The 230,686-nt window shown below is 72.3% G+C and carries 179 protein-coding genes, 1 tRNA gene, 2 rRNA genes and 13 pseudogenes (2 of these 195 cut by a window edge); 100 read left to right on the top strand and 95 right to left on the bottom strand.

The features are described from left to right. On the top strand, window positions 1-356 hold the end of the coding sequence (locus OV079_RS05565) for a hypothetical protein (RefSeq protein ID WP_267766663.1). 1,219 nt of this gene lie to the left of the window's left edge; only the last 356 of its 1,575 coding nucleotides appear in the window; its start codon lies beyond the left edge, outside the window; it ends in the stop codon at window positions 354-356. An 844-nt stretch (window positions 357-1,200) separates the two neighbouring features. Here OV079_RS05565 and OV079_RS05560 read toward each other — a convergent pair. Continuing rightward, window positions 1,201-2,487, bottom strand: a complete 1,287-nt coding sequence (locus OV079_RS05560) for a hypothetical protein (protein ID WP_267766662.1) — start codon at window positions 2,485-2,487, stop codon at window positions 1,201-1,203. An 850-nt stretch (window positions 2,488-3,337) separates the two neighbouring features. Next, entirely contained in the window at window positions 3,338-3,868 is a 531-nt protein-coding gene (locus OV079_RS05555) for a 2'-5' RNA ligase family protein (RefSeq protein ID WP_267766660.1), read from the bottom strand. 170 nt (window positions 3,869-4,038) lie between these two features. Between OV079_RS05555 and OV079_RS05550 the strand changes: the two genes are divergently transcribed. The 3 genes from OV079_RS05550 to OV079_RS05540 all read left to right on the top strand — a co-directional run bounded on the left by OV079_RS05550 (window position 4,039) and on the right by OV079_RS05540 (window position 8,288). Then, entirely contained in the window at window positions 4,039-5,811 is a 1,773-nt protein-coding gene (locus OV079_RS05550) for a DUF1592 domain-containing protein (RefSeq protein WP_267766659.1), read from the top strand. A gap of 166 nt (window positions 5,812-5,977) precedes the next feature. After that, entirely contained in the window at window positions 5,978-7,207 is a 1,230-nt protein-coding gene (locus OV079_RS05545) for a DUF1552 domain-containing protein (RefSeq protein WP_338089053.1), read from the top strand. A gap of 697 nt (window positions 7,208-7,904) precedes the next feature. Continuing rightward, entirely contained in the window at window positions 7,905-8,288 is a 384-nt protein-coding gene (locus OV079_RS05540; RefSeq protein WP_267745708.1) for a hypothetical protein, read from the top strand. Between the two features lie 495 nt (window positions 8,289-8,783). On the opposite strand, the gene OV079_RS05535 is transcribed toward OV079_RS05540, so the two are convergent. After that, window positions 8,784-9,032: a winged helix-turn-helix transcriptional regulator gene (locus tag OV079_RS05535; protein WP_267766658.1), complete on the bottom strand. Its 249-nt coding sequence runs from the start codon at window positions 9,030-9,032 to the stop codon at window positions 8,784-8,786. Window positions 9,033-9,118: 86 nt separating this feature from the next. Between OV079_RS05535 and OV079_RS05530 the strand changes: the two genes are divergently transcribed. Continuing rightward, a complete protein-coding gene (locus tag OV079_RS05530; RefSeq protein WP_267766657.1) occupies window positions 9,119-9,922 on the top strand; it encodes an SDR family oxidoreductase in 804 nt (267 codons plus the stop codon). Between the two features lie 49 nt (window positions 9,923-9,971). Here OV079_RS05530 and OV079_RS05525 read toward each other — a convergent pair whose 3' ends face one another. Both OV079_RS05525 and guaD read right to left on the bottom strand, forming a co-directional pair. Next, window positions 9,972-11,393 carry an aldehyde dehydrogenase family protein gene (locus tag OV079_RS05525; RefSeq protein WP_267766656.1) on the bottom strand — a complete coding sequence of 474 codons (1,422 nt, stop codon included), beginning with the start codon at window positions 11,391-11,393 and terminating at the stop codon, window positions 9,972-9,974. An 8-nt stretch (window positions 11,394-11,401) separates the two neighbouring features. After that, window positions 11,402-12,633: pseudogene (gene guaD, locus OV079_RS05520) on the bottom strand (guanine deaminase). 1,228 nt (window positions 12,634-13,861) lie between these two features. On the opposite strand from guaD, the pseudogene OV079_RS57320 reads away from it, so the two are divergent. Both OV079_RS57320 and OV079_RS05515 read left to right on the top strand, forming a co-directional pair. Next, window positions 13,862-14,557: pseudogene (locus tag OV079_RS57320) on the top strand (serine/threonine-protein kinase); the annotation flags it as partial. Between the two features lie 127 nt (window positions 14,558-14,684). Next, entirely contained in the window at window positions 14,685-16,568 is a 1,884-nt protein-coding gene (locus OV079_RS05515) for a hypothetical protein (RefSeq protein WP_267766655.1), read from the top strand. 431 nt (window positions 16,569-16,999) lie between these two features. On the opposite strand, the gene OV079_RS05510 is transcribed toward OV079_RS05515, so the two are convergent. Further along, complete coding sequence (locus tag OV079_RS05510; protein ID WP_267766654.1) at window positions 17,000-18,727, bottom strand: hypothetical protein; 1,728 nt, start codon at window positions 18,725-18,727, stop codon at window positions 17,000-17,002. 168 nt (window positions 18,728-18,895) lie between these two features. On the opposite strand from OV079_RS05510, the gene OV079_RS05505 reads away from it, so the two are divergent. The 3 genes and pseudogenes from OV079_RS05505 to OV079_RS05490 all read left to right on the top strand — a co-directional run bounded on the left by OV079_RS05505 (window position 18,896) and on the right by OV079_RS05490 (window position 21,562). Then, window positions 18,896-19,681, top strand: coding sequence for a GNAT family N-acetyltransferase (locus OV079_RS05505; protein ID WP_267766653.1), 786 nt, complete (start codon window positions 18,896-18,898; stop codon window positions 19,679-19,681). 21 nt (window positions 19,682-19,702) lie between these two features. Beyond that, a pseudogene (locus tag OV079_RS05495) lies at window positions 19,703-20,586 on the top strand (ABC transporter ATP-binding protein). 187 nt (window positions 20,587-20,773) lie between these two features. Then, on the top strand, window positions 20,774-21,562 hold the full coding sequence (locus OV079_RS05490; protein WP_267766650.1) for an ABC transporter permease: 789 nt from the start codon (window positions 20,774-20,776) through the stop codon (window positions 21,560-21,562). A 74-nt stretch (window positions 21,563-21,636) separates the two neighbouring features. Here the strand turns inward: OV079_RS05490 and OV079_RS05485 are convergent, their stop codons facing one another. Together OV079_RS05485 and OV079_RS05480 are read right to left on the bottom strand one after the other, a co-directional pair. Beyond that, the gene (locus OV079_RS05485; RefSeq protein ID WP_267766649.1) at window positions 21,637-22,092 is read right to left on the bottom strand and encodes a winged helix-turn-helix transcriptional regulator; all 456 of its coding nucleotides are present in this window, start codon (window positions 22,090-22,092) and stop codon (window positions 21,637-21,639) included. Window positions 22,093-22,105: 13 nt separating this feature from the next. Then, window positions 22,106-23,482, bottom strand: coding sequence for a DHA2 family efflux MFS transporter permease subunit (locus OV079_RS05480; protein WP_267766648.1), 1,377 nt, complete (start codon window positions 23,480-23,482; stop codon window positions 22,106-22,108). Window positions 23,483-23,615: 133 nt separating this feature from the next. Here OV079_RS05480 and OV079_RS05475 point away from each other — a divergent pair, with 133 nt between their 5' ends. The 4 genes from OV079_RS05475 (at window position 23,616) to OV079_RS05460 (ending at window position 29,081) form a co-directional block, all read left to right on the top strand. Further along, on the top strand, window positions 23,616-24,665 hold the full coding sequence (locus OV079_RS05475) for an aldo/keto reductase (protein WP_267766647.1): 1,050 nt from the start codon (window positions 23,616-23,618) through the stop codon (window positions 24,663-24,665). 648 nt (window positions 24,666-25,313) lie between these two features. Next, window positions 25,314-26,057, top strand: a complete 744-nt coding sequence (locus tag OV079_RS05470) for an ABC transporter substrate-binding protein (RefSeq protein ID WP_267766646.1) — start codon at window positions 25,314-25,316, stop codon at window positions 26,055-26,057. Between the two features lie 324 nt (window positions 26,058-26,381). Continuing rightward, complete coding sequence (locus OV079_RS05465) at window positions 26,382-27,128, top strand: hypothetical protein (RefSeq protein WP_267766645.1); 747 nt, start codon at window positions 26,382-26,384, stop codon at window positions 27,126-27,128. A gap of 750 nt (window positions 27,129-27,878) precedes the next feature. Then, window positions 27,879-29,081, top strand: a complete 1,203-nt coding sequence (locus OV079_RS05460) for a sigma-70 family RNA polymerase sigma factor (protein ID WP_267766644.1) — start codon at window positions 27,879-27,881, stop codon at window positions 29,079-29,081. Window positions 29,082-29,470: 389 nt separating this feature from the next. Here OV079_RS05460 and OV079_RS05455 read toward each other — a convergent pair whose 3' ends face one another. Then, a complete protein-coding gene (locus OV079_RS05455) occupies window positions 29,471-29,860 on the bottom strand; it encodes a hypothetical protein (RefSeq protein WP_267766643.1) in 390 nt (129 codons plus the stop codon). 15 nt (window positions 29,861-29,875) lie between these two features. Here OV079_RS05455 and OV079_RS05450 point away from each other — a divergent pair, with 15 nt between their 5' ends. Continuing rightward, entirely contained in the window at window positions 29,876-30,940 is a 1,065-nt protein-coding gene (locus OV079_RS05450; protein ID WP_267766642.1) for an FG-GAP repeat domain-containing protein, read from the top strand. Here OV079_RS05450 and OV079_RS55600 read toward each other — a convergent pair. The 7 genes and pseudogenes from OV079_RS55600 to OV079_RS05420 all read right to left on the bottom strand — a co-directional run bounded on the left by OV079_RS55600 (window position 30,906) and on the right by OV079_RS05420 (window position 39,902). Next, window positions 30,906-33,839 (bottom strand): DEAD/DEAH box helicase, encoded by a 2,934-nt coding sequence (locus tag OV079_RS55600; RefSeq protein WP_267766640.1) that lies wholly within the window; start codon window positions 33,837-33,839, stop codon window positions 30,906-30,908. The genes OV079_RS05450 and OV079_RS55600 overlap by 35 nt on opposite strands. 447 nt (window positions 33,840-34,286) lie before the next feature. After that, window positions 34,287-35,348 (bottom strand): serine/threonine-protein kinase, encoded by a 1,062-nt coding sequence (locus OV079_RS05440; RefSeq protein WP_267766639.1) that lies wholly within the window; start codon window positions 35,346-35,348, stop codon window positions 34,287-34,289. Between the two features lie 473 nt (window positions 35,349-35,821). Beyond that, window positions 35,822-36,646, bottom strand: a complete 825-nt coding sequence (locus OV079_RS05435) for a purine-nucleoside phosphorylase (RefSeq protein ID WP_267766638.1) — start codon at window positions 36,644-36,646, stop codon at window positions 35,822-35,824. Window positions 36,647-36,659: 13 nt separating this feature from the next. Then, window positions 36,660-37,706, bottom strand: a complete 1,047-nt coding sequence (locus OV079_RS05430) for a serine/threonine-protein kinase (RefSeq protein WP_267766637.1) — start codon at window positions 37,704-37,706, stop codon at window positions 36,660-36,662. A gap of 178 nt (window positions 37,707-37,884) precedes the next feature. Then, a complete protein-coding gene (locus OV079_RS57315; protein ID WP_420829503.1) occupies window positions 37,885-38,340 on the bottom strand; it encodes a DnaB-like helicase C-terminal domain-containing protein in 456 nt (151 codons plus the stop codon). Between the two features lie 94 nt (window positions 38,341-38,434). Further along, a pseudogene (locus OV079_RS57310) lies at window positions 38,435-39,337 on the bottom strand (replicative DNA helicase); the annotation flags it as partial. Window positions 39,338-39,404: 67 nt separating this feature from the next. Then, window positions 39,405-39,902 carry a hypothetical protein gene (locus tag OV079_RS05420; RefSeq protein WP_267766635.1) on the bottom strand — a complete coding sequence of 166 codons (498 nt, stop codon included), beginning with the start codon at window positions 39,900-39,902 and terminating at the stop codon, window positions 39,405-39,407. 45 nt (window positions 39,903-39,947) lie between these two features. On the opposite strand from OV079_RS05420, the gene OV079_RS05415 reads away from it, so the two are divergent. Further along, complete coding sequence (locus tag OV079_RS05415) at window positions 39,948-40,184, top strand: hypothetical protein (protein WP_267766634.1); 237 nt, start codon at window positions 39,948-39,950, stop codon at window positions 40,182-40,184. A gap of 114 nt (window positions 40,185-40,298) precedes the next feature. Here the strand turns inward: OV079_RS05415 and rplI are convergent, their stop codons facing one another. From rplI to OV079_RS05375, 8 genes and pseudogenes are all read right to left on the bottom strand, one after another. Beyond that, on the bottom strand, window positions 40,299-40,745 hold the full coding sequence (gene rplI / locus OV079_RS05410) for a 50S ribosomal protein L9 (RefSeq protein ID WP_267766633.1): 447 nt from the start codon (window positions 40,743-40,745) through the stop codon (window positions 40,299-40,301). Between the two features lie 27 nt (window positions 40,746-40,772). Then, window positions 40,773-41,012 carry a 30S ribosomal protein S18 gene (rpsR, locus tag OV079_RS05405; RefSeq protein WP_096332290.1) on the bottom strand — a complete coding sequence of 80 codons (240 nt, stop codon included), beginning with the start codon at window positions 41,010-41,012 and terminating at the stop codon, window positions 40,773-40,775. Then, window positions 41,009-41,515 carry a 30S ribosomal protein S6 gene (rpsF, locus tag OV079_RS05400; protein WP_267766632.1) on the bottom strand — a complete coding sequence of 169 codons (507 nt, stop codon included), beginning with the start codon at window positions 41,513-41,515 and terminating at the stop codon, window positions 41,009-41,011. The genes rpsR and rpsF overlap by 4 nt, the downstream gene beginning before the upstream one ends. 193 nt (window positions 41,516-41,708) lie before the next feature. Beyond that, window positions 41,709-43,922, bottom strand: coding sequence for a sodium-translocating pyrophosphatase (locus OV079_RS05395; RefSeq protein ID WP_267778464.1), 2,214 nt, complete (start codon window positions 43,920-43,922; stop codon window positions 41,709-41,711). A gap of 74 nt (window positions 43,923-43,996) precedes the next feature. After that, window positions 43,997-44,575 (bottom strand): aminoacyl-tRNA hydrolase, encoded by a 579-nt coding sequence (gene pth / locus OV079_RS05390; RefSeq protein WP_267766630.1) that lies wholly within the window; start codon window positions 44,573-44,575, stop codon window positions 43,997-43,999. Window positions 44,576-44,607: 32 nt separating this feature from the next. Next, on the bottom strand, window positions 44,608-45,300 hold the full coding sequence (locus OV079_RS05385) for a 50S ribosomal protein L25 (RefSeq protein ID WP_267766629.1): 693 nt from the start codon (window positions 45,298-45,300) through the stop codon (window positions 44,608-44,610). Window positions 45,301-45,420: 120 nt separating this feature from the next. Continuing rightward, window positions 45,421-46,367: pseudogene (locus OV079_RS05380) on the bottom strand (ribose-phosphate diphosphokinase). Between the two features lie 34 nt (window positions 46,368-46,401). Beyond that, window positions 46,402-46,473 (bottom strand) — tRNA-Gln (locus OV079_RS05375). 485 nt (window positions 46,474-46,958) lie between these two features. On the opposite strand from OV079_RS05375, the pseudogene OV079_RS05370 reads away from it, so the two are divergent. The 4 genes and pseudogenes from OV079_RS05370 to glmS all read left to right on the top strand — a co-directional run. Then, window positions 46,959-47,807, top strand: a pseudogene (locus OV079_RS05370) (M16 family metallopeptidase); the annotation flags it as partial. 32 nt (window positions 47,808-47,839) lie between these two features. Beyond that, window positions 47,840-48,421, top strand: coding sequence for a M16 family metallopeptidase (locus OV079_RS05365; RefSeq protein ID WP_267766627.1), 582 nt, complete (start codon window positions 47,840-47,842; stop codon window positions 48,419-48,421). Between the two features lie 33 nt (window positions 48,422-48,454). Beyond that, a complete protein-coding gene (locus OV079_RS05360) occupies window positions 48,455-50,050 on the top strand; it encodes a M16 family metallopeptidase (protein ID WP_267766626.1) in 1,596 nt (531 codons plus the stop codon). A gap of 184 nt (window positions 50,051-50,234) precedes the next feature. After that, entirely contained in the window at window positions 50,235-52,094 is a 1,860-nt protein-coding gene (gene glmS / locus OV079_RS05355) for a glutamine--fructose-6-phosphate transaminase (isomerizing) (protein WP_267766625.1), read from the top strand. 64 nt (window positions 52,095-52,158) lie between these two features. On the opposite strand, the gene OV079_RS55595 is transcribed toward glmS, so the two are convergent. Both OV079_RS55595 and moaC read right to left on the bottom strand, forming a co-directional pair. After that, on the bottom strand, window positions 52,159-52,767 hold the full coding sequence (locus OV079_RS55595; RefSeq protein ID WP_267766624.1) for a GNAT family N-acetyltransferase: 609 nt from the start codon (window positions 52,765-52,767) through the stop codon (window positions 52,159-52,161). Further along, window positions 52,764-53,252: a cyclic pyranopterin monophosphate synthase MoaC gene (gene moaC / locus OV079_RS05345; RefSeq protein WP_267766623.1), complete on the bottom strand. Its 489-nt coding sequence runs from the start codon at window positions 53,250-53,252 to the stop codon at window positions 52,764-52,766. Before moaC ends, OV079_RS55595 begins: the two co-directional genes overlap by 4 nt. A gap of 196 nt (window positions 53,253-53,448) precedes the next feature. Between moaC and pntA the strand changes: the two genes are divergently transcribed. The 6 genes from pntA (at window position 53,449) to OV079_RS05315 (ending at window position 59,149) form a co-directional block, all read left to right on the top strand. Then, entirely contained in the window at window positions 53,449-55,047 is a 1,599-nt protein-coding gene (gene pntA, locus OV079_RS05340) for a Re/Si-specific NAD(P)(+) transhydrogenase subunit alpha (protein WP_267766622.1), read from the top strand. Window positions 55,048-55,065: 18 nt separating this feature from the next. Then, on the top strand, window positions 55,066-56,478 hold the full coding sequence (locus OV079_RS05335) for an NAD(P)(+) transhydrogenase (Re/Si-specific) subunit beta (protein WP_267766620.1): 1,413 nt from the start codon (window positions 55,066-55,068) through the stop codon (window positions 56,476-56,478). Window positions 56,479-56,615: 137 nt separating this feature from the next. Next, window positions 56,616-56,909 carry a helix-turn-helix domain-containing protein gene (locus tag OV079_RS05330; RefSeq protein WP_267766619.1) on the top strand — a complete coding sequence of 98 codons (294 nt, stop codon included), beginning with the start codon at window positions 56,616-56,618 and terminating at the stop codon, window positions 56,907-56,909. Next, window positions 56,906-58,180 (top strand): type II toxin-antitoxin system HipA family toxin, encoded by a 1,275-nt coding sequence (locus OV079_RS05325; RefSeq protein WP_267766617.1) that lies wholly within the window; start codon window positions 56,906-56,908, stop codon window positions 58,178-58,180. Before OV079_RS05330 ends, OV079_RS05325 begins: the two co-directional genes overlap by 4 nt. A 178-nt stretch (window positions 58,181-58,358) precedes the next feature. Continuing rightward, window positions 58,359-58,697: a hypothetical protein gene (locus tag OV079_RS05320; protein ID WP_267766616.1), complete on the top strand. Its 339-nt coding sequence runs from the start codon at window positions 58,359-58,361 to the stop codon at window positions 58,695-58,697. 86 nt (window positions 58,698-58,783) lie between these two features. Further along, window positions 58,784-59,149 carry a winged helix-turn-helix transcriptional regulator gene (locus tag OV079_RS05315; RefSeq protein ID WP_267702141.1) on the top strand — a complete coding sequence of 122 codons (366 nt, stop codon included), beginning with the start codon at window positions 58,784-58,786 and terminating at the stop codon, window positions 59,147-59,149. 118 nt (window positions 59,150-59,267) lie between these two features. Here OV079_RS05315 and OV079_RS05310 read toward each other — a convergent pair whose 3' ends face one another. From OV079_RS05310 to OV079_RS05275, 8 genes are all read right to left on the bottom strand, one after another. After that, window positions 59,268-61,076 (bottom strand): hypothetical protein, encoded by a 1,809-nt coding sequence (locus OV079_RS05310; RefSeq protein WP_267766615.1) that lies wholly within the window; start codon window positions 61,074-61,076, stop codon window positions 59,268-59,270. A 114-nt stretch (window positions 61,077-61,190) separates the two neighbouring features. Continuing rightward, window positions 61,191-62,702, bottom strand: a complete 1,512-nt coding sequence (locus OV079_RS05305; RefSeq protein ID WP_267766614.1) for an ATP-binding cassette domain-containing protein — start codon at window positions 62,700-62,702, stop codon at window positions 61,191-61,193. After that, complete coding sequence (locus tag OV079_RS05300) at window positions 62,699-63,619, bottom strand: PHP domain-containing protein (RefSeq protein WP_267766613.1); 921 nt, start codon at window positions 63,617-63,619, stop codon at window positions 62,699-62,701. Before OV079_RS05300 ends, OV079_RS05305 begins: the two co-directional genes overlap by 4 nt. Continuing rightward, window positions 63,619-64,569 (bottom strand): Ppx/GppA phosphatase family protein, encoded by a 951-nt coding sequence (locus tag OV079_RS05295; protein WP_267766612.1) that lies wholly within the window; start codon window positions 64,567-64,569, stop codon window positions 63,619-63,621. Before OV079_RS05295 ends, OV079_RS05300 begins: the two co-directional genes overlap by 1 nt. A 12-nt stretch (window positions 64,570-64,581) precedes the next feature. Then, window positions 64,582-65,856, bottom strand: coding sequence for a hypothetical protein (locus OV079_RS05290; protein ID WP_267766611.1), 1,275 nt, complete (start codon window positions 65,854-65,856; stop codon window positions 64,582-64,584). A 207-nt stretch (window positions 65,857-66,063) separates the two neighbouring features. Further along, window positions 66,064-66,918: a hypothetical protein gene (locus OV079_RS05285; protein WP_267766610.1), complete on the bottom strand. Its 855-nt coding sequence runs from the start codon at window positions 66,916-66,918 to the stop codon at window positions 66,064-66,066. Window positions 66,919-66,931: 13 nt separating this feature from the next. Continuing rightward, a complete protein-coding gene (locus OV079_RS05280; protein WP_267766609.1) occupies window positions 66,932-67,378 on the bottom strand; it encodes a biopolymer transporter ExbD in 447 nt (148 codons plus the stop codon). A gap of 30 nt (window positions 67,379-67,408) precedes the next feature. After that, complete coding sequence (locus OV079_RS05275; RefSeq protein ID WP_267766608.1) at window positions 67,409-68,113, bottom strand: MotA/TolQ/ExbB proton channel family protein; 705 nt, start codon at window positions 68,111-68,113, stop codon at window positions 67,409-67,411. 82 nt (window positions 68,114-68,195) lie between these two features. Between OV079_RS05275 and OV079_RS05270 the strand changes: the two genes are divergently transcribed. The 5 genes from OV079_RS05270 to OV079_RS05250 are packed head-to-tail and all read left to right on the top strand — an operon-like array spanning window position 68,196 to window position 71,775. Beyond that, a complete protein-coding gene (locus OV079_RS05270) occupies window positions 68,196-68,858 on the top strand; it encodes a hypothetical protein (RefSeq protein ID WP_267766607.1) in 663 nt (220 codons plus the stop codon). Between the two features lie 11 nt (window positions 68,859-68,869). Next, window positions 68,870-69,595 (top strand): hypothetical protein, encoded by a 726-nt coding sequence (locus tag OV079_RS05265; protein ID WP_267766606.1) that lies wholly within the window; start codon window positions 68,870-68,872, stop codon window positions 69,593-69,595. Between the two features lie 10 nt (window positions 69,596-69,605). Beyond that, window positions 69,606-70,043, top strand: coding sequence for a hypothetical protein (locus OV079_RS05260; protein ID WP_267766605.1), 438 nt, complete (start codon window positions 69,606-69,608; stop codon window positions 70,041-70,043). After that, window positions 70,013-70,957, top strand: a complete 945-nt coding sequence (locus tag OV079_RS05255; RefSeq protein ID WP_267766604.1) for a hypothetical protein — start codon at window positions 70,013-70,015, stop codon at window positions 70,955-70,957. Before OV079_RS05260 ends, OV079_RS05255 begins: the two co-directional genes overlap by 31 nt. Then, the gene (locus OV079_RS05250; protein WP_267766603.1) at window positions 70,954-71,775 is read left to right on the top strand and encodes a DUF7986 domain-containing protein; all 822 of its coding nucleotides are present in this window, start codon (window positions 70,954-70,956) and stop codon (window positions 71,773-71,775) included. The genes OV079_RS05255 and OV079_RS05250 overlap by 4 nt, the downstream gene beginning before the upstream one ends. A 127-nt stretch (window positions 71,776-71,902) precedes the next feature. On the opposite strand, the gene OV079_RS05245 is transcribed toward OV079_RS05250, so the two are convergent. From OV079_RS05245 to OV079_RS05220, 6 genes are all read right to left on the bottom strand, one after another. Then, window positions 71,903-73,705, bottom strand: coding sequence for a DUF2330 domain-containing protein (locus OV079_RS05245; protein WP_267766602.1), 1,803 nt, complete (start codon window positions 73,703-73,705; stop codon window positions 71,903-71,905). Between the two features lie 135 nt (window positions 73,706-73,840). Next, complete coding sequence (locus tag OV079_RS05240) at window positions 73,841-74,440, bottom strand: hypothetical protein (protein WP_267766601.1); 600 nt, start codon at window positions 74,438-74,440, stop codon at window positions 73,841-73,843. 8 nt (window positions 74,441-74,448) lie between these two features. After that, the gene (locus OV079_RS05235) at window positions 74,449-74,943 is read right to left on the bottom strand and encodes a tetratricopeptide repeat protein (RefSeq protein WP_267766600.1); all 495 of its coding nucleotides are present in this window, start codon (window positions 74,941-74,943) and stop codon (window positions 74,449-74,451) included. Window positions 74,944-74,957: 14 nt separating this feature from the next. Beyond that, the gene (locus OV079_RS05230) at window positions 74,958-75,188 is read right to left on the bottom strand and encodes a hypothetical protein (RefSeq protein ID WP_267766599.1); all 231 of its coding nucleotides are present in this window, start codon (window positions 75,186-75,188) and stop codon (window positions 74,958-74,960) included. A gap of 118 nt (window positions 75,189-75,306) precedes the next feature. Further along, complete coding sequence (locus OV079_RS05225; protein WP_267766598.1) at window positions 75,307-76,122, bottom strand: SDR family NAD(P)-dependent oxidoreductase; 816 nt, start codon at window positions 76,120-76,122, stop codon at window positions 75,307-75,309. Then, window positions 76,119-77,306, bottom strand: a complete 1,188-nt coding sequence (locus tag OV079_RS05220) for a M20 metallopeptidase family protein (protein WP_267766596.1) — start codon at window positions 77,304-77,306, stop codon at window positions 76,119-76,121. Before OV079_RS05220 ends, OV079_RS05225 begins: the two co-directional genes overlap by 4 nt. Window positions 77,307-77,441: 135 nt before the next feature. On the opposite strand from OV079_RS05220, the gene OV079_RS05215 reads away from it, so the two are divergent. The 4 genes from OV079_RS05215 (at window position 77,442) to OV079_RS05200 (ending at window position 79,863) form a co-directional block, all read left to right on the top strand. Further along, entirely contained in the window at window positions 77,442-77,912 is a 471-nt protein-coding gene (locus OV079_RS05215) for a C-GCAxxG-C-C family protein (RefSeq protein ID WP_267766595.1), read from the top strand. Window positions 77,913-78,002: 90 nt separating this feature from the next. Then, window positions 78,003-78,575 (top strand): PH domain-containing protein, encoded by a 573-nt coding sequence (locus tag OV079_RS55590; protein ID WP_267766594.1) that lies wholly within the window; start codon window positions 78,003-78,005, stop codon window positions 78,573-78,575. A gap of 74 nt (window positions 78,576-78,649) precedes the next feature. Beyond that, window positions 78,650-79,030, top strand: coding sequence for a tellurite resistance TerB family protein (locus tag OV079_RS05205; RefSeq protein ID WP_267702160.1), 381 nt, complete (start codon window positions 78,650-78,652; stop codon window positions 79,028-79,030). Between the two features lie 17 nt (window positions 79,031-79,047). Next, a complete protein-coding gene (locus OV079_RS05200) occupies window positions 79,048-79,863 on the top strand; it encodes a thioesterase family protein (protein WP_267766593.1) in 816 nt (271 codons plus the stop codon). A 195-nt stretch (window positions 79,864-80,058) separates the two neighbouring features. Here the strand turns inward: OV079_RS05200 and OV079_RS05195 are convergent, their stop codons facing one another. Next, the gene (locus OV079_RS05195; protein ID WP_267766592.1) at window positions 80,059-80,805 is read right to left on the bottom strand and encodes an SDR family NAD(P)-dependent oxidoreductase; all 747 of its coding nucleotides are present in this window, start codon (window positions 80,803-80,805) and stop codon (window positions 80,059-80,061) included. 192 nt (window positions 80,806-80,997) lie between these two features. On the opposite strand from OV079_RS05195, the pseudogene OV079_RS57305 reads away from it, so the two are divergent. Together OV079_RS57305 and OV079_RS05185 are read left to right on the top strand one after the other, a co-directional pair. Then, a pseudogene (locus OV079_RS57305) lies at window positions 80,998-81,888 on the top strand (lipase maturation factor family protein); the annotation flags it as partial. A 211-nt stretch (window positions 81,889-82,099) separates the two neighbouring features. Beyond that, window positions 82,100-82,606, top strand: coding sequence for a hypothetical protein (locus tag OV079_RS05185; protein ID WP_476703781.1), 507 nt, complete (start codon window positions 82,100-82,102; stop codon window positions 82,604-82,606). A gap of 256 nt (window positions 82,607-82,862) precedes the next feature. On the opposite strand, the gene OV079_RS05180 is transcribed toward OV079_RS05185, so the two are convergent. Beyond that, window positions 82,863-83,036, bottom strand: a complete 174-nt coding sequence (locus tag OV079_RS05180) for a hypothetical protein (RefSeq protein ID WP_267766590.1) — start codon at window positions 83,034-83,036, stop codon at window positions 82,863-82,865. Between the two features lie 14 nt (window positions 83,037-83,050). Between OV079_RS05180 and OV079_RS05175 the strand changes: the two genes are divergently transcribed. The 3 genes from OV079_RS05175 (at window position 83,051) to OV079_RS05165 (ending at window position 86,530) form a co-directional block, all read left to right on the top strand. Further along, window positions 83,051-83,419, top strand: coding sequence for a hypothetical protein (locus tag OV079_RS05175; RefSeq protein ID WP_267766589.1), 369 nt, complete (start codon window positions 83,051-83,053; stop codon window positions 83,417-83,419). Between the two features lie 107 nt (window positions 83,420-83,526). After that, the gene (locus OV079_RS05170; protein ID WP_267766587.1) at window positions 83,527-85,344 is read left to right on the top strand and encodes a hypothetical protein; all 1,818 of its coding nucleotides are present in this window, start codon (window positions 83,527-83,529) and stop codon (window positions 85,342-85,344) included. Window positions 85,345-85,552: 208 nt separating this feature from the next. Then, on the top strand, window positions 85,553-86,530 hold the full coding sequence (locus OV079_RS05165; protein WP_267778870.1) for a hypothetical protein: 978 nt from the start codon (window positions 85,553-85,555) through the stop codon (window positions 86,528-86,530). 79 nt (window positions 86,531-86,609) lie between these two features. Here OV079_RS05165 and OV079_RS05160 read toward each other — a convergent pair whose 3' ends face one another. Continuing rightward, window positions 86,610-88,667 carry a potassium transporter TrkG gene (locus tag OV079_RS05160; protein ID WP_267766586.1) on the bottom strand — a complete coding sequence of 686 codons (2,058 nt, stop codon included), beginning with the start codon at window positions 88,665-88,667 and terminating at the stop codon, window positions 86,610-86,612. 32 nt (window positions 88,668-88,699) lie between these two features. On the opposite strand from OV079_RS05160, the gene OV079_RS05155 reads away from it, so the two are divergent. From OV079_RS05155 to OV079_RS05105, 11 genes are all read left to right on the top strand, one after another. After that, on the top strand, window positions 88,700-89,002 hold the full coding sequence (locus OV079_RS05155; RefSeq protein WP_267766585.1) for a cation:proton antiporter domain-containing protein: 303 nt from the start codon (window positions 88,700-88,702) through the stop codon (window positions 89,000-89,002). Beyond that, the gene (locus OV079_RS05150) at window positions 88,936-90,915 is read left to right on the top strand and encodes a cation:proton antiporter (RefSeq protein WP_267766584.1); all 1,980 of its coding nucleotides are present in this window, start codon (window positions 88,936-88,938) and stop codon (window positions 90,913-90,915) included. The genes OV079_RS05155 and OV079_RS05150 overlap by 67 nt, the downstream gene beginning before the upstream one ends. 123 nt (window positions 90,916-91,038) lie before the next feature. Then, window positions 91,039-91,545 carry a PAS domain-containing protein gene (locus tag OV079_RS05145; RefSeq protein WP_267766583.1) on the top strand — a complete coding sequence of 169 codons (507 nt, stop codon included), beginning with the start codon at window positions 91,039-91,041 and terminating at the stop codon, window positions 91,543-91,545. Window positions 91,546-91,571: 26 nt separating this feature from the next. Then, window positions 91,572-91,904, top strand: a complete 333-nt coding sequence (locus OV079_RS05140; RefSeq protein WP_338088870.1) for an STAS domain-containing protein — start codon at window positions 91,572-91,574, stop codon at window positions 91,902-91,904. Window positions 91,905-92,023: 119 nt separating this feature from the next. After that, window positions 92,024-93,706, top strand: a complete 1,683-nt coding sequence (locus OV079_RS05135; RefSeq protein ID WP_267766581.1) for a DUF1592 domain-containing protein — start codon at window positions 92,024-92,026, stop codon at window positions 93,704-93,706. Further along, the gene (locus OV079_RS05130) at window positions 93,703-95,085 is read left to right on the top strand and encodes a DUF1552 domain-containing protein (protein ID WP_267766580.1); all 1,383 of its coding nucleotides are present in this window, start codon (window positions 93,703-93,705) and stop codon (window positions 95,083-95,085) included. The genes OV079_RS05135 and OV079_RS05130 overlap by 4 nt, the downstream gene beginning before the upstream one ends. 47 nt (window positions 95,086-95,132) lie before the next feature. Next, the gene (locus OV079_RS05125) at window positions 95,133-96,056 is read left to right on the top strand and encodes a hypothetical protein (protein WP_267766579.1); all 924 of its coding nucleotides are present in this window, start codon (window positions 95,133-95,135) and stop codon (window positions 96,054-96,056) included. Between the two features lie 496 nt (window positions 96,057-96,552). Further along, a complete protein-coding gene (locus tag OV079_RS05120; RefSeq protein ID WP_267766578.1) occupies window positions 96,553-96,942 on the top strand; it encodes an STAS domain-containing protein in 390 nt (129 codons plus the stop codon). Between the two features lie 292 nt (window positions 96,943-97,234). Next, window positions 97,235-98,944, top strand: coding sequence for an STAS domain-containing protein (locus OV079_RS05115; protein ID WP_267766577.1), 1,710 nt, complete (start codon window positions 97,235-97,237; stop codon window positions 98,942-98,944). Between the two features lie 195 nt (window positions 98,945-99,139). Continuing rightward, window positions 99,140-100,846: a M28 family peptidase gene (locus OV079_RS05110; protein WP_267766576.1), complete on the top strand. Its 1,707-nt coding sequence runs from the start codon at window positions 99,140-99,142 to the stop codon at window positions 100,844-100,846. A 553-nt stretch (window positions 100,847-101,399) separates the two neighbouring features. Beyond that, window positions 101,400-102,668 (top strand): ATP-binding protein, encoded by a 1,269-nt coding sequence (locus OV079_RS05105; RefSeq protein ID WP_267766575.1) that lies wholly within the window; start codon window positions 101,400-101,402, stop codon window positions 102,666-102,668. Window positions 102,669-102,712: 44 nt separating this feature from the next. Here the strand turns inward: OV079_RS05105 and OV079_RS05100 are convergent, their stop codons facing one another. Next, window positions 102,713-103,045: a DMT family transporter gene (locus OV079_RS05100; protein WP_267766574.1), complete on the bottom strand. Its 333-nt coding sequence runs from the start codon at window positions 103,043-103,045 to the stop codon at window positions 102,713-102,715. 518 nt (window positions 103,046-103,563) lie between these two features. Between OV079_RS05100 and OV079_RS05095 the strand changes: the two genes are divergently transcribed. Then, window positions 103,564-105,255: a cation:proton antiporter domain-containing protein gene (locus OV079_RS05095; protein WP_267766573.1), complete on the top strand. Its 1,692-nt coding sequence runs from the start codon at window positions 103,564-103,566 to the stop codon at window positions 105,253-105,255. Between the two features lie 69 nt (window positions 105,256-105,324). Here OV079_RS05095 and OV079_RS05090 read toward each other — a convergent pair whose 3' ends face one another. The 3 genes from OV079_RS05090 to OV079_RS05080 form a co-directional block, all read right to left on the bottom strand. Next, a complete protein-coding gene (locus OV079_RS05090) occupies window positions 105,325-105,549 on the bottom strand; it encodes a hypothetical protein (protein ID WP_267766571.1) in 225 nt (74 codons plus the stop codon). Continuing rightward, a complete protein-coding gene (locus OV079_RS05085) occupies window positions 105,540-106,421 on the bottom strand; it encodes a hypothetical protein (RefSeq protein ID WP_267766570.1) in 882 nt (293 codons plus the stop codon). Before OV079_RS05085 ends, OV079_RS05090 begins: the two co-directional genes overlap by 10 nt. 409 nt (window positions 106,422-106,830) lie before the next feature. Then, window positions 106,831-107,088, bottom strand: coding sequence for a hypothetical protein (locus OV079_RS05080; protein ID WP_267766568.1), 258 nt, complete (start codon window positions 107,086-107,088; stop codon window positions 106,831-106,833). Window positions 107,089-107,094: 6 nt separating this feature from the next. Here OV079_RS05080 and OV079_RS05075 point away from each other — a divergent pair, with 6 nt between their 5' ends. Next, window positions 107,095-107,997 (top strand): hypothetical protein, encoded by a 903-nt coding sequence (locus OV079_RS05075; protein ID WP_267766567.1) that lies wholly within the window; start codon window positions 107,095-107,097, stop codon window positions 107,995-107,997. A gap of 25 nt (window positions 107,998-108,022) precedes the next feature. Then, complete coding sequence (locus tag OV079_RS05070; RefSeq protein ID WP_267766566.1) at window positions 108,023-109,123, top strand: isoaspartyl peptidase/L-asparaginase; 1,101 nt, start codon at window positions 108,023-108,025, stop codon at window positions 109,121-109,123. Window positions 109,124-109,258: 135 nt separating this feature from the next. Here OV079_RS05070 and OV079_RS05065 read toward each other — a convergent pair whose 3' ends face one another. Together OV079_RS05065 and OV079_RS05060 are read right to left on the bottom strand one after the other, a co-directional pair. Continuing rightward, the gene (locus OV079_RS05065) at window positions 109,259-109,813 is read right to left on the bottom strand and encodes a hypothetical protein (RefSeq protein WP_267766565.1); all 555 of its coding nucleotides are present in this window, start codon (window positions 109,811-109,813) and stop codon (window positions 109,259-109,261) included. Between the two features lie 276 nt (window positions 109,814-110,089). Next, entirely contained in the window at window positions 110,090-112,201 is a 2,112-nt protein-coding gene (locus OV079_RS05060) for a DUF4215 domain-containing protein (protein WP_267766564.1), read from the bottom strand. A gap of 882 nt (window positions 112,202-113,083) precedes the next feature. On the opposite strand from OV079_RS05060, the gene OV079_RS05055 reads away from it, so the two are divergent. Then, on the top strand, window positions 113,084-113,425 hold the full coding sequence (locus OV079_RS05055) for a hypothetical protein (RefSeq protein ID WP_267766562.1): 342 nt from the start codon (window positions 113,084-113,086) through the stop codon (window positions 113,423-113,425). Beyond that, window positions 113,422-113,799: a hypothetical protein gene (locus tag OV079_RS05050; RefSeq protein WP_267766561.1), complete on the top strand. Its 378-nt coding sequence runs from the start codon at window positions 113,422-113,424 to the stop codon at window positions 113,797-113,799. The genes OV079_RS05055 and OV079_RS05050 overlap by 4 nt, the downstream gene beginning before the upstream one ends. Here the strand turns inward: OV079_RS05050 and OV079_RS05045 are convergent. Together OV079_RS05045 and OV079_RS05040 are read right to left on the bottom strand one after the other, a co-directional pair. Next, window positions 113,792-114,733, bottom strand: a complete 942-nt coding sequence (locus OV079_RS05045; protein WP_267766560.1) for an IgGFc-binding protein — start codon at window positions 114,731-114,733, stop codon at window positions 113,792-113,794. The genes OV079_RS05050 and OV079_RS05045 overlap by 8 nt on opposite strands. After that, window positions 114,730-115,716, bottom strand: a complete 987-nt coding sequence (locus OV079_RS05040) for a hypothetical protein (protein ID WP_267766559.1) — start codon at window positions 115,714-115,716, stop codon at window positions 114,730-114,732. The genes OV079_RS05045 and OV079_RS05040 overlap by 4 nt, the downstream gene beginning before the upstream one ends. A gap of 553 nt (window positions 115,717-116,269) precedes the next feature. On the opposite strand from OV079_RS05040, the gene OV079_RS05035 reads away from it, so the two are divergent. Both OV079_RS05035 and OV079_RS05030 read left to right on the top strand, forming a co-directional pair. Continuing rightward, the gene (locus tag OV079_RS05035) at window positions 116,270-116,800 is read left to right on the top strand and encodes a hypothetical protein (RefSeq protein WP_267766558.1); all 531 of its coding nucleotides are present in this window, start codon (window positions 116,270-116,272) and stop codon (window positions 116,798-116,800) included. A 618-nt stretch (window positions 116,801-117,418) separates the two neighbouring features. Then, a complete protein-coding gene (locus OV079_RS05030; protein WP_267766557.1) occupies window positions 117,419-118,906 on the top strand; it encodes a D-alanyl-D-alanine carboxypeptidase family protein in 1,488 nt (495 codons plus the stop codon). A 382-nt stretch (window positions 118,907-119,288) separates the two neighbouring features. On the opposite strand, the gene OV079_RS05025 is transcribed toward OV079_RS05030, so the two are convergent. Both OV079_RS05025 and OV079_RS05020 read right to left on the bottom strand, forming a co-directional pair. Continuing rightward, complete coding sequence (locus tag OV079_RS05025; RefSeq protein WP_267766556.1) at window positions 119,289-119,780, bottom strand: alpha/beta hydrolase family protein; 492 nt, start codon at window positions 119,778-119,780, stop codon at window positions 119,289-119,291. Next, complete coding sequence (locus OV079_RS05020; RefSeq protein WP_267766554.1) at window positions 119,777-120,811, bottom strand: S28 family serine protease; 1,035 nt, start codon at window positions 120,809-120,811, stop codon at window positions 119,777-119,779. The genes OV079_RS05025 and OV079_RS05020 overlap by 4 nt, the downstream gene beginning before the upstream one ends. A 245-nt stretch (window positions 120,812-121,056) precedes the next feature. Between OV079_RS05020 and OV079_RS05015 the strand changes: the two genes are divergently transcribed. Beyond that, complete coding sequence (locus OV079_RS05015; RefSeq protein WP_267766553.1) at window positions 121,057-122,193, top strand: STAS domain-containing protein; 1,137 nt, start codon at window positions 121,057-121,059, stop codon at window positions 122,191-122,193. A gap of 177 nt (window positions 122,194-122,370) precedes the next feature. On the opposite strand, the gene OV079_RS05010 is transcribed toward OV079_RS05015, so the two are convergent. Continuing rightward, complete coding sequence (locus OV079_RS05010; protein ID WP_267766552.1) at window positions 122,371-123,594, bottom strand: FG-GAP repeat domain-containing protein; 1,224 nt, start codon at window positions 123,592-123,594, stop codon at window positions 122,371-122,373. Between the two features lie 256 nt (window positions 123,595-123,850). Between OV079_RS05010 and OV079_RS05005 the strand changes: the two genes are divergently transcribed. Beyond that, complete coding sequence (locus tag OV079_RS05005) at window positions 123,851-124,399, top strand: hypothetical protein (RefSeq protein ID WP_267766551.1); 549 nt, start codon at window positions 123,851-123,853, stop codon at window positions 124,397-124,399. An 83-nt stretch (window positions 124,400-124,482) separates the two neighbouring features. Here OV079_RS05005 and OV079_RS05000 read toward each other — a convergent pair whose 3' ends face one another. Together OV079_RS05000 and OV079_RS04995 are read right to left on the bottom strand one after the other, a co-directional pair. After that, on the bottom strand, window positions 124,483-125,433 hold the full coding sequence (locus OV079_RS05000; RefSeq protein WP_267766550.1) for a hypothetical protein: 951 nt from the start codon (window positions 125,431-125,433) through the stop codon (window positions 124,483-124,485). After that, window positions 125,430-126,419: a hypothetical protein gene (locus OV079_RS04995; RefSeq protein ID WP_267766548.1), complete on the bottom strand. Its 990-nt coding sequence runs from the start codon at window positions 126,417-126,419 to the stop codon at window positions 125,430-125,432. The genes OV079_RS05000 and OV079_RS04995 overlap by 4 nt, the downstream gene beginning before the upstream one ends. Window positions 126,420-126,837: 418 nt before the next feature. Between OV079_RS04995 and OV079_RS04990 the strand changes: the two genes are divergently transcribed. Genes OV079_RS04990 through OV079_RS04975 form a run of 4 tightly spaced genes read left to right on the top strand, consistent with a single transcriptional unit; the run spans window position 126,838 to window position 136,360 of the window. After that, window positions 126,838-131,982 carry a cation-translocating P-type ATPase gene (locus tag OV079_RS04990; RefSeq protein WP_267766547.1) on the top strand — a complete coding sequence of 1,715 codons (5,145 nt, stop codon included), beginning with the start codon at window positions 126,838-126,840 and terminating at the stop codon, window positions 131,980-131,982. Further along, complete coding sequence (locus tag OV079_RS04985) at window positions 131,864-133,918, top strand: DUF1592 domain-containing protein (protein ID WP_267778461.1); 2,055 nt, start codon at window positions 131,864-131,866, stop codon at window positions 133,916-133,918. Before OV079_RS04990 ends, OV079_RS04985 begins: the two co-directional genes overlap by 119 nt. Window positions 133,919-133,934: 16 nt before the next feature. Further along, entirely contained in the window at window positions 133,935-135,257 is a 1,323-nt protein-coding gene (locus OV079_RS04980) for a DUF1552 domain-containing protein (protein WP_338089052.1), read from the top strand. Window positions 135,258-135,262: 5 nt separating this feature from the next. Continuing rightward, window positions 135,263-136,360, top strand: a complete 1,098-nt coding sequence (locus OV079_RS04975) for a hypothetical protein (protein ID WP_267766546.1) — start codon at window positions 135,263-135,265, stop codon at window positions 136,358-136,360. 188 nt (window positions 136,361-136,548) lie between these two features. Here OV079_RS04975 and OV079_RS04970 read toward each other — a convergent pair whose 3' ends face one another. From OV079_RS04970 to OV079_RS04945, 6 genes are all read right to left on the bottom strand, one after another. Next, complete coding sequence (locus OV079_RS04970; RefSeq protein WP_267766545.1) at window positions 136,549-138,342, bottom strand: SMI1/KNR4 family protein; 1,794 nt, start codon at window positions 138,340-138,342, stop codon at window positions 136,549-136,551. A gap of 276 nt (window positions 138,343-138,618) precedes the next feature. Beyond that, window positions 138,619-140,817 carry a RelA/SpoT family protein gene (locus tag OV079_RS04965; protein ID WP_267766544.1) on the bottom strand — a complete coding sequence of 733 codons (2,199 nt, stop codon included), beginning with the start codon at window positions 140,815-140,817 and terminating at the stop codon, window positions 138,619-138,621. A 95-nt stretch (window positions 140,818-140,912) separates the two neighbouring features. Continuing rightward, a complete protein-coding gene (locus tag OV079_RS04960; protein WP_267766543.1) occupies window positions 140,913-141,776 on the bottom strand; it encodes a rhomboid family intramembrane serine protease in 864 nt (287 codons plus the stop codon). A 37-nt stretch (window positions 141,777-141,813) separates the two neighbouring features. Then, window positions 141,814-142,662 (bottom strand): endonuclease/exonuclease/phosphatase family protein, encoded by an 849-nt coding sequence (locus OV079_RS04955; RefSeq protein ID WP_267766541.1) that lies wholly within the window; start codon window positions 142,660-142,662, stop codon window positions 141,814-141,816. Beyond that, window positions 142,659-143,099 (bottom strand): hypothetical protein, encoded by a 441-nt coding sequence (locus OV079_RS04950; RefSeq protein ID WP_267766539.1) that lies wholly within the window; start codon window positions 143,097-143,099, stop codon window positions 142,659-142,661. The genes OV079_RS04955 and OV079_RS04950 overlap by 4 nt, the downstream gene beginning before the upstream one ends. Window positions 143,100-143,113: 14 nt before the next feature. Continuing rightward, window positions 143,114-143,857: a hypothetical protein gene (locus OV079_RS04945; RefSeq protein ID WP_267766538.1), complete on the bottom strand. Its 744-nt coding sequence runs from the start codon at window positions 143,855-143,857 to the stop codon at window positions 143,114-143,116. Window positions 143,858-145,669: 1,812 nt separating this feature from the next. Here OV079_RS04945 and OV079_RS57300 point away from each other — a divergent pair. From OV079_RS57300 to OV079_RS04930, 3 genes and pseudogenes are all read left to right on the top strand, one after another. Beyond that, window positions 145,670-146,188, top strand: a pseudogene (locus OV079_RS57300) (hypothetical protein); the annotation flags it as partial. Window positions 146,189-146,351: 163 nt separating this feature from the next. Then, window positions 146,352-146,948, top strand: a complete 597-nt coding sequence (locus OV079_RS04935) for an erythromycin esterase family protein (RefSeq protein WP_267766535.1) — start codon at window positions 146,352-146,354, stop codon at window positions 146,946-146,948. 513 nt (window positions 146,949-147,461) lie between these two features. Continuing rightward, the gene (locus OV079_RS04930) at window positions 147,462-148,553 is read left to right on the top strand and encodes an RNA ligase (ATP) (protein WP_267766534.1); all 1,092 of its coding nucleotides are present in this window, start codon (window positions 147,462-147,464) and stop codon (window positions 148,551-148,553) included. A gap of 127 nt (window positions 148,554-148,680) precedes the next feature. On the opposite strand, the gene OV079_RS04925 is transcribed toward OV079_RS04930, so the two are convergent. After that, complete coding sequence (locus tag OV079_RS04925) at window positions 148,681-149,655, bottom strand: TerB family tellurite resistance protein (protein ID WP_267766533.1); 975 nt, start codon at window positions 149,653-149,655, stop codon at window positions 148,681-148,683. Between the two features lie 83 nt (window positions 149,656-149,738). On the opposite strand from OV079_RS04925, the gene OV079_RS04920 reads away from it, so the two are divergent. Genes OV079_RS04920 through OV079_RS04915 form a run of 3 tightly spaced genes read left to right on the top strand, consistent with a single transcriptional unit; the run spans window position 149,739 to window position 150,535 of the window. After that, window positions 149,739-149,885, top strand: coding sequence for a hypothetical protein (locus OV079_RS04920; RefSeq protein ID WP_267766532.1), 147 nt, complete (start codon window positions 149,739-149,741; stop codon window positions 149,883-149,885). Between the two features lie 4 nt (window positions 149,886-149,889). Beyond that, window positions 149,890-150,282 (top strand): helix-turn-helix domain-containing protein, encoded by a 393-nt coding sequence (locus OV079_RS57295; RefSeq protein WP_420829502.1) that lies wholly within the window; start codon window positions 149,890-149,892, stop codon window positions 150,280-150,282. Continuing rightward, entirely contained in the window at window positions 150,230-150,535 is a 306-nt protein-coding gene (locus OV079_RS04915) for a hypothetical protein (protein WP_267766531.1), read from the top strand. The genes OV079_RS57295 and OV079_RS04915 overlap by 53 nt, the downstream gene beginning before the upstream one ends. A 30-nt stretch (window positions 150,536-150,565) precedes the next feature. Here the strand turns inward: OV079_RS04915 and OV079_RS04910 are convergent, their stop codons facing one another. From OV079_RS04910 to OV079_RS04900, 3 genes are all read right to left on the bottom strand, one after another. Next, entirely contained in the window at window positions 150,566-151,384 is an 819-nt protein-coding gene (locus OV079_RS04910) for a hypothetical protein (RefSeq protein ID WP_267766530.1), read from the bottom strand. 206 nt (window positions 151,385-151,590) lie between these two features. After that, complete coding sequence (locus OV079_RS04905) at window positions 151,591-152,130, bottom strand: hypothetical protein (protein ID WP_267766529.1); 540 nt, start codon at window positions 152,128-152,130, stop codon at window positions 151,591-151,593. A gap of 90 nt (window positions 152,131-152,220) precedes the next feature. Next, window positions 152,221-152,964 (bottom strand): hypothetical protein, encoded by a 744-nt coding sequence (locus tag OV079_RS04900; protein WP_267766528.1) that lies wholly within the window; start codon window positions 152,962-152,964, stop codon window positions 152,221-152,223. Between the two features lie 1,123 nt (window positions 152,965-154,087). On the opposite strand from OV079_RS04900, the gene OV079_RS04895 reads away from it, so the two are divergent. After that, on the top strand, window positions 154,088-155,557 hold the full coding sequence (locus OV079_RS04895) for a hypothetical protein (protein ID WP_267766527.1): 1,470 nt from the start codon (window positions 154,088-154,090) through the stop codon (window positions 155,555-155,557). A 51-nt stretch (window positions 155,558-155,608) separates the two neighbouring features. On the opposite strand, the gene OV079_RS57290 is transcribed toward OV079_RS04895, so the two are convergent. Further along, complete coding sequence (locus tag OV079_RS57290) at window positions 155,609-155,851, bottom strand: SOS response-associated peptidase family protein (protein ID WP_267766526.1); 243 nt, start codon at window positions 155,849-155,851, stop codon at window positions 155,609-155,611. 83 nt (window positions 155,852-155,934) lie between these two features. Beyond that, window positions 155,935-156,342: pseudogene (locus OV079_RS57285) on the bottom strand (SOS response-associated peptidase); the annotation flags it as partial. A gap of 58 nt (window positions 156,343-156,400) precedes the next feature. Here OV079_RS57285 and OV079_RS04880 point away from each other — a divergent pair. From OV079_RS04880 to OV079_RS04865, 4 genes and pseudogenes are all read left to right on the top strand, one after another. Further along, window positions 156,401-159,166: a hypothetical protein gene (locus OV079_RS04880; protein WP_267766525.1), complete on the top strand. Its 2,766-nt coding sequence runs from the start codon at window positions 156,401-156,403 to the stop codon at window positions 159,164-159,166. Window positions 159,167-159,280: 114 nt separating this feature from the next. After that, window positions 159,281-160,147 (top strand): annotated as a pseudogene (locus OV079_RS57280) (FIST signal transduction protein); the annotation flags it as partial. A gap of 88 nt (window positions 160,148-160,235) precedes the next feature. Then, entirely contained in the window at window positions 160,236-160,424 is a 189-nt protein-coding gene (locus OV079_RS04870; protein ID WP_267766523.1) for an FIST C-terminal domain-containing protein, read from the top strand. A 94-nt stretch (window positions 160,425-160,518) separates the two neighbouring features. Next, window positions 160,519-161,940: a sensor histidine kinase gene (locus OV079_RS04865; RefSeq protein WP_267766522.1), complete on the top strand. Its 1,422-nt coding sequence runs from the start codon at window positions 160,519-160,521 to the stop codon at window positions 161,938-161,940. A gap of 58 nt (window positions 161,941-161,998) precedes the next feature. Here OV079_RS04865 and OV079_RS04860 read toward each other — a convergent pair whose 3' ends face one another. Beyond that, entirely contained in the window at window positions 161,999-162,442 is a 444-nt protein-coding gene (locus tag OV079_RS04860) for a low-density lipoprotein receptor class A repeat-containing protein (protein ID WP_267766521.1), read from the bottom strand. A gap of 817 nt (window positions 162,443-163,259) precedes the next feature. Between OV079_RS04860 and OV079_RS04855 the strand changes: the two genes are divergently transcribed. Both OV079_RS04855 and OV079_RS04850 read left to right on the top strand, forming a co-directional pair. Next, complete coding sequence (locus tag OV079_RS04855; RefSeq protein ID WP_267766520.1) at window positions 163,260-163,391, top strand: hypothetical protein; 132 nt, start codon at window positions 163,260-163,262, stop codon at window positions 163,389-163,391. 4 nt (window positions 163,392-163,395) lie between these two features. Beyond that, window positions 163,396-164,067: a metallophosphoesterase family protein gene (locus OV079_RS04850; protein WP_267766517.1), complete on the top strand. Its 672-nt coding sequence runs from the start codon at window positions 163,396-163,398 to the stop codon at window positions 164,065-164,067. An 83-nt stretch (window positions 164,068-164,150) separates the two neighbouring features. Here OV079_RS04850 and OV079_RS57275 read toward each other — a convergent pair. From OV079_RS57275 to OV079_RS04805, 9 genes and pseudogenes are all read right to left on the bottom strand, one after another. Next, window positions 164,151-165,154: pseudogene (locus OV079_RS57275) on the bottom strand (NADP-dependent oxidoreductase). Window positions 165,155-165,219: 65 nt separating this feature from the next. Further along, on the bottom strand, window positions 165,220-165,567 hold the full coding sequence (locus OV079_RS04835) for a hypothetical protein (protein ID WP_267766514.1): 348 nt from the start codon (window positions 165,565-165,567) through the stop codon (window positions 165,220-165,222). 73 nt (window positions 165,568-165,640) lie between these two features. Continuing rightward, window positions 165,641-166,399, bottom strand: a complete 759-nt coding sequence (locus OV079_RS04830) for an RluA family pseudouridine synthase (protein ID WP_267766513.1) — start codon at window positions 166,397-166,399, stop codon at window positions 165,641-165,643. Window positions 166,400-166,425: 26 nt separating this feature from the next. Beyond that, a complete protein-coding gene (locus tag OV079_RS04825) occupies window positions 166,426-169,185 on the bottom strand; it encodes a serine/threonine-protein kinase (RefSeq protein ID WP_267766512.1) in 2,760 nt (919 codons plus the stop codon). Window positions 169,186-169,362: 177 nt separating this feature from the next. Beyond that, complete coding sequence (locus OV079_RS04820) at window positions 169,363-169,614, bottom strand: hypothetical protein (protein WP_267766511.1); 252 nt, start codon at window positions 169,612-169,614, stop codon at window positions 169,363-169,365. Beyond that, window positions 169,592-170,077, bottom strand: coding sequence for a hypothetical protein (locus tag OV079_RS04815; RefSeq protein WP_267766510.1), 486 nt, complete (start codon window positions 170,075-170,077; stop codon window positions 169,592-169,594). The genes OV079_RS04820 and OV079_RS04815 overlap by 23 nt, the downstream gene beginning before the upstream one ends. A 16-nt stretch (window positions 170,078-170,093) precedes the next feature. Beyond that, window positions 170,094-173,159, bottom strand: a complete 3,066-nt coding sequence (locus tag OV079_RS04810) for a serine/threonine-protein kinase (protein WP_267766509.1) — start codon at window positions 173,157-173,159, stop codon at window positions 170,094-170,096. Window positions 173,160-173,877: 718 nt separating this feature from the next. Continuing rightward, window positions 173,878-175,800, bottom strand: a pseudogene (mfd, locus tag OV079_RS57270) (transcription-repair coupling factor); the annotation flags it as partial. A 96-nt stretch (window positions 175,801-175,896) separates the two neighbouring features. After that, on the bottom strand, window positions 175,897-177,336 hold the full coding sequence (locus OV079_RS04805) for a transcription-repair coupling factor family protein (protein WP_267766508.1): 1,440 nt from the start codon (window positions 177,334-177,336) through the stop codon (window positions 175,897-175,899). 193 nt (window positions 177,337-177,529) lie between these two features. On the opposite strand from OV079_RS04805, the gene OV079_RS04800 reads away from it, so the two are divergent. Further along, window positions 177,530-178,852, top strand: a complete 1,323-nt coding sequence (locus tag OV079_RS04800; protein WP_267766507.1) for a hypothetical protein — start codon at window positions 177,530-177,532, stop codon at window positions 178,850-178,852. Window positions 178,853-179,115: 263 nt separating this feature from the next. On the opposite strand, the gene OV079_RS04795 is transcribed toward OV079_RS04800, so the two are convergent. Next, window positions 179,116-179,832 carry a helix-turn-helix transcriptional regulator gene (locus OV079_RS04795; protein WP_267766506.1) on the bottom strand — a complete coding sequence of 239 codons (717 nt, stop codon included), beginning with the start codon at window positions 179,830-179,832 and terminating at the stop codon, window positions 179,116-179,118. Window positions 179,833-180,247: 415 nt separating this feature from the next. Between OV079_RS04795 and OV079_RS04790 the strand changes: the two genes are divergently transcribed. The 4 genes from OV079_RS04790 to OV079_RS04775 all read left to right on the top strand — a co-directional run bounded on the left by OV079_RS04790 (window position 180,248) and on the right by OV079_RS04775 (window position 187,351). Further along, window positions 180,248-181,477, top strand: a complete 1,230-nt coding sequence (locus tag OV079_RS04790) for an alpha/beta hydrolase (protein ID WP_267766505.1) — start codon at window positions 180,248-180,250, stop codon at window positions 181,475-181,477. A gap of 70 nt (window positions 181,478-181,547) precedes the next feature. After that, on the top strand, window positions 181,548-182,678 hold the full coding sequence (locus tag OV079_RS04785; protein ID WP_267766504.1) for an epoxide hydrolase family protein: 1,131 nt from the start codon (window positions 181,548-181,550) through the stop codon (window positions 182,676-182,678). 452 nt (window positions 182,679-183,130) lie between these two features. Further along, on the top strand, window positions 183,131-185,056 hold the full coding sequence (locus tag OV079_RS04780) for an ICP22 family protein (RefSeq protein ID WP_267766503.1): 1,926 nt from the start codon (window positions 183,131-183,133) through the stop codon (window positions 185,054-185,056). Window positions 185,057-185,329: 273 nt separating this feature from the next. Further along, entirely contained in the window at window positions 185,330-187,351 is a 2,022-nt protein-coding gene (locus OV079_RS04775; protein ID WP_267766502.1) for a serine hydrolase domain-containing protein, read from the top strand. Window positions 187,352-187,483: 132 nt separating this feature from the next. Here OV079_RS04775 and OV079_RS04770 read toward each other — a convergent pair whose 3' ends face one another. The 3 genes from OV079_RS04770 to OV079_RS04760 all read right to left on the bottom strand — a co-directional run bounded on the left by OV079_RS04770 (window position 187,484) and on the right by OV079_RS04760 (window position 191,585). After that, complete coding sequence (locus tag OV079_RS04770; protein WP_267766501.1) at window positions 187,484-188,719, bottom strand: succinylglutamate desuccinylase/aspartoacylase family protein; 1,236 nt, start codon at window positions 188,717-188,719, stop codon at window positions 187,484-187,486. After that, window positions 188,703-190,619, bottom strand: a complete 1,917-nt coding sequence (locus tag OV079_RS04765) for a glutamate-cysteine ligase family protein (protein ID WP_267766500.1) — start codon at window positions 190,617-190,619, stop codon at window positions 188,703-188,705. Before OV079_RS04765 ends, OV079_RS04770 begins: the two co-directional genes overlap by 17 nt. Before the next feature lie 111 nt (window positions 190,620-190,730). After that, complete coding sequence (locus tag OV079_RS04760; protein ID WP_267766499.1) at window positions 190,731-191,585, bottom strand: alpha/beta fold hydrolase; 855 nt, start codon at window positions 191,583-191,585, stop codon at window positions 190,731-190,733. 228 nt (window positions 191,586-191,813) lie between these two features. Between OV079_RS04760 and OV079_RS04755 the strand changes: the two genes are divergently transcribed. Together OV079_RS04755 and OV079_RS04750 are read left to right on the top strand one after the other, a co-directional pair. Next, window positions 191,814-192,428, top strand: a complete 615-nt coding sequence (locus OV079_RS04755) for a TetR/AcrR family transcriptional regulator (protein WP_267766498.1) — start codon at window positions 191,814-191,816, stop codon at window positions 192,426-192,428. A gap of 489 nt (window positions 192,429-192,917) precedes the next feature. Further along, complete coding sequence (locus OV079_RS04750) at window positions 192,918-193,757, top strand: endonuclease/exonuclease/phosphatase family protein (RefSeq protein ID WP_267766497.1); 840 nt, start codon at window positions 192,918-192,920, stop codon at window positions 193,755-193,757. 161 nt (window positions 193,758-193,918) lie between these two features. Here OV079_RS04750 and OV079_RS04745 read toward each other — a convergent pair whose 3' ends face one another. The 3 genes from OV079_RS04745 to OV079_RS04735 all read right to left on the bottom strand — a co-directional run bounded on the left by OV079_RS04745 (window position 193,919) and on the right by OV079_RS04735 (window position 200,391). After that, a complete protein-coding gene (locus OV079_RS04745) occupies window positions 193,919-194,434 on the bottom strand; it encodes a hypothetical protein (protein WP_267766496.1) in 516 nt (171 codons plus the stop codon). 127 nt (window positions 194,435-194,561) lie between these two features. Further along, window positions 194,562-197,204 carry an alpha-2-macroglobulin family protein gene (locus tag OV079_RS55585; protein ID WP_338088869.1) on the bottom strand — a complete coding sequence of 881 codons (2,643 nt, stop codon included), beginning with the start codon at window positions 197,202-197,204 and terminating at the stop codon, window positions 194,562-194,564. A 16-nt stretch (window positions 197,205-197,220) separates the two neighbouring features. Then, on the bottom strand, window positions 197,221-200,391 hold the full coding sequence (locus OV079_RS04735) for an Ig-like domain-containing alpha-2-macroglobulin family protein (RefSeq protein WP_267766495.1): 3,171 nt from the start codon (window positions 200,389-200,391) through the stop codon (window positions 197,221-197,223). A gap of 251 nt (window positions 200,392-200,642) precedes the next feature. Here OV079_RS04735 and OV079_RS57265 point away from each other — a divergent pair, with 251 nt between their 5' ends. The 8 genes and pseudogenes from OV079_RS57265 (at window position 200,643) to OV079_RS04700 (ending at window position 209,696) form a co-directional block, all read left to right on the top strand. Continuing rightward, entirely contained in the window at window positions 200,643-201,107 is a 465-nt protein-coding gene (locus tag OV079_RS57265; protein ID WP_420829392.1) for a con-10 family general stress protein, read from the top strand. Between the two features lie 45 nt (window positions 201,108-201,152). Continuing rightward, the gene (locus tag OV079_RS04725) at window positions 201,153-202,460 is read left to right on the top strand and encodes a porin family protein (RefSeq protein WP_267766493.1); all 1,308 of its coding nucleotides are present in this window, start codon (window positions 201,153-201,155) and stop codon (window positions 202,458-202,460) included. Window positions 202,461-202,837: 377 nt separating this feature from the next. Next, a complete protein-coding gene (locus tag OV079_RS04720) occupies window positions 202,838-203,695 on the top strand; it encodes a hypothetical protein (protein WP_267766492.1) in 858 nt (285 codons plus the stop codon). A gap of 271 nt (window positions 203,696-203,966) precedes the next feature. Further along, window positions 203,967-205,103: pseudogene (locus tag OV079_RS60580) on the top strand (AMP-binding protein); the annotation flags it as partial. Window positions 205,104-205,197: 94 nt separating this feature from the next. Continuing rightward, window positions 205,198-205,791, top strand: coding sequence for a hypothetical protein (locus tag OV079_RS60575; protein ID WP_476703787.1), 594 nt, complete (start codon window positions 205,198-205,200; stop codon window positions 205,789-205,791). A gap of 306 nt (window positions 205,792-206,097) precedes the next feature. Further along, window positions 206,098-207,450, top strand: a complete 1,353-nt coding sequence (locus tag OV079_RS04710) for a sigma 54-interacting transcriptional regulator (protein ID WP_267766490.1) — start codon at window positions 206,098-206,100, stop codon at window positions 207,448-207,450. A 150-nt stretch (window positions 207,451-207,600) separates the two neighbouring features. Continuing rightward, on the top strand, window positions 207,601-208,143 hold the full coding sequence (locus OV079_RS04705; protein ID WP_096332178.1) for an inorganic diphosphatase: 543 nt from the start codon (window positions 207,601-207,603) through the stop codon (window positions 208,141-208,143). Between the two features lie 599 nt (window positions 208,144-208,742). Then, window positions 208,743-209,696, top strand: a complete 954-nt coding sequence (locus OV079_RS04700) for a DMT family transporter (RefSeq protein ID WP_267766489.1) — start codon at window positions 208,743-208,745, stop codon at window positions 209,694-209,696. Window positions 209,697-209,901: 205 nt separating this feature from the next. Here OV079_RS04700 and OV079_RS04695 read toward each other — a convergent pair whose 3' ends face one another. From OV079_RS04695 to OV079_RS04685, 3 genes are all read right to left on the bottom strand, one after another. After that, window positions 209,902-210,051 (bottom strand): hypothetical protein, encoded by a 150-nt coding sequence (locus OV079_RS04695; protein ID WP_267766488.1) that lies wholly within the window; start codon window positions 210,049-210,051, stop codon window positions 209,902-209,904. Window positions 210,052-210,775: 724 nt separating this feature from the next. After that, window positions 210,776-211,021 carry a hypothetical protein gene (locus OV079_RS04690; RefSeq protein WP_267766487.1) on the bottom strand — a complete coding sequence of 82 codons (246 nt, stop codon included), beginning with the start codon at window positions 211,019-211,021 and terminating at the stop codon, window positions 210,776-210,778. Between the two features lie 405 nt (window positions 211,022-211,426). Next, entirely contained in the window at window positions 211,427-212,071 is a 645-nt protein-coding gene (locus tag OV079_RS04685) for a hypothetical protein (protein ID WP_267766486.1), read from the bottom strand. 40 nt (window positions 212,072-212,111) lie between these two features. On the opposite strand from OV079_RS04685, the gene OV079_RS04680 reads away from it, so the two are divergent. From OV079_RS04680 to OV079_RS04670, 3 genes are all read left to right on the top strand, one after another. Further along, window positions 212,112-213,863, top strand: coding sequence for a TrkH family potassium uptake protein (locus tag OV079_RS04680; RefSeq protein WP_267766485.1), 1,752 nt, complete (start codon window positions 212,112-212,114; stop codon window positions 213,861-213,863). 219 nt (window positions 213,864-214,082) lie between these two features. Beyond that, complete coding sequence (locus OV079_RS04675; protein WP_267766484.1) at window positions 214,083-215,831, top strand: TrkH family potassium uptake protein; 1,749 nt, start codon at window positions 214,083-214,085, stop codon at window positions 215,829-215,831. 9 nt (window positions 215,832-215,840) lie between these two features. After that, entirely contained in the window at window positions 215,841-216,290 is a 450-nt protein-coding gene (locus OV079_RS04670) for a potassium channel family protein (RefSeq protein WP_267766483.1), read from the top strand. A 182-nt stretch (window positions 216,291-216,472) separates the two neighbouring features. Here the strand turns inward: OV079_RS04670 and OV079_RS04665 are convergent, their stop codons facing one another. Next, window positions 216,473-216,721, bottom strand: coding sequence for a helix-turn-helix domain-containing protein (locus OV079_RS04665; RefSeq protein WP_267702265.1), 249 nt, complete (start codon window positions 216,719-216,721; stop codon window positions 216,473-216,475). Window positions 216,722-217,096: 375 nt separating this feature from the next. Next, window positions 217,097-218,113, bottom strand: a complete 1,017-nt coding sequence (locus tag OV079_RS04660) for a lysylphosphatidylglycerol synthase transmembrane domain-containing protein (RefSeq protein WP_267766482.1) — start codon at window positions 218,111-218,113, stop codon at window positions 217,097-217,099. A 123-nt stretch (window positions 218,114-218,236) separates the two neighbouring features. Between OV079_RS04660 and OV079_RS04655 the strand changes: the two genes are divergently transcribed. Next, a complete protein-coding gene (locus OV079_RS04655; protein WP_267766481.1) occupies window positions 218,237-219,091 on the top strand; it encodes a fumarylacetoacetate hydrolase family protein in 855 nt (284 codons plus the stop codon). A 3-nt stretch (window positions 219,092-219,094) separates the two neighbouring features. Here OV079_RS04655 and OV079_RS04650 read toward each other — a convergent pair whose 3' ends face one another. Together OV079_RS04650 and OV079_RS04645 are read right to left on the bottom strand one after the other, a co-directional pair. After that, window positions 219,095-219,460, bottom strand: coding sequence for a hypothetical protein (locus tag OV079_RS04650; RefSeq protein WP_267766474.1), 366 nt, complete (start codon window positions 219,458-219,460; stop codon window positions 219,095-219,097). A gap of 429 nt (window positions 219,461-219,889) precedes the next feature. After that, the gene (locus OV079_RS04645; protein ID WP_267766473.1) at window positions 219,890-220,858 is read right to left on the bottom strand and encodes a macrolide 2'-phosphotransferase; all 969 of its coding nucleotides are present in this window, start codon (window positions 220,856-220,858) and stop codon (window positions 219,890-219,892) included. Window positions 220,859-221,286: 428 nt separating this feature from the next. Here OV079_RS04645 and OV079_RS55580 point away from each other — a divergent pair, with 428 nt between their 5' ends. Both OV079_RS55580 and OV079_RS04635 read left to right on the top strand, forming a co-directional pair. After that, on the top strand, window positions 221,287-223,392 hold the full coding sequence (locus OV079_RS55580) for a fused MFS/spermidine synthase (protein WP_267766471.1): 2,106 nt from the start codon (window positions 221,287-221,289) through the stop codon (window positions 223,390-223,392). Between the two features lie 299 nt (window positions 223,393-223,691). Beyond that, on the top strand, window positions 223,692-224,471 hold the full coding sequence (locus tag OV079_RS04635; RefSeq protein ID WP_267766470.1) for a DUF1571 domain-containing protein: 780 nt from the start codon (window positions 223,692-223,694) through the stop codon (window positions 224,469-224,471). On the opposite strand, the gene OV079_RS04630 is transcribed toward OV079_RS04635, so the two are convergent. Further along, window positions 224,390-226,072 (bottom strand): CehA/McbA family metallohydrolase domain-containing protein, encoded by a 1,683-nt coding sequence (locus OV079_RS04630; RefSeq protein WP_267766468.1) that lies wholly within the window; start codon window positions 226,070-226,072, stop codon window positions 224,390-224,392. The genes OV079_RS04635 and OV079_RS04630 overlap by 82 nt on opposite strands. A gap of 1,035 nt (window positions 226,073-227,107) precedes the next feature. On the opposite strand from OV079_RS04630, the gene OV079_RS04625 reads away from it, so the two are divergent. Next, complete coding sequence (locus tag OV079_RS04625) at window positions 227,108-227,956, top strand: calcineurin (RefSeq protein ID WP_267766467.1); 849 nt, start codon at window positions 227,108-227,110, stop codon at window positions 227,954-227,956. Beyond that, complete coding sequence (locus OV079_RS04620) at window positions 227,953-228,117, top strand: hypothetical protein (protein WP_267766466.1); 165 nt, start codon at window positions 227,953-227,955, stop codon at window positions 228,115-228,117. Before OV079_RS04625 ends, OV079_RS04620 begins: the two co-directional genes overlap by 4 nt. Window positions 228,118-228,760: 643 nt before the next feature. Here OV079_RS04620 and rrf read toward each other — a convergent pair. Together rrf and OV079_RS04610 are read right to left on the bottom strand one after the other, a co-directional pair. Next, a 5S ribosomal RNA gene (rrf, locus tag OV079_RS04615) occupies window positions 228,761-228,877 on the bottom strand. A gap of 165 nt (window positions 228,878-229,042) precedes the next feature. Continuing rightward, window positions 229,043-230,686, bottom strand: a 23S ribosomal RNA gene (locus OV079_RS04610) (it continues 1,299 nt past the right edge of the window).

Raw genomic sequence — 230,686 nt, 5'->3', positions numbered from 1 at the left:
AGGTCACCGAGCATAACCACGCCCCTCCGTTCGAGCCCCTCGCCGGCGGCGTCGACGCCCTCGTCTACCGCGACTGGCAGCCCGACGACATCTTGCCCGGCGACACCGACACCCCGGCCGACAAACAATTCGAGTTCGGCATCGGCCCCGGCTGCGTCGGCCCTGCCGGCCAGGCCGTCCCGCCCGGGCGGATCCAGGAAGTCTGCCAGGCCCTCGACATCCCCGACGACCCCGACACCGCCGTCAACGAACGCGCCATGCGCTGCTGCATCGAGTCCGTCTGCGACAGCGACTACACCGCCGCCCTCGGCTGCCTCGCCGGCATGCTACAGCCGACCCTCCACGCCATGCCCTGAAGGACATGCCCTAAAGGCCATGTCCTATACAACATGGCCCGGCCGACATTCTCCAAGGGACATGTCCTGGTCGCCAGGCTCACCGCCTCCGCGCACATCCCTCCGCGCGCGAGCGAGCGCGCTGGAGGCATGGCCTCCCCCGCCGACCGGGGCGTCGTGTGGCGCGGCGATGGATCGGCGACATGCGGCCGCTCGTTGCACCATTGCCGGGCCGGACGGCCGCGCTTCATCGTCCGAAACTCGACGAGGCGCGCCCGCAGCGGGGCACAGCCTCGTAAACGTGTTGCTCACCGTTCATCGACGCGCGCAGCTTCGCCCGTGATTACGCGGAGGCCCGACGGGGGCGCACAGGCAGCAAGTCCCGGCACGCTCGACACCTCGCGCCCGCGGACTCGCCTCATGCAGACGCGCAGGCGGGACAGGGACAGGCAAAGGCGGCCACGCTGCCAGCGATCGCCAGCACTCGCCGCGCGGAGATGCCACGCCGTCAATGACGCGAGAAAGCGTCTGTTCGGCGGCCAGCCCTGGCCGCCGAACAGGCGCCCCGGCTCTGCTCCCGACGACAGCCCCCAGCGAAGCCGACGACGGCGAGGCGGCCTCTCACGGCTGCAGCCGTGCCAGGGGTCCGGGGAAGGGCCGGCCGCGAATTAGAGGCAGGATGGGTGCGAGGAACGAGCGCGCATCCGGCCGGTTAACTCGCGGCCGGCCCTTCCCCGGACCCCCCGCGAGGCGCAGTCGGCAATCGCGAACCGCCACTCTCGAACCTCCGCCCCAGCGGTTCACGAACCGCCCTCGAACCTCCGCCCCAGCAATTCACGGATCCGCCACTCTCGAACCGCCGCCGTCACCCCGGGTCACAAACCCCGTCGCACATATTCGCCACCACTCCCTCGAGCAAGAACGCCCCGAGGATCCCCTGCACCGCCGGATCGTCGACTGCCGCCCCGTGCGCTCCATTGTCTCCGTCGGCCGGCAGGTTCTCGACCGGAGGCAGCGGCCCTTTCTTCGTATCGACCTGCAGCAGCGCCGACCCCGTGAACTCCGGCGGAGCATCCTCCACTCCCCACACCGGATAGATCGAAGGCCCTGCCATCCGCATCCCGTACGAGCGGGCCATCGCTTCCGACGCGACGTTTGCCACCTGCGCGTCGCCGATCGACTCGATGAGCAGCAGCGCGTCGCCTGCCTCCTCGATCACCGAGCGGTACGTCACCGGGTCTGCCACGTCGAACACCGCCTGGTACAGCGCGAACAGGAACTCGCGGTTCTGCGTGCTCGGCTGCGTCGCAGCCCACACCGAGTTCACCTGCTCGAACGCCGTCGAGCGCCACACCATCAGCGAGTAGTTCGACGCGCCGACCACCAGCACCCCGCGGCGCAGGTTCGGCGCCATCGCCGTCACCGTCGCCCCCATGATCCCGCCCTGCGATCCGCCGACGTAGTACACCGTCGACGGGTCGATCAACCCTTGCAGCGCAGGCTCCTGCGCCAGCTCGCCCTGGGCCAGATATGCCAGCGTCGTGAAGTTCACCGTCGACTGCACCAGTCGTTCGCCCAGCGTGCGGCCGCCGACGAAGTTGCCGCCGAGCATCCCGATCACCGCTGCGATGTCGGCCTCCGACATCCCCCAGAAGTCCGTCCCCGCCATGATGAGCGACCCGTTCTTCTTCGCCACCGACTCCGCCTCCGACCCCGAGCCGAGCAGCCCGTGCCCGTACACCGCCACCGGCGCCGGCGTCTTCGCCTCGTAGATCGCCTGCGGCACCGCGATCCAGAAGTTCGCGGTCGCCGTGTTCGAGCAGTCCGGCAGCCCCTCCGGATCGCGGGCGAACACCGTGCCGGGCCCGCTGTCGCCTTCCAGGCAGCTCGGCACCGTGAACGTCCCGCGCACCACCAGCGGCACCTCCGTGCCCGGGAACTCGCTCACCTCCGCGACCGTGTAGCCGAGGTCGCCCGCCTCCGCCTTCGCCACCACCTGCGGCATGATCGCCGTGAAGTCGCGCTGCAGGTCTGCCTGCGTGTTCGTCGTGAAGTCCCACGCCAGCTGCAGCGACCCGCGATCGATCCCTGCGGCGACCAGCGCCGCGAAGATCTCGTCGTAGCGCGCGCTCGGCCTCGAGCTGCGGCACATCGGTCGTCAGTTCATCGCGCAGCGCGCGGAACAGCGGCGACGTCGGGATCTCCTCGCCGTTTTTATCTCGCAGCCCACGAACGGCGACCACGTAGCGCTCGCCCGCACGCGGCTGTCGCATCGGCCGCACGAAGATCGTCTGGGGCTCGCCTGCCACGGCCGTCGCATCGACCTCCGCGAAGTACGGCCAGCGTTCCCCCGAGCCGACCTCGAGCAGCACGATCGGCGCCTCCTCGGCCAGCGAACTTCCGATGTCGCCGAGCGACGGCAGCGACGATCCGTCGACGGGCTGCGCCGACGCGAACCGGAGCTGCGCGTTCGGGGTGAACCCTGGCTTCCCATTGAGGAACTCGTCTGCGGGGAACTCGGCCTGCTGCGTGTTCTTCGGCAGCAGCGCCGCCGGCAGCGCCACTGCCAGGCCCGTCGGGCTGTCGCCCGTCGGCGTCGTGTAGAAGTTCGACGGCCACGGGTACACGCACTGGCCGCGGCCTGCCGGGTCGCCGAGCGGGTGGCAGCCGGCCTCGATGTCTGCGCGACCGACCGCCTCGCAGCTGCCCCCGACGCACGCTTCGTCCGTCGCGCAGCCCTCGGGGCAATCGTCCTGCGCGGCGGTAGATCCGGAGCTGCCCGATGACGAGGTCGTTGGGACAGGTTCCATCGGACCTGTCGTCGGGGACATCTCGGAGCTCGCCCCCGTGGTCGAGGCGCCGTCGGTCGCGCTGCTCGCGGCCGGATCCTGGCAAGCGACGAGGCCGACGGTGACGAGGGAAACGAGGCTCGATCTGCGCACGATCGACCGAGTACCCGAGCGCGGGCCTGACCGGCAACACCTTCTCGCCGGCCGACGGGCCTACGAGCCGGCGAGCGGCCGCGACCACACGCGGACGATCCGGTCGTCGGTCGTGCGCTGATACAGGGCCAGCTCGGCGATCGTGGATTCGCCGGGGACGGTGAGCGAGAACAGCGCGCTGATGTCCGCGTCGGTGAGCGGCCCCGCCATGCGGATCGTGCAGTGGGGGAAGAACGGGAACTGGCTCTCCTCGAACGCGATCCCCGAGTGTTTGAGCGCCTCGTGGAGGGCCATGAACGGCATCGGGTCCGACATGCTGAGGCAGAAGATGTCGGTGTCCGGGAAGCGGACCATCCCGCCGAGGCTCGCGCGGATCGGCGCCCACTCCTGCGCGATGGCTTCGAGCTTGGGTTCGACGCGGTCCCAGTGGAGCTGCGGCAGCATCGCGCCCACGCCGCTCGAGCCCGTGATCGTGATCTCGGGCGGGAAGTCTTTGAGGCGCTGACAGTAGCGGCGACGCAGCGCCATCACTTCCGACGCCTGCGGCTCGGGCAGGTCGAGGCAGATGTACGTCGGCGGGACGAGGTTCATCGCTCCACGATCGGTAATACAACGCTTTCGTGGGCGCGTCACGGCCCGACCTCGGCGCGTGGGGTCTTCTGCGGACAGGGAACCTCAGTAGACAGCCCCCCTCACGATGCGCGCCGTGGACGCAGATCTTGACCCTCCCTTATGGTGGATCCCCCAGCAAGGAGCCGCCCATGCCCAGGCAGCCTCGTTTCGCCCGCGCACCATCCAGGCCGCAAGGTCCGGGAGAGCTCGCGGTCCTTCTCACTCTCACGGCGAGCCTCGCCGGCGGTTGCTACCACGGCGCCGGCCAGGACCAGAGCGCCAGCAACCCCACCCTGACCGGCGGCGAGGATCCCACCGAGACCGGCGGGCCGAACTCCGCCGGCACCGACGGCGATCCGACCGAAGGCACCGACCCGACTGACGGCGGTGGGGAAGAGTTCGCTCCGGCCCCCGCGCGGCTGCGCCTCCTTCTCGCGCGTCAGTACCGGAGCTCCGTCGCCTACTTGCTCGGCGACGCCGCGGCCGCCGAGGTCGAGACCCCGCCGGACAGCGCGCTCAACGGCTTCGAGTCGATCGGCGCCGCCCAGCTCGCGCTGGGCGATCAGGCCGTCGACACCTACGAGAAGTCTGCGCGCAAGGTCGCGGCCGCCGCCGACGACGCCATCCTCGCCAGCTACCACACCTGCGTGCCGACCGGCGCCGACGACGAGGCCTGTCACAAGGAGTTCGTCGCCAACTTCGGCCGCGTCGCCTGGCGCCGCAGCCTCACCCAGGCCGAGATCGATCGCTACGGCGCGGTCGGCCGCGACGCCGCGCTGGCGTTCGGCAGCTGGGAGTCGGGCCGCGAATACGCCGTCGCCGGCCTGCTGCAGTCGCCCTACTTCCTCTACCAGGTCGAGGTCGGCGAGCCCGATCCCGACGATCCGGCGCAGCGGGTGCTGACCGGCGTCGAGCTCGCCACGCGCCTCAGCTTCTTCTTGCTCGACACCACCCCGACGCGCGAGCTCATCGACCTCGGCGAGGGCGACGGCCTCGCCACCGCCGACGCCGTCCGGGATGTCGCTTGGACCATGCTCGAAACGCCAGCCGCGCGCGGCGCTCTCGGCGGCTTCTTCGCCGAGGTCCTGCGCCTGCGCACCCTCGAGGCGCTGCCCAAGGATCCCGCCACCTTCCCCGCCTGGTCGCCCGCCCTCGGGACCGCCATGCGCGAGGAGGCGCTCAAGCTCATCGACGACATCGCCTTCACGCGCGAGGCCGACTTCCGCGACTTCCTCGACGCCCCCTACACCTTCGCCAACGGCCCGCTCGCCGCGCTCTACGGCCTCATCCCCGACCCTGCGGTGCTCGGCGACACCTGGCAGCAGTTCGACCTCCCGGTCGACAGCAAGCGCGGCGGCCTGCTCGGTCAGGGCGGCTTCCTCGCCGCCTACGCGCACATCAGCAGCACCTCGCCGACTTTGCGCGGCAAGTTCGTGCGCGAGGTCTTGATGTGTCAGGGCATCCCGGCGCCGCCGCCCGACGTCGTCACCGAGCTGCCGGTCGGCGAGGACTACCCGACCATGCGCGACCGCCTGGCCGAGCACCAGACCAACCCCTCGTGCTCGGGCTGCCACAAGCTCATGGACGACATCGGCTTAGGCCTCGAGAACTTCGACGGCATCGGCGTGTTCCGCCTCGTCGAGAACGGCGTCACCCTCGACACCGTCAGCAACCTCGACGGCCTCGGCGAGTTCGACGGCGCCCGCGAGCTCGGCAGCCTCCTGCGCCAGAGCCCCGCGGTCACGCGCTGCCTCGTGCGCAACCTGTTCCGCCACGCCACCGGCCACCTCGAGGTGCCCGGCGAGGCCGGGGCGCTGAAGGACCTCGACCAGGCGTTCGAGGACAACGAGTACCGCATGAAGGAGCTCCTCGCCGAGCTCGTCGCCAGCCCCGCCTTCCTGCGCGTGGGCACCCCGGAGTGAAAGGAGCACGAGTCATGAAGCGCCATCAACTCAGCCGTCGCACCCTGCTCCGCGGCGTCGCCGGGGGCACCTCCGTCGCGCTCGCGCTCCCGCTGCTCGAGGCCATGCTCAACTCGAACGGCACCGCCCACGCCGACGGCACCAACCTGCCGCGGCGCATGATCACCTGGCACTTCGGCAACGGCGTCGCCCTCGTCGACCCCGCCGACGTCGGCAAGGGCAACCGCTGGGCCCCCGCCGAGACCGGGCCGAACTACCCGCTGACCCGCAGCTGGCCGCGCTCGAGGGCGTGCGCGACTACTGCAACCTCCTCACCGGCTTCGACATCAAGGCCTCGTCGAAGCACCGCCGCGGCCACCACGACGGCTGCGCCGGCTTCTTCTCCGGCTTCCCTTTCATCGAGCTGCCGCACGCCGAGAACAGCTACTCGTCGAAGTTCGGCGGCCCCTCGATCGACCAGGTCGCCGCCGCCGCCGTCGGCGCTCAGACCTTCCTGCCGTCGCTGCAGCTCGCGGTGTCGAAGCGGGTCATCACCGGCGAGGGGCCGACCCTGCAGTACCTCTCGCACAAGGGCCCCGACCAGCCGCTGCCGCCCTTCTTCAACCCGCAGGAGGCCTTCGCCGCCCTGTTCGAGAGCTTCGTCCCGCCCGACGACCCGACCAAGGGCCCGCGCGTCGACATCCTCGACGCCGTGCGCGAGGACGTGAAGGCGCTCAAGCTGCGGGTCGGCAGCGCCGACAAGATCCGCCTCGACGCCCACCTCGCCAGCGTCGAGCAGATCAAGAAGCAGATCGAGACCCTGCCGCCGGCCTGCACCCTGCCGGGCATGCCGATCGAAACCAACATGGACATCGACGGCGCCGAGCCGATCGAGCTCGTCAACGCGGCCATGGTCGACATCATCATCGAGGCGTTCCGCTGCGACCTCACCCGGATCGTCAGCATCCAGTTCTCGGGCTCGGTCGGCTACCACATCTTCAAGAGCCTCGGCCACGCCAAGGGTCACCACGACATGACCCACGACACCGCCGACAACGAGGCGGTCGACCAGTGCACGATCAAGACCGTCGAGTGCTTCGCGGTCCTGCTCAACCGCCTCAAGGAGACGGTCGAGGGCGACGGCAACCTGCTCGACAACTCGGTCGTGATCCTCGGCAGCGACGCCGCCTCGGGCTACACCCACAGCGTGTTCGACCAGCCCTGCATCGTCGCCGGCCGCGGCGGCGGCACCCTGCGCTACCCCGCCGAGCACTACCACTCGCCGTCGAGCGAGAACACCTCCGACATCCTGCTCGCCTGCCTGCAGTCGGTCGTGCCGGAGGCCACCGAGGTCGGCGCCACCAACGCCGACGGCGACGGCTACTCCAACACCCCGTGCGCCGCCCTCCTGGCCTGAGAGACATCTAAAAAACCTGTCCGCAAGGACAGCTCGAGCGGCGAGGTCGGTGCACCCGGCCTCGCCGCAGTCGCGACCGGGCAACCGCTCTCGCCACCACCGCCCCGATGCCACTCCACCGATGCTCGAGTCCGCCGCCCCGACCTCGCCGCGGTCGCTACCGGGCAACCGCTCTCGCTACCGCCGCCGCGACGCCACTCCACCGATGCTCGAGACCGCCGCCGCGACGGCACTCCACCGATGCTCGCTACCGCCGCGACGCCACCTGTCCCCCAGGACAGCCTCCGATCGACCGCCGCGCGTCGCCGGGCGCTCCTGACCTGCCCTCAAGGACAGCCGCCGGCTCCCCTTTGCGAGCGCGCCCCCCTCTCCGCACCACCCTGACTGGCAGGACAGTTGGCCGGCCGACCCGCCGGGACCGGGCGGGGGTGATCTACGGCCGCCGGCCCCCCAGGCCCCCGGATGCCCCCGGACCAAGGGGATTTCTCGCCGCCTGGCGCCGTTTGCGCAACCGTAAACGACGCCAAACCGCCGCGGAGGTGGCCCTGCGGCCGCTTTCGCGGAACGCGTGCAACCCGCGACGCGCTCGCCCCCGCGGAACGGCAGGGCCGCTTTCTCGCCGACACCCCACCGATCGGACCCCGGCTCCATGTAGTGTGGTCCTCGCTCGCTGATCGCGGCCCGGAGGCACACCGAGATGAACCTGAAAGACGTGAATTCGACCCTCACCGAGATCGAAGACGGCCTGATGGGCGGCCTCGCCACCATCGACGTCTTCAGCAAGACGTCCGGTATGTCGGTCGCCGGCATCCGCAGCTCGCCCAAGGCGTGCGCCCTCTTCAACATCCTCTGTGAACGAATCACCGAGGCGCTCAAGAAGTCCCAGCTGCCGGTGCCCGACTTCGTCTATCAGACGCTCCTGCGCCTCGGCGAGGAGGGCAACGTCATGATCATCGTCGTCGACCTGACCGACAAGTACCGCATGGGCATGGCCGTCGACTGCATCAAGGCGCCGCTCGGCATCCTCGTCAGCGTCGTCCTCCCGGACACCATCCCGCGGCTCCGCAACTCGCTGCGCTGAACCGCGCCCGAGCCCCGTCCGCCCGGCGTCCCGCGACTCCGGGCGGCTTCGTCGCGACCGCGCTCCGGCGTTGCGTTTCGAGTAGCGCCGGTTCACCTGTCCGAAGAGACAGCCCCGCCCTGCAGCGCCGAGCGCCTGTCCCAAGCGACAGCTGGCGCCGCGCCCCGCCCGTCCGAAGCAGCCACTCCGCGACCGAAGCGCGCCTGTCCAAAACCCGCGCCTCACGGCCGCGAGCACCTGTCCCAAGCGACAGCCACTCCGCGACCGAAGCGCGCGCCTGTCCGAAACGCCCGCTCTTCACGGCCGCGAGCACCTGTCCGAAGCGACAGTCACTCCGCGACCGAAGCGCGCGCCTGTCCGAAACGCCCGCGCCTCACGGCCGCGAGCACCTGCCTCTTCGGACATCCTCGATCATCTGTCCGAAGAGACATCCGCCTCGCAACCCCAACGCTCCGCCTCGCTCGCGCTCGCCGGCGCCTGCTCGCTGCGCTCCTCTCACGCCCCGAGCCGCCGTCCTCGGCTCACCACCTGCGCCAGCATCTTCTGCGACACCTCCGGAATGGCGCGTTCGAGCTCCGAGTAGCGCAGCACCTTGCCGCCGAACAGGTTGAACAAGATCCGCAGCTTCCAGCGCCCCTCGAGCAGCGCCAGCGCCTCGCCCACCGCCTCGGCCACCGCCTCCGGCGTCAGCGGCTCGGACTTACCTGCGGGTGAGTGGCTGACTTTTTCGTGCGTACTTGTCACTCCACCAGACTCGTCCCATCTTCGCGGTCCGAGCAATCGGCGGCGGCGAACCACGCGCCGCGCGTGCGCTCGCCCGGAGATGACCCATGAGCCAGGCAACGCCCCTCTTCTACGACCCCCGCGAATTCACCGGCAAGCGCGTCCTCGTCACCGGCGGCACGCAGGGCATGGGCGCCGCGATGGTGCGTCGGCTCGCCGCCGGCGGCGCGTCGGTCGCCACCACCGCGCGCTCCGCCTTGCCCGAAGGACAGGAGCCGGCCCTGTTCGTGCGGGCCGACATCTCCACCCGCGAGGGCGTCGAGCGGGTCGTCCGCGCCGTGACCGACGCCTTCGGCGGCCTCGACATCCTCGTCGACAACGCCGGTGGTTCGACCGCTCCCGGCGGCGGCGCCCTCGCCCTCGACGACGACCAGTGGCGCCACGAGCTCGACCTCAACCTGCTCGCCGCCGTCCGCTTCGACCGCGCCTTCCTGCCCGGCATGGTCGCCCAGCGCTACGGCGTCATCCTCCACGTCTCGTCGATCCAGCGGCGCATGCCGCTCTACGAGTCCACCCTCGCCTACGCCGCGGCCAAGGCCGCCCTCAGCACCTACAGCAAGGGCCTCGCCAAGGAGTTCGGCCCCCAGGGCGTGCGCGTCAACAGCATCGCCCCCGGCTACGTCGAGACCGCCGCCGCCCACGCCCTCGTCGTCCGCCTGGCCGCCGAGGCCGGCACCGACGAGGCCACCGCGCGCAACGGCCTCATGACCTCGCTCGGCGGCATCCCGATCGGCCGCCCCGGCCGGCCGGAGGAGGTCGCCGAGCTCGTCGCCTTCCTCGTCTCCGACCGCGCCGCCTCGATCCACGGCAGCGAGACCACCATCGACGGCGGCACCGTCCCGGTCGTGTGACGAGAGGTCTTTTCGGACATGTCCCTGACGACATGCCCGAAAAGACACATCACCGCACCACGAGCATCCGGATCTCCGACATGTCCTCGATGGCGAAGCGGAGCCCCTCGCGACCGAGACCGGAGTCCTTGACCCCCCCGTAGGGCATCGGGTCGGCGCGGAACGACGGCACGTCGTTGATGATCACCCCGCCGACCTCGAGCGAGTCCCACGCCTGGTGCATGCGGTCGATGTCGCGGGTGAACACGCCCGCCTGCAGGCCGAACTTGCTGTCGTTGACCTGCCACAGCGCCTCGTCGAAGCTGGCGAACTCCGACAGCAGCGCCACCGGCCCGAACGCCTCCTCGGCGGCGATCGGCTGGTCGCGCGGCACGTTCTCGAGCAGCGTCGGCGCCACCATCACCCCGTCGCGCTGGCCGCCGCACAACAGGCGCGCGCCGGCCTTGACCGCGCCGTCGATCCACGCGGCGATCCGGCTCGCCTCCTTCTCGGAGATGATCGGCCCGATGAACGTGTCCTCGTCGCGCGGGTCGCCGACGCGCAGCTCGCGGACGGCCGCGACCAGGCGCTCGCGCAGCTCGGCGTAGATCGACGTGTGGGCGATGATCCGCTGCACGCTGATGCAGCTCTGGCCCGACTGGTAGAACGCCCCGGTGACGAGCCGCGGCACCACCTTCTCGAGGTCGGCGGTCTCGTCGACCACGCAGGCCGCGTTGCCGCCGAGCTCGAGCACCACCTTCTTCTTGCCGGCGCGGGCCTTCATCGCCCAGCCGACCGCCGGCGAGCCGGTGAAGCTGAGCAGCTTGAGGCGGTCGTCGCTGGCCAGCGCGTCGGCGCCGGCGCGCGGGCACGGCACGATCGACCATGACCCTTCGGGCAGGTCCGCCTCGGCCAGCACCTCGCCGATCAGCAGCGCCGAGATCGGCGTCGCGCTGGCGGGCTTGAGCACGAACGGGCAGCCCGCGGCGATCGCCGGCGCGATCTTGTGCGCCGCCAGGTTGAGCGGGAAGTTGAACGGCGAGATCAGCGAGCACGCGCCGATCGGCACCCGCTTCCACTGGCCGCGGTAGCCTCGCAGGCGCGGGCTGCTCGCCATCGCCAGCACCTCGCCGGCCGGTCGCGTCACCTCGGCCGCCGCGGCCTTGAACGTCTCGATCAGGCGGCCCACCTCGCCGCGGGCGTCGCGGATCGGCTTGCCCGCCTCGATGCACAGCACCATCGCCAGCTCGGCCGCGCGCGCCTCGAATTGGCGCGCGCAGTGCTCGAGCGCGGCCTGGCGGGCGTAGGGCGGCAGCGCGGCCATCGCCCGCGTCGTCCCGGCGGCGGCGGCGATCGCCGCGTCGAGCGTGCCCGGGTCGGCCTGGGCCACGCGGGCCGCCTCCTCGCCGGAGAACTTGTCCAGCACGGGCAGGTCGAAGTTGGCCTGCACCGCGCGGCCGCCGAGGAACAGGGGATATGTCTCGCGGAGCATGCCTCGGTTTACACCACCTCGGGACCGGCAGCGACCGCGCCCCGCAGCAGCGCCCCGCGGACGAACACCGCGCGGGCGGGCGCCGCGTCGCGCCGGAACGCCAGGGCGTCGAACAGCCCGTCGGCGGCCGCGATCTCGGGCGCGTCGATCACCGCCAGATCGGCCGAGTGACCGGGCTGCAGGCAACCGAGCTCGGCCGCCATCCCCAGCGCGCAAGCTCCGCCCCGGGTCGCCAGCCACAACAGCTCCTCGGCCGTCGCGGGCGCCCCGGCGATGAGGCTCGCGTCGTAGGCGCTCGCGACCACCTGGCGCAGCGAGAAGCTGCGGCCGGCGCCGACGTCGGTGCCGAGCCCGACGCGGATGCCCCGCCCGGTGGCCGCCCGCAGGCGCATGCAGCCGCTGCCGAGGAAGAAGTTGCTGTCGGGGCAATGTGCCACCGCCCCGCCGGCCGCCGCCAGTCGATCCCACTCGCCGTCCGACAGGTGCACGCAGTGCGCGAACACCGAGCGCGGCCCGCTGAGCCCGTGCGACTCGTACACCTCGAGGTAATCGCGGGCCGCCGGGAACGCCGTCGCGGTGTGCACCAACTCATCGGTATTTTCGGACAGGTGCGTTTGGACATGTAATCCGTGCGCCTCCGCCAGCCGCCCGGCCGCGCGCAGCAGCTCCGGCGTGCAGCGAGGGCGAACCGCGGCGTGACGCAGAACCCGAGCCGGCCGTCGTGACCGTGCCAGCGGGCGATGAGCCGCTCGCAGCCCGCGATCGCCTCGTCGGCCCCGACGAGCAGCCCCGGCGGCGCCCCGCGATCCATCAGCGTCATGCCGACCAGCGCCCGCAGCCCGCAGCGGCTCAGCTCCTGGAACAGCACGTCGGTGGCGGCCTCGTGGCTCGAGGCGTAGATCGCCGCGCACGTGGTGCCCTGGCGGATCATCGCCTCGCAGAACTCCCACGCCACCGCCGCCGCGTAGCGCACGCTGTGGAACCGCTGCTCCTCGGGGAACACGGTCCGCTCGAGCCAGCGGAGCAGCGGCCCGCTCGCGCTGCCGATCACGCGGGTCTGCGGGAAGTGGACGTGCGTGTCGACGAAGCCCGGCAAAATCACCGCCCCCGGGTACGACTGCGGCAGCGTGCAGTCCTCCGGCGCCGGCGCGATCGCGGCGATCCGTCCGTCCTCGCCGATCGTCAGCAGCCCGTCGGCGATGCGCTCGATCTTCGCCTGCCGCGGATCGGGACACAGCATGCGCCCCCGCAGCACGCGGGCGCGGGACGGGGTCTTCGCGGGGCCGTCGGTGATCGTCGACATCCGGCCGAAGGTGCCCGTTGCCGCCGCGGCGCGCAATCCGGTCCCGCGCCAAAGTGCTCGCACGAGCGCTTACGAGTCCAACGTGGACCCGCGAGCGCGACCCGTGTTCGCCCCGCCCTCGCCCGCGTGCCTCCGCGAGCGCGCCCCGTGTACGCGCCGCCCGCGAGACCTGCGTGCCTCCGCGAATGCGACGTCGTGTTCGCGCCGCCCGCGAGCCCTTCGTCCCTCCGCGAGCGCAGTCACGAGGCCGTCCGTTCCAGACGTCCCGCATCGCCGAGCACCGCTCGCAACGCCCACGAGCCACCCGTATTCGCGCTCCCTCGACCTCGCCGGCCTCGCCGCCCTCCGTCGGCGACAAGCCCGGCCTCTCCGGCGCCGACCGCGAAGCCCTCGCCGCTCGCGCCTGCGCGCCGCGCTCCTGCGCCACCTGTGCAACGAGTCTCACCGCCGAGCCATCGCGCCGTCCTCCCCGCCGGCCCGGTCTCGCCCCAGTCATCAATATGTCCCGAAAGACATATCGTCATTCTCTGCCGACGTCCCCGCGCCGACGTCGACCCTCGCGCGAGGCACGAACCCCACCGGCCGCTCGCTCGCCGATCTGCCGCCCAGCGTGACGCCGACCACGCCGGCGCCCCCGCGCCCGGTCTTCACGCGTTTGCAGTCGTGCCCCTCAAAACGGCGCGGCGGCTCCAGCGTCGCCGCCGCCTCTTCGCCACTCTGGTCTCACGCGCCGACGGCGAGCTCGACCACTCCGAAACGCCGCATTCGTGGCGCACTGCACAAGTGCCATTCGCCGCCGCGCGGCGCCCGTGATCCGCCCCCACTCCGCATACGAGCCACGATCGCGTCGATGCACGGTACGCCCGCCGATACTCGGTCTTTCGTCGCTACGATCGCCGCTCGTTGCTTGATCAACCGCACAATCACGGGCCCGCGGCAACTTCAGGAGAACGGCGGTTTGACCGCCTTGCGCGCGCTTCTGCCGGCGTTCCGTCGCCCACACCGATTTAAAACTTTGGGACAGGCGATGATTAGCGCCCGCTGCGCGTCGCGTTCGGGCGGACACGCGCCACGGGCCGGCGGCGCCGCTTGAACGCGCTGCATCGGCCTCGCGACCTCGCGGTTGGGGCGTGCGTGCGGGTCGGTGCAAGACTGGTCGAGTCCCATGAGCGTCATCATTCCCGATACGGACGCGTCGGGGATCTCGGTGGACATCACGCAGTCGCTGCCTGGTGTCGCGATCTCGGTCCCTGCGACCCTGCCTCCGCGGCTCGGTCGGTTCACCATCCTCGAGCGCCTCGGCGGCGGCACGGCCGTCGTCTACGCCGCTTACGACGAGCTCCTCGATCGCAAGGTCGCGATCAAGGTCCTGCCCGACACCGGGTCGAAGGGCCAGATCCGGCTGCTGCGCGAGGCCCAGGCCATGGCCGGCGTGAGCCACCCCAATGTCATCACCGTGCTCGAGGCCGGCGTCGTCAAGGGCCAGGTCTACGTCGCCATGGAGCTGATCCGCGGCGCCGCGCTGCCGGCCTGGCTGGCCGCCGGGCCGCGGACCTGGCGCGAGATCCACGACGTCTTCACTCAAGCCGCGCGAGGCCTCGCCGCCGCCCACGAGGTCGGCCTCCTGCACCGCGACTTCAAGCCGGGCAACGTCATGATCGACGCCACCGGCCGCGCCTGCGTCCTCGACTTCGGGCTCGTGCGCGCCACCCCCGATCGCCCGGGCCTGCTCGACCTGTCCTCGGGCGCCAGTCAGAGCATGCGGATCCGCGTCGGCGACGACGGCGAAGACATCCTCGGCACGCCCGCCTATCTCGCGCCCGAGCGCTGGCGCGGCGGCGCGGCCGAGCCGGCCTCCGATCAGTTCAGCTTGCGTCGCCCTCTACGAGGCCCTGTTCGGCCTGCCGCCGTTCGCCGGCAACGACATCCTCGCGCTCTCGCACGCGATCACCAACGGCCACCTGCGGCCCCCGCCGCGCAACCACGGCGTGCCCGCGTGGCTCATCGCCGCGCTCATGCGCGGCCTCAAGACCGAGCCGCGCGACCGCTACCCGTCGATGGAGGCGCTGCTCGGCGCGCTCGTCCCGTCGCGCGGGCGGACCTGGCGGTTCGTCGGCGCCGCCCTGGCGCTCGCCCTCACCGCCGGCGCCGCTGGCCTCGCCTTCGTGCCCGAGGCCGCCGCCGAGTCCCCGTGCGCCGACGCCGACGCCGACATCGCCCGCGTCTGGGGCCCGGCTCAGCGCAACGCCGTCGCCACGGCCCTGCGCGACGCGGCGCCCAACTACGCCGCCGTGCTGTGGCCCAGGGTCGCCGACAAGCTCGATCGCTTCGCCGCCTCGTGGGCCGAGAACCACCGCGACACCTGCCTCGCCGAGCACCAGGGCCGCTACACCGAGGCCCTGCTCGATCGCCAGCGCCGCTGCCTCGATCGCCGGCGCGACGCCTTCGACGAGACCGTCAAGGCCCTCTCGATCGCCGACATGGACATGGCCCCGCGGGCGCTCGGCGCCGCCAGCGATCTCGTGCCGCCCTCCGCCTGCCACGAGCTCGCCTTCCTCAAGGCCGAGCCGCCCGCGCCCGACGACCCTGAGCTCGGCGAGCGCGTCGCCGACCTGCGCAATCACATGGCGCGGGTCGAGGCGCTGGCCAAGCTCGGGCGGATCCACGACGCCGTCGATCAGGCCGTCGACATCGAAGCCGCCGCCGAGCAGATCGGCTACGCCCCGCTGCGGGCCGAGGTCGCGCTGCTGCGCGGGCGGCTCTCGCTCAACACCTCCGAGGAGACCGGCCAGGAGCTCGAGTGGTTGACCCGGGCCATGCGCAGCGGCATCGAGTCGCGCGGCGACGCGATCGCGGCCGAGGCCGTGGCCTCGCGGATCGTCGCCGCCAGTCGCCGGCCCGAGATGGTCGCGCGCGCCCTCGCCGACGAGCCTCTCGCCCTCGCCCTCGCCTCTCGCGGCGCCGCTCCCGAGGCCCTGCGCGGCCTCGTCCTGCACAACCTCGGCGTCGCCAACCTCGCCCAGCGCAACTCGGCCGAGGCGCGGCGCTACTTCACCGAGGCCCTGAGCGTGCGCCAGGGCGCCCTGTCGGCCGGCCACCGCGACGTCGGCTACACCCTCCTCAACCTCGCCTCCGTCACCGAGCCGGGCGCCGCGCGCGACGACCTCCTCGCGCGCGCCCTCGAGATCTTCGACGCCGAGCTCGGCGTCGTTCACCCCGCCACCATCGAGGCGCGGATCACCGCCGCCCAGCTCGCCGAGCCGGGCGAGGCCTGGTCGATCCTCCAGGCCGGCTGCGTCGCCCTCGAGCGGTTCTTGCCCGACGACCTCGTGCGTCGCACGCGGTGCCTGTTCCACCTCGGCCGCGCCGCCACCGAGATCGGCGACGACGACGACGCCGCCTCGGTCTTCCGCGCCGCCGCCGAGCTGTCGGAGCTGTCCGGCACGCGCCTGTTCGGGCCCGAGGCGACCCTGCTCGCCGGCTATCGCGGCCTCGCCGGCTCGGTCGACGACGACACCGCCATCGAGCACCTCCAGGCCACCCTCGCGCGCATGCCGGACACCACCTGGTCGAGCGAGGAGATCGCCGAGCTGCGCCTCGTCCTCGGCCAGAACTTGCTCGTCCGCGGCCGGCCGCTCGAGGCCCGCGTCCCGCTGGCCGCCGCCGTCGCCGAGCTCACCGTCCTCGCCGCCGACGACCCGCACTGGGCCCCGCGCCTCGCTCGCGCCCACCGCACCCTCGCCGAGGCGTTGCTGAGCGCCACGCCGCCGTCGGTCGCCGCCGCCCGCCCGCACCTCGGCGCCGCGCTCGCGTTCTACCGCAGCGCCGGCGCCAGCTTCGCCCGCCGCTGGCCGCCAGCGAGCGCCTGCTGACTCGCGCCGGGCCCCGGACGCACATGCCCTCCCGGCCCTGACTCGAAGAACATGCTCATGAGGCGCGCCGGCCCCGGACGCCCCTGCCCTCCAGGCCATGACTCGAGGAACATGCTCATGAGCGCATGCTCTATCGAGCATGTTCTTGATGACATGTCCAATGAGACATGCCGCACCGTCCGCCGTCGGACCGGGCCTCATGCTGAGGACGAGCGGGCCCTGTGCCCATCGTCACCGCGGACCTCCCGGCCGGAACAAAGGTTCATATATTTACCTTTGTAGGCTGCTCGAAGTCCTTGCGGGACAAAAGTTACCCCTTATTTCACCGCCGCCCATGCTCCGCGGAGCTCGCCGCGAACCTTCCGAGCGCATCAAGATAGCGACAGCGATGGCCCGCACCCTCAAGAGCGGGCCATCCCCGGCGCGCGGCCTCACGCCGGGTCGCAGCCGAACGGGGGCAGCGTCGCCGCCGGCGTCTCGGCCCCGCCTGCGACGCGCTCGGACGTCACGCGCGAGCCGCAGGCCCACGTCAGCGTCGGGCTGAAGCAGCGCACGCAGGACACGTCGCGGACGACCGCGTCGACGCCGATGGCGACGTTGATGGCCCCCTCGCCGCCGGCGTTGCGCAGCTGCACGTGCTCGAACAGGTTGCCGCGGGCCTTCTCGTACAGGCGGATCGCGTCCCACGTGCCGCGGCGGTCGGTGGTCCCGAAGATCTGCACCGGGCGCTCGGCCGTGCCCTCGATGCGCAGCGAGCCGCCGCCGAACTCGCCGACCCCGAGCGAGAAGCCGTCGTGGACGCGCAGCTTGGCGCCGGCGCGGATCGTCAGCGTCGCCTGGTTGTCGACCGAGACCGGGCGCTTGACCTCGATGGGCACCCCGAAGTCGTTCCACACTGCGTCCTTGCCGACCTCGCCGCCCTCGACCTGGACCGTCGTCGCCGCGTCGAGCTTGTTCTCGGGCGGGATCATCCCGAACAGCTGCGGGCTCACGTCGAAGGCCGGGTGCGAGCGCTCGAACGTGTTGTCGCGGAACTCGCCGAGGCGGACGTTCGCGCCCTGGAGCGTCACGCCGCCGCCGTTGTCGCGGAACGTGCAGCCCTTCGCGCTGAGGCGCGCCTCGTTGTTGGCGTAGACCACCCCGCGGTCGGAGCGCTGGCCGCCGTACTCGAACACCACGTTGCTGAAGCTCGCGGTGGCCGAGCGGTAGAGGTTGACCCCGCGCCACGCGTGCGACGTCTGGCGCGTCGCCGACGTCAGCACGATCGGCTCCTTGCCCGCCGCCTCGGCGATGAGCGCCGCCGGGTGGTCGTAGCCGACCGTGAAGTACGCGTCGTCGTCGAACTTCAGGACTGTCCCCGGGGCCAGCTCGAGCATCGCCTCGTGCTTGTCGTCGGGGCCCTCGATCTCGATCACCCCGCCGATCACGAACGGCACCTTCGGCACGTCCCAGCGGGCGCGCTCGCGGAGCGTCCCGCCGAGCACGTGGATCACCGAGTCGGGCGGGAACGTGTTGTCGGGCGTCACCGACCCGGCCGAGCGGGCCGGCAGCAGCAGCGCCGGCGAGCTCACGCGCTCGAGCCGGTTGCCCTTGAAGCTGCTGACGTGGCCCTTCGACGTCACGTGGACCGCCACGTTCTGGCTGTCGCGCACCGTCGAGCCGTCGATCTTCACGTCGGTCGCCTGCACGTAGATCGCCCCGCGCAGGTCGGTGCCGGCGAACTCGAGCACGAGCCCGGCGATCTCCGAGCCGTCGGCGTGGTCGTACAGCGCGATCCCCTTCCACGCCCCGGGCTTGGCCTGCTCGCCCGCGGCCGTGAAGCGGACCGGCGACTCGGGCGTGCCGCGCACGTGCAGCGTCGCCGGGCGCTCGAAGCCGACCGCCAGCTCGGCGTCGGGCATGAACTGCAGGGTCACGCCCGCCTCGATCGTCAGCGACCCGTTCTCGACGCGGTAGCCCGGGTGGACCGTCACCGACTTGCAAGCCGAGCCGATCACGCGGTCGACCTGCTCCGGCTCGCGGAGCGCCTCGGGGCACTCGTGGACCTCCGGCCGGCGCGGCGCGGGCGCAGGCGCCTGCACGCGGTCGGGCATGTTCGGGTTCGCCTCGACCTTCTGCGCCTTCTGCTCGCCCGGTCCGCAAGCGAGCGCGACGGCCACGCACCCGAGCCCGACCCGGCGCAGGCCCGCGCTGCGACGTCGGCCACGCCGGCGCGCAGGCTCGGCGGCGGACGCAGCGGCGCGGGGACGCATCGGCCGAGCATGCCACGCACGTGCGCACGCACGCAAGGCGGACGAGCGCCCCCTCGGCGGTGCTAGACTTCGGCCGTGGCCTCCCGCAAGCCCGCGCCCGCCGTCACGGAGCCGACCATCCGTGTCCGCCGGATCCACCGCCGCGACCTCAACAAGGTGTGGGAGTTCCTCAAGCGCGTGTTCCGCTCGGTCAACCGCGAGACCGTCGAGTACCAGCGCCCCCGCACCAAGACCCGCTTCCTCGAGATCTACGAGGAGGAGGGCATCGAGCAGCTGCTGTTCGAGATCCACGAGGGCGACGCCCCGGTGATCGTCGGCTACGCCGAGTGCGCCTACGAGGTCATCGGCTCCGACAATTGGATCAACGAGCGCTACTTCGAGAGCCGGGACATGCGCCCGCTGTTCGTCGAGGAGATCGCCATCCACCCCGACTTCCAGGGCCGCGGGATCGGCAGCTTCGTCATCGAGCAGCTCGAGCACCTCGCCCGCGTGCGCGGCTGCACCCACCTCGTCCTCGAGGTCGCCGCCAACAACAAGCGCGCGCTCCAGTTCTACCGCGCCCGCAGCTTCTCCCAGATCGACGCCGCCATCTTCCTGGCCAAGAAGGTCGTCAGCGAGCCCGAGCTGCTGCCGCCCCGCACCCTCCGCAACAGCGGCCTCGAGGCGGCCCCGTCCGACCCGCCCGAGGCCGAAGCCGAGGCCGAGGCCGAGGAGGGCTCCGAGGACATGTCCGAAGCGACAGGTTCGGAAGCACCGGACCTCGAGGACATGCCCGAAGAGGCAGACGAGCCCGAGCCCGAGCCCCCTGCGCCCCCGGCCAAGCCCGCCCGCTCCCGCCGCTCGCGCCCCCGCAAGGCCTGACGCAGGCCCGGCCGTCGCGCCGTGTCGCCGATCGTCGTCGCCACGCGGACGAGCGTGCTCCCTGTGCGTCGCGTCTGCCGCTGTGTTAGCGTCCGCCGCGTGACCGAGCCGGTCCCAGCCCCGCACATCGAGGCCCGCGGCCTCGGCGTGCAGTTCGCGGGCGGCGTGCAGGCCCTGAGCGGCCTCGACCTCGTCGTCCGCCGCGGCGAGCTGCTCGCCCTCATCGGCCCCTCGGGCTGCGGCAAGTCGACCTTCCTGCGCGTCGCGGCCGGCCTCGCGCCCGCCAGCGCGGGCACCCTCACCGTCGCCGGCGAGGCCCCCGAGCGGGCCCGGCGCGCCGCGCGGTCGCCTTCGTGTTTCAGGACCCGACCCTGCTCCCGTGGCGCAGCCTGCACGCCAACGTCCGGCTCCCGCTCGAGCTCGCGCGCGCCCCGATCGCCGAGCAGAACACCGCCGCCGACGCCGCGCTCGCGCTCGTCGGCCTGTCGGAGTTCGCCGCCGCCCCCCCGACCGCGCTCTCGGGCGGCATGAAGATGCGCGCCTCACTGGCCCGCGCCCTCGTCACCCGGCCCGAGCTGCTCCTGCTCGACGAGCCGTTCGGCGCCCTCGACGAGCTCACGCGCGAGCGCCTCAACGACGAGCTGCTGCGCCTGTGGGAGCGCGACCGCTTCACCGCCCTGGCCGTCACCCACAGCGTCGCCGAGGCGGTCCTGCTCGGCGACCGCGTCGTCGTCCTCTCCGGCCGCCCCGGCCGCGTGGTCGCCGACATCCCGATCGCCCTGCCGCGCCCGCGCCGCGCCGCCCTGATCGGCAGCCCCGAGTTCGCGGCGATCGCCGCCGACGTCCGCGCCCGCCTGCGCGCCGCCGCCCCGGCTGACCCTTCGGACCTGCCCGTTCGGACCTGACCTCTCCGCCCTGACCTTTCGCACCTGTCTCTTCGCACAAGTCCCTAAGGACACCTGTCCCGGCCGCGCCGCTGCAGGTCGGGCCTCCCTCCTCCCCGCCTTCTCCAGCCTCGCCTCTCGCCTCCTCCTCTCTGCCCGCGTTCCCCGGCCCGCCCCTCGCCTCTCGCCTCCTCCTCAGCCTCCTCGCATGTCCCTCGCATCGGCCGCTCGAGCCGCGTTCCCGCCGCTCCTCGTCTTCCTCGCCCTCCTCGGCCTGTGGCAGCTCGCCTGCAGCGTCCTGGCGCTGCCGGCTTACCTCGTGCCGACCCCGGCCGAGGTCGCGCGCGAGGCCGCGGCGAACGTCGGCCAGCTCGCCCAGGCCGCGCTGCTGACCGCTGTCGGCGCGCTCGGCGGCCTCGGGGCCAGCCTCGTCGTCGGCGGCCTCGTGGCCGTCCTGTTCTCGCAGTCGCGGACGGCGGCGCGCAGCCTCTACCCGTACGCGATCTTCCTGCAGACCGTCCCGATCGTCGCCGTCGCCCCGCTGATCGTCGTGTGGTTCGGCACCGGCCTGCAGAGCGTCGTCCTCACCGCCGCGATCCTCAGCGTCTTCCCGATCATCACCAACGGCACCACCGGCCTCGTCCGCGTCGACCCCCAGCTGCTCGAGCTGTTCGCCATGAGCGACGCCTCGCGCCTGCAGCTGCTGCTCAAGCTGCGCCTGCCCGGCTCGCTGCCTTACTTCGTCGCGGGCGCCAAGATCAGCGGCGGCCTCGCGGTCATCGGCGCCATCGTCGGCGAGTTCTTCGCCGGCTTCGGCGCCGACGAGCTCGGCCTCGGCGCCCTGATCCTCCAGACCTCCGGCCGCCTGCAGACCGCCTACCTGTTCGCCGCGATCTTCACCGCCACCTTGCTCGGCCTGCTGCTCTTCGGCCTCGTCGCCCTGCTCGGCGAGCTCGCCCTCCGTCGCTGGCGCGGCCGCGAGCTCGCCGTCCACTGACCTCTCGCGCATGTCCCATCCGACATGCCCCATCCTTCATGCCCTCGAGGACATGCTCGTACGAGCATGCCCTCTCAGCCCCGCCGCGGCACCACCGGCCCGACCGCCCGCACGCGCAGCGCGGTGAGCGGCGCCCCGCTGACGCGGTCGACCAGCACCGGCTCGATCGGCAGCCCCGTGGCGGCGTCCTCGAGCACCGTCGGCGGCGGATCGTCGCGGGCGAACTCGTCGCCCCACTGCATCAGCGTCACGATCACCGGCCGCAGCCCGCGGCCCTTCGCCGTCGGCACGTACGCCTCGCGCGGCGGGTGCTCCTGGTAGGACCGGCGCTCGAGAATTCCCGCGCTGACCAGGTGCTCCAGGCGGGCCGTCAGCGTGGCCCGCGGGATCTGCAGCCGCGCCTGGAACGCCTCGAAGCGCGTCACCCCGAGCAGCGCGTCGCGCACGAGCAGCAGCGTCCACGGGTCGCCGACGACATCGAGCGCCCGCGCGATCGAGCACTGCATCCGGTCGAGTCGCTTGCGCCGCACGAGGCCCCTTGTATCACGCCCGGGCCGGACCTGTCCGAAGGGGCAGCGAGCACAGCGCCGTCGCCAGCCCGCCGGCGATCATCACCCACCACACCCGGTCGAACCGCGCCAGCGCGTCGGCCGGCCCGCTCGCCCCGGCGGTCAGCCCGATCGCCAGCGCCACCCCGAGCGTCCCCGCGAACTGGCGCAGCGCCTGGTGGACCGCCCCGCCGACCCCGAGGCGATTGGCCGGCAGCGCCTGGCCGACCACGCTCGACAGCTGCGGCAGGCACAGCGCCACCCCCGTCCCCGTCAGCAGCATCGACGGCAAGTAGTCGACCGCGTAGTCGACCTCGGCCGACAGCATCCGCAGGCGCCACAGCCCCCCGAGCGCGAACGACAGCCCACCGGCGATCAAGAGCGGCCGTTGGCCGATCCGCGCCGCCAGCCGCCCGAACCGTGGCGACAGCGCTGCCACCAGCAGCGGCCCGGGCGCGACGCCGAAGCCCGCCGCGAGGATCGACCAGTCCCACACCGCGGTGAGAAACAGGACGCTGGCCAGGAACATCGCGGTGAACGCAGCGCCGAACGTCAGCGTCGCCGCGTTGGCCCAGCGGAAGTTGCTCGCCGCGAACAGCGACAGATCGATCGTCGGCGCCCGCGTGCGCGCCTGATGGATCACGAACGCCGCCAGCGTCGCCAGGCCGGCCACCAGAGTCGCCGCGGTCCGCTGCGACGTCCAGCCCCACGACTCGCCGAGCACCAGCGCCAGAGTGATCAGCACCGCCGCGATCACCAGTAGCACCACCCCGAGCGGCGCCGGCAGCACGCTGTCGGGGTCGCGCGACTCGGCCAGTCGCCGACGCCCGAGCAGCACGGTCACCAGCCCGACCGGCAGGTTGATGGCGAACACCCAGCGCCAGCCACACGCCTCGATCAGCGCCGCGCCGAGCGTCGGCCCGACCGCCCCCGCCACCGCCCCCGTCGCGCCCCACACCGCCAGCGCCACCGGCAGCTTCTCGCGCGGCGTCGCCCGCATCACCAGCGCCAGCGACGAGGGCACCAGCGCCGCGCCGCCGGCCGCCTGCAGCACGCGCGCGGCCACCAGCAGCCCCGGGGTCGGCGCCGCCGCGCACAGCAGCGACGCCAGAGTGAACGCGATCGACCCGGCCAGGAACGTCGCCCGGTGTCCCCAGCGATCGGCGAGCCGCCCGAACGGCACCAGCGCGGCCGCGAACACGATCGTGTACGCGTTCAGCACCCACGACAGCTCGGCCGTCGGCACCGCCGGGAAGGTCGCCGCGATCGACGGGAACGCCACGAACAGCACCGTCGTGTCGAGGAACACCGCGAACACGGCCAGGCTGGCCACGACCAACGGGGACAGGCGCATCTCCATGCGTTCAATCATTGAACCAATGATCCTCGAATCGCAAGCCATCGCCGCGCGAATCCGCCCTGGTCGACTCTACCGAACTCACGCGCCATCCCCTTGCCGATTCCATATGACGTCCATAATCTAAAAACCACCTCAGGAGCACACGATGCGGTACAGGACATTCGGTCGTCGCACAGGCCTACGCGTCTCCGAGCTCGCCCTCGGCACCGGCAACTTCGGCACTGGTTGGGGCCACGGCAGCGAGCCCGCCGAGGCGCGGCGGATCTTCGACGCTTACGCCGAGGCGGGCGGCAATTTCATCGACACCGCCGACACCTACCAGGTCGGCCAGTCGGAGCAGCTCCTCGGCGAGTTCCTCGCGGCCGAGCGCGACCGCTTCGTGGTCGCCACCAAGTACACCCTCGGCGTCGGGGGCGGCCTGCATGCCACCGGCAACAGCCGCAAGACCATGATCGCCGCGCTCGAGGCCAGCCTGCGCCGGCTCAGGACCGACCGCATCGAGCTGTATTGGGTCCACTTCCCCGACGGCCTGACCCCGATCGAGGAGATCGTGCGCGGCCTCGACGACCTCGCGCGGGCCGGCAAGATCCTCCACGGCGGCCTGTCGAACTTCCCCGCCTGGCGGGTCGCGCGAGGCGACGCGATCGCCGAGCTGCGCGGCTGGACCCCGCTCGCGGGCCTGCAGATCGAGCACAGCTTGGTCGAGCGCACCGGCGAGCGCGAGCTGCTGCCGATGGCCGAGGCGCTGGGGCTCGGCGCGGCCCTGTGGTCGCCGCTCGGCGGCGGCTTCCTCACCGGCAAGTACCGCACGAGCGACGAGGGCCGCCTCACCGGCCTCGGCATGCTCGTCCACACCGAGAAGACCGCGCGCGAGACCGCCATCCTCGACGCCGTGGTCGCAGTCGCCGCCGAGGCCGGCGTCGCCCCGGTCCAGGTCGCCCTCGCCTGGTCGCTGGCCCACGCCGCTCGCTCCACGACCGCGCGGATCCCCATCCTCGGCCCGCGCACCCGCCAACACCTCGACGCCGCCCTCGCCGCGCTCACCCTCGAGCTCGCACCGGCCCAGCTCGCCCGCCTCGACGCGGCCAGCACGATCGCCCTCGGCACCCCGCACCAGCAGATCGAGACCAACCGCCCACGGATCGCCGGCGGCCAGCCTGACAGCATCATCCCGCCGCCGATCCCCGTCGCCTGAACCATCTCACCGGCGGGCGAAGCCCACGCGCCGCGCTCTGGTCAGGTCGCGCTCACCGGAGCGAAGCGCACCGCGTTTCGCGGAGCTCCCCCGCGCGAGCCTGCGAGCCTCCGCCCCCGCGCGAGCCTGCGAGCCTCCGCCCCCGCGCGAGCCTGCGAGCCTCCGCCCCGCCGCGAGCCTGCGAGCCTCCGCCCCGCCGCGAGCCTGCGAGCCTCCGCCCCGCCGCGAGCCTGCGAGCCTCCGCCCCGCGCTGCCCGCCGCCGGCCGCCACCCGCCACATGTCCCCGAGGACATGCTCTTTCATCATGTCCTCCGCACCATACCCGATGGATCCGCTCCGCGACGCGGTCGAGGCCGCTGGTGCGTCCGTGGCGCTCGGGTGTACGCTTCCGGCATGCGCGCTCCGCCCCGACCGGTCCCGCCGCGCCCGCGGTTCGGCGCCCTCGTCCGCCTGCTCGTCGCCTGTCTCGGCTTGGTGCTCGTCACCTGCGGCCGCCAGCAGGACTCGCAGGTGCGGATCGCCCTCAACTGGTTCCCCGAGGTCGAGCACGGCGGCTACTTCGCCGCCCTCGTCCACGGCTGCTACAAGGAAGAGGGCCTCGACGTCGAGCTCGTCCCGGGCGGCCTGACGCGCCCGTCCTGCCGCAGGTGGCCGCAGGACGGGTCGATTTCGGCGTCGCCGACGCCAGCGAGATCCTGCTCGCGCGGGCCCAGGGCGCCCCGGTGGTCGCGCTCGTCCCCGGCCTGCAGAAGAGCCCGCGCTGCATGATGGTCCACGAGGCCTCGGGCATCACCGACCTCAAGGACCTCCAGGCGGGCAGCGTGCAGCTGAGCGTGCGCGAGCCGTTCGCCAGCTTCCTGCGCGCCGAGTACCGCTGGCCCGAGGCGGTCCAGGTCGTCCCTTACAGCGGCAGCGTCGCCCCGTTCCTGCTCGACCCCAAGGCCGTCCAGCAGGCCTACGTCTTCAGCGAGCCGATCATCGCCGAGTCGCAGGGCGCCAAGGTCCGCTGCATCCTCGTCGCCGACCTCGGCTTCAACCCCTACGCCAGCGTCCTCGTCACCTCCGAGTCGCTGCTGGCGAGCCGCCCCGAGCTGGTCGCCCGCGTCGTCGCCGCGACGCTGCGCGGGTGGGAGCAGTACCTGCGCGACCCGAGCGCCGCCAACGCCGAGATCCGCGCCCGCAACACCGAGCTCAGCCCCGAGATCCTGGCCAAGGGCGCCACCGCCCTCAAGCCGCTGGCGGCCCCCGAGGGCGGCACGATCGGCGCGATCGACCCCGCCCGCTGGAAGACGCTCGCCGATCAGCTCGTCGACCTCGGCCTCCTGAAGCCCGGCGCGGTCGACCCCGCCGCCGCCTACAACCTCGAGATCGGCCGCAAGCCGGCGAAGTAGATATCGGTCCTTTCGGACATGCTCCCTCCGACATGTCCTTCCAGACAATTATAAAAGGACATGTCTGATAGGACAGCGCGCCGCAGCGCCTGCCATGCCCTCGCCATCGGGCTGTCCTGAAGACCCGATCATCCCGGCCTTCGATCCCCGGCGAGCATGTCCAAGCGGCCGTGCATCGCAGGGTCCGGCCGGTCTCGCCCCCGGCCGCGCCCGCGCGACCCGTCGCCCTGCCCCGCCCGCATGCCGGTCCACGCGGTCGCACGCCAGCCGACAGTTGACGCCCCCCGCCTGCCCGGACACGATCACCGGGGCCAGGACTCTCGCTTGCTCGCCCTCGCCGCGCTGGTGTTCGCTCGCCTCTCGTCCGCCGCGCCGTCGGTCGCCGCGCCGCCCGTCGACCTGACCTGGCAGGCTCCGGGCGAGTGCCCCGACGGCGACGCCGTCCTGCACATGGTCGCCGGCCTGCTGCGGCAGCCGACCGGCGACGACGCGGCAGGACGCGCCGTCGCCCGCGGCCTCGTCTCGCGCGCCGGCGCGACCTGGGAGCTGCGGCTCGCGCTGCGCGGGCGAGGCAGCGACTACCGCCGCACCGTCCGCGCCGAGAGCTGCCAGCTCGCACGCGCCGCCGCCCTCCTGATCGCCATCCACCTCGACCCCCTGGCCGTCACCCGCGGTCTGCCCGCGGCCGCCGTCGTCCCGCCCGCGCCTCCGGCCCGGCCGCCCGATCTGTCCTCCGGGACAGCCACGTCCCCGCCGCCGGGCCCCTCCGACCTGTCCCCACGGACATCCACGCCCTCCCTGCCCGGTACGGCTCCGCCCGCCGACCTGTCCCCACGAACATCCACGCCCTCCCCCCGCCGGGCCTTCCCCACGGACATCCTCGACCTCCGCGTCCGGCACGGCCCCCGACCTGTCCCCACGGACATCCTCGACCTCCGCGTCCGGCCCGGCCCCCGACCTGTCCCCACGGACATCCTCGACCTCCGCGTCCGCCGACCTGTCCTCGCAGACATCCCCTGCGTCGCCACCCGACCCCTCCGCGAGGCCGGTCCCACCGCTCCTCCCGCCTGACCCCCTCGCGTCCGACCCGTCCCGCGCCCCCTCGCTCCCGTCCCCTCCCGACCTGTCCTTTCGACCAGCCCATCCCCCCGGTCGGCTCGCCTCGCCCGCGCCCCCGCGACCGCCCGCCGGGCCGTCGCGCCCGCTCGCACCCGAGGACATGTCCGAAGAGACAGCCGAATTCTCCGCCGCGCGAACGCCCCGGCCGGTCGCACCGCCGCGCGTGCTCGGCCACCTCCGCCTCGAGGGCGGCCTCGACGTCGGCGTCCTGCCCGGCGTCGGGGGCCTCGTCGGCGTGTTCGGCGGCGTCACTTTGCCCCGCCTGCGCGTCGAGGCCGGCCTCGTCGGCGCGCCCGGCCGGATCCTCCCAGGCGACAGCGAGCGCCCCGGCGGCCGCTTCGACCGCCTCGGCGGGGTCGTGCGGCTCTGTCCGACCCTGCACCCGCGCCCGGCGCTCGCCGTCCTCCTGTGCGCCGGCCTCGAGGTCGGTGCGCTCCACGGCGTCGCCCGCGACGTCACCGTCCCGAACCCGCGATGGGCCCCGTGGGCCAGCTTCTTCCTCGGCCCCGCGCTGCGCTGGCGGGTCGCCGGCCCGCTCGGCCTGTGGCTGGCCGTCGAGGGCCTCGTGGCCGTCAACCGCCCGATCTTCACCGTCGGCGACGAAGAGGTGTACCGCGGCGGCCGCGCGGGCCTGCGCGCCACTTTCGGCCTCGACCTGCATTCGGGCCACGGAATCGCTGACCCGCGGAGACAGACCCGATCGTGCCGCTCCCCCAGGAAGCCCTCCCCGACTTCGCCGCCGTCTACCGCGCGAACTACGGCTTCGTCTGGCGCACCGTCCGGCACCTCGGCGTCGAGCCGGCGCGGGTCGACGACGCCGTCCAGGACACCTTCCTGGTCGTCTACCGCCGCCTGCCCGAGTTCGCCGGTCGCGCCGCGCTGCGCACCTGGTTGTTCGAGATCGCGCGGCGCGTCGCCAGCCGTTACCGGCGCAGCGCCGCGCGCGAGGAGCCGCGCCGCTGCGCCCTGAGCGAGGCCGACGTCCTCGCCCCCGCGGCCCGGGCCCCCGTCGAGCAGGCCGAGGCCGCCGCGATCCTCCAGGGCTTCCTCGACGGCCTCGACCGCGACCAGGCCGTCGTCTTCGTCATGACCGAGCTCGAGCAGTGGCAGGCCCCCGAGATCGCCGCCGAGCTCGGCGTCAACCTCAACACCGTCTACTCGCGCCTGCGCGCCGCTCGCCGCGAGCTCGACCGCATGGTCCGCCGCCTCGACGCCCGCGATCGCCGGGTCCGGCCGCGCCAGGGCGCCCACGTGCTCGCCGCGCTGGTCGTGGTCGGTCCGCCCGGGCCGCCGCCGTGGCGCCTGGCCGCCGCGCGCGATCCGGCTGTCGTCTCGGACATGCTCGCAAAGACATGGTCGATGAGTCATGTCACGACCCCGGCCGCGCTCGCCGGCGGCAGCCCGGTCGTCGGCCTCTCGGTCGCCGGCGCCGGGCTCTTCGCGGTGCTGGCGTTCGGCCACCCTTCACCGCCCGAGCCGCCACCGTCGGTCGTCGCCCCGGCCCACGAGGCCGCGCCCGTGCAGTCGCCATCGCAACCGCAATCGGTCGCGCTCGCAGCCGCCACCCCGATCCCGCCCGACTCCGCCCCGGCCGCTCCCCCCGCGCCCGCGCGACGCTCGATCCCTCGCGCCGAAGAACCCTCGCTGGCCGCCGAGCTCACCCTCGTCGAGTCGATCCGCGCCGCCCTGCTCGCCGCCGACGACCGCACCACCCTCGAGCTGGTCGCCCGCCACCAGCGGCGCTTCCCCGCCGGCGTGTTCGCCCAGGAGACCGCCGCCGCCGCGATCGAGGCCCGCTGCCGCCTCGGCGAACACGACCGCGCCCGCCGCGAAGCCGCCGCGTTCCTGGCCCGCTGGCCCGCCTCCGCCCTGGCCGCGCGGGTGTCCGCGCTGTGCCGCTCCTGAGCGCGTCGCTCGGTGCCCCCGGTCTCGGCAGACCTGTCCTTTACGACCTGTCCGTTCACTCTCCCGCGGCATCTGCCTCATCGCTCGACCACCCGCGCCGCGCCCCCCTCCGTACATGGGCATCTGCCTCGGCCCGCAACATCGCTCGACCACCCGCGCCGCGCCCCTCCGTACATGTCCCTTCGGACAGAGTCTCTGCTGCCGCGCCGAACTCTCGCCGCTCGGGAGGACCGCCGCGCCGAGCGACGAAGCGCGACGTCCAGCGTCGCCGAGGCCGGGACGCTGGCCACCTCGCCCCGGCGAGCCCGCCGTGACGCGAGCGGCCACCTCGATCACCGCCGCAGCGAAGGCGCGAAGATCGGCGAACGGAACCCCGAGCCCCGAGGCACTCACTCGCTGAAAGGCCACCATGCGTATCCCTCCGCTATCGACCCTCCCGATCCTCCTCTCTCCTCCCCGCGTGTGACCTCGATATCAAGCACTGCATCGGCGACTGCGAGCACGCCTCCGGCGGCGGCTCCGGCAACACCTCCGAGGGACCCGGCGACACCACCGACGGACCGGCCACCGACTCGGGCGCACCCACCACCGACACCGGCATCGATCCCACCGACACCGGCGGCGAGCTCGGCACCTGCGAGCTCGTCGACAGCTTCGCCGCCGAGGCCACCTGCTTCGACGGTCAGTTCGTGGCGGGCGAGCTGTGCATCCTCGGCACCCTCGGCTTCGGCTCGCAGCCGGTCACCTCGAGCCTCGTCCTCCCGCTCGACGATCTCCACGGCGCCGACCTGCTCATGACCTTCGCCGACGGCACCCTCGGCGCCGAGCTGTTCGCGCCGGCGACCTCGGACTCGCAGCCGTGGCCGCAGTCGATCGGCGACCAGCCCGTCGTGCGCGCCAGCGGCGACTTCGACGAGGACGGCGTCCTCGACGTCCTCGCCCACTCGATCGGCGTCGACGGCGTCAGCGTCCACGTCCTCTTCCTCGACGGCCAGGGCGGCCTCGCCGACGACCAGGTCGTCCACCTCGCCGACAACGTCATGACCCTCGACGCGGTCGACTGGAACGAAGACGGCCACCTCGACATCATCACCGTCGCCCACACCGAGGCGCTCGACGGCCTCGTCGTCCTGCTCGGCGACGGCACCGGCGAATTCACCGAGAGCGTCGGCCCGGCCCTCGAGCAGGCCACGCCCGGCTACGTCCTCGGCGCCCTCGACGGCGACGGCCGCGCCGACGACTTCGTGTTCACCCAGGGCGGCAGCGGCATGCTCGTCCGCCACCAGGGCGACGTCCAGACGACCTCCGCCCCGAGCATGCCGGCCGAGCTATGGTTCCACGACTTCGTCGTCGCCGACCTCGACGGCGACGGCCTCGGCGACCTCGCCGGCGTCGCCACCAACACCGAATTCGAGACCAGCGAGCTCGTCGTCTTCCTGCAGAAGAGCGGCGACTTCCCGCTCACGGCCCGTTACCCGGTCCACTGCGGCGCCCGCCTCCTCGCCGCCGGGGACCTCGACAGCGACGGCGCCCTCGACCTCGTCACCGCCGGCACCGGCCCCGTGTCGGTCCGCCGCGGCGACGGCCAGGGGCTTCGCCCCGCACATGACCGCCTATCTCCAGCTCCTGAACGAGGGCGACGGGCTCCACGTCGCCGACCTCGAGGGCGACGGCAGCCCCGACATCATCGGCCTCGGCAGCGGGATCTCCTCGATCACCGTCGCCGTCAACCGGCCCTAGCCTCAAGGACATGTCCTCGCGGGCATGTCGCGTACGACATGCCCGTCCGGGCATGTCCGAACCTGCATGTCTCTCAGGACAACTTCACTCGAGCAGCGCCAGCAGGTCGCTGCGGGTGATCGCCGCCGCGCCCGCCGCGTCTTCGAGGGCCGCCTCGGCGATCGCCCGCTTGCGCGCCTGCAGGGCCAGGATCCGCTCCTCCACCGTCTCCTCGGCCACCAGGCGGTGCACGATCACCGGGCGCTCCTGGCCGATGCGGTGGGCGCGGTCGGCCGCCTGGTCCTCGACCGCGGGGTTCCACCACGGGTCGAGCAGGAACACGTGGTCGGCGGCCGTCAGGTTGAGGCCCGTGCCGCCGGCCTTGAGCGAGATCAGCATCACCGGCGGTCCGTCCGGGTCCTGGAACCGGTTCACCACCCCGGCGCGGTCGCGGGTCGAGCCGTCGAGGCGGCAGAACGGCAGCCCCGCCGCTCGCAGCCCCGGCTCGCACAGGTCGAGCAGGCTGGTCCACTGCGAGAACACCAGCGCCTTGTGGCCCTCCGCGATCGCCTCGGTCAGCGTCTCGAGCAGCAGCTCGAGCTTCGACGAGCGCGAGGCCGACTGGCCCGGCACCAGCGCCGCGTGGCAGGCCGCCTGACGCAGGCGCAGCAGCGCCTCGAGGGCCGCCAGCACCCCACCGCCGGCCTGCAGCTGGGCCACCACCTCCTCGTGGGTGGCCGCCCGGACCGCGTCGTAGACGGCCCGCTCGCGCGCGTCGAGCGTGCAACGCAGCACCACCTCGGTGCGCGGCGGCAGCTCGCGCGCGACCTCCTGCTTGCGCCGGCGCAGCACGAACGGCGCGATCCGCCGCCGCAGCGCCCGGGCCGCCGCCTGGTCGCCGTCGCCGATCGGCCGGCCGAACCGCTCCTGGAAGTCCGCGCGCCCGCCGAGCAGCCCCGGGTTGATGAAGTGGATCTGGCTCCACAGCTCGTCGAGGCGGTTCTCCACCGGCGTGCCCGTCATCGCCAGGCGCCAGTCAGCCTGCAGGCCGAAGGCCGCGCGCGCGACCTGGCTCTCGGGGTTTTTGATCGCCTGCGCCTCGTCGAGGATCACCGCGTCCCAGCGCTCGCCGGCCAGCGCCTCGGCGTCGAGCCGCAGCAGCGCGTAGCTGGTCAGCGTGAGGTCGGCCTGCGGATCGAGGCGCCGCTTCGGCCCGTGGTACACGCTGACCCGAAGGCCAGGTCGGAACTTCTCCGCCTCGGCCGCCCAGTTGTGGATCACGCTGGTCGGCGCGACCACCAGCGTCCGGCCTCGCACCGCGCACAGCGCCTGCAGCGTCTTGCCGAGGCCCATGTCGTCGGCCAGCAGCGCGCCGAGCCCGGCCTCGCGCAGGAACGCCAGCCAGTCGACGCCGCGCCGCTGGTACGGCCGCAGCTCGACCTGCAGGTCGGCCGGCAGGCGCGACTCGGGGATCGCCTCGAAGTCCTCGATCAGCGCGGCCAGCCCCGCCAGCTCGGGCGGCGGCGGGTAGTCGAGCGCGCGGCACAGCTCGGCCAGCGCCGGCCGGGCCCACGTCGCCGGCTCGCCGCCCTGCTCGCGCGCCGCCAGCAGCAGCGTCACCTCCGAGCCGAACCGCGACAGCCAGTCGACCGGCAGCGGCGCCACCCCGCCGTCGTCGAGCACCACCTCGGTCGCGCCCGCCTGCCACGCCTCGAGCACCCGGCGCGCGTCCGCCTGCGAGACCTGTCCCGAAGAACCTGTCTCGAAGGCAATGCCCAATCGGCCACCCTCACCGGCGATCATGCGGGCCGCCAGCGGCCCCTTGCGCACGAACTCGCGGTGCGACTCGCCGGCGATCTCGCCGCCCTCGAACCCGCGCAGCGCCTCGGCCAGGCCGACCGCCAGCGGCCCGACGGCGCTGGTCGTGCGCCCGAACTGCAGCCCGAGCTCGCTGAGGCGGCGCACCAGCGACGCCTCGGCGAGCGCGTCGCGGCGCGGCACCTCGCGCCCGCGGATCACCAGCCGCCCGGCCTCGACCCGCGCCGCCTCGGGTGTCCCATAGACCAGGACCGGAAGGACAGACATGCCCGTGCCCGCGCGCCCGACCTCGAACACCACCCGCGGGCGCGCGTCGGACAGCACCGGCAGGCGGTCGGTCTTCTCCTTGAAGCCCTTGACCCGCGCGCGCAGGGCCGGGATGGCCTCGGCCACCAGCTTGCCCGCGCGCTCGGGCGAGAACTGCAGCCCCACGCGCAGCTCGGCCGCCTCCTTGGGCCCGATGCCGCCGTTGTCGAAGCAGCGCAGCACGTCGCCGCACAGCACCACCCCGCTGGCCGCGAACACCTCGGTGATCGCCGGGTCGCGGACGATGTACAGGCGGAAGCCCTTGCCGCCCTCGAACGCGGCCACCCGCCCGTGATAGCCGGCCGGCTCGGCCCCGGCCTCGATCTTCTTGCCGTCGAGCGTGACGTCCTCGCAGCCCGCCAGCGCCGGCAGCAGCTTGCGCGTGATCACCGGCGCCAGCGGGCCGCGCTTGTAGATCCCGAGCGCCCCCTCGACCTCGAAGTCGGCCGCGGTCGCCACGATCCCCGGCCCCTCGACCTTGCCGCCGGTGATCGCCGCCAGGCTGTAGCCGAGCGGCGCCTCCTTGCTCTCGGGACCTGTCCCTTCGGACACACGCACCCGCACCAGCTCGAGCGCGCCCTCGGCCCGGCGCAAGCGGTAGCCGACCCGACCCGCGCGCTCGCTGCCGCGCGGCAGCGCCTCGCCGGCCTCGGCCGCGCGCTGGAGGGCGATCGTCGCCGCCGCGACGTGGAAGCAGCACTCGCCGGCGTCGTCGCAGTCGCAGCTCCACTCGGCGTCGCCGGGGTACAGCGCGACCGTCGGGCTCTTGCCCGCGCCCTTGATCGCCACCCGCAGCACCACCTCGTCGCGGTCGCGCCGCACCCCCGCGACGGCCCCCGCGCGCGCGAGCTCGACCCCGCGCGACCAGTCGCGGGGGCTGCACGCGGCGCGCACGGCGTCGAGGAGGGCTCGCACGTGGCGGTCGCCTAGCACGACCGGGCTGCGCTGTCAGCCGCCTCGCCTCTCCGTGGCCGCCGGGCGCCCGCAGGGGCCCCGGCGGCGCGCCCGCGACCGCCGCGCTCACGACCCCGATTCGCCCGTGCCCCCCGGTCGCGCGCGAGGACCGGTCTGCTCCCGCGACCCGCGAAACTCGACGCCGACTTTCATGACCGGCGCGAAAGGTCGCGCTGCCCCGAGCGCATGGCGGCGACGCGAGACACGGACCACGAGGCGGACGCGAACGCGTTCGCCGAGCCCCGAAGACGCGAGCGCCTCGGCGCGGGCGCGCGGCACGAGCGATGGAGGATGGTCCGTCGCGTCATGGCACCGCTCGACTGCTCGTCCACGGACGAGACGGGCGCGGTCCCATCGGCGCCAATCTCAGAGCACCCCCCGACGCGTCACCGCCCCCCGCGCTCGCCGTCACGTCGGCCGCGGCTCGGGCAGCCCGGGCGGCAGCCGGCCCAGCGCGAGCGGCTGCAGCGGCGCCATCGGCGGGGTGCCGACGCGCTGGCGCCACGCCTCCGGCCCGAGCGGCTGGATCACGTCCCCGCGGGCGCGACAGGCCGCCAGCGCCGCGTCGAGCGTGGCCGGCTCGCACGGGTGCAGCACCACCAGCGGGCCTATCGCCCCGGCGTGGGCGGGAGGCGGCTCGATCGGCGGCGCGCGCAGCAGCGCCGGCGCGAGGTACGTCCGCGGATCGCCCGGGCGCTCGAGCTGTCCTCCGGGACAGAGCACCCTGGCCCCCGGGACAGCCGACCACGCGGCCAGCGCGACCCGGTACACCTCGGCCAGCGCCGGCTCGACCGGCCCCGCGAACATCTCCGGGTCGTCCGGCGGCCCGAACGCCGCGCCGACCCACAGCCGGTGCAGGTGCCGTTCGAGCCGCTCCAGCGGCCCCGCCACGAACGCCTGCACGATGCGCCGCGGATCGGCCCCGCCGCGGCGCAGCCCCGACAGCGCCAGCGCGTACGCGGCCAGTTCGCGGTCCGCGTCCGCGTGCACCGCCGCCACCCGCGGCCGCGCCGGCGTCACCCCGACCCGCTCCCACGCGCCCGCCTCGTCCGGAGCCGGCTCGCCGGCCGCCCCGATCGTCAGCGCCTCGCCGGCCTGCTCGCGCGACAGCTCGTCGCGCAGCTCGGCCAGCAGCTCCGGCACCACCGCGCTCGCGCCCGCCTCGACTTCGAGGTGCACGCGCCTGCCCTGGCGCAGCAGCGTGCTGACGATCAGCAGGCTCTCGAGCGGCTGGTCCTTGCGCTCGCACACCCGCGCGGGCGGCCCCCCGAGCCCGTGGAAGCGCTGCTCACGGAGCGCCCACAGCCCGCGCTGGAGCTTGCCGATCGTCTTGTGCCGATCCCACGCGACCATCCCGTGGGTGCGCGCCAGCGACTCGCCGATCGCGTCGGTCCGCGCCGCCAGGAGCCCCAGCAAGGCCACCTGGCGCGCCCGCGCTGCAGCGGCGATCCGCTCGGGCTTCACGCTCACGACGCCCGGTCATACCACGCGGACCAGGCCGCGCGGGCTCGTCGGCGCTCGCGCGCGCAGGCCGGCATGCGCCGACCGCTGCCCCCTCCGACCACGACCTCGCCGGTCTCCGAGCGACGGGGAACCACGCGCCAGCGACCTCGTCGCAGACGCGCCGGAGCTCCGCGTACGCGCGAGGGTCGGCCGCGCCGCGACCTCCTGCGGATCGCGCCAGCGCAACGGGCCGCGACACCGCCTGCGCCACCTCGCTCATCTCGGGGTCCGAGCAAGAGCCTCGCGATCGTGGGCTACCGCGTAGAGGGTGCTCGCGCAGGCGACAGAGCCGCCCCGCCCCGGCGCGGCGTCACGGGCGCATCGGTCACCGCGCCCCTCCGCGGGCACAGCCTGTCCTTCGGCACAGGCCCTTTCGAGCATGCCCTTTCGAGCATGGCCGTATCGACATGCCCTTTCGGGCATGCCCTTCAGGACATGCCTCAAGGGCCAGGCGGCTGGACCAGCAGCCCGCGCAGCAGGCTGGCCACCTGGGGCTTGGCCGCGCGCGTGCGCTCCTGGACCTCTTCGTGGTTCAGGCCGACCTGGCTGGCCGCGTTGGTGACCACGCCGACGCCGCAGACCGCCGCGCCGTGGGCGGCGGCGAGGATCGCCTCGTAGGTGGTCGACATGCCGACCACCTGGCCGCCGAGCGAGCGCAGGGCCGCCGTCTCGGCCGGCGTCTCGTACTGCGGGCCGCGGGCGTGGGCGTAGACCACCTCGGCCAGGCTGCTCGCGCCGAGCCCGGGGTCGATCGCCTGCAGGCGCGCGCGCAGGTGCGGGCTGTAGAGCTGGCTCATGTCGATGAAGCGGGCGCCGACCAGCGGGGTCGGGCCGAACAGGTTCATCTGGTCCTTGAGCAGCACCACCTGGCCGGTGCGCAGCGCCGGGTCGAGCCCGCCGACGGCGCAGGTCAGGCACACCCCGCGGGCGCCGTTGGCCAGCATGGCCCACAGCGGCGCGGTGACGACGTTGATCGGGTGGCCCTCGTACGGGTGGATCCGGCCGGTCTGCACGCACACGCGCAGCTTGCCGACGGTGCCGAACACCAGCGCCGTGCCGTGACCGGCGACCGTGGGCACCGGCAGGCCGAGGCCGCGCAGCGGGATCGAGCCCTCCACCGTCATGCCGAGCCCGTCGGGCCCGTCGCCGGCCATGCCGACGAAGCCGGAGCCGGACACCACGACCCAGTCGATCTTGGCGCCCTCGAGGCGTTCACGCAGGTGTTCCGCGGCGCGGTGGTAGTGCGGGTCTTCCGAGTGGAGCATGCAGAGCCAAGCTCTACAGGCTCATCACGGCCAGCACAACGCCGAGGGCGATGCCGATCGTCACACCGATGCCGACCGCGATCATCGTCGTCCGCGTCGCGCCGCTCGGCGGCGAGCCGGGCGCCGCCCCGGACGGCGTCTTCTTCTGCTCCTGCCGGATCTTCTCGCTGATCTCCTCGGGCGAGCGCAGCTCGACGTCGGCGTGGCGCGGGGGCACCTGCCCGCCGAGGCGCTTCGAGATCTCGGTGAGGCCGACCTTGAGCTCCTCGAACGACGGGCGCACGTCGGGCCGGCGGCTCATCATGCGCCGGCACAGGTCGGACAGCGCCTCGTCGAAGCCCTTGATCTCGTACTTGAGCTCGGGCCGCTCCGAGCGCAGGTGGCGGCGCACCACCGCGGTGTAGTGGTCGTCCTGGCCGCCCTTGCGGAACGGCGGGTGGCCGCTGCACATGTGAAACAGCGAGCAGCCGAGCGCATAGACGTCGGCGCGGGCGTCGACCTCCTTGCCCATCGCCTGCTCGGGCGCGAGGTAGTCGGGCGTGCCGACGAACACGCCGGTGGCGGTGATCGACAGGTCCTCTTGCAGCGCCTTGGCCAGGCCGAAGTCGGTCACCTTGACGATGCCCGTCGACGTCACCACCAGGTTCGACGGCTTCACGTCGCGGTGTACGACGCCCACGCGCTGGGTCTCGGCGAGCCCGATCGCCGCCTGACGGATGACCTCCGCCGCGTCGCCCGGGTGCAGCGCGCCCCGCTTCTTCAGCATCGCGCCGATGTCCTCGCCGTCGAGGAACTCCATCGCCAGGAAGGGCCGGTCCTCGTGCTCGCCGATGAAGTACACCGCCACCACGTTGGGGTGATTCATCTGCGCCAGGGCCTTGCCCTCGCGGAGGAACCGCGTCTTGAACTCCTCGGACTCGCGGTGCTTCTTGCCGAGGATCTTGATCGCCACCCGCCGGCCGAGACCGGCGTCGACGCCCTCATAGACCTCCCCCATGGCCCCCTTGCCGACGAGGCCTTTGACCTTGTAGGGGCCGATCTGGGTCGGAACCGACGACATCGCCCTTAGAACCTAGCACGGACCGCGCCGGCGCCGCTACGTTGCGACCAAACGGCCGCAGCAGGCCTTCCAGGCGATCCTGCGGGCGCCGCGGCCACCTCTCGGCGACGGCGCAGGCACCGGCCCGGACGCCCCGGCGAGGACCCTCACTGGCCCGCGCGAGCCCCGAGGGCGCCCATCAGGCCCGCAGGGGTCCGCCCGTCGGCCACGTCCGCGCCTCAGTCGCGATGAAAGCCCGGCTCGGCCGGGTTTCGAACCGCGTCATGTGCTTGATGAACATCAGCGGGACCTCGCCGATCGGCCCGTTGCGCTGCTTGCCGATGATGATCTCGGCCTGGTTCTCGACCTTCTTCTTCTCGTCCTCGGTCGCGGCGTAGCGCTCGGCGCGGTAGATGAACATGATGACGTCCGCATCCTGCTCGATGGCGCCGGACTCGCGCAGGTCCGACAGCTGGGGCCGGTGATCGGCGCGGGTGTCGACCGCGCGGTTGAGCTGAGACAGCGCCAGAACCGGCATCCGCAGCTCTTTGGCCATCGCCTTGAGGCCGCGCGAGATCTCGCTGATCTCCTGCTCGCGCGAGTCGTAGCGGGCCTTGCCGCCGCGCGCGAGCTGCAGGTAGTCGACGATGATCATGCCGAATTGGCCCTCGATGCCAGGGAAAATGCTCTTGTCGTCCTTGAAGGCGCGCACGCGCGCGCATCTCGAGGATCGACGGCGCCGCCTGGTCGTCGATGTAGAACTTGCTCTGGGCGATCCGCGACGCCGCGCTGGTCATGCGGATCCACTCTTCCTCGAGATAGTTGCCGGTGCGCAGCTTGCCGGCGTCGACGCGGGCCTCGGCACACAGCACGCGCTCGACCAGCTGGCTCGCGCCCATCTCGAGCGAGAAGAACAGCACCGGGTGCATCACCGGCTTCTCGCCGTCGGGCAGGCCGTCGAAGCGCTGCGGCATGATGCAGGCGGCCTGCGCCAGGTTGAGCACGAACGCCGTCTTGCCCATCGACGGACGCGCCGCGATGATCACCAGGTCGCCCGGCTGCAGCCCGCCGGTCATGTGGTCGAGCTGCGTGAAGTTGGTGGGCACCCCGGTGATCGGGTTCTTCCGCTTGGCCCGCTCGGAGATGTTGTTGAACACCTGGATCAGCAGGTCGCGCGACGACACGTAGCCGGTCTTGCGCCCGCGCTCGTTGACCTCGAGCACCCGCTTCTCCGCCTGGTCGATGAACTCGTCCGGGCTCTCGAGGTCGCCCATCCCCTCTTCGGCGATCTCCTTGGTGACGACGACGAGGTTGCGGATGGTCGCCTGGCGCCGGACCATCTCCGCGTGGTGCGTGATGTTGCGGCTGGTCGCGTAACGATCGGCGAGCCGCGACAGCGCCTCGATGCCGCCGACCAGCTTGAGCTCGTCGCTGGACCGCAGCTGCGCCTCGAGCGTGACCGTGTCGATCGGCTCGCGCTTCTCCGACAGCGCCCGCATGGCCCGGAACACGGCCTGATGCGCCGGGACGTAGAAGTCCTCCTCGCGCACCACGTCGAGCACGTCGAGCAGCGCCTGATCGCCGCGCAGAATGATGCCGCCGAGGATCGCCGCCTCGGCCTCGCTGTTGTGCGGGAGAGTACGTCCAACCATGGCCAGCCCCGAAGGATGCCCGAGCCGCGCGCCTCCTGTCGAGCCGCGCGCGGCGCGACGGCACGTCCTAGTGCGACAGCGGTCCCGCCGGCAACCACGCGGCGGGCTTGCCGGCGAGGAACCCCGGCATGCTCTTGCCAGGCGCGCCGAGCTGCAGCCCGAGCTCCGTCAGCACCGCGCGCACGCGGCGAGCGCTCGGATCGTTCGGCTTGTGATGGCAGCGGAAATCGATGAGGCCCGAGAAGAAGGCGGCGGTGTCGGCCGCGAGGAAGATGAGCGCGTCATCCTCGTGATCCCACATCACCCACGGGAGGCCGACGGTGCGCGCGACCTGGGGGTCGACGTAGCGACCGTACGCGCTGCCTCCGCCGTCCATCGCCACCACGAAGAACTTCGGCGCGTGACAGTCGAGCTGGTCGGCAGACATCGGCGCGAGCTCGAACCCGAGTTGATCGAGGTCGTCGGTGAACTGCGAATCGGTGTCGGCGCGGGCGATCACGCGGCGCAGGTCCTCGTCGGGCGGCAGGCCGAGCGCGTCGTAGTCGGCGAGTTGGTGGCGTTCCATCGGCCCCACCCTTCACGCCGCGGCCCGTCGTGGCAAGGTGACCGCATGCGCCCCGTCCTCGTCGCCCTCGCCGCCGTCGCGCTGTCCGCCTGCGCCGGCAAGCTGGAGAAAGTCACGCGCACCCAGGCCGCCGCCGACTTCAAGTGCGACGCCGACAAGCTGAAGGTCCGCGGCGACGAGGTCTACGGCAAGTACCACGTCGCCGGCTGCGGTCAGAAGGGCGTCTACTCGGCCCAGTGCCTCATGGGCGACTGCAGCGCCCAGCGCCTCCAGGGCGAGTAGCCGTCCGCGGCGTCGTCCGCGACCGCACAACAGAGAAGCGACGAGGCCCGCGCCGCGGACCCTCGCTCTTCATTCACACGCACGCGGCCGACCCGTGGCGGGTCGGCGCGGCGTTCACACGCCGACCACGTTGACGCGGATCGTCTCGGTGATGTCGCCGCTGAAGCGCACCGGGACCTCGTAGGTGCCGATGTTCTTGAACGGCTCGTCGAGCTTGATCAGCTTGCGGTCGATCGTGATGTTCTGGTTGGCCAGCGCCTCGGCGATGTCCTTGGTGGACACCGAGCCGAACAGCTTGCCCTCGCCGCCCTTCTTGCGGGCGATCGAGACCGACACGCCCTTGAGCTTCTGCGCCATCGCCTTGTGCTCGGCGAGGACGCGCGCCTGCTCGGCGGCGATCAGGCGCTTCTGGTGCTCGAGCTGGGCCATGTTGCCGCGGGTGGCGGCGAGCGCCAGCCCGCGCGGGATGAGGTAGTTGCGGCCGTAACCCGGGCGCACCTTGACCACCTCGCCGGCGCGGCCGAGGCCGGGGACGTCGCTGCGGAGGATGAGTTCCAACATGAGCGAAAACCTTTCTGTCCTCGAAGGTCAGGCCACCGTGTACGGCAGCAGCGCCAGCATGCGCGCGCGCTTGACCGCCTTGGTGATCTGGCGCTGCTGCTTGGCCGTCACGCCGGAGATCCGGGCCGGGACGATCTTGCCGCGATCCGTGAGGAAGGCGCGGAGCAGCTGCGGGTTCTTGTAGTCGATGACCAGGGTCTTGTCGCTGGCGAGCAGCGAAGCACGGCTGGCCTTGCTCGGGCGGGATGAAGTCTTCTCGTCGCTCATGGCTTAGCGCCTCCTCTCCTCGTCGTCGCCGTCGTCGTCGGAGACGAAACGGTCCTCTTCCTCGCGCACCGGCTCCGGCTGCGGCTCCGGCCCGGCGGCGGCTCGGCCACCGCCTGCAGCAGGTCCTCGGTCATCTCCGAGGGCCGCGCGTCGGGGTCGACGTCGTCCTCGACCCGCACGGTGTAGTAGCGGAGCACGGACTCCGCGATCTGCAGGTTGCGCTCGAACTCGTGGACGATGTCGGAGCCGCCGAGGAAGCGCCAGTAGAGGTAGATGCCCGTCGGCGAGCGCTTGATCGGGAAGGCCAGCGTGCGGCTGCCCCAGTTCTCGATCTTGATCAGGCGCGCGCCGTACTTCTCGAACACGCCCTGCATCTTGTTGACGAGCTCGAGGATCCCGGTCTTGTTGACGTTGGGCCGAAGGATGATGACGGTCTCGTACTCGCGCTTCGTTCCCTTGCGCGACTCGACCGAGACGACCTGGCCGACTGTGTTTTCGGACATGTAAGTCTCCTTGTGGACTTGCTGGCCCCCACCACGGGAGCAAGGAGAAGGCCCCGGAGGGCCTCGCCGTCCGCCGCCCCTGCGAGCCGGATGGCTGTCGGGACAAAAAGCGAACGGCCCGCCCGGAACATCCGGACGGGCCGCGAGGTGTACCTCGAACGCGTCCCCCCGCAAGGGGGCCGCAGGGCCTAAATCAGCTGCCCGAGGCCAGCTTGAGCAGGGTCGGGGCGATCACGACCGCGACGATGGTCATGAGCTTGATCAAGATGTTGAGGCTGGGACCGGCGGTGTCCTTGAAGGGGTCGCCGACGGTGTCGCCGATGACGGCCGCCTTGTGGCGGTCGGAGCCCTTGCCGTTGTTGCCCTCCATCGACATGTCCTTCTTCTGGTCCTCGACCTGCTTCTTGGCGTTGTCCCAGGCGCCACCGGCGTTGGACATGAAGATCGCCAGCATCACGCCGGACACCAGGGTGCCGGCGAGCAGGCCGCCGAGCGCGAAGCGCGACCACAGACCGACGACCACCGGCGAGATGAGCGCCAGCAGGCCCGGGGTGATCATGCGGCGGATCGACGCCTGGGTGCTGATGGCGACGCAGCGCTCGACCTCGGTCTTGCCGCCGGCCTCGAGCACCTGACGGTCCTCCTCGGGGGTCAGGTCGCGGCCCTCGTGCTCGGCCTTGGTGACCAGGCTCAGCGCGGCGCGCAGGACCGGGATCTCGCGGAACTGGCGGCGGACCTCGGTGATCATGTCCATGGCGGCGCTACCGACCGCCTTCATCGCCATCGCCGAGAACAGGAACGGCAGCATGCCGCCGACCAGCAGGCCGATGAGGACCTCGGGGTTGGTGAGCATCAGCTCCTCGCCCGGGCGGAACGCGACGTTGCGGAAGGCCGCGAACAGCGACAGGGCGGCCAGCGCGGCCGAGGCGATGGCGAAGCCCTTGCCGATCGCCGCGGTGGTGTTGCCGACGGCGTCGAGGTTGTCCGTGCGACCGCGCACCTCCGGCGGGAGGCCGCTCATCTCGGCGATGCCGCCGGCGTTGTCGGAGATCGGGCCGTAGGCGTCGACCGCGAGCTGGATGCCGGTGGTCGAGAGCATGCCGAGCGCCGCCAGAGCGACGCCGTACAGGCCGGCGAAGTCGTTGGCGAGGTAGATCGCGCCGGCGATGAGGATGATCGGGATCGCGGTCGACTCGAAGCCGACGCCGATGCCGGCGATGATGTTGGTCGCCGGGCCGGTCTTCGACTGCGCGACGATGCTGTTCACCGGGCGCTTGCCCTTCGAGCAGTAGTAACCGGTGATGAGGCCGATGGCGACGCCGGCCACGAGGCCCGCGACGATCGCCCACATCAGGGCCATGGTCGTGATCGGGGCGGCGCCGTTCGTGAGGATCATCGGCGTGCCGTTGGCCGCGGCCGAGTTCACGCAGTAGTCGATGATGAGGTACGAGATCGGCAGCATCACGAAGGCCGCGCCGAACGAACCGGTGTCGAGCGCCACCTGCGGGTTGCCGCCCTCCTTCGTGCGCACGAAGAAGGTGCCGATGATCGAGACGACGATGCCCGCGCCGGCGATGAGCAGCGGCAGGATCGCGGCCTCGAGCTTGCCCGACACCGCGACCGCGCCGAGCACCATGGTGCCGACGATCGCGCCGATGTACGACTCGAACAGGTCGGCGCCCATGCCCGCGACGTCGCCGACGTTGTCACCGACGTTGTCGGCGATGGTCGCCGGGTTGAGGAAGTGGTCCTCGGGGATGCCCGCCTCGACCTTGCCCACCAGGTCGGCGCCGACGTCGGCCGCCTTGGTGTAGATGCCGCCGCCCACGCGGGCGAACAGCGCGATCGACGAGGCGCCCATCGAGAAGCCCGCCAGCAGGTTGATGACGCGGGTCAGCTCGACCGCGCCGCCGTCGACGTCGGCGAGCGCGTCGAAGTGGCCGAGGAAGAACAGGAACAGCGCGCCGAAGCCGACCAGACCGAGGCCGACCACGCACATGCCCATGACCGCGCCGCCGCGGAACGCCACCGACAGCGCCGGCGACAGGCCCGTGCGGGCCGCCGCGGCGGTGCGGACGTTGGCGCGGGTCGCCACGCGCATGCCGAAGAAGCCGGCCAGCGCCGAACACAGCGCGCCCGACACGAACGACAGGCCGATCATCGGCGACGAGGACGCCGGATCGGCAGTCAGGATCAAGAGGCCGGCGATGATGACCACGAAGATCGCCAGGACCTTGTACTCGGCGGCCAGGAAGGCCATCGCGCCGCGGAAGATCTGCTCCGCGATGCCCTTCATGCGCTCGTTGCCGGCGTCCTGACGCGTGATCCAGGCCGTCGTGAAGACTGCGTACAGCAAGGCTAGAGCGCCGCAAGCCGGCACGGCGTACAGCAAGTTTTGGATCGGCATGTCCACGGGGGAGTCCTTTACTCGGGCCCGAAGGGGCCGGGAACTGGGATGGGAGAGCTGGCGAGGCGCCAGGGTCAGGTGGTGTTGAACTTGTTCATCGCCGTGACCACGCCTTCACGGGTCACGCAGGTGATCGCCGCCACGGCGCGCTCGAGCAGGTCGTCGACGACCTGGCCCTCGTCGGGCCGGAAGTCGGACAGCACGTGATCGGCGACCTCGCCGTGCACGGGCCTGCCGACGCCGAGGCGGATCCGCAGGAAGTCGCCGTTGCCGAGCAGTTGCAGGATGTCACGCAGGCCATTGTGCCCCCCGTGACCCCCGCCCTTCTTCACTGCGAGGCGACCGAGCTGGAAGTCGACCTCGTCGTGGACGACGAGGATCTGCGCCGGCGGCACGCGCAGGAACTGAGCGGCCGGGACGACGCTCTGGCCGGACCGGTTCATGAAGGTCTGCGGCTTCAAGGCCACGACGCGCGAAGAGCCGGTGCCGATGGTGGCGACCTGCGCCTTCCACTTCTCGGACCAGCTCGGCGAGCTCGTGGCCTTGTCGCACCAGGCGTCGACCGCCATGAAGCCGATGTTGTGGCGCGTGCGCGCGTACCGGGCCCCGGGGTTCCCGAGGCCCACGAGGAGCCATGGCGCCTGGTCGGCCATCTGCGCACGCCCTCAACATCGGCGGTGGAGGCTCACTTCTTCTTGGCGTCCTTCGCCGGAGCGGCGGCCGCCTTGGCCGGAGCGGCCTTGGCCGGCGCAGCCTTGCCGCCGGCGGCCTTCTTGCCCGCAGCAGCCTCCGCGCCCTCTTCCTTCTTGGCCTTGGCGGCCTCGACCAGGACGAGCGGGATGTTCGGGTTGTCGAGCAGGCGGCCGTCGGGGAACTTCACGTCGCGCACGCGCAGCGTCTGCCCGCCCTCGAGCGGCGTCACGTCGACGACGAAGCTGGTCGGGATGTCGCCCGGCTTGACGGCCACGCGGATCTGCCGGGCCATCGTCTTCAGCGTACCGCCGACGGCCACGCCGGCCGCGCGGCCCGTGAACTCGAGCGGAAGCTTGACCTCGAGCTCGCGGCTCGGGTCGACGCGCAGGAAGTCGACGTGCAGGACGTCGTCGCGGACCAGGTCGAGCTGGCGGTCGACGATGATGCACGACTCGACGCGGTCGGCCTTGCCCTCTTCCTGGACGCGCACGGCGTACCAGGTGTTGCGCTTGCGGGCCGGATCGACGGCCTTGCGCAGGACCAACGGGTCGATGGCGATCGACAGGTGCTCGCCGCCGTGGCCGTAGATCACGCCGGGGACCTTGCCGGACGCGCGGAGCTTGTGGGCGGCGCCCTTGCCGGTGCCCGTGCGGACCTGGACCGTGATTTCGCGTTGCTGATTCATGGTGATTGTCTCGCTTCTCTTGTCGGGTCCCGTGTTCGGGACCCCTGTCTCGCCGCCGGGTGGGAGCCACACCATCGGGCTCGCCGCCGGTTGGGCAGAGGTCGTGCTCGCCGGCCTGCGTCAGTAGAACAGGCTCGAGATCGAGTCTCCGTGGTGAATGCGCTTGACCGCCTCGGCCAGCAGCGGCCCCAGGCTGACGACCGTGAGGCGGTCGCAGCGGGCCAGCCGGTCCTCCTGCGGGCAGCTATTGGTCACCCAGATCCGCTTGATGACGGACTTGTTGATGCGCTCCATCGCCGGGCCCGAGAACACCCCGTGGGTGGCGACCGCGTAGACCTCGGTCGCGCCGGCCTTGAGCACCGCCTCGGCCGCGTTGCACAGCGTGCCGGCGGTGTCGATGATGTCGTCGACGAGGATCGCCCGCTTGCCCGACACGTCGCCGATGAGGTGCATCACCTGGCTGACGTTGGGCCCGTCGCGCCGCTTGTCGATGATCGCCAGCGGGCAGTCGAGCAGCTTCGAGTACAGGCGGGCCCGCTCGACGCCGCCGGCGTCCGGCGAGACCACCACGACCTCCTGCCCGCGCAGACCCTCGAGCTTGAGCAGGTCGCGGAACACCGGCGTCGCCACCAGGTGGTCGAACGGGATGTTGAAGAAGCCCTGGATCTGGCCGGCGTGTAGATCGACCGCCAGCACCCGGTCGGCGCCCGCGGCGGTCAGCAGGTCGGCCACCAACTTGGCCGAGATCGGCGTGCGCGGCTTGACCTTGCGGTCCTGGCGGGCGTAGCCGAAGTACGGCATCAGCGCGACGATCGACCCGGCGCTCGCCCGCTTGAGCGCGTCGATCATGATGAGAGCTCCATCAAGTTGCGATTCGGCGGCGAGCAGGTCGACTGCATGATGAAGCAGTTGACCCCGCGCACGTTCTCGCCGATCTCGACGAAGATCTCGCCGTCCGAGAAGCGCTCGGCCCGGGCCCTGCCCTGCGAGATGCCGAGGTGGTCGCACAGCTCCGCGGTGAGGGCCGTGTTCGAGTTGCCGCCGAAGATCGTGAAGGTCTTGTTCAAGCGCGGGTCCTCGGTCGAAGGTCAGCGGAGAGAATTGGGGCGGTAGGATTCGAACCTACGAATGGCGGAACCAAAAACCGCTGGCTTACCACTTGCCGACGCCCCAGAATTTGTTCGGCCTGCTGAGGCCGGGTAGAGCAGGTCCCGAAGGACCGGGGTCGAGAGAATTGCCCGTGCTCTGGGGATCGCAGGAACGCCCCCCAGGGCGCGCGCTTTATAGGATTAGCCCAAAGGCGCTGTCAACCGTCCTACCGGCGGCGAACCCGACATCCGGGCGCAGGGGCCACGTCGGACGGGTCACACGGCGCCGTCTCGCGGCGGCGCCTCGCTACGGCACCTCTTCGGGCGCCTCCTGCGCCTGCCCCTGACGACCTGGTCCGAGGGCCCGGCGGATGGTGCGGTGAATTGGGGTCCGAGCCCCGGTCTCGCGTCGCGGACGCGCCGCGAATCTCGTGAGTTCTCTTGCTCGGCGGCGGGGCACAAGTCGGGTGGGTTTGTGGGTCTCGGGCCCGTGCGAGGGTCCCGCTTTGTCCCACAGCCACCTTTACCCGTGTGCTAGGTTGCGGGCCTCGCAGGAGACGACCAATTCCCATGTCGCCCACGCTGAAGTCTCACGGACGATCGCGCCGAGCCCTCGCCGGCCGCGCCGGACGCACCCTCGCCCTGTTCACCCTCTGCGGCGGCCTGTCGATCTCGCCGCTCGCCGCTGACGCCGCGCCGGCCGCGGATCCTGCGCCTGCCAAGACCGCGGCCAAGAAGCCGGCCAAGGGCGGTCTCGGCTTCGACCTGCCGATCCAGGAGTTCTCGCTCGCCAACGGCCTGCGCGTCTACGTGGTCGAGGATCACTCGACCCCGGCCTTCAACATGACGCTGCTGTACGACGTCGGCTCGCGCGACGAGGTCCAGGGCCGCACCGGCTTCGCCCACCTGTTCGAGCACATGATGTTCGAGGGCAGCAAGAACGTGCCGCCGATGGGCCACCTCACCTTCGTGCAGCGCGTCGGCGGCAACAACAACGCCGGCACCAGCTACGACATGACGCTCTACTACAACAACCTGCCGAGCCAGTACCTCGAGCTCGGGTTGTGGCTGGAGGCCGATCGTCTGCGCTCGCTCGAGATCACCGACGCCAACTTCGAGAACCAGCGCTCGGCCGTGAAGGAAGAGAAGGCCATGCGCATGGACAACGTGCCGTACTCGGCCGCCGTGCAGAAGTGGCTGTCGGCCGCGTGGGCCGGCACCGGCTACGGCCACGAGGTCATCGGCAGCCTCGAGGACCTCAACGCCGCCAAGACCCCCGACGTGCAGGCGTTCTTCGACAAGTACTACGCGCCCAACAACGCGGTGCTGGTGTTCGTCGGCGACGTCGAGTTTGGCGACCTCAAGACCAAGGTCGAGAAGTACTTCGGCGACATCAAGAAGGCCCGGACCGCACGCCCACCGCGATCGGCCAGGTCGACCGCAGCAAGCCGATGGAGACCGTCGTCGAGGACCCGCTGGCCCAGCAGTCGCTGTTCCTGCTCGGCTGGCACACCGTCGGCGCCAACCACCCCGACCGCTACGCCCTCGACCTGCTCGGCAACATCCTGCTGGTCGGCGAGTCGGCGCGCATCCCGAAGATCCTGCAGGACGAGAAGAAGCTGACCGCCTTCAGCGGCGGCACCCACTTCGCCCAGCGCGACGTCGGCCTGGTGTTCATCCAGGCCCTGCCGAACAAGGACGTCAAGTTCGACGCCATCAAGCAGGTCGTGCGCGACGAGGTCGCCAAGATCCAGAAGAGCGGCATCACCGCCAAGGAGCTGCAGAAGGCGATCAACAAGAAGGTCATGGACACGGTCGAGACGCTGGCCACCAACGCCGGCCGCGCCGGCGAGATCGCCCAGGGCGCCCTGTTCCACAACGACCCCAAGCACATCCTCACCGACCTGGAGAAGTACCAGCAGGTCAAGCCCGCCGACATCAAGCGGGTCGCCACCGAGTACCTGGGCGCCAACTGGCTGACCCTCGAGATCAACCCCGGTTCGACCGGCGCGCCGATGATGGGCCCCGGCTGACAGCGCTGACCTCAAGGACAGGAGCCAACGACCATGTTTACGCGCACCACGAATTCCTTCGCCACTGCCCTCGTCGTCGCCGCTCTCGCCGCCCCCGGCTGCGGCAAGCCCAAGGGCGAGACCACGCCGCCGACCGACAACAAGCCGGTCGAGGCGCCGCCGGTCGCCGACAAGCCCGCGCGGGTCTACCAGGATCCGCCGCCGCCGACCGAGCCGCGTGAGGTCCAGTTCCCCGACCTGCAGAAGATCCAGACCAAGAACGGCCTCGAGATCTACGTCGTCGAGAACCACGAGGTCCCGCTGGTCTCGGCCCAGCTCGTGATCAAGGCCGGCACCATGGACGACGAGCAGCTGGCCGAGATGACGGCCAACATGCTCGGCGAGGGCACCAAGACCCGCACCAAGGCCAAGATCGACGAGGAGATCGAGTTCGTCGGCGGCAGCCTCGGCGCCGGCGCCGGCGTCCACGACACCAGCGTGTACACGCAGGTGCTCAAGCGCGACGTCAAGCTGGCGCTGACGCTGATGGCCGACGAGGTCATGAACCCGGCGTTCCCGCCGGCCGCGCTCGACAAGCTGAAGGAGAAGGCCAAGACCGGCCTCAAGGCGATGAAGTCGAACTCCGACGTGCTCGCCGACCAGCTGTTCGACATGGTCGCCTACCCGTCCGGCCACCCGTACGGGCGCCCGCTGCCGACCGAGGCGCAGATCGACGCCGTCACCGTCGACGCGGTCAAGAAGTTCCACGACACCTTCTACCGCTCGAACAACAGCTACCTGATCCTCTCCGGCGACATCACCGTGCCCGAGGCGGAGAAGCTCGGCAACGAGGTGTTCGCCAAGTGGAAGCCGATCGAGGGCCAGGCCCCGGCCAACCCGCTGAACGGCTTCAAGGCCTACAAGCACCCGCCCAAGCTGATCGTTCACCTGGTCAATCGGCCAGGTTCGGCCCAGTCCGACATCCGCGTCGGCAACCTCGCGCTCGCGCGCAAGAACCCCGACTGGATCAAGCTCGACCTCGCCTCCGACATCCTCGGCGGCGGCTCGACCGGGCGCCTGTTCCTCGACGTGCGCGAGGAGAAGGGCCTCACCTACGGCATCTACACCAAGATGGAGCCGGGCGTCGCCCCGGGCACCTGGCGGATCTGGACCAAGACCAAGACCGCCACCACCGGCGAGATGCTCAAGGCGATCTTCGGCCACATCACGAAGATGCGCGACACCGAGGTCACGACCAAGGAGTTCGAGGACGTGACGCGCGAGGCGATCGGCAGCTTCCCGCTGAGCATCGAGACCGCCGATCAGGTCGCCGGCCGCGTGCGCACGATCCTCACCTACGGCCTGCCGAGCGACTACTACAAGACCTACCGCGACGAGGTCCGCAAGGCCCAGATCGCCGACATGAAGACCATGGCACGCAAGTTCATGAACGACGTGCCGGTCGTGGTCGTCGTCGGCCGCGCCGACAAGGCCGAGCCGCAGATCAAGGACGCGCTGCCCGACGCCACGATCGTCCACTACGACACCGACCTCAAGTGCCTCGAGAAGGACACCACCTTCTGCGCCAACAACAACGCCCTCGCGGCCGCAGGTGCCGCGCCGGCGCCCGCGCCCGCCCCGGCCAAGTAATCGACCGCCGCGGCGGCTCGTGATACCCCAAAGGGGGCCCCGCGGAAGCGCGAGGCCCCCTTCGCGCGTATGGGCTCGCTCGCGCCTCGCGCGGCCCGAGCTGCCTCGAAGGCCCTCCGGGGACTCAATCGGGGCCGGCTCGGGTACTCCCTCTCACGGCCCCCTCTCGCCAGGAGAAATCATCATGTGCGGCATCATCGGTTACACCGGCGCTCGCTCCGCCGTCCCGCTCCTCCTCGGCGGCCTGCGCCGCCTCGAGTACCGCGGCTACGACTCGGCGGGCGTGGCCGTCCCGTCGACCACCGGCGGCCCCGTCCAGCTCGCGCGCTGCCAGGGCAAGATCGTCGCGCTCGAGCAGGCGCTCGAGAAGAACCCGCTCGCCGGCCCGTGCGGCATCGGCCACACCCGCTGGGCCACCCACGGCCGCCCGTCCGAGCTCAACGCCCACCCGCACCGCGCCGGCGACGTCGCGGTCGTGCACAACGGCATCATCGAGAACCACGCCGAGCTGCGCGCGCGCCTGCAGGCGGCCGGCTACCCGTTCTCCAGCGAGACCGACAGCGAGGTCATCGCTCACCTCGTCGCCCACGAGCTCAAGGAGGGCGGCGACCTCCTGCAGGCGGTCGTGCGCGCCACGGCCCAGCTCGAGGGCGCGTGGGCGATCGCGGTCGTCCATCAAAAGCAGCCCGACACCATCGTCGCCGCGCGTCACAGCGCCCCGCTGCTGCTCGGCCTCGGCGGGCCCGGGGTCGGCGAGGACAGCACCGCGGCCGAGAACTTCGTCGCCAGCGACGTGTCGGCGATCCTGCAACACACGCGCGTGATCGTCGACCTCGAGGACGGCGACCTCGCCCGCGTCACGCCGACCAGCTACGAGCTCGTCGACGCCCACGGCAAGCCGGTCCAGCGCCCGCGCCGGCGCGTCGAGTGGAGCCCGGCCGCCGCCGAGAAGCAGGGCTTCCGTCACTACATGCTCAAGGAGATCCACGAGCAGCCGCGGGCGATCCGCGACACCATGCTCGGCGCCGGCGTGGTCGAGGACGACGTGCGCTTCGACGGCCTCGATCTGCTCGGCAGCGACCTCGGCGCGTGCGCGCGGATCGTCATGCTCGCCTGCGGCACCAGCTTCCACGCCGCCCTCATCGGCCGCTCCTTGATCGAGGGCCTCGCGCGGATCCCCGTCGAGGTCGACATCGCCAGCGAGTTCCGCTACCGCGACCCGATCGTGCGCTCCACCGACCTCGCGCTGGCGATCACGCAGTCGGGCGAGACCGCCGACACCATCGCCGCGCTCAAGGAGGCCAAGCAGCGCGGCGCGCAGACGTTGGCGATCTGCAACGTCCTCGGCGCCAGCATCAGCCGCGTCGCCGACAAGGTCCTCTACACCCACGCCGGCCCCGAGATCAGCGTCGCCTCGACCAAGGCGTTCACCACCCAGCTGACCATGATGGTGCTGCTGGCGATCAACCTCGGCCGCCGCACCGGTCACCTCGCCGCCGACCGGGCGCGCGCGTTGATCGACGGCCTGCAGGACCTGCCGGCGCACATCGACAACCTCCTGGCCGCCAGCGCGGCGATCCGGATCGTCGCGCGCCGCCACCAGGGCGCCCGCGACTGCCTCTTCCTCGGCCGCGGCCTGTGCTACCCGGTGGCCCTCGAGGGCGCGCTCAAGCTCAAGGAGATCAGCTACATCCACGCCGAGGGCCACGCCAGCGGCGAGATGAAGCACGGGCCCATCGCCCTGGTCGACAACACCATGCCGGTGGTCGTCCTGGCCCAGCGCGGCCCCGGCTACGGCAAGGTCCTGTCGAACCTCGAGGAGGTCCGCGCGCGCGGCGGCAAGATCATCGCCGTCGCCACCCTCGGCGATCACACCATCGGCGACCTCGCCGACGACCTCATCCTCGTGCCCGACGTCGCCGGCGAGCTGCAGCCGATCCTCGCCAGCATCCCGCTGCAGCTGCTCGCCTATCACTTCGCCGATCTCAAGGGCACCGACGTCGACCAGCCGCGCAACCTCGCCAAGTCGGTCACCGTCGAGTAGCCGGCTTCATCGCCGCGTCGGCGCGCCCCGATCACCTGCGAGGGATTGCGGCGAGCGCCGGCGATCACCGACGCGGCGGCCGCTCCATCCGCCAGAACCGCACGCCGCCGAGGTTCGTCAGGTCGTGCTCGCCGACGACCTCGTAGCCGTGGCGCATGTAAAGGCGCTTGGCCGGCTCGCGGTCGGTCTCGAGGTAGCACGGCAGCCCGGCAGCGTCGGCGCGGGCCGACAGCGCGCGCAGCAGCGCCGAGCCGAGCTGGCGCCCCTGCATCTCGGGCTCGACCCCCAGCACCGCGAGGAAGAAGTGCGGCGCGCGCGGATGGTGCGTGCGCAGGAACTCGTCGAGCCGCAGCAGCCGGACCAGCGCGCGCGGGCCGGTGCTGAGGCCCGCGAGGTACATCGGCAGCAGCGCTCGCCCGCGCGGCTTCTGATCTGGCCCATAGGACAGGCTCGTCGCCGCCACCTGGCCGCCCGCGCGGACCACCTCGACGGTGCCGCTCGCCAGCGCCATGCCGGACAGCCCGCCCATCAACCGGGTCGCCCGCGCCAGCCGCCGCGGGCGCTCGTCGCCGAGCGTGGCGACCATCCCGGGGTTGTCGCAGAACGCCCGCCCGAGCAGCCCGCGCAGCTCGCCCGCCGCGCCGGCGAAGGGCTCGACTCGCGGCTCGCTCACGGCGCGCTCCCGCGGGTCCACACGCCCGACTTCCCGCCTGACTTTTCGACCAGGTAGACCGACTCGATCGCCATCGCCCGGTCGATCGCCTTGCACATGTCGTAGATCGTCAGCGCCGCGGCGGCCGCCGCCGTCATCGCCTCCATCTCCGGGCCGGTGCGGTCGACGGCGGTGACGCGGACCGTGGCGCGGACGCCGGGGAGGTCGGGCTCGAGCGCGAAGTCGACGTCGATCCCGGTCAGCCGCACCGGATGGCACAGCGGGATGAGCTGCGGCGTCTGCTTCGCGCCCGCGATCGCGGCCAGGCGGGCCACCGCCAGCACGTCGCCCTTGCCGATCTGGCCCTCGCGGATCCGCTCGAGCGTGGCCGGGGCCATGCGCACGCGGGCCTCGGCCACCGCGGCGCGCGCCGTCTCGGGCTTGTCGGTCACGGCGACCATGCGCGCCGCCCCGGAGGGGTCGAAGTGGGTCAGGGGCTCGGCCATGGCCGAGGCTAGCGCCCGCCGAGGCGAGGTCGTGCGCCCCAAGGCCCGCTCAAGCTCACACGCCTGCGGCCGGGCGCCGCGCGGCTCGATTTGCCGGATCCCGCGAGGAAACGGCTAGAGCCGCGAACGACCTCGTGATATCTCTCGGGCCGGCTGCCGCGGCCTCGCCAGGTCCGCCTTGCACGCCTTCAAAGCTATGAAGATCGGCATTCCGAAGGAGATCTACCCGGGCGAGCGCCGGGTGGCTGCCACCCCTGACACCGCCAAGCGCCTGCAGAGCCAGGGCTTCTCCGTGGTGGTCGAGTCTGGCGCGGGCGCGGCCGCCGAATTCGGCGACGACGCCTACGCCAGCGTCGGTTGCGGGATCGCGGCCGACGCCGAAGGTCTTTGGGGCCAGGTCGACATCGTCCTCAAGGTCCGCCCGCCGAGCAGCTTCGAGGTCGACCTCGCGCGCGAGGGCCAGGTGCTCATCAGCTTCATCTGGCCGGCGCAGAACCCCGACCTCGTCGAGCGTCTGCGCAGCCGCGGCGTCACCGTGCTCGGCATGGACGCGGTGCCGCGGATCTCCCGCGCCCAGAAGCTCGACGCCCTGTCGTCGATGGGCAACATCTCCGGCTACCGCGCCGTCATCGAGGCCGCCAACGTGTTCGGCCGCTTCTTCACCGGCCAGATCACCGCCGCCGGCAAGGTCCCGCCGGCCAAGCTGCTGGTCATCGGCGCCGGCGTGGCCGGCCTCGCCGTCATCGGCGTCGGCCGCGGCCTCGGCGCGATCGTCCGCGCCTTCGACACTCGCCCCGTCGTCAAGGAGCAGGTCGAGAGCATGGGCGCCGAGTTCCTCGAGCTCGACTTCCACGAGGACGGCACCGGCGTCGGTGGTTACGCCAAGGAGATGAGCCCGGCCTTCATCGCCGCCGAGATGGATCTGTTCCGCCGCCAGGCGGAGGAGGTCGACATCATCGTCACGACCGCGCTGATCCCCGGCAAGCCGGCGCCCAAGCTGATCTTGCGCGACATGGTCGAGCGCATGAAGCCCGGCTCGGTCATCGTCGACCTGGCCGCCGAGACAGGTGGCAACTGCGAGCTGACCTCGCCCGGCGAGAAGGTCGTCCACGCCGGCGTCACCATCATCGGCTACACCGACCTGCCGAGCCGCATGGCCGCGCAGTCGAGCCAGCTCTACGGCACCAACCTGTGCCACCTGCTCGACGACATGGGCAAGGCCGCCGGCTTCCGCATCGACGAGAACGACGAGGTCGTGCGCGGCTGCCTCATCACCCACCAGGGCGAGATCAAGTGGCCCCCGCCGCGGCCCGCCGCGCCCGCGCAGGCCCCCGCCGCTGCCCCGGCCGCGCCCAAGCCCGCAGCGCCGGCCGCCGCCGCCCCCGAGCCCCCGCGCCCCTCGTCGCCGCCGCCGAAGAGCCACGGCCACGGTCACGGTCCGCCGGCGGGCGAGTCGAGCCCGTGGCCGCTCGTGCTCGCCGGGCTCGCCCTGGTCGGCATCGGCCTCGGCGTCGACGACAAGTCGAGCTTCCTCAGCCACTTCACCGTGTTCGTGCTGGCCTGCTTCATCGGCTACCAGGTCGTCTGGAGCGTCTCGCCCGCGCTGCACACCCCGCTGATGAGCGTCACCAACGCGATCAGCGGCATCATCATCATCGGCGGCATGCTGCAGATCTCGGGCGCCCCGACCTCGGCGGCGACCCTGCTCGGCGCGGCCGCCATCTTGCTGGCGATGATCAACGTCGCCGGCGGCTTCCTCGTCACCCAGCGCATGCTGAAGATGTTCCGCAAGTAAGCGGCGGGGACCACCACGATGTCGTTCAGCCTCCTCACCGTCATCTACATCGCCGCCAGCGCGCTGTTCATCCTCAGCCTCGGCGGCCTCTCGCGCCAGGACACCGCCCGGCGCGGCAACCTCTACGGCATGATCGGCATGCTGCTCGCGGTGGTCGCCACCGCCATCGGCATGAACGCCGACAAGCTGATGAACATCAGCGGCAGCGGCTTCGCCATCCTCGCCGCCGCCATCGTCCCCGGGGCGCTGATCGGCGCCGTCCTGGCCGCGCGCGTCGCCATGACGGCGATGCCCGAGCTCGTCGCGGTGCTGCACAGCTTCGTCGGCGCCGCCGCGGTGCTGGTCGGCCTGTCGTCGTACCTCGGCGCCACGAGCCACGCCGACACGGTGCACAACGTCGAGGTCTACATCGGCGTGTTCATCGGCGCGATCACCTTCACCGGCTCGATCATCGCCTTCCTCAAGCTGCGCGGCAGCATCGGCGGCAAGCCGCTGACCCTGCCCGGCCGCCACCTGCTCAACCTGGCGATGGTGCTCGGCTGCGTGTTCCTCGGCTGGCAGTTCCTGGCCGACCCGCACCACGGCCTCACCCCGCTGCTCATCATGACCGGCATCGCCAGCGTGATCGGCGTGCACATGGTCATGGCCATCGGCGGCGCCGACATGCCCGTCGTGGTGTCGATGCTCAACAGCTACTCCGGCTGGGCCGCCGCGGCCGCCGGCTTCATGCTGAGCAACGACCTCCTGATCGTCACCGGCGCGCTGGTCGGCAGCAGCGGCGCGATCCTCTCGTACATCATGTGCCGGGCGATGAACCGCTCGTTCCTCAGCGTCATCGCCGGCGGCTTCGGCTCCGACGGCGGCGCCCCGGCGCCGAAGGGCGCGGCGGCCCAGCCGGTCGGCGAGTGCCGCGAGATCGACCTCGACGGCACCGTCGAGCTGATGCGCTCCGCTCGCAACATCATGGTCGTCCCCGGCTACGGCATGGCGGTCGCGCAGGCGCAGCACCCGGTCGCCGAGATCGCCAAGATCCTGCGCAAGGCCGGCGCCAACTTCCGCTTCGCCATCCACCCGGTCGCGGGCCGCCTGCCCGGCCACATGAACGTGCTGCTGGCCGAGGCCAACGTGCCCTACGACATCGTCCTCGAGATGGACGAGATCAACCACGACTGCCCGAACACGGACCTCGTGCTGGTCATCGGCGCCAACGACATCGTCAACCCCGGCGCCCAGGACGACCCCTCCAGCCCGATCGCCGGCATGCCCGTGATCGAGGTGTGGAAGGCCAAGACGGTGATCGTCATGAAGCGCGGCAAGGGCGTCGGCTACGCCGGCGTCGACAACCCGCTCTTCTACAAAGAGAACACCCGCATGCTCTACGGCGACGCCAAGAAGAACGTCGACGCCCTGCTCGGCAAGCTCCGCGGCTAAGCCCCGATCGCCCTCGGGCCAAGCCCGCCCCCTCGCTCGAGGCGGCGGGCTTTGTCGCGCTCCGCCGCTGACATAAAAGCCTATATTATATCTTTAATACCGTTGCGAACGCCATAAAAGCGCACATAATACCCCTTGTGCTGTTCACCGCCGAGGAGGTCGCGCAGCGCCTGGCCGGGCGCATGAAGGCGCTGCGACTCGCCCGCGACTGGAAGCGCGAGACGCTGGCCGAGCGAGCCGGCATCAGCGCCGGCACCGTCAAGCGCTTCGAGACGACCGGCCAGATCGCGCTCGACAACCTGCTCAAGCTGGCGCTCGCCCTCGGCTGCCTCGAGCAGTTCGAGGCGGTGTTCGCCCCGCCGCCGGCGCGCTCGCTGGCCGAGCTCGAGCAGCGCAGCCAGGCACCGGCGCGCCAGCGAGGCCGGCGATGAATCCGGTCACCCGCAAGCTCGAGGTCCGGATCGAGCGCGCCGCCGACGACAGCGAGGTCGTCGGCCACCTGCTGCTGCACGAGCGCACGATCTACTTCGAATACGCTTCGAGCTGGTTGGCCCGCGGTCCCTCGATCTCGCCGCTCAAGCTGGCCCTTCAGCCAGGCATCTTCAAAGCTCCCGCCGCGCGCCTGCACGGCGTGTTCGCCGACGCCCTGCCCGACGGCTGGGGCCTCTTGCTGATGGATCGGCTGTTCCGCAAGCGCGGCCTCGTGCCCGAGCAGCTGTCGCCGCTCGATCGCCTGGCGCACCTCGGCGCGCGCACCATGGGCGCCCTGACCTTTCACCCGTGCACCGACGCCGAGCCCGTCGCCGATCGCTCGATCGCCCTCGACAAGCTCGCCGCGGCCGCCGAGGACGTCTATCGCGGCCACCCGTCGGAGCTCTTGCCGGTGCTGCAGCACGCCGGCGGCTCCCCGGGCGGCGCGCGGCCGAAGGTGCTGGTGGCTGTCCGTGGGGACAGCATGGTCTATGGGACAGCCATGCCGCCGCCCGAGCACGAGCCGTGGCTGATCAAATTCTGGGCCGGCGACGAGCAGCGCGACGCCGGGGCGATCGAGCACGTCTACGCCCGCCTCGCGCGCCACGCGGGGCTCGAGGTGCCCGACACGCGGCTGTTCGTGGCCAGCAGCGGTCAGCGCTTCTTCGGCGTGCGCCGGTTCGACCGCGACGAGGCCGGCGCGCGCATCCACGTCCACACCCTCGCCGGCCTGCTCGACGTCGACTTCCGCGAGCCGAACCTCGACTACGACATGCTGCTGCGCGCCACCATGCACCTCACGCGCGCGCAGCCCGACGTGCGCCGGGCCTTCCGCCAGATGGTGTTCAACGTGCTCGCGCACAACCGCGACGACCACGGCAAGAACTTCTCCTTCCTGATGGACCGCGAGGGCGGCTGGCGCCTGTCGCCCGCCTACGACCTCAACTTCGTCGCCGGTCCCGGCGGCGAGCACACGATGACGCTCGACGGCGAGGGCCGGCGCCCGACCTGGCAACACATGCTGCGCCTGGCCCGTCGCGCCTCGATCGACGAGAAGAGCGCGCGGGCGATCGTCGACGAGGTGCGGGCCGCCCTCGCGCGCTGGCCTCGCGAAGCGCGGGCGGTCGAGGTCGCCCCTGCCACCATCAGCGACATCGGCCGCCGCCTCGACGCAGTCGCTGCCGCGGCCGAGCTGCCCGGCAGCGCGCCCAAGCGCCCGCGACGCCGCTGAACTCGACGCCCGCACGGGCTCCCCGCCTCCGAGATGTCTCGAAGGACATCTCCCGTCACCTGTCCCCGGGGACAGGCTCACCAGCGCGCCGCCCCGCGATCGCTCCCGACCCACCAGCGAGCGCCTGCGACGGTCTCCACGATGCCGCCGCGGCGCCGGCGCGGCATACTCCCTCGACATGACCTCCACCTCGCCCCTGCCGTCGTCCGCGCTCGCCACCACCCCGTGCTCGATCTGCCACGGGCGAGAGTTCTACTTCCTCTCGCCGTGGCGCAGCCTCGATTACGGCGCCAACGGCTGGTACGCCCGGCCCGTCCAGACCTGCGCCCACGTCCCGGAGCGTGGCTTCCTCAGCGGCCCCTCGGAGTCGGACATCCTGCGCGCGCCGATGTCCCTGCGCGTGTGCGCCGGTTGTGGCGCCTCCATCCCTTACACCGACCCGGCCGCAGTCCAGGAATTGCTGGCGGCCGGCCAGCCGGGTGTCTCCCATGCGGGCGGCGAGCCTGGCCGGCGATGACGGCGCACCCCTCGCCGCGAGCAAGACGCGAGACCGGCTTCATCCGGCTCGCGGCCTGGGTTATGAAAGAGAACCGAGGCCGCGACATGCATCAGCAAGAGACCTGTGTGGCGGTGCGCGACGTCCTGAGCCGCGTCGGCGACAAGTGGAGCGTCCTCGTGGTCAGCATGCTGAGCGACCGACCGCTGCGCTTCAACGAGCTGCGACGATCGATCGAGGGCATCTCGCAGCGCATGCTGACGCTGACGCTGCGCGGCCTCGAGCGCGACGGCCTCGTCACCCGCACCGTCACCCCTTCCGTCCCGCCGCGCGTCGACTACGAGCTGACCGAGCTCGGCCGCACCCTGCTCGACCCGGTGCAGGCCCTCGCCGCCTGGGCCGGCGACCACCGCGGCGAGATCGCCCGCGCCCGCGAGCGCTTCGACCGCAAGGATCCGCCCCGGCAAGATTGATCGGCGAAGCGGATGTCCGAACGAGCATGCTCGATAGAACATGTCCGTTCGGGCAGGCATGTCTCGGCGCACCGCGGCCGCCGCCCGCAGCACTTTGGCCGCGCATCCCCGCCGTGTCTCAGCGCACCTCGGCCGCCACGCGCAGCACGCCCGGCTGCGGGTAGCTGATCGCCAGGTCGGCCAGCTCCAGCCCCCCGTCGCGCAGCGCTCGCGTGCCGTCGCGCAGCAGCGCCCGCACCTCGATCCCCGGCAGCCCCGCGGCGCCGGGAGCCAGCAGCGCATCGAGCCTCGCCTCGACGTCGCCCATCTCGAGCAGCGCGGCGAAGCACGGCCACAGCGCCCCTGCACGGGCGCACGACAGGCGCAGGCGGTCGATCGTCCCCGCCAGCGCCAGCCGCCCGCGCCGCGCGTCGTAGTGCGGGCGCACGAACCCGCGTCCGGCCACCAGCACCTCCCCGGGGTCCTCGCCCTCGCTGCCGGTCAGCCCCAGCCGCAGCCCCGCCACGGTCAGCGCCCAGCCGTCACCTGTCCCCGGGGACAGCGACGGCGGCAGCCGCACCTCGATCTCCGCCAGGCCGAGCGTCGTCCACTCGCCGAGCGCCTCGTCGACCCGCTCGACCCACTGCGCCCGCCCCATCAGGTCGCCGAGCAGCCCGTTGGCGGTCCACGCGTCGAGCAGCGCGTCGACCGTGTCGAGGCTCAGCTCGACCTCCGCGTCGGCCGTCGGCGCCACCGGCCGCAGCGGCGGCAGCGCGAGCCCGTGCCGCGCCGGCCCCGGGATCGCCGCCAGCCGCGTGCGCACCCGGCTCGCCTCCTGGCTGGTCTTCGGGTCAGGTTTATCTGGCCGTACGGACAGGTGCGCCGCGATCCCGCCCGACTCGATGGCCACCGCGCAGAACGCCAGCGTCGCCCGCGAGCGCGGCTCGCCGACGATCAGCTCGGCGCGCTCGGGGATCAGCGGGATCGCGCTGGCCACCGCCAGGGCCGCCGTCAGCTGCGTCTCGACCTCCTGCCGCGCGCGTCGGTCGATGTAGCCGTCGGCCAGCGCGTAGCCGGCCAGCGCCCCGAGCGGCGCCAGCGGCCCCGTCACGATCGCCCCCAGCCCGGCCGCCCCGAGCGTCGCTCGCGTGCGCAACGTCCCCGTGAACTCGACCGGCCCGAGCGAGGCCAGGCGCACGCCGAGCTGGCGCGGCCCGGCCACCCGCACCTCCAGCGCGCCGGACACCGCGATCCGGTGCTCGCCGGCCAGCGCCACGCGGAACCACAGCGCGTCGCCCCGCAGCGTCACGCTCGCCTCCTCGAGCGTCGTCCCCGGCCCGAGCAGCCCGATCGACGGCGCCGCCGCCAGCAGCTTGTCGCGCAGCGGCGGCAGCACCAGCCGATCGATCGCCCTCGCCGCCACCCGCACCCCCGCGCCGCAGCCCGGCGAGTCGTCGTAGCGCGCGCGGAACGGCCCGACCAGCGCCGCGTCGGTCGCCACCTCCGCACCCCCCTGCCGCGGCAGCTCGACCTCGATCAGCCGCAGCCCCGGCGCGTCGCCCAGCGCGACCGAAAGTGTCCCCTCGAACATGTTCTCGTAAACATGTCCTTCAGGACCGCGACCGTTCGTCCCGGCGCCATGCCCGTCAACCTCGGCAACTCTGGACATGGCCTCGAGAGCATGTCCTCCGGAATCATCGCGCGCCGCGGACATGTCCTTTTGCGCATGTCCTTCAGGCCCGCCGCGGATCTCGCCGTCGACCCGCACCACCACCCGCGCGGCCAGCTCCGGCGGGACCACGCGCCCCGCCCAGCGCCCGTCGGCCGCCGGCGCGTGCGGGCTTGCGACCTCGACGCGGAACGGCTCCACCGCCGCCGCCTCGATCAGCGCCCCGCGCCCGGCGGCCAGCAGCGCGCCCGCCAGCGCCAGGCCGGCCAGACCAGCCATCGACGCGAGCCGCCACTTATCCTCCGCGAGCGCCATACAGCACGACCAGCGACGCCAGCTCGAGCGCCACCACCCACAGCGTACAGGCCATCACGCTGCGGACCATCGCCGCGGTCACGGCGTCGGCGCTGGCCTTGTCGCTCGACCCCTTGGCCACCGCGTCCGCCGCGATGCCGCCGGCGTAGAGCGCGACCAGCACCAGCGCGCGCGCGGAACGGCGCGCGCGGCCGGCGGATCGAGCAAGTCGGCGGTGACGACCAGCCACGGGTCGGCGAGCGCCGGTACCTGCAGCTTCAAGTAGAGCAGCCCGCCGAGCACCATCCCGCCGGTGAACACCCCCGCCAGCACCACGTACGCCAGCGCCAGCCCGAGCACCGCCGGCAGCCACAAGTAGCGCGCCTCGGCGATCCCGAGCCCGCGCAGCGCCGCCGTCTGGCGCGTCAGCGACATCCCGCCGAGCCAGGCCGCGACCGCGCTGCCCGACGTCGCCGCGAACAGGATCGCTGACAGCGGCGGCGCCAGGGCCAGCACGTGCATCGACCCGATCAGCGCGAAGATCTTGTCCGGCCGCACCGGCACCCCGCCGCCCGAGAACGCGCGGTGGAAGATGTACAGCAGGGTGAAGCCGACCAGCAGCGACACCGCGGCGATGAAGCCGAGCGGGCGCCACAGGCCCTGCGCGAAGGTCACCCGCGCGACCTCGGCGAAGTCGCGCGGGCGGGCCAGCGCCGCCGGAGCGGCCGCGAGGGCCCGGACCAGCACCGCGAACGGCGCCAACATGTCCCCGAGGACAGCTCGCAGCCGCGCCCCCAGGCGCCGCCGCGATCGCCCGCCCGCCTGACCTGTCTCTTTGGCCAGCAGCTCGCGCAGCGCCGCCCCGAGCGCCGCGACCGTCGCCGCCGCCGTCTCGCTGCGCGCGATCGGCAGCTCGACCAGGCGTCCCGCGGCCGCGTCGAGGTAGAGGAAGCGATCGGCGAAGCCGGCCGCGAACTCGAGGTCGTGGGTGATCGCCAGCGCGGCCGCGCTCTGCCCGGCGATCTGCCCGCGCAGGGCCGCTGCCAGGCGATCGACGCGGAGCGGATCGAGCCCGACCGAGGGCTCGTCGAGCAGCAAGATCCGCCGACCGCCCGCCAGCGTGCGCGCGACGGCCAGGCGCTGCGCCTCGCCGCCGCTGACGTGCGCGACCGCCTGCGCCTCGTCGCTCCAGCGCCGCGGCAGGTCGAGCGCGGCGATCCAGCGCTCGACCTCCTGCGGAGTGGCGGACACCGGCTGCTCGGCGTTGCGCAGCGCCAGGGCGATGTTACCGGCGGCGCTCAGGTGGTCGAGCAGCGCCCCGCGCTGCGGCACGATCCCGACCCCGCCGGCCGCCGTGAACGTGGCCGCCCGGACCGCGAACCCGCGCGCTCGCAGCCCGTCCGCGTCGTGCAGCGCCGCCATCAGCGTCGACTTGCCGGCCCCGCTGGCGCCGAACACCGCCGCGGTCTCGCCGGCCCGCAGCGTCAGCGCCAGCGCCTCGACCAGCGGCGCGCCGTCGGGCCGCGCGATGGTCAGCCCCTCGACGCGCAGCAGCACCGGCCGGTCCTCACCTCGCCGCTCCGCCCCGGTCTCGCCGCCGCCCGCGCTCACCTCGACCTGCCCCTTCGACCCTGTCGCTTCGGACCTGGCCCTTCACACATGTCCCAAAGCCATGACGACCCGCGGCGCCCGCAGCCGCGGCTCACTCCGCCAGCCAGGCCTGCAGGCGCTCCGCGTGGCGCTCCGGCAGCTCGATGCCGGGATTCCGGATCTCCGGCACCGCCGCCCCGTGGAAGTCCGAGCCGCCGGTGACCACCAGCTCGCGCCGCTTGGCCACGTTCAGCCACAGCCCGCGCTCCTGCGCCCCGTAGCGGCCGTAATAGGCCTCGATGCCCTCGAGCCCGGCCGACCGGTACTGCACGAACATCTCGTCGACCAGCTGCGGCGAGCGCAGCGTGCGGGTGGGCCAGCGACATCTTCGCCCCCGAGTTGCGGCCGAGGCGGAGGCCGTCGTCGAGCGACACCCGCTCGAGCGCGACGTCGGCCGGGCCGCCGTCGCGCAGGTAGCGTTCGAACGCCTCGCGCTGCGAGCGGACCACCCCGGCCTCGACCAGCGCGCGGGCCACGTCGGGCCGGCCGGGCGTGTGGCCGTGGGTGGCGATGAGGATCTTCTCGCCGTCGAGCTTGACCCCGAGCCGGCGCAGGCGGGCGATGATCGCCTTGAGGCGGGTGCGCCTGTCCTCGAGGACATGCTCGAGCCGGCCCTGCAGCGCCGTCAGCCCGGCCCCCTCGCGGACCCCGTAGATCAGCAGGTGGACCGTCTTGCCGGCGTGGCGGCAGCTCAGCTCGACCCCGCGCAGCACCCTCGTGTTCGGCAGCGCCGCCGCCGTCGCCTCGTAGCCGGCCACCGAGTCGTGGTCGGTCAGGCAGAACAGCTGCACGCCCTCGGCCTGGGCCCGCGTCGCCACCTCGGTCGGCGACAGACTGCCGTCCGAGCAGGTCGAGTGGCAGTGCAGGTCGACGCGCATCAATCCCTCTCGATCAGCGCGTAGCGCAGGCCGCGGTCGCGCACGACCAGGCTGGTGGCCCCGCAGTGCTGCATCGCCGCCACCAGGATCGTCAGCCCCGCGACGATCACGTCGGCGCGCGCCGGGTCGAGCGCGGGCCACAGGCGGCACCGCTCCGCGGCGGTCACCTGCGCCGCGCGGTCGCGGAGGTCGCGGACCTGGGCGTACGCGAACGCCGTGGCGTCGACCGCATCGCGCTCGTAGGCCGGCAGCTCGCGCAGCATCGCCGCCGCGGTCGTGACCGTGCCCGCGAGCCCGGTGAGGATCGGGTACGCCGCGAGCGGCTGTCCGCGCCGGAACGTGTCCAGCGCCTCGAGCTCGATCTGCGCCACCTCGGCCGGCTCCGGCGGGTCGTGCGACACGAAGCGCTCGTACAGCCGCACCGCGCCGATCGGGTGCGACACCGACGAGACCAATTGTTCGCCCTCGCCGACGGCCAGCTCCGTCGAGCCGCCGCCGATGTCGAGCACGCGCAGCGGCCCGGCCGAGCCGGTCTCCTGCGCCACCGAGCGGAACGACAGCTCGGCCTCCTCCGCGCCGCTGAGCAGCCGCACCGGCGCGCCGAGCACCTCGGCCGCGGGCCGCAGGAATTCGTCGCGGTTCTTGGCCAGGCGCACGCCCTCGGTCGTGACCGCCAGCGGCGTCGCCCCGTACTGCGCCGCGGTCGCGCGGTACTGCTTCAGCACTTCGAGCGTGCGCGCGATCGACTCGGGCGCCAGCACGCCGGTCGCCGCCACGCCCTTGCCGAGGCGGGTGATGGTGGCCTGGTCGAGCGCGATCTCGATGTCCTGGCCGCGCCAGCGGGCGACGAGCAGCAGGACGCTGTTGGTCCCGATATCGATGACCGCGCGCCAGGATCCTCGCGGATCCGCGGCGCGCGGCGTCGCAGGCTCACCTGAGTTTGGGGACATGTCCCGAAGGACCTACTCGCTGCGCGGGCCCCAGTCGGGCGTGGTGCCGGCCTTGGCGATGACCTGCTGGTTGTTGCCCTTGTCGTTGGCGACGACGATGCCGCCGACGGTCGACTGGAACGCGATCATGCGGCCGTCGGGCGACCAGCTCGGGTCGAGGTTGCGGCCCGGGTTCTGGGTCAAGCGCGCCAGCTTGCCGCTGCCGACGTCGATCGAGAAGATGTCGTAGCGGTTGGAGTTGTCGCGGCCGGCGTAGGCGACGAGGTTGGCGCGGGCGCCCTGGCCGGGGTTCCAGTCGGGCGTCTGGTTGTAGCTGCCCTGCTTGGTCAGGCGGGTCGCGCCGGCCCCGTTGGAGCCCATGCGGAACACCTGCGGGCCGCCCGAGCGGCTCGACACGAACGCGAGCTGGTTCGCGCCCGGGCTCCACGTCGGCGAGCCGTCGATCGCCGCGTTGTTGGTGAGGCGGGCCTTGATCGTGCCGCCGGTGTCGATGAGGTAGATCTCGGAGTTGCCGTCCTTCGACAGCGTCAGCGCGATGCTCGAGCCGTCGGGGCTCATCACGCCGCCGAGGTTGAGGCCGCGCTGGGTGCTGATCCGGCTCAGCGAGCCGCCGGAGCTCATCCACAGGTCGGGGTTGCGCTTGGCGTAGGAGGTGAAGAGCACCTGCCCGCCGGGGCCGATCGACGGCGAGATGTTGAGCGAGCGGTTGTTGGTGATCGAGGCCGGCGACTCGCCGTTCATCTCGACCGTGAACACGTTCTTCGTGACCGTCGGCGTGCGGTTGGTGCGGACGAACGCGATGCGCGAGCCGAACACACCCGGGATCTTGGTGTAGTGCTCGATCACGTCGTTCATGAACCGGTTCGCGGCCTTGAGCGGATCGTTGGCCGCGTAGCCGCGCGACAGCACCGGCTTGCCGCCGGCGCCCATGTCGAACAGGCGGAACTTGAACTGACCGCCGACCTCGTCGGCGAGGATCACGGCCTGGGCGCCGATGTCCTGCCAGCCCTTCTGGTCGAAGTCGTTGGCCTTGATCAGCGCGGCCGGGATGCTGCGCCGGTCGATGACCTCGAAGCCGCTCGAGATCAACGCGTTCTTGCGCAGGATGTCGCCGATGCGGCCGTCGGCTGGGACCGCGAGACGCAGCAGCGTGAACCCGCCGCCGAGGTCGACCTCCGAGCCCGCGGCCGGAGCCGCGTTGGCCAGGGCCGGCTGTTTGCCCGCGTAAAACGAGGCGCTGAGCAGGAGGGTGGCGAGGAAAGAAGTTCCGAGCAGGGTCCGCTTCATGGGCGATGGCACCTTCTGAGCGTGCCAACCATACCCGCCAGTCAAGCCCTGGGGAACCCCCCCGCGGGCCAATGTGGCCCTTTCGACCGCGGCCGCGCTGGGGGCCCGCTGCACCGGCCGGCCGCCGCAACCGGCCGGACGACGCCTCAGCCGGCCGCTCGCGGACAAAATGTCAACTGCCGGGCCGAGCCGCGGCTCCTATCCACTCTACTTGACCGAGCCGGCGCCGGCACCCTTGCCGCGCCAGGTGAACTCGTACTGGATCTTCTTGCACTTGCCCTTGAGCAGGTCGGCCACGCCCGCCGGGACGCTGACCTTGAGCCCCTCGATGGTGCTCTTGATCCGCGCGTCCAGCGTGGCGTCGCCCGTGCCCTGCTTCTGCTGCGCCGACAGCTTGCCGTCGGGGCAGACCTCGAGGCGGAACTTGAAGGTCGCGTCCTTGCCCTCGGCGCCGAAGGTGCCGACCTTCATGCCGTTTAGCACCTTCATGACCTCGGTGGCCCACGGGTCGCCTTCCTTGAAGGTGTCGGACCAGCCGTCCGACGAGCCGAAGGGATCGCCGGGCAGCTGCTTGACCGTGGGCAGGTCGTTGTGCGGCGTGTTCGAGTCCTGATTCTTGTCGGACTCCTTGGCGCCCTTCTTGTTGGGGTCGGGCTTCTCGGTCGACTTGGTGTCGTTCTTCTTCGGCTCGTTCTTCTTCGGCTCGGTGGTCGGCTTGGCCTTCTCGTCGTCGGTCACCGTCGTCTCGGCGGCCTGCTCGGCCGCGACCGTCTTCTCGACGATGATCTTCTCCGGGATCTCCGTCGGGTCGAGCTTGGGCCCGAGCCGCACCAGCTTGCCGGGCATGAACTCCATCTCGAGCTCGTCGTCGTCCTCGCCGGCCGAGACCTCGAAGGTCGGCCCGAACATCACCAGCGCGGCCACTCCGCCGGTGAGCAGCGCCGAGCCCAGCAGGCTGCCGAAGAACGCAGTCGGGTTGCGCAGGATGTCGCCGAACTGGCGGCCCAGCTCGACGAACGGCGACAGCAGCATCGGCACGGTGCGGACTTTGATCTCGGACATCGCTCGTTCCCTCTCAGGTGCGCGGCGGGACCTTCGGGTCGGTCAAGAAGCCGACCTTGGACACCCCGGCCGTACGCAACGCGACGAGGAGCTCGACGATCCGGCTGAACTCGATGTTCGAGTCGCCCTGGATGAAGGCCACCCCGTCCTGCTTGAGGCGCGCGTTGCTGCTGAGCTCGTTGGCCATGGTCGCGGGGTCGCGCGAGAGCGCGACCGTGCCCATGAAGACGTCGCCCTTGGCGTCGACCGACACCGTGGCCAGCAGGAATTGCTCCTGCGCGATCGCCTGCGCCTTGGCCTTCGGCACCGCGATCTTCTGCGGCTGCTTCGGCGCCATCATCGGCGTCGACACCATGAAGATGATGAGCAGACACAACATCACGTCGACCAGCGGCGTGACGTTGATCGCCGAGACCGGGCCCTCGCCCTGGATCGCGTCTGCTGTGACCTTGCTGCTCATGCGTCCACCGTGATCGTAGCAGGCGACCGATTAGAAGAAGTGGCGCTTGACGATGTTGGTGTAATCGCTGCCGAACGTCGTCATCTCGGCGCCGAGCACCTTGATGCGGCGGTTGAAGTAGTTGTACGCCATGACCGCCGGGATCGCGCTCATCAGCGACGTCGCGGTCGCCACCAGCGCCTCGGCGATCGGGCCCGAGACCGTCGCCAGGTCGGCCGAGCCGGACGCGGCGATGGCGGAGAACGCCTCCATGATGCCCCACACCGTGCCGAGCAGACCGACGAACGGCGCGGCCGAGCCGATGGTGGCCAACAGCGGCATCAGGTTCTCGAGCTTGGTGGTCTCGCTGACCTTGGCGCGGGCCAGCGCGCGCTCGATGTTCTCGAGCCCGTCCATCTTCTCGTGCATCGAGCCGGTGGTCTCGTTCTGGCCCTTCTTGACCTTGGACAGCTCGATGTAGCCGGCGCGGAACATCGCCGCCAGCGGGCTGTACTTGAGCTGCTCGGCGACCCGGTAGATGTCGTCGAGGCGCTTCGACTCCCAGAACCGGTCGAGGAACGTGATCGACTGCGACTGCGCCTGGCTGATGTGGATCAGCTTGTAGAGAATCACGAAGATCGTGGTGAAGATCGAGGTGACCAGCAGGATGGCGACCACGAGCACGAGGCCCTTGGCGCCGAACAGCAGGTGGACGATGTCGATCTCGGCGAGCAAGCTGGGCGCGGGAAGCAACACGCCGGCAGGCTACACGCCCCCGCCCGGCCCCGTCAAACCGCGGGTCGCCCCCGACGGTTACGGTTTTGCTATCCTCCCGGCCGTGCCTCGCCCCACCCAAGCGCTCGCGCCCGCGCCGGGCTCGCACCTGCGGCGGGGCCCGAGCCCGGCGGCGGGAGCGATCCTCGCGCTCGCCACGGCGGCCGCGTGCGTGCGCGACAAAGGCGAGGTCGAGCTCAATTGGACGGTCGTCGACGCCGCCGGCCGCTCGATCTTCCCCGCCGGCGAGCTGGACGACATCTGCGGCGCCAACGTCGGCGGCGACAAATTCGGCGACCTGTGCGGCTTCATCGGCCGCACCACCGCCGACGGCCCGCGCCGCCCCTACCGGCTGCGGACGCAGCTTCGCCTGTGCGAGCCCGATTGCCCGGAGGCCTGCGCCACCGACGAGTCGTGCCAGATCGACGTCCTCACCTACGGCTGCGAGGCCGCCCGAGGGTTCTCCATCGTCGCGGCCCGCGAGGAAGAGCCCTACGACTTCGAGGTCGCGCTGGTCGCCGAGTTCGAAGACCGATGCGTCTGCGAGCTCGGCCCCGCCTGCGCCCTGACCCCCGGTCCGCGCACCCGCAGAGTCGAGCCGGGCCTCTTGACCGACCTGCAGGTCTACCTCTTCGTGCTCACCGGCCTCGACGCCTGCGTGCAGGAGCCGCCGGAGCAGGGGCGCACCGTCATGGACCTCGAAGGATGCTGCGAAGGCTGCTCCTAGGGACCTGGCTCTTGGGGCCGGCGTGCGTCTTGCCCGCGGGCGGCGCCACCGGCCTCGAGCTGACGTGGACCGCGCGCGAGGCCAACGCGGTCGACGGTCCTGAAGCTCGCCGGGTGCGCACCTGCGAGGGGGCGGGACTGTCCGGCGTGACGGTGCGGGTGATCGACGCCGGCGACCCCGCGCGCGACCGCGTGTTCGCGTACGCGTGTGAGACCGGCAACATGTCGCCGGCGGCGCGGGCCGTCGAGACGCCGGAGATCTTCCTCGACCTCCGCCCCGGCACTTACGCCTTGACGGCCAGCGGCCGGGCCGCCGAGGAGGCGCCGCTCGTCGCGGCGGCGGCCGTCGGCGAGGTCGAGAGCCACGCCATCACGGCGGTCGACCTCGAGCTGGAGCGCGCGACGCAACCGCTCGACCTCGCGTTGACCGGCGCCTGCAGCGACCTCGTGGTCTCGCTGCGCTACGCCGACCCCGCCGCCGACCTGTTCCTCGCCGAGGCCGACGAGCCGCCCGCGCTGTACCGCGAGAACTTGAGCAGCGACCGCGGCCTGCGCCTGAGCGGCCAGGAGCAAGCCTGCGCCGGCCTCCAGGGCGCGCACCGCGTCGCCGACGTCGACCCCGGCCGCTATCGCCTCGACCTCGAGATCGACGGCCGCAGCTGCTCGCACGCCGTGACAATCGAAGACTCACCCGTCCTGGTCGCCCTGGACCTTGAAAACCCCGCCTGTGACGGATAGACCGGCCCTGATGCTCCGCGCCCGCCTCGCCCCCCTCGCGCTCGCGACCGTCGCCGCGGCCGGCTGCGCGGAGGACCCCAGCTTCGCGGTCCGCTGGCGCCTGCAGCCCCTCGACCAGGTCGAGGTCAGCGAGGCCGCCGAGCTCGTCTCGGTCGATCAGTGCACGGAGCTCGGCATCAGCCGGATCCGCGTCAGCACCCGCGACGGCGGCAACGCCCTGCTCGACGAGCGCGAGTTCCCGTGCTTCCCCGCCGGCTCTGAAACCCTGACGCCCGCGCGCCGGGGCCCGAGGTCGGCGCCGGCACGTACAGCGTCACCGTCACCGCGCTCGGCCGGCGCGACGTCCAGTTCTGCGCCGACGAGCCCACCAGCGTCGTCGACACCGACGGCAGCGAGGTCGACACCTCCTGCAAGAAGGTGCTCGCCTCGACCGCTCAGGACGTCGTGATCAGCGCGGCCGGCGAGGGCAAGCCGCTCGACGTCGTCATCGTCGGCGCGCCGCAGTGCAGCGACGGCATCGACAACGACCGCGACGGTTACACCGACCTCGCCGACCCGTCCTGCGCGGGCGACCGCGCCGGCCTCGAGATCGGCGACAGCGCCGGCGCCCAGCTCGTCGTCCGTCCGGAGCTCATGAGCGGCAACCCGAGCGCCTCCTGCGGCGGCCTCGGGCTCATCGACATCGAGGTGGCGATCGACGGGCCGACGGCCACGAAGCTCCGCTTCCCCTGCACCACCACCGCCCAGACCTTCACCGAGTCGCTCGATCCCGGCGACTACACCCTCTCGGTCGCCGGCCTCGCCGCGAACGGCAAGAAGCTGGCCGTGCCCGCGCTCGACGCCGACGTCACGTCCTTCACGCTGGCGCCGGAGGGCTTCCAGAGCGTCGACCTGCTCGCCGACTTCACGATCGCCAGCTTCCTCGCGCCGATCGAGGCCGGCTTCTCGTTCTCGCTGGCGCTCCTCAGCGGCCCCGACGAGCTGCCCTTCACGACGTGCACGCCGGAGCCGGGCCTCGTGATCGACCGCGCGCGGATCACCGTCCTCGACGCCGACCTGCAGGTCGTCCCGACGGCCGCGCTGCGTGACGGCCAGAACCCGCCGATCGTGCTCGACGGCGTCGCCACCGTCCCCTGCGCCGAGCTCGGCAAGATCCGCGACATCGAGCCGCTGGTGTGGGACGACGCGCCGATGGCCCACGAGGAGCTGTACCTGCGCATCGAGGCGTACGCCGCCGGCTCCGACGAGCCGTGCTACGGCAACGGCGACGACCCGACGCCGGCCGCCCCGAACGCGAGCCTGGCCATCGAACTGCCGCGGATCGCCTTCGACGGCGCGTGCGCCGAAATGACGGACCCATGACCGACACACCCGAACAACCCGGCACCGTAGCCCCGCCCGCCGCGTCGACGCCCCGCTCGGACTCCCGCCGCAAGCGTCGCGGCACCGGCCCGTTCCTCACCGCCGAGCAGGAGATCGCGCAAGCCCAGGAGGCCGCCCGCGCGCGCAACCCTGCCCCCGTGGCGGCGCTGACGAACGAGCGACCGCTCACCCCCAAGTTCGGCCGCTACGAGCGCGCCGACTTCGAGCGGGTCGAGTCGATGCTGGGCAGCTTCGCCACCCGGCGCTTCGGTCCGTTCGTCACCCAGGTGATGAACGGCTTCTTCGGCGGCGCCACGCCGGCCGAGAAGAACAACGCCGACCTGCGCCGCGCCGCCCAGACGTTCTGCCTGTACGGCTACCGCGACCCCAAGGGCGTCCGCCTGGTCGACATGTTCACCAGCGCCGGCGTGCCGCTCGAGGGCCGCCAGCGCGCCGCCCTCGACGCCTGCCTGCAGGCGCGCCTCCTGCTGGTCGCCGTCGACGACGTGAACCCCGGCAAGCAGCGCGTGCGCGGCAAGGACCTGCTGCGCGACGAGCCCGTCACCCTCACCGACAGCAACCTGTCGCAGGCCCTGCGCCCGGGCGACCGCGTGCTGACCTGGTCGATCCCGTGGGGCACCAGTTGGCAGCCGATCGGCGTCGGCCAGCGCCTCGAGGCCCGCCGCGCCGTCGTCCTCGACCGCGGCCTCGAGCAGCTGTGCGACCAGCTCCGCGCGGTCAAGCGCGAGCTGCCCGACCGCCACGGCCCCAACCTGTTCTGGCTGGTCCACCGGATCGCCAACGCCCCGATCGGCTGAGGCTGACTCTTCGGGCATGTCCTCTCGGACATGCCCCGCAGACCATGGTCTGAAGGGCATGTCCGCGAGGACATGCCCTTCGGATCATCGAAGGACGAACGCGGGCTCCCGGACCCGCGTCGTCGCCTCAGCGACGGCGTCGCCGGCTGGCCAGCAGACCGAGCCCCACGAGCGCGAGCAGGCCCCCGCCCGGCGCGCCGTCGCTGCGGCAGCCGCAGCCGGCGGCGTCGTTCTGCCCGCCGCCGCCGGTGGCAGAGTCGGGCCCGCTGCTGCCCGAGCTGTCGGTGTCCGTATCGCTGGCGCTGGTCGTCGGCGCGCCCTCGGGGAAGCGGGGCCAGCCGTGGGCCAGGTTCCACTCCTCGATCTTCTTGTTGATCGCGGCGGTGTTGTTGACGAGGTGCATCGGCTTGCCCTTGAGGGCGACCTGCTGGACCTCCTCGGCCCACCACATCTCGCCGATGAAGTCCGGCCACGGCCCGCCGCCCGGCACGAAGATCTCGCGCTCGTCGGGCAGCGTGACCACGCTGTTGCCGTCGCACAGGTTGTACTCGGTGGCCGAGCGGAAGCTCGGCACCTCCGGCAGATCCGGGTTGATGTGGAAGATCGGGTCCGCGATCATCTCGTTGGGCGAGATGACCGTGTACATGCGCGTCAGGTACGGGTAGGTGTCGATCAGCTCCTGCGCGCGCTCGCCGGGGGCGATGATCCGGCTGTCGAGCGCCTGCGCGAACGCGCTGCCGTCGCCCCACGCCATCGCGTCGATCTGGTCGGCGTAGGCCGGCAGGTTGGCGTAGAACTCCTCCGCCGACAGGCCGTCGGGCACCGGCAAGAAGTCGTTGAGCAGGCTCTCCACCAGCGGGTGGTTGTAGAAGCAGAAGTCGGCGCCGAAGCAGTTCGCCAGGCCCTGGTCGTTGAGCGTGCTTACGACCTGTTCGGGCGGCAGACCGACGAACGCCGACTCGTTCCACGACGTGCTGTAGAAGTTGAACGCGAACGGCTGGACCACGCTCGACGGCCCGGCGTACTCGGTCACGAACGCCAGGCCCTCGGCCTCGAGGTCGTCGACCGCCTTGGTGATGACGTCCTTGTAGTTGGCCGCGAATTGCAGCCAGTCGATCTTCAGCGGATTGACGAGGACGTGGCGGTAGTTGGTCGGCGCCGCGCGGCTATTGCCGAGCACGAACACGCGGATGTCCATGTTCTCGATCGACGCGAACCGCGTCAGCCGCAGCGGGAAGCAGTTCTCGTTCGACGGGTAGCGCAGCACGATCGGGTGCACGTCGCCGCCGTCCGACCCGGCCGCCAGCTTGAGCGCGACGATCACCTGGCCCTCGTCGAGGTACTGCTGCAGCACCATCTCCGAGCCGTCGATCCACTGATAGTCGTTGTCGATCAGCCACTGCTTGATCGGCTCGATCGTCTGATCTTGCAGCACCACGATCTCGAACGCGCCCGCGGTGGTCTTGAACACCACCGGGTCCTCGCCGCCGTCGGTGTCGGCGCCGCTGGTGCTGCCGCCGGCCGAGTCACCGGGGGCGCCGGTGCCCGTCGCGTTGGTCGTGATCCCGCCGGAGATGCCGTCCTCGCCGCACACCTCGAACGTCTGCTGCAGCTGGTACGTCGGCACCGACGAGTTCAGCAGCGCGTCGAACAGCGGCTGCGAGCCGACCTCGAACTCGGGGATCTGGGCGATCGGGATCAGCCACGCGAACTTCTGCGCGTTGGTGTTGGGGTCGATGCTGATCTGGATGTGGACCTCGACCTCGTTCTGATTGAGGACGAAGAGCACGTTCTCGCCGTCCTGATTGACGGGCATCGCGTTCGGCAGGCCGCCGTCGCAGAACACGCCGCCGCACGCCTCGGCGGTCTGCGGGATCGCCAGGGTCCACGCCGCGCCGAGCGCCGCACACAACAACAGGGAAGTTCGCATCACCGGTCTCCGATCTCGCAAGTCAAAACAGTCGACCACGGCAGGGTCGCACACGCCTGCACGACCCGCCAGGGACTGGCCATTGCGGCCCAAAAGCCCCGTTCGGCCGCTGCAACACGTTGCAGCGCGCGGCGATCAGGTGCGGAACGTGTAGGCCCGCTGGCCGTGGACTCGCGCGACGCCGCGCGGCCGCGGCTGCATCGCGCCGCGCAGCTCGGCCATCATCTCGAGCGACGGGCTCGGGTCGCTCGGCGACTGCGGCGGCACCACGTCGAGGGTGAAGCGGATGTCGGGCGACGGCTCGATCGACCGCAGATACTGCAGGCAGAACTCGCGCGCCTCGTTCTCGTCGGTGGCCAGCACGGTCAAACCGGTGGTGTAGCCGTCGGTGTTCTCGGGCCAGTGCTCGGGCCGCTCGCCGGCCTCCGCGCGCGCGACCACCGTGTACATGCTGACCTGCGGCGAGCGCCCGTGGTCCGCCTCGTTGAGACAGTCGAGGATGTGCGGCGTGATCCACTCGCGCTGGCCGGCCAGCCGCGCGACCTCGCGGGCCTCGCCCTGGCGGCCGTTCTGCCACAGCGCTTCGAAGATCTCCTCCGCGACCAGGCTGCAGTAGCCGAGCTGCCCGGGGTCCTGGGCGTAGCGCCGCTCGAGCAGATCGAGCGCGCCGTAGAGCAGGCCGAGCGCCTCGTCGAGGTCGCAATCGGCGGCCGACAGGCGCCAACCGCCGAGCACCGCGAGCGTCAGCGCGTTGCCCTTGTCGAGCTGGCGGGCCCGCTCGAGCGCGCCCAGGGCTTGCTCGTAGCGACCGAGGCGATAGAGCGTGATCGCCTTGTTGTACTGCGCCCCCGCGTCTCGGGGTCGAGGCTCAGCGCGAAGTCGAAGCGATCGATCGCCTCGTCGAGGCGGTCGAGGTCGGACAGACAGATGCCGTGCTCGACCAGGATCTCGACGTTGATCGAGTCGTCGCTGAGGTAGAGGTCGTAGATCTGTTCGGCCTCTTCGAGCCGACCCTGGCGCCGCAGCAACGCCCCGAGCGCCGCGATCGCCTCGTACATCCCGCCGTGCGGGTCGCACTCGTTGGCCCGGCGATAACAGACCTCCGCGTCCATCTCGCGCCCGAGTCGCTCGAGCACCGCGCCGAGGTTGTAGTGCTGCAGGCCGCCGCCCGGGTCGTGATCGATCGCCGATTCGAACGCCTCGCGGGCCTTCTCGAGGTCGCCGACCAGATCCTGCACGTTGCCGAGCGCGATCAGGACGTCGGGCTCGCGCGGAAATCGTTCGCGGCCCTGCGGGCCAGCGTCAGCGCGTGGTCGAGTTCACCGGTCTCACACAACCCGCGGACCCACATGCAGTACATCCGCACGAGGTCGTCGGGCGGGAGATCGGGCTCCCAACAGCTTCGCAACAAGCGGACCGCCGAATCCGCGGCGCCCTGGTTCAGCAGGGTCGCGATCGCGTCGAGTTGGGGAAGAGAAGACATGGGAAAGCCAGGGATTTGCCAGGCTGAAGGGCCGTGGGGTTATGGTTTTTGCACGGGCCCTCGCGCTTGGCAATCCTGGGGATTTCGCCCGCTCGCTTTCTCGCCCGACCCCCGGATTTTACGCGCCTTCGCGTCCGCCGCGAGTGGCACCAGTGGCGGGAGAACGTCGCACATTGCGACGACCGGCGAGCCAGGCGAGCGTCCGCCGCGGCAACGCGCGGGCGAGCAGCGCCACCAGAGCCGAGGCCACGCCGTCGTGCGATACGGCCCGTCCGGCCAGCGCGTCGCGCAGCGCTAGGGCCACCACCCGCTCCGGCGTCGCGGCCTCGGAGATCGGCCCACGCACGCCGGCGAGCGCGAAGAACTCGGTCGCCACCGGCCCTGGACACACTGCGCACACCTCGATCCCACGCGGCCGCAGCTCTTCGCGCAGCGCATACGCCAGAGAGATCACGAAGCTCTTGCTGGCTGCATAGGCCGCGAAATAGGGCGAAGGCACATACCCCGCCGCAGATGCGACCAGCACCAGCCGCGAGCCGCGAGCCATCCAGGGCAAAATCCCGTGTGTCAGCAAGGAAAGTGCGCGAATGTTCAGGTCGAGCATGCGCGCCAGCGATTCGGCGTCCTGGTCGGCGAATGGCCCGAGGTGCCCGACGCCGGCGCAGGCCACGAACAGGCGCACGGCAGGTCGTTCGTCTCGCACGCGCGCGAGCACGGCCTCGGTCCCGGCCGGCGTCGCCAGATCGGCCGTGATCGGCACCCCGAGTCCGCGCGGCAGCTCGCGCGCGATCGCGTGCAGGCGCTGCTCGCGGCGCGCGACGAGCCAGATCTGCGCCAGGTCGGCGAACGCCGGGTGCGCGGCGATCGCCCGCGCGAACGTCTCGCCGAGCCCCGCCGAGGCCCCCGTCACGATGGCGATCGGGCGCCCCGTCATGTCAGCGCGGCCAGGCGGTCGCGGACGATCCCGAGGAACATCGCCACGCCGGTCGGGATGAGGTCGTCGTCGAAGTCGAAGTCGGGGTGGTGGCAGACCGGCGTGTCCTCGTCGCCGCGGCGGGCCCCGAGGAAGAAGTACGCCGCCGGCACCGCTTGCGCGAAGTAAGCGAAGTCTTCGCCGCCCGCGAGCGGCAGGCCCGCGTTCGACACCCGTTCGCGGCCGAGCACGGCGGCGCCGACGCGGACCACCGCGTCCACGCAGGTCGCGTCGTTCATCGTCACCGGGTAGCCGACCTCGATCTGCAGGTCGATGTCCACCGCGAACGTCGCCGCGGTGCCGCTCACCACCTCGCGCACGCGCTCCAGCACCCGCTCGGTGGTGCTCGGGTCGAACGTGCGGATCGTGCCCTTCATGTGCGCGACGTCGGGGATCACGTTGTGCGTCGTGCCCGCCGTGAATTGCGTGATGGACACCACCGCCCCGCCGACATAGCCGAGCCCGCGCGACACCACGGTCTGCAGCGCCGTCACGAGGTGAGCCCCGGCCACGATCGGATCGCGGCACAATTGCGGCTGGCTGCCGTGCCCGCCCTTGCCGCGGACCGTGATCGCAAGCATGTGGACCTGCGCCAGCATCGGCCCGACCTGCACGCGCAGCTCGCCTTTCGGGTACGCCGGCCAGTTGTGAAGCCCGTAGATCTCGCGCACGCCGGCCAGCGCGCCCGCGTCCACCATCACCTTCGCGCCGCCGCCGCGGACCCCCTCCTCGGCTGGCTGAAAGACCAGGCGGACGTTGCCCCCGCGCACCGACTCGCGATGGCGCGCGAGGATGTCGGCGACCCCGAGCAGGATCGCCGTGTGACCGTCGTGGCCGCACTTGTGCGCGCGCCCGGCGTGGATCGAGCGATACGGCAGGTCGGTGCTCTCGTGCATCGGCAGGCAGTCGAGGTCGGCCCGCAGCGCGATCGTCGGCCCGCTCGCGTGCGGGTGCAGGTCGGCCACCAGCCCCGTCTCTGCGCAATTGCGCGGCTGATATCCGCGCTCCTCGAGCCACGCGCGGACCAGCGCCTGCGTGCGCACCTCTTCGAAGCCCAGCTCCGGGTGGCGATGGAGGTCGTGGCGGATCTCTCGCAAGCGCTCGGTGAGCGCCTCGATCTCGGCGCGCGGGTCGGTCCAGGACATGTCGGCAAGCTAGACCATCCTCCGCGCCGACGCGACCGCTTGCCCGTCTGCGGGCTCGCGCGCATCCTGGGGTCCATGAGCGGCAGCACGCCTCGCGGCCCGATTCGCAGCAAAGCGCTTGTCCTTTACGAGGGCGTGCTCACCGCCCACCGCTCCTGCGGGATCGCCCTCGCCGAGGCCTTCGATCGCCCGCCCGCCGCATATCAATCGCTGCGGCGCGGCGGGATCACCGGCCAGGGCACCTGCGGTGCGGTCGTGGCCGGCCAGCTGCTCCTCGGCGAGTTCCTCGGCGATCCCGACCCGACCGGCAAGGTCACCCCGGCCTTGCGGGCTGCCATGACCCGTTATCTCGCGCGGGTCGAGGCAGAGCTCGATCGCGGCTCCAGCCCCGACCTCGTGTGCAACAACCTCACGAGCCCGCACGGCGAGTTCCTCGGTCCCGCTCGCCACGGCTTCTGCACCGCCCTGGTCGGCCAGGTCGCGCAGCTCGTCGACGACACCCTGCGCGAGCACGGCGTGGCCCACACCGCCACGCCCGTCACGCTGGCCGACGGGCGCCGGTACGACCCGACGCTCGACCTCGAACCTGCCCCGAAGACCAGCTGAGCGGGCGGACGGCGGGCGATTGCGCCGGCCCCGGACGTCGTGCCAACCTTGGCGCATGCAAGAGCCGCAGGCCAACCTTTCGCCCCCGGAGTGCCTCCGCAAGCGCAGCCGCCGCTCGGCTCCTCGCCGACGCAGGCCACCGACGAGCTCTTCTTCGAGGGCATCGCCAAGCACAGCGCCAACATCGGCACCTACCTGTGGTGGGTAGGCGTATGCATCCTCGGCGGCGGCATCGCTTACGGCCTGTTGCAGATCGAGGCGCTCCGGGGCAAGCCGCTGTGGCTGCTCGCCCTGATCGGCACGCCGATGCTGCTGTGGTCGTACCTGCAGCACATCAGCACGCGCTACAAGATCTCGCGCCGGCGGGTCGAGTTCCAGAAGGGCGTCATCACCCGGCGGCTCGACTCGCTCGAGCTGTGGCGCGTGCTCGACGTGCGCTACGAGCAGAGCGTCCTCGACCGGATCTTCGACAACGCCAAGATCACCCTCATCGGCACCGACCAGACCCATCCGAACCTGCTCCTGTACGGCCTGCCGAACCATCGCCAGCTGTTCGAGCGCCTGCGCGAGGCGGTGCAGTTCGCGCGCAGCAACAACCGGCCGATGGAGCTCGCGCCCGGCGCTCACGAGGGCGGCGACGTGTTCGGTCATCACCACCACTGAGCCGCGCATCTTCGCGCCGCTCGGGACGGGCCCCGGCCGGTCCCCGGAACTCGCTTGCGGTATTCTCGCCGGCGATGAAGCCGCAGAACCCGTCCGCCCTGCACATCCTCGCCTTCGTGTACCTCACCTTCAGCCACGTCACCGACGGCGAGCTGAGCCACGAGGAGATCGACACCATCGCGCGGGTGCTGCACGGCTGGCTGCCGGACGCCACGAGCGACCAGATCTCCCGCGTCATCGTCGACACCGCCGCGTGGGTCAACGGCATCGCCAGCGACGAGGAGCGGCTCGCGCAGGCCGAGACCTACGCCCACCTCATGAAGGAGCAGATGAGCGAGAAGCAGCGCAGCGCGGTGCTGGTCAACCTCATCGAGCTCGCCCGCGCCGACGGCAAGATCACCGCGACCGAGGAGCAGTTCATCGGCCACCTCACGCGGACCCTCGGCCTCGCTTGAAGTAACGTTCGCCGCGCATGCGGCCCGACGAGGCGTTCTACCTCCCCGACGGCGAAGCAGACCGCGCCGCCCGCTTCATCGCCACCCCCTGGACCCGCGGCCCCTGGGACCTGCGGCTGCAGCACGGCGGCCCACCGACCGCGCTCATGCTGCGGGCCATGGAGCGCCGCGCCGGCGAGCTCGGTGACTTCCAGCTCGCCCGCGTCACCACCGACTTCCTGCGCCCGGTCCCGATCGCCGCCTGCGACCTCGTCGTCGAGCCGCTGCGCGCCGGCCGGCAGGCGCTCGGCCTGCAGTGCACCCTCGCGGTCGACGGCCGCCCGTGCGCCCGCGCCGGCGCCCTGTTCATCCGCCGCGCCGCCGTCCCCGTCCCGCCCGCGCTCGCGCCCGAAGACGACCCGCTCGACCCGCGCGGCCTCCCCGAGGGGACCTTCGACTTCTTCCCCGACCCCGTCGGCTACCACACCGCGATGGAGCTGCGCCTCGGGACATGTCCTCTGGAACCTGGCTTCGGGGACGGGTGGCTGCGGCTGCGCGGTCGGCTGGTCGCCGGCGAGGCGCCGAGCCCGGCCCAGCGGGTCGCCGTCGCCGCCGACGCGATCAACGGCGTCGGCTTCGCCCTCGAGTTCGCCCGCTGGACCTTCATCAACGCCGACCTCACCATCTACCTCCACCGCGCGCTCGAGGGCGAGTTCGTGCGCCTGCGGACCCGCCACGTCTCACAGCCCGACGGCCTCGGCCTGGTCGACGCCGAGCTCGGCGACCGCCGCGGCCCGATCGGCCGCGCGCTCGAGGCCCAGGTGCTCGCCCCGCGCGAGCCCGCGGACGGCTGAGACGCCTCCGGCGAGGCGACGCCGATCCCAGGTCGGCCGCTCGCCCGCACCTGTCCCGGAGGACATTCGATAGAACCCGGCGAGGCGACGTCCCGGTCGCCTCGCACCTGTCCCCGAGGACAGTTTATTTACAGCCGGCGAGGCGACGGCCCGCAGTCGGCCGTCCGCCTCGCACCTATCCCGGAGGACAGCCGGTCAGACCAGCGAGTACCCGCCGTCGGCCACCACGTCGGCCGCGGTCATGAACGACGACTCGTCGGACGCGAGGAACACCGCCGCGTTGGCGATCTCGTCGGGCGTGCCGCTGCGGCCGAGCGGCGAGGCGCCGTGGGTCGAGGACTTGACGTGGGCGATGGTCGCCTCGTCGAGGCCCATGTTGACCAGGATCGGCGTCTCGGTGAGGCCGGGGCTGAGCGAGTTGACGCGGATCTTCCGCGGCGCCAGCTTGACCGCGAAGGTGCGAGCGAACTGCCGCACCGCCGCCTTGGTCGCCCCGTACACCGACATGAACGGCGTCGCCTTCTGGTGCAGCCCCGACGCGATCAGGACCACCGAGCCGCCGGCCGGCATCAGCGGCAGCGCCTTCTGCACCGTAAAGAACACGCCCTTGACGTTGGTGTCGAGCAGCATGTCGAGCGACGCCTCGTCGACCACGTCGACCGGGCCCATCACGCTGCGGCCGGCGTTGGCGACCACGACGTCGACGCGCCCGAACTTCTCCTTCACCGCGGCGTACAGCCGCTCGATGTCGGCGACGCGGGTGACGTCGGCCTCGACCGTCAGAGCGTCCGCGCCGAGCTCCTGCTGCGCCGCGTGCAGCGACGACGCGCTGCGCCCCGCGATCGCCACCTTCGCCCCCTCGCGGACGAACGCCTTGGCGATCGCCAGACCGATCCCGCTGTTCCCGCCCGTGATGACCGCGACTTTGTCCTTCAGTCTCATACGTCCCCTCTTGCCCGCAGCCTACGCCGAAGCGCCAGCGCTTGGCCATCGGTCTGCACGCGCGGAACCGCCCGGGCACGCGCATCGACATGTCCCTTCGGACATGTCATAACCGCCGCTCGATCGACGGCGAACTGCGGTACGCCGCGGCTCCTGCGCCGCGCCGCGAGCGAGCGGGCACGAGGCCGCGGCGTGCATGTCTCGCTCGGGCCGCGCGTCGCCGCGTCCGCGCCCGTCCACACCACCCGCGCTACCCTCCGCGGCGATGGAGCCCGACCCGCGCGAGCTGCAGACACCCGGCCAGCGCGTCCTGTCGCGGCTCCATCGCATCTTCGTCGGCGAGCGGCACGAGGGCAACTACGTCCTCACCCGCTTCGTCGTCCTCCGCGTCCTCGGCCTCGTGTTCGTCGCCGCGTTCGCCACCGCGGTCACCCAGCTCGTGCCCCTCGTCGGCGCCCACGGCATCACGCCGATGGGGCCGGTCGACGACTTCTGGGCCCGGCCGACCCTCTTTGGTGGAGCGCCTCCGACGCAGCCCTGGGGACTGTCAGCCTCATCGGCCTCGTCCTCTCGATCGCCCTCCTGCTCGGCTGCGAGAACGCGTTTCTCCTCGTCGTCCTGTGGGCCCTCTACCTCTCGATCGTCCACGTCGGCGGCCGCTGGTACGCGTTCGGCTGGGAGATTCAGCTGCTCGAGACGGCGCTCCTGTGCGCCTTCCTCGGCCCGCTCGCGCGCCTCTTGCCGCTCGCCGGCGATCGCCCGCCATCCTACGTCGCCGTCGTCCTGCTGCGCTGGCTCGCCTTCCGCATCATGCTCGGCGCGGGCCTCATCAAGCTGCGCGGCGACCCGTGCTGGACCGAGCTCACCTGTCTCGAGAGTCACTTCGAGACCCAGCCGCTCCCCAACCCCGTCAGCTTTTACTTCCATCACTTGCCGCCGGCGGTGCTGCGCGGCGGCGTCGTCTTCAATCACCTCGCCGAGCTCGTCCTCCCGTGGTTCGTGTTCGGCCCGCGTCGGCTGCGGATCATCGCCGCGCTCGGCATGATCGCCTTTCAGCTGACCCTGATCGTCAGCGGCAACCTCTCCTTCCTCAACTGGCTCACCCTCGTCCCGCTGCTCGCCTGCCTCGACGACGGTTTCCTGGGCCGCCTCCTCCCCGCCCGCCTGCGCGCGCGCCGGCGACGGCACCGCCCGTCCCACCCGCGCCGCCGTCATCGCGGCCGCGAGCTACGCCCTCGTCGTCGCCTGGCTCAGCCTCGACGTCGTCGCCAACCTGGCCGGACGGCGCCAGCAGATGAACGCCTCCTTCGATCGCCTCCACCTCGTCAACACCTACGGCGCCTTCGGCAGCATCAGCACGATCCGTCTCGAGCTGCAGATCGAAGGCACCGACGCCGCCGTCCCCGACGATTCGGCCGTCTGGCGGCCCTATCATCTGCCGTGCAAGCCCGGCCCCGTCGATCGCCGGCCGTGCTGGATCTCCCCCTATCACCGCCGCCTCGACTGGCTCATGTGGTTCGCCGCGCTCGACGTCGCCGGCAACGGCACCCTGGCCCGAGAGACATGGCTCTTCAACCTGCTCGATCGCCTCCTCGCCGGCGAGCCGACCGTTTTGAGCCTGTTCGCCGACCCCCCGCAGTTCCCTGGCGGCGCGCCCACCTTCGTCCGCGTCGACGTCTACCGCTACTGGTTCGCCCCGCTCGGCGGCCCGGACTGGTGGAAGCGCGAGCGCCTCGACCAGCTGATCCGTCCCGTCGCCCGCGACGATCCCGACCTCCGCGGCCTGCTCGACGGCGAGTGAGGTGCGCAGGACCTCGCCCGCGCCTGCGGACGCGCTAGGGTCAGGCCGAGATGGCATGCAGGGGCTCTCCGGTGGGGATGTGCGCGGATGGGTCGACGCCGACGAGCTCGAGGAGGCCGGCGGCGAGGTCGGCGTAGGCGATCGGGCGCCCCGCGGGGTCGACGGCGCCGGTGGTGAAGTCGATCGGAGCGGCGTGAGTCGAAGAGGAGGGGGAGCGCGAGTGCCCGGGTCGCGAAGATCCTCCGCGACTCGCAATTCAAGCGCCGTTCCAGGCCGAAGGCGAGGGTCGGCGCTTGCACACCGGCGGCCAGGGACGGCCGTGGCGAACCGCGACGCTCGGCGCCTGCGGCGGTGATGACCTCCCCGCGGGCAGCGACAGCGACAGCGGCGCCGCGACCTCGACCGGCGCCACCACGAGCGACGATCCCACCGCCGGTACCACCGGTGACGGCGGCGACCATCGCCCGCCTCGTCCGCGAGATCGGGCCAGCGGTCTACGAACAGTTCCAGGCCCGGCTCCTGTTCGCCGTCGCCGTCGAGTCCACGGAGTGCTGGCTGCTTCCGCTCTACTACGGCGACAACCACCGCAAGAAGACCATCAACTGCCTCCGCACCTTGAACGAAGCCCTCAAGGGGCAGGAGGGGTTCTCGATCGACGTCAACCAGAAGCAAGTCAAGTACTACCGCAAGATCGTGAAGCGCCTCGGCAAGCGCAAGGACGTCGAAGCACACGCCCGCCACAACAGCAGCTTCGGACGCTTCCTCGCCAGCCTTGAGCCGCTCCGCTCGGCGGCCCCCGAGCCGACACCGTAAGCGTCGGACGTCGCGGACGAGACTCGCGCACCTTTTCCACGAGGACGCGCGAGGGTGAGCGTCCGCCTGCCTGTCGGCAGGCCGGCCGATCACGCTATTTTCCCTGCGTGCGCCTCGCCTTCGCCGTCCCCTTCGCCCTCGTCCTCGCCTGCGCCGACGGCTTCCCCGACACCGCCACCCTCGACATCGGCACCAGCTTCGACACGAGCACCAGCACCAGTACGAGCACCAGCACCACCTTCTCGACGACCTTCTCCACCACCTTCGACACCACCGGCGATCCGACCACCACCGGCTCGAGCACCTCCACCACCTCGAGCACCTCCACCACCGACGAGCCGCCCGACTCGCTCCGCCAGTACGACCTCGACGGCGACGGCCAGCCCGACACCGACCTGTCTCTCGGGACATGCTCGCAATCCGCCGACCTCACCTGCCTGCGCGTCGAGAGCGACCTCGTCCCTGTCCTCGAGGTCAGCCTCAGCCCGCTCCCCGATCAGTGCGACGGCAACTTCTTCGGCGCCCCGCGGATCACCTTGATCGGCGATCACGACGGTGACGGCCTCAGCGAGGTCACCGCGCGTCACTGTCGCTTCGACGGCGACCAGGGCCCGCCTTCGCTGGCCGTCGTCACCCTCCCCACCGCCGCCGTCAGCGCCCGTGCCGACGCCCCTGCCGCCCAGGACAACGCCTGGACCGACGACCTCCGCGATCCGCAGGGCCTGCGCCACCCGTTCCTCGCCCCCTCGTACGGCGACGGCGACAACCCGCAGGGCAACTGGGGTCGGCTGTGCGTCTACCGACCGGACCTCCCGCCCGCGGAGGGCTGCGGACCTGGCTTTTCGGCCATCCCGACCCTGCTCGCCCCCGGCGAGTTCCGCGAGGTCGGCGGCACCTTGCAGGACCTCGACGGCGACGGCTGGGAGGACATCAACCTCGTCTATCACCGCCGCCAGCACACCGTCTCCGCCGCCACCCTCGCGCTCGTCCACGACCTCGAGTACGACGTCGCCGCCGCCAGCGAGCCGCAGAGCCCGAAGTGGTTCCACTCCGGGCGCAACTACGGCACCCACAGCGCCGTGGTCGGCGGCGACGGCCAGCGGCGGCTCGTCGTCGTCGGAGGCGCCCCTGTCGGCACTTTCGGCGACGACCTGTGCAACGTCAGCCGCTTCCTCGCGGTGCTCGAGTCGAGCCCTGGCCAGCCGGCCACGCGCAAGCTCGCGTGGTCGACCTACTTCTCGTTCTCCTCGACCATCTTCAAGACCTACGATCCGGTCTACACCGCTGACCCGATCGCCGACGTCGCTCGCCTCGCCGACGCGGTCGACGGCTGCATCCACCGCTTCGGCGACAGCCGCACCGTCATGGACGGCGACGAGGTCCTGCTCGTCAACTACTTCGCCATGGACGCTCCCGTCGACCTCTGCCTCGACGAGCAGTTCGCCCTCTATCAGCCGCCCACCTGGACCGACGCCAAGGCCGACGCCTGGTACGGCTGCTTCGCCAAGAACCGCAAGGCGTCCGGCAAGTGGGGCATGCAGGTCGTCGACGAGCGCACCGGCCAGGGCCTCACCGGCAGCCAGCAGACCTACGTCTGGGGCTGGAGCGACCAGCTGCGTCCCGGCGAGATCGTTTACCTCGTCGAATACCTCCCGCCCACCACCCGGTGGGACCTCAGCGACGTCGCCCCGAGCGCCTTGCAAGTCCAGGCGCTCGTCGGCGGCCTGTGGCAGAGCCGCGGCACCTTCCCGGTCGCCGGCCGGCCGAAGCTGCAACAGCGCGTCCCCACCGGCGCGCAGGGCGTCGGCTCGTACACCACCTTCGCCGAGCTCACCTTGCACCCCGGCGACCCGGCCGGCGTCGAGCTCGAGGACGGCACGATCGTCGCCCACGACCCCGACAGCGACGCGTGGCTCGTCCGCTGAACTTCTGAACATGTCCCTTTGAACATGCCCCGAAGCGCTAGTCATCCGCCCGCCCCGCGAGCGCCGGCCTTCCCCCCGACGCCGGCGCGAATTCGGGCGCCTCACGAACATTGTTTATTCGGCCTCCTCCTGCATCCCAGGATTTCTGACATTCGAACATTTCATTAAAAACAACAAATTCAAACCACAAATCCGCTAGCCTCGAGACATGGCTACCTCGACGCGCGCACCCTCCATCCTCGCCGGCCTCTCGTCGCCGCTCGCGCTCGCCCTGCTTCTCGCCTGCGGCCCGCAGCCGGCCACGACCACCGACGGCACGACGAACGACGGCACCACCACCGCGACCACCACCGGCGCACCCGTCACGACCAGCGGCGAGCCCGGCACCTCCTCCACCGCGTCGACGACCAGCCCTACCACCGCCGACGACCCGACCACCGACGCAGCGTCCACCGGCGCCGGCTTCATCGTCTCCCCCGACGGCGGCACCTGCACCCATGGCGTCCGACAGTCCCGCTGCTACCAGTGCGACATCTGGTCCCAGGACTGCCCCGGCGCCAGCAAGTGCAGCGCGTACGACTCCGATCACGACGGCACGTGGGACGCCCACAAGTGCGCCCCGCTGTTCCCCGATCCCGCAGCCCCCGGCGAGCCGTGCACCGTCGAGGGCAGCCCGACCAGCGGCATCGACGACTGCGACCTCGACTCGATGTGCTTCCTCGTCGACCCCGACACCCTCGTCGGCACCTGCGTGCGCACCTGCGACGGCTCGCCGGAGGCGCCCGAGTGCCCCGCGGGCGACGCCTGCCACGTCAGCCACGACGGCGACCTCTCCCTCTGCCTGCCGAAGTGCGATCCGCTGCTCGCGGACTGTCCCATGGGCCAGGTCTGCATCCCCACCTCGTACCAGGACTTCGCCTGCACGCCCGACCTCTCGGGCGCCGCGGGCCAGGCGTTCGATCCCTGTCTCGACGAGGCCGCCTGCGACCCCGGCCTCGCCTGCGTCGACGCCGAGCTCGCCGCCGAGTGCGACCCGCAGCAGTCCGGGCGCTGCTGCCTCCCGTTCTGCGACCCGGGCCAGCCCCCCGCGTGCCCCGGCGCTGGCCAGCAGTGCCTCCCCTTCGTTCACCCCGGCGCCGACGAGCCCGTCCCCGGCGGCCCCGGCCTGTGCGCCCTCCCGCCGTGATCCTGCGCCCTTCGTGCATGTCCGAACGCACATGTCCCATCCGACATGCTCGTTCAAACATGCCTTATCAGACAGCCTGCTACCCGACCATCAGGCGCCCCTCGGGGAACGTCACCCGCCCGGCCTTCTGGGCCCCGAGGGCCAGCGCCAGCGACGTCGGGCCGACGCGGCCGATGAACATCAGCGTGATCAGGACCCACTTGCCGATCGCGTGCAGGTCGTCGGTGATCCCGAGCGACAGGCCGACGGTCGCGACCGCGCTGACCACCTCGAACACCACGTGGGAGAACGGCAGGTTGTGGGTCGCCAGCATGATCACCACCGAGATCGCGGTGATGAGGCCGGCGACGGTGACGATGGTCGCCGCGCGGTACACGATCTCGTTGGGGATCGCCCGCCGCATCAGCACCGCGCGCGGTTGGTTGTAGAGCATGGCCGGGAGCGCCGCCGCCAGCACCGCCAGGGTCGTCACCTTGATCCCGCCGCCGGTCCCGCCCGGGGCCGCGCCGATGAACATCCACACCATCATCACCGCGATCGTCGCCTGCTCGACGCCGGTGAAGTCGACCGTGTTGAACCCGCCGGAGCGCAGCGTGATCGACTGGAAGGCCGCGTTCATCCACTTGTCGAACGTCGACATCCCGGCCAGCGTCGCGTCCCACTCGAGCAGCGCGTACAGCAGCGTCCCGAGCACGATCAGCGCCAGCGTCATCCACAGCACCACCCGCGTCTGCAGCGAGAACCGGCGGTGGACCCCGCGCGCGCGCAGCCACAGCGCCGCCAGCACCGAGAAGCCGACGCTGCCGACCACCACCAGCGCCATGATCGTGCCGAGCACCACCGGGTCCTCCTGCTGCGAGATCAGCGAGTCGGGCCACAGCGAGAAGCCGGCGTGGCAGAACGCCCCGACCGCGTGGAACACCCCGAACCAGGTCGCGTCGAGCAGCGGCATCCCGTGCTGCGAGAACCGCAGCGCCAGGATCCCGGCCCCCAGCGCCTCGAGCGCCAGCGTCGCCACGACGATGAAGCTCGCCAGCTTGTAGGCCGCCCCCGGGCTCTGGATGTCGAGGATCTCCTCCAGCGCCTGCTCGCTGCGCAGCGCCAGGCGGCCGCCGAGGAGGATGGTCGCGAACGTCGACAGCACCATGATCCCGAGGCCGCCGAGCTGGATCAGGATCAGGATCACGCCCTGGCCGAACGGCGAGAACGTGGTCGCGGTGTCGAGCACCGCCAGGCCGGTGATGCAGGCCGCGCTGGTCGCGGTGAACAGCGCGTCGAGGAACGACAGCGGCTCGCCGCGGGCCGACGCCGGGAAGCTCAACACCAGCGCGCCCGTCGCCGCCATCGTGCCGAACGTCGACAGCAGCAGCAGCGCCGGGCGGTGCAGGAAGCTCTGCACGAGGTCGTCGAACAGCGGCCCGCGGGCCAGCACGAACGCGAACACCACGATCTGGTACAGCGACAGCGCCACCAGCCCGGCGTTCAGCGCCGACGTGCCCCACGGCACCCCCAGCAGCAGCAGCGCCAGCCAGATCAGGTGACGCGGCTTCTGCCGCAGCACCGCCAGCATGAACGGCCCGGTCAGCACCACCACCCCGAGCCCGAGCAGCAGGCACGTCAGGTCGGCCACCCGCGAGTTTGCGATCTCGAAGCCGACGATCGACAGGTTGGCGATCAGCGACACCGCGAGGATGTGCCGCGCCGCCGCCCCGTAGCGCTGGACCCACACGAAGTCCGGCGTCACCTTCTGCTCTTGTCGGCGCGCTCGATGGCCGCGCGCGTCGGCGACGAAGAACTCGTTGGCGACGTGGACGCCGCTCCACAGCATGACCGCCCCGGCGACCGGGAAGTCGTGGATCATCGCCGGCAGGAACGCGCCGACGTTGAGCGACAGCAGGATGAGCGAACCCCAGGACGCCCATCGCCGACCTTGCAGCGCTGCAAGGGAGAACAGCCCCGACAGCGCGACCAGCACCGCGGCGTAGATCGTCCCGAGCAAGGTCACCTGACTCGAGCCCCCGAAGTGACCGAGCGGCGAGTCGGTCACGATCATGCCGAGCACCCCGACGGCCGCGAGACCGACGAGTCGAGCGGCCTGCAGGCGGCGGGTCGGGCGCGGGACCGGCGTCGACGACATGGGGGCGACCGGCCTGCGACCATACCACGACCGTGCGCACCGCCACCGGGGCGCCGGATGCGGGCGCGGGACCGCCGCGGGTCCGCCGCGTCCTGGGTTATTCTTGCGGTCGCATGAGCGCCGCCGGCTTCGCCGACCACATCCGCGATCTGAGCATCGTCCTCAGCACCGCCGCCGTCACGAGCCTGATCTCGCAGCGCCTCAAGCAGCCGCCGGTGCTCGGTTACCTGCTCGCCGGCATCCTGCTCGGCCCGCACGTGCCCGGATCGTGCTCGGCGGCGAGGCGAGCACGGAGCTCACCCACAGCCTGTCCGAGCTCGGCGTCATCTTGCTGATGTTCACCATCGGCCTCGAGTTCAACCTGCGCAAGATCGCCCGGATCGGCCCCGTCGCCGGCTTCACCGCGGTCGTCGAGGTCGGGCTCATGCTCTCGCTCGGCTTCGTCGCCGCGCGGGTGCTCGGCTTCAGCCCGATCGAGTCGCTGTTCGTCGGCGCCTGCGTCGGCATCTCCTCGACCATGCTGGTCGCCAAGGCCTTCGAGGAGCAGAAGCTGAAGGGCGGCTTCGCCGAGGTCGTGTTCGGCGTCCTCGTGTTCGAGGACATCATCGCCATCCTCCTGCTCGCCGTGCTCACCGCCGTGTCCTCCGGCGAGGGCCTGACCACCGGCGAGTTCGCGCTCGAGATCGGCAAGCTGCTCGGCTTCCTGCTCGCCCTGCTGGCCATCGGCCTGCTCGTCGTGCCGCGCTTCATCCGCGGCGTCGTCCGCGTCAGCCGCAGCGAGACCACCCTGATCGCCGGCATCGCGGTGTGCTTCACCATGGCCACCCTCGCCACCGAGGCCGGCTACTCGGTCGCGCTCGGAGCCTTCCTCGCCGGCATGCTGGTGTCGGAGTCGGGCGAGGGCGGCAAGGTCGAGCACCTCGTCCAGCCGTTGCGCGACATCTTCGCCGCCATCTTCTTTATCGCCGTCGGCCTCTCGATAAACCCGATGGACGTCGTCACCCACTGGCTGCCGGTGGTCGTGCTGACCGTCCTCGTCCTGGTCGGCAAGACCGTCGGCGTCGCCCTCGGCGCCTTCCTCACCGGCAACGGCGTCAAGCACTCCGTGCGCTCCGGCATGAGCCTGGCGCAGATCGGCGAGTTCTCGTTCATCATCGCCGGCCTCGGCATCGCCCGCGGCGCCACCGGCAGCTTCATCTATCCGGTCGCCGTCGCCGTCTCGCTGCTCACCTCGCTCACCACCCCGTGGATGGTCCGCAACTCCGAGCGGATCGCCGACGCCGTCGATCGCCGCCTGCCCGCGCGCCTGCAGACCTTCGTCACCTTCTACGAGGCGTGGATCGAGCAGCTCAAGACCGCCCGCGGCCCGATCTCCACCTGGCAGCGGATCCGTCGCACCATCATCCTGCTCGGCGTCGACGCGGTCCTGCTGATCGCCAGCCTCGCCGGCGCGCGCCTCGTCCGCGGGCGCGTGATCGAGGCGCTCGAGGGCCGCTTCACCCTGCCGCCCTGGCTGGTCGAGCCCGCGTTCACCGGCGCCACCCTGCTCGTCGCCGCGATCTTCTTCGTCGGCGTCATCCGCCAGAGCGTCAACCTCGCCAACATCCTCGCGCGCATCGTCATGCCCGAGCGCCCGAGCGACGGCACTTCGCGGCCCGACCTCGGCGCCGCCCCGCGCAACCTCATCATCGTCATCTTCCAGCTCGCGCTCGGCCTCGCCGTCGGCCTGCCGCTGGTCGCCATCACCCAGCCGTTCGTGCCCCCGGGGTCCACCTTCGCGGTGTTCGCCCTCATCATCATCGCCCTCGCGGTCAACGCCTGGCGCAGCATCAAGAACCTCCAGGGTCACGTCCGCGCCGGCGCCGAGCTCGTCGTCGAGATGCTCGGACGCCAGAGCCGCCGCGCCGCCGAGTCGCACCACGGCTCGCCCGCGGTGATCGAGCCCGAGCCCACCGTCGAGGAGATTCTGCCCGGCCTGCCCGGCATGACCGCGGTGCAGATCGTCGAGACCAGCGCCGGCCTCGGTCGCAGCATCTCGCAGCTCAACCTGCGCCTGCGCACCGGCGTCGCCATCCTCACCATCCACCGCCCCGACGGCACCGAGGTCCCGCAGCCGATCAGCCGCCACAAGCTCGCGCTCGGCGAGGTCGTCACCCTCGCCGGCTCGCGCGAGGCCGTCGACCACGCCAGCGAGATCCTGCAAAAGGGCCCGGCGGTCGACCCGAAGTTCCTCAGCTACGCCGGCTGACGCGGCCCGCGCCGGGCGCCCGCGCCGCCGAACGCCGACCTCTGCAAGAAAATCCCGAATCGAGGCAGCGCCTGGCTATCCTCGTGGAATGCCGGAGTGCGCGGTGTGACCGAGCCCGATCCCGTGGACGACCCGACCGTCGAGCTCGCGCAGCTGCGCCGACGCGTCGCCGAGCTGGAGGCCGAGCTCGCGGTGCTGCGGCCGTCCGAGGCCGAGCTGCGGGCCATGTTCCGGGCCATGACCGACGTCGTCCTGGTCATGAGCCGCGACGGCCGCTACCTGCGGATCGGCGACACCGCGCCCGACCTGCTCTACCGGCCCTCGTCCGACCTCATCGGCAAGCGCATGCACGACGTCATGCCGGGCGAGACCGCCGACTTCTTCCTCGCCCACATCCGCCAGGCGCTCGATCGCCAGCGCGTCGTCAGCATGGATTACAGCATGCCGCTCGAGCAGCGCGAGGTGTGGTTCTCCGCCAACATCTCGCCGCTGTCGGCCGACGCGGTCGTGCTCGTGTGCCGCGACGTCACCGAGCGCAAGCGCAACGAGCTGCTGCTGCAGGACAGCCTGCGCCAGCAAGAGCTGCTGCGCGCCCACGAGGCTGCGCTGCTCCAGCCTCGACCCCGCTGATCCCGATCAGCGACCAGGTCGTCGTCATGCCGCTGGTCGGCCGGCTCGACCGGAGCCGCGTCGAGCACGTGCTCCAGACCCTGCTCGACGGCGTGCAGCGGGTCCACGCGGCGGTCGTGATCCTCGACATCACCGGCGTGGCCGTCGTCGACGCCGCCGTCGCCGACGCGCTGGTCCGCACGGCCCGGGCCGTCGGCCTCCTGGGCGCGCGCGTGGTCCTGACCGGGATCCGCCCCGAGGTCGCCGCGACCCTGGCTGCGCTCGGGACCGACCTGATGGGGCTCGTGACCCGCGGCACCCTGCAGGACGGCATCCGCCACGCCCACACCGATCTGGTCGCCCCCCGCCCCCGGCCCTGACCTGTCCTCACGGACAGCAGCGTCCGCACGCGCAGGCCCGCGGGCTTGCGGCGATCCGTGATAGAACATCCGGCTGTATGGTGAGGCTTCCACGGCTCGGAATCGCCGGTGCGCTGATTTTGCTCGGCAGCGCCTGTTACGACGACAACAGCGCCCGGGACAGCGACCAGGCCGCGAGCAGCACCGGCGCCTCCGCCGGCACCGACGCCTCGACCGGTGACGCGCCGACCGGCACCGGCGGCGAGTCGGACAGCGACAGCGGCGACGCGCCCGACGCCTTCGTGCCGGCCGAGCCCGTGCTGCCGCGGCTCACCGCCACGCAGTACCGCAACGCCATCGAGCACCTGCTCGGCCCCGGCCTCCCCGGCCTGCCGCTCGAGCCCGACACCAACCCGTATCTCTTCTACAACATCGGCGCGACGAGCACTTTCATCTCCGAGCTCGGCGTGCAGCAGTACGAAGAGGCCGCCGACGCCCTGTCGCGGGCGGTGTTCACCGATCAAGCGCGGCGCGAGGCCCTGGTCGGCTGCGTCCCGCTCGCGCCCGGCGACGGCTGCGTGCAGAACTTCATCGGCAGCTTCGGCCGCCGCGCCTATCGCCGGCCGCTCACCCAGGACGAGCAGGCGCGCTGGACCGACGTCGCCACCCAACTTGCCGAGGGCGACGGATGGCGCGGCCTGCAGTTCGCGGTCGCCGGCATCCTGCAGTCGCCGCACTTCCTCTACCGCGTCGAGCTCGGCGAGCCCGACCCCGGCGACCCCACGCGGCTGCGCTTCACCGGCTGGGAGATGGCCACGCGCCTGTCCTTCCTGCTGTGGAACGGCCCGCCCGACGACCTGCTGCTCGACGCCGCCGACCGCGGCGACCTCTACACCGACGCCGGCCTGAACGCCGAGGCCGAGCGCCTGCTGGACGACCCGCGCGCCCGCGTCGCCCTGCAGGAGTTCTTCGCCCAGTACCTCGACCTCGCGCGCCTCGACCACGTCAGCCGCGATCCTGCGCGCTGGCCGATGTTCAGCCCGACCATGACCGCCTCGATGCGCACCGAGGTGCAGCTATTGGTCGACGACCTGATCCACCGCAACGACGGCGACATCCGCCAGCTGTTCAGCACCCGCCGCACCTTCGTCAACGCCGAGCTGGCCGCGCTCTACGACGTCGCCGCCGAGGGCGCCTCGCCGATCACCTTCGTCCCGGTCGAGCTGCCCGAGGACGGCCCGCGCGCCGGCATCCTCACTCTCGGCGCCTTCCTCACCATGAACGCGCACGAGACCATCACCTCGCCGACCAACCGCGGCAAGTACGTGCGCGAGCGCGTCCTCTGCCAGGTCATCCCGCCGCCGCCCGGCGACGTCGACACCGACCTCGGCGACGACGAGAACATGGACGCCCAGACCGTGCGCGAGAAGCTCGAGCAGCACCAGAGCGACCCGGTGTGCGCCGGCTGCCACTCGATCATCGACCCGCCCGGCTTCCTGTTCGAGCACTTCGACTCGGTCGGCGGCTACCGCACGCTCGACAACGGCTACCCCGTCGACGCCAGCGGCAACCTCGACGGCATGCCGCTGGACGGCGCGCGCGACCTCGCCGAGGCGCTCAAGACCGACCCGCGCGTCGGTCGCTGCATCGTCAACCAGCTGTACCGCCACGCCACCGGCCGCCTGCCGCAGCCGTCCGAGAACCCCGCGCTCGAGGCGCTCGAGCAGCGCTTCATCAAGGCCGACCACCGCTTCAAGCAGCTGCTGCTCGACCTCGTCGTCAGCGAGGCGTTCCGCACCGTGGCCGAGGAGACCGACGCATGAGCTTCCTGATCCGCAAACCGCCCATCTCGCGCCGCACGCTCCTGCGCGGGGGCATCGGCGGCGCCGCCGTGGCCCTCGCCTTGCCGCCGCTCGAGGCGATGTTCGCCGAGGAGGCCCGCGCCGCCGATCCGAGCAGCGACCCGATCTTCGGCCTGTTCTACTGGGCCAACGGCGTCCCCTGGCACGCCGGGCACGGCCCCGATCAGGGCGCCAACAGCCCCGGCGGCGACGTCTGGACCCCGCCGACGGTCGGCGCCGACTTCACGCCCTCGCCGCTGCTCACCCCGCTCGCCGCCCACAAGGTCAGCGTCGCCACCGGCCTGGAGCCCAAGACCGAGGTCCCGCAGCCCGACAACGGCCAGAGCGACGGCCACATGCGCGGCTTCATGGTGGCGATGACGGGCGACCGGATCCGCCCCGAGGGCTTCGACCACCCCTCGCACACCCTCACCTGTCTGCGGCCGACGCTCGACCAGTACGTCGCTGGCCACGAGCAGTTCTACGGCAACTCGCCGTCGCGGTTCCGTTCGCTGTGCCTCGGCGTCAGCGAGGCCCGCTTCCACGACTACGGCCACTGGAACGCCATCTCGTTCACCGGCCCCGACTCGCCGGTGGCGGCGATCCACAGCCCCGCGCAGCTCTACTCGATGCTGTTCGACGTGCCGGCCGACCTGATGGCGCTGACCCGCCGGGTCACCCTCATCGACGCCGTCATGGCCGACGCCGAGGGCCTGCGCGGCCGCCTCGGCGGCACCGACAAGCAGCGGCTCGAGGCCCACCTCGACCACCTGCGCGAGGTCCAGCGCCGCCTCGACCTGTCCTCGGGGACATGCGACGTCATCCCCGCCGCCCCCGGCGACTCGGCCGACGTCGTCGCCCGCACCGACATCATGGCCGGGCTCTTGGCCGCCGCGCTCAACTGCGGCCTCACCCGCGTGTTCTCGTTCATGCTGAGCTCGCCGGCGACCACCCACGTGTTCAACAACCTGGGCGTGCCGAACGGGATGCACCAGGTCTGCCACGACGGCCAGTGGGAGTACGTCCGCAGCATCACCGAGTACCAGATGCTGGCGTTCGCCCGCCTGCTCGACCACCTCGCCGCCGCCGTCGACCCGATGGGCGTCAGCGTCCTCGACCGCGCCTGCGTCTACGGCGTGTCCGAGTACGGCGAGGGCTACAAGCACAGCACCGCCGAGATGCCGGTGGTCCTGGCCGGCGGCGCCGGCGGCAAGCTGGTCCGCGGCTACCACTACCGCGAGCCGGGCGGCAACCTGTGCAAGGTCCACGTCACCATCCTGCGCGCCCTCGGCATCGACACCCCGAGCTACGGCTTCAACGGCGGCGAGACCACCGAGCACCTCACCGGCATCCTGGCCTGAGCGCCATGCCCCGAAGGACCTGTCCCTTGCACCCTGGCGTTCGGATCATGTCCCGGGGGACATGGCTCCTGCTCGCGCTCGCGGCCTGCGCCGACGGCGGCCGCGACGACGGGTCCGGCACCGCTTCGACCGAGCCCGCCGCGACCGGCACCGACGCGAGCGGCCCTACCTCGACCGGGCCCGACACCGGCGACGACCCGCCGACCTCCACCACCGACGCGAGCAGCAGCAGCGGCGCCAGCGGCGTCGACGACCCGCCGCTCGTGTGCGACCCACTGACCACCTGCGGCGTGCAGTGCGTCGACCTCATGACCGACCCGGCCAATTGCGGCCAGTGCGGCATCAGCTGCGTGATCCCGCGGGCCACCGCGGCGTGCAGCGTCGGCCAGTGCGCCCTCGGCGAGTGCGACGACGGCTGGTTCGACTGCGACGAGGACCCGAACAACGGCTGCGAGCAGGCGCTCGCGCCCGGCCAGATGTGCGGCCTCGTCTGCAAGCCCGACAAGGCCGAGGCCTGCAACCTGTTCGACGACAACTGCGACGGCCAGTGCGACGAGGGCGCCCTGCCCGGCTGCCGCGTCGGCGTCCACCGCAGCTCGAGCCCGACGCTCGGCCACTTCTACACGACCGACGCCGCCGAGGCGATGTCCGGCGATTTCACGCCCGAGTCGCTCAACTTCTATTATTTGTACTCGGCCGCCGGCGCCGGCGTGGTGCCGTTCTACCGCTGCCTCAAGCCCAACGGCCGCCGCTTCTACACCACCAGCGGCACCTGCGAGAACGCGGCCACCCTCGAGGGCCCGCTCGGCCACATCGCCACCGACCCGCAGTGCGGCGCGGTCCCGCTGTTCCGCCTCTACGGCGCGGGCGACCACTTCTATACGACCAGCGAGGCCGAGCGGGACGGCGCGGTGGCGATGTACGGCTATCAATACGAGGCGGTCGCCGGCTACGTGTGGGCCGGCCCGTGAGCGCCCACGCGGCCGCCTGAGCGCGCCGGCGCGGGCCCTCGGCGCCCCCGCCCCTCGCGGCCAGGGGGCCCCGCCGTCGCGTCCTCGCGGCCGTCGGCTCGCAACGCCCCCTCGCGCCCCCGGACCGCGCTCGCGCGCCGCTGGGCCCGCTCGGACGCGCGCGGCCTGCCCTCGTCGCGCGACGCCATCGGACCGGGCCTGAGCCCCGCCGGCACCCAACCCAGGGGCTGCGCCGTCGGCCGTCCACCCCCTCCAACCCTCAACGTTCGTCGCGATTGCAGCATTCGCCGAATGGCACTCGTGGTCCTGACAGTGCCATACGCTGATTGTCCATTGTTCTGCCTCGGCGAACACCGCGCATTTCGGTGAGGCCGGCGCCTCGCACGGGCGGTATATTTTGCGCCGAGGCCCCGCGGCGCCCGTATGCCTGCAGCGGTGATTTCCATTGCGCCAGCCGGGCTCGTCTGTCAATTACTGGAGCTTGGATGATTCGCCGGTGCGGCCGCTCGCGAGCGCGGCGGCCGACACCGACGATTGCGGTGGGCTGACGATGGACGACGACAGGGCGCACTTCGAGTACCGAACACCGGTTATTCAGCTGTGGGGTCGACTCGTCGTCCCGCTGCAGGGCGACATCACCGACGAGGTCGCGGCGGCGCTCGTGGACGACGTGCTGCAGCGGATCCGCGACAGCTCGGCCGCCGGCCTCGTCCTCGACGTCACCGGCATGTGGACGATCGACAGCCACCTCTGCCACGTCATCGCCGGCCTGGCCGCCGCCGCCCACCTGATGGGCACGCCCACCGTCCTGTGCGGGATGAGCGGGGCGATCGCCATCACTCTTCAGACCATGGGCATCGATTTCCGCCAGCTCACACCGCGCTGACCCTCGAGGACGCGCTCGAACGCCTCGGCGTCGAGGCGTGCATTCGCGATATCGACCTCGAGGCCCAGGGCCCCCGTTACCGGATAGAGGAGACCTGACTGATGGATACGCACCCCCACCGCCCCCCGAGACACAATCCGTTGAAGTATGCGGCCTCGAATACCGCTGGGACCTGGCCCGCGGCAGCTTCACCATCGGCGGCGTCGCCGGCGTCGCCTTCTTCCGTGATTCGTCGCTGGCGCGGCTCCTCGTCGGATTTTTGACCACCCTCGGACCGCATCGATTCGCACTGATGCTGCTCGCCGAGGGCCAGCGCAGCATCGACGAGGACTGGGACATCATCGCCGCCCGCCCCAGCTTCGAGGCCGGCTTCGACGAGCTCGCCAAGTACGCATATACGGCGGGGTGGGGGCGCTGGGAGCTGGTCACGATCGACCGCGAGGCCCGGCGCGGCGTCTTCCGCGTCCACAACGGCTGGGAGGGCGCGGTCCAGCGGGCCACCGCGCTCAACTGGGGCGTCGGCCTGGTCGCCGGCAAGTTCACCGGCTTTTGCCAGCAGCTGTTCGGCTGCAACTGCTGGCCGCGGCAGACCCGGTTCATCGCCGACGGCGACGCCTGGGACGAGATCGTCGTCGAGCCCTCGCAGCGCACCGTCGCCGACGAGCTGGGCGCGCTGGCCGACGCCGGCCTGGCGACCCACGCCGACCTGCAGCGCCTGCTCGCCGACCTCAAGCTCAGCGCGGCGACGCGCGAGCGGGCCCTGACCGAGCGCGACCGCATGGTCGAGGAGCTGCAGGACAAGCTGCACATCATCGCCGAGCAGCGGGTCGCCATCGCCGCCCTCTCGACCCCGATCGTCCAACTATGGGACGAGGTGCTGGCCGTCCCGATCGTCGGGGCCATCGACGCCGAGCGGACCAGCCGATTGATGGAGAAGCTGCTCGCCAGCATCATCGACAGCAAGTCGCGCTTCGCCATCCTCGACGTCACCGGCGTCGAGACCATCGACGCCGCCACCGCCGACAACTTCGTCCGCATCATCCGCGCCGTCCAGCTCCTCGGCGCCCACGGCGTGCTGTCCGGCATCGTCCCCGCGGTCGCGCAGACGCTCGTCGACCTCGGCGTCGACCTGTCCGGCGTCCGCACCTTCGCCAACCTCCGCGAGGCCCTCAAGGCCTGCCTCGCCGAGCCCGGAGGGCCCGCCGCCATGCTTGACCTGCACCGCCGCTTCTTCGACCTCAGCACCGAGCTGCTCTGCACCGCCGACAGCGGCAGCGGCCACTTCGTCGACCTCAGCCCCGGGTGGGAGGACGTCCTCGGCTGGACCCTCGACGAGCTGCGCAGCGCGCCGTTCATGGACTTCGTCGACCCCGCGGATCGCGACTCCACCCTCGCCGCCACCGCGCGCCTCGCCGGCGGCAGCGACATCGTCCGCTTCGAGAACCGCTACCGGCGAAAGGACGGCTCGTACGTCCCGCTCGCGTGGGCCTCGACTGCGCCGCAGGCCCCGGGCGACCCCATCTGCGCCGTCGCTCGCCTCATCGCCACGCCCGACGCCGCCGACGCCGCCGACCTCCGGCTCGGCGAGATCCGCCGTGAAGCGCTCACCGCCGCGGTCTCGACCCCGATCATTCAGGTGTGGGACGACATCGTCACCATGCCGGTGGTCGGCCTCGTCGACAGCGTGCGCGCGGCCGACATGAAGTCGGCCCTGCTCGCCGCGGTGGCGCGCACCGGGGCGAAGTTCGCCATCGTCGACCTCACCGGCGTCGACGTCGTCGACACCGCCACCGCCGATCACCTGCTCCGGGTCATGCGCGCGGTCCAGCTGCTCGGGGCCCGCTGCGTGATCACCGGGATCCAGCCGTCGGTCGCGCAGATCATCGTCGGCCTCGGCCTCGGCCTGCCCGGCGTCGTCACCCTCCGCAGCTTGCGTGAGGGGCTGCGCTTCTGCCTGCGCGACCTCGGCTACGCGGTCCGGCGCGAGCAGGCCACCCCGTAGGCGCCTCTCCCTTCACGCCGCGCCGGCGCCGACCCGCGCCGCCGGCGGGCCGGGTCTGCGTGTCGGACCCACTCGCCGGCGGTGTGGTGAATATCATCGCCACGCATTGCCGCGCTTCCGCCGTCCGCTAGGTTTTTCCCCGCAAGGGAGACGACGCGGATGTCCACGAAATTGTCCTTGGGCCTATTCATAACAGTGGCGATTGCCGCGCTCGCGTTCGACGATTGCATCTTCATCAACTTCGGCGACGAGGACGACGACGACCGCGAGGAGCAGCGCCAGCAGGCCCTCCCCACCTCCGCGCCGACGCCGGGACCGCGTGACGTCCACGCGCGCGCCACCGCTCGCCGCCGAAGCGGACGCCGGATCGGGTATCGTGCTCGCGTGCGCCGCGAGCCCCCGATCCGCCGAGCCTGGCCGCCCGCGCTCGCCCTCGCCGCGGCCACCGCCTGCACGCCGCCGCACGACGCCTCGCCGACGGGCTGCCCCGCGCCGCTCGCCGAGTTCGTGGACGTCGCCGCGACCGAGCAGCACCTGCTCGCCCTCGCCGACCTCGCGCGCGCTCACGCGGACACCCGCGCCGCCGGCAGCGACGGCTTCTCGGCCGCCGCCGATTACGTCGCCGCCCAGCTCACTGCCGCCGGCCTGAGCGTCCGCCGCGAGCCGTTCACCTTCGACGACTTCGTCCTCCTGACCCCTCCGCGCCTGCTCCGGCCCGACGTCGCCGCCCCCGAGTACGTCGCCGGCGTCGACTTCCGCGTCGCCGCCTTCTCGGCCAGCGGCGACGTGGCCGGACCCGTGATCGCGGTCGACCTGTCCCTCGGGCCAGGCAACGAATCGACCAGCGGCTGCCAGCCCGAGGACTTCGCCGGCTTCTTCCCCAGCAGCATCGCCCTGCTGCAGCGCGGCGGCTGCACCCACCAGCAGAAGGTCGCCAACGCCGTCGCGGCCGGCGCCGCCGCGGTCGTCTACTTCAACCAGGGCGACATCCCCGAGCGCCTGCCCCTGTTCACCCCGCGCCTCGCCCTCCGCACCACGATCCCCGTGGTCGCCCTGCCGTACGCGCTCGGCGAGTCGCTCGCGCAGCAGAGCGACCTGCAGCTGCGTGTCGTCGTCGCCGCCGAGGCCGTCGTGCGCGAGACCGTGAACGTGATCGCCGAGACCGCGCCGACCGCCAGCGGCCGCGTCGTCATGCTCGGCGCGCACCTCGACTCGGTGCCCGCCGGCCCGGGCGTCAACGACAACGGCTCCGGCGTCGCCGCGCTGCTCGCCATCGCCGGCGCCCTGCCGCGCTGTGACCTCCGGCATCAGGTCCGCTTCGCCTTCTGGGGCGCCGAGGAGCTCGGCTTGCTCGGCTCGACCTTCCACGTCGAGGCGCTGCCGGCGGGCGAGCGCTCCGCGATCGCGCTCTACCTCAACCTCGACATGATCGCCTCGCCCAACCCGGTCCGCTTCATCTACGACGGCGACGGCTCGGCGTGGCAGAAGGCCGGTCCCGCCGGCTCGGCCGCGATCGAGATCGCCTTCACCGACTACTTCGCCGCCCTCGACGTGCCCACCCGCGAGACCCCGTTCGACGGCCGCTCCGATTATTGGGCCTTCATCCGCCACGACATCCCCGCCGGCGGCCTGTTCACCGGCGCCGAGGCCCGCAAGAGCGCCCACGAGGCCCAGCTGTTCGGCGGCGAGGCCGAGGTCGCCTACGACCCCTGCTACCACGCGCCCTGCGACGACCGCGACAACTACAGCCGCGACGCGCTGATCGAGAACACCCGCGCCACCGCGCACGTGCTCGCGACTTTCGCCATGAACGACCCCCCGCTGCCCGACGAGCCGCCGCCCGTCGCCCCGCGCGCGGCCGTCGACCTCCACCCTCCCGAGCACTGCGACGCCAGCCGCTGATCGGCCGGGCTGAGCCGCCGACCTTCGATCCCGCCCGGCCGTCGCGCCAGTCGACGCACCGTCGCCGCGCCCGCCAGACCACGCCCGCACTCGCGTGCGTCGAAGTCGACCTCGCAAGCGCGGCCGTCGACGCGTGCGCGCGGACGATCGCCCGCGCGCAGCCTCGCGACAACGTCCGCAGCGGCGCCCCCTCCGCAGCGTCCGCGAGGATCGCCGGCGAAGCCCCCGCGTGCGCCGTTCCACACCGGCGGCGAGTGCGACCGCCGCGGGTGCTACGTTGCATCCGGAATGCGCGAGCCTGCCGCTCTCCTCCCCGATGTCGCGTGCCGGATCGCCGACGCGCTCGCCGGCCTCGGCGCCCTCGACGCCGTCGTCGCCGTTCCGCCGCACGCGGACGTCGTCGTCGCCACCGGCACCGCCGCCGGCCTCCTCGCCCACGCCTCCGACGACCCCCGGCGTCACATCCTCGCGCGCTGCCTCGCCGGCGTCGTCGTCGACGAGGAGGTCCAGCGCGTCGGCGACGGCGGCCTCGTCGCTCGCGTCCGCGCGCGCGGTGCCGGTGCGCGACGCCGACGGGGCCGTCCTCGCCGCCGTCGCGGTGTTCGCCGAGGTCACCGCCGAGCAGCGCCGCCTCGTCGCCGCCGAGCTGCTCGACGACGCCGGCCGCGTCCTCCTCGAGTCGCTCGAGCTGGCCCGCGTCGCCCAGCTCGGCGCCGAGCTGCTGGTCCCGCGCCTCGGCGACGTCCGCCTCGTCTCGCTGCTCGCCGACGAGGACGAGCTGCGCCTGCTCGGCCTGGCCCACGCCGACCCGACCGCGCTCGCGCCCGAGCGGCCGCTGCACGATCGCTTCCCCCTCCAGGACCTCGCCTGGGATGTCCTTCAGGACAGCCGCGCTCGCCTCGTCGCCGACCTCGGCCCCCTCGATCCTCCGCAGCGCGCCCTCGGCCTGCGCGCCGGCGTCCTCGCCCCGCTGATCGCCCGCGGCCGCGCGCTCGGGGTCGTCCGCCTGCTCGCCGCGCGCCGGCTCGACGACGACGACCTCGACCTCGTGCGCCGCGTCGCCGACCGCCTCGCCCTCGCCCTCGACAACGCCCGCGAGCACGCCGAGGCCCTGCGCGCCAGCCAGGCCCGCGAGGACGTGCTCACCGTCGTCTCGCACGACCTCCGCAACCCGCTCAGCGCCATCACTCTCGGCGCCACCGTCCTGGTCAAGAAGCTGCGCGACGCCGAGGAGAACGTCGCGGTCATCCAGCGCAGCGCCGCCCGCATCGAGCGCCTCACCGAGAACCTGCTCGACCTCGCCGGCGCCCAGGCCGGTCGCCCCACCGTGCTCGAGCGCGAGGTCGCCGACGCGCGCGAGATCCTCGAGGACGCGCTCGCCCTGCAGAAGCCGCTCGCCGACAAGAAGGGCGTGCGCCTGGTCGCCCGCCTGCGCATGGATCAGGCCCCGCTGTTCTGCGACCGCACCCGGATCGCCCAGGTGTTCGGCAACCTCCTCGACAACGCGATCAAGTTCAGCGCCTCCGGCCAGGAGGTCGTCGTCGAGGGCGACCTCGAGGGCGGCCAGGTCCGCTTCTCCGTCCGCGACCAGGGCCCCGGGATCGAGGAGGCCGACCTCCCGCACATCTTCGAGCCGTTCTGGTCGACCGTGCGCGGCGGCAAGAAGGGCCTCGGCCTCGGCCTCTCGATCGCCCGCAGCATCGTCGACGCCCACGACGGCCGCATGTCCGTCGCCAGCGACCACGCCGGCGCGGTGTTCACCTTCACCCTGCCGCTCGCCCACGGCGCAGGCGGCGAGGACGCGCCGGCCGACGAATCATGACATGCCCCAACAGACATGTCCTCGAGGACATATGAACAATCGCCTCAGCTCGGGTGCTCGCCGCCGAGCTCGAGCAAGACCACCCCCGCGACGACCAGGCCGATGCCGACCAGCTGCGCGCCGGTCAGCGTCTCGGCGAACGCGAACCGGCTGACCAGCGCCACCAGCACCACGCCGACGCCCGCCCACACCGCGTAGGCGATCCCCAGCGGGATCCCGCGGCCGAGCGCGAGCGCGAGCGCGACGAACGCCAGGACGTAGCCGCAGACCACGATCGGGTACGACCACCAGGTGGCCCGCTCGCCCGCGGTGAAGCGCAGGAACGACGTGGCGACCACCTCGAAGACGATCGCCGCCGACAGGAACAGGTACGCCACGACGACCTCCAGGGACGCCTCGCACCATACCACCGACCCGCGCCTCGGCCCCCGGAGCGCGCCACGCCCGGCCCTCGCCGCCGCAGCGAGCTCGGCCGCGACGCGCATGACGTCGGCGAAAGTTGCCGCGACCGCCCGTCCGCGCCGGCCCCGTCGATCCTCGCGCGATCCGTCCGCGACATGACATGTCCGCAAGGACATCTCGTCAATTGCGCCCGGCGCGCCGACGAGCCCGGCCGCCCGGGCGCCCGCGACGGCCCACCGCTCGCACGCCGCGCTGCGCCTCCGCCTCGCCCGCGGCATGACATGTCCGCAAGGACATCTGCTCGCTCGCCCGCCCGCAGCCGCGCCGCCCGCGACGGGCGCACGCGGCCGGGCTCGCTCGCCCGACCGACGATTCGCGCCGCGCGACACGCCGGTCGTCGGCCACGAATACGGATTCGCGGCGGGCATGACCGGGCTTTCGTCGTATCCCCTCGCCGCCAGCGCAGACCGCCGCGATTAGCATGCACGCAGCGATGCTCCATCACACCCCCCTGCTCGACACGATCGCCGCCGGCCTGGTCTTCGCGTTCGCGCTCGGCGCATTGGCGACGCGCCTCCGGATGTCGCCGCTCGTCGGCTACCTCGCCGCGGGCGTCGTCGTCGGCCCGCACACGCCGGGCATCGTCGCCGACTCGGCGCTGGCCAACGAGCTGTCGGAGATCGGCGTCATCTTGCTGATGTTCGGCGTCGGCTTGCACTTTTCGTTGCGCGACCTGCTCGACGTCAAGTCGATCGCGATCCCCGGCGCCGTCGCCCAGATCGCGCTCGCCACCGGCTTCGGCGCGGGCATGGGGTGGTTGCTCGACTGGCCGGCCAGCGCCGGCCTGATGTTCGGCCTGGCGCTGTCGGTCGCCAGCACCGTCGTGCTGCTGCGCGCGCTCGAGGAGCGGCGCCTGCTCGACAGCCCGCGCGGCAAGATCGCCATCGGCTGGCTCATCGTCGAGGACCTGGCGATGGTGCTGGCGCTCGTGCTCGTGCCCGCGATCGCCGGCGGCGGCGGCGGCGATCTATGGCTCTCGCTGGGCCTCACCCTCGTCAAGGTCGCCGGCTTCCTGGCCCTCATGCTCGTCGTCGGGCGGCGGGCGATCCCGTGGCTGCTCGAGCAGATCGCCGGCACCGGCTCGCGCGAGCTGTTCACCCTGTGCGTGCTGGCGATCGCCCTCGGCGTCGCCCTCGGCGCGGCGATCCTGTTCAACGTCTCGCTGGCGCTCGGCGCCTTCTTCGCCGGCATGCTGCTGACCGAGTCCGAGTTCAGCCACAAGGCCGCGAGCGACTCGCTGCCGCTGCGCGACGCCTTCGCGGTGCTGTTCTTCGTGTCCGTCGGCATGCTGTTCGACCCGGCGATCCTCGTCGACGAGCCGCTGCTCGTGCTCGCCACCTGCGCGATCATCATCATCGGCAAGTCGATCGCCGCCCTCGTGCTGGTGCTCGCGTTTCGTCACCCCCTGGCCACCGCCCTGACGATCTCGGTCAGCCTGGCGCAGATCGGCGAGTTCTCGTTCATCCTCGCCGGCCTCGGCGTCGAGCTCGACCTCATGCCGACCATGGCCCGCGACCTGATCCTCGCCGGCGCCATCCTCTCGATCCTGTGCAACCCGCTGCTGTTCGCCGCCCTCGACCGCTGGCAGCGCCGCCGCGAGCAGGCCGAGGCCGCCCAGCGGGCCGTGGTCGCCTCCGGCCCGCCGGCGCCCGAGGGCCCGTTCGTGCTGCTCATCGGCTTCGGCCGGGTCGGCAGCGCGATCGCCCAGATCTTGCGCGAGCGCGGCACGCCGCTGCTCGTGGTCGACACCGATCCGGAGCTCGTCGACCAGGCCCAGGCGCGCGGGATCCCGGCGATCTGCGGCAACGCGGCCAACCCTCGCGTCCTCTCCGAGACCGGGTTCGCCCAGGCTCGCCTGGCCCTGCTCGCCATCCCGCAGGCCCTCGAGGCCGGCGAGATCGTGGCCCGCCTGCGCGAGGCCAAGCCCGACATGACCATCATCGCCCGCGGCCACTCCGAGGCCGAGGTCGAGCACCTCCTGCGCCACGGGGCCGACGGCGCGGTGATGGCCGAACGCATCATGGCCCTGCGCATGGCCGAGATGGCCGCCCACTCGCTGGCCTACCACGACCGCACCGCCGCGGCCGCCGCGACCCCTGCGCAGCCCGACGCCGGCGCGGCGTAGCGCCGCCGCTCACCCCATCTCATAGGACATGCCCTTTCAGACATGTCACTGTAATGCCGCCGACCCGCCTCACCCCGGCGGCTCGAGCGGCGCGCAGGTCGACACCCCGGCCCCGACCACGCGGATCGGCGCGTTCGCGTGGACCGTCGTCAGCGCCTTGCCGCTGTTGTCGCTGTCGTCGTAGTCGAGCTTCGTCACCTTGCTGTAGTCGGCCTGCCCGTTCGGGTCGCCGAGGGTGAAGAAGTAGAAATCGCCGCCCCAGAACGCGAACGCGAACGCGTTCGTCAGCGGCAATTGTTGAACGGCAGCGTCTCGATCGCCTGCGCCGTCTGCTTGTCGAACTGGATCAGCTTCGCGTTCGGCACCCCGCCGAACGCGTAGAGCCGGCCGTCGCCGGTGCCCGTCAATTCGGCGCCGTTGTAGTTCGTCGGCCCGATCGTCGTCATCTGCATCGCCACCGGGTCGAACACCCCGAGCTTGCCCGCCCCGGGCCCCTCCGACCACAGCCCCGCCTCGCCGTTCCAGTGCTGGCCGTACAGCGCGTCGCACGGGTCGTCGGCGCTCGCCGACACGAACGCCATGCCGAAGTGGACCCACCCGTTGGCCCCGGGGACGTAGTTGGGGTCGACGCAGTTCTGCGGGTTGGTCACGTCGAGGCGGAACAGGTCGCCGACGTAATTGCTGGGACCCTGCGGGAGGGTCGTCTGGATCCACGCGAACCCGTCGCGGCCGACGCCCATCGAGAACGTCCCGTCGGTGGTCGGACAGCCGAGCGGACCGACCAGCGCGAAGCTGTTGCCGAGCGGATCGTAGGTCCACAGCTCGCGGTCGTCGGACAGCACGTAGATGAGGTCGAGCTTCGGCGCGCACGGGCACAGCGCGTCGTCGGGCCCGGTCGTCGTGCCCGGCCCGGTGTCCTCGCCGAGGTCGAACTTCGGGCCGCCGCCGCCCGTCGTCACCACGCCCTCCGACGTCGCCTCCGCGCCCGTCGTCGACCCCTTCGACGCGTCGCCCGTGCCGGTGGTCGTCTCGCCCGGGTCGCCGGGCAGCGTCAGGTCGGGCAGCGTCGTCGGGTACGTCCCCGCCGCGCCGGTCGCTTCCGCGCCGGACTCGTCGTTGCAGGCCAGCGCGAGCGCGACGAGCCACACGGGCGAGGTAGATCGCATGACGGCACGCTATCGCCCCCCGCGCGCCAGCGTCAAGGCCGTTCGGAGCCGGCGTGCGGCCGCGGCCGCGGCAGGCCGTCTGTCTCCGAGGACATGTCCAAAGAGACATCCACAGCAGCCCGCGGCCGTGGTAGGGTCGACCCATGCGTGCAGCCCTGCTCGCGCTGGCCTGCGGGATCGCCTGCACCTCCCGCGGCGCCGACGAGCGCGCGGCCACCCCCGCTCGCTCGGCCGCAGCTCCATCCGCGACCCTTCCGGCGCCCTCTCCTCTCGCAAGCGCGAGCGACCCGGTCGCCGCATGGTCATCACCGCCCGACTCGCCCGCGTCGTCGGCGACCTCGGCATCGTCCCCCCCGCGTCCACCGGGACGTCATTGTCGGCACCTCCCGCCGACCCCGCCGCTCCCTCCTCACGCGATACGCCCTCGCCGCTCCCGCGCGACCCTGCCGAATACTTCGCCCTCGCCACGCCGCTGCGCTGCGATCGCGCCGTGCGCTGCGGCGAGATCGGAGCCTCCGAGCGCGAGCGATGCCTGCGCGAGGAGCCGCGCAAGCGGGTCCTCCTCGGCGTCGAGCGCGGCCTGCAGGCTCGCCGCTATCGCTTCGCTCCTGCCCTCGCCGCCGAATGCCTGCGCCTCCTCGCCGAGGCCGCCTGCGCCGTCGATCACGACGTCATGCCGGACGGCTGCCTCGCCGGCGCCGTCCCGGCCGGCCTCGTGCCCGCGGTGCCGTCGGGCGGCAAGTGCGAGCGCTGGGAGGAGTGCATCGACGGTCACTGCAGCGGCCAGCTCGGCTGCCCCGGGGAGTGCCGCGCCCACACCCTCGCCGCGGGCGGTCCCTGCGACGACCGCACGCTGTGCGGCCCCGAACTCCACTGCGACCGCGACGTCTGCCGCCCGCGCGGGGACGTCGGCGCCGCGTGCAGCAACCACTGGCAGGCGTGTCGACCCGGCCTCGCATGCCAGGGCTACGTCGCGCCCAGCCGCGAGCCGCACGCCTCCCGCCGCGAGCAGCTCGGCGTGTGCGAGGCGAAGCGCGGCGCTGGTCGACCGTGTCGCCGCGTCTCGCTCGGCCACGACTGCGCCCCCGATCACTTCTGTGACTTCAGCGCCGCCGCGCCGACCTGTCGCGCCCGCCTGCCCGCCGGGGCCGCCTGCACCTGGCAGGACGCCTGCGCCGACGGCCTGCGCTGCGACGGCCTCCGCCTAGCGGCCCCCACGAGCAGCGCAGGCGAGCCCACCCTCGCCGCTGCGGGCGTGTGCCGACCCGTCGCCGACGTCGGAGCCACCTGCGATCCCGCGGCCGCCGAGACTCGCTGCCCGCTCGGCATGCGCTGCGCCGACGACGGCCGCTGCCTTCCCCGCGGCGACACCGGCGCGGCTTGCCGCGAGCGCAACGACTGCGGCCCCTATCACCATTGCGATCCCGCCGCGCACACCTGTCAGCCCGACCTCGGGTACGGCGAGCCCTGCCGTCCCGGGCCTGGCGGCGGCCCCGGCGACGCCGGCCCGTGCTTCCTCGGCACCTGCGATCCAGCCGCCCGCCGCTGCGTCGGCGCCTGCCCCCGCGGCAAATGACGCCCGCCTGCGGCATGCTGTGCGCGTGCAGCTCCGCCCGCTCGTCGTCCTCGCCGCCGCGCTCGCCTGCGGCCGGCAGCCTGCCCCGAAGGACACCTCGCCTGTCCCCGCGGACAGCCAAGTTCCACCTGCCCCGAAGGACACCTCCCATGTCCCTCCGGACACCAGCCCTGTCCCCAAGGACAGCCCAGTCCGCGAGCTGCCGCTCCGGGCCGGCGCCGACGTCCCGAGCGGCCCGCTCGTGGTCACCCACGCCGGCGTCGGCTCGCCGCTGAGCGACGCCGACGGGGCCGAGCGGGCGGCCGCGGCCGGCGCCGAAGTCCTGGCGTCCGGCGGCAGCGCCCTCGACGCGGCGATCGCCGCCGCGGTCGTGCTCGAGGACGACCCGCGCTACAACGCCGGCACCGGCGCCAACATCCGCCTCGACGGTAGCACGATCCAGCTCGACGCCTCGCTCATGACCGACGACGGCCGCTTCGCCGCGGTGGCGGCGATCGAGCGGGTCCGCAACCCGATCCGCGCTGCCCGCCTCGTGCTCGACTCGCCGCACGTGCTGCTGGTCGGCGAGGGCGCGACTCGCTTCGCCCACAAGCTCGGCCTGCCCGACGAGGTCCCGCGCTCGCCCCAGGCCGAGGCCAAGTACGCGGCCCGCATGAAGCGCCTGCGCGAGGTCATCGAGACGCCCGGCACGCAGGAGCCGGACTGGCGGATCTACTGGAACTACCCCGGCGAGATGCCGCCCGACATGGTCGCCTGGCGTCACGGCGGCGACACCGTCGGCGCGGTCGCCCGCACCGCCGACCACCGCTTCGCCGCCACCCTCTCGACCGGCGGCACCTCGGTCACCCTCTACGGCCGCGTCGGCGACGTGCCGATCTACGGCGCCGGCCTGTTCGCCGGCCCCGCGGGCGCGGTCGCCTGCACCGGTCAGGGCGAGGAGATCATCCGCCAGGTGCTGGCCCGCAGCGTCTACCAGGCGCTGGCCGCCGGCACCCCCGCGCGCGAGGCCGTGGCCCAGGCCGCGGCTGCGTTCGACCCGCGCTGGGACGTCGGCCTCATCGCCGTCGACCGCGACGGCTGGGGCGTCGCCGCCACCCAGCCGATGGCCCACGGCCATGTCCCTTGATGCCTGTCCTTCGGCGCATGTCCATGGGGGCATGTCTCACGGAGCATGCCCGATGGAGCATGCTCGATGGGCCATGCCCCCTCGGCCCGCGCCGCGCCCCGCGCCTGATCCCCCGCTGCTGGGCGCGCCGCGCCGTCAGGTCCCGGCGGCGCCGCAGCGGGCGCCGTAGCGCGGCAGCTCGCCGAAGGCCCCGTCGTCGAACTTGTCGACGACCGTGCCGCCGCCTGTCCCCTGGACCAGCTGCAGCCGGTGCACGTCGCCGACCCGGAACGCGCGGACGCGGGCGCCCTTGCCGTCGCGGCACGCGGGCAGGCCCATCTCCGGGCACGTGTGGGCGACGAACAGGTCGCGCTCGTCGTAGCTGCCGGCGAGCACCCGCTTCACCGCGTAGCGCATCACCACCACGACCTTGTTCTTGCCGCAGTGCGCGGCGCTCCGGGCCTCGACCAGCTCGGCCTCGACCTCGAGCTGGCGCGACGGCTCCGGCAGCGCCGACGGGTCGCCGCCGTCGACATCGTCGATCACCTCGTCGACGTCGGCCGCGGCCACCGCGGCGTCGGACTCCGGCGCGATCACGGCGGGTATCATGCCCGGGCTGGCCGAGGCCTCCAGCACCGGCACCGACATCCAACAGCCGGTCTGTCCCAGCAGACCGACGAGGGCGAGGCTCGCGACGGGGGCGCGGGTCACGGGACAATTCATAGCGCTTTCTCGCGGCGCGCACAGCCGAAGCCGAATGTCGGCGAGCGGCGACGAGGGCGCGGGCCGGCCCGGGGACCGTCGTCGGCGTCGCCGCGACGACGGGACGGCGAGGCCGCCGGAACGCCTCTCCTCGCACGAACAAGAGGGCGGCGCCGGGACCCGAGTCCCGAGCGCCGCCCTGTGGGGCCGACACTCACGTGCGATCGGCCGATCGCATGGAACGTGTTTCGCCGAGGTCAGCCGTCACCGCCCTCGGCGTGCGGCTCACGGGTTGAAAACGACCGTGAGCTCGGCGCTCTGCAGCGTGCCGGTGTCGCCGACGTAGTTGTCGCCCACGCAGACCTGCCAGTTGCCCGCGCCCATGCTGCCGGCGAACGCGGCGAGGTTCGGGCCGGGGCCCTTGCCCGGGTTCGGCTTGTAGTCGCACTTGAAGTCGTCCTTGCAGATGACCTGGTCGGTGCTGGCGAGGGTGCTGCCCATCGTCTCGGCGTCGGTGATCCCGGCGTCGCGGAAGAACAGCGGGAACGCGGCGTCCAGGTTCGACGAGTCGCCGATGTAGTTGCCGCCGTCGTCGGCGCCTTCGTTGGTGCCCGGGCTGAGCATCAACGTCACCACCTGGTTGGCCGGGTTGACGACCTTGATCCCCAGGTCGCCGACGAAGGTGTGAGTGACGCCGATCCGCAGCGTCACGTCCTTGACCATGCCGTTGCCGCCGCCGTTGACGACCAGCGTGGTGCACGCCATCGAGGCGATGGTGCCGTTGTAGGCGTTGTCCGGGATCGCCAGGCCGAGGGCGCCCTTGGTCACCTTCTCGTTGGGCTGCTCGAACTGGCAGGTCGAGCTGCAGCCGTCGCCGTTGGCGGCGTTGCCGTCCTCGCACTGCTCGACGCCGACGTTGAGGATGCCGTCGCCGCACTTGTTGGCCTCGCACATGGGGGTGCAGCCGTCGTTCGGGTTGGCGTTGCCGTCGTCGCACTCCTCGACGCCCGCTTGGGTGAAGCCGTCGCCGCAGGTCGCGGGCTTGCAGGCGTTGGTGCAGGCGTCGGTCGAGTCCATGTTGCCGTCGTCGCACTGCTCGCCGGCCTGCATGAAGCCGTCGCCGCAGGAGGCCAGCTTGCACACGTTGGTGCAGCCGTCCTGGTTGTTCACGTTGCCGTCGTCGCACTGCTCGACGCCGACCTGCACCTTGCCGTCGCCGCACGCGGCGGCCACGCAGAGCGACAGGCACGCCTTGTCGTCGCCGTTGCCGGCCCCGTCGTCGCACTGCTCGACGTTGTCCTGGATGAAGCCGTCGCCGCACTTGGCGTCCTTGCACTCGAGCGTGCAGGCGCCGGAGTTGCTGTTCATGGCCCCGAGGTCGCACTGCTCCGTCAGGCTGACCTGCTCGAACCCGTCGCCGCACTTCGGCGCCTGGCACAGGTCGGTGCAGCCGTCGTCCTGATCGCCGTTGAGGGCGTCGTCGCACTCCTCGCCGGGGTCGAGCTCGCCGTCGCCGCAGCCCTCGAGCATGCAGTCCGCGCTGCAGCCGTCGTCCGCCATCGTGTTGCCGTCGTCGCAGGTCTCGCCCGGGCCCTTGTCGCCGTCGCCGCAGACGTTGAGCACGCAGGTCTCGAGGCAGCTGTTGCCCGGGCCGTTGTCCTTGCCCGCGTCGCACTCCTCACCGCCGTCGGTCCACGCGAACCCGTCGCCGCAGATGTTGGCCTTGCACTCGGGGGTGCACATCGCGTTGTCGCCGTTGGCGACCCCGTCGTCGCACTCCTCCATGTTGACCGCCTGCGAGAAGCCGTCGCCGCAGGTGGCGCTGGTGCACGCGTTCGTACACTCGTCGGTGTCCTCCGCGTTGGCGTCGTCGCACTCCTCGTTCAGGTCGACGGCACCGTCGCCGCAGCTCGGCACGCTGCAGTCGTCCTTGCAGGTCTCGCCGCCATTGTCCGGACCCTCGTCACAGCCCTCGCCTGGTCCGACCTTGCCGTCACCGCACACGTTCTCCTTGCACTCCGAGGTGCAGGCCGCGTTGTCGCCGTTGTTGGCCCCGTTGTCGCACTCCTCGCCGGCGTCGACGTTGCTGTCGCCGCACACGGGCGCCGGCCCGGTGTCGGTGTCGGTGTCGGTGTCGGTGTCCGTGCTCGGCCCGGTCGTGGTCTCGGTCGTGCCCTCGGTGGTCGTCGTGCCGGTCGTCGGCACGGTCTCGGTCGGATTCGGCATGCTCGTCATCGAGCCGGTCGTATCCGTCCCTGAGGACGTGTCGGTGTCCGTCTCCGTCCCCGATTCGGTGGTCGTGACCGAGCCGCTCGGACACGCGCTCAAGAGCGCCACCGGGGCCGCGCTCAGGAAATAACCAAGGATCTGCCGCTTCGTACAAACGCTTACTCGCATGCGCGGACCATACCCTCGAGTTCGCCTCGTCAACCAGGGACATCCGCGGACAAAAACGTCCCCCATTGCGGCACAGGACCCGCGAGGCCGCCTTCCAGCAGGCGGTGTGCGAACCGCTGCGCACCCGAGGTCCCCCGATCTCGGCTTACGCCTGTGACAGGTCGAGGTGCCGCTCGGGTGCCCTCAAAGCAGGCACCGCGCCTGCCGAAGACTCCCGGCGCAATGCTCCGAGCACGCCGTTTTGCCGCCAGCCTGTGGGCCCCGAACCAGCCTCCCGGCGCCGGCTCGCGGCGACCACCACCACGACGGGCGATGCCATCGCAACCACGGCTTCGGCGAACCCGACGTCGATCGATGCCGGCACCCCACGGCTCCGACCGCCATCGCGGTCTCGGCCTCGCAGCCGACGACCACCACCGGTCCCGAACTGACGACCACGACAACCTCGGACCCCGCCACCGCCGACGCGACGACCTCGACCACCCGACGCCTGACCACCGGCCCCGGGGTGCGCGATCTCGGCGATCCCGACAGCCGCCTCGACGGCGATGGCGGCCCCTCACCGGCGAATGCGGATGCAACGACTCCTGTGTCAAAACAGGCGACGGCGAGCCGCTCGACGGACGATTCGACGACCGCAGCGACGGCCCGACAGGCGACAATGAAGACATCCAGCCCGCACCGCGCCAAGCCCACGGTGAAGACGAGCGGCCGCGTGAGCGCCCGAACGGCCCACGGCGGATCTTCGCCGCTGCGCGTCCCCGGCGGGCGCTACGAAGAATCGATGAGCGCGACGACGGCGGCGCGAGCGGCCTTTGCGTCCGCGCGAGCGCCGGTACGACGAACGGGCCCGGCGAGGGCGGCTCGTGTACCCTCCCGGGCGTGCGCTCGTGCAATCACGACACCGGCGGCGGCGGCAGCTCCGCGGTGTCGGGCGTCGATGGCATCCTCCACCTCACGGGCCACGAGAGGATCACCGACGAGCGCGGCAATGGTGGCAACGGCGGCGACCGCGGCCCGGACAACGACGATTCGAGCGCCGGCGAGAATGATGGCACCCGCGAGCCGTCGGCCCGCCTCGGGCGCCCCGCTCGCGTCGTGTTCGTCCATACCACCGACCGCTGCACCACCGGCCCCGGCGGAGCGGCCGGCACCCATCCGGACACCCACCCGGCTCCCGAAGGCGCGACCGGCCTCGCGGGGGCCAACCTGCACATCCATTGACGGACCACGACCCCGACGAACCCACCGACGCCGAGCTGCTGTTCGAGGACCTCGCCGCCGACCTGGTCAGCGAACGCTGCCACGAGCCGCTGCTGGCCCGCCTGTTCGCCGCCGAGGCCGGCGTGTGGCACGACCTCGACGCGCTGGCCGAGGACCTCCCGCTCGTGCGCGAGCGCCTCGACGAGCTCGACGCCCTGCCGATCCACGTGTCGTGGATCGATCTGCCGGCCTCGCTCCACGGCGACGGCTATTGCACGATCACCTTCTACTGCGAGCGCGGCCACCTCTACCGCCTGGCCCTGTACAACCGCGGCCTGTTCGCCCGCAAGCGCGGCGAGCCCGGCCCGCCGCCGCCGGGTCGCCTGCTCAACTGAGCCGCGCGGTCACTGCGGCATGATCATCACGTCGTTGATCGGCCGGATCGCCGCCCCCCGCCGGGTACGCGTACGACACGTTCAGCGTGTAGAAGTCGACCGACTCCGGCGAGCCCCAGCCCCACACCGTCACGCCGATCGGGCCCGAGCTCTTGATCTCGTGGCGGCCGTTCGAGCACTGGCCGACGTCCTCGAAGTTGCCGGTCACGAGGTCGACGCGGGTGTACTCGTGCTCGTCGTCGACCGCCGCCCAGCCGTCGAGCACGCCGGCGCAGCCGAGGGTCACGTCGGCGTAGGCGCCGTCCTGCTTGCGTCGCACCACCACCAGGCTGGTCTCCGAGTACGTCGGGTCGGTGAAGAACACGTAGCGGTCGAGGTACTGCTCGGAGGGGATCACGTTGACCCACTCGGGGTCGCCGCGGTTGTCGTGCAGCTGCCCGCCCGTCATGTAGCCCGCCAGGTAGAACGGGTGCTCGCTGTCCTGGCTGCGCACCGTGAACGGCCCGGCCGCCGTGAATTCGGCGACCTGTCCGAAAGACAAGGTGTCGGGCGCGCCCGCCGGCTTGGCCGGCTGCCACGACAGCGTGGTCCCGTCGACCGTGCCGACCAGGCGCCACGGCGGCGTCTCCTCCTGCCCCATCGCCAGCCGGTTCTTGTAGCGGACCGCCACGTACGCGCTGCCCAGCGCCTTGATCGGCGGGATCTGCTGGTGCGCCCCGTCGCAGTACGAGGCGTCCACCGGCACGTTGAAGCAGCTGGCCCCGCCGAACACCCCGACCGGCTTGTTGGCGACCAGCGGCGAGCCCGTCAGCTCGGCCGACTGCGCGAACTGGATCGTCTCGCCGCGCGCGAGGTTGTACTGGATCGGGACCCCGGCCGCGCCAGCGGTGACGCCCGGACCGCCGACGATCGCGACCTTCGGATCGATCGTCACCTCGGTGCCGTCTTCACCGGCGACGACGGCCCACAGGGCCGCGCCGCCGGCACCGCGACGCTCTGCGCGTAGGCGTTGACGACCACGTAATTGGTGTCCCACACGCTCGTCGGCAGCATCAGCGTCGCCGACGTGATCGCCACCGAGCCGCCGCCGTACGGCAGCATCTGATAGGCAGCGACCGGCCGATCGGTCGAGATCCGGAACCCCTTGCCGCGCCCCGTCCCCGCGACCTCGGTCTCCATCGCCACGCCGGCGGGCGCCGGGCAGGCCGGGTTGTCACCTGGCCCTCGGGACAGGAACACCAGCGCCACCTGCCCGACCGGCAGCCCGGCCACCGGGTCGTACGGCGCGTAGTCGATGTTCTCGCCCTGGCCCTCGGGGATCCGCGTGAAGCCGGCGACGTCGAGGCTCTGCCCGTCGTACTCGACCTCGATGTGGACCGGCTCGTCCCAGGTGTTGGCCACGAACGCCGCGAAGCAGCCGCCGGTCTTGGTCGTCTGGGTCTTCACCGCCCAGAACTCGCAGCCCTCGCTGCCCTGCAGCAGCGCCGCGGCCTCGCACGGCTCCAGCGGCGTGCACGCGCCCTCGATGCAGTACGAGTCCTCCTCGCACAGCGACACCAGCTGCCCCTCGCACTCGAGCCCCTTCAGGTCGGCCGAGCACTGCACCGGCTCACAAGGCTCGCCCGTCGTCGAGCTCGCGGTCCCGGTCGGCGCCTCGGTGGTGATCGCCTCGGTCGTCGTCGGCACCACCGCCGTCGTCCCCATCGTCGCCGAGTCGGTCCCGCCCCCCTCGGTCGTCGTCGTGCCGCCGACCGACTCGGTGCCGGTCGGCGCGTCCGTGGCCGTCCCGGTGACGTCGGTGGCCGTCACCGCCCCGACCGTCGACTCGGTGGCACTGCCCCCGCGGCTTTCGGAGCCCTCTCCGCCGGCACAGGCGACGAGAGTGACGAGAGAGAGCGTGCCGATCCCGCGCATCATGGCCGGCAGTATGACACGGAGCGCCCGCTCGGTGGCGCGCGCCAGGGAGCGGCCCGGCCCTCACCGGCCGGCCTCTCCGCCGCCGGTCGAGCGACCGCGCGTCGGTGCGCTCCACCCGCTGCGCGTCCGCAGGCGCGCCGCGTCGCCGCCTGTCTCGAAAGACAGCCTTGTTCGCGGCCCGGCAGCGAGCCGCCACGCGACTCGAGGATCGCGGCGCAACCTGTCTCAAAAGACATTTTTTATCCCGATGCCCCGCGATCGGAGCGCTGCCTCGCAGCCTGCCTCAAGAGACATCTTTCATCCGGCTCGACGCGAGCTTCGCCTTCCAACATGTCTCAAAAGCCATCCGGCATTCCGGCGCCCGCTCGAGTCGTCCAGCGCCGCGCTCGTCGACCTCAGCGACCTCGCGCCGCGAGCCGCAGTTTCGCGGCGAAAGCAACCGCCGGACTCCGCGTATCGGACGAGCAGCGCGAGGGGTCCCTCACGGCTCTTCGCGCTCGCGCGGCCGTCCACTGAACTTTGAATCGGAGGACCGTCGGGGCGTATGGAGAGCATGACCCAGCTCCTCGTCCACCCCCTGGTACAGGCGGCCCAGAGCTACGCCACTCGCGCCCACGCGGACACCAATCACCTGTACGACGGCCGGCCGTACGCCAGCCACCTGAGCATGGTCGTCGAGCGCGCGGTCGAGTTCCTCCACTTGCTCGACGACGACGAGCGACCGATCGCCCTCGCCGGCGCCTGGGTTCACGACGCCATCGAGGACGCCCGGCAGACCTACAACGACGTCAAGCGGGCCACGAACGAGGCCGTGGCCGAGGTCGCCTTCGCCCTGACCAATGAGAAGGGCCGCACCCGCAAGGAGCGAGCCAACGCGCGCTACTACGAGGGCATCCGCGCCAGCGACGTCGCCACCTTCGTGAAGATCTGCGACCGCCTCGCCAACGCCGGCCACTCCGCCGCCACCAGGTCGAGGATGCTCGCGGTCTATCGCCAGGAGCAGCCCGACTTCCGCGCCGCGCTCTACAGCGACCGCTTCGTCACCATGTGGGACGCCCTCGAGCAGCTCCTGGCCCAGCCCTGACGACAGCCCTCACGCGCGCTTCACTCATGGACGCGGCGCAAGTCGCGGAGCGAGGAGGCGGCTGCTATCGCTACCGGCCCCCCGAGTCCGAGTCGGTGCAGCCGAATCGCGCCTCGAGTCCATCCGTGATGCGGTCTGGCCTGGCTGCCGATCGCATCGAGCCTGCACGCGGACCTGCGCGGGCGTGCGCTGCGATTGAAGTGGCGCCTGCGCGTCGACGTTCGCTCCCCCGACCCGTTTTGCGCCGACATGCTCGAAGAGACAGGCCGGGCGCGCCCCACCGCGCGCCTCGCGGCCTCTGCGAGCGCCGACGGCCTCCGCACGGTCTCGCGCCCGATCCCGATACGCGCGGCCATCGATGAACTCCCGTTCGCGCGATTGCAGCGCTGTCCCCCGTCGGCGGCCGGCGGCCCCCAACCGCCGGAGCTTCGCTCCCGCGCCAGGCGCAAGAGCTGCGAGGCCCTCCCGCTCCCTGCCCGTCCTCGCGGGCTCGTGATAGCGTGGGTGTCCATGCCCACCGCGATCTCGCTCCGACATGCTGTTCTCGCCGCGCTTTGGATGGCGCCGTATTCTGCCGCCTGGGCTGACGGGCCGCACGAATACCAGGACGTCTGTGAATTGACCGCCCCGCCCGACATCGGCGAGCACCCTGCCCCGATCGACTGCGCCGAGAGCACGGACACCGGCTACACCAGCGGCAACCCGTTCGAGATCACCGTCGTCCACATCGACGGGCGCCCGGTCGAGAAGAGCACCGCCAACGCCTACTGGGTCATGCGCGAGGCTGCGGCCGCGGCCGGCGTCGACATGCACATCAACAGCGGCTTCCGCACCATGGAAGAGCAGGAGTACCTCTACGGCTGCTACATCAATTGCAACTGCAACAGCTGCAACCTGGCGGCCAAGCCCGGCTACTCCAATCACCAGAGCGGCCACGCGCTCGACATCAACACCGCCACCCCCGGCGTCTACAACTGGCTCGCCGCCAACGGCGGCGCCTACGGGTTCACCGAGACCGTCCCGGGCGAGCCGTGGCACTGGGAGTGGTGGGGCGGCGGACCCGGCGGCGGCGCCTGTGACATCAGCCTGCCGCCCACGGGCTACCTCGACACCGTCGATTGCGACAACGTCTACGGCTGGGCCCAGGACCCCGACGCGCCCGACGCCTCGATCGACGTCCACGTCTACTTCAACGGTCCGGCCGGCGATCCCAACGGCATCGGCGTGCCGACCAAGGCCGACCTGCACCGCGAAGACCTGTGCATGGCCCTCGGCTCGTGCGCCCACGGCTACAAGCTCGGCGTACCGCTCAGCCTGCGCGACAACACCACCCGCCCCGTCCACGTCTACGGCATCGACATCGAGGGCCAGAAGAACCCGCAGCTGAGCCAGAGCCCGCTGTCGTTCACCTGCGCCCCGCCGGCCCTGACCGGGTACCGCCGCCACATCCCCCACCCCGACGTCCTCGCCACGTGGAAGTTCGACGTGTTCTGGGACCTCGTCACCGTCGACGAGCCGACCCTGCTGGCGCTGCCCGAATGGATCGACATCGAGCCCGTGCCGCAGCTGATCCGCGCCGATGACGGCACGCCCGAGGTTTATCTCAAGGACGGCGGCGTCCGGCGCCACGTCCCGAGCCCCGAGGTCGCCGACAATTGGGACTTCGACCTCGGCGCGGTCGTCACCGTCCCGGCCGCCGAGGTCTATGCAATCCCGCTCGGCACGCCGGTGCGCGACAAGCCGGTGCTGGTCCAGGGCCCCGGCCCCGAGGTCTATCAGCTCGACGACCTGCAGTGCCCGCCCGACAGCCTCGCGCCCGCGTGTCAGGTCGACGCCACCACCGGCGACGACCCGACCGGCGAGGCCCCGACCACCGGCGGCCCCTCCGGTGATTCGACGGACGGCGCCGAGTCCGATCCCAGCAGCGGCGGCTCGTCCGACGGCAGCAGCAGCGGCGGCTCGGCCGGCAGCGCCACCGGCACCGCCGGCAATGACGCCGACGACGCGGGCGGATGCGCCTGCCGCTCGGACTCCGGCAGCCCGCAGCCATGGGCGTTCGGCCTGCTGGTCCTCGGCGCCCTGGCCCGCCGCCGCCGCCGCGCCTGATCGTCCGCAATGATGACTGCCCTCGCGCGAGCCCCTCGCGCGAGGGCAAATCAGTGCCAGGTCGTCATGCGCCCCGCAGCCGTGGGCGTTCGACCTGCTGGTCCTCGGCGCCCTGGCCCGCCGCCGCCGCGCCTGATCGTCCGCAATGATGACTGCCCTCGCGCGAGCCCCTCGCGCGAGGGCAAGTCAGTGCCGGGAAGTCTTATTTCGGACGGATCAATTCGCGGGCGGAGCGACCGCCCGCCGAATTCACGGAATCGTGCGATCGTCCGGCTGAATCATGGCAGTCGCGCCTCGCAACGCAATCTTGAGACTCGGGCCAGCGCATCGAGCCCTCAGCAGTTCGCGGGCCTGGCCCGCGCCTCTCGTCGCCGCGGCCCCGTCACCAGCCGAATTGCCGCAGCGTCTCGCGGATCGGCGCCGGACGCACCCACCCGTCGCTGCGCGCCCGCGTGCCCGCCCACGCCTCCACTGCCACGATTGCCTGCTCGCGGTCGGCGTCGGCGAGGTCGGCGATGCGCGCCCCGTGGTTGCCGCCCGGCGCGTGGAACAGGTACGAATCGGCCGCCTCCCCGAGCTCGAACGCCCCCGCCGTCCACGGGTCGTTCTCGCCGTAGATCAGCAGCAGCCGCTCGCCCTCGGCGGCCAGCCAGTCGGCGACATCCTGCGCCGGCGCCGGATCGTGCGGCCCGGGGGTCTTGCCCGGCCCCGGCACGATGAAGCTGCGCGCGGTGTTGAAGCCCGGCAACTGCAGCAGATCGGCCACGTTCGCCTCGTCGACGAGGATCCCGCCGAGCTGCGTCGCCGACTGCCAGTAGTACGGCTCGACCCGCAGCAGGTCGGCGTCCGAGCTGGGCTCGCTGACTTTCTTCAAAAAGCCCACACCTCGTCGTCGCTGGCCGCAGGCGGCGGCACCGACGCGCACAAACTCGCGGTCTGGTACTGCCAGAACGCGAACGGCAGGTCGAGGGCCGCCGTCTCGAGCACCGCGTCGGCCCCGAACAATGCGTACGTCGCCGCCTGCCCGGCCATGCGGTCCAGCATCGCCGGCCGGCGAATCAGCACCTCGCGCTGCACGTCGCGCAGCGCCTGTCGGCAGGCCTCGTCGCCCCGCGTGGCGATGAATTCCTCGTAGCGCCCGTCGTACTCCCCGTGGCTGTAGGGCGCGACGTAGGCGATCGTGCCGTCGACGTCGGCCGGGAAGAACCGGCGGAAGTACAGCGCCGCCAGCCCGCCCTTGCTCGCGCCGGTCGCCAGCCAGCGGCCCGAATACAGCGGCTGCAGGGCCGCGGCGACTCGGTGGTGATCGGTGGCCGCCTGGCGGATGTCGAGGTCGGCCCAGTCGGGCATGCTCGGCCGCGACTCGTCGAAGAAGCGGTGCTCGACGGTCAGCTGATTGGCCGCCACCATCGTCGCCGGCTCGCCCAGCGCCGCCGACATGGTGTTGATATTGTAACCCGCGGTCACGATCACCATCGGCGCGTCGACGTCGCGGTGCAGCAGCGTCATCCGCTGAGTGAAGATCGGCCCGCCCTCCGCGTCGTGGTCGGCCGGCTGCTCGTAGAGCATCGTGAACAGGCGATAACCCGCGATCGGCGTCGGCAGCTCGCCCACCCACATGCCGTCGATCGCGGACAGCTGCTCGAGGATGTCGACCTCGCCGCCGGTCGTGGTCGTGAGGTCGGTGGTCGTCGGCGCCTCGCCGCCGCTCGACGCGCCGGTCGTCGTGGTCTCGCCCGTCGTGGTCTCGCCGGACGTCGTGATCTCGCCGGTCCCGCTCGTGGTCGTCGTCGCGGTCGTATCGGCTTCGGACTCGCCGGCCTGGTCGGTCGTCGCACTGGACCCCTCGCAGCCGGCCCCCGCGAGCGCTGCGACGATTGCGAGCGAATGATAAGAGAAGCGCATAAGCGCAGGGTATCACGCCAATCGCCGCGGCGACCGGCGCCCGCCCCCGTTCGCTGCACGTCGCGCGGCCCTCTGCGCAATCGATGCGCGGTCCGACGACCTCTCCCGCGTGCATCCAGGAGCCCGCGCGATCGTCCCCGCGCCTGTCCGGCGAGCAGCGCGCGCCCGCAGGGGACCCCCCGGTACGCTCCGGCAGACGACGGGCGACAGGTCGCAGACGCGCTAGCCTCCACGCACATCGCCGCATGGCCACCGATACCGTCTATCTCCCCGGCGACCTGGCCCTGTTCGACGTCCTGAGCACGCCGGTGTGGATCGTCGATCTCGAGCGCGGCCACCAGTGGTGGGCCAACCTCGCCTGCGTGCCGATGTGGGGCGCCGAGAGCCGCGCGCACCTGCTGGCCGCCAGCGCGGCGGGGCCGGGCCCGTCGCCGACCTCGCGGCTGCGCCTCGAGCAGCTCCAGCGCCGCCTCGAACGCGGCGAGCGGGCCGTCGATCGCTGGACCCTCTACCCCGATCACGCCAGACCGTTCGTCGCCGAGTGTCGCCAGCAGGGCATCCGGATCGCCGACGGCCCCGGCGAGCCGGTCCGGCTCGGCATGCTGGTCGAGGCCCGCGTGCTCGGCGACGCCGAGGCCGAGCTGCAAGATCGCCGCGGCATCGAGGCGCTGCGCTACCTCGGCGAGCTCGTCTCGCTCTACGGCGACGCGGGCGAGGTGCTCATGCGCAACCCCGCGGCCGTGGCGGCGCTCGGCGACATGGGCTCCGGCGACGCCTTCGCCGCCAGCTTCGTCGATCCGCCCCAGGCGTCCGAGCTGCGCCGCCGCCTCGCGGGCGAGCCCGTGCGCCTCGACGTCGCGGTGCGCACCACCACCGGCGCGCGCTGGTACGACACCGCGATCCGCCGCAGCCTCGACCCGGTCACCGGCGCGCCGGCGCTGCTCGTCACCCAGACCGACATCACCGAGCGCCGCGCCCACCTCGCCGAGCTCGAGCGCAACCGGCAGCAGATCGCCGCGCAGGCCGACACCCTGCTGCGCCTGGCCGCGCCCGTCATCCAGGTCGGCGCCCGCGTGCTCGCCTTGCCGCTGATCGGCGCCCTCGACCGCCAGCGCGTCGACGTCGCCCTCGCCGCCCTCCTCGACCACACCGGCCGCGGCCGCGTCGACCGCGTCGTCCTCGACCTCACCGGCGCCGCCGTCGACGACGCCGAGGTCGCCGCCGGGGTGCTGCGGATCGTCCGTGTCCTGCGCCTCCAGGGCGTCTCCGCCGCGCTCAGCGGCGTGCGTCCGCCGCTGGCCCGCGCGATCGTCGACGCCGGCGTCGACCTGTCGGAGGTCCGCTGTCATCAGAGCGTCGAGCACGCGCTCGCCGGCCGCTGAGGCCGGGCGAGCGCGACGGCGTCCGTGTCCCATGGGGAATGCCCCAAAATACATGCCGCATGGGACATGCTCGTACAGACATTTCCCTCGGGACATGACCATCGAGCCACATCCGGCGCGTCCCTCGGTTCCGAGCATGTCCGCGTGGACTGCCCGTACGGACATTGAATCGAGCCTTCACGGCGCGGCCACGACGGCCCACAGCCCGGCCTCGCCGGCCGCGAACACCACGTCGAGCGCGCCGTCGGCGGTCACGTCCGCGGCCGCCAGCGCCTCGACCTCCGCCGCGAGCGGCACGCTGGCGCAACCGCTCAGCTGGCGCCCCGGCGCGCTGCACAGGACCTCGAGCACCTGGCGCCCCGGCCCGTCGAGGCGGGCCACGATCACGTCCGCCAGGCCGTCGTGGCTCACGTCCCCGGCGATCTGGCGGATCGCCACGTCCGCCAGCTCGACCTGCGCGACGGGCCACTCCGCGGGCGCCCCGATCAGCCACATGGCCCCCGCGGCGTGGAACCCCTCGTCCCACCGCGCCTCGGCGTACGCGAACAGCAGCTCGTCGACGCCGTCGCCCTCGAGGTCCGCCAGCGCGTAGCTCGCCTGCGGCGGCAACGGCTCGGTCGACTCGGCGAAGGTCCCGTCGCCCTGCCCCCACCACGGCGTCGTCGTATCGGACTCGGTCACGAGCACGTCGGGGAAGCCGTCGCCGTTGCCGTCGCCGATGCCGGTGACCGCCGCCCACCGCGACATCGGCGCGATCTCCAGCGGCGCGAACGGACCGCCGTCGGCGGCCGCGTAGGTGCGCAGCGCGTCGAGCTCCGGCGCCTGGGCCACGATGTCGCTGCGCCCGTCGCCGTCGACGTCCGCCACCCACGGGGTCCGCAGATCGCTCACGTCGGCGACGATCGGCGCGCCGAAGCTGCCCTGGCCGTCGCCGCGACTCCACGCCAGAGCGCGCACGTCCACGTCGTGGGCGAGCAGGTCGACGCGCCCGTCGCCGTCGAAGTCGCCGATGCCGGCCGGCGCGAGCGGCAACGCCGGGCCCGGTTCGAGCCAGCCGTCGCGCTGCAGCCACAGCCCCGCCGGCGTCACCACGTCGACGCGGCCGTCGCCGTCGACGTCCGCGGTCCACAGCCGGCGCACCGCGCCGGCGTCGATCTGCCGCAGCGTCCCGAGGCAGACCTCGCCCGGCTCGACCACGCCGTCGCCGCACGTGTCGGGCGCAGGCGCCGTCATCGCCTCGCCGGTCGTCGGCGCCTCGCCGGTCGTCGGCGCCGCAGTCGTCGAGGCGGGCGCGTCGCCGCTGCTGGTCGTCGCCGGGCCGCCCGCGTCGGTCTGTCCCGGCAGCTCGCGCCCGCCGCACGCCCACGTCAGCGCGAAGAGAACGACCGTTGGAGAGCGCATGCCGGGCCACCGTATCACGCCGCGGCGGCCCGGTGCGCCCCGCGCAGCGCCGTCGTCAACGGCTCAAGACACACTGCTTCTCTGGCCCCCGAGCACCGTTCGCACACGGCTCGCGAGGACCGAGGCCCGGGCCGCTCGCTCCGCCGGGCGCGGCGACAGCAGCCTCGGCCGTCGCGGTGGACGAGTCGCACAGCCCACGTCGTGCTATCGCGCAAGAAAGGTCAGTCGTCGTCTCCGGTCTGCTAGACCTGCTCTCATGTCCAAGACCTTCTCCGGCGAGCGTTGCGTACCGTGGCTCTATTCGCAGGCGGGCGTCCGCGTCGAGGGTGAGCCGAAGTCCGTCGCGCCCGCCGTCGACGAGGTGCGCGCCCGTGTCCCTCGCAAGGCTGCGCTCGGCCTCAAGTTCGGCGGCATGGTCGGCCTGTTCGCGGCCGCCATGGCGCTGATGGCGGGTGCCCGCCCGGCCAAGGCCGAGGGTCAGCCGTCTTCGGCCGCCTCGGTGCGGGCCATCACCGGCTACGCGCTCGGCGGCCTCAGCATCGCCTCCTTCGCCGTCGGCCGCCGCCTCGACCGCTCCGCCCCTGCGCTGGCCGTCCTGTGCGCCGCTCGCGGGGCCGAGCTCGACGACCACCAGCTCGCCGCCCTCGCCGGCGACGCCCGCAAGCGCCTCGCCGACGCCTCCTTCCCCGAGGGCCAGGTCTGGCTGATCTCCGAGGCCCCGCTGTCCGCCGAGCCGCGGGCCGAGGCCGACGCCCTCAAGGTCCGCTGCTTCGCCCCGGTCCAGGGCCGCATCGTCGAGGTCTGACGCGCCTGTCCCGCGCGACATGTCCCCGGGTCGATGCCCCCAGGGACATGTCCTCGGGGGCATGTCCGAACGCTCAGGCCGCCTCAGCAGCCGTCGGCCACGTCCGTGAGCATCAGGCTCGCGGCCGGCTCGACCGTCTGGTAGCTCGCGTCCGGGTGGTGCTCGACGCAGCCGCCGACCACCGTCCCCGCGGCGTCGTCGTCGAGGTCGAACACGATGGTCGCCGGGTCGTCGTCGACGAAGCGCGAGTCGGTGACCGTGAACACCCCCTCCGGGTTGCCGTGGACCTGGGCCTGCGTGCCCGAGCCGCCGCGCTTGTGCGGGGCGAGGCCGACGCACTGCTCCATGGCGATCTGGCCCCACAGCCGGAAGTTGCGCTTGTTGTCGACCGCGACCGCGCGCAGGAGCGTCGTGTCGGTCGACTTGAGGTCGTAGCCGCCGTCGGTGTTGCCGGCCGCGTAGGTGTCCTCGAAGCGGATCGCGTGGTTGTCGCGCTCGGTCGAGAACCCGTCGGCGTTCCAATAGCCCTCGACGTCGACCTGCTGGTGGTTCAGCATCACCGCCCGCCGCAGCGTCACGTGGTGGGCCGCCTCGTACAGCGTCACCCCGGTCGAGAACGACTCGAACGGCTGCGCCTCCGAGTCGCCGAACACGTCCTCGAGCAGCACCTCGCTCGTCTCGTACTGCAGCCGCGTCACCGCGCGGGCGTAGCCACGGACCGACACGTCCTTCATCACCAGGCCGGTGATCGACGCGTCGGTGTCGTCGCCGCCGACGAAGTTCTCGAGTAGACGATGGACGTTGGTGGCGACGATGTTGTCGAGCCGCAGCCCCGCGATCGGCTGGGCCACGCGCCAGCAGCCGTTGCCCTGGTCGGCGAAGCCGAGGTTGACGAATTGCAGGTGGTCCGCGCCGCCCGTCAGGCGGAACACGGTCCCGCCGATCGCCCCCTCGGCCGTCCACGGGTTTTGCCGCGTACCCACGATCCGCGGCCGCCCCGGCGAGTGCCAGTCGGCCCCGACCCCGCGGATCACGATCGGCGCCTCCGCGGTCCCGCCGCTGGCGATGAGAATTCGCCACCGGCCGCGTAGTCGCCGGCGTGGATCCACACCTCGTCGCCGGGCGCCGACGCGGCGATCAGCGCCCCCAGCTGGCCGAGCCCGGCCGCGTCGTCGACGCTGTCCCCGCTGCCACTGCCCTCTGGCGTGATGTGCCGGACCGCCCCCGCCGGCCCGTCGCGCAGCCCGCCGTCGCCGAACAGCTCGAGCGCCGACAGCAGCGGCATCTCGCTGCCCGGCGCGCGCACCAGCTCGACGTCAAGCCACGCGTCGGCGGTGATCTCGACCGTCACCGACCCGCTCGCGTCGCCGGCCGTCAGCGCCGACACGTCGATCGGCTCGCCCACCGTCGCCCCGTCGATCCACAGCTGCGCCAGCCGCGTGCCCGGCCCCTGCGACGGCCCCGAGAAGTGCAGCCGCAGCTGATACGGGCCCGGCTCGACCGGCACGCTGTAGCGCAGCTGACCTGTCCCTCCGGCCAGCTCGTCCGGCTCGACGCGCCCGGTCGCCAGCACCTCGAGCGGCAGGTCGGCCGGCACGCTCGGCCCGGCGACCACCGCGTCGGCGGCGAACACCTGCGTGTCGGGGCTCGCGCGGTACGGCGACTCGGGCCCGTCGTCGGCCAAGAACTCGCCGACGGCCGGGCCGCCGACGTTGATCCGCAGCACCGGCGGCCCGAGCTCGACGCCGGGGTCGCCGGTCGTCGCCGTCTCGGTGGTCGGCTCGCTCGTATCCTCCGTCGTCGCCGCGGTCGTCGTCGTGCCCGTCTCGCTGCCCGTCCCCGGCGAGCTCCTGGTCGTCGGCGCCTCCGTCGTCGTCGGCCCGCCGCCCGTCGTCGTCGACGTGTCGCTGCCCGTCGCCTCGCTCGTCGTCGCCCCGTCGGTCGTCGCGGCCGGATCGCCGCCGCACGCCGCCAGCCCGAACACCCACGCCATCCCCGCCCGCGCCCGTCTCGCCGCCATGGCGAACATGGTTTCCGCGGCCCTCCGGCCTGTCAACGAGTCGTCCTGAACCCCCACCCGCGGGCCGGAGGCCGCGCGCGACTGGAGACGTATCCTCGGGAAACTGCCGAAGCGGCGCGCCCAAGCCTGTCCCGAAGGACAGCCTCCGCCCCCCGCGCCGGAGCACCGCATGTCCTCGCGGACAGATGACATGTCCGCCAGGACATCCTCGTATCCGGCGCCCCGCCACGGCCCCGGATGTCCCTTAAGACAGGCAACATCAGCTCGCTCGAGCTCGCTGCGCGGTGCCCCGCCGAGTCTGGCGCGCGCGGGGCGAACGCGGGACACGGCCGCCGGCGCCGCCGTGGCTCGCGCGGGCGCTCCTCGCCGCGCGGCGATTTTCTCCGCCGTCTTCGCCCACCCGGCCCATCTTTCGCGCGTGGGCCTGTTCGATCGCCTCGCCTCGATCCCGCCGCTGCGCCCGCCCTCGTGGCTGCGCACCGCGGTCAACCTGTTCGGTCATCGCCACCGGCGGACCTGGACCGACGGCGTGCGGGCGCACATCGAGCTGCGCTCCCTCGACGAGGCCGACTTCCAGCGGTTCGCCGACGCCGTCGAGGCCACCTTCGAGGGCCTCGGCGGCATCCGGGGCGTGCGGATCAACGGCCTCGTCGGCCGCGCGCTCGTCGACTACGACCCCGGCGTGTGGACCCCCGACACCCTCGCGCGGATCGTCGACGCCATCGAGCTGCGGCTCGGGCTGCACGACCTCCCGTTCGCCGAGACCATCCCCGACTACCCCGGCGACCGCGAGCCGCTCCTGCGCAAGGCCGTCGACCTCGGGGCCGACGCATTCGGCGTCGTCCTCGGCAGCGCGCTGCGGCTCGTCGACTTCGCCCCGAGCCGGGCCGGCTTCGACCTCGCCGCGCTGATGACCGTCGTCGACAACACCCCGCGGCTGCGCAAGCTGCTGGTCGACCGGCTCGGCCCGGCCGCCACCGAGGTCGGCGTCGGCATCACCAACGCGGTCGTCCAGGCCGTCGGCGCCGGGCCTATCGGCCTGCTCGTCGACATGGTCGTGCAGACCGTCAAGCTGCGGGCCGAGCGGTCGCGCTGCGCCGCCTGGATCGAGCGCGAGCCCGAGCTGTGCGGCGACCCGGGGTCGCCCGCGCGGCTCGCCCCGCTGCCCGCGCGCGAGCGGCCGGCGCCGCTGCCCGACAGCATCATCGAGCGCTACGCCGACGACGCCCTGTTCGCCTCGCTGGGCGGCTTCGTCGTCGGCATCGCCGACACCCACAACCTCGAGTCCGCCCTCACCCCGCTGTTCGGCGGCCTGCCGAAGGCCGCCTTCTACGGCCGCACGATCTTCGCCGCCGAGCTCGGCGTCGCTCTCGGTCGGCGCCGCTGCCTCGTCCTGCGCAACGCCGCGGTGCGCCTGTTCGACCGCGTCGACACCCTCGTCGTCGACGCCGGCGCCCTCCTCACCGACGCCCGCACCATGGCCGCGGTCGTCCCCGCGCCCGGCGTCGCCCGCGAGCCGGTCGTCCACCACGCCGGCATGTTGTTCCGCGAGGACGACTGGTCTTCGGTACATGTCCATGAGGACTGGTCGATCGGCCCGCCCGCCGCGCTCGCCCCGCCCGACTGGCGCGGCCCGCTGCGCGCCGCGGTCGAGACCTGGACGGGCGACTCCCTGCTGCTCGCCCACCGCGGCGAGCCGGTCGCGGTGGTCCACCTGCGGCCCGCCCTGCGCCGCGGCGCCGACGCCCTGCTGGCCGCGATCCGTCACTCGCGCCTGCACTTCGTGCTCGCCTGCGACGACCCGGCGCTGGCGCGCGTCCTCACCGCGCACGAGCGGATCGCCCCCGCGCACCTGGCCGACGCCGTCGACGGCCTGCAGCGCCACGGTCGCGTCGTCGCCGTGCTGTCCGCCCGCGATCGCGTCGCCCTCGCCGCCGCCGACGTCGGCCTCGGCCTCGCCCTCGATCCCACGCACCCGCCGTGGACCGCCGACATCCTGCTGCGCGACGACCTCGCCGACGCCACCTTCGTCGTCGACGCCTGCGTCGTCGCCCGCCAGGTCGCCGAGCAGAGCGTCGTCCTCGCCGGCGTCGGCGCCGCGCTGGGGGCCGCGATCGCGCTCGGCGGGCTCAAGAAGACCCGCCCGCAGCAGGTCATGCTCGCCACCTACGCCGCCAGCGTGGTCGCCCTCGCCAACGGCCTGCGGCGAGCTGTCCTTTTGGCCAGACGGCCGCCCCCGCCCGCGGTCGATCCGACCCCGTGGCACCGGCTCGCGCCCGAGCTCGTGCTCGCCCGCCTGGGCGCCAGCGCGGAGGCCGGCCTGCCCGACTCGCTGGCCGCCGAGCGCCGGCACGAGCCGCCGCGGCTGGCCTCGCGCCCGGTCCGGCTCGCGCGCGCCGTGGCCCACGAGATCGTCAACCCGCTCACCCCCGTGCTCGTCACCGGCGCCGCGCTCTCGGCCGTCACCGGCTCGTTCCTCGACGCCGGCCTCATCACCGCCGTGTTCGGCTTCAACGCGGTCATCGGCGGCGCCGAGCGCTACCAGGCCGAGGGGGCCATCGCCGCCCTCGCCGACCGCGAGCGCCCCGCCGTCCGCACCCGCCGCGGCGGCCGCGAGCGCCCGATCGCCGCCGACGAGTTGGTCGAGGGCGACATCGTCGAGCTGCACGCCGGCGAGGTCGTCCCGGCCGACTGCCGCCTCCTCGCCGCCGACGACCTCGAGGTCGACGAGTCGAGCCTCACCGGCGAGTCGCTGCCGATCGCCAAGGACCCGGCGCCCTCCTACGCCGCCGCGATCGCCGACCGCAGCAGCATGCTGTACGAGGGCACCGCGATCGCGGCCGGGGTCGCGCGCGCCGTCGTCGTCGCCACCGGCCCCGACACCGAGGCGCGGCGCGGCCTGTTCGCCCTGCGCGAGCTCAGCCCCGAGACCGGCGTCGAGGCCCGCCTGCGCAAGCTGACCGAGAGCACCCTGCCGATCGCCGGCCTCAGCGGCGCCTTGCTCGTCGGCGCCGGCCTGTTCCGCCACCAGGACATCCACGGCCTCATCGACCTCGGCATCAGCATGACGATCGCCGCCGTGCCCGAGGGCCTGCCGCTGCTCGCCACCGTCGCCCAGCTCGCGGCCTCGCGGCGGCTGTCGCAGCGCGGCGCCCTCGTCCGCAACCCGCGGACCGTCGAGGCCCTGGGCCGGCTCGACGTCCTCTGCGCCGACAAGACCGGCACCCTCACCGAGGGCCAGATCCACCTCCACGGCCTCGCCGACGCCGAGCGCAGCGCCGCTCTCGGCGACGGCGAGCCGCCCGAGTGGGCCCGCGCCTTGCTGGCCGCGGCCTTGCGCGCCTCGCCGGCCACCAACGGCCACCTGCCGCACCCGACCGACCGCGCGATCGTCGACGGCGCCGCCGGCGTCGGCATCGTCCCCGAGCTCGACGTGCCCGGCTGGCTGCGCCTGCACGAGATGCCCTTCGAGCCAGGTCGCGGCTACCACGCCGTCCTCGGCATCACCGACGCCGGCCTGCGCCTCACCGTCAAGGGCGCGCCCGAGGTCGTCCTGCGCCGCTGCGACCTCGATCCGGCCGAGCGCGACGCCGTGCTCACGCGCGCCGAGGCGCTCGCGGGCGAGGGCCTGCGGGTGCTGGCGATCGCCGAGCGGCCCGCCAGCGAGGAGCGCGACCTCGACGACGCCCGCATCGATCGCCTGCGCTTCTGCGGCTTCATCCTCCTCAGCGACCCCCCGCGCGCCTCCGCGGCCGCGGCGATCGTCCGCCTGCAGGAGGCCCGCGTCGACCTCATCATGATCACCGGCGATCACCCGCGGACCGCCCGCCGGATCGCCGACCAGCTCGGCCTCCTCGGCGGGCGCGACGTCCTCACCGGACCTGAACTCGAGGACATGTCCGATGAAGCACTCGACGCCGCCCTGCCCGACATCGGCGTGATCGCCCGCGCCACCCCGACGCACAAGGTGCGGATCGTCAAGGCCTTGCAGCGGGCCGGGCGGGTGGTCGGCATGACCGGCGACGGGGCCAACGACGCCGCCGCGATCCGCCTGGCCGACGTCGGCATCGCGCTCGGCGCCCGCGCCACCCTGGCCGCCCGCGACGCCGCCGACCTCCTGGTCGTCGACGAGCGCATCGACACCATCGTCGACGCCATCGCCGAGGGCCGGGCCATGTGGTCGGCCGTGCGCGACGCCGTCGCCATCCTCACCGGCGGCAACCTCGGCGAGATCGGCTTCTCGCTGCTGTCCGGCCTGTTCGGCGGCAGCGCGCTCAACGCCCGCCAGCTCCTCCTCGTCAACCTCCTCACCGACGTCGCCCCGACCATGGCGATCGCCCTGCGCCCGCCCGCGCCCGAGAGCCTGCGCCACCTCCTGTCCGAAGGGCCAGAGGTCGCCCTCGGCGAGGCCCTCGACCGCGACATCACCCTGCGCGCCATCACCACCGCCGGCGGCGCCGGAGCGGCGTGGATGGCCGCCCACGTCCTGCCCGGCGGTCGCCGGGGCGCCTCCACCGTCGGCCTGCTCGCCCTCGTCGGCAGCCACTGGGCCAGACCCTCGTCGCCGGCAAGCTCAGTCGCGAGGTCCTCGTCACCGGTCTGGGCTCGCTCGCCGTCATGCTCGCGGTCGTCGAGACCCCCGGCCTCAGTCACCTGTTCGGCTGCCGCCCGCTCGGCCCCGTCGGCCTCGGGATCGCCGCCGCCTCGGCCACCACCGCCACCGCCGCCTCGGTCGTCGGCCCGCCGCTGGTCGCCCGCGCCCGCGCCCGCCTGGCCACCCGCCGCCCGCGCCCCGAACCACCGGTGGACGTCGAGATCCGCCTCGGCAAGTCGGCCGCGTGACCGAAGCAGTGTCGTCGACACATGTCTCCTGGGACATGTGATTGTCCCGGACCCGCGATCTCGGCGCGCCTGGCCCTCGGGACATCTCATGCGAACGACCCGCGAACCCGCCCACCCGCGAGCGCGCCCCCGGCTCGCAGCTCGGCGCTCACGCGCATGTCCTCGGGGCCAGCGCGGCCTGCGAACGCCCGAGCGCCGGCCCACGGTCGCGCCTCCGGCTCCCGACCCGGCACCTCCACACATGTCCTTTGGGTCATCTCATCCCGCGCGCACCCCATCGAATCCACAGACGCGCCCGCGCGGACCGCGTGACGCGGCAGTCCCGCGCTCGGCGAGCGTGGCCGACACACTCTCCCCGTGCGACCACGCCCCCTTGCCTCCTCGCGCGCCCGCACCCGCGGACTCCTGGTCTCACCGGCTCACCGGACTTCGGGTGAACCGCGGTTCGCTCTTCTCACCCGTGCAGAGCCTGGCTATGGTCGCGTCTGGTCGATCCTTACGCATCGGCGCCGTCCATGCCTGCACCACTCGCTCTGCTGTCCTGGCCCGCGCGCGATCGTTCGTCGGCGAGCCCTTCACCGCGCATCCTCCTCGCCGGCGTCCTGTCCGGCGCCCTGCTGACCATCGGTTGCTACCGCGACGACGGCCCCGCCCAGGCCTCCTCCGCGGCGTCCACCGGCGACAGCACCGGCGCCGCGGGGACCGCCGCCGATACCACTGACGGAGCCGACGACACCACCGCCGGCGACGACGGCCCCGAGCAGCCGGCCCAGCCGCTGCACCGGCTCAACCGCCTCGAATACAACAACACCGTGCGCGACCTGCTGGGCACCAAGCTGCGGCCCGCCGACGCCTTCGGGCCCGATCCGGAGGCCAACGGCTTCGACAACATGGCCAGCCAGCTGCACATGTCGGCCACCTTGCTCGACGCCTACGACACTGCCGCGCGCGACGTCATCGCCGACGCGCTCGCCGATCGTCCGGCCTTCGCCGCCGAATTCACCGGCGACCAGCTCGCCGTCCCCGCCCCCGGCTACTCGATCGGCGAGCTGTGGGCGCTCAGCGGCAACGTCCTCGGCGTCCAGGTCAGCGTGCCCGCGGCCACCGACGCCCAGATCGTCCTGCGCGCCGGCGCCGGCGTCGGCGGTCCGGCCCCGGCCGCGGAGGCCCGGCTGCGCGTCAACGGCGTCTCGCTGCCGGTGTTCGCCGTCCAGGGCAGCTCGGCGATCCCCGCCGAGCACGTCCAGCCGATCCACCTCACCCCCGGCGTCCACACCATCGAGGTCATCCCGACCAACTGGGTCAACCTCCCCGCCGAGAACACTTTCAATAACATCTTCGTCGCCGGCCTCGGCGTGCGCTCGCTCGAGCTGACCTCGGGGCCAGGTCACGATCGCGTCTACGTGTGCGCGCCGCAGGGCGAGGGCGACCTCGACTGCTACGCGCAGATCGTCAAAAACTTCGCCTTCCGCGCCTGGCGGCGCCCGCTCGACCCCACCGACGAGGTCGGCCTCGTCGATCTCTTCACCCGCCTGCGCGAGCAGGGCGAGACCGCCGACGAGGCGCTGCGACTCGTCATGCGCGCCGTCATGCTCTCGCCGCGGTTCTTCTACCGCGCCCGCACCACCGCCGACGCCGACCGCGAGGGTTGGCTCGACGACTACGTGCTCGCCAGCCGGCTGTCGTACTTCCTGTGGAGCTCGATGCCCGACCAGCGGCTGTTCGACATGGCCGCCGAGGGTCGGCTCGCCACCGACGAGGGCCTGTCCGAGGCCGTCGCCTTCATGCTCGACGACCCCAGGGCCAGCGCCTTGCTCGACGGCTTCGCCGAGCAGTGGCTGTCGACGCGGCACCTGCAGAGCTTCAGCCCCAGCCCCGACAAGTTCCCCGGCTTCGACGACGACGTGCGCGCCGCCATGACCGCCGAGTCCAAGCGGTTCTTCGGCGACTTCTTCCACAACGGCCTGCCCGTCGCCGCCATCCTCGACCCCGACTTCGCCTACCGCAACGATCGCCTGGCCACCCACTACGGCCTGCCGCCGGTCGGCTCGAGCGAGCTCGTGCGGATCCCCGTCGGCGACGACGAGCGGCGCGGCCTCCTGACCCTCGGCGCCTGGCTCACCGCCACCTCCGACGCCGAGCACTCCTCGCCGATCCGCCGCGGCCGCTGGTTGTCGGAGAAGCTGCTCTGCTCGCCCGTCGCCCCGCCGCCGCCCGGCCTCGTGTTCGAGCCGCCCGACCTCGGCGGCGCCGGCTCGGTGCGCGAGGCTCTCGAGAAGCACCGCTCCGATCCGACCTGCGCCGGCTGTCACGCCCTCCTCGACGTCCTCGGCATCGGCCTCGAGGAGTACGACGGCGTCGCCCAGCCCGTCTTCGATCCGAACCTCGACAACCTCGGCGAGCTGCCCGACGGTCGCACCTTCGAGGGCGCCGCCGAGCTGGCCGCGCTCTACGACGGCAGCGAGGTGTTCGTCGGCTGCCTCACCCGCAAGCTCTTCACCTACGCCGCCGGTCGACCGGGCGCCCTCTACGACGCCGACTTCCTCGCGGAGATCGCCGTCACCGCCACGGCCGAGGACTACACCCTCGGCGAGCTCATCGACGCCATCGTCCACACCCCGGCCTTCCGCTCGCCGGCCGCTCTCGGAGAAAAGTGATGCCCGTGTCTCATCGATTCTCGCGCCGTCGCTGGCTGCTCGGGGTCGGCTCCGCGAGCCTCGTCCTGCCCGCGCTCGAGTACTTCCGCCCCGCCACGGCCAGCGCCGCCGGGCCGCGCCGCGGCTGCTCGTCTATTACTTCCCCAACGGTCGCCGGCCCGAGTGGTGGGTGCCGCAGCTCGTCGACAGCCAGCTGGTGTTCCCGGCCCAGGCGTCGGCGCTGCAGCCGTTCGCCGACCGGGCCCTCGCCTTCGAGAACCTGTCGAACAACGCCGCCATCGCCAGCCCCGGGGCCGCGCACGCCATGGGCACCGGCACCATCATGACCGGCCGGCACATCGTCGACCTCAGCGGCAACGGCCAGAACGGGGTCTCGCTCGATCAGCTGCTCGCCCAGCAGCTCGCGCCCGACACCCGCTTCAAGTCGCTGCAGTGGAGCGCCGGCGAGCCCGGCCCGTGCGACGTCGGCGGCTCCTCGTGCGCCTTCACCCAGAGCATCTCGTGGACCGGCCCCGGCTCGCCGCTGGTCGCCACCATCGATCCGAGCGCCGCCTTCGAGCGCCTGTTCGGCGCCGGCGTCGACGGCCTCACCGGGCCTCCGGCCGACCTGCGGCGCCAGACCAAACAGTCGGTCATCGACTTCGTCCGCGACGACGCGCGCGTCCTCCAGCAGCAGCTCGGCAGCGCCGACCGCACCACCCTCGAGGCCTACTTCGACGCCCTCCGCGACCTCGAGCTCAGCCTCGCCAGCAGCGGCGCCGAGTGCTCCGCCGATCCGCAGCCGCCGGTGCCGGGCCTCGACTACGCCGGCCGCGTCGACGCCTTCCACCAATTGATCCGCCTCGCCTTCCTGTGCGACCAGACGCGGATCATGACCTTCATGATCGAGTTCGGCCTGAGCTGCCGCTCGCACGACTTCCTCGCCGCCCCCGGGGGTCACCACGCCCTGTCGCACTTCGGCGATCAGGCCGCCAAGGATCGGCTCGAGAAGGTCGAGACCTGGCAGTGCCAGCAGTTCGGCGCCATGCTCGGGCTCCTGCGCGACACCCCCGGCACCACCGGCGCCAGCCTGCTCGACGAGACCATCGTCCTGGGGATCGCCAGCATGGGCGAGGGCAACGGCCACGACCACGGCCACAACTGCCCGATGCTGTTCGGCGGCGCCGGCGTGCTCGCCACCGGCAACCGCAAGCTCGCGTTCCCGGTCGACGGCCAGCCCCCGCTGGCCAACCTGCACGTCACGCTGCTCGAGGCCTACGGCGTCGAGGGCAGCTTCGGCTTCGACGGCGCGGTGTTCGGCGACGACGGCAACGCCACCATCGACGGCGTCCTGCTGTGAGCGCGATGACCCGCTCGGTCCTCGTCCTCCTCGGCCTCCTCGGCGTCGCGCCGGCCGTCCGCGCCGCCGGGCCCGTCGGCGCCGTCACTGCCGACTGCGCCGGCGTGTCCGGCTGGGCTCATGATCCGGACGCCCCTGCCACCACCATCGACGTCCACCTCTACTTCGACGGCCCCGCCGGCTCGCCCACCGCCACCGGCGTCCCGCTCACCGCCAATCAGGTCCTCGCCGTCGGCTGTCGCGGCGAGCAGTGCCAGCACGGCTTTCGCGGCGTCCTCCCGTTCAGCCGCCTCGACGGCCAGCCGCACATCGTCCACGCCTACGGCATCGACACCAACGGCGATCCCAACCTCGAGCTCTCGGGCTCGCCCGCCACCTACGCCTGCCCGCCGCTGCCGGTGGTCGCCGGCGTCAAGCGCCACATCGCCGGACCCTCGATCCTCGATCAGTGGCACTTCTCCACCTACTTCGACCTGATGAAGGTCGCCGACCTCGACCTCGCCGGCACCCCGATCGGCACCACCGTCGACGGTCCGCCGCAGCTCGCCGTCGCCGAGGGCACCACCGCGCCGCTGTGGCTGCTCGATCAGGGCTTTCGCCGCCTCGTCGTCCCCGAGCTCGTCTCCGCCTGGCGCTTCGACCCGGCCGCCGCCGCGGTGATGCCGGCCGACGCGATCGCCGGCCTGCCGGAGGGCACGCCGCTGACGGGCCGACCGATCCTGGTCCAGGGGACAGGTCCCGAGGTCTGGCTGCTCGACGAGCACCAGTGCGGCGCCGACGATCCGCACCCCGCCTGCGCCGGGCCGGAGAGCCCGACCACCGGCGACACCGGCGACGAGCCGACCGCGAGCGGTAGCGACAGCGGCGACGACACCGGCAGCGAAGGTGGCACCTCGAGCGGCACCGGGACCACCGGCGACTCCGACACCCTCGGCGAGGCCACCACCGCCGCCGCCACCGACGGCGACACCGCCTCGAGCACCGGCGACGCCGAAGCGGCCGGCGACGAAGCCGGCTGCGGCTGCCGCAGCGCCACGCCGACCGGCGCCTGGCTGCTCCTGCTGCTCGCCCTCCCCCGCCGCCGCCGCGCTCGCGCGTGCTGACGGTATTCCTGAACGCGGCGGCGAACTCGTAGCGCCGCCGCGTCGGCCGCAGGCGGACTCACACGCCAGGCCGGCGATCGGACATGGCCGCTCGGACATGCCCGCGAGGGCATGCCCATTAAAACATGCTCGAGAGCGCATGCCCTGAAGGACATGCGCTCTCGGTCAGGCACCCACGAGCCGGCGGCTCAGTCGCTGCCCCACTGCTGCTTCGCTAGCCACGACAGGAAGTCGCGGCCGACCACGCGGCGGCTCGCCTCGTCGTGCCAGAACGACAGGATCTGCCCGACCCTGCCGCCCTTCGCGGGCGCCAGGTCGACCACGTCGTGGTTGCCGGAGCCGTCGTAGGTGACGGGCACCCACTCGGGGATCCACCACTTCTGCTGCACGCCGGGGCCCGGGTCGCTGTGGGCGTTGTCGCCGAACACGCCCTTGTCGAGCAGGTCCTTCCAGATCTTCCACTCCCCGGCGATCCGCGCCAGCGACAGCAGCTCGCGGCTCTCGACCACGAACTGGCTGCCGCCGCCGTCGTGCGCGAGGTACCAGGCCTTGACCTCGTCGGGCAGCGTCAGGCCGAGCGTCTGCTCGAGCTCGGCGAGCGCGGCCGGGCTGGCGCCCGGCGGGAGCTCGACCCCGGCCGCGAGCGCGGCCGCCTCGATCGTGGCGATCAGCTTGGCCGGATCGCCGCCGCCGGCCGACGGCTTGCCGCCGGCCTGCTTCGCCTTCGCGCCCTTCGCCGGCGCGCCGCCTCGCTCCACCGGGCCGCTCTTCGCCGAACCGCCCGGGCTTCTACTGGCGTCGTCGGAGCTCTTGCCCGACTTCTTGCCCTTCGTCCCCTTCGCGCCCCTGGCCGCGCTCTTCTTGGCCTTCGTGGTGCCCTTGCGCGGCGCCGCGACCTCGGTCTTGCCCGCGGCCGCCTTCGGCCCCGCGACCTTGGCCGCCTTCTTCGCCGCCTTCTTCGCCGGCGCCGCCTTCGTCGGCTTGCTCGCGCCCTTCGCCGGGGCCGCCGCCGCCTTCTTGGCCGCCTTGCGACCGCCGCGAGTCGTGGCCTTCGCCAGCACCGCCTTGACCGTGGAGGTCGCGGCCTCGACCGCGGCCTTCGTCACGCTCGCGACCGTCTGCACCGCGTTCGCCAGAGCCGCCGGGGCGCCCTTGCCGGCCTTGGCCGCGGCCGACTTCCGCAGCGCCCGCTGGTGGGCCTGCTTCTTCGCCGACAGCCCCTTCTTCGGCGCCGCGGCAGCGTCGGCCTTCGCGCCCTTCTTCGCCGCCTTCTTGCCGGTCGCCGCCGACTCGACCGCCTTCGCGTACTCGGCCAGCAAGTTCATCTTCGCCGGCGCCTTCTTCGCGGCCTTCTTGCCCTTCGCCGCGTACTCGGCCGCCGGGGTCGACTTCGCCGCGTACTCGGCCCCCACGCCGGCCTTGGCCGCCTTCTTGCCCTTCTTGCCCTTCGGCGCGTACACGCCGGCGTCGACCACCTGGGCCGCGCCCTTGCTCGCCTCGGTCGCGCGCGGCGGGGCCAGCTTGCCGCGCTTCTTGCCCGCGCCCTTCGAGCCGGCGATCCACGGCGCCGCGGCCGTCTCGGTCACCGCCTCGGGCTTGGCGGCCTTCGCCTTGCTCGCCTTGCTCGCCGTCTTCGCGGCCTTCTTCGCCGACTTCTTCGCGGCCGGCGGCGCGGCGCTGGTCGCCTTCTTCGCCGCCTTCTTCGCCGCCTTCTTCGCCTTGCCCGCGGCCGGCTTCGCCGCCTCGCTCGCGGCCGGCTTCTTGGTCGCCTTCGCCTTGCCCGCGGCCGGCTTCTTCGTCGCCTTGCTCGCCGTCTTCGCGGGGGCAGCCTTGCCGCCCTTCGCCGCGGTCGCCGGCTTCGCCGAGGTGCCCTTCGCGGCCTTCGACGCCGTGCCGGTCGTCGCCTGGGTCGTCTGCTTCTTGCTCGCGGCTGCTTCCTTCTTCGCCGCCTTCTTCTTCGCCCCCGCCGTCTTCTTCGCCATCCGGGTAACCTCGCCTTCGCATGTGTGATACACGCCGAATCGGCCGCTTCGCAAGCGCCCTCCGGGGCGGGGTGTGAATCGATCGACAATACCCGCGACGGCCGTCGGCTCGCCGCGGCAGCGACGAACGAACGGCGAATCGACGTAGGATCGAGCCAGTGATGCAACCGGCGGCCTGGCCTTTCGGCCACGGCCACGCCGCCCATCGTGCCACCAATCGACCCCGAACACCGGGGATCTCCTCGCCCCACTGGGGGCACCCCGGCGAACTTTAGCTCAGCCCGCCTGCCGACGCGCCCGCTCGACCCCCGGGACCCGCTCGATCTTCGCCAGCACGCGCACCAATTGCTCGTTGCTCGACACCTCGAGGGTCGCCGAGATCGACGCCGACTGCTCCTTCTTGTTCGTCGTCACCGTCGTGCCGCTGACGTTGATCCCCAGGTCGGCGAAAACCTCGACGATGTCGCGCAGGAGGCCGATCCGGTCGCTGCCCTGGATCAGGACCGTCACCGGATAGCGGCGGCGGTTCTCGTTGCCCCACGCGATCTCGATCAGGCGCTCGGGCTCGGGGCTGCTGAGGATGTTGGGGCAATCGCGGCGGTGGATGGCGATGCCGCGGCCGCGGGTGATATAGCCGATCACCGCGTCGCCCGGCACCGGCGTGCAGCAGCGGGCCGGGTGACTCAGCACCCCGGCCTGGCCCTCGACGCTGACCCCGCCGGCCGCCGCCGGCTTGCTCGTCGGCCTTTTGGGGCTGGCCTCGGGGACAGGCGCCGAATGCGAGGACGTCGCCGCCGCGGCCAGCCGCGCCGCCTCGGCCGCCAGCTTGGCCGCCTCCTGCTGCGCGCGCTCGGCGTCGAGGATCTTGGCCGCCACCGCCTGGGTGGCGATGTCGCCGAACCCGATCGCCGAGAACAGCTCCTCCGGCGTGTTGTGATTGGCGAACAGCTTGACGTACTCGTCGTGGCGCGGGCGCTCGATGCCGACGCGCTTCAGCTCGCGCTCGAGCGACTCGCGGCCCTGCACGATCGCCGCCTCGCGGCCCTGCTGGCGGAACCACTGCCGGATCTTGTGACGCGCGCTCGAGGTGATCACATAGCCGAGCTGGGGGCTCAACCAATCGCGGCTCGGCTGGGGCGTCTTTTGGGTCAGGATCTCGACGCGGTCGCCGGTCTGCAGCTTGTGGTCGAGCGGCACGATCTGGCCGTTCACCAGCGCCCCGCGGCAGCGGTGGCCGACGTCGGTGTGGACGCGGTAGGCGAAGTCGACCGCGGTCGCCCCGACCGGCAGGTCGATGACGTCGCCGCCGGGCGTGAACACGTAGACCTGATCCTGGAAGATGTCGGTCTTCAGCGACTCGACCATGTCGTGCGGATCGGTGACCTCTTTCTGCCAGTCGATCAGCTGCCGCAGCCAGTTGAACTTCGCGTCGGCCAGGCGCCCGGCCTTGCGGCTCTCCTTGTAGGCCCAGTGGGCGGCCACGCCGTACTCACCGAATTGATGCATCTCCGCCGTGCGGATCTGGACCTCGAGCGAGCGCCCGCCGGGGCCGACGATCGCGGTGTGCAGCGACTGGTAGCCGTTCGGCTTCGGCCGGGCGATGTAGTCGTCGAACTCGCCGGCGATCGGCGTCCACAGGCCGTGGACGATGCCGAGCACCGCGTAGCAGTCGGGCACCGAGTCGACCAGCACCCGCACCGCGCTGACGTCGTAGATCTCGGCGAACGACACCCGCTTGCGCTGCATCTTCTTGTAGATGCTGTAGATGTGCTTGGGCCGGCCGCTGATCTTGCCGTGGATGCCGGCCTCCTCGAGGCGCGCCTGCAGCGTCAGGATCGCGTCGCGGATCATCCCGTCGCGCTCGTCTCGCTTGGCCGCCAGGGCCGCGCCGATCTGGCGGTAGATGTCCGGCTCGAGCTCGCGCAGGCACAGGTCCTCGAGCTCCCACTTGAGGTGGAAGATGCCGAGGCGGTTGGCCAGCGGCGCGTAGATCTCGAGCGTCTCGCGGGCGATCCGCCGCCGCTCGGCCTCGTCGGCCAGGCTCCGCAGCGCCCGCATGTCGCGGAGGCGCAGCGCCAGCGCCACGATCACCACGCGCACGTCGGCGGCGATCGCCATGAACATCTTGCGCAGGCTCTCGCCGTCGTCGCCGGCGGTACGGTCCCAGCGCATCGTCGCCACCCGGCGCACGCCGTCGACGATCGCCTGCGTGTCGGCGCCCAGCGCCTCGCCGATCGCCTCGAGCTTGATCGTGCCGGAGATGGCCGCGTCGGCCACCATCGCGGCCGCCAGCGCCGGCGGGTCGAGGCGCAGCTCGGTCAGCATGTCGGACGCGACCACCCCGCGCTGGGCCGCGGCCGCGTCGCCCGCCTCCGCCAACGCGTGGGCCTTGCCGACCAGCACGGCGCCGTCGCTGTACCGACCGGCGATCTTCTCGCGCAGGCTGTCGAGGTTGCTCTCCGCCGCCTTGACCATCGACTCGCACAATAGGTCCTGGCCCGGCCCCTCGCCAGCGAAATTCTCGCCGCGTCCGCTGCACGTCGGCGCCGCGCCCTCCCGCCGGGCGAGCTTCACCGTGAGGGTCGGGCGCCTCGGCCCCGCAGGGCCCGCAGTCGCCCCGCGATCGCGCCGACAAGGAGCCCGCCCGCCAGCGCCGTCACGTGGGCCGCGCCGCCGACCGGGCCGACCAGTCCCAAGAGACAGGCGCCGAGCCAGCCCGCCGCCAGCACCACCTCGAGCTCGCCCGCCGCCCCGGCGCGCCGCTCGGCCGCGGCGACCCCGATGAGCCCGAACGCCGGCGTCGACAGGCCGATACAAGCTGGCCCGAAGAACATGGCCTGAACGACATTGCCGAGGAGACCGAAGCCGATCACCATCGCCGCCAGCGCGGCGGTGCCCGAGCGGGCCTCGACGCGGCGCGCCAGCTCGGGCCACACCGCCGCCACGAACAGCAGGTGCAGCGGCCCCGAGTGGACGATCACCGGCGTCAGCCACTGCCACGGCGCGCTCGCCGACAGGCCGGCGGCGTCGGGCAGCAGCCGGGCGACCAGCGGCGAGGCCGGATCGCCGAGCCGGGTCATCACCGCCGCGATCGCCACGAACCCCAGCAGCGCCCACGTCAGCGGGGTCGGCGAGGCCCACGGCGTCGACACGGCCGGCTGCGGCAGCGCGGCCGCTGCCGGCCCCGCGGGCGCCGCCCGGGTCTCGGCGCGGATCCGCTCGGCCTCGCGGGCCACTGCGAAGCGCGCGGCGCCCGGCTCGCGACGAAACGACGCCAACTCGTCACGCACCCGCGGCAGCGCCTCCTCCTCGACCACCCACACCGTCCAGCCCTCCGGCGCCGGCCGCAGCCGGGCGGCGATGCCCAGGGTCAGCAGGTAGTCGGCGAAGCGCCGGGCCTGGCGCTGCTCCGGGATGACGCCGGCGGGTCGCATGCGGCCGCGAGACAACCTCCGACTTCGCGGCGCTATTTCACTCGATCTGCAGCGTCGCCGACTGTCCGTAATGGTCGGACAATTCGTGGCTGCCGGCCGCGCCGAAGTCGAGCGGCTCGGTGTACTCGAGCGCAGTCGCGACCACGCGGACATGCCGCTCGACGTCGCGGATGAAGACGTAGTCGAGCCGCGCCGGGTACTCGGTCGCCCCGTACTGCTGGAAGTACAGCGAGTTGCAGTCGGTGCCGGTGAACGTGTCGGCCGGGATCGTCGCGCAGCGGCCGGCCAGCGGCTCCTCGATGTACGGCCCGAACTCGAACGGCAACAGCAGCTGCTGCATGCGCGTCACGTCGGCGGCCGGCTGCAGCGCGCTGCGGCTGTCGTAGAGCCCGCCGTAGTGCAGCATCAGCGGGTACATCATCGCGTTGTGCCACCAGCCCGTCAGCACCTCCTCGCCGGTGCTGCCGAATCGATCCTCCGGATAATACGGCCCGGCGTTGAAGTCGCCGCCGACCAGCACCACGTCGCCGTCGTCGTGGCTCTTCGCGTGCCCGCCGAGCACCCGCGCTTGCACGTCGCGCTCCTGCCACAATTCGGGGAATGCGGTCAGGTGCGTCGCATAAAGGTGGATCCGCCGTCCGGTCGGCGCGTGCGTGAAGCTCCAGCGGATGAGCCCGCGCTTGATGCCGGGGCCCGGGAACAGCTCGATCTCCCGCTGGGCCGCGTACTGCGCCTCGCCGAACTCCTGCTTCGGATCGCCGATCAGCGCCTCGCGGACCAGGATCACGAGGCCGTGCTGCGCGTGCCTGTCCTCGCTGCCGGCGTAGATCGCATAGCCCTGCCGCTTCGCCTCGGCCGCGAGGCGCTCGACGTCGACCAGCTTCACGCCTCTTGCAAGAACAGCACGTCCCAGCCGTCGCCGAGCAGGCGCGCCGGCACCTCGGCCCGCCGCTCGACGTAGTACGGCACGCCGACGTGGGTGAACGGATACCAGCGATTGAGCAGCCCGACGTTGTACGTCAGCACCTTCAGGGTCGCCGGCGCGGCCAGCGGCGGCAACGCGGCGTGCTCGCTCGCCTGCGCCGCCAGCAGCGCCGACGGATCGGGCGCCGCGGTGAAGCGCAGCCGCTCGGCGTAGAACAGGTCGCTCGTGCGCAGCGTGGCCCCGTCGTCCAGCGCCGCCGCCAGGTGCTGCAAGATCGGGCTGTCGACCAGCATCACCTCGTCCTCGGGCCGCGAGCCGAGGTCCTCGGGGATCTCGTCGTCGGCGCAGGCCGGCGCGAGGACCAGCAGGGCGGCGAGCGTGAGGCGGTGCGCGTTCATCGTGCGATCCTCCGTCAGAACCGACCGGCCAGCCCCAGGCCCGCGTAGCCCGGCCCCAGGCTCGGCGCCACCTGGACCTTCGCCGCGGCCCGCGAATAACCTGTCCCATAAGCCAGGTGGGCCGCGCCGGCGAAGATCGCCCCCGCGCCGATCCAGAACGTCGTCTCGAGCGTCGTGTAGGCGCAGCGGTTGCTCGGACACGCGTCGGCGATCGGCAGGAACAGCGCCCGCGACAGCGCCCACAGGCCCAGCCCGCCCGACAGCAGCCCGATGCCGACCAGGCGCATGCGCTTGGCGTCGCGGACCTTGCCGAGGCCCGCCTCGTGGCCGCCGCGGCGGTAAGCCCCCGCGGTGAGCAGCCCGAGACCTGGCCCGAAGAACATCAGGTTGTTCCAGTTGGTCACGAACACCAGGTTCGCGGTGCTCCAGCGGGCGAACGGATCGGTCGGCACGATCTGCGCCGCGGTCGACCAGAACACCTCGAGACCGATCCGCCCGACCACCCCGAGCCCCGTCAAGACCCCGCCGGCGATCAGCAGCCCGCGCCCCGTCTTCGCCCGGGTCGGCCGCGCGGGCGCGGTCGTCGGAGCAGGTACCACCGCACCGGTCGCCACCGGATCGGCCGGCGTCGGCGCTGGCGCGGACGCGGCCTCCGTCCCGTCCACCGCCGTCGGTGACGCGGCCTCGGTCCCCTCGTCCGCGCGCACCTCTGCCGGCGAAGCGAGCGCGACGACGAGGATGAGCGACGACACGATCATGACGCAGCGCCACGATAGCGGCTCCGTCGACCGCTGTCATGACCGTCCCGCGCGCGAACCCGCACGCGCGCACCTGCTCGCTCGCCGCGAACGCGGGCGACCGGCCGCACGCAATCTATCCCCGAGGACAGGTCACGCCACGCGTCGCCGGCCCGCGAACCGACCATTCCGACCACCCCATTCAATGATTGCGCGAGCATGAGGCGGCCAGACTCCTCGCGACCCGCCCGTCGCGTTCGCGCGAGCGATCTTTTAGCGACAGGCACCGCAGCCTCGACCGTCACCGCTCAGCTCGCCGTGAGGCCACGTGTGCGACCGCCCGCTCGCAACATGTCCGCGGGAGCAGGATCTGCCGCCACGCGGCTCCGCCTGCCTGCTGGCTCGCCGCAGTCGCGTGCGACCGTCGCTCGCAACATATCGCCGAGATAGGCTACGCGGTCGGTCTCCGACCCGGAAGCGAACCTCTTCTCGGCATTCCATCGGACGCCCTCGAGGACATGTCGCATGCGACATGTCCGCGAGCACATGCCCCTTCGGTCAGGCCGCGCGGCGGCGGCGGCGGGCGAACAGCAGGCCGACGCCGAGCACCCACGCGAAGCTGGGGTCGTCGCTGACGCTGCAGCCCTTCTTGGCGACGGGCGGCGGCTCTTGCGGCTCCGCGCCCGTCGGCGCCGGCGGGGGCGGCTCGGCGGGGGCCGGCGCGGCGCAGGCCAGCTCGAGCTCGACCGCCGGCGTCGTGATCACCTTGGCGCGGTCGGGCGAGGCGACCTCGACCTCGACCTTGTGGGGCCCGGGCTTCAGCGCGTCGGGCTGGTCGCAGGCGACGAACAGCTTGTCGCTGCCGGCCTCGCCGGTCCACGTGCGGCCCGGATCGACGTGGTTGCACAGGCCGCTGCTGGCGTTCCACACCGCACCGTCGACGCGGGTCTCGTAGACCAGGTAGTCGCGCAGCGCCTCGGCCTCGGCCGGCAGCTTGACCTTGAGGGTCGCGGTGGCCGCCTCGATCTCATGGCTGCAGCTCGCGGGGTGGGCCACCTGGATCTTCTCTTGCGTCGGCGCCGACAACGTCAGCTTCGCCTCCGGCAGCACCAGCGGCCCGGCCGCGATCGTCACCGTCGTGGTCGTCTCCGGGGGCGGCACGTTGGTCGCCGCCGGGTCGAGGTTCTTGCGGGTCTCGGCCGCCTCGGGCCCCTCGCGCACCGTCACCTCGTACACCTGGCCGGGCTTGAACTTCGCCGCCGGGACGATGACCTCGACCGGCCCCTTCTCGACGATCGTGTACTTGACCGGCACCTTCTTCTTGCCGTCGACGCGCACCAGCGTCACGCGGCCCTTCGCGCTGCTCAGCTTCTCGCCGCCGGTCCAGGCGAAGCCCTCCGCATCGGCCGGCACCGCGCCGCCCGAGCCGACGTAGAGCTTGCCGCCGCCGAAGTCCTGCCGCAGGCAGGAGCACGCCTTCGCCTCACCCTCGCCCATGCTCGCCAGGGCCAGGCTCACCAGGACAACCATTCGTAAGAGTCGCATCGCGGGGGATGGTACACGGACGGGCCCGATCGTCAACCATGGGCCGGTGCACCGTCCGTTCGTCCGCGGACTGATGGATCTCCCCGCGACTGTCGTTGCGATCGGAGAATCCTCCTCGTCCTGCCGCCGGCCCCCTGTTTCTCGCGAAGCCGTCACCTCTCGGACCGAGCCTCGCGCGCCGGCCATGACATCGCAGCGGGGCCGGCCTCGCCGCGAGGACGGCGATGCGAAGGCGCAGCGCGCAAGATGCGGGCCGCGTTCGCCGGCCCGTGTTAGCTTCGCCCGGGCGTGCGCCGGATCTCCCTCGCCCTCCTCCTCCTCGCCTCGGCCTGCGCCGGCAACCGAAGCCTGCGCAGCGAGGCCCGCGTCGAGCTCGACGCCCTCGCCGCTCGCGGCGCGCTCCAGCCCGGCCAATCGATCGCCCCCGCCGCGCTCGCGCCTCTGGCCGCACGCTTCGCCGAGGCCCGCGTCATCGGGGTCGGACGCCCCCTCGCCGGCGGGCACGAGTTCGTCGTCCTCGCCCGCGACCTCTTCCTCGCCCTCGTCCGCGACCACGGCGTCACCGGCCTCGCGCTCGACGTCAGCATCCACGCCGGCTTCGCCCTCGACGCCTGGGTCACCGCCGCCGGCGAGCCAGACCTCGACGCCCTCGACGCCATCCTCCTCGACCTCGACGAGCCCGCCCTGCGCACCGCCGACTTGCGCGACTTCCTCGCCGCCGTGCGGGCTCACAACGCGGCTGGCCCGAAGACCATGTTGCACGTCCACGGCACCGACCCGGGCGAGCTCGACGCGGTCGCGCGCGGCTACCTCGCGTACCTCCAGGCCGTCGATCCCGAGCACGCCGAGCGGGCCACCGCGATCCTCCGCGGCGGCGACGGCCCCGGGCTCGTCGCCCTGCTCAAGCGCCTCGACGAGCAGCGGCCGGCCTACGTCGAGCGCAGCTCCGCCTCGGCCTACGCGCGCGCGCATGCAAGCCGAGGCCGCCGTGCAGTTGCTCGACCAGGCCGAGAGCTGGGCCTTCGACGCGCCCGAGTTCCACCGCGCGCGCAACCTCGACCTCGCGCTGCAGCTCGGCGGCGCCGGCAACAAGCTGTTCTTCTGGGGCGAGAACCGGCGGGCCGCCGCCGACGTCCCCGGCGCCGCGCCCTCGGTCGGCGAGTACCTGCGACAGTGGCACGGCCGCGGCTACGTCGCCGTCGGCGGCCTGTTCGTCCGCGGCCGCGCCGTGCTCGAGCGGACCGACGGCCGCCTGTGCCCGCTCGACTTGCCGCCTGCCCCTTCGGGCAGCTTCGACGCGGTCTTCGCCGGCCTCGCCGGTCCGGCGCTGCTGCCTGTGCCCGACCTCCTGCGCGGCAGGGGCCTGCAGCGCAGCCTCGGCGGCAAGCCGGCCATCCGCGCGATCGAGGGCGCCTACGACCCCGCCGACGCCGCCCGCTACAACGACGTCTACAAGTCGCTGTCCACCGCCTTCGACGCGTTGCTGGTGGTCCCCGTGGTCACCGCCGCCGCCCTCGCCCCCGGCCTCGGCCGGCCCGGGCCCGACGGCTGCGTCGAACTGCTGTGATTCGCGGGCAATGACGCCACCGCGATCGGGCATGTCGTGAAGGACATGTCCCATCGCTCCGCCGCCTGCGAGCCCTCGCGGCCGGCGGCGGAGAACCTGTCGCAAAGGACATCCCGTCCCCGCGGGTCCTGCCATTGCCCGCCGACGTCCGCAGACCGTCCGGGTTCGAGTTCGCGCTCGTGGGCCCAATCGATGGGTCGCGCGATCCTGGCGTATTGACAGACGCGTCGACTCTCGCGTACGCTCGTGGTCCTTGGTCTCTATGTCGCTCGACGCCCGCACTCTGTTTTGCGCCTCCTCGTACGCCCCGGCCGTTTCGGCCGCAGCGGGCGTGCCAGGAGCGTATCCGGCGGGATCGGCGACAGTACGCTGATTTTGTCTCCGGCCGCCGCTGCGGCTCGTAACAATCTCCGGTGCGACCGTCCTGCGAGGCGGCCGCGTCGGCGGGCACGTCGGGTATCGCCGTGTCCGCGCATTTGCCAGGGACCTCGTCCAAGAAAGCGCAGGTACATCATGTCCAGCTTCGCCGTCCACGTCGTGCGTGTGGCCATCGAGCCGCACGAGAACGCCGACGCCCTCGAGATCGCCCGCGTCGGAGATTACCGCTCGATCGTCCGCAAGGGTCAATTCGTCAGCGGAGACCTCGTCGCATACATCCCGGAGCAGGCCATCGTCCCCGAGCCGCTGCTCGACGAGCTCGGCCTGCGGGGGCGCCTGTCCGGCAAGGACATGAACCGGGTCAAGGCGATCAAGCTGCGCGGGGTCCTGTCGCAGGGCATCGTCTATCCCGCCCGGCCCGGCTGGTCCGAAGGCCAGGACGTCACCGCCGAGCTCGGCATCATCAAATACGAGCCGGTCGTGCCGTCGCACATGAACGGCCACGTCTACGGCGCCGGCCCCGATCGCTGCGTCAAGTACGACATCGAGAACGTCAAGGCCTTCCCCGACGCCTTGCTCGCGGACGAGCCCGTCGTCTTCACCGAGAAGATCCACGGCACGTGGTGCCAGCTCGGCCTCGTGCCGAACGACGCCGCCGGCGAGCACGGCCCCCTGATCGTCAGCAGCAAGGGCCTCGCCGCCAAGGGCCTGGCCTTCACCCCGTCGGCGGCCGAGAACGCCCACAACCTCTACCTCCGCGTCGCGCGCCACCTCGACTTCGAGGCCCGGGCCGCGAAGGTGTTCGCCGACGAGCTGGCCGCCGGTCGCCCGGTGTTCGTGCTCGGCGAGGTGTTCGGCGCCGGCGTGCAGGACCTGTCCTACGGCTCCAAGACCGATCAGGACCGCAACCTCGGGTTCCGCGTGTTCGACATCTACACCGGCTGGTACGGCCAGGGCCGGTTCCTGTCCGACGCCGACCTGCAGGCCGCCTGCGACGCGTTAGGGCTGCCGCGCGTGCCCGTGCTCTACCGCGGGCCGTTCAGCCGCGACGCGATGGCCGAATACACCGACGGCCGCGAGACCGTGTCCGGCCAGGGCCTCCACGTCCGCGAGGGTATCGTCATCCGCCCGCAGCTCGAGCGCCGTCACCCCGAGCTCGGCCGCGTCCAGCTCAAGAGCGTGTCCGAGAAGTACCTGCTCCGCAGCGGCGGCACCGAGTACAACTGAAACGAGTCGCGGCGCGCGGCCCCCGCGCGCCGCGACTGTTTACATTTTCACGCGCCCTCACGAGAGCACGGCGCTGACTCGCGGCGGTCACGTCGGCCACGGGCTCGCTCGACTCGCCGCGCGAGGCTCACGGAGCCGCCGTTCGCATGAACGCCGACTCCGGGAGGATGTGATAACGCTCGCGGAGCGCCTCGACTGGCTCCTCGATCACCTCCCAGTAGTCCCATCCGTCGTTGATGTCGATGGTCATCGCCGCCCCGCGGCGCACGGCCACGAGCAGCCGCGCCGGGTCCATCTGCAGGCGCGCGGGCGGGATATTGGGCGCGGTCTGCAGCCCGAGCTGGAACTGCGACAGCACGAACGCGAACCAGTTGTGCACCTCGTAGGACGAGTAGCCGGCGCTGAACGCCGCCGCCAAGATCTCCTGATCCGGCGTCGTGCCGTAGCCGGACAGGACGTGGGTCATGTCGTGAAACACCATCGCCTCGGGCGGCGCGTACGCCTCGCCCGGGAACGCGAACTCGTTGGCGACCATGTACTCGAAGTAGCTGCGGCCGAGGCTGCCTGCCGCCAGCCGGCCCAGCGCCAGGTAACGGGCCGTGAGCGCCGGATCTTGATGGAGGCCCAGCATCCCGAGGATCGCCTTGGGGATGATCGCCCGGCCCTGCACCGCCGCCATCTCGGCGATCTTCTTCGGGGCCCACTGGCGGCGGACGATGTCGAGCCGGGCGCGGCGATAGTGGCCACGGGCCAGGCGATCGAGGTTGTGCACGGCCGAGCTCTCGACGCCGAGCGCCGCCGCGAACGCGGCCACCAGATCGGCCTCCGCCTGTCCGACCTCGCCGTCGGCCATCGCCATCACCAGCATCGCGGCGACGAGCTGGAAGCGCAGCGGCGGCGGCGTGAACCGGGCGGCGAGCTCGGCCGGGGCGATCGGCTCGAGCAGGTCGAGGTCGCGGCCGCTGCCGTCGCCGAGCAGGGCGTCGGCCGCCCGCAGCACCGCCGCCTCACCGTCGCTAAGCGGCCCGTCGACGCGAGCGACGGTAGCGAGAGTCCGCAGGCCGAGGGTGAGTTGCTCTGGATCGGGGATGAAGAATTCCATGGCGCGCTCCTGGCTCGAATGGGCCTTGAAACAAAATGATAGACTGTACCTCAACATGTTTCAAGCCCTGCTATCCTCTTCCCATGCCTCCGGACGACCCCGCCCGCGCGCGGATCCTCGACGCGGCCCAGGAGCTGCTCGACCTGCGCGCCGGCCCGCTGCGGCTCGCCGACGTCGCGGTCCGGGCGGGGCTCGCGCGCGTCGCTCTACCGGCGGTTCGCCGACCGTGAGGCGCTGCTCGACGCCCTCCAGGCGGAGCGTGGCGTCGCGGCCGGCGAGCCGGGGCTCGACCTCCGGCGGACCATCCTCGCCGGCGCGCGCGAGGCCTTCAACGCCAGCGGGCTCGGTGGGGCGACCATGGACGACGTCGCATCCCGGGCCGGGGTCGGCGTCGCCAGCGTCTATCGTCACTTCGAGGACAAGGCCGGGCTCCTGCGGGCGCTGCTCGCCGACTTCGAGATCGATACGCTGGCCGGGCAGCTCGAAGCCGCGTCGTCGACCCCCCTCGAGGCGTTCCTGGCTCGCGGCGCGGGGGATCATCGCCTTCTTCCTCGACAATCGGTTCGCTCTGGTGATGGTGGTCGATCCGAGCGACGCGACGCGCGAGCTCGTGGCCAGCGCGCGTGAGACCAGCACCCTGCGCCTCACGCCGGCCCTCACCGCCGCGCTCGCCGAGCGCCTCCGCGCCGGCGAGATCGTCGCGGACGAAGACCCACGGGAGCTCGCGGCCGCGCTCGTCGGCCTCTGCATCGCCGCGGTCGCGCTCACGCCGGCGACCGCCGACGATCCCGACGCCGCGGCCCGCCGGGTCGCCCGTCGCTTCGCCCGGGCGATCGCTCGCCGAGCCCCGGTCGCCGCGACAGGCCGGCGCGCGACCTGATCGACGACTCGCTACGCGACGACTCGCAGGTCAGACCCGCTCCAGGCGCCACACGGTCGTCTGTCGGGTCCCGTCGCGCCACACGACGGCGGCGAACCGGTCGGGGGCCAGCGGGGCCGCGATCTCGATGAACCCCTCGCCGTCGCTCACCGCGTCGAAACCCACCAATGGCACCACTTCAGCGCCGCCGAGATCGGCGGTGGCCACGATGGGTCCCTGCTCCGTCGCCAGGAGGAGCACATGCTCGTCGTCGAGGAAGCCGCCCCATACATCGATCCCCATCTGCACCTCCGGCAGATCCTCGGCCACCTCGAGGCGCGCCGCGATGTCGAGCTCCGGCCACGTCGCCACCACCGCGCGATTCGGGTCGCTGGGATAAGGCGGCAGCAGCACGCGTGTGCCGTCCGGGCTGAATCCCCGGTTCACGAACGCCTCGGCAGGAAACACCTCGCGGACCGTCAGCGCGTCGCCATCGGCACGGATCACGGCGAGCAGGCTGCCGTCCTGTCCCATGATGAAGTCACAGAGGAGCGCCGGATCCGTCGGGTGGACGAGGGCGTGCGCCCACGCGGCGTCGGCCTCGACTCGTCGCTCGTCGAGCACGACCCCCTTCAGGTCCATCAGCAGCACCCGGTGGAACTCCGAGAAGGAGCGTCCCTCGGCGTGGGCGCCCGGCACGGTGACGACGATGCGGTCCGGCGCGATGATAGTCGCGGAGTCCGCCGCCGCCGCGACGACGACGGCGCTCGGGTGGAGAGTATCCGCCACGATGCACAAGCCGCCGTCGACTGCAGCGACGAGGGCGCCGAGATCGGCGCGCGCGTCGAGCAGCTTCGCGGCGGAGGGCAAGCCCGTGGGCAATGGACGGAGGGGCCGCAGGTCCTCGTCCCACGCGACGAGAGCCCCGTCTCGAGCGTGAGACGAGGTCCGCGCGAGGTCCGGGTCAGGGGCAGCTTGCCGTCGAGCTCCGGCACCGTTCCGATCCAGTTCGCTCGCAGCGGCATGGACCGCACCTTAGCAGTCTCGCGGCCAGCTGCGAGCGTCCGATGTCAGCCTCACGGACAAGGCGGCGGCTCCGAGCCATCCGCCTCCGACCCCGGCTCGCACGGGCCGAAGCCCATCGGTGTGCAGGTCGTAGTATAGAACGCGTGCGTCCCGAGCTCGTCGGCGACGCACACGACCTTCCCGAACGGCTTGCAGATCGTGAACGGCCGGCAGCCGAGGAAGACCGTCGCCTCCCTGTCGGGCACGCACCACTGCGAATCGGCGCACTCGGCCGGGACGCCGAAGAGAGCGGTGCACGCGTCACTGGCGACACACTCGGCCTCGTCGGCGATGGCGAAGCAACCATCGGGATCGGCCTCGGGCGGCTCGTCCGACGGCCCCACGACCACGACACACGCCTCGGCCCCCGTCGTCGACGCCCCGCTCTCGCTCGCGGACCCGGTCGTCGGCTCCGGCAAATCACCCGTCGTCGAACCCGGGCTCGTCGTCTCGGTCGCGTCCCCCGCGGTCTTCTCGCCGGGCGCCCGCGTCACGCAAGCGGCCAGGAGTAGTGGAGCCGCGATCACGAGGGCGCCCGGATGCCATGCCATCGCCGCCATCTTCGCGCGTAAGGCCGTGGCTCGCAACCACGTCGATCGCGTCCCGCCGAATCTCCGCCCGGCCTGCCGCGCGCCCGGGCCTCACCGCCCGCGCCGCCCCGACCGGCCGCTCGCCCAGGCGGTGTAATCGAACAGCGGATCGAACAGCGGCCCGCGGTTCGGGGTGCCGAAGTGAATGGTGGGCGTGCGGTCGGCGGTGATCAGCGCGATCAGGCGTTCGACGGTGGCCGCGCCGGGCAGCAGCATCGCCGTCGGGTCCGGCGAATGCACCGAGTCGGGCCCGAACTCGCGCTCGGCGCGGTGCCGGACCTCCTCGGTCACCGCGATCTTCAGCGGCAACCACCGCTGCGGCGCTCCTTGCGGCGCGAACGCCCGCCACGCCACGGCCACCAGCGCCTCCTCGTCGATCGAGAAGCAGTGACACACCTCGGCCCGCTCGGCCCACAGTCGCATCATCTGCCGCGGCCCGAATCCGAATTGAGTGTCCACGTGGACCGTCGCCGGGCAGGTATCCGCCGTCGCCCACACGTCGCGCAATTCCTCGAAGCGCTCGAAGCCCGCCTGCGCCGTCAACGTGCGCCCCGCGATCGCCTCGCGCACCCACGCCGGCGCGACCGGCCGCGGCAGCGCCGGCTCGGGCGACGCGACCACCAGGCGCAGCTCCCATTCCCCCGCCAATCGCTGCAGCGCCGGCCAGTGCTTGTCGAGCCGGACGTCGTTGCGCAGCGCCAGATAGATCGGCTCCGGCGCGTGCGCCTCACCCCAGCCGCGCCACAGCCGGCGCTCGTCCTCGAGCGCCGCCACCGCGCGCGCCGCTTGGGCCACTCGTGGTCGGAGGTGGGCCCGTAGAGGATCGGGCCGGGCTTTGCTCCGTACATCGGCGAGCCCGCGGGCGACACCGGCAGCGGCCAGTCCTCGCGCTGCACGTGCGGGCTGCCCAGCCGCCCCTCCAGGTCGGCGAAGCTCCGGCGCATCCGCTCGACCTGCTCGCCGCAGGTGCTCAGGGTGATGGCCGGCGGGGTGAGGGCCGCCCCACAGAAGGGCAGCACGAGCGCGAGGGCGCGGAGGAGCAGGCTGGTGCGCGGCATGTCCGGCCGCCAACGCGGCGAGGCCCCCGCCGATCTCGCCGTTGTGGCCCGACTCACGCAACCTCGGGACATGTCCTCCGAGACATGTGATTCCCCGCGCTCTCCGGACCGCAGGCCGCCGCTCACGCCCGCGCGAGGGCCCGCGAGCTTTGCCGAGCCCGCTGGCTCGCCCCGTCGCACCTACATGGGACATGTCCTCCGAGACATATGCCTCCCCGCGCCCGCACCCCGCTGCCGGCCGCGCCCGCGCGCTCACGGAGCTCCGCCGAGCTCGCTGGCAGGCCCGAGGTGGCCCGCCCCGCACATGTCCTCCGGGACACATGATTCCCCGTGCCCGAACTGCAAGCCGCCTGTCGCGTACGCGCCCGCGCTCCATCCCCGACCTGGGATTGCAAGCTCCCACCCGCGCCCCGGGGGCGTGGAAGCCGACCGCAGCGCCCCGGTGATCCTCGGCCTCGTAGCAGTCCTCGGCTTCGGCGGTCGGTCGCCCGCGCCTGCCGGATCCACGATCCTCGACTCGCGCACCGCAGACCGCTCTCGCTCTGGACCTGCGATTCTTCCTGGCGTCCCCCAGGCCGCGCGCACCTGCGGCGGCGGGCCTTTATTCCCGCCTCGGCGCGTTCAGGGCCTGTGCGGTCGATCATCAATGCAGTGTCCTTGACCGCACGCTTTCGCTCGCGCACGCTTTCGCCGTGTCGTTCGCCGCTCGGGTCTCGTCGTCCGCCTGCGCTCTGCTCTTTCTCATTGCGGCATGCGGCGACGATACGGCCGGCGCGCCCGAGTCGGCCGTTTGCCCGGCCGACGCTCCCACGCGCCTCTGGGCCGCACCCGCCGACCGGGCCCCCGCGCTCAACGGGCATTTGCAGGACCTGACGCTGATCGGCGACACCCTGTATTTCCGCTGGGGTACCGACGTTCCGACCTGGCGGATGTACGCCGCCGACCTGTGCGGCGACGAGGTCGTCCCGATCGATTCCACCGAAGACCTCGTCGATCGCTTCATGCTGAGCGGCACGGACGACCTGGGCCGCGTCGCCTTCGGCCTGCGTGAGCGCGATGGAGCGGTCGTCCGGCTCGACCGCCTCGAGGTCGACGGCATCGACGAGCCCGTCGAGGTCGGCCGGATCTCCGACCACGAACTCATGGGCTGGAGCGGGGGCGCACACGCCATGTACTTCACGACCACCCCCGAGCGCGACACGAGCTGGGTCCCGTCCGCCGCCGGCGTGGGGGCGCAGCCGTTGACGCTGTGGCGCCTCGGTGACGACCCGGGCGACGTGCTCGAGCGCCTGCCCGGCGAGTTCATCGACGTCGCATTTTCCGACACGTTCGCGGGCGAGCCGGCCGGCGCCGGGCCGGTCCTCACCCTCACCGACGCCGGCGAGCTGCGGGTCTTCGATCTGCAGGGCGACGAGGTCGCCGCCATCGAGGGGGTGCGTCGCGCCCAGCGCTCACCCGGGGGCACCCGCGTCGTGTGGCAGCAGATCGGCGACGACGAGGTCGAGGCCACCTTCGTGCGCGACCTGGCCACCGGCGTCGACCTCGAGCTCACCGCCAATGCCCACACTGCGGTCTCGTGGGGTCGCGTCGATTTTGAGCAGCGCCTCACCGGCACCTGGGTCTGGGTCGACGACGACTGGCTCGGCCTCGTCGGCCCGGACGACACCCTGGTGGTCGTCCACGACGCCGCCACCGGCGAGGCGATCGAGGTGCCCGCGCACACCCGCGTGCTGACGGGCACGACCCACGGCTTCTGGCTGCAGATGCCCTCGAACGACGACGAGACCGTCGCCGCGCTGTGGAACCCGCGCGACGGCGAGCTGTTCGAGTGGTACCGACAGTCGTCGACGTACCCGTTCATCCGCCTGCCGATGATCGACGGCGACGATTGGTACTACCTCCGCAACGATCAGAACAACTTCAATCGCGGCAGCTGGTGGCGCATCGATCGCACCACCGGCGCCTGGACCGAGCTGCTGCCCACGCTCGGCGTGCCGTTCCACGAGCTCGAGGACGGCCGGATCGTCACCTCGCTCGAGAATACAAGCGACGGGTACGTCCGCCTCGCCGTCGTCGACCTCGATACCCGCGTCTACACCACCATCGCCGAGGACGTCGTCTACGGGTTCGTCCACGAGCCCGAGCACGGCGTCTACTACCTCGACGCCCAGGGCCCCGGTCTCGGCCTATGGGTCGCGCCGCTGCCCGAGGCCTCCACCGCGCCTCGCAGCCGGCGCGAACCCGGCCAGCGCAGCGGCGGTCCGCGGATCGATGCTCCGAGGTTCCCCGCCCGCGCCGACGTCGGCCCGCTCGCCGACGCGGCGCGCTGAAACATCACTGCCGTCGATCGCCGCGTCGGCCCGCTGACGAACCACGCGCCCTCACTTCGTCCGCCGGCGCGGCGGCTCGCTGGCTTCCTCGATCAGCGTCGGCTCCGGCTCGAGGCACGTCGGGTCGTCGAAGCGCGGGTTGTTGACCCGCGTCGACACGGGGGTGTCGACCAGCATGTCGTCGGGCGCCGGGCCCAGCAGGTGCGCCAGGGCTGTCCTTTCGGCCATGTTCGCCGTGCGCGGCAGCGGGGCCAGCCAGCGGCCGAGCTGCCCGCGCGGCACGATCGCCGGCATGCGGTCGTGGTGGCGCCCGACCGTGTGATTGGCCCCGGTGGTGAGGATCGCGAGTGGCGCTTCACCTCGCCGGTCTGCTCGTCGCGCACGTCCGTGTAGATGCCGGCGAACACGATCAGGCGGCCGTTCGGCGTGTGGAACCAGTGCGGCCGGCGGTGCTCCTTCGGGCCTGACCACTCGTAGAATCCGTCGGCCAGCACCCCGCAGCGGCCGCGCGCGAACACCTCGCGCGAGCTCGGCGCCGTCGCGGCCGACTCCGCGCGCACGTTGATCTGCGCGCCCGGGCGGCCGCCCGCGAGGTGGAGGCCCCACACGCCGAGATCGAGGCGGCGGCCCTCCTCGGGCTCCTCGCACACGATCGCCATCGGCTGCGTCGGCGCGATGTTGTAGCGCGGGCGGTACTCGGCGCGCAGCTGCGGCGAGATCTCCGCCTGCACCACGCGCGCGAGCGCCTCGAGGTCGGGGGTCGTCAGCGTGTAGCGGCCGCACATGTCGTCAGTGTCGCGCGGGACCGCCCCTTCGGCCAGTCCCTCAGTTATCTTTCTCCGCGTGCCGGACAGGACCTCCGCCGCGCTCACGCGGCTCGGCCGGATCCTGAGCAGCGCCGGCGTGAGGCTGCTGCTCAGCGCCGCGATCATCTTCAGCCTGATCCCCGAGCCGTGGGTCAAGCAGTACGAGCCGTTACTGCTGGGCCTGTTCGCGCTCGAGTTCTCGCTGCGGCTCCTGCTGGCCGTGCGGCGCGAGACCGACGACGACCCGCGGCAGCGAGGTTGGCGCTGGCCGCGGCCCGGGGCGCTCGCGCTGCTGGCCCTCGACCTCGTCGCCCTCGTCAGCTTCTTGCCGATCGACCCGCGGGCCTCGCCGTGGATGCGGAGCCTCCGCCTGCTGCGGTTCGTCGTCTTGCTCGGCTACTGGGCCCCGCTGATGCGGGACCTGCGGACCGTCATGTTGCGGCGCGAGCGGGCGCGGCAGGTCGTCGTCATGGCGATGATCGTCGGCCTGCTGTCGTTCGCCGGCGCCCTGTTCCTGCAGCAGAGCGAATTCGACGACCGCGGCGTCGACTACGACGAGGACGGCCAAATCGACCGCGACGACCGCAACTTCTTCACCAAGCTGTGGTGGGCGTTCCGGCAGATCCAGGACCCCGGCAACATGATGACCGCGCCGACGGCCACGGGCGTCGTCATCGTCAGCCTGTGGCTGACCGTCGCCGGCCTGTTCCTCGTCAGCTTCCTTATCGGCCTCGGCAGCGACGTCGTGCGCGAGATGATGGAGCTGAGCCAGCTGAGGCCGCCGGGGCTGCACGGGCACACGGTGATCGTCAACATCACCGCCGCCACGCGGCAGCTGCTCGAGGAGCTGATGCGGTACTACCAGAAGCTCCTGCCGCAGGACGTGCGGCCGCTGTCGCGCTGGTGGTTCGCGCTGCTGCTCGACAATCTACGGCGGGCGCTGATGGGCCCGCGCTACGTCGTCGTCGGCACCAGCCCCGATCGGCCCGACTTCCTGCGCCGCAGCGAGCTGGCGCGGATCGTCTACCGCCACGGCAGCGCCAACGACGAGGCGTTCATGCACCGCGCCGACATCGCCCTGGCCCAGCGGGTCGTCCTGCTGGCCGACACCGCCGCCGCCGAGCCCGACGCCGAGACGATCCGCGCCTCGCTGGCGATCGTCGAGGGCCTGCGCGACCCGAGCCCCGCCGACCCCGAGGAGGGCGCCGTCACCGGGTCGAACATACAGGTCCAAAAGACCAGGTCCCGACGGACAGGCCGCGTCACCGACGGCCACCTCACCCACCAGCGCGGGCGCGGCAAGCTGCTCATCGCCGAGATCCTCGACGAGCGCAACGTCCCGGCCGCCTGGGCCGCGCTGGCCTCCGGCGGCGGCGAGCTGCGGGCCTTCATCGTCGTCGTCGATCGCATGATCGCCCTGTTCCTCGCCTGCGTCGGCCGCACCGCCGGGATAGGTCCGTTGCTCGCGGAGCTTTTGACCTGCACCGGCCACGAGATCTACACCTGCTTCTTCGACCTGCCCGAGCTCAGCTACAACTGCGAGACTCCGCCGCAGCTGCCCGCGGAGCCGCAGGCGGCGATGCAGCGATTGACGCAGCGGGCGCGGGTGTTGCCGCCGCGGCAGCGCCTGGTCCCGATCGGCCTCCTGTACGAGGAGGTCGACGAGCTCGGCATGCCCGACCTCGGGGTCGTGATCGGCGGCGACCCGCGGCCGCCCGGGGCCATCGCCCCCACCTGCAACGGCTTCATCGCCCTGGCCCCCAGCTTCGCCCACGTGCGCGAGTTCTCCGAGGCGCTGCGGCGCGAGCCCGAGGTGACCGCCTGGTCCGAAGACCAGAATGTCGCCGCACGGCAGGCCGCCGCCGGCGCGCCGGAGTTCGGCGTCGAGCCGCACCTGCCGCTGCGGAGGGTGCTCGTCTGCGGCTTCCGCCCGGTGACCATCGCCCTGTGCGAGGCGCTGATCCTGGCCGAGCCGGCCGCCGAGATCCTCGTGCTCGTGCCGACCGAGGCCGAGCGGCGGGCCGCGCTCGATCGCATCAATGTCCATCGGGACATGGTCCAGAGGCACCTGCTCCGCGGCTACCACGGCGCCCTGGCCCCGCGGCCGGACGGGGACTTCTCCCACCATTACGCGCCGCGCGACGGCGGCCCGCCGATCGGCCGGGTGCAGATCGTCGTCGGCGACACCACCTCGCCGCTGCAATTCGTCGAGCTGCCCGGCGGCTTCGGCCACGTCTCGCAATCTGACCTCGTCTACATCCTCTCGAGCGCGGGGCAGGACAGCGACGCCCGCGGCGCCCAGACCCTCATGACGCTCGACGCCCTGCTGACGCGCAGCGAGCCGGCCGCCCCGCACCTGCGGATCGTCGCCGAATTCGTCGACGCCGAGCTCGCGCATCGTCTGCGCCAGCGCTACGCCGCGCTCGGTGTGGCGCGGGTCCAGGTCTATAGCACCGAGAACCTGCGCGCCTACTTCCTGTTTCAGAGCGTCCTCATCCCCGGGTTCGCGCGCGTCTACGGCCAGTTGCTCGCGCCTTGGGGTCACAGCTTCGCGCGCCTCGTGCCGTCCGGCCGCGGGCGCGGGCGCTGCCCGTTTCAGGCGCTCTCGGTCCATATCGCCGAGGCTGGTCACGGCGTTCTGATCGGCGTCGAACTCGACCGCGAAGGCGGGGGCAGTGAGCTGCACCTCGGCGCCGGTGCGTCCGGTGAAGACGGCGTGGTCGACCTCGCACGGGTGCGTGGTCTATGGGTCGTGACGCTCGATCCGGCGGTGCACCCCGCGGACCGCCGCGCGGCCCGCTGACGATCCTTCGCGTGTGGGTCATCTGAGCCGTCCGGCGGCCGTTGTGCGTGCGCCCCGGCCGGCCTGCGTTAACATCGCCGTCGGTCCCGCTCTTATGCTCACCGCGACGACCGCATCGATCACCCACGACGATCCGTATCAGGCCGGCCGCGACCTCGCGGCCGATCGAACGACGCGCTCGGAGCCTCGCCCGACGTCGTCCTCCTATTCGCCGCCCCCACCTACGAACCGCACCGCCTGCTCGCCGGTCTCCACCGCCGCCTCACGCCGCGCGTGCAGCTCGTCGGCTGTACCAGCTTCGCCGAGATCGGCCACGAGGGGGCCGTCAGCGGCTCCGTGACCGCGCTGGGCGTGCGCACCCGCGACCTCGACGCGCACGCCCTCTACGCCACCCGCGCGAGCGGCGACAGCCTCTCCGTCGGGCGGGCGCTGGGCGAGCAGGCGCGCGAGCGGGAGGCCGCGCTGCTCTTGCTGCTCGCCGACGGCGTGCGCCTCGACAGCGCCGCCGTGTTGCGGGGCGCACAATCGGTGCTCGGCCCCGACTTCCCGATCATCGGCGGCCTCGCGGCCGACGACGCTCGCTTCGCGCACACGCGCGAGTTTTGCGGGCGTGACGTGTTTGCGGGCGCCGTCGTCGGCCTCGCGCTCGCGGGCCCGGTGCGCCACGCCACCGTCGCGCGCGGCGGCTGGGAGCCGATCGGAGCCACGCGCCGCTGCACCCGCGTCGAGCGCGACCGCCTCGTGCTCGAGCTCGACGGCCAGCCCGCGCTCAACCTCTATCGCGAGTACCTCGGCGCCCAGGATCGCGACCTCAAGACCGCGGGCATCGAGTTCCCGCTCGGCATCGTCGGCCTGCCGGGCCGGCCGTGGATCGGCGACGACGCGGCGGTGCAAGTCGTGCGGGCCGTGTGCGGCGTCGACGAGGTCCGCGGCGGCTTGCGGTGCACCCGCGAGATCCCCGAGGGCGCCGAGATCCGCATGCTCCGCGCCACCAAGGACGACCTGATCCACAGCGCCTCCGAGGCCGCGGCCGAGCTCGGCCGCGCCGCCGGGCGGCCGGATCGCGCTGGTGTTCGACTGCTTCTCGCGCAAGATGGTCCTCGGCGCCCGCTACAAGGAAGAGGTCGCCGCCGCCTACTCGCGCCTGCCGCCCGACCTCGTCCGCGTCGGCTTCTACACCTACGGCGAGCTGGCGCCGGTGGCCGGGCAGACCGAGCAGCACGACGCCACCTTCACCGCGGTCGTCATCGAGGGTTGAAGGCCATGATCGACTGCGACTGCGTGTTCGAACGGCCTGACCTGCCCGTCCTCGGCGACGACGAGCTGCTCGAGCACGTCGAGCGCTGCGGGACATGTCCCAAGTACATGCCGGCCCCGGCCGGGTCCTGCTGTCGCGCCTGCGGGACAGCGCCCGCAACCTGCGACGCGCCGCCAACCGGGCCCGCCAGGTCGAGCGCGAGCTGACCGAGCTGCGGGTCGACGTCGACCGCTCCGAGCAGCGGATCGCCAACCTCGAGCGGGTCCACAAGGTCAGCACGCGCGAGGTCCTGCAGAAGAACGCGCTGCTGGCGATGATCTCGAGCATCACGATCGCGGCCAACGAGGCCCACACCGAGACCGACGTCTACCGGATCTGCATGCACAAGGTCTGCGCGGCCTCGGGGTGGTCGCTCGCGCGCCTGACCCCCGCGATCGGCGGGAGCAGCCGCTGGCACGTCGCCGACCGCCTCGCCGTCGAGTTCATCGGCCTGCTCGTCGACGGCGAGCCGACCGCGCTCGGCCTCGACGCGCTGCGCCACGGCAAGCCGGTGTGGGCGCCCGACCTGCGGGCCCGCCTCGAGGCGCCGTGGATCGAGCGCGCCGCGGCGCTCGGCCTGCGCGGCGGCGCGGCCCTGCCGGTGGTCGTCGGCGGCCAGGTGATCGCCGTCGTCGAGTTCTTCGGCACCGCCGGCGAGGGCACCGCGACCGCGTTGATGCTGGCGATGGCGACCATCGGCGCCGAGATCGGCCGGGTGCTCGCCCGCCTGCGCGCCGACGAGGCGGTGGCCCACGCGCGCGACGCCGCCGAGGGCGCGAGCCGGGCCAAGAGCGCCTTCCTGGCCAGCATGAGCCACGAGCTGCGGACCCCGCTCAACGCGATCCTCGGCTACGCCGACCTCGTCGACGAGATCCTCGAGGAGGAGGGCGCCGACGACGTGCGCGGCGACATCGTCCGGATCCGCCAGGCCGGCGAGCACCTGCTCGGCCTCATCAACAACATCCTCGACCTGTCGAAGGTCGAGGCCGGCCGCATGCCCGTGCTCAACGAGCGCTTCGACCTCGGGGCGCTGATCCGCGACTCCGCCGATCTGCTGAAGCCGCTGATGGACCGGCGCAACAACGTCGCCTGCCTCGACCTCGCCGGCGACCTCGCCGACGTCGAGACCGACCCGACCCTGGTGCGCCAGATCCTGTTCAACCTGATCAGCAACGCCTCCAAGTTCACCCACGCCGGCACGATCACGATCGCGGCCGCGCGCCAGACCGACCCGAGCGGGACGTCGTGGTTCCACCTCGCGGTCGCCGACACCGGCGTCGGCATGACCGAGGAGCAATGCGCGCAGCTGTTCGAGCCCTACCGCCAGGTCGACCCCCACCTGGCCCGCCGCGCCGGCGGCACCGGCCTCGGCCTGACGCTGTGCCGCGGCCTGTGCACCCTCCTCGGCGGCACGATCGCCGTCTACAGCGCCCCGGGCCGCGGCTCCTGCTTCACCGTCCGCCTGCCGCTGCGCTGATCCGTGGCGGGCGCTCCAAGTCCTTCGGGACACATGCGAGGCGCCCGCGCCCGTCATCTCAGGGGTTGCACAACCCATCCGACTCGTCGGACTTGTCTTCACAATCGTCGTCGCCGTCACACACATACGTGTTCGGGATCGGCTCGCCCGAATTGCACATGAACGGCGGACCCACGTCGAGGCAGGCCTCCTCGGCCAGGACGGCCTCCGTGGAGAGCTTGTAGCAGACGTGATTGGCGTCGAGGAACGCCCCGAAGCACTCATTCTCCTGCGGCCCCAGATCGATCTGCTCGTCGCAAGTCAGCGGCGCGACACACGCGGTATAACCCTCGACCGCCTCGGCGAGGCACGCGACGTACTCCGCGTGAGCCGAACCCATCGCCTCGATCTGGCAGAAGCAATCGCTTTCCGAGCTGTCGCTGTTGGCGGTGACGCACGCCTCGATCTCGGCATACCGTCCGACCTCGACGGCGCACGCGCAGAAGCTCGCAATATCTGCCATGTCGGCCGCCGAGTACCGCTCGCAGGCGCTCGCAGGCGCTTCGCCGGTCGACGAGGACCCACCGGTCGTCGGCGTGTCCGTCGTGCTCTCCCCCCGGTCGGCCCCGTCGACGAGCTTGTCACGCCGCCCGTCGTCGACCCGCCCGAGCCTTCGGTGTCGCCCTTGTCGATCTCGGGACAACCGAGCAGCAGCACGCTCCCCACGCAGAGCCTCGCAATACGTCGATCATAGTGTTTCATCCCGCCAACCTATCACGACGGCAGGCTGCGCCCGACGGCGACCTGCTGTTCGGCGCCGTCGGCGATTTCATGCAGGCCTGGGAGCTCGCCAGCCTGACCGCCACCCCCGCTGTGGCGGACGCGGGGCTTCGCGCGCCTGGCCCGACGGCGCGCTCGTGACGTGCGAGGAGGGCGAGATCCACCGCTTCGCCTTTCAGTCAGGTCCCGCGCGAGCCGGCAGCCCTGCGCCCCTGGCTGCGAGCGCGCGCGGCCCGGCTCGCGGAGTGACGCGCCGCGCCGCAGGCCGGGCGCGGCAAGATGTCCCCAAGGACATCTTATCGCGGCCCCGTGCGGCCCCGACCCGGCGCGACGCGAGAGCGTCGCCGGCCCCGCGCCTCGGCGCGAGGTCGAGGACATGTCCGACGAGACACGTCTCGCCTCCGGATCCGCGGGCCCCGGCGCCTTTTCGATCTGCACGAATCGACATGTCCTCACGGACATGGCGAAACAGTCATGACGAAGGCTCGACCTCCGGGCGACCGAAACCGCGCGCGCCGCCCTCCCTGGAAGCGCGAGGCCGACGCGGTTACTCTGCCCGGGTGCGGATCGTGCAGATCGACAGCGAGCCGCTGCACGTGCTCGCGTACCTCGACGCCGCCCCGCGCGGGGGCAGCCAGACGCGCGAGCTCCCGCTGCTGCGCGCGCGTCGACGAGTTGCCGGCGCAGCTTGACGCCTTGCTCGTCACCTCCGACCTGCAGGGGCGGACCGCGCTGAACGAGGCCGGCGGCGCGCTGCGGCTGCTCGGCGAGGCCCTCGCCGAGGAGTACGCCACCCTGGCCGAGCTCGACTCCGTGCCCGACCCCGCCTTCACCGGCGTCGTCCTCGCGGGCGACCTCTACGCCGCCCCCGCCGCCGATCGCCTGGGCGCCACCGGCGATGTCCGCGACGTCTGGCGGGCCTTCGCCGCCCGCTTCCGCTGGGTCAGCGGCGTCGCCGGCAACCACGACCTGTTCGGCAAGCCGAGCGAGCAGGCCCGCTTCGTCCGCGAGCCCGGCGTCCACCTCCTCGACGGCCGCCAGGTCGAGCTCGACGACCTGCGGATCGCCGGCGTCGGCGGGATCTGCGGGCGCTCCGGCAAGCCCAACCGACGCCCGCCCGACGAGTTCGTGGCCGCCGTCCGCCGCCTCTTGCCCGCGCGGCCGCACCTGCTCGTCCTCCACGAGGGCCCCGACGCCGGCCCGCGCCGGTTCGGCAACCCCGACGTGCGCGACGCCGTCGACGGCCGCGGCGCCCTCGTGGTCTGCGGCCACTCCCACTGGCACGACCCCCTCGCCGAACTCCCCGGCGGCACCCAGGTGCTGAACGTCGACGCCCGCGCCGTCCTGCTCGAGCGCGTCGACCGCTGATCGGACATGCTCGCTAGGACATGGCCTCTCAGCCATGTCCTCCTGGACATGCTCCTCCGAGCATGCTCGAAAGAGCACCGCCGTCAATCGAGCATGCGCACCACGATCTTGCCCTTCGCGTGGCCGGACTCGAGGTGCGCGAACGCCTCGCCGATCTGCGCGAACGGGACGATGCGGTCGATCACCACCTCGATCGCGCCGTCGTCGATGCGGCGCGCCAGGTCGGCCAGGTCCGAGCCGCTCGGGTGCATGAACAGGTAGCGGTAGCGGACCTTGCGGCCGAGCCCGCGCAGGCGCGGCCCCAGGCTCGCCAGCCAGAACAGCGGCACGAGCCCGGGGCGGCCGAGGTCCTTGCGCGCGGTCGTCGGCTCCGGCGCCCCGGCGAGCGACACCACCAGCCCGCCGGGCTTCACCACCGCGAACGAGCGCGCCAGCGTGTCGCCGCCGACCAGGTCGAAGGCCCCGTCGTAGTCCTTCAGCGCCGTCTCGAACGCCTCCTTGGTGTAATCGACGATCACGTCGGCGCCGAGGCGGCGGACCAGCGCCTCGCCGCGCGGAGAGGCCGTGGTCGCCACGGTCGCGCCGAACCGCTTGGCCAGCTGCAGCGCGAACGTGCCGACCCCGCCGGCCCCGCCGGGGATGAACAGGCGCTGCCCGGCCCCGCGTGCAGCTCGTCGCGCAGCGCCTGCAGGGCGGTCAGCCCGGCGAGCGGCACCGCGGCCGCGGCGGTGAAGTCGAGCCGCGCCGGCATCTTCGCCACCAGCGACTCGGGCACGCACGCGTACTCGGCGAACGCCCCCAGCGCGTCCTTGTCGACCCGCGCGAACACGCGGTCGCCGGGCGCGAACTGCTTCGCCCCCGGCCCGCACGCCTCGACCACCCCGGCCAATTCGTTGCCCATCACGATCGGCAGCGGGTAGCGCCGGATGACCCGCAGCTTGCCCTCGCGGATCTTGAAGTCGACCGGGTTGAGGCCCGCCGCGTGGACGCGGATCCGCAGCTCGCCCGCCTTCGGCTCCGGCACCGGCACCTCGCGCAGCTCGGCCGCCGCGGGGCCGCCGTAGCGCGTCATCACGTAGGCTCGCATGGTCGTGGTCATGGCCGGCGAGTGTACGCACCCCGAGGCCGGACCGCGAGCCATGCCCGCAGCCCTCAGGTCGCCCGGAATTGTTGGGGCATGCCGTCCTCGACCGTGATCGTCACCACCACGTCGACGGGCCCGGCCGCGGCCACGTGGAGGATGAACGCCACCCCGCCCGAGTGCGGCGACACGTTCGACACCCACACGTCCGCGTCGCCGAGCGAGAAGATGAACTCCTGCAGCGCGTCGCCGTTGGGGCCGATCACGTAGCCCGCCCCGTGTTCGGTCGCCTCCGCGGCCGACACGTGGACGATCGAGAGCGGCGTGATCGGCGGATGGATGCCCCACTTGAAGTCCAGGCGCTTGCGCCCGATGAGGCCGTGCTCCTTGCCGTAGAAGACTCGAATCGACTTCGTCACGACGACTTCATGGCATGGGCCCCGGTCGCTGCCAGCGCCGCCCCCCGGTGTGCGCCCCGCCATGCGCGGTGGATCAACCCTCGCGGTCGGGAGCGCGCCGGATGTCGGCCTCGTCACTCGCCGCTCGCGCCCGTGGGCCCGCGTCGGCGTCCAGCTCGAGCGTGATCCCGAGGCCCGCGAGCGCGCCCGCCAAATCGGGCGGCAACGGGGCGACCACGCGGATCGGGGCGCCCGTGCGCGGGTGCGGCAGCGCCAGCGACCACGCGTGCAGCGCCAGCCGGTGCAGGTCGTGGCGCTCGCGGAACAGCCGGTTGTGCTCGCCCTTGCCGTAGCGCACGTCGCCGATCAAGGGGCAGCTGATGTGCTTGAGGTGGCGCCGGATCTGGTGCAGCCGTCCCGTCAGCGGCCGGGCCTCCACCAGCGCGTAGCGGCCGGCGCGGGCCAGAGTCGTCACCTCCGTCACCGCCGGCACGCGCGGCCCGTCCTCGGCGCGGGGGATCGGGTGATCGATCGTCACCGCCGCGGGCGGGTTGCCGCGCACCAGCGCCAGGTAGCGCTTCTCGACCTGTCCCGAGGTCCAGACCTCCTGCAGCGCCCGCGCCCCCGCCGAGTGGAGGGCGAACGCCAGCGCGCCGCTGGCCCCGCGATCGAGGCGGTGGACCGGGTACACGTAGGCGCCCACGGCCTCGCGCGCGAGGTCGAGGAGCGCCACCTCGTCGTCGGCCCAGCCGCGGTGGACCACCAGCCCCGCCGGCTTGGCGACGATCAGCAGGTCCTCGTCGCGGTGGAGGATGAATCCCTGCTGCCCCGAAAGCAATGTCTCTTGCGACATGTCCGAAGTACCCGATCGCTCGGTCGTCATCCGCCTGTCGCCGCCCCGCCCCCGCGCAGCTCGGCCGCGGCCGCGCGCTCGCGCTCGAACGCGGCGCCGGCCGCCTGCAGATCGGCCTGGGCCTGGCCGGCCAGCGTCGCCGCGTCCGCCTCGCCGCGGGCCGCGTGGATCTTCGCCAGCGCCAGGCGGGCCCGCCCGCGCGCCAGCGGGGCCGGCAGCAGCGGCAGCGCCTGCGTCAACAGTGGTTCGGCCAGCTCGGGGTAGCCGCGGGCCAGCAGCACCCGCCCGCGCAGCGCCTGCACCGCGGCGGCCTGCGCCGGCGTGGCCCCCAGGCGCGGGCGAGGCAGCGTCGCCTCGGCCGCCTCGGCGTCGCCGGCCAGCAGCAGCACCTCGGCCAGCTCGGCGCGCGCCAGGTCGGTGTCGGGGTGGTCGGCCCCGCGGTCCTGCTCGCGCAGCGCCAGCGCCTGCCGCAGCTCGACCAGCGCCTCCTCGAAGCGGCCCTGCCAGGCCAGCGCCGCGCCGATGCCCGCGCGCACGTCGGCGATCGCCGCCGCGTCGGCGCGCTCGCCCCCCGTCAGCAGGGCCAGCGCCCGCTGCGACAGCTGGCCCGCGTCGGCCCACTGGGCCTGGCGCGCCAGCGTCTTGGCCAGGTTGTCGAGCGTCGGCGCCAGCTTGACGTGGCGCGGCCCGTACAGCGTCTCCTCGGTCGCCAGCGCTCGCCGCAGCAGCCCCGCCGCGCGCTCGAGCTCGCCGACCTCGGTCAGCACGATCGCCAGGTTGCTGCGGCCGATCGCCACCTCCGGGTGGTCCTTGCCGAACCGCGCCTCGCGGATCGCCAGCGAGCCCTCGAGGTGCTCGGCCGCCGCCGCCAGGTCGCCGCGCAGGAACTCGACCCGGCTCATGTTGCCGAGCACCAGCGCGACCTTCGGGTTGTCGGCCACGTCCTCGGCCTCGTAGATCGCCAGCGCGCGCCGGTAGTCGGCGGCGGCCTCGTCGTGGCGGCCCTCGGCGGCGCGGACCACCGCGCGGTTGTTGTAGAAGGCCGCCGCGATCCGCGGCCGATCGGCCGCGCGCTGCAGCAGGGCCGCGGCGCTGCGCTCCCACAGCGCCGCCCGGCCCGGGTCGCGGCGGTGGTAGCCGTCGATCACCAGCAGGGCGCTGGCGGCCTCGGCGGCGACCTCGGTCGCACCTGTCCCGAGGGCCATAAAATAAGCGTCGCCGAGCGTCGTCGCGGCCCGCTCGTAGTCGGCCAGCGAGCGCTGGAGGTTGCCGATCCGCAGCAGCGCCTCGGCCACCAGCGCCGCGTCGCCGAGCTCGCGCGCGGCCGCCAGCACCACCTCGGCGCGCGCCAGCGCCGGCTTGTAGCGGCCGACCTCGTTGGCGGTCTTGATCTCGGCCAGCCAGCGGCGGACCTCCTCGCCGCGCATCGTCCGGTGGACGTCGGTGTCGCGCAGCCACGCCGGCAGACCGGCGACGTCGACGCAGGCCGCCACCGGCTCGAGCTGGCCCTCCGCCTTCACCGCGTGGCGCGCCGCCGAGTCTGGCTCTTCGGCCAGGGCCGTCAGCATCGCCGCGATCTCGCGCGCCTGTCCGCTGAGACAGGTCATGCGCCCGACCAGCGCCGGCTGCTCCTCCGGCGCCGCCGACTCGTAGGCCTCGCAGGCGGCCAGGTACAGCTCGCCCCAGCGGTCGGCGCGGGCCGTCATCGCCGCCGCCAGCGTCTGCCAGGCCTCGTCGGCGTACGGCGCCCCGACGCCGGTTATCGCCGCGCGCAGCGGCCCCTGGCGCTCGGCCCACAGGCGCGCGACCCGGTCCGCGTGGCCCTCGCACTCGCCGTGCGTCTCGCGCCACAGCGAGAACCCCAGGCCGCCCACGATCGCCAGCAGCAGCACCAGCGCCGCGGCCACCAGTCGCCGCCGCCGCAGCCGCGGCGCCTCGGTGATCGCGCGCAGCAGCGCGTCCATCGACTCGTGGCGGTGGCTCGGCACCGCCGCCAGGCCGCGGGCCAGCGCCGCGCGCAGGAACTTCGGCACCTTCGCGGGCTTCGGCGGCCGGCGCAGCTCGCAGGCCATGACCGCCTGGAACCGCTGCGCCGGGTCGCCGTCGGGGAACGGCCGCACCCCGAACAGCGCCTCGTAGAACGCCACGCAGAAGCTGAACTGGTCCGAGCGGGCGTCGCACGGCAGCCCGAGGTGCTGCTCCGGCGCCATGTAGGGCGGCGTCCCGGCGATCATCGACGTCTGCGGCCCCGGGGCGCCCGTGTGCAAGATCCGGGCGATCAGCGACGACGGCGGCCCGATCCCCGCCGCGCGCGCCAGACCGAAGTCGAGCACGCGCACGCGCCCGTGCACGTCGATCATCGCGTTCTCCGGCTTGAAGTCGCGGTGGACCAACTCGGCGCGGTGGGCCGCCGCCAGCCCGCGTCCCGCCTGCACGAACGCCGCGGTCACCTCCTGCCACGGGCGCGGCCCGCCGCGCGCCATCCACTTGCGCAGCGTCTCGCCCTCGATGAACTCCATCGCCACGAACACTTCGTCGGCGAGCACCCCGACCTCGTGGACCGCCACCACGTTCGGGTGGTCGAGGCGGGCCAGCGCCTGCGCCTCGCGCAGCAGCTGGGTGGCCCCGTCGCCGCCGTCGTCGGACGCGCGCAGCAGCTTGATGGCGATCTTGCGCCCGAGGTGGCGGTCCTCGGCCTTGTAGACCACCCCCATCCCGCCGGCGCCGAGCCGCGCCTCGATGGCGAAGCGGCCGATCCGCGCCGGCATGACTGGCTCTTTGGGCATGTCCTTGCGAACATGTCCCTTGCGACTGAGCGCGGCGGCGGCGGCTGCGTCGATTCGTCCTGCTGCAGCCCGAGGCGCAGGGTCGGCGCCGATGCGCCCAGGGCCTCGTCGGACCGCTCGTCGCCCGAGCCGCTCACGGCCTCGCACTATAACCCGTCGCCGCGGCCGCAGCGCGCCTCAATCGCCCGGACGCGCGTCCTCGCCGGCGTCCGCGGGCGCAGCGGCACAGGCCGCCGGCGGCACGAAGCGCTGCCACACCCGCTGTCCGGGTCGCGTCTCCGAGCGGAACAGGATCCGCCCCATCTTGTCCTGCTGGTAGCGGACGCACAGGCCGCTCGCGGGCGGGCTGCGGAACAGCGCGGTCGCCTCGCTGCGTGTCAGCGCCGACAGGTCGTGGACCTCCGTCCTACACGTCTCGCACCGGCGCACCTTCGCGTCGCCGGCGAACGCGTGCCAGTCCTCGTCGCAGGCGAACTCGAGGCGGAGGCTGCGGACCGGCGGCATCGCGCGCTCCTAGCGGATCTCGACCTTCGCGCCCAGCTTCGAGCGCGCGCCGCAGCGCGTGCACCTCGCCGTGGACCCCGCGCATGACCACGCTCGGGGTCTGGTCGGCCATCACCATCACCTCGGCCAGGCTGAGCCTCGGCACCGCCTCGCGCAGCGCCTTCATCGTCTGCACCCGGTGCGGCCCGGCCCACAGCAGCACGACCTCGAACTCGGGCACGCTCCCCTCGATCGGGTCGTAGGGCGCCGCGCCCATGAACACGTACTCCGGCTCGGAGTAGACCGGCTCCATCCCCCAGCGGTCCTCGAGCTCGAGGATCAGCTCCTGCAGCTCGGCGGGGCCGAGCCGGCTGAGCCAGGCGATCACATCCTCGCGCACGACCGCCACGACGACCCTCCCCGCGCTAGCCGCCGAACATCATGTAGGCGATCACGACCAGCGCCAGCCCGCCGACCGTCACCGCCGCGATCGTGCCCGCCGACATCCGCGGCGGCCAGTCGGGCAGCGTCTCGTCGTCGAGCGGCAGCGGCTGGCTCGGCAGCGAGCGCGACGACATGACCTCGGGCGCCGGCGGCTCGCTGTGCGACGCCACCACCTCGTGCACCTCGAGCGCCGAGAACACCTCGGACACCGCCGTCTCGCCGAGCGCGTCCGACTCCTCGGCGATCGCCGCGAACGCCTTGACCAGCGACACGTTGCCACGCTTGGGCGGCTGCGTCACGGGCCGCTCGCGCTTGACCGGCGGCGACTCGTCGAGCTCGACCGCGTCGGCCGCCAGCTCTTCGATCGTGTCGACCTCGTCGACCTCCTCGATCTCGGCGATCCCGAGCGACGAGTCGACCGGCCGCGGCGGCACGGGCTGGAGCGGCGTGTTGATCGGCCGCAGCGTCTCCTCCATCACCGACGCGCTGGCGGCCAGCAACGTGGCGGTGCGGCCGTCGACGCCCGACGGCTGCGGCTCGCGCCGGGCCACGGCCGCGGACAGGGCGGCGCGGAACTCCGCCGCGGTGCGGAACCGGTGCTCGCGGTTCCACGTGATCGCGGTGCGGATGACCATGCGGATCGACTCCGGCACGCTCAGCTCGCCGATCAGCCGGTCGGTGTTGCGGATGACGTCCATCGTCAGGTCGCGCTCGTAGAACAGGAACGCCAGCGTCATCCCGAGGCCGTACACGTCGGCGCGGGCGTCGGCCTCGCTGGCCCGCTCCATCATCTCGGGCGCGGCGTAGATGACCGTCCCGAGCCCGCCCGCGGTGCCGCCGGTGGTGTCCTCGGCGCGTACCAGATCGAAGTCGGTGAGGTACGGCGAGAAGTCGTCGGCGACGAGGATGTTGCTCGGCTTCACGTCGCGGTGGAAGATCCCGCGCTCGTGGGCGAACGCCAGCGCGTCGGCCACCGCCAGCAGGATCTGCAGCCGCTTGCTGACCGACAGCCGCCCGCTCATCACCGCGTCGCGCAGGTTGCCGCCCTGGACGAACTGCATGGCGAAGTACTCGTACTCGCCGTCGCTGGCCGAGGGCTCGATGATACGGACGATGTTGGGGTGCTCGAGCTGCGCCATGATGCGCGCGCCGCGGAAGAAGCGCTCGCGTCGCTCGGCGTTGTGCACGTGCTGCGCGTGCAGCACCTTGAGCGCCACCTCGGTGTCGGTCGTCTGATCGAGCGCGCGCCACACCGTGGCGAAGCCGCCGGCGCCGAGCTGCTCGAGCACCATGAAGCGCTCGTCGAGCACGTCGCCGCGGTGCAGCGGCCGGCCCATCCGCAGCGACCGGCGCAGCGTCTTGATCTCCTCGTGAATCTCGCGCGTGTCCTCGCCGAGCGCCTCGAGCCGGGCCTTGCGGGCGCGCGCGGCCTCGATGCGCTGCTCGAGGTCGCGGATGTTGTCGAGGCGGGTGTCGCCGACCGGCACGCCGATCTTGGTGCCGCCGCGCGGCGGGGCCGTCTGCGGCAGGCCGAGGCTGACCACCAGCTGCTCGCAGATCTGCTCGAGCACGCGGTCGGCGTCGGTCGCCGACAGGCGGTCGAGCGGCTGCGACGGGTCGCCGAGCGTGCGGAAGTCGAGCAGGTCGGTGCCCTCGTAGGGCGTCTCGCTGACCATCAGCCACAGCACCGGCAGGCCGCGCTCCTGGGCCATCACCACCAGCGAGTACAGCTCGCCGCCGGGCGCCAGCTCCTCGGCGAGGAAGCGCGGCGAGATCAGCAGGATCACCGCCCTGGCGCGCGCGAACGCCTCGGCCAGCACGTCGATGCGAGACGCCCGCGACGACGAGTCGCCGGCGTTCCAGATCCCGAGCCCCGCGGTGTCGCGGTGCGACCGCAGGTGCTCGCGCAGGTGGTCGAACCACCGCCGGTCGCCGCGGCCGTGGGCGATGATCACGTGGTCGCCCGGCGGCGCCACCTGCCGCGGCGCGCTGACGTCGGCGCGGCGGCCCCCCGACGTCTCGGAGTCGGCCGGCACCTGGGCCGCCACCTCCATCACCGTCAGCAGGCCGGAGCGCTCGGTCCGGCCGAACGAGTTGTCGGGCGACACCGAGGCGTACGCGCCCTCGAACGGCTCGAGCGCGGCGCGCAGCTCGAGGCACGAGGCGAACCGCTGCTCGCGATCCTTGCTCAGGCACCGCTCGATGACCGCCGCCAGCTCGGCCGACAGGCCCGGCGCGCGCTCGGCGATCGGCACGTGCGGGAAGTGCAGGATCGCGGTCAGCACCGACGGCACGTCGGGCCCCGTGAACACCGGCGCGCCCGCCAGCGCCCGGTACAAGATGGCGCCGATCGCCCAGATGTCGGTGCGCGGGTCGACGAACGCGGCGCCGCGGGCCTGCTCGGGCGACATGTACTCGGGCGTGCCCATGAACAGGTCGGCGGCGGTGCGCGACTTGCTGCCGCCGGAGGCGGCCGAGAACTTGGAGATGCCGAAGTCGAGCAGCTTGACCATCACGCGGTCGTCGCCGGCCTCGTGCAGGTAGATGTTCTCCGGCTTGATGTCGCGGTGGACGATGCCGGCGCGGTGGACCGCCTCGAGCCCGACCAGCGCCTGGCGCATCAAGTGCACCGCGAGGTCGGGCTGCAGCTTGCCCTCCTCGAGGATCAGCGACTCGAGCGAGCGCCCCGACAGCCGCTCGAGCACGATGTACGGCCCGTGCGCGCTGCTCTTGACGAGGTCGAGGACGTCGCAGACGTGCGGGTTGTGGACGCGCCCGGCCGCGGTCGCCTCCCAGAAGAAGCGCGCGAGCACGGCCGGGTCGCTGACGACCTCGGCGCGCAGCGACTTGATCGCGACTTCCTTCTGCGTGTCGATGTTGCGGGCGTCCCACACCAGGCCGAAGCTGCCCTCGCCGAGCAGGCGCTTGAGCCGGTACTTCTGGTCGAGCAGCACCGCCTCGCCCGAGATCGGGCAGACCTCGACGTCCTCGGCGTGCAGCTCGGCGCAGTACGGGCACTGCAGCGAGTCGCGCGCTTGCTGGAACATCAGCGTCACGACGTGGAGCCCTCGCGTGTTCGAGCGGCGCCGAACGCCTGCACTGCGTTGCCGGGGCGGGTGGCCCCCACACGCAGCGGACGCCCGGGTGAGCTCGGCAGCATCGCCGCGGATTGTATACCAAGGCGTGCGGCCCCGGGCGCGGCGTCAGGCGCCGCGAGCGCGACACGGACGACTGCCCCGGCGATAACCCGACGCCGCGAGATCCTGCCGATCGCAGACCGGGCGAACTCCGCCCCCTCCGCCGCATTTCTCCACGGGCGCGGCTCCGAGCACCCATGCGCGCACACGATCCCACCCGGGAAGGCCCCCCATAGGGTCGTAGCGGCCTCACCGCGTGGACCGGAGGCCCCGGCGCCAGACCCCGACTGCGGCCAATGGGACCACCCGCATTGCACATTGTCGCCGCGAATGTGCACTCCGCGAAATGGTATGACCGCGCCGCGGAGCGCGCGAGAGCTAGCGCTCTTGGCCGGCGCAGTCGGTTTGCTCCGGCGATCTGCGCCAGCTCGGCCAGCGCCGCCACCGCGACCTTGAGCTGGGTGCGGCGGTCGGGCCCGCGCGCCTCGGGCACCGTCGCGACCACGCGGTCGCCCTGCAGCTTGAACTTGCCGTGGGTCGTGGCGCCGAGGCGGCCGGCTGTCTCTCCGGACAGGGGCGTGTCGGGCCCGAGGCGGACCGCCAGGCGCGTGCCCTTCAGCTCGACCGCGAGCGCCCCGAGTCGGCGCCCGTAGGTCTTGCAGATCATCACCAGCCCGAGGTGCTCCGCCTCGAGCGGCGCCTCGCCGTAGCGGTCGATGATCTCGGCCATCACATCCTCGACCGCGTCGCGGTCGCGGGCCGCCGACAGCCGGCGGTACAGGTCGAGGCGTTGCCCGACGTCGCGCACGTAAGCCTCCGGCAGGTAGGCCGGGCTGTCGAACGCGATCTCCGGGTCGGTCTCCCGCAGGATCGGCTCGCCGCGCAGCTCGGCCACCGCCTCCTGCAGGATCCGGGCGTACGCGTCGAAGCCGATCGCCTGGATCTGCCCGCTCTGGCGCGCCCCCAGCAGCTCGCCGGCGCCGCGGATCTCGAGGTCGTGGACCGCCACCCCGAAGCCCGAGCCGAGCTCCGCGTGGCGCTGGATCGCCTCGAGCCGCCGGCGCGCCTCGGGCGCCAGCCGCTCGAGCGCCTGCACCATCAGGTAGCAGTGCGCCCGCTGCTTGCTGCGGCCGACGCGGCCGCGCAGCTGGTACAGCTGGGCCAGGCCGAACTGGTCGGCGTGGGCGATGAACATCGTGTTGGCGCGCGGGATGTCGAGCCCGCTCTCGATGATCGTCGTCGACACCAGCACGTCGGCGCGGTGCTCGACGAACTCGAGCATCGTCCGCTCGAGCATCTCCTCCGGCATCTGGCCGTGGGCGACCAGCACGCGGGCGTGCGGCACGAGCTCGCGGATCCGGACCGCGTGCTCCTCGATGCCGAGGATCTTCGGCACCACGTAGAACACCTGCCCGCCGCGGGCCAGCTCGCGGGTGATGCCCTCCTCGATCACCGCGTCGCCGATCCGGACGATCGCCGTGCGCACGGCCAGGCGGTCGACCGGCGGCGTGCGGATCATGCTGATCTCGCGCAGGCCGAGCAGCGACATGTGGAGCGTCCGCGGGATCGGCGTGGCCGACATCGTCAGCACGTCGACCTGGGCCTTGAACTTCTTGAACCGCTCCTTCTGCGCCACCCCGAACCGCTGCTCCTCGTCGATGACGAGCAGGCCGAGGTCCTTGAAGCGGACGTCCTTGCCGAGCAGGCGGTGGGTGCCGACGACGACGTCGACCTCGCCGGCGGCGATGCCCTCGATCACGCGCTTCTGCTGGCGGTCGCTGCTGAAGCGGTTCAGCACCTCGACGCGCAGGTCGAACGGCGCCAGGCGCTCGCGGAAGGTGATGCCGTGCTGCTGCACGAGCACCGTCGTCGGCGCCAGGACTGCGACCTGGCGGCCGTTCTGGGCCACGCGGAAGGCCGCCCGCAGCGCGACCTCGGTCTTGCCGAAGCCGACGTCGCCGCAGATCAGGCGGTCCATCGGGCGGGCGCGGCCGAGGTCGCCCTGGACCGCGTCGATCGCCGTCTCCTGGTCGGGCGTCTCCTGGAACGGGAAGCTGTCGGCGAACGACTGGTCGTACTCGTCGGGCCCCGGGTACGAGGTGCCGGGCGTCGACTCGCGCTGGGCGTAGATCTGCAGCAGCTCCTCGGCCATCTGCCGCACCTCGGTCTTGACCTTGTTGGCCTTGACCAGGAAGGTGCTGCCGCCCATCTTGTCGAGCTTCGGCGGCTTGCCCTCGGCCGCGACGTAGCGCTCGATCTCCGACAGGCGGTAGACCGGCAGGTACAGCTTGTCGCCGCCCGCGTACTCGAGCTGCACGTAGTCGCCGGGCGCCCCGCCGAGCTGCAGCTGCACGAGCCCGGCGTAGCGGCCGACGCCGTGCTGCAGGTGCACCACGTAGTCGCCGACCCCGAGCTGCGACAGGCTCGACAGGCCGGTGCGCCGGCGCGACTGGGCCCGCCGGGTCGACTTGCCGAACAGGTCGAGCTCCGACAGCACCAGGAGGCGCGCGGCCGCGTAGTCGAAGCCCTCGCTGAGCTCGCCCGTGGCCACGTACAGCCGCGTGCTCGCCGTGGGCGCCCGCAGCTCGATCGGCGCCAGCTCGGGCGGCAGCGCCTCGGGCGAGGCCGTGGCCGCGCAGGGCCCCGATCAGGCGGTCGACCTGGGCTCGCCCGGGCACCACCAGCAGCACCGTCCACGGCAGCAGCTCGCCGAGGTCGCCGGCGGCGCTGGGCGTCTCGGCCTGCAGCGCGCGGATCTGGTCGACCAGCGGGCGCATCGCCTCGCCGCTGCGGTCGGCCCGCGACGCCTCGAGCGCGGTCCGCAGCGGCTTGTTCGAGCCGACCTGCAGCCACACCGCCGGCCGCTCCTCGGCTGTCTGTTTGGACCTGCCCTTCGGGGCATGCCCCTTGAGCCTGCCCCTTCGGACCTGTCCCCGGATTCATCCGCCTCGGCCGCCTCGCCCTCGACCAGCAGCCGGGTCAGCACCACCGGGGCGGCGCGCAGGCGGCGGCCGAGGTCGGCCTCGGGGACGAAGAACTGCTCGGGCGGGGCGACCACGCCGCGCTCGGCGAGGGCGCGCCCGTGCTGCTCGGCGGTCTCCTGCGCCTGCTCCTCGGCGACCCCCACGAGCGCGTCGGGCTCCTCGATGACCCACCGGGTCCCGCGCGGCAGGTAGTCCCACAGCGGCGCCATCGTGTCGTGGAAGATCGGCGTCAGCGCCTCGACGCCGAAGAACTCGAGGCCCTGCTCGAGGTTGTCGACGATCTGCCGGCTCTTGCTCGACGGCGCCAGGGCGGCGTCGGCCAGCGCCAGCACCCGCGTGCGCAGCGAGGCCGAAGTGGTCGCCACCGTCTCGCGCACCGGGTGGATCGCCACCGAGTGGACCTGCCGCAGGCTGCGCTGCGACTCGGGGTCGAACAGGCGCAGGCGCTCGATGATGTCGTCGTCGAACTCGACCCGCGTGGGGAAGCGGGCGCAGCCGACGAACAGGTCGATCACGCCGCCGCGGACCGCGTAGGTCCCGGGGTCCTCGACCACGTCGACGCGGGTGTAGCCGGCCCGCTGCAGCGCCGCGATCGCGGCCTCGCGCGGCAGCTCGTCGCCCTCGTCCCAGCGCGTGCACAGCTCCTGGAATTGCGGCGGCGGGATCACCCGCCTTCGCAGCGAACGGACGCTGGCGACGATCAGCTTCGGCGGCTCGCTCTGGCTGTCGACCAGGCGGAACAGCGCCGCCAGCCGCAGCGCCATCGTCCGCGGGTCGGCCGCGGCGTCGGCGTACGGCGACGTGTCGATCTCGGGCACCACCAGCACCGGGCCGTCGCACGCGTCGCGCAGCGGGGCGCCGAGGAAGAACGCCGCGTCGCCCGCCAGCGCCCGCGCGCTCGCCTCGTCCGGGGCGACCGCGAACACCGGCGCCTCGGCCCGACTGGCCGCCATCGCCAGCGCGTAGCCGCGGAAGCCGCCGACGGCGCCGACGAGCCGCACGTCGCTGCCCTCGCGCACCGCCGTGAGCACGCGCTCCAGCGGATCGCCGGGGACGATGGTGCTTGCGCGCGGCGGGTGGGTGGACGCAGGACGAACGGGCACGACCGAAGCCCGCGGGAGGGTAGCGGCGCCGCCCCGCCCCCGCTACCCTGCTCGTCGTGTTGCGCCGCACTGCCCTGCGAACCCGCCGTGAGTCTGCGCCGCCGTCACGCGCCGAAGGTGCGAGCCTCCGTCCGCGGCCGATCACCGCGGCCGCGAGCGACCTCAGCGGCGATCGCCGACCTCGCGGCGTGAGGTGCACGATCGCGGCCTCCCGCTCGCGCTGATCGCCGCGCTGGCCTGCGGTCACGGCGCGCCCAGCGGCCCGGCGGTGGCCGCCGACCCGGAGACCACCAGTCCTTCGGGACATGCCCCTCCGGCCAGCTCCTCCGCGACCGCCGGCGGCATGTCGCAGCCGCGGGCCGAGGCGCTCACCAAGAAGATCATGGAGGCGGTGGCCGCCGCCCGCGGCCTGCCGATCACCGGCGGCGTGGCGGTCGAGGTGCTGAGCCGCGGCGACGTGCGCCTGTTCGCCGAGAAGTCGATGTACGAGCACCACAGCCGCGACGAGATCCGGCTGTTCACCCGCATCGAGGCCAGCCTCGGGGTGCTGCCGCCCGGCGCCGACGGCGAGCAGATCTTGCTCGACATGCTCGAGCTCGGCGTCATGGGCATCTACGAGCCCAAGAAGAAGGCGATGCTGATCGGCACCCACGTCAGCGAGTCGCAGCTCGACATGGTGGTGGGCCACGAGATCGCCCACGGCCTGCAGGACATGCACTTCGACCTGCTGCGGCTGCAGAAGCCGATCCCCGGCGACAGCGACGCCGAGACCGCCCGCACCTTCCTCGTCGAGGGCGACGCGCAGGCGGCCTACCTCGCGTGGGTGTCCGGCCCGAGCGGCCTGTCGGCGATCCCGCCCGAGGTCCTGGCCACCGTCGGCGATCAGGCCCTGAGCCTGTCGTCGATGCTCGACCACCCGATCCTCAACCGCTCGCTGCAGCTGCCCTACGCCGACGGCGCGGCCACGGTCGCGGCGCTGGTGCGCGAGAAGGGCTGGCCCGCCGTCGACGCGCTCTACCGCGACCTGCCGACCACCAGCGAGCAGATGCTGCACGTCGACAAGCTGATCGCCCGCGAGCCTGCCGTGCTCGTGAAGGCCGAGCCCAAGGCGCTGGCCGCCGCCCTGCCCGAGCACGCGCTGGTGTGGCAGGACACGCTCGGCGAGGCGACGCTCCTGTGCATGCTGGCCGACTCGGTGCCGACCAGCGACGCCCGCGCCGCCGCGGCCGGCTGGGGCGGCGACCGCCTGCTGGTGTTCGACCGCAAGGCCGGCCCCGACGTGACGCCGCTGGTGATCGGGATGGTCGCCTGGGACTCCGAGGCCGACGCCCGCGAGTTCGAGGCGGCCTTCAACAAATACCTGATGGAGAAGATGCCGACGACGTCGCTGGTCCGCCGCCGCGCCGACCGCGTGCTGTTCGCCACCGGCGTCCCCCAGGGCCTCGGCGGCGCCCTCGACCCCGCCGCCTGGAACGCCTTCCCGCCGGCGCCCCGCGCGAAGGGACAGGCCTCCTAGGACAGGTCCCCGAAGCCATGTCCTATGGGACATGTGCTTCGGGGCATGCATCGAGCGCTCCGCGGCGGACGCCAGCCGGCGCGAGAGCAGTCGGTCCTCGACCGCGCGAATCGCCGGTCGCTGGCCCCGGTCAGGCCTCGGCCTCGTCGCCGTAGCGGAGCTTCCGCTCCCAGGCCACGAACCACTCCTGGAAGCGCTGCGATTGAAGCGCTGCGATCCGGCCGCAGCTCGCGGCTCGGCGACGGCGAATCGCCGATCGCTTGTCAGGCCCCGGCCTCGTCGCCGTGGCGGAGCTTCCGCTCGCGCTCCCAGACCACGTACCACTCCTTGCCGAGCGTCCGCCGCGGCTTCCCGTAGGGCCGGTCGGTGACGGTGAGGCCGACGATCCGGTCGGTGCGGAAGTGGCGGAACGCGGCGCGCAGGCAGCACCAGGCGGCGACGATCTGCTTGCCCTCGTAGTAGGCGATCTGCACCGGCCAGATGTCGCGCTCGCTGGTGCGGCCGCCCTCGTCGGCGTAGCGCAGCGCCAGCGCCCGCTCCTGCCGCATCGCCTGGCGCACGAGCCCGAGCACCGGCACCGGCGCCGCCTCGCCGCGCAGGACCACCGGCCACAGGCCGAGGTCGTCGATGCGCCCGCGCAGGTCGTCGGGCGAGGCGGTGGCGATCTTGGCGAGCGCGTTCCTGGCGGCCCCCGCGAGCCCCTCGTCGGCCTGGCCCCCGACCCACCGCGCGCCCAGCACCAGCGCCTCGAGCTCCTCGGCGGTGAACATCAGCGGCGGCAGGAAGAAGCCGGCGCGCAGGACGTAGCCGACCCCGGCCTCGCCGTCGATCGGCGCGCCGAGGCCGATCAGCGTCTGCACGTCGCGGTAGAGCGTCCGCACCGACACGCCCTGCTCCTCCGCCAGCTGCGCCGCGGTGACCGGGTGGCGATGCCGGCGAAGCGCGTCCATCACCGCGAAGAGCCGCTGCGTCCTGTCCATCGCCGCGACCATCGCAAGAACGCCGCCGCTCTGTCGAGAGCGCCGCAGCCCGCGGCCGGAAGGCCGACGCAGCCTCGCGGAGCCGGCCCGCCGGCAAGGCTGGAGCTTCGTGCTCGGCGACCCGTCACACGGGGGACCGCAGGTTCGCCCGCGCCGTCGCATCGGCGATCGCAGCTTCGTCTGCGCCGATGCGCTTCACGGGCGAGCCATCGTTCGCCCGGCCCTCGCGCCCGTGAGCCAGGGTTTCGCGGGGCATCGCGCGATCGGCCGGCGCGTACATGCTGCCGGGGCCGCGCGATCGCCGACATGCCCGTCCACGGGCGTCTACGGCCGCTCTTCCGCGATGTGAGGAGAAACGCCTGACCGACGCGTGCCGACCCGCGGCATCCGACTATGCACTCTTCAGGAGAGCGTCATGGCCACGCACGTCATCTACAAACTCGGCCCGTTCAGCCTGCCCAAGTTCGCCGGCGAGCGTCACGTCCGCGTGTATCTCCCCACGGAGCGGTCGGACGCGCCGCTGCCGGTGCTCTACATCTTCGACGGGCAGAACATCTTTCACGACGACCCCTCGATGTGCGGCGGCTGGTACCTGCACCACGCCGCCCACGACCTGCACGCCATCGGCAAGCCAGCCCCCGTCATCGTCGGCATCGATCACGGCGGGGCCGACCGAATCCACGAATTGTCGCCGTTCGCGTGGGAGGACAGCCGCGGCGAGGCCGACCACCTGATCGACTGGGTGACGGACGAGCTGGCGCCGCGGATCCAGCGCGAATTCACGGTCCGGAGCGACGCGCCCGGGACCGCGATCGGGGGCTCCTCGATGGGCGGGCTCGCCGCGCTCTACGCCCACTTCCGCCGCCCCGACGTGTTCGGCGCGGCCCTGTGTATGTCGCCCTCGCTGTGGGTCGCCGACCGCCAGATCTACGACAAACTCGGCGAATTCCCGCGCCCCACGCCCTCGCGGATCTACGTCGACGCCGGCGCCCACGAGGGCGACATGCTGTCCGACGCCGAGCGCCTGGTCTCCCAGCTCCGCCCGCCGGCTACGGCGACGACGAGCTCATGTGGCGCCCCGATCCCTACGGCGCCCACTCCGAGCACCACTGGCGCAAGCGCGCCCCCGAGGCCCTCGAGTGGCTGTTCACCGCGCGCGCCGACGCCGAGGCCCGCGACGCCGCGTGACCCTGCGGGGCTCGCCACCCAACCTCCCGGGACATGTCCTCGACGGCATGTCCCGGAGAACATTTTTAAAAGGACATGTCCGATACGACATGTCCTTTCGACCATCCATAGAACGGACCTCCGCCTCTCCCCTCGCGGTCTCGCCCCGTGCGAGACGTCGCCCGCTCGGCGCCAGCAGATGCGTCCGTTCAGCCCCGACCTCCTCGCGCCGGGTAGCGCGCGAGCAGGCCCGCTATCGGCCTCCATTCCTGCCAGAAGGCTCATCGATCGGCCGTCCTTCCTCGGGCCGCAATCGCCGATTCAGCTCCTGCGCCGCTCGCGGCCTGCGCTCGCCGTCGCGTCACCCACGTCCCGCCCGCACCAGCAGGCCCCACGACCCCGCACCGAGCTATGGGCCCGCTCGCGGCCTGCGATCGCCCGCGCGAGCGAGCCAGGCGAGCCCCCGCGTCACTGCTGACACGGGTTGTCAGGAGGGGTGGAGCACCTTCGCAGGCAGGCGACAACCACTCGCCGCCAAGGAGCCCACCATGACCCTCACGCCCTTCACCCTCTCCGTGCCCGAGGCCCAGCTCGTCGACCTGCGCGAGCGCCTGGCCATGACCCGTTTCCCGAGCGAGCTCCCGGACGTCGGCTGGGAGCGCGGCCCCTCGCTCGCCGTCGTGCGCGACCTGTGCCGCTACTGGCAGCACGGCTTCGACTGGCGCGCAGTCGAGGCCGCGCTCAATCGTCACCCGCAGTTCATCGCCGACATCGACGGCCAGCCGATCCACCTCCTCCACGTCCGCTCGCCGCACCCCGAGGCCCGGCCGCTCCTCCTGATCCACGGCTGGCCCGGCACCGTCCTCGAGTACGTCCACCTGATCGACGCCCTCACCGATCCGGTCGCGCACGGCGGGCGGCCCGAGGACGCCTTCCACGTCGTCCTGCCGTCCGTACCCGGCTTCGGCTTCGCCGGCCCGACCCGCGACAAGGGCTGGAGCCCCGAGCGCGTCGCCCGGGCCTTCGTGCAGCTCATGGCCCTGCTCGGCTACGAGCGCTTCGGCGTCCACGGCAACGACTTCGGCTCGATCGCCGCCCGCGAGATCGCCCTGTTCGCGCCCGAGCGGCTCATCGGCGCCCACGTCACCCAGTTCTTCGCCTTCCCCTCCGGCGACCCCGAGGAGTTCGCCGCGCTCACTCCCGACGAGCACGAGCGGCTCGCCGAGCTGGCGCTGTTCGGCGAGCGCGACGGTTACAACCAGATCATGGGCAAGCGCCCGCAGGCCCTGGCCTACGCCCTGAACGACTCGCCGGCGGGCCTGCTGGCGTGGAACCTCGACCTCCTGCTCACCTTCGGCGATCGCCCGCACCAGCTCACGCCCGACCAGCTCCTCGCCGGCGTCACGATCTTCTGGCTGACCCAGACCGCCGGCTCCGCCGCCGCGCTCTACTTCGAGGCCGGGAAGTCCGGCGCGTGGGAGAAGCCCGACCGCACCACCGCGCCGATGGGCGTCTCCGTGTTTCGCCACGACTTCCGCTCCGTCCGCCGGTTCGCCGAGCGCTACCACGAGCGCATCGTCTTCTGGGCCGAGCACGACCGCGGCGGGCACTTCGCCTCGCTCGAGGTCCCCGAGCTGCTCCTCGCCGACCTGCGCGCCTTCTTCGCCGCGCTGCGCTGAGACCGTCCGCGAGCCGCCCGGGGCGCGGCTCTCGAACGGCTCGCCGACCTGCGCGCCTTCTTCGCCGCGCTGCGCAGCCCTTGCCGCGCGAGCGCGGACCGACGCCCCGCCTCGGGGCCCGCCGCGGCGGCGCCGGCGGCGTTTTCCGCCTCCGTCCTCGCCGGGCTCGGCGGCTGCGGCTAGAATCGGCCGGACGTGTCGCCCGCTCGCCGCGCCTCCGGGACCGCCCTGCTCCGCTCGCTCTCGCCCGCGCGCGACCGCGGCCAGAGGCGTCCGCTGGGCCCGCCTGCTGCCGGGCGGCGAGCGTCGACCGAGCCGATCGCCGATCGCTCGCCGCGGTGCATGACATGGCCGAAGCGCCAGGTCTCTCGCTACATGTCCGTGCGGTCATCCCGGCGAGCTCCTTGCGCGCCCCCGATGCGAGGTGTCCGATGAGCCAGGTCCCGCGCGACATGTCCGAACGCGCAGCCACTGCCGCGCCGCGGGTCACCCGCCTGGTGCGGGCCGCCGCTCGCCGCGAGCGCATCGCCGACGCCGCGGCCCTGCTCACCCGCGTCGCCTTGCCGCTCGGCTGCGCCATCGCGGCCGTCGCGGTGGTCGCGGACCGGCGCCTCGACGCCCCCGCCTGGCTGGCCTGGCTCGGCCTCGCCCCGGCCGTCGTCGTGCTCGTCTACGCCGTGGCGCGCCCGGCCCGGCCGCGGCGGGTCGCGCGGCGGATCGACGCCCACTACGGCCTCCACGACCTGATCGGCAACGCGCTCGAGTTCGCCGGCAGCTTCGCGACGAGCGACCCCGAGGCCGCCGATCTCATGGCGCTGCACGTCGCCGACGCCGAGTCGGCCGCGCCGGCGATCGACCCGCGCCCGGTCGTCCCGCTGCGCCCGCCCGGGCTGCGCGCGCACGACCTCGCCGCGGTGGCCCTGCTCGTGCTGGCGACCCTGGTCCCGCGCCCGCCGCCGCCGGAGCTCGCGGATGATGTCCCTTCGGACATGCCCCCCGAGACAGCCCAGGCCGCGGCCAAGAAGCCGCCCGCCGATCGGGTCCTGGCCGAGCCGCTGCGCGAGGACCTGCGCGCGCTCAAGGAGGGCGAGGACCGGGCCGCCGCGCTGGCCGAGCGGATGCTGCAGATCCTCGACGCCTACGGGCGCGGCGAGCTCGACCGCGAGGCCGCGTACGCCCAGCTCGAGGAGCTCGACAAGTCGCTGGCCGAGGCCGAGGCCGAGCTCGAGGCGCGCATGGAAGAAGATCCGGCGGTGCTGGCCGAGGGCGTGCGCCAGCTGGCCGAGGCGCTCAAGCAAGAGGAGATCACGCAGGACGCGGCCGAGGCGCTGGCGCGCGGCGACGGCGACCAGGCCGAGAAGTCGCTGGCCGACGCGGAGGCCGAGGCGGAGGCGAGCGACGAGGCCGAGCGCTCGCTGCAGAAGGCCATGCAGCAGGCCGAGAAGGCGCTCGGCAAGGCGGCCGGCGAGAACACGGACACCGCGTCGCAGCTGGCCGAGGCCGAGCGCCGGCTCAAGCGCCAGCAGGAGCAGCCCGCCGCCGACCCCGAGGAGCAGGAGCGCCGGCTGAAGAAGCAGCAGCAGAAGGTCGAAGAGCTGCGCCGCCAGCACGAGCGCGAGAAGGCCGCCCAGCGCAAGCTCGACGAGCTGCGCCGCCAGGCGGGCGACGCCCAGAAGGGCCAGCAGGGCTCGCAGCAGAAGAAGCGCGCGCTCGAGCAGCTGCGCCGCGGGGCCGGCGACGCCGCCCGCAAGGCCTCGCAGTCGCGCCGCCTCGGCCAGGCCCGCGACGACCTCGAGGAGGCCAAGAGCTTCATGCGCCGCGCCGGCCAGGGCGGCGAGCAGGACGACAAGCGCAAGCAGCAGATGCAGAAGTTCGCCAAGGCGGCCAAGGGCAAGCGCGGCGACAAGAAGGAGGGCCCGACCCTGCTGGTCGAGGGCGACCTCGGCGACGGCGAGCCGTCGATGCAGATGGAGGGCGACTCGGGCGGCGAGCCGCAAGACAGCGGCGACGGCGGCGACCCGCAAGACAGCGGCGACTCGGGCGGCGACGGCCAGGACAGCCAGGGCCAGGACTCCGCCGGCGACGGCCAGGCCCAGGGCGACGGCATGGGCCAGGGCTCGGCCGAGACGCTCGGCGACCCCACCGGCCTCAAGGTGAAGGCGAAGGACGTCCGCGTCGACCCCAAGCAGGGCAAGGGCACCACCAAGGCGGAGATCATCAAGACCGCCAGCCAGGAAGGCTTCGCGTCCGCGCCCTACCGCGACATGTACCGCGACTACAAGTCGTTCGCCCAGAGCACGCTCGACAGCGAGGCCCTGCCCGCCGAGCAGCGCCGCCGCGTCAAGCGCTACTTCCAGATGATCCAGCCGCGCAAGTGAGAGCATGGCCCGACGGGCATGTCTGATTAGACATGTCGCATCGAACATGCCCGTCAGGACACGCCCCGAAGGTCAGCACTGCGCCCGTTGGACCCCTCGGACCTGGGATCCGGAGGACTCCCCGAAGTCGCCGGGCGGCGACAGCCCGATCCTCCTCGCCGCTTCGGGTGTCGTGCGCTCATCGTGTCGCTATCGCCATGCCAGCGCGACACCTCGACGCGCCAGAGACGAGCGGCAGTGTCGTCGGGCGAACGGGCGCGGTACCCTCGCGGCATGCGTGCCACCGTCGCCCTCGCGCTCCTCCTCGCCGCCTGCGGCCCGTCCGGCGCCGAAGCCCCGGCGCCCGCCGTCACCGCGAGGACCCCGACGCCGAAGCCCGCCGCTGAACCCACGCCGACCCCGGCGGCCGCGCCCGAACGCCTGACCGCCGACGCGCCGCGCACCACCGTCACCGGCAACACCTTCATCGCGCCCGCCGGCTGGACCCTGTCCGTGCGCGGCCCGACGACGGTGCTCACGGCCCCGGAGGGCGGCAGCCACGTCGCGCTGATCGACGTCGCGGCCGACACCGCCGACACCGCAGTCGCCGCCGCGCTGGCGGCCTACGACCCGGCGCTGCAGCTGCCGCTCAAGGCCCGCCTCGTCGCGCCCGACCTCGACGGCTGGACCGAGCGCCACGTGTTCACCTACCAGACCTCGCCGAACACCCGCCGCGACCTGATCGCCGAGGCGCGCCGCGGCGGCCAGGGCTGGACGGTGATCGTCCACGACCTCGCGTGGGAGGTGCTCGACAAGCGGCGGTCGGAGACCGGGCGGATCGTCGGCCGCCTGCTGCCCCGCGGCCAGGAGCGCGAGTCGTTCGCGGGCAAGCCGGCGCGCCCGCTCGACCCCGCGGCGATCGCCGAGCTGCGCGGCTTCGTCGCGCGCGCCCGCGAGGTCACCGGCGTGCCCGGCGTGGCGTTCGGCCTGCTCGAGCGCGGCGAGGTCGTGTTCGCCGGCGGCGTCGGCGTGCGCGAGCTCGGCAAACCGGCCCCGGTCGACGCCGACACGCGCTTCATGATCGCCTCGAACACCAAGCAGCTGACGACGCTGATGCTGGCGAAGCTGGTCGACGCCGGCAAGCTCGCCTGGGACACGCCCGCGACCACGCTGCTGCCGACGTTCGCGCTCGGCGACGCGGAGACGACGCGCAAGGTGCAGATCCAGCACCTGATCTGCGCCTGCACAGGCATGCCGCGCCAGGACCTCGAGTGGCTGTTCGAGACCGCGACGCCGGAGCGCGCAGTGGCAGCGCTGGCGACGATGCAACCGACCAGCGAGTTCGGCGAGCTGTACCAGTACTCGAACCCGATGGCCGCCGCGGCCGGGTTCCTCGGCGGCCACTTCCAGTTCCCCGAGCTGGAGCTCGGCGCCGCCTACGACCGCGCGATGCAGACTCTGGTGTTCGACCCGCTCGACATGCGCGCGACCACCTTCGATCCCGCGAAGGCGAAGCGCGGCCCGCTCGCCCGCGAGCACGCGCGCGACCTCGACGGCAAGCAGCAGCTCGCGCTGCCGCAGCTCAACCACACCGTGATCCCGCTGCGCCCGACCGGCGGCGCGTGGAGCACCGTGAACGACCTGCTGAAGCTCGTGAAGATGGAGCTCGCCGAGGGCAAGCTGCCCGGCGGCGCGACGTACATCGACAAGAGCGCGCTGCTGGCCCGCCGCGCGCCGCAGGTCCGCGTCGACATCGACCAGTCCTACGGCATGGGCCTGGTCAGCGCCGACGACCACGGCGTCCCGCTCGTGCACCACGGCGGCATGCTGTTCGGCTTCTACAGCGACGTCATGTGGCTGCCCGAGCAGCAGGTGGGCGCGGTGATCCTGACCAACGGCGACCCCGGCTGGCTGATCGTGTCCGCGTTCCGCCGCAAGCTGCTCGAGCAGCTGTTCGCCGGCCGCCCCGAGGCGGAGGCCGGGCTCGCCGTGGAGACGCAGCAGTACCTCGAAGAACTGGCGGCCGAGCGCAAGTCGCTCACCCTGCCCGCAGATCCGGCCGCGGCCGCCGAGCTGGCCCCCCGCTACCACAACGCCGCGATCGGCCAGATCGCCGTCACCGCCGGCGCACGCACGACGTTCGACTTCGGCGAGTTCGCCGGCGAGGTCGGCTCGCGCAATTACCCGGACGGCACCCAGGCCTTCGTCCTCGCCCTCCCAGGCTTCACCGGCGCCGAGTTCGTGGTCGGCCCGGAGCGCACGCTGATCCTGCGCGACGCCCAGCACGAGTACACGTTCACGCCCTCCGAGCGCTGACGTGCCGTTTTACCAGATCGTTCGGACATGTTCATTCGAACATGAATCGACGCGCATGTCCTGAACGACATGCTCTTGCGCCCTCGCGACGGCGTCGGCGATCCGGACCCAGGCCGCGGGCGCCCCGCCGGTTCACCCTTCCGTCGACTCTTCGCTCGCGCGCAGCAGCGGCGCCAGCTCGGCGGGCAGCACCGGCCTCGCCGCGGGGCTCCTGCGGCTGAACACCAGCTGCTCGGCCTGCGCGCGCTCGTGGCGGTAGCCGAACAGGTGGAACACTTCTTTCACGGCCACGCGGGCGATCGCCGGATCGGCGATGAAGTGGTCCGCGCGGTTCGGGTCGCGCGACACGCCGGGCAGGTACGGCACCAGCACGTCGAGCCGCAGCGTCCGCAGCGCCGCCGACAGGCGCAGGGCGTTGCGCGTCACCGGGCGGGCGACGAAGAAGCCGTCGTCGCCCTGGCCCTGGTAGCGCGGCAGCATCATGAGGCCGGTCTCGGGCATGCGCACGGGGCCGCGGCGGTCGTCGGCGACGACCTGGCCGCGCTCGACGATCTGGAAGTTGACGAAGCCCGGCGCCATCACGAACGGCTCGTCCTCGGACCGCACGACGTGGCGGTGGCGGATCTCGCAGACCGCCGGCATGCCGTCGCCCCCGGCCGCGAGGCGGGCGCGGTGGGCCGCGAGGTCGGGCACGTGGCGCGGCTCGAGCGAGCCGGCGGCGACCAGCATGAGCAGCAGCGCCGACTCGTGGAAGTCGATCGTGCGCGGGTCGTCGTGCTGTCCGCCCTCGACCGCCACCCCGACGTGGCCGAGGTCGCACAGGTAGCCGAGCATCGAGCCCTCGATGACCTCCTCGAGCCCGAGCACCACCGGGATCGGCAGCGCCAGCGCCAGCGGCCGGTTGCGCAGCACGTCGGCCATGCACGAGAACGGCGTCGACAGGCTCGACGTGCTGTGGAGGTCGATGAAGCTGACCGGCCCGTGGCGCAGCAGCGGCAGGAACACCGCCAGCAGCTCGCGGGTCTCCTGGTCCTCGGCCGTCTCGACGGTGCCCTGGGCGATCCGGGCGATGTTCTCCGGGGTCCAGCGGCGGTTGAGGTCGCGGTCGACGAAGCGCCGGCCCTCCGCCAGCGCGCGCCGGTTGCCGCTCACGCCGACGATCCGGCCGCGCAGCGGCACGTCGTCCGCGCGCAGGCGGGCGAGCACGCGCGAGATGGCCGAAAGGCCAGCCGGCTCGTTGCCGTGGAGCGCCCCGATGCACACGACCGTGGGCCCGGGGCGCCCGGTGTCGTAGCGCCCGAGCACGCGGGGGCGCGCGCCCGGGGCCTCGGCCGGCGGAGACGGCGGCGCGCTACTGCTGAGCGTCACGCAGGTAGCTCTCGAGCAGCTTGGCCGACACGTCGATGAGGTCGCGCTCGGTGATCACGCCGACCAGCTTGTCGCCCTCGACCACCGGCAGGCACGAGATGCCGCGCTCGCGCATCAGCTTCATCACCTCGAGCGTCGGCATCTCCGGGCCGATCGTCAGCGGGTTCTTGACCATCAGCTGCGCGACCGTGGCGTTGTCCTGGGCCCCGCGGGCGCCGCGGGCGACCATGCGGATCAGCGCGCGGTGCGACAGCAGGCCGACCAGCCGGCCCTCCTCGTCCTCCACGAGGATGTGCCGGATCTTCTTCCAGTCCATGATGTTGGCCGCGAGGTCGATGATGTCGCTCGGCTGGACCGTGAAGATGTCGGTCGACATGAACTGACCGGCCGTCTGGTACGAGTCGCGCCAGGTCTTCGGCTCGCCCTCGAGCCGCGCCGTCTCCCACGTGTGCACCGGCGCGCCGCTCTTCTGGTTGGTGAGCATCGCCGACGACAGCGTGCGGTAGCGGACGTCCGAGGTGCCCTGCTCGCCCATCGCGTGCAGCGAGTTGAGCATCCACTGCGCGCCGGTCGTGCCCTTGCGGACGCGCTCCTCGATCGTGCCGAGGTAGCGGTCGATGTCGCTGCCGTCGACCTTGACGTGCTGCAGGCCCCAGCGGGCCGTCGGCAGCAGCTCGTTCAGGATCAGCTCCTGCGCCGACATCGTGCGGCCCTTCCACGACTGCTGGGCCTTGAGGCCGTCGCGCGCGGCGTTGAAGAAGTTGTTCTTGGCCTCCTCGAAGGACATGTCCTTGAAGACAGGCCGCTCGTCCTCGGCCAGCGCGGCCATCATGCCGAAGAAGAACGCCGCGTTGGCGACCTCGTCGAGGACCGTCGGGCCCGACGGCAGCACGCGGTTCTCGATGCGCAGGTGGGCCTTGTCGCCGCTCAGGCCGTAGCAGGCGCGGTTCCAGCGGTACACGGTGCCGTTGTGCAGGCGCAGCGCGCCGAACTGCGGGATCCCGCCGCGCTCGATCACCTGCATCGGGTCCTCGTCGATCGCGTTGGCGATCAGGATCCGGAAGCGGGCGATGTCCTCGCGGAAGATCTCGAGCACGCTCTGCTGGATCCACCCGTCGCCGAAGTGGACGCGCGGGCGCGCGGCGCGGTCGACCCGGATCTGCGAGCGCGTGTCGACCGAGCGCTCGAACAGGGCGATGCGCGTCTCGTGCCACAGGCGGTGCTTGAGCAGCACCGGCGAGTTGACGGCCGCGGCCAGCAGCGGGCCGGTGACCGCCTGAGCGAGGTTGTAGAACTTGGCGAACTCGCGCGGGCTGACCTGGAAGTGGACCTGGAAGCTCGTGTTGCACGACTCGAGCATCACGTTGTCGTGCGTCGTCTCGAGCTCCTCGATGCCGCGGATCAGCACGTGGAAGTCGTCGCCGCGGAGCCGCCGCAGGGTGCGGTTGAGCTCGAGGTAGCGCGGCTTGGGCGTCATGTTGTCGAGCCCGAGGTCGGCCTTGCGCAGCGTCGGCAGGATGCCGGTGAGCAGGATGTCGGCGCCGCAGTGGCGCGCGGCGTCGCGGGCGACCCCGACGACCTCGTTGAGCTCGTCCTCCATGCGGCGCAGGCAGGCGGCGTTGAACACCTGCGGCGACAGGTTGGCCTCGAGGTTGAAGCGCGCGAGCTCGGTGGTGAGGCGCGGATCCTGGGCCCGCTCGAGCACCTCCATCACCACGGAGGCGGGCCGCAGGCTGCGGTCGACGAGGAACATCTCTTGCTCGGCGCCGACCCGGCGCACGCCGGTCTCGAAGCGATCGGTCTCGAGCAGCCGCTCGAGCGCGACCACGTCGTCGAGGAGCTTCTTCATGAAATTGCGCAGCTGGTCGTCGTCGGACGTGGAGATGTTTTGTTCACCCATGGGCGTATCCGGGCGCAGGGTATCGCGGGTCGGATCGGCGGCCAACTTCGGATCGCGGGGCCTCGCAGCCGCACAGCGCGGAGCGCGCGCGGAACACTGTCACGTTGGCGTTCACGCCGACGTCACGAACGGACCGACGATCGCAGCCACCGCCGCGGGCTCGTCGAGGTGGACGTGATGGCCTCCGGGCACCTCGGCGAGCACGGCGCCGGCGAGCAGGGCCAGCCGCTCCTGCAGCAGCGCCTCGTCGAACGCCATGCCCGGGACGCCGCGCACGACCAGGGTCGGGCACGCCACGGCAGTGAAGAAAGACCGCACCTGCGCCTCCGTCAGGCGCTGACGCGAAGGCAGGCGCAGGCGGGGATCGGCCCGCCAGCGGACTCGACCCTCGTGGGCCTCGAGCCCGCGACGCAGCAAGATCCGCGCCGAGTCGACGCGCATGCCGGTCGCGCTCGCCAGCCGCTGCGCGACCTGTTCGGCGTCCGGATAACCGACGTGCTCGTCGCGCGCGCGGGCGGCCTGCTCCGCGTGCAGGGCCTCGCGCAGCTGCTTGGGCGCGGCCTCGTCGGGGTTGGTGAGCGGCCCCAGGCCCTCGAGCAGGACCAGCTTGGCGACCTGTTCCGGACATGTCCCAGCGAGCAGGGCCGCGACGCCGGCGCCGAGCGAGTGCCCGACCACGACGCAGCGCGACCAGCCGAGCGCCGAGATCGCCAGCGACGCGTCGGCGACGTAGTCGAGGAACACGTAGACACCGTCGGTGCGCCGTTCGGACAGGCCGTGACCGGCGAGATCGAGGGCGACCAGGTTGACGCCGGAAAGGTGTTCCGCGAGCCGCTCGAAGCTCGCCGCGTTGTCGAGCCAGCCGTGCATCGCCAGCACCGGAACACCGTCCTCGGGGCCGAAGCACAGCGCGGAGAGCCGCGCGCCGCCGACGTCGATGATCCGCTCGCCGCGTGGTGAAAGCATGCGCGGGACGATGTCCGAATTGACAGCTGAACGCAACTAAGCGCGCAGACGGCGAACGCCGGGGCGCGAGTGACCTGTCCCTCGGGACATCTGAACCGTGCCTGCGAACGGACCTACGCAGGTTGACTCCGGCGGGAGTGTCCTTCAACTTGTCGCTTACTGGAGATGGTAGATGCCCCGCCGAAGCGACGCGCGCGGGCCGACGCGGACAAGCAATCGCGGCGGCGTGTGCTCTTGTGCGCCGCGGCCGAGGCGTTCGACGAGATGCCGTACAACGCGGTGACGGTGGCCGACATCGCCCGCCGCGCCAACCTGGCCAAAGGGACAGTCTACCTCTACTTCGCCACCAAGGAGGAGCTGTTCCTGCAGCTCGCGCTCGAGCAGCTCGGCGAGTGGCTCGGCGAGGTAGAGGCCGCGCTGACTTCTGAGGCCGCGCCGGTCGACGCCGAGGCGCTGGCCGAGCTGCTGGCCCGCTCGCTGGCCGGGCGGGTCCGGCTGGCCCGGCTGCTCGCGCTGCAGCACGCGGTGCTCGAGCACAACGTCGCGCCCGCGGTGGTGCTGGCGTGGCGCCGCGGCATGCTGCAGCAGATGCTGCAGACCGCCGCGTTGCTCGAGCGCCGCTGCCCGGCCCTGCGCGCGGGCGAGGGCCTGCGGTTCTTCCTCCACCTCCACGCCGCCGCCGTCGGCCTGCACCAGATGACTCACCCCGCGCCCGAGCTGGCGGCGACCCTGACGTGCCCGACGATCGGCCCGCTGCGCCTCGACTTCGCGGCGGCCCTGCAAGCGCACGCCGCCGCCCTGCTGCGCGGGCTCCAGCCCGACGAGGTCGCGCGCAGCGAGTGAGCGAGGCAACCTGTCCTGCGGGACAGATCTACCTGCGAGCCCACGCGCGTGCCGCCTCGCACGCGGACGGTGAGCGCGGCGGCACTTCACGACCCCGCGGGCGAGCCCCGCGGGGGCCGCTGCAGACGGCGACGGCGCCCACCGTCCCGCCCTCGCGCCTGCGCCTTCACGCATGCTCCGCGGATCCAGCCCACGGACGGGCGCGCGTCGGCGGCATGCTCCACGGATCCGGCCCCACCGAAGGGCGCGCGTCGGCGGCATGCTCCGCGGATCCGGTCCACGGACGGGCGCGCGTCGGCGCCATGCAGTAGAGTCCGCGGGCTTGCCCGCACCGCCCGCGTCCGATCCCGCTCGCGCGAGCGCGCGCCTGCCCGCGCGCGTGCTCGCGGGCCTCGTGCTCGTCCTGGTCCTCGGGACATGTCTCTTCAGCCTGGCGGGCCACCTCGGCGGCCTCGACTGGCGGCTCGATCTCGCCAGCCACTTCCGCCCGTGGTACGCCGCCGCGGCCGCGCTCGCCCTGGTCGTCGCGGCCGCGCTCGCCGGCGGCGCCTCGTCATCGCCGCCGCGATCCTCTTGCTGGCGGAGCTGTGGCAGGTCGCCCCGTTCTGGCTGGCGCGCCCGCCCGCCGCCGGGGCTCCCGCGCTGCGCCTGGTCCACTTCAACGGCCTGTCGAGCAACCCGCGCAAGCCCGAGGCGGTCGCCTGGCTGGCGGACACCGCCGCCGACGTCGTCGTCGTCCAGGAGGTCGACGCCGGCTGGGCGGCCGCGCTGACGGCCCTGCCCGACCACGTCGCGCTCGAGTCGGTCCCGCGGGCCGACAACTTCGGCATGACGCTGCTCGTGCGACATGGCTTTCAGGACAGGGTCGTTCGCACATGGCGCGAAGAGCTGGTCCCGGGCATCCCCGCGCTCGCCGCCGAGCTCGCGCTGGAGGGGCGCCGGATCGCCGTGCTCGCCGTCCACACCTTGCCGCCGGTCAGCCGCGACTACGCCGAGCGGCGCGACGCCCAGCTTGCGCGCGCGGCCGCGTGGGCCGACGAGCAGCGGGCCGCCGGGCGCCTCCCGGTGATCGTCGGCGACCTCAACGCCTCGCCGTTCAGCGCCCCGCTGCGCCGACTCCTGGCTGACGGCGGGCTGGTCGACTCGCAGCGCGGCTTCGGCCTGCAGGCGAGCTGGCCCGTGGGCCCGCCGCTGCCGCGGATCGCCATCGACCACTGCCTTCACGACCCCGCGCTGGTGACCGCCGCGAGGGCGCTCGGCCCGGCGCTCGGCTCGGACCACCTGGCGGTGAGGGTCGACCTCGCCTGGCCCGCGGGACAGGCGCCGTGAGGCCGCCCAGTCATCTGTCCTGAAGGACAGGGAGCGTCAGGCCGCGTGCCGGCAGGGAGCTCATCCGCGCGATCGGCCGCCGGATGCTCCACCGAGCCGACGCGAGGCGACCGCCCGTACCTGCTCCTCGGGACAGATCACCTGCCCCGAGGGACAGCCGGTCAGCCGCCGCCCATGACCGTCGGGCACTCGGCGCGGGCGATGCTGCAGTCGGGGCCGACCTCGATCTCCTGGTTCGGCGGCATCTCCGCGTACTCGGCCATCTTCGAGCACGAGAACGAGCGCATGCGGGCGGCGAAGCTGGCGCCGAACTCCTGGTAGCAGGCCTCGATCTCGGCGATCGTCGCCTGGCAGGTCGACCAGTCGATGCCGAGATCGCAGGCGCCCTCGGGCTCGGTCTCGGGCGTGTTCGAGATGCAGCTCTGCCGCAGCACGTTGCAGGTGTCGACGCTGCCGTCGGCGTTCAGCGCGTCGTTGATGGCCTTGAGCGTGCACGTCGCGTCGGCGAACTCCTCGTCCGACAGCACCTGCTCGCCGTAGGCGTCGGCGGCCTCGCAGAACTGCTTCTTCTCGGCGTCGGTGAGCTCGTCGCCCTGCTTGGCGCCGTCGATGCCGGAGTCGAGGGTGCCGTCGTCGTCCTTGCACCCGCCGAGCGAGAGGCAGAGGGCCGGGAGCAAGCCGAGAAAGGTGGACAGGAACCTGTTCGCGGTCGTCACAGCCGCCCGTCTACCTCGAGCGCCAGAGGCCGACAAGCGACGGGCGTCGCCCGTCGACCGCGTCCGGCGAGGTTGTGGGATCCAGCCCTCAGCGCACGGTCACGCGGGCGCCCTCGGAGCGGCCCCAGACCTCGGGCATGTACATCGCCTCGGCGTGCGCGGGCGGCAGCGAGAAGTCGCCGCGGCTGGTCGCCCGCAGGAAGACGGTGTGGTGATGGGTCCCCGGCGGCAGATCGTCGGCGAACACCACCACGCGATCGCGGCGCAGCTCCTCGTACGAGGTCCACCACCCGCGCGAGCCGGACAGCCGCGCGGCCGCCTGGCCCTTGCCGAGGTCGCGCTGGACCGCCTCGAGCCCGGCCGGCAGCGGGACCTCGAGCGCGACGTAGCGGATCCGCGTGCGCGCGCTCAACGTCAGGTCGATCGCCACGGCGTCGCCGATCGCGATCGGCCGCCCGTTCAGCGCGCCGTCGCCGAGGCGCAGCTCGCGGCGGATCTCGAGCCCGTGCTCGCGCGCCGGCGGGTTCGCCTCGGCGAGCGCCCACTCGGCGCCGAGCCGGTAGTACATGCGGCCCTGCCCCTGGCGCTGCAGGACCACGGTGAGCGGCGCGCTCGCGGCCGCGGGCTCGCCCGCGCGGGCGGGCTTCAGGATGTCGGGCATCTTCGCCGTCGCCTCCTGGCCCTTGAGGTCGCGGCCGAGGAAACTGGCCTCGAAGACAGGTTTCCGCCCGACCCACGCGCGGCCGACGAAGTCGGGCGGGTCGGCCTCGCGGACGCGGGCGTAGTCGGTGATGGCGACCAGCGCGTAGGCGTTCTCCTGGGTGTTGCGCCACGTCCCGCCTATCCGCCGCTCGAGCAGGCCGCGGGCCAGCTTCTCGATCACCGCGTGCTCGGGCCGGACCCGCAGCAGCGCCGACAGGATGATCGCGTCGCTGCGGCCGTCGGAGTGGAAGTACCTTCCGCCCGACCCATCGTCGCGCTCGAGCACGTGGGCCGTCGCCGGCAGCTCCTCGAGATCCGCGAGAAGCTCCTGCGTCAGCGTCGTCACCTCGGGCCGCTGGGGATCGGCGCGGTGCATCGCCATCAGCAGGAACGCGCGCCCGTAGGCCGGCAGGTCGGCGCGGCGGGCGAACAGCGCGTCGGCGTGCTCGCGCTTGAAGCGGTCGGCCTCGGCCAGCACGTGCAGCGCCAGCGCGTGGCGCTCGAGCTCGCCGGCCCACCGCTGCGGCGCGTCCGCGGGCGGTAGACGGGTCTCCAGATCCGCCAGCGCCTTCTCGAGCGCGGCAGGCGGTACCGGATAGCCGGCGCGCTTCGCCAGGCCGAGCACCCACGTCGCGTAGCCGCTGGCGTAGGGGTGGACGTCGTCGTCACCGGGCCAGTAGCCGAACCCGCCCGAGCTGGTCTGCATCGCCAGGATCCGCTCGACCCCGGCCTTGACGAACACCTGCGGGTCCTCGCGCAGCCCCAGCGGATACGTGCCGTGCAGCGCCAGCAGCGAGACCACCGGCAGCAGCCGGCTCGCGGTCTGCTCGACGCAGCCGTGCGGATAGGTGAGCAGCGCGTCGGCGGCGTCCTCGAGCCCGCCGAGCAGGCTCGAGCTGGCCGACACCGACACGCCGCCGACGTCCGGCCGCACCGCCCCCGGCATCTTGATCGGGATGGCGATCGCGCGGTCGTCGGCCAGGCTGCCGTACATCGCCACCTTCTCGGTCAGGGTGCGCTCGGGCTCGACCGGCAGCGCCAGCTTGACCGCGTCGCGGCCGGCCTGGCCCGCGCCCGCCTTCAGCACCGCCCGCAGCTCGAGCTTGGCCTCGCCGACCGCGTCGGCGCGGACCGTGAACGGCACCCGCACCTGCCCGCCGGCCGGGACCTCGACCTCGACTGTCTTCTCGGACATGGCCACGAGGTCCTGTCCTTTCGTACCTGTATCATCGTGCAGCACCAGCTCGACCGCGGCCTTGCCGGCCACGTCGGTGAAGTTCTGCACGATCGCCGCGACCTCGGCCGCGTCGCCGGGGCGGAGCTGACGCGGCCCCGCGGCGCGGACGATGAACGGCGTGGTCACCGTGGTGCGCGCGTCGCCGACGCCGAAGCGGCCCGGCGACGTCTTGTCCTCCAGGCGCGCCGAGGCGAGCGCGAAGATCCGGAACGTCGTCAGGTTCTCGGGCAGCAGCGCCCTCGTGCGCGCCACCCCGGCCGCGTCCGCCGCGAGGTCGGCGAGGAACACCGGCGTGGTCTCGAACCGCTCGCGCGCCGGCGGCAAACCTCCGACGGAGCCTCCGTGCACGCTCGCACGCCCCCCGCCGCGGCCGTAGCCCGCCCCGTAGCCGCGCCCGTAGCCCCACGAGCCGCTCAGCCACGGGTCGTCGAGGATCGGCGTGTACGGCCACAGCACCGCGCGGTAGTCGTCGTACGAGGTCGTGCCCGCGTCGCCGCCGGGCACGAAGCTCGGCAGCAGGTCGGGGACCTCGTAGTCGGTCAACGCCAGCACCGCCTCGTCGACCGCCCACAGCGCCACGCGGCCGGCCACCGGCTCGCCCGCGGCGTCGCGCACGAACGCCGCCAGCTTGACCTTCTCGCCCGGCCCGGCCTTGGCCGGCGCCTCGACGCGCACCTCGAGCCGCCGGTGCTCGCTGCCCTGGGCCACCGCCGCCCTCGCGCTCAACACCTCGGGCCGCTGCGGCCGCCGCGTCGGGTCCATCGGCGCGACCACGAACGCGCGCACGTGCACCTGCGGGGTCCAGCTGTCATCGGCGGTGAAGCGGAAGTTCGCGGTGCCCCCCGTCTTGGCCGGCGAAGCTGAACGGCTGGAACTCGCGCAGCCCCTTGCGATCGAGCACCAGCACGCCGCGCCCGCCCTGCCACGGGGCGTGCACTGCGACGTCGATCGACTCGCCCGGGCTCACCTTCTGCGCGCTGGTCTCCAGCGACAGGGTCTTCTCCTGGGCCGTCGACCTCCACGCGCGCCGGCTGCCGACGACCCGGAAGTGGCCCGCGCTCGCGACCAGCCGCTTGTCTTCGGTCGTCGTCTCGACGCGGAGCTCGTAGCTGCCCTCCTTGAGCGGAGGCAGCGCGCACTGGGCGTCGGCGCCCTCGGCCGTCAGCGCCAGCTCGCACGTCTTGATCTTCTCGGTCTTGTCGACGTAGCCGTCGAACACCATGCGCCCGCCCTCGGCCCGCTCCTTCACTTCGGACCATGTCCTTTCGACCATGACCTTCACGCCAGCCGCGGCCACGCGCCGGCCGGCGAGGTCGACCGCGCGGACCGGCACCTCCACACGGTCGCCGAGGTTGCGGTAGCGGGCGGGCAGCGCCATCGCCAGGTAGAATTCGGCCGGGTGGACCTGGACCTGCGCCTCGGCGCCGACGGCCTGGTTGCTGGCGTCGCGGACCTCGGCGCTGATCGTGCAGCGGTGCGGGTAGTCGGGCGCGCCGAGCGTCAGCGGGACCGCGATGTCCATGAAGCCGGGCTTGGCCGCCGGATCGGGCCGGCTGCCCTCCCGCGAGCCGTGCTGCGCGCGAACCTGGTACGGGACCGGCCGCCCGACCACCCAGCTCGCGTCGAGGCCCGGCGGGCGCCAGCGGTGCGGCGTGCAGCTCGCCTGGCGCGTCAGTTGGACGATCGGCACCGCCCCGCCGAAGTAGTAGCTGGCGTTGACGCGCAGCCCGGCCGCGTCGCCGGCGATCACGTCCGGCCGGGCCACGCTGGCCGCGACCTGGAACTCGGGCACGCGGTAGTCCTCGACCTTGACCGTCTCGCGCGCCTCGGCGCCGTCGACCCTCGCCGTGACCGAGTAGCGGCCCAGCGCGGCCCCGGCCGGCAGCTCGAGCTCGGCCCAGAACTTGCCCTCCGCGGTCGTCTTGACCGTGCGCGTCGCTACCTCGGCGCCGCGCGGATCGGTGAGGGTGAACACCGCATCTGTCTTTTGGGCCAGGTGCTTCAGGCCGCTCTTGCGGTGCGGCGTCTCGATCGCCGACCAGCCGACCACCTTGACCTTCTCGCCCGGGCGGTAGGCGCCGCGGTCGGCGACGATGCGGGCGATCACCCGCTCGTGCGGGCGGAGGTCGGCGGTCAGGCTCTCGGCCGCCGGGACCTCGCCGGCCGCGATCGCGGTGCGGTCGCCCGAGGCCGGGTCGACGATCACGAGCCGCTGCGCCTGCGAGCCCTCGCCGGCCTTGACGATCCCCTTGGACATGTACTCCGAGACAGGTGGCAGCGCGAGCAGGCCGTCGGCGCCGGTCGTGCCGAGCGGGCGGGTCGTCAGCGCCTCGCCGACCTGCACCACGCGCGCGACCGTGGCCCCGACCACCGGCGTGCTGTCGGACAGGCGCAGCACCTGCACCACCGCCTGCGTCGGCGAGTCGATCACCACCGGTCCGAGGTCGGTCAGGCGATAGAGCCCGCGCACGGCGGTCGGCCGCTCGCTATCGGCGTTGGGCGTCAGCTCCCCCGGCGACACCTCGACCAGCACCGCCCCGCGCTTGCCGGCGACCAGGTCGCCGACGTCGAGCGCGATCGAGGCCCAGCCGCCGGCGCCCTTCGGCTCGAGCGCGACCGTCCGCTCGCTCGCGCCGGCCGGCATCGCCAGGCCCTGCCACGCCTGCCGCGCCAGCTCGAGCTCGTCTATCACCGCCGCGCGCACCCGCACCGACTTGAGGAACCGCGCCTCGATCCCGACGGTCTGCTTGCGCCCCGGCAGCAGCGTGCCCTTGTCGCTCGACAGCCCGAGCTCGGGCCGGCGCTCGACCACCACCGTGCGCTTGAAGCCGCCGGCCAGCGTCTGGCCGTAGATGTCCTTCAGGCCAGGCGCGATCGACACGGTGTATGTGGTGCCGGGCACGAACTGCCCGTCGATCGCGACCTCGGTCCCGCCCGACTCGTCGTAGGCGTCGGTGACCTCGACGTGCAGCGACTTCGGCCGCGGACTGATCGACACGTGCCGCGCCTGGTCCTCGCGCACCGGGTTGCGCAGGCCGAGGTGCATCGACTCGAGGCCGCAGCGGGTCTCCTCGCCGCACGGCAGCGAGACCACCGCCTGCGGGCCGTAGGTCTCGAAGGCCGTCTCCCACGGGGTATCGAGCGGCAGCGGGCCGCGGCGGCCGACGAGCCCCGGCGTGCTCGACAGCACCACCTCGCTGTCGCCCGGCCACAGGCCCTGCGGGCGGACCGTGAAGTAACGCCCGCGCTCTTCGCGGGGGTCGTAGCCGTAGTACCCGGCCCGCTCGCGCTCCGCGGCGGTGGCCTCGCGGATCTGCAGCTGCACCGGCGCCGGCTTCGCATCCTCGCGAGCGAGCGGCCGTGCGGTCGCCACGAGGTGGGCGCGGACCTCGGCGAGCGTCGTCGGCTGATCGAAGCTGACGACGAACGGGGTGTCGCGGCGCGAGGCCGGCGGCGCCGAGTCGTTGCGATGGAGTGGGTCGGCCCCGAGCACCTGCGGCCGCGGCGTCTCGAACGTCCACTCGACGCCCCTGTCCAGCCGCTGACCGTCGAGTCCGACCAGCCCGGGGGCGAAGCGGACCGTGTACGTGGTGGCTTCCTTCAGCGGCTCCGCGGGGTGGAAGACCAGCAGGTCGGGGGTCTGGAACGAAGCCTCGCCCGCGAGCGGCGGATCGAAGGCGAGGAAGCGCGAGACATCGGGGATCTGCTCGACGCCGAGCGCGACCACCGGTTGATTGAAGCGGACCTTGATCGCGGCGCCGCCCGCGGTCCTTCCTTGCGGCGCGTAGTCGAGGACGGCGAGAGCTGCGCCCGTGGAAACCCTCGGCGGCGCACCCGGACGATCGACGAGGGCCGCGGGATCGAAGGCCGCGAGCATGTCCGCCTCGGGGAGCGCGGGCTCGGGGTCGGCCGGACCGGAGTTCTTGCACGCGAGCAGCGTGGCGACGAGGGCGGCGGACGACGAGATGCGCGGGGTCATACGAGGCAGGCCTGTGACGGCTCGAAGCGGCGAAAGTTCCCGCCCGCGCGGCGCCGTAAAAAGCCTGTTTGGACATGTCGTAAAGGACATGTGATTTCGCCGCCCGGGGGTCGGCGAACCTGCCGCCGGGCGGCTACACCGCTGCACTTGCGGCTGGGTCAACATCGCACACGCTGCGAGTCGACCCGCGAGGGACGAGACCCATCGGCCTGTCCGGCCGCGCCCCCTCGCTATGCGCAGGAGTAGAAGCGATGTCGAGCAATCGAGGTAAGGGCCGCGGCGACGCCCGCGGATTCGCAGGTATGGACCCGGACAGGCAGCGCGTGATCGCCAGCCGCGGCGGCGAGACCGTCAGCCAGGATCGGCAGCACATGGCGAACATCGGCCGGCGAGGCGGAGCTGCGGTCAGTCAAAACCGCGAGTACATGGCGATGATCGGCCGCCGCGGCGGCGAGGCCGTCAGTCAGAACCGCGAGCACATGGCGATGATCGGCCGCCGCGGCGGCGAGACCGTCAGTCAGGACCGCGAGCACATGGCCGAGATCGGCCGCGAGGGCGGGCATCACTCGCACGGCAGCCCGACCCACAGCGTGCGCGAGGACGAGCCGCACGAGCCGCACGAGCCGGAGGCGCAGGACAGCGGATCTGGCCTTAGGCCAGGCGTCGCGCGAGGGGTCGCAGACGCGACCGAGCCCGCGAACGCGCGCGTTAAGTGAATGCTTGACGCGCGCCCTTCGCTTCGGGTGTATTCGCGTCGACGCATGCGTCCCCTCGCTTCGCTCCGGTACGCCGCCGCGCTGGTGGTGCTCGTCGCAGGCGGCCGGGCGTGGGCCAACCCGCCGGCGCCGGTGCTGCCCAAGCCGAGCGGCCCCCCGCCCCCGCCGCCCGCCTGGATGCCCGTCGGCGAGGCCCAGCGGCAGGCCGAGACGCCGGTCGGCAACGCCACGTGGCGGCCCGGCAAGGGCATCGAGCTGGCCACGCCGGACCGCCGCTTCACCATCAACTTCAACATGTGGGCGCAGCTGCTGGCCACGGTCCGGCGCGAGGCGATCCCCGCCGCCGGGATGGAGCCGTGGTCCGGCAGCCTCGAGCTCAGGCGCGCGCGCCTGATCCTCTCGGGCAACATCTTCTCGCCGCACGTCGGCTACTACGTGCATTTGATGTTCGCGCCGAAGGACCTCGGGTTCAAGGACGGCACGCCGCGGCGCCCGCCGATCTTCCAGTGGTACACGACCTGGACCCGCTTCCGCCACGCCAACGTCCAGGCCGGCTTCTTCTTCGTACCGTACGCGCGCCAGCGCATGGCCCCGCTGGCCAAGCTGCAGATGGTCGACAACTCGTCGGCCAGCTACGAGTTCACGCTCGACCAGGACATCGGCGTGCAGGTGAGCTCGCCCGACGTCGCCGGCCTCGGCAAGCTGCGCTACTTCGCCGGCGTGTTCATGGGCGAGGGCTACGACTATTACAAGGCCAGCGACTTCGGCCTGACGTACATGGCCCGCGTCGACTACCTGCCCTTCGGCATGTTCGACGACTACAGCGAGGCCGACTTCGAACGCAAGGCCACGCCGCGCCTCGCCCTCGGCGCCGCGTACGCCTTCAGCGACCGCGACCATCGCACCCGCGCCATCAGCGGCACGACCTTCGCCGACGGCGGCACGATGCGCAGCAACAACGTGACCGTCGACCTGATGTTCAAGGTCGCCGGCATGTCGCTGCTGCTCGACTTCTACTGGCGTCAGGGCTGGCGCCTGCCGGGTGACGCGAAGGACATGCTCGGCGAGCCGATCCCCGTCGAGGCCGCGCGCAACGGCGTCGGCTGGACCGCGCAGATGGGCCTCTTCATCCCGCGCACCCGCCTCGAGGTCACCGCCCGCTCGTCCGGCGTGCGCCCGTCGCGGCGCGTCGAGACCAGCATCGGACGGCTCGACGAGTACGGCGCCGGACTCAACTATTATTTTTATCGCCACTCGCTCAAGCTGCAGCTCGACTACTTCCGCCAGTACGGCCCCGGCGTACCCGCCGGCGTCGCCGACCAGATGCGGCTGCAGCTGCAAGCCGGCTTCTAGCGAGCGGCCGTCGCCGGCCGATCGTCCTGCGCGCGAGACGTTGCGTCGCCGACACGCCGCTGGTTGTCGCGGACCGCTGGCGAGCGGCCGTCGCCACGTCCGATCTTCTCGCTCGCAGAGCACCGCATCATCGATCGCTGCGGCTGCCGCGGCCTGCCCTCATGGCGAGCGGCCGTCGCCGCCGTCCGCTCGTCCTGCTCGAAGGCTCGCGTCGCCGACCTGCTGCCGCCACCCGCCGCCGGCACGCCAGCGGCGCAGCCGTCCGCTCGCCATGCACGCCGCTCCGCGGGCAGTCCGCACCGTCTCTGCCCGCTCGCCTCAGGCGCGCCTCCGGGCGGCCGCGAGTCGGCTGCCGGACATGGTATCGTGCGGCGGCCATGAGGTCCGTCCCGCTCGCGCTGCTCGTCTCGTCCCTCGTCGGCTGCGGCGGCGAAGCGCCGCCTCCTCCGCCCGCGCCCGCCCCTGCGCCCGCCCCCGCGCCTGCCCCCGAGCCCGAGGCCCCGCCGCCGCCGACCGGCCGCGCGCTGCTCGTCGCCAGCGAGTTCGGCCTCTCGCCGCTGGCCTGCTACCTCGACGCCGGCCAGCGATTCGCAGGCGGCGCCGACTGCCTCGACCTCGCGCCCGTCGGCACCGACGTGTGGCTGATGAGCGGCGCGGCCGCGAAGGTCGTGAGCCGCGCAGTCGCGGCCTGTCCCGGGGTCACTTCGCCGGAGCCCACCCTCGTGATCGACGCCCCAGCCGAGGCCCTGCGCGGCGACGCGGTCGTACCGGCGAGCCTCAAGGACGGCCTCGTCTACGTCACGCCGACCCCACCGGCCGAAGTCGACCGCGACGCCCCCAAGGAGCTGCGGGCGCGGATCGCCGAGGCCATGGCCGCCGCGGCACCTGGCCTGGGGGCCATCAAGCCGCGCATCGACCAGCGCGCCAGCCTCGACCTCGACGGCGACGGCAGCCCCGACGAGATCGTCGCCGCGGTCGTCCCCGATCCCAAGGACGAGGAGGCGAACTTCCGCTTCAGCGGCCTGTTCCTCGTCCCGCCCGCCGGCGTGCCCGTGCTGCTGCGCTCGCGCGCGGACACCCGCGAGCGCTACGCCCTGCTCGGCGCCCTCGACCTCGACGGCGACGGCCCGCGCGAGCTCTATCTCAACACCTACGGCGACGACAGCTTCTCGCTGTCGCTCGAGTCCCGCGCCCCGGACGGCCTCAAGACCCTCGGCCGCTGGGCCTGCGGCTGAGGTGTTCCTTTGCGCATGCTCCCGAAGCCATGTCCGTTCGACAATGTCTCCGAGGATATGTCTATGCGGACATGTCCTTGCGCGCGCCGAGGCCTCCGGCGCCGCGCCCCCCGCCGGCGGCTCGTCCCACCGCGCCCGGCCGGGAGGCGTCGCCACGTCACGGCCTCTCGCGCGCCCCGTCGAGGCGCTGCCCGCCCCGCTCGTCGTCCCGCGCGCGACGCCGTGACCGCCGGCCCGTCGCGCCCGTCGTCCCTCACCGCGCCGAGGAGCCATGACTGACCCCAAGCACCTCTCGCTCGAGCTCGCGCCCGCCGAGGTCGTCGTCACCTACCGCGACGGCGGCGTGATCGAGCTGCGCTCGCCGCAGCCGCTGCAGCCCTACCCCACCACCCTCGCGGCCGCGCTGCGCCGCTGGGCCGAGACGACCCCCGAGCGGGTGCTGCTGGGCGAGCGCCGCGGCGGCCAGCTGTTCGAGCTGACCTACGGCGAGGCGTGGGCCAAGATCCGCCGCCTCGGCGCCGCCCTGCTGGCGCGCGGGCTCTCGGCCGCGCGCCCGCTGATGTTGCTGTCCGACAACAGCGTCGACAACGCCCTGCTGCAGCTCGCGGCCATGTACGTCGGCGTGCCCGCGGTCCCGGTCTCGCCGGCCTACAGCCTGGTCTCGCAGGACCTCGAGAACCTGCGCCACATCGCCGTCCAGGTCGAGCCCGGCCTGGTGTTCGCCGCCGACGGGGCCCGCTTCGCCCGCGCCCTCGCGGCCGTCGGCTGCCCGGCGGTCGTCGGCGAGGCCCCCGGCCCCGCCCAGGCTGTCCTCTCGGACATGCTCGCCGAGACATGCTCCTTGGAGCACGCCGACGCCGCCCACGCCGCCACCGGCCCCGAGACGGTGGCGAAGATCCTGTTCACCTCCGGCTCGACCAGCCGGCCCAAGGGCGTGATCAACACCCAGCGGATGCTGTGCTCCAACCAGCAGGCGATCGCCCAGTGCTGGCCGTTCCTGCGCGCGCGCCCGCCGGTGCTGGTCGACTGGCTGCCGTGGCACCACACCTTCGGCGGCAACCACAACTTCAACATGGCCGTCTACCACGGCGGCTCGCTCTACGTCGACGAGGGCAAGCCGGCGCCCGGGCTCATCGAGCGCACCGTCGCCAACCTGCGCGCCGTCCCGCCGACCCTCTACTTCAACGTCCCGCGCGGCTTCGAGGTGCTGCTGCCCTACCTCGAGCGCGACGCGGACCTGCGCGCGCGCTTCTTCTCGCGCCTCGACGTCATCTTCTACGCCGGCGCCGCCCTGCCGCCCAACCTGTGGGCCCGCCTGGCCGCGGTCGCCGAGCAGGCCGGCGCGGCCGGGCGCGTGCTCATGACGTCGGCGTGGGGCTCGACCGAGACGTCGCCGCTCGTCACCAGCGTCCACTTCCCCATCGACCACGCCGGCATCATCGGCCTGCCCGCGCCCGGCTGCGAGCTCGCTGGTCCCGCGCGAGGGCAAGCTCGAGCTGCGGGTGCGCGGGCCCAACGTCACCCCGGGCTACCACCGCGAGCCCGAGCTCACCGCCGCCGCCTTCGACGACGAGGGCTACTACTGCATCGGCGACGCCGGCCGCCTCGCCGACCCGACCGACCCGCGCAAGGGCGTGGTGTTCGACGGCCGCGTCGCGGAGGATTTCAAGCTCACCAGCGGCACCTGGGTCAGCGCCGGCGCCCTGCGGGTCGCCTTCATCGCCGCCGCCGCGCCGGTCGTGCAGGACGTCGTGATCGCCGGCGAGGGCCGCTCCGCCGCCGCCGCGCTGGTGTTCCTGAGCCCCGACGGCTGCCGCGCGATCGTCCCGGATGTCCCTGCGGACAGGTACGCCGAGGACCCGCGGATCCGCGCCCACCTGGCCGCCGCGCTGGCGAGCCACAACGCCGGAAGCCCCGGCAGCAGCAGCCGCAAGCTCGCCGCCGCCGTGGTCCTCGCCGAGCCGCCCGCGATCGACGCCGGCGAGATCACCGACAAGGGTTATATCAATCAGCGCGCGGTCCTCCGCCGCCGCGCCGCCGACGTCGCCCGCCTCTACGCCGGCACGCCCGACCCGGGGCGCATCGAGCCGGCCTGATCGCATGTCTCTTACGACATGTCCCTCCGGACACGTTATTTTTGCTGCTCGACGGCCCGCGGACGCGCCGGCTAGGGCCTGCGCGAAGGACCTGGGCCCGGCCCCGCGCGGACGCCGGGTCAGGCGGCGCGCCCGACCTGCCCCGAGGAGCGAGTGCCCCGCCCGCTCGCCCTCGCACCCGCGGCCGCGCGGCGCCGGCGCGCCCTCGCCGCGCGCTCACCTGTCCCGAAGGACCTGTCCCGAGGCCGCTCTAGCCGGTCTGCGCGGCCGCGTGCTACCCTGCGGGCCGGAGTCATCGTTTTCGCAGTGAGCAACTCCCGCGAGAAACCGCTCGAGCCGACCGCCGCCGTCCAGCACTTCTCCCGCAGCTATCAGCGGCTCGGGCGGGTCAACCTGCGCGTCCTCGACGGCCCCGACCGCGGCAAGGAGTTCCACGTCGACCTGTCCGACCGGCGACTCATCACCGCCGGGCGCGACGCGGTCAACGACATCGTCCTGACCGACACCGCCGTCAGCGGCAACCACTTCCAGATCGCCGTCACCCCGCGCGGCCTGCTGCTCCGCGACCTCGACAGCACCAACGGCGTCCACGTCGGCGACGTGCGCGTGCGAGAGGTCTGGCTGACCGCGCAGACCGTGTTCCGCGCCGGGCAATCGACCTTCCGCCTGCTCGGCACCGACGACGTCCAGGTCGCGCTGCCGGCCATCGATCGCTTCGACGAGCTGTACGGGCGCAGCGCCGCCATGCGCGAGCTGTTCTCCACGCTCGAGCGCCTGGCCACCCGCGGCGATCGCCTGCGCGTGCTGATCGGCGGCGAGACCGGCACCGGCAAGGAGCTGGTCGCGCGGGCCCTGCACCACCGCTCGTCGCGGCAGGCCGGGCCGTTCGTCGTCCAGGACTGCACCTCGATCCCGCGCGAGCTCGCCGAGGCCATGCTGTTCGGCCACTGCAAGGGCGCCTTCACCGGGGCCGTCGGCGACCGCCCCGGCAGCTTCGAGGAGGCCGACGGCGGCACCATCTTCCTCGACGAGATCGGCGAGCTCCCGCTCGACCTGCAGGCCAAGCTGCTGCGCGTCATCCAGGAGGGCGAGGTCGTGCGGGTCGGCGAACGCAGCCCGCGCAAGGTCGACGTGCGGGTCCTGTGCGCCACCCACCGCGACCTGCGGGCGATGGTCGCCGAGGGTCGCTTCCGCCAGGACCTGTTCTTCCGCATCGCCGACGTGCGCGTCGAGGTGCCGAGCCTGCGCGAGCGCGAGGACGACGCGGTCCTGCTCGCCGAGCTGTTCCTCCGCCGCTGCGCCGGCGCGGGCGAGCCGCGGCGGCTGTCGCAGTCGGCCCGCGCCGCGCTTCAGGCCCACGCCTGGCCCGGCAACGTGCGCGAGCTGAAGAGCGTCATCGAGCGGGCCCACGTCATGGCCGACGGCCCCGAGATCACCGCCGACGATCTGTCGCTCGCGCCCGAGGTCAGCGCGCGGCGAGCCGTGGCCCACGACGGCCTGCTCCTGCTCCCGCACGACCGCGCGGTCGACGAGTTCGAGCGGCTCTACTTCACCAGCTTGCTCGCGCAGCACCCGACCAAGGCCAAGGCCGCGCGGGCCGCCGAGATGTCGGGCGAGGGCCTGCGACAGGCGCTCAAGCGGCTGCAGCTGCGCGGCTGACGTCGGCGCGCGATCTCGCCGCGTCCGGCGCCGGAGCCGTGTGAGGCCGATCCTCCGCGGCGACGGCCTCGACGTCGCCGCGGCCATACACGTGGCCCTCCGCGCACGATTGCTTGACAGGGGGCCGGGGTCCGCACCACGCTCCGCGCGATGCATCCTTGGCACGACATCTATGTCGACGAAGGCCAGCTCCCTCACGTACCGGCGGTGATCGAGGTCCCGCAGGGCAGCAAGAACAAGTACGAGGTCGACAAGGAGACCGGCTTCCTCCGCCTCGATCGCGTGCTGTTCAGCGCGGTGCACTACCCGGCCAACTACGGCTTCATCCCGCGCACCTACTGCGACGACGGCGACGCCCTCGACATCCTGGTCCTGCAGCAGAGCCCGGTCCACCCGCTCTGCATCGTCACGGCCCGCCCGATCGGCGTCATGCGCATGCGCGACGACAAGGGCATCGACGACAAGATCGTCGCGGTCAGCACCCACGATCCGTGGTTCAACGAATACACCGACCAGTCGCAGCTGCCGCACCACGTCATGCGCGAGGTCCGGCGCTTCTTCGAGGACTACAAGATCCTCGAGAACAAGACCGTCGTCATCGACGACATCCTCGGCACCGCCGAGGCGCTGGTCGTCATCCGCGAGGCCTTCGAGCTGTACAAGCGCCTGCGCCGCGGCGAGCTGCACAAGTAGTTTTCTCCAGAAGACATGTCCTTCGGGACATATCCTTTAAACAGAAACGAGGCGCTCGGGATCGCGGATCCGGGGCGCCTTCGCGCGTTCGTCCGCGAACGCGGGCATAGCCCTTCGCGCGCATCCCCGACGCCGGTGGGGCGTACGCCGGGCCCCTCGCGGCTCGCTGTCCGGCTCCTCCCGGACTGCACCACGACGCTCGAAGGTCTGCCTTCGCTTGCGAGCTGCCGGACAGGTCTGTTTCGCCAGCGAGGATCATGGCGACGAATCGTGGCACCGCGCGGTCCCGCGTCGATCGACCTCGATCCTCCGCTTGCGGGGGCCCGGCGAGGACTGCCGCGATTCGCCGACGACCTGGCACCGCCATGGTGCATCGCGGCAGTCGGCGCACGGTCCTCGCCGAGAAGGTGTCCTCGAAGCGCGACCACCTGTCCGATCGACCGGCCTCGTCCGAGTCGGCGCGCAGACCGTCGTCGCCGACGCGGCGCGCGCCGCTCGCTGGCCGTGCGAGCGCCCCGCGACCCCAGGACCTCCGACGGCCTGCGTAGGCCTCGCGCCGACATCGACCGGGACCACCGCCTCCGCTACCGTCTTTCGACTTGCAAGCATCTCCGGGCCAGGACACCGCCAGGGCCGTCGCCGCGCTGATCGGCGTGCAGCTCCTGTTCGGCACCCACTACAGCGCGGCGCGCGAGATCACGGCCTACCTCGACCCGATCGCGTGGACCACGATCCGCCAGTTCGGCGGCGCAGTGCTGCTCGTCGGCGTCGCCCTGATCCTGCGCAAGGCCTGGCCGCGGCGCGGCTGGGGCCTCCTCGCCGTGCTCGGCCTGCTCGGCGTGGTCCTCAACCAGCTGCTGTTCAACGCCGGCATCCAGCGCTCGACGGCCGTCCACGGCGCGCTCGTCATGGCCACCGTGCCGGCGCAGACGCTCGCGCTCGGGGTCCTGCTCGGCCAGGAGCGGCTCACCCGGCGCAAGCTCGTCAGCGTCGCGCTCGGGGTCGTCGGCATCGCCGCCCTGTTCGGCGTCGACCAGCTGGCCGTCGGGACAGGTGCCTGGCTGCGCACCCGCGACGGCGAGGTCGCGGCGCGCTTCAGCGACACCGTCCTGTGCGGCGACCTGCTGATCTGCGGCAACGCCGGCGCCTACTCGCTGTTCATCGCCCTGTCGAAGCGCGTCTCGGAGACCACCGACCCGCTGATCCTGTCGGCCGCGATCTACGCCTGCTCGCTGCCGATGATCGCGGTCGTCGGCCTGCCCGCGGTCGTCGCCATCGACCTCGCCGCCGTGCCGGGCCACGTCTGGCTGCTCGGCGCGCTCGTCATCGTCGGCCCGACCGCCCTCGCCTACATCCTCAACCTCTACGCCCTGCGGCGCCTGCCGACCTCGCTGGTCGGCCTGTTCATCAACGTCCAGTTCATCGTCGCCGCCACGACCGCCGCGCTGTGGCACGGCGAGCGCCTCGACGACCGCACCGTCATCGCCGCGGCGGCGGTGCTGCTCGGCCTGTCGCTGCGCTTCGTGCCCGAGCGGGGCGCGCAGGCGAGCTGAACTCCGGGACATGCCCCGGGGCGCATGTCTCCTGAGCCATGTCCTCTTGAGCATGTCCCCGAGGGCATGTCCCGAACTCCGCGTCGCGCTCGCGTCCGCGCGTCGGGGCCCTGAATTGGACGGGGGCGGCCCGAGCACCATTGCCCGGGCCGCCCTTGGTGCGCCTCGTCCAAAAACTGTCGGCTCGCTCAGGGCGTGGCGTCGGTCACCGCTTGGCGAGCACCCGCGACGGGCGCGGGCGGGCCGGGACGCGGTCGCGCACGCACAGACGGGCGGCATTGCGACGAGCTGTCCACGGGGTCAGGTCGGGGTTGCTGGCGCCGGCTTCGCGCGGCGGCGTGGCGGGGCGGGCCACCGCGGGGCTGTGCTCGAGCCCCGGAGACTCCTGGCCCGGGCGGCCGCGCCAGGGCTTGCGCTTGCCCTTGCGGCCGTTCGCGCTAGCGGGCTCGGCCTTGGCGGCGGCCTCGTTGCGGCGGGCCAGGTACTTGGCGACGGCGATCGAGCGATGGCACTCGCCGAGGGGGGCGGCGTGGCGTTGCCGGGGAAATTTCGGACCCCGGGTCTGCCGGAGGGAGGGGCGGCTCCGAGCGTGTTGCTCGGGCCGGCGAGCGAGCGGAGCGGCTGAGGGGCCCGCGCAGTGTTGCCCAGAATCTTGGGGGGCAGCGGCGGCTTCTCGTTCGCATCGGCTGTTTCATGGAGCAGCTTCCATGGTGACGCCGCGGTCGATTCCGCGAGCGGCTGTACGGCCGGACTATATGCACACTGGTTCGCTTTCGGTACTCGGAAAGCGCAGGCCGTCGCCGACCCCGCCGACACCGACCGCCGGGCCTGCCGAGAGCCCTCGCCTCCGGTGGACTCCCATGGCTCCCGAGGCGCGCTACCGTGCCCTGAAGGCACGAATTCGCCACGATTGGATCTGTGGATAAATCTGCCAGCAGAGATCGGTTTCGTCCCTCGGACAACTGTCACATTGAAGTTTTTGTAAGGGGCAACACAATCAAGTCAGCAGCAGACGGCGCGCCTGCGCTCGTCCGTGCGAGGCGTGCAGCGGCTCACGGTGGATCACTCCCTCCTCCGGATCACCGACGGGGTGTCGCGGGCTGCGGGGCCTCCGCCAATGCGAGCGAGAACTCGAGCTCGGCCCGCGACACCGCGGCCGTGACGACGCGGGCCCGGTAGTCGACGCCGAGGATCTCGAACTCGATCGCGTCGGCGACCGACTCGCTGACCGCGAAGGTCTGACGGCCGAGTCCGGAGAACCACACCGCGGCGCGCACCCGCAGCGAGCCCGTGACCTCCTCGAGCGTGCCGTCGGCGACGTCCACCGCCAGGTCCCGCCGCCGCGGGCCGCGACCTTCGGCGTGCCGCCGAAGCTGAGGCGAGCGCAGGTGCCCTCGGTGCTCCACGCGTGGACCTTGAGCGGCCGCTCGCCGGCCCGCCAGTCGACGCCGGCCACCAGCTCGCCGCGCGGGTCGGGGGCGCCGTCGCGGTTGTAGCGGGCGGGGATCTGGCCGCTCGCCATGGCCCGGTTGGCCAGCGCCGCCGCGACGCCGCCGGACATCCGCAGGCCGACCAGGCGCGCGTCGCTGCCCGCGGGGCGAGCTGTCCCCGGGGACAGGGCCGCGGCCGGCAGCGCCGCGTGGGCCCACAGCTCGAGATCGGCGGCCCCGCTCTTCAGCTCGATCTTCGTCAGCGGGACGTCGCCGAGGTCGATCTCGACGTCGACCAGGTCACCTGTCCCTTGGAGCAGGCCGTCGCGGATCTGCGGCCAGCGCCCGCCGACCAGCTCGCGCAGGAAGGTCTCGGCCAGCGCCTCGACCTGCTCGCGGCCGACCAGCGCGCGCGGCCCCGGGCACGATCGACAGCAGGAACTCGGCGAACCGCTTGCGCTCGGCCGGCGGCATGCTCGGCCTCACCTCGCGCAGGTCGGCCGCGCCGAGGCGCAGGCGCACGCTGCCCGCCTGCGGGTCGAGGCGCGGCGCGACCACGGCGTCGAGCTCGAGCGCGGTGACCGGCTTGCCCTGACTGGTGAGGGCCACGGTCACGCGCGCGCCCACGCTCCCGGCCGGAGCCGGACGGAACGCGACGCTGCGGATCGCCACCGCCAGCGCGCCGAGATCGACCGGACCGAGGTCGGGCAGCGGCAGCCGCACTTGCGGCAGGCCGGTCAACGAGCGCTGCACGCTCTGGCTCAGGGTCGCGTACGGCACGGCCAGCGCCAGGTGAGGTCCGGGAGCGACGGCGCGGCGGGTGAACGCCTCGCGATCGGACCGCACCTTGCTGCACACCGAGCTCGCGCAGCCGACGGGCGCGAGCAGCAGCGGGAGCAGCGGGGCGAGGACGAGGAGGACGCCGGGGGCGGGACGAGCGCGCATGTGGCCCCAGTCTAGCGGGCTCGGCGGGTATAGTGGCGCGGTGTCGATCGGCAGCGTCCTCGTCCTCCTCGTCGCCCTCGGAGTCGTGGCCCTCGACGTCGCCGTCGCCTCGCCGTGGACCGGCCTCATCATCGTGTTCGGCATGGCCGCGGTGACCCTCGCGGTCGCCGAGGAGGTCCGGCAGATGATCTTCGCCCGCCGCAAGGCCGCCGCCGGCATGGACGGCGTGCTGTGGTTCGAGGTCTCCCTGCTGCTGGCCCTGCTCGGCTTCCTGCTCGCGCGCACCCTCGCGCTCACCGGCCAGTTCGGCGGCACCCTCGAGGCCAGCGGGCTGCGGGCGCTCGAGACCTACGACCTCGTGTTCGCCACCCTCGCCGCGGTCGCCGGCGGCCTCGTGATCGCCCCCGAGCGCACGGGACATGTCCTATTGAACATGTCTCAGCGGCCAGCCATGATGCTGATCGGCAGCTTCGCGGCGATGATCATGGTGGGCAGCCTGCTCCTCACCCTGCCGGTGTCGCTGACCGAGGCCGCCCACACCTCGTTCGTCGACTCCCTGTTCACCATGGCCAGCGCGGTGTGCGTCACCGGCTTGACCGTCAACGACGTGCCGACCGTCTACACCCCGTTCGGTCAGGGCGTCATCCTCGCCGGCATCCAGCTCGGCGGCGTCGGCATCATGACCATCGCCGCGCTCGCGCTCGCGTTCAGCAACAACAGCTCGCTCCAGAGCCAGCTGCGCTACGCCGCCATGCTCGACGCCCGCACCGTCGCCGACCTGCGCAAGATCGTCGTCGGCATCCTCGCCGGCACCTTCGTCGTCGAGGCCGTCGGCGCGCTGCTGCTGTGGTCCCTGCTCGTCGGCGACCCGCGGCTCGGCGAGCACTCCGCGGTCTGGATGGCCGTGTTCCACTCGATCTCCGCCTTCTGCAACGCCGGCTTCTCGCTGTTCCCCGGCAGCATCACCCAGTTCGCCGGCGAGTTCGGGCTGCAGACCGTGATCATGGGCCTTATCATCCTCGGCGGCCTCGGCTTCCCCGTCATGGTCGAGCTGGTGCGCCACGGCTGGCGTCGCCTGGTCCGCCTGGTGAAGCCCTCGGCGCCCGCGCCCGCGCGGCTGTCGCTGACCACCCGCGTGGTCCTGTCGATGACCCTCGCGCTGATCGTCGGCGGCACCGTCGCCATCTACGCGCTCGAGTTCTCGAACGCGCTGGTGCCCGCCTCCGAGCAGGGCTTCGGCCGCCGCTTCATGGCCGCCCTGTTCGCCTCGGTCAACACCCGCACCGCCGGCTTCAACTCCTACGACATGGGCGTCCTGCGCGACGCGACGATCCTCGTCACCTGCGCCCTGATGTTCATCGGCGGTTCGCCGGCCTCGACCGCCGGCGGCATCAAGACCACCACCCTCGCCACCGTCGTCGCCGCCCTGCGCGCCGAGCTGCGCGGCCGCGAACCCGAGCTCGGCGGCCGCGCGATCGCCCCCGAGGTCCTGCGCAAGGCGACCGCGGTCCTCGTGATGATGAGCGGCCTCGCCTTGGCGATCATCCTCCTGCTGACCCTCACCGAGGATCAGCCGTTCCTCAAGCTCTCGCTCGAGGCCATCTCGGCGCTGGCGACCGTCGGCCTGTCGACCGGCATCACCGGCTCGCTGACCGTCGCCGGGAAGCTCATCGTCACCGGCGCGATGTTCCTCGGCCGCGTCGGGCCCTTCACGATCGCCCTCGCCGTCGGCGAGAGCGCCGCGACGCAGCCGCGCTACCGCCTCGCCCGCGAGGACCTCCCGGTCGGCTGACAAGCTCTTCGCCGAGGCGTCCCCGCCTCGGGCTCTTCACGTCCCTCGCCCCGAGCGAGCCGCCTCCTCGGCGAACCGCCCGAGCAAGCCCACACCGGTTCACCCGTCACGAGGACGCCCACGCGCGCTCTCCACACATCCGCGAACTGATTTTCGCACGTCTTCGCGGGTCGTCGAAGCCCGTGCGCGCGGGCCTGCGGACGCCGATATAGTGACCGGGTGTCGATCGGCAGCTTGATCGTCCTCGTCGTCGCCGTCGCCGCCGTCGCGCTCGACGTCGCCGTCGCCTCGCCCTGGACGGGGCTCCTCGTCGTGCTCGGCATGGGCATCGTCACCCTCGCGGTCGCCGAGCAGGTGCGGCAGATGATCGCCGCGCGGCGCAAGACCGCCGACGTCGGCGGCGTGCTGTGGTTCGAGGTCACCCTCTTCCTCGCGCTGCTCGGCTTCCTCGTCGCCCGCGCCTTCATCCTCGGCGACGCCTTCGACGGGCCGCTGAGCGCGCGTCGCCTGGCGGCCGCCGAGACCTACGACCTCGTCTTCACCACCCTGGCCGCCCTCGCCGGCGCCCTGGTGATCGCCCCCGAGCGCACCGGACGTGTCTTATTGAACATGTCCCAGCGGCCAGCCATGATGTTGATCGGCAGCTTCGCCGCGCTGATCTCGCTCGGCAGCCTGCTCCTGACCTTGCCGGTGTCGCTGACCGACGCCGCCCACACCTCCTTCGTCGACTCCCTGTTCACCATGGCCAGCGCGGTGTGCGTCACCGGCCTCGCGGTCAACGACCTCGGCGCGACCTACAGCCTGTTCGGCCAGGGCGTCATCCTCACCGGCGTCCAGCTCGGCGGCATCGGCATCATGACCATCGCCGCGCTCGCGCTCGCGTTCAGCAACAACAGCTCGCTCCAGAGCCAGCTGCGCTACGCCGCCATGCTCGACGCCCGCACCGTCGCCGACCTGCGCAAGATCGTCGTCGGCATCCTCGCCGGCACCTTCGTCGTCGAGGCGATCGGCGCCTTCCTGCTGTGGCTCATGCTGGTCGGCGATCCGCGGATCGGCGACGCCCCGGCGCTGTGGACCGCCGTGTTCCACGCGGTCTCGTCGTTCTGCAACGCCGGCTTCGCGCTGTTCCCCGGGGGCATGGGCGCGTTCGTCGGCGATCTCGGCGTCCAGGTCGTCGTCATGACCCTGATGCTGCTCGGCGGCCTCGGCTTCCCCGTCATGGTCGAGCTCGTGCGCCACGGCTGGCGCCGCCTCGTCCGCCTCGTCAAAAAGGCCGCCCCGCCGCCGCCGCGGCTGTCGCTGGCCACCCGCGTGGTGCTGTCGACGACCCTGGCGCTGATCGTCGCCGGCACCGCGGCCGTGCTCGCGCTCGAGTTCGGGTCGGGGCTTTCGCCCGCGGGCGAGCACGGGATCTTCCACCGCCTGTGGTCGGCGCTGTTCATCTCCGCCAACACCCGCAGCGGCGGGCTCGACACCGTCGGCGTCGGCGGCATGCGCGACGCCACGCTGCTGGTGCTGTGCGTACTCATGTTCATCGGCGGCGCCCCGGCCTCGACCGCGGGCGGGATCAAGACCACCACCTTCGCCACCGTCGTCGCCACCCTGCGCGCGGAGCTGCGCGGCCGCGAGCCGGAGCTCGGCGGTCGCGCCCTCGCCCCCGAGGTCGTGCGCAAGGCCACCGCCGTCCTGGTGATGATGAGCGGCCTGCTCATGGCCTTCGTCCTCCTGCTCAGCCTCACCGAGGACCTGCCGTTCCTCCACGTCGCCTTCGAGGCCGTGTCGGCGCTCGCCACCGTGGGCCTGTCGACCGGGATCACCAGCTTCTTCTCGGTCGCCGGCAAGCTGCTCCTCACCGCCGCGATGTTCCTCGGCCGCGTCGGCCCCTTCACGATCGCCCTCGCGGTCGCCGACCAGGCCGCCACGCGCTCGCGCCACCGCCTCGCCCGCGAGGACCTCCCGGTCGGGTAAGCTGTCGCCATGGCACAGAGCCGCTACCTCATCATCGGCCTCGGGCGCTTCGGCGCCGCCCTGGCCGAATCGCTCGCCGAGCAGGGCGCCGAAGTCATCGCCGTCGACCGCGACATGGCCATGGTCGACGCCGTCAAGCAGAAGGTCGCCTACGCGATCGAGCTCGACGCCACCGACCCGCAGGCGCTGCTGTCCATCGACCCGCTGAAGTGCCGCGCCGCCATCGTCGCCATCGGCGAGAACTTCGAGGCGACCGTGCTCACCCTCGCCGCCCTCAAGGAGGTCGGCGTGCGCGACATCGTCGCCCGCTCCCGCTCCGCCCGCGAGTCGCGGATCCTCCAGGCCGTCGGCGCCACCCAGGTCATCGAGCTCGAGTACGAGATGGGCCGCACCTTCGGCAAGCGCCTGATCGGCGGCGCCGAGGCCCAAGCCGCGCTCGGCCAGGCGCTCAAGGCGTAAACGTTCATCCTGCCCGATCGGGCATGTCTCCTCGGACATTGCTCTTCGGGCATGCTCTGCAGGACATGCTCGTACGCGCAGGCGGTGCGCCGCGTCCCGGCGCTTGAACGACCAGCGGCCCGACGCCGGAGCGGCGGGCCGCGCGAGGGGCGTTGAGGAGCCGCCCCCGGTCTTCGACTCATTCACGCGGTCATCGCGGCGACGCCGGCGACGCTCGCGGACTGACGCGGCGAGGTGTCACCGATGCCGGGGCGCGCGCCCGCGTCGCGGATCCAGCGGATATTGTGCTTGATGATGCGCCGCTTGAGCGCGTGCCGGGTGATACCGAGCAGCTTGGCTGCTTCGACGATGCTGCCCGCGGTGTGCAGGGCGGTCTCGCAGAGGAGGCGTTCGGCGGCGGTGAGGTTGAAGTTGTCGAGGACGATCTGCATGACGACAACCTAGAACACCCGCTTGATCCAACGGAGAGCAAGCGCGCGGCGCCGGGACAGCGACCGGCTTGTGTTTCGTGCGTCGCGCTGCATGTGGCCGCGTACTCGTGGGGACCCGCGGAGACACGCGCGCAGGCGAGCGCGCCGCGCGGCGGACCGCACAAACACCGTCGAGAACAGCGTCTGCCTCGCGCCGCGTCGGTCGGCGACCGCCACTGCAGCGACGACGACATCATGGCGATCGGCGAATGACGACGTGATCCGATCCGGATCGACGTCGCCGATCGGCCGACGAGGACTCCCGGCACGACCGCGGCGCGGCCCGCTCTCGGCGCGGCGAACGAGGCGCCGTCGTCGGCTCCTCGAGGTCGTCGCTCACGCCGTCGGCGACTCGGCGGCGGTCGGCTCGTCGCACGCCGGCTGCCGGCTCGCGTTGCGGCGGATCAACACCGCCAGCGCCGCCCCGCCGACCACCTCGCCGTACCACAGGGTGCAGGCGCGGATGAGGATCGTCGACGCCAGCGCGATCGGCTGCGTCACCCCGTGGGCCAGCCGCGCCACCAACACGGCCAGCGAGCCCTCCGTCGCGCCGAGCCCGCCCGGCAAGAAGCTCAGCGCGCCGATCAGCGTCGTCGTCGCCCACAAGAAGGTGCAGAGAGCCAGGCTCGCCTCGACCCCGAGGAAGCCGTGCAGGATCAGCCAGTAACCGACGCACTCGAGCCCCCACCCGGCCACGCTGATCACGCTCAGGACCGCCAGCGATCGCAGGCGCAGCACCGCCGCGCTGCTGTCGACGAGACCCTCGGCGCGCGCGACCAGGCCGCGCAGCTTCGGCAGCCGGCCGAGCAGCGCGAGCAGCCCGCGACACAGCCGCGGGCTGCCGAGCACCACCACGCCGGCGACCACCAGCGCGAGCGTGACGAGCGCGACCGGCAGGTACTCGCGGTGCTCGGCGATGCCGACCAGGCTGAGCACCACCAGCGCCACCAGGTCGGTGAGACGATCGGCGACCACCACCGGCGCGGTGCGGGTGAACGGCACGCCGTCGGTCTCGCGCAGCAAGTAGCTGCGCAGCACCTCGCCGATCTTGCCCGGCGTCACCGACATGCTGAGGCCGGCGAGGTAGACGAGCAGCGAGCGGCCGTAGGTCAGCTCCGGCGCCGCACCCGGCCCGGCGTCGCGGACCCCGAGCCAGCCCAGGCACAGCTCCCACTTCAAGAACCGCAGCAGGTAGTTGACGCTCGACAGCCCGAGCGCCGCCAGCACCATCGACCATGTATAATCGGACATGGCCTCTTGGACACGTCCGGCGTCCACCCACAGCACCGCCGCCGCGTAGACCAGCACGCCGAGCGCGACGCCGACGAGGGCGCGGCGGACGAAGCGGCTCACGCGAGCTCCGGGGGGCGCTTGGGCATGGGCGGCGAGGATAGCGGCCCCGGCGGGCGAGACAAGACCGGGCGAGCGGCGGGCGCCGACTTGCGCGCGGGCGGCGAGGCGGGCAGCATCGCGGCGATGACCAGCGGAGGCAACGACGAGGTGCTGTGGCTCGGGCGCGCCCGGGCGTCCGGAGCGGCAGGTGCGCGGACGGTGCGAGTGCGGACGCGCGGCGCTGCGCCCGGCCCGGACGACATCGCCGAGGAGATCGACGATCCGTTCGCCGACGACGACGGCGACCCGTGGCAGCGCGCAAAGGCGGCGACCGCGGGCGCGAAGACGTCGGTGGCCGCGCTGGGGCTGCTCGCGCCGGTGCGCCCCAGCAAGGTGATCTGCGTCGGCCGCAACTTCCGCGCCCACGCGGCCGAGCTCGGCAACGAGGTCCCCACCGAGCCGCTGCTGTTCTTCAAGCCGCCGAGCTGCATCGTCCCGTCGGGCCAGGCGGTGGCGCTGCCCCGCGGCTACGAGCGCATCGACATGGAGAGCGAGTTGGTCGTGGTCGTCGGCCGCAAGGCCAGCCACGTCGCCGCCGAGCGGGCCTTCGAGCACGTCGCCGGCTACGCCGTCGGCAACGACGTCTCGAACCGCGACCTGCAGAAGCGCGACAAGCAGTGGACCCGCGCCAAGGGCTTCGACGGCTTCGGCCCGCTCGCCAGCTGGATCCGCCTCACCCCGCCGGGCTTCGCCCCGCCGGCAGGCGCCCGGATCCGCGGCTGGCTCAACGGACAGGCGAAACAATCCGCCCCGCTCGCCGACATGGTGTTCGACGTCCCGTATCTGTTCGCCTACATCAGCGCCTGTATGACGCTGATGCCCGGCGACCTGATCTTCACCGGCACGCCCGAGGGGGTCGCGGCGCTGCAGCCGGGCGACTCGGCGCAGGTCGCCCTCGACGGCTTCGAGCTGGCCCCTCTGGTCACGCCGTTCACCTGAGCCTCAGCGCTTGCCGGGGCCGGACAGCGACGCGATCTGCTCGCAGGTCAGCTTGCAGGTCTCGCGGTCGGTCTTGCGCAGGGTGGTGTCCGTGTAGCAGTCGTCGAGGCAGGCCGACAGCTGCTCGAGCGTCGCCGGCGCGGGCGCGTTGACGACGCGCTCGATCCGTCGCGCGCACGACTGCAAGCAGGCGTCGCGGCCGGTCCCGCGGTTGTGGCAGGCCGCCATGCAGCGCGACGCCTTCACCACGCCGCCGTCGTGCTCCCGCTCGCGTTCACGCTTCGAGACCGACGGCGCCGTGCTCGGCGCCCGCGCGGCATCTTCGGCCGCATCGGCGCGCGGCGCGGCGACGAAGGGGACGAGCAGCAATGCCAGGAGCGTTGCGGTAATCGATGCAGTTCGCATATCTCGGGGGTAGCGCGGGTGCTGTGTGCCGCAATGCGACTCACAGCACGGAGCGCCGAAATCACCGCGGACGAGCGTCCGAGAGCCTTCACAAGGCCGCGCTCGATTGTGCACACGCCGCGCGCGCCGACGAATCGCCCCTGGTGAAGGGCCGCGGCCGCGACGACAGCAATTATCGAGCCACCTCGACTGTGATCATTGCACGATCGCGGCCTGACGACCCCAACGCGCGGCCGCCGGCCCGACTCGCGCGGCGCTCGCGGGACGAGTCCCGTCAATCGCCGCGCGCTCGCTTTCATCGCGGCCTCATGGCCCGACGCGCCGGCCCGACTCGCGCGGCGCTCGTGGGACGAGTCCCGTCAATCGCCGCGCGCTCGCTTTCGTCGACTGCCATCAATCGGCGGCGTCGAGCGCGGCCAGGTGCGCGCGCGAATACGCCAGCGCCTCGGCGTGGTCGCGGCGCAGCGCCCACTCGGCCGACACCACCGCGGACGCGGCCCAGCGCTCGCTCGCGTGCTCGGCGAGGCCGGGCCATGAGACCCCGCCGGCCGCCGCGAAGCGCCCCAGCAGCCGCTCCAGCGCATCACGGCCGAAGCAGCCGACGATCAGCGCCAGGTCGATCGACGGGTCGTCGACGCGCGCCTCCGTCCAGTCGAGCACCCCGATCACGCGCGCGTCGTCGGCGAGCAGCAGGTGGCCCGGGTGCAGGTCGCCGTGGACGAGCGCCGCGTGCGTGGGCCACAGCGCGTCGTTCTCGAGCCACCGGTGCCAGCGCGCCCACATCCGCGGCGACGGCTGCAGCGCCTCGCGCGTGGCCGCCATCGCCGCCGCGAGCTGGGCCCGCGCCGCCGCGATCGTCGCCGTCGGCACCCCCTGCGCCGCCGCCGACGCCGGCGCGATCGCCTGCAACGCGGCCAGGGTGCGCGCCAGCGACTCGATGAACCCGGGCGAAGGCGCCGCCGGATCGACGATGTTCCACTGCGGCCCGGCGGCCGTGACCGTGACCGCCGGGACGCCGGCGATCCGCGGATACGCGATGACCTCGGGCGCGTGGATCTGCCAGTCCGGCACCGCCACCGGCAGGCGCGGGCCCACCAGCGCCAGCACCCGCGCCTCCACGCGCGCCGCGGCGACCACGTCGGGTCGCCGCGGCGCTCGCACGATCCACGGCGCGCCGGCAGCGTCGGTCGCGTGCGCGACCACGAAGTCGAGGCCCATGGTCTCGAGCTCGGCGCCGGCGGCCGTCAGCGCGTGTCCCTGACGGCGGGCGCGCGCCAGCAGCTCAGCCACGGTCGTGGGCGCGGGGTGGAACGATTCGGCGGAGGGGTCGAGCGAGGAATCTACATAGGACTTTTCAGACATGTGCGAACATTCCTGTGCTCTCGGACAGGCGGTCCGACGAGCGCGAGGAGGCCGCGCGAGGCGTGAGCCGGCCGCGATCGGGCCGAGGTACGCGCGGTCCTCCGGGTGGACGGGAGGGTGAAGCGCGACCACGCCGCGACGCCGACGCACGCGCCCGAGCCGGCGCGCACGCGGGCGGCGGCGGGGCTCAGCGGAAGCGGATCGACGCGACCATGCGCCGAGCTTCGCACCACGGCGGCGACCCGCGCAAGGGCCCCCGCAGCCCGCAGCGGCTCATGCAGGCCCGCGGCGGCCCGTGGCGCGCCCGAGGACGGGCTGGGGCGCCCCGCCATCGGCCGGCCTCATGCGGCGGAGCGCGCGGCGGAGGCGGCGCTGGGGCGCCGGTCGCGTGGCCGTCGCCTGCGCGATTGGAGTAGTCTCGCGCGGCTGTGACCGCTCCTGCCCGCACCTCCGCCTCCTCCGCGCTGTTCGCCGTCGCGATCGGGCTCGGCGCGTTCCTGCTGTTCCTCGTGCAGTTCATCCTCGGCAAGCAGTTGCTCCCGTGGTTCGGCGGCGCGCCGGCGGTGTGGACCACCTGCATGCTGTTCTTCCAGCTGCTGCTGCTCGGCGGCTACGGCTACGCCCACCTGCTGGCCGATCGCTTCACCCCGGCGCGTCAGCGCGACATCCACCTCGCCGCGCTCGCGCTCGCCGCGGTGCTCCTGCTGGTGCGGGCCTTCGTGTGGCCGGCCCCGATCAGCCCCTCGGACGCCTGGAAACCTGACCCCGAGGCCAGCCCGATCCTCGCCATCCTCGGCCTCCTCGCCTTCACCGTCGGCCTGCCCTTCCTCGTCCTCGCCGCCACCGGGCCGCTGCTGCAGAGCTGGTTCTCGCGCGTGCGCCCCGGCGTCTCCCCGTATCGCCTGTACGCGCTGTCGAACCTCGGCTCGCTGCTCGGCATGTTCTCGTACCCGTTCGCGCTCGAGCCCGCGCTGCCGATCGCCGGCCAGGGCTGGGTGTGGTCGATCGGCTTCTTCGTGTTCGCGGTCGCCTGTGGCGCCTGCGCCGTGCTCGCCGGCGCCGCCCCTGCGCTCGCCAAGCCTTCGGGACATGTCGCAACGGTCAGCAAGCCCACGGCCGGGCGGCGCCTGCTTTGGTTCGCGCTGGCGACCATCCCGTCGACCATGCTGCTGGCGACCACCAGCCAGATCAGCCAGGAGGTCGCGGTCATCCCGTTCCTGTGGATGCTGCCGCTCGCGCTCTACCTGCTGAGCTTCATCCTCTGCTTCGAGTACGAGCGCAGCTACGTCCGCGCGCTGTGGCTGCCGCTTCTGGTCCTCGGGGCCGGCGGAGCCACCTACGCCCTGTTCGCCGGCGTCTACGCCGGCATGGTCCTGCAGCTCGTCATCTACCTCGTCACCTTGCTGGCCTACTGCATGGTCTGCCACGGCGAGCTGGTGCGGCAGAAACCTGACCCGAAGTACCTGACGCAGTTCTACCTGATCGTCTCGGCCGGCGGCGCGGCCGGCGGCATCTTCACGGGCGTGGTCGCGCCGCTCCTGTTCCCCGAGTTCTGGGAGCTGCCGATCGCGCTGTTCGTCGGCTTCGTCCTGGCGATGTACGTGCTGTACCGCGGCGCCTGGCCGCAGCGCCTGTGGCTGGCGGCGCTGTCGGCCTTCGGCGTGCTCGTCGGCTCGTTGGGCCTCGCGGGGGCGCTCGTCTATCACATGCGCGAGCAGCTCGACGACAACATGTTCGTCACGCGGAACTTCTTCGGCGTGCTGCGGGTCGACCGCGCCAGCGGCGGCAACCTGGCGTACACGCGCCTGCGCCACGGCCGGATCACCCACGGCATCCAGTTCGAGAGCGAGCCGCTGAGCTCCGCGCCGACCAGCTACTACGGGCAGACCAGCGGCGTCGGCCTCGCGGTCGAGAAGCACCCGCGGCGGCTCGCAGGCGAGCGCCTGCACATCGGCGTCGTCGGCCTCGGCGCCGGCACCATGGCGACCTACGGGCGGGCGGGCGACCGCGTGCGCTTCTACGAGATCAACCCGGCCGTGGTCGCGCTGTCGACCGGCGACGAGCCCTACTTCACCTACTTGCAGCAGTGCGAGGGCGAGGTCGCCGTCGTGATCGGCGACGCCCGCGTCGCGCTCGAGCGCGAGCAGCCGCAGGGCTTCGACGTGCTCGCCATCGACGCGTTCAGCAGCGACTCGATCCCCGCGCACCTGCTCACCGTCGAGGCCGTCGAGCTCTACTTCCGCCACCTGCGCGAGGGCGGCATCCTCGCGGTCCACATCTCGAACCGCTACCTCGACCTCGACCCCGTCGTGCGCGGCATCGGCGAGAAGCTCGGCCTCCAGGTCGAGTACGTCGAGGACCTCGAGAACGACGAGGTCGTGTGGCAGAGCGACTGGATGCTGCTCGCCCGCCGCGAGAGCGACATGAACAGCCCCGACCTCGTGAACGCGCTCGCGCCCAAGGTCGACCCCGACGCGCCCTATCCGCTGTGGACCGACGCGTACAGCAACCTGCTGCAGGTGCTGAAGCGTTGATCGCCGCTATCATTCGGTGAACACGCGGGCCGCCCGACAATCCGCGCGGCCTGCGATACGCACGGCGCCGATTCGCGCGTACGGCACGACATCGCGCATTCGAATGATCCGCACGGGATAAGCCACAAATGACATAAGGCGCGTTCGCACGGGCGCCCGTCCGCGCGTGAATAGGGCCTGGGGGCCGGCGTCGCAGCGGCCCCCCGAACAACGTCTATCTGCGGTCGGGCTCGCTCCTGCGCATTCGCGGGGCCGCCGCGGTTGACGAGAGGAAGAAAGCCATGCAAAAGCTCCACCCCATGAAATGGCTTACGCGTCATGTGCCGTCGCTGATCGCGGCGGTCACGGTCGTCGCCGGCGCCGCGCTCGTCGCTCGCGCCGAAGAGCCCGCCGCCGTCGCCGGCGTCGCGGCCGACGCTGCGAAGATCCGCCAACTCGTGTTCGACATGGAGAAGGCGTTCGAGCAGGTCCACGACTACACCACCACCATGTACAAGCAAGAGCGCGTCAAGGGACGCCTCATGCCGCGCGAAGAGATCCAGGTCAAGTTCCGCAAGCCACTCGGCCTCTACCTCAAGTGGACGGGCGAGGTGAACCAGACCCGCGAGGTCATCTACGTCAAGGGCTGGAACGACGACAAGATCCGCGCCCACAAGGGCTCGTTCCCCGACATGACCGTCAACCTGAAGCCCGACTCGAGCATGGCCATGCAGGGCAACCGCCACATGATCACCGAGGCCCACTTCGGCCACGCGATCGGCGTCATCGCCCGCGACGCGCGGCTCAGCGAGTCGCGCCCGCAGGACGGGGTCTACTACCTCGACCTCGGCGAGAAGGTCGTCCACGGCGCCCGCAGCCGCTGCATCGAGGCCCGCACCCCCGCGGGCGGCGTGTTCAGCGTCTACTACGCCGCTCGCGCGAAGGTCTGCTTCGATCTGAAGACCAAGATGCCGACGCGGATCCAGGTGTGGGACGCCGACGGCGACCTGCTCGAGGACTACGGCTTCCAGGACACCAAGCTCAACGTCGGTCTGTCCGACGTCGACTTCGATCCGGAGAACGGCGAGTACAACTTCTGATCCGACGATTCAGCCGGAGGCGCCTGGGCCTCCGGCTGTCTTATGAGACATGTGCTGACAATCAGGGCCGAACGAACAGCGCGCCGCTGTATACCCACGGCGCCTCGATGTCGGCGTATTGGAGCGCGTCGCCCAGATACGGCACGAGGTGCTTCGGCGTGATCCATACCTCGACGCGATACACGCCCGGGCCCGGCGCCTCGACCTCGATCTGCCCGCTCGTCCAGGTCATCAGCTCCTGCCGCTCGTCGGCGGTGGCCCGGTAGAGCACCCCGGACCTCCGGCGCCTCCGGACCCTGCGGGCTGCGCGGGTCGAGCGTCGGCAGGGAGGCTCGCAGCGTCAGCGGGCCCCCGCCCAGCGACACCTCGGCGCCCATCTCGACCACCGCCGCACCCTCGCCGTGGAAGTCGAACCCGACCGGAGTGCCGAGCGACTCGAACACGATGTGGTTGTTGCCGGCGCGGAGCGCCGCCTTGACCGCCTTGGGCGTCAGCTCGGCGGTGCGGATGCGGTTGTTGAACCACCGGATCATGCGGCGATACGAGTCGCCGCGCTCGCCGTCGGTGGCGATGCTGTCGAACACGTTCTGGTGCGCGTCCGTGCCGCCCGAGATCGTCAGCCGCTGCGTCTGCCCGAGCGTCTCGAGCGCCACGATCGACGGCTCGTTGGGCAGCAGGAACGCCAGCGTCGCCAGGTCGGGCTGCCGGCCCGGCTGCAGGAAGAACGGGATGATCGCGGCGAAGTAGCCGTCGTCCTCGAGCCCGAGATCCTCCATGCGAATGTCAGGGTCGAGGTTCGCGTGCAGCTGGTACATCTCGATGCCGTCGAGGCCGAGCGTCGCCAGCTCGGCGACGTCGCGCCCCTCCGTGTGCGCCACCCAGGCCAGCGCCCCGGCCTCCTTGATCGCCGCGAACGCGGCCGGCGAGCTCGTGCCGTACACGTCGGTCACGTGCTTCTCGAGCCCGAACGGCATCATCTCGCCGCTCTCGATCCCCGGCATCACCAGGACCTTGTGGCCGTCCGGACACTTCAACCACGCCGCGATCGGCGTCCCGCCGTCGCCCAGGATCGGCTCGTCCATCTCGCGCATCAGCAGCAGCTCCTCGTAGGCCGCCTCGCTCGCGTGCGCCGGGTGGTCGCTCAGCATCGCCACGTCGATCCGCGGGACGCACAGCCCCACCCGCAGATCCGCCAGGCAATCCTCGTCGGGCACCCCGTTCGGCTGCGGATCGCCGTCGCAGGCGTCGTGCGAGTGATGCGAGTGCAGGTGCATGATGGCCCGCACCTCGCGGAGCCCGCGGACGGCGCCGCAACCGGAGATGTCCGGCTGGCCCTTGTCCCACGCGATCGGCGTGTCCGGCGGCGACGTCTCGCCGCATCCGCCCTCGACCCCGGTCGTGCCGGTCGTGGTGTCGTCCATCGTGGTGGTCGGCGCCGTCGTGGTCGGCTCGGTCGTGCCCACGCTCGTCGCGGTCGTCGTCGTGGTGCTGCCCGTCGTCGTCCCGCTCGACGTCTCGCTCGCCGTGCCCGTCTCGTTCCCCGAGCCGGTACAGGCCCCGATCAGCAGCGCTCCGCTCACGATGCTCGCCCACTTGCGCATGGTCGCCTCCAAGATCTCCCGGCACCGTATCACGATCCCGGAACCGGCCACCGTCTCCTCCGGGCACGCGGCCGTGCGCCGACTCCTGTCCCGAGCCGCCTTCACCTCGCGCTCGCGTGTGATCCCCGCGAATCAGGGGTACGTCGACCATCGACTCGCCCCGAGTGTCGCGGCCTGCGCGACCTGACTTGGAAAGCCGACCGTCGACTCGGCCGCTCACCGCGGCCTGCAAGCCAACTTTCGGACATGACCTGAAGGACATCCGAGACAACGGGCATGTCCCCGAGCCACCTCATTCTTGCACGCCATGGCGAACCGCCGAGTCTCCGCCGGAACGTCGCGGCGTAGCGAACAGACCCGACCGCTCCCAGCCGACGATGCTCTTCCTGAGCGCATCACCGCGGCCTTCATCGACTCGGCACGCCTTCCCGCCGGCCATGGCTCAGGACGGCTCACCAGGCCCGACCGCTCCCAGCCGACGACGACCCGCCTCTGGTCGCATCACCATGGCCTCCGTCGACGCGGCACGCCTGCCCGCCGGCGATGGCTCAAAGCAACTCACCAGGCCCGACCGCTCGCAGCGATGACTGCCCCGAGCGCATCACCGCGGCCTCCATCGACCGGCAAGTTAGCCCGCCTGCCATGGCACTGAGCGACTCACCGCCTCCTGCACTCGGCTCGCCTATCTCCCGGTCGGAACCACGGAGAGCCCGTCGCTCCCGGCGCACTTCGCCGGTCGAGCTCACGACCTCCAGTTCGTCACTCGTTCTGCCAACTCGCAGCGCTCCGAGCACGACGTCGAGGATCGCCTCCCGTCAGGCCGTCGCCGCGAGCGAACCAGCGCGTCGCCGCGCCACGCAGAGGCCGCCGCGCCCGCAAACAGGTCCGAAGGGACAGCCGTCGTCTGTTCACCCCACGCACTTCCAGGCGACCGCTCCATGACGAAAGCCGAGCACGCCAGTGACCCCGGCGGCGCACTGCCCGGCCTCGTGGCGAGGTGACGCCGCCGGGCTGCGCGGTGTAGTCTCTGGTGCCATGTCTGCCCTGGTCCCTCGCTCCGCCCTCGCCCTCGCCCTCGTCCTCTCCGCTTGCGGGGGCGACACCAAGACGGCTCCCAAGACCGACGAGAAGAAGGTCGAGGCCAAGGCCGAGGCCAAGGAGGAGCCTGCGACCGACGCGGCGAAGAAACCGCGCCCGCGCGCTCCGGCCAGCGAGAAGTCGCGGGTCGCCGATCCCAAGGGCCGCGTCGTCGTCGTCGGCTCCCTCAACGGAGACCTCGCCGCCACCAAGGCCGCCCTCAAGACGGCCGGCGCGATCGACGACGCCGGCAAGTGGACCGGTGGTGACCTCGTCGTCGTCCAGCTCGGCAATCAGTTCGGCAACAACAAGGACGAGAAGGCCACGCTCGCCCTCCTCGACGACCTCGCCGCTCAGGCCCAGGCCGCCGGCGGCGCGCTCTATCGGCTGACTGGCGAGAACGAGATCCTCAACGTCGCCCTCAACTTCAAGGACATCGTCCACGCCCAGGGCTTCAAGGACTACGCCAAGGAGAAGAGCGACGACCCCCGGGTCGAGAGCCTGCCGGCCAACCAGCGCGGTCGCGCCGCGGTGTTCGCCTCCGGCGGCCCCGTGGCCAAGAAGCTGTCGGAGCAGAAGCTGATCCTCGTCGCCGGCGACAGCGCCTTCGCCCACGCCGGCCTGCTCGGCGAGCACATTCAGAAGGGCATCGACAACATCAACGACGAGAGCACGAAGTGGATGCTCGGGGAGATCGCCATGATGCCGGACATGCTCGCTGCGCCCGGCCCGGCGCGGACCCTCGCCTCCGCGGCAACGAGCCCGCCTGCGAGGTCGTCGAGCAGGCCGTCACCGATTTGGCCGTGAAGCGCCTCGTCATCGCCCGACCTGCCGCCGAGAAGATCGACGCCGTCATGTGCGACGGCAAACTCGTCCGCGTGGGAGCCGCAGCCGGCGACGCCAGCGGCCCGGCGGAGGTCCTCGAGATCTCCGGCGGCGCCGTGAAGTTCGTGCCGGTCGCCAAGTGATCGACGGCGCAGGCCTGCACAAGACACGCCGAAGATGGCGGCTACCGAGCCGCCGCGGCCTGCCGCGAGGTGGCGAATCCAGTTTCGTCGCATGGCCTGGGCCCGCCCCGCCAAAGGCTCGGCAGCCACAGGCCGGCTCGTTCGGCCTGTGAGCTCTCGAGAAAGCCCCTTGTCCCACGGCCCGGACGTCCTCCACGTCCGCCGCGGATGGGCAGCTGGCAGCCGCAGGCCCTGTGAGCACTCGAGAAGAGCCTTCGTCTCATGCCCTGGGCCTCGACCGCGAACCTCCTGGCCGCAAGCCACCAGCGGCACCGCGTCTGCGACATGCCGAAGAGGGAACCCAGCAGCCACAGATCGCCACGTCCCGCCCGCGACAATGACCCCTCGGCAGGACCCCGGCTCTTCTTCTCGCGGCAAAGTGGACCGCGAGCCAACCGCAGCTGCGGCCCAGAGAGGGCCGGGCGACAGTTGCAGATATCGGCGCGTTCTGCCCGCGCGAACGACCGCCTGCAGCTCTACTTCTCGCGGCGAGCCGAGGGTGGCCCGGGAGCCCACCGCAGGCGTGGCCTCGACGCGACCAGAGCGCCGCCGCGGCCGCGCGCGACCCAAATAAAAAAGCCCCCTTCTTACGAAGGGGGCATAGCGCTGGCGGCGTCCTACTCTCCCACAGGGTCTCCCCTGCAGTACCATCGGCGCTGGAAGTCTTAACGACCGAGTTCGGGATGGGATCGGGTGTGGCCCTTCCGCTATAGCCACCAGCAAAACTTGTCGACGAGCGGCGAGGAGAGGTGACGGCGGAGCCGTCGAATCGCCTCGCAAGAGATCGTGCTGTGAAGTGAGCTCCGATTTGGAGCGGGCCATTACGGCCTTTGTGCAGGTGTCGCTCGGAACCTCGGACTGCAAACCGCCACACGGGACGGTGCCCAAGGTCAAGCCGAACGGTCGATTAGTACCGGTTAGCTCCGCGCGTCGCCGCGCTTCCACACCCGGCCTATTAACGTCGTCGTCTACGACGGACCTTCAGGGAATCCTCATCTTGTGGTTGGCTTCCCGCTTAGATGCTTTCAGCGGTTATCCGTTCCAGACATGGCTACCCGGCGATGCTCTTGGCAAAACAACCGGAACACCAGGGGTCTGTCCATCCCGGTCCTCTCGTACTAGGGACAGCTCCACTTCAAGATTCCTGCGCCCACGGCAGATAGGGACCAAACTGTCTCACGACGTTTTGAACCCAGCTCGCGTACCGCTTTAATTGGCGAACAGCCAAACCCTTGGGACCTACTACAGCCCCAGGATGCGATGAGCCGACATCGAGGTGCCAAACCACGCCGTCGATGTGAACTCTTGGGCGTGATAAGCCTGTTATCCCCGGAGTACCTTTTATCCGTTGAGCGATGGCCCTTCCATTCAGAACCACCGGATCACTAAGGCCCACTTTCGTGCCTGCTCCTCTTGTATGAGTCGCAGTCAAGCTCCCTTATGCCTTTACACTCTTCGGCTGGTTTCCAATCAGCCTGAGGGAACCTTTGCGCGCCTCCGTTACTCTTTCGGAGGTGACCGCCCCAGTCAAACTACCCACCAGGCAGTGTCCCGGACCAGGCTCACTGGTCACGGTTAGGCTTTCAGACTTCTCAGGGTGGTATTTCAACGTTGGCTCCGTGGAACCTAGCGGCCCCACATCATAGCCTCCCACCTATCCTACACAGACAAGTCCGAAAACCAGTGCCAAGCTGCAGTAAAGGTTCACGGGGTCTTTCCGTCTTGCCGCGGGTACGGGGCATCTTCACCCCGATTTCAATTTCGCTGAGTCCCGGGTCGAGACAGTGGGGAAGTCGTTACGCCATTCGTGCAGGACGGAACTTACCCGCCAAGGAATTTCGCTACCTTAGGACCGTTATAGTTACGGCCGCCGTTTACCGGGGCTTCGATTCGATGCTTCGCTTGCGCTGACATCTCCTGTTAACCTTCCGGCACCGGGCAGGCGTCAGACCCTATACGTCGTCTTGCGACTTCGCAGAGTCCTGTGTTTTTGGTAAACAGTCGCTACCCCCGATTCTCTGCAACCCCCAAAGGCTCATGGCGCGAGGCCCGTCACCCTCAAGGGCACACCTTCTCCCGAAGTTACGGTGTCAATTTGCCGAGTTCCTTAACCCGAGTTCTCTCAAGCGCCTTGGGATGTTCTCCCCACCCACCTGTGTCGGTTTACGGTACGGTCAGCACAGCGGTACACTTGTACGATGCTTTTCTTGGAAGCTTGGACTCACCGAGTTGTCCGCCTTGCGGCGACCCTCATCACCTCTCGGCGTTGCCCGCGCGTTTGTGGCCAGATGCCTCCTACGCGAGCCGCCTACCGGCTTGAACGACCATCCATCAGGTCGCTCGGCTATCCTCCTCCGTCCCACCTTACAAAACCATCCGTGCTGGTGCAGGAATATTCGCCTGCTTCCCATCGACTACGCATTTCTGCCTCGCCTTAGGGACCGACTAACCCTGAGAAGATGATCTTTACCCAGGAACCCTCGGGTTTACGGCGACCGGGTTTTTCACCCGGTTTATCGCTACTCATGCC

It is taken from the genome of Nannocystis pusilla (genome assembly GCF_026626665.1).
Lineage (GTDB): Bacteria > Myxococcota_A > Polyangia > Nannocystales > Nannocystaceae > Nannocystis > Nannocystis pusilla.
Note: the sequence above shows the minus strand (reverse complement) of the source record. Positions and strands in the feature narration are given on the sequence as shown.

Excerpts from the sequence above, each read along its gene's own strand:
- OV079_RS05560 (WP_267766662.1), bottom strand. The coding sequence starts at position 2,487 with ATGTGCCGCAGCTCGAGGCCGAGCGCGCGCTACGACGAGATCTTCGCG.
- OV079_RS05555 (WP_267766660.1), bottom strand. The coding sequence starts at position 3,868 with ATGAACCTCGTCCCGCCGACGTACATCTGCCTCGACCTGCCCGAGCCG.
- OV079_RS05550 (WP_267766659.1), top strand. The coding sequence starts at position 4,039 with ATGCCCAGGCAGCCTCGTTTCGCCCGCGCACCATCCAGGCCGCAAGGT.
- OV079_RS05540 (WP_267745708.1), top strand. The coding sequence starts at position 7,905 with ATGAACCTGAAAGACGTGAATTCGACCCTCACCGAGATCGAAGACGGC.
- OV079_RS05530 (WP_267766657.1), top strand. The coding sequence starts at position 9,119 with ATGAGCCAGGCAACGCCCCTCTTCTACGACCCCCGCGAATTCACCGGC.
- OV079_RS05525 (WP_267766656.1), bottom strand. The coding sequence starts at position 11,393 with ATGCTCCGCGAGACATATCCCCTGTTCCTCGGCGGCCGCGCGGTGCAG.
- OV079_RS05490 (WP_267766650.1), top strand. The coding sequence starts at position 20,774 with ATGTCCCTCGCATCGGCCGCTCGAGCCGCGTTCCCGCCGCTCCTCGTC.
- OV079_RS05480 (WP_267766648.1), bottom strand. The coding sequence starts at position 23,482 with ATGATTGAACGCATGGAGATGCGCCTGTCCCCGTTGGTCGTGGCCAGC.
- OV079_RS05475 (WP_267766647.1), top strand. The coding sequence starts at position 23,616 with ATGCGGTACAGGACATTCGGTCGTCGCACAGGCCTACGCGTCTCCGAG.
- OV079_RS05450 (WP_267766642.1), top strand. The coding sequence starts at position 29,876 with ATGACCTTCGCCGACGGCACCCTCGGCGCCGAGCTGTTCGCGCCGGCG.
- OV079_RS05435 (WP_267766638.1), bottom strand. The coding sequence starts at position 36,646 with ATGCTCCACTCGGAAGACCCGCACTACCACCGCGCCGCGGAACACCTG.
- OV079_RS05430 (WP_267766637.1), bottom strand. The coding sequence starts at position 37,706 with ATGTCGTCGGTTCCGACCCAGATCGGCCCCTACAAGGTCAAAGGCCTC.
- OV079_RS57315 (WP_420829503.1), bottom strand. The coding sequence starts at position 38,340 with ATGATCATCGTCGACTACCTGCAGCTCGCGCGCGGCGGCAAGGCCCGC.
- OV079_RS05420 (WP_267766635.1), bottom strand. The coding sequence starts at position 39,902 with ATGGAACGCCACCAACTCGCCGACTACGACGCGCTCGGCCTGCCGCCC.
- OV079_RS05415 (WP_267766634.1), top strand. The coding sequence starts at position 39,948 with ATGCGCCCCGTCCTCGTCGCCCTCGCCGCCGTCGCGCTGTCCGCCTGC.
- rplI (WP_267766633.1), bottom strand. The coding sequence starts at position 40,745 with ATGTTGGAACTCATCCTCCGCAGCGACGTCCCCGGCCTCGGCCGCGCC.
- rpsR (WP_096332290.1), bottom strand. The coding sequence starts at position 41,012 with ATGAGCGACGAGAAGACTTCATCCCGCCCGAGCAAGGCCAGCCGTGCT.
- rpsF (WP_267766632.1), bottom strand. The coding sequence starts at position 41,515 with ATGTCCGAAAACACAGTCGGCCAGGTCGTCTCGGTCGAGTCGCGCAAG.
- OV079_RS05395 (WP_267778464.1), bottom strand. The coding sequence starts at position 43,922 with ATGCCGATCCAAAACTTGCTGTACGCCGTGCCGGCTTGCGGCGCTCTA.
- pth (WP_267766630.1), bottom strand. The coding sequence starts at position 44,575 with ATGGCCGACCAGGCGCCATGGCTCCTCGTGGGCCTCGGGAACCCCGGG.
- OV079_RS05385 (WP_267766629.1), bottom strand. The coding sequence starts at position 45,300 with ATGAATCAGCAACGCGAAATCACGGTCCAGGTCCGCACGGGCACCGGC.
- OV079_RS05365 (WP_267766627.1), top strand. The coding sequence starts at position 47,840 with ATGGAGACCGTCGTCGAGGACCCGCTGGCCCAGCAGTCGCTGTTCCTG.
- OV079_RS05360 (WP_267766626.1), top strand. The coding sequence starts at position 48,455 with ATGTTTACGCGCACCACGAATTCCTTCGCCACTGCCCTCGTCGTCGCC.
- glmS (WP_267766625.1), top strand. The coding sequence starts at position 50,235 with ATGTGCGGCATCATCGGTTACACCGGCGCTCGCTCCGCCGTCCCGCTC.
- moaC (WP_267766623.1), bottom strand. The coding sequence starts at position 53,252 with ATGGCCGAGCCCCTGACCCACTTCGACCCCTCCGGGGCGGCGCGCATG.
- pntA (WP_267766622.1), top strand. The coding sequence starts at position 53,449 with ATGAAGATCGGCATTCCGAAGGAGATCTACCCGGGCGAGCGCCGGGTG.
- OV079_RS05335 (WP_267766620.1), top strand. The coding sequence starts at position 55,066 with ATGTCGTTCAGCCTCCTCACCGTCATCTACATCGCCGCCAGCGCGCTG.
- OV079_RS05325 (WP_267766617.1), top strand. The coding sequence starts at position 56,906 with ATGAATCCGGTCACCCGCAAGCTCGAGGTCCGGATCGAGCGCGCCGCC.
- OV079_RS05320 (WP_267766616.1), top strand. The coding sequence starts at position 58,359 with ATGACCTCCACCTCGCCCCTGCCGTCGTCCGCGCTCGCCACCACCCCG.
- OV079_RS05315 (WP_267702141.1), top strand. The coding sequence starts at position 58,784 with ATGCATCAGCAAGAGACCTGTGTGGCGGTGCGCGACGTCCTGAGCCGC.
- OV079_RS05310 (WP_267766615.1), bottom strand. The coding sequence starts at position 61,076 with ATGGCTGGTCTGGCCGGCCTGGCGCTGGCGGGCGCGCTGCTGGCCGCC.
- OV079_RS05300 (WP_267766613.1), bottom strand. The coding sequence starts at position 63,619 with ATGCGCGTCGACCTGCACTGCCACTCGACCTGCTCGGACGGCAGTCTG.
- OV079_RS05295 (WP_267766612.1), bottom strand. The coding sequence starts at position 64,569 with ATGTCCCCAAACTCAGGTGAGCCTGCGACGCCGCGCGCCGCGGATCCG.
- OV079_RS05290 (WP_267766611.1), bottom strand. The coding sequence starts at position 65,856 with ATGAAGCGGACCCTGCTCGGAACTTCTTTCCTCGCCACCCTCCTGCTC.
- OV079_RS05285 (WP_267766610.1), bottom strand. The coding sequence starts at position 66,918 with ATGTCCGAGATCAAAGTCCGCACCGTGCCGATGCTGCTGTCGCCGTTC.
- OV079_RS05280 (WP_267766609.1), bottom strand. The coding sequence starts at position 67,378 with ATGAGCAGCAAGGTCACAGCAGACGCGATCCAGGGCGAGGGCCCGGTC.
- OV079_RS05260 (WP_267766605.1), top strand. The coding sequence starts at position 69,606 with ATGCTCCGCGCCCGCCTCGCCCCCCTCGCGCTCGCGACCGTCGCCGCG.
- OV079_RS05250 (WP_267766603.1), top strand. The coding sequence starts at position 70,954 with ATGACCGACACACCCGAACAACCCGGCACCGTAGCCCCGCCCGCCGCG.
- OV079_RS05245 (WP_267766602.1), bottom strand. The coding sequence starts at position 73,705 with ATGCGAACTTCCCTGTTGTTGTGTGCGGCGCTCGGCGCGGCGTGGACC.
- OV079_RS05230 (WP_267766599.1), bottom strand. The coding sequence starts at position 75,188 with ATGTCTTCTCTTCCCCAACTCGACGCGATCGCGACCCTGCTGAACCAG.
- OV079_RS05225 (WP_267766598.1), bottom strand. The coding sequence starts at position 76,122 with ATGACGGGGCGCCCGATCGCCATCGTGACGGGGGCCTCGGCGGGGCTC.
- OV079_RS05220 (WP_267766596.1), bottom strand. The coding sequence starts at position 77,306 with ATGTCCTGGACCGACCCGCGCGCCGAGATCGAGGCGCTCACCGAGCGC.
- OV079_RS05205 (WP_267702160.1), top strand. The coding sequence starts at position 78,650 with ATGAAGCCGCAGAACCCGTCCGCCCTGCACATCCTCGCCTTCGTGTAC.
- OV079_RS05200 (WP_267766593.1), top strand. The coding sequence starts at position 79,048 with ATGCGGCCCGACGAGGCGTTCTACCTCCCCGACGGCGAAGCAGACCGC.
- OV079_RS05195 (WP_267766592.1), bottom strand. The coding sequence starts at position 80,805 with ATGAGACTGAAGGACAAAGTCGCGGTCATCACGGGCGGGAACAGCGGG.
- OV079_RS05185 (WP_476703781.1), top strand. The coding sequence starts at position 82,100 with ATGAACGCCTCCTTCGATCGCCTCCACCTCGTCAACACCTACGGCGCC.
- OV079_RS05165 (WP_267778870.1), top strand. The coding sequence starts at position 85,553 with ATGGCTACCTCGACGCGCGCACCCTCCATCCTCGCCGGCCTCTCGTCG.
- OV079_RS05160 (WP_267766586.1), bottom strand. The coding sequence starts at position 88,667 with ATGTCGTCGACGCCGGTCCCGCGCCCGACCCGCCGCCTGCAGGCCGCT.
- OV079_RS05140 (WP_338088870.1), top strand. The coding sequence starts at position 91,572 with ATGCCGCTGGTCGGCCGGCTCGACCGGAGCCGCGTCGAGCACGTGCTC.
- OV079_RS05130 (WP_267766580.1), top strand. The coding sequence starts at position 93,703 with ATGAGCTTCCTGATCCGCAAACCGCCCATCTCGCGCCGCACGCTCCTG.
- OV079_RS05125 (WP_267766579.1), top strand. The coding sequence starts at position 95,133 with ATGTCCCGGGGGACATGGCTCCTGCTCGCGCTCGCGGCCTGCGCCGAC.
- OV079_RS05115 (WP_267766577.1), top strand. The coding sequence starts at position 97,235 with ATGCTGCTCGCCGAGGGCCAGCGCAGCATCGACGAGGACTGGGACATC.
- OV079_RS05095 (WP_267766573.1), top strand. The coding sequence starts at position 103,564 with ATGCTCCATCACACCCCCCTGCTCGACACGATCGCCGCCGGCCTGGTC.
- OV079_RS05085 (WP_267766570.1), bottom strand. The coding sequence starts at position 106,421 with ATGCGATCTACCTCGCCCGTGTGGCTCGTCGCGCTCGCGCTGGCCTGC.
- OV079_RS05075 (WP_267766567.1), top strand. The coding sequence starts at position 107,095 with ATGCCGGACGGCTGCCTCGCCGGCGCCGTCCCGGCCGGCCTCGTGCCC.
- OV079_RS05060 (WP_267766564.1), bottom strand. The coding sequence starts at position 112,201 with ATGCGAGTAAGCGTTTGTACGAAGCGGCAGATCCTTGGTTATTTCCTG.
- OV079_RS05040 (WP_267766559.1), bottom strand. The coding sequence starts at position 115,716 with ATGATGCGCGGGATCGGCACGCTCTCTCTCGTCACTCTCGTCGCCTGT.
- OV079_RS05035 (WP_267766558.1), top strand. The coding sequence starts at position 116,270 with ATGACCCAGCTCCTCGTCCACCCCCTGGTACAGGCGGCCCAGAGCTAC.
- OV079_RS05020 (WP_267766554.1), bottom strand. The coding sequence starts at position 120,811 with ATGCGCTTCTCTTATCATTCGCTCGCAATCGTCGCAGCGCTCGCGGGG.
- OV079_RS05015 (WP_267766553.1), top strand. The coding sequence starts at position 121,057 with ATGGCCACCGATACCGTCTATCTCCCCGGCGACCTGGCCCTGTTCGAC.
- OV079_RS05010 (WP_267766552.1), bottom strand. The coding sequence starts at position 123,594 with ATGCGCTCTCCAACGGTCGTTCTCTTCGCGCTGACGTGGGCGTGCGGC.
- OV079_RS05005 (WP_267766551.1), top strand. The coding sequence starts at position 123,851 with ATGTCCAAGACCTTCTCCGGCGAGCGTTGCGTACCGTGGCTCTATTCG.
- OV079_RS04995 (WP_267766548.1), bottom strand. The coding sequence starts at position 126,419 with ATGGCGGCGAGACGGGCGCGGGCGGGGATGGCGTGGGTGTTCGGGCTG.
- OV079_RS04975 (WP_267766546.1), top strand. The coding sequence starts at position 135,263 with ATGACCCGCTCGGTCCTCGTCCTCCTCGGCCTCCTCGGCGTCGCGCCG.
- OV079_RS04970 (WP_267766545.1), bottom strand. The coding sequence starts at position 138,342 with ATGGCGAAGAAGACGGCGGGGGCGAAGAAGAAGGCGGCGAAGAAGGAA.
- OV079_RS04965 (WP_267766544.1), bottom strand. The coding sequence starts at position 140,817 with ATGGTCAAGGCGGCGGAGAGCAACCTCGACAGCCTGCGCGAGAAGATC.
- OV079_RS04960 (WP_267766543.1), bottom strand. The coding sequence starts at position 141,776 with ATGCGACCCGCCGGCGTCATCCCGGAGCAGCGCCAGGCCCGGCGCTTC.
- OV079_RS04950 (WP_267766539.1), bottom strand. The coding sequence starts at position 143,099 with ATGAACGCGCACCGCCTCACGCTCGCCGCCCTGCTGGTCCTCGCGCCG.
- OV079_RS04945 (WP_267766538.1), bottom strand. The coding sequence starts at position 143,857 with ATGATCGTGTCGTCGCTCATCCTCGTCGTCGCGCTCGCTTCGCCGGCA.
- OV079_RS04935 (WP_267766535.1), top strand. The coding sequence starts at position 146,352 with ATGCAAGCCGAGGCCGCCGTGCAGTTGCTCGACCAGGCCGAGAGCTGG.
- OV079_RS04930 (WP_267766534.1), top strand. The coding sequence starts at position 147,462 with ATGTCCAGCTTCGCCGTCCACGTCGTGCGTGTGGCCATCGAGCCGCAC.
- OV079_RS04925 (WP_267766533.1), bottom strand. The coding sequence starts at position 149,655 with ATGGAATTCTTCATCCCCGATCCAGAGCAACTCACCCTCGGCCTGCGG.
- OV079_RS04920 (WP_267766532.1), top strand. The coding sequence starts at position 149,739 with ATGCCTCCGGACGACCCCGCCCGCGCGCGGATCCTCGACGCGGCCCAG.
- OV079_RS04915 (WP_267766531.1), top strand. The coding sequence starts at position 150,230 with ATGGTGGTCGATCCGAGCGACGCGACGCGCGAGCTCGTGGCCAGCGCG.
- OV079_RS04905 (WP_267766529.1), bottom strand. The coding sequence starts at position 152,130 with ATGGCATGGCATCCGGGCGCCCTCGTGATCGCGGCTCCACTACTCCTG.
- OV079_RS57290 (WP_267766526.1), bottom strand. The coding sequence starts at position 155,851 with ATGCCGGCGATCGTGCCGCGCGGGCAGCTCGGCCGCTGGCTGGCCCCG.
- OV079_RS04865 (WP_267766522.1), top strand. The coding sequence starts at position 160,519 with ATGTCCCAAGTACATGCCGGCCCCGGCCGGGTCCTGCTGTCGCGCCTG.
- OV079_RS04860 (WP_267766521.1), bottom strand. The coding sequence starts at position 162,442 with ATGGCAGATATTGCGAGCTTCTGCGCGTGCGCCGTCGAGGTCGGACGG.
- OV079_RS04830 (WP_267766513.1), bottom strand. The coding sequence starts at position 166,399 with ATGTCGCAAGAGACATTGCTTTCGGGGCAGCAGGGATTCATCCTCCAC.
- OV079_RS04825 (WP_267766512.1), bottom strand. The coding sequence starts at position 169,185 with ATGCCCAAAGAGCCAGTCATGCCGGCGCGGATCGGCCGCTTCGCCATC.
- OV079_RS04810 (WP_267766509.1), bottom strand. The coding sequence starts at position 173,159 with ATGTTCCAGCAAGCGCGCGACTCGCTGCAGTGCCCGTACTGCGCCGAG.
- OV079_RS04795 (WP_267766506.1), bottom strand. The coding sequence starts at position 179,832 with ATGGACAGGACGCAGCGGCTCTTCGCGGTGATGGACGCGCTTCGCCGG.
- OV079_RS04790 (WP_267766505.1), top strand. The coding sequence starts at position 180,248 with ATGGCCACGCACGTCATCTACAAACTCGGCCCGTTCAGCCTGCCCAAG.
- OV079_RS04785 (WP_267766504.1), top strand. The coding sequence starts at position 181,548 with ATGACCCTCACGCCCTTCACCCTCTCCGTGCCCGAGGCCCAGCTCGTC.
- OV079_RS04780 (WP_267766503.1), top strand. The coding sequence starts at position 183,131 with ATGTCCGAACGCGCAGCCACTGCCGCGCCGCGGGTCACCCGCCTGGTG.
- OV079_RS04775 (WP_267766502.1), top strand. The coding sequence starts at position 185,330 with ATGCGTGCCACCGTCGCCCTCGCGCTCCTCCTCGCCGCCTGCGGCCCG.
- OV079_RS04765 (WP_267766500.1), bottom strand. The coding sequence starts at position 190,619 with ATGGGTGAACAAAACATCTCCACGTCCGACGACGACCAGCTGCGCAAT.
- OV079_RS04760 (WP_267766499.1), bottom strand. The coding sequence starts at position 191,585 with ATGCTTTCACCACGCGGCGAGCGGATCATCGACGTCGGCGGCGCGCGG.
- OV079_RS04735 (WP_267766495.1), bottom strand. The coding sequence starts at position 200,391 with ATGACCCCGCGCATCTCGTCGTCCGCCGCCCTCGTCGCCACGCTGCTC.
- OV079_RS57265 (WP_420829392.1), top strand. The coding sequence starts at position 200,643 with ATGTCGAGCAATCGAGGTAAGGGCCGCGGCGACGCCCGCGGATTCGCA.
- OV079_RS04725 (WP_267766493.1), top strand. The coding sequence starts at position 201,153 with ATGCGTCCCCTCGCTTCGCTCCGGTACGCCGCCGCGCTGGTGGTGCTC.
- OV079_RS04720 (WP_267766492.1), top strand. The coding sequence starts at position 202,838 with ATGAGGTCCGTCCCGCTCGCGCTGCTCGTCTCGTCCCTCGTCGGCTGC.
- OV079_RS04705 (WP_096332178.1), top strand. The coding sequence starts at position 207,601 with ATGCATCCTTGGCACGACATCTATGTCGACGAAGGCCAGCTCCCTCAC.
- OV079_RS04685 (WP_267766486.1), bottom strand. The coding sequence starts at position 212,071 with ATGCGCGCTCGTCCCGCCCCCGGCGTCCTCCTCGTCCTCGCCCCGCTG.
- OV079_RS04670 (WP_267766483.1), top strand. The coding sequence starts at position 215,841 with ATGGCACAGAGCCGCTACCTCATCATCGGCCTCGGGCGCTTCGGCGCC.
- OV079_RS04665 (WP_267702265.1), bottom strand. The coding sequence starts at position 216,721 with ATGCAGATCGTCCTCGACAACTTCAACCTCACCGCCGCCGAACGCCTC.
- OV079_RS04655 (WP_267766481.1), top strand. The coding sequence starts at position 218,237 with ATGACCAGCGGAGGCAACGACGAGGTGCTGTGGCTCGGGCGCGCCCGG.
- OV079_RS04645 (WP_267766473.1), bottom strand. The coding sequence starts at position 220,858 with ATGTCTGAAAAGTCCTATGTAGATTCCTCGCTCGACCCCTCCGCCGAA.
- OV079_RS04635 (WP_267766470.1), top strand. The coding sequence starts at position 223,692 with ATGAAATGGCTTACGCGTCATGTGCCGTCGCTGATCGCGGCGGTCACG.
- OV079_RS04630 (WP_267766468.1), bottom strand. The coding sequence starts at position 226,072 with ATGCGCAAGTGGGCGAGCATCGTGAGCGGAGCGCTGCTGATCGGGGCC.
- OV079_RS04625 (WP_267766467.1), top strand. The coding sequence starts at position 227,108 with ATGTCTGCCCTGGTCCCTCGCTCCGCCCTCGCCCTCGCCCTCGTCCTC.